Annotated in this window: 188 protein-coding genes, 3 tRNA genes and 2 pseudogenes (1 of these 193 running past the window's edge); 84 read left to right on the top strand and 109 right to left on the bottom strand. The window is 59.4% G+C overall.

Annotated elements, in window-relative coordinates:
• Nucleotides 1-213, bottom strand: the 5' portion of a protein-coding gene (locus tag ICA16_RS18640; protein WP_150604007.1) for an outer membrane protein assembly factor BamE. It extends 42 nt beyond the left edge of the window; 213 of the gene's 255 nt are visible here — the first part of the coding sequence; its start codon is at nt 211-213; the stop codon falls past the left edge of the window.
• Between the two features lie 294 nt (nt 214-507).
• Here ICA16_RS18640 and ICA16_RS28510 point away from each other — a divergent pair.
• A pseudogene (locus ICA16_RS28510) lies at nt 508-1,530 on the top strand (HAMP domain-containing protein); the annotation flags it as partial.
• Nucleotides 1,531-1,623: 93 nt separating this feature from the next.
• Nucleotides 1,624-2,388 carry a methyl-accepting chemotaxis protein gene (locus ICA16_RS28515; protein WP_411959663.1) on the top strand — a complete coding sequence of 255 codons (765 nt, stop codon included), beginning with the start codon at nt 1,624-1,626 and terminating at the stop codon, nt 2,386-2,388.
• Between the two features lie 134 nt (nt 2,389-2,522).
• Here the strand turns inward: ICA16_RS28515 and ICA16_RS18650 are convergent, their stop codons facing one another.
• The 5 genes from ICA16_RS18650 to ICA16_RS18670 form a co-directional block, all read right to left on the bottom strand.
• Nucleotides 2,523-3,125, bottom strand: coding sequence for a DUF924 family protein (locus ICA16_RS18650; protein WP_210554343.1), 603 nt, complete (start codon nt 3,123-3,125; stop codon nt 2,523-2,525).
• A 3-nt stretch (nt 3,126-3,128) separates the two neighbouring features.
• Entirely contained in the window at nt 3,129-4,139 is a 1,011-nt protein-coding gene (locus tag ICA16_RS18655; protein ID WP_042557219.1) for a class 1 fructose-bisphosphatase, read from the bottom strand.
• A 331-nt stretch (nt 4,140-4,470) separates the two neighbouring features.
• Nucleotides 4,471-5,835, bottom strand: a complete 1,365-nt coding sequence (locus ICA16_RS18660) for a DUF3999 domain-containing protein (protein ID WP_210701225.1) — start codon at nt 5,833-5,835, stop codon at nt 4,471-4,473.
• Nucleotides 5,832-9,404, bottom strand: coding sequence for a DUF2339 domain-containing protein (locus ICA16_RS18665; RefSeq protein WP_210701226.1), 3,573 nt, complete (start codon nt 9,402-9,404; stop codon nt 5,832-5,834). The genes ICA16_RS18660 and ICA16_RS18665 overlap by 4 nt, the downstream gene beginning before the upstream one ends.
• Before the next feature lie 162 nt (nt 9,405-9,566).
• On the bottom strand, nt 9,567-12,017 hold the full coding sequence (locus ICA16_RS18670; protein WP_210554345.1) for a glycogen/starch/alpha-glucan phosphorylase: 2,451 nt from the start codon (nt 12,015-12,017) through the stop codon (nt 9,567-9,569).
• Between the two features lie 258 nt (nt 12,018-12,275).
• Between ICA16_RS18670 and ICA16_RS18675 the strand changes: the two genes are divergently transcribed.
• A complete protein-coding gene (locus ICA16_RS18675; RefSeq protein WP_042557215.1) occupies nt 12,276-12,713 on the top strand; it encodes a YkgJ family cysteine cluster protein in 438 nt (145 codons plus the stop codon).
• Nucleotides 12,714-12,874: 161 nt separating this feature from the next.
• Here ICA16_RS18675 and typA read toward each other — a convergent pair whose 3' ends face one another.
• A complete protein-coding gene (gene typA / locus ICA16_RS18680) occupies nt 12,875-14,695 on the bottom strand; it encodes a translational GTPase TypA (RefSeq protein WP_042557214.1) in 1,821 nt (606 codons plus the stop codon).
• A 139-nt stretch (nt 14,696-14,834) separates the two neighbouring features.
• Nucleotides 14,835-16,289 (bottom strand): tRNA uracil 4-sulfurtransferase ThiI, encoded by a 1,455-nt coding sequence (gene thiI / locus ICA16_RS18685; RefSeq protein ID WP_150617461.1) that lies wholly within the window; start codon nt 16,287-16,289, stop codon nt 14,835-14,837.
• A 327-nt stretch (nt 16,290-16,616) separates the two neighbouring features.
• Here thiI and glnA point away from each other — a divergent pair, with 327 nt between their 5' ends.
• From glnA to ntrC, 5 genes are all read left to right on the top strand, one after another.
• Nucleotides 16,617-18,023 carry a glutamate--ammonia ligase gene (glnA, locus tag ICA16_RS18690; RefSeq protein WP_150604017.1) on the top strand — a complete coding sequence of 469 codons (1,407 nt, stop codon included), beginning with the start codon at nt 16,617-16,619 and terminating at the stop codon, nt 18,021-18,023.
• A 284-nt stretch (nt 18,024-18,307) separates the two neighbouring features.
• Nucleotides 18,308-18,820, top strand: a complete 513-nt coding sequence (locus tag ICA16_RS18695) for a DUF4124 domain-containing protein (protein WP_210701227.1) — start codon at nt 18,308-18,310, stop codon at nt 18,818-18,820.
• A complete protein-coding gene (locus tag ICA16_RS18700) occupies nt 18,817-19,440 on the top strand; it encodes a DUF4124 domain-containing protein (protein ID WP_210701228.1) in 624 nt (207 codons plus the stop codon). Before ICA16_RS18695 ends, ICA16_RS18700 begins: the two co-directional genes overlap by 4 nt.
• A gap of 231 nt (nt 19,441-19,671) precedes the next feature.
• Nucleotides 19,672-20,757, top strand: a complete 1,086-nt coding sequence (gene glnL / locus ICA16_RS18705) for a nitrogen regulation protein NR(II) (RefSeq protein WP_150604020.1) — start codon at nt 19,672-19,674, stop codon at nt 20,755-20,757.
• Nucleotides 20,754-22,190 (top strand): nitrogen regulation protein NR(I), encoded by a 1,437-nt coding sequence (ntrC, locus tag ICA16_RS18710; protein ID WP_150604021.1) that lies wholly within the window; start codon nt 20,754-20,756, stop codon nt 22,188-22,190. Before glnL ends, ntrC begins: the two co-directional genes overlap by 4 nt.
• A 547-nt stretch (nt 22,191-22,737) precedes the next feature.
• Here ntrC and ICA16_RS18715 read toward each other — a convergent pair.
• Nucleotides 22,738-23,175 carry a hypothetical protein gene (locus ICA16_RS18715; RefSeq protein WP_150604022.1) on the bottom strand — a complete coding sequence of 146 codons (438 nt, stop codon included), beginning with the start codon at nt 23,173-23,175 and terminating at the stop codon, nt 22,738-22,740.
• On the opposite strand from ICA16_RS18715, the gene ICA16_RS18720 reads away from it, so the two are divergent.
• Nucleotides 23,174-23,629: a tRNA (cytidine(34)-2'-O)-methyltransferase gene (locus ICA16_RS18720; RefSeq protein ID WP_150593893.1), complete on the top strand. Its 456-nt coding sequence runs from the start codon at nt 23,174-23,176 to the stop codon at nt 23,627-23,629. The genes ICA16_RS18715 and ICA16_RS18720 overlap by 2 nt on opposite strands.
• Before the next feature lie 183 nt (nt 23,630-23,812).
• Here the strand turns inward: ICA16_RS18720 and secB are convergent, their stop codons facing one another.
• The 3 genes from secB to ICA16_RS18735 are packed head-to-tail and all read right to left on the bottom strand — an operon-like array spanning nt 23,813 to nt 25,025.
• Entirely contained in the window at nt 23,813-24,298 is a 486-nt protein-coding gene (gene secB / locus ICA16_RS18725) for a protein-export chaperone SecB (protein WP_042557206.1), read from the bottom strand.
• 57 nt (nt 24,299-24,355) lie between these two features.
• Nucleotides 24,356-24,610, bottom strand: coding sequence for a glutaredoxin 3 (gene grxC / locus ICA16_RS18730; RefSeq protein ID WP_007909231.1), 255 nt, complete (start codon nt 24,608-24,610; stop codon nt 24,356-24,358).
• 1 nt (nt 24,611) lies between these two features.
• The gene (locus ICA16_RS18735) at nt 24,612-25,025 is read right to left on the bottom strand and encodes a rhodanese-like domain-containing protein (RefSeq protein WP_042557204.1); all 414 of its coding nucleotides are present in this window, start codon (nt 25,023-25,025) and stop codon (nt 24,612-24,614) included.
• Nucleotides 25,026-25,178: 153 nt separating this feature from the next.
• Between ICA16_RS18735 and gpmI the strand changes: the two genes are divergently transcribed.
• The 5 genes from gpmI to ICA16_RS18760 all read left to right on the top strand — a co-directional run bounded on the left by gpmI (nt 25,179) and on the right by ICA16_RS18760 (nt 31,934).
• The gene (gene gpmI / locus ICA16_RS18740; RefSeq protein ID WP_150604023.1) at nt 25,179-26,708 is read left to right on the top strand and encodes a 2,3-bisphosphoglycerate-independent phosphoglycerate mutase; all 1,530 of its coding nucleotides are present in this window, start codon (nt 25,179-25,181) and stop codon (nt 26,706-26,708) included.
• Nucleotides 26,709-26,961: 253 nt separating this feature from the next.
• Nucleotides 26,962-28,266: a murein hydrolase activator EnvC family protein gene (locus tag ICA16_RS18745; protein ID WP_150604024.1), complete on the top strand. Its 1,305-nt coding sequence runs from the start codon at nt 26,962-26,964 to the stop codon at nt 28,264-28,266.
• Between the two features lie 34 nt (nt 28,267-28,300).
• The gene (locus tag ICA16_RS18750) at nt 28,301-29,620 is read left to right on the top strand and encodes a S41 family peptidase (RefSeq protein ID WP_150604025.1); all 1,320 of its coding nucleotides are present in this window, start codon (nt 28,301-28,303) and stop codon (nt 29,618-29,620) included.
• A 2-nt stretch (nt 29,621-29,622) separates the two neighbouring features.
• Nucleotides 29,623-30,399 (top strand): divergent polysaccharide deacetylase family protein, encoded by a 777-nt coding sequence (locus ICA16_RS18755; RefSeq protein WP_210701229.1) that lies wholly within the window; start codon nt 29,623-29,625, stop codon nt 30,397-30,399.
• 119 nt (nt 30,400-30,518) lie between these two features.
• The gene (locus ICA16_RS18760) at nt 30,519-31,934 is read left to right on the top strand and encodes a Vps62-related protein (RefSeq protein WP_210701230.1); all 1,416 of its coding nucleotides are present in this window, start codon (nt 30,519-30,521) and stop codon (nt 31,932-31,934) included.
• Here ICA16_RS18760 and ICA16_RS18765 read toward each other — a convergent pair.
• From ICA16_RS18765 to ICA16_RS18795, 7 genes are all read right to left on the bottom strand, one after another.
• Nucleotides 31,915-32,670 carry a substrate-binding periplasmic protein gene (locus tag ICA16_RS18765; RefSeq protein ID WP_150617454.1) on the bottom strand — a complete coding sequence of 252 codons (756 nt, stop codon included), beginning with the start codon at nt 32,668-32,670 and terminating at the stop codon, nt 31,915-31,917. The two genes, ICA16_RS18760 and ICA16_RS18765, sit on opposite strands and share 20 nt — an antisense overlap.
• A gap of 73 nt (nt 32,671-32,743) precedes the next feature.
• Nucleotides 32,744-33,514 carry an imidazole glycerol phosphate synthase subunit HisF gene (gene hisF, locus ICA16_RS18770; protein WP_007897430.1) on the bottom strand — a complete coding sequence of 257 codons (771 nt, stop codon included), beginning with the start codon at nt 33,512-33,514 and terminating at the stop codon, nt 32,744-32,746.
• A gap of 9 nt (nt 33,515-33,523) precedes the next feature.
• Complete coding sequence (gene hisA / locus ICA16_RS18775) at nt 33,524-34,261, bottom strand: 1-(5-phosphoribosyl)-5-[(5-phosphoribosylamino)methylideneamino]imidazole-4-carboxamide isomerase (RefSeq protein WP_014336098.1); 738 nt, start codon at nt 34,259-34,261, stop codon at nt 33,524-33,526.
• Between the two features lie 42 nt (nt 34,262-34,303).
• A complete protein-coding gene (locus ICA16_RS18780; protein WP_150593884.1) occupies nt 34,304-34,564 on the bottom strand; it encodes a DUF2164 domain-containing protein in 261 nt (86 codons plus the stop codon).
• Nucleotides 34,565-35,203, bottom strand: a complete 639-nt coding sequence (gene hisH, locus ICA16_RS18785; RefSeq protein ID WP_150604030.1) for an imidazole glycerol phosphate synthase subunit HisH — start codon at nt 35,201-35,203, stop codon at nt 34,565-34,567. It lies immediately after the preceding gene.
• A complete protein-coding gene (gene hisB, locus ICA16_RS18790; RefSeq protein WP_042557195.1) occupies nt 35,203-35,796 on the bottom strand; it encodes an imidazoleglycerol-phosphate dehydratase HisB in 594 nt (197 codons plus the stop codon). Before hisB ends, hisH begins: the two co-directional genes overlap by 1 nt.
• Before the next feature lie 262 nt (nt 35,797-36,058).
• Nucleotides 36,059-37,723, bottom strand: a complete 1,665-nt coding sequence (locus ICA16_RS18795) for an OFA family MFS transporter (RefSeq protein WP_210701231.1) — start codon at nt 37,721-37,723, stop codon at nt 36,059-36,061.
• A 353-nt stretch (nt 37,724-38,076) separates the two neighbouring features.
• On the opposite strand from ICA16_RS18795, the gene ICA16_RS18800 reads away from it, so the two are divergent.
• The 7 genes from ICA16_RS18800 to ICA16_RS18830 all read left to right on the top strand — a co-directional run bounded on the left by ICA16_RS18800 (nt 38,077) and on the right by ICA16_RS18830 (nt 45,389).
• Nucleotides 38,077-40,302 (top strand): AsmA family protein, encoded by a 2,226-nt coding sequence (locus ICA16_RS18800; RefSeq protein ID WP_210701232.1) that lies wholly within the window; start codon nt 38,077-38,079, stop codon nt 40,300-40,302.
• Nucleotides 40,299-41,366: an A/G-specific adenine glycosylase gene (gene mutY / locus ICA16_RS18805; RefSeq protein WP_150617452.1), complete on the top strand. Its 1,068-nt coding sequence runs from the start codon at nt 40,299-40,301 to the stop codon at nt 41,364-41,366. Before ICA16_RS18800 ends, mutY begins: the two co-directional genes overlap by 4 nt.
• Nucleotides 41,363-41,635 carry an oxidative damage protection protein gene (locus ICA16_RS18810; RefSeq protein ID WP_095190072.1) on the top strand — a complete coding sequence of 91 codons (273 nt, stop codon included), beginning with the start codon at nt 41,363-41,365 and terminating at the stop codon, nt 41,633-41,635. The genes mutY and ICA16_RS18810 overlap by 4 nt, the downstream gene beginning before the upstream one ends.
• A gap of 103 nt (nt 41,636-41,738) precedes the next feature.
• Nucleotides 41,739-41,814 (top strand) — tRNA-Phe (locus ICA16_RS18815).
• Between the two features lie 266 nt (nt 41,815-42,080).
• Nucleotides 42,081-43,505 carry an L-lactate permease gene (locus ICA16_RS18820; RefSeq protein ID WP_210701233.1) on the top strand — a complete coding sequence of 475 codons (1,425 nt, stop codon included), beginning with the start codon at nt 42,081-42,083 and terminating at the stop codon, nt 43,503-43,505.
• A 27-nt stretch (nt 43,506-43,532) separates the two neighbouring features.
• On the top strand, nt 43,533-45,011 hold the full coding sequence (locus ICA16_RS18825) for an aminotransferase-like domain-containing protein (RefSeq protein ID WP_210554355.1): 1,479 nt from the start codon (nt 43,533-43,535) through the stop codon (nt 45,009-45,011).
• 30 nt (nt 45,012-45,041) lie between these two features.
• The gene (locus ICA16_RS18830) at nt 45,042-45,389 is read left to right on the top strand and encodes a hypothetical protein (protein WP_210701234.1); all 348 of its coding nucleotides are present in this window, start codon (nt 45,042-45,044) and stop codon (nt 45,387-45,389) included.
• A 13-nt stretch (nt 45,390-45,402) separates the two neighbouring features.
• Here the strand turns inward: ICA16_RS18830 and ICA16_RS18835 are convergent, their stop codons facing one another.
• The gene (locus ICA16_RS18835; RefSeq protein ID WP_224787133.1) at nt 45,403-45,618 is read right to left on the bottom strand and encodes a YceK/YidQ family lipoprotein; all 216 of its coding nucleotides are present in this window, start codon (nt 45,616-45,618) and stop codon (nt 45,403-45,405) included.
• Nucleotides 45,619-45,928: 310 nt separating this feature from the next.
• On the opposite strand from ICA16_RS18835, the gene ICA16_RS18840 reads away from it, so the two are divergent.
• The 3 genes from ICA16_RS18840 to ICA16_RS18850 are packed head-to-tail and all read left to right on the top strand — an operon-like array spanning nt 45,929 to nt 47,781.
• On the top strand, nt 45,929-46,879 hold the full coding sequence (locus ICA16_RS18840) for an alpha/beta hydrolase family protein (RefSeq protein WP_210701235.1): 951 nt from the start codon (nt 45,929-45,931) through the stop codon (nt 46,877-46,879).
• 29 nt (nt 46,880-46,908) lie between these two features.
• Complete coding sequence (locus ICA16_RS18845; protein WP_042557187.1) at nt 46,909-47,322, top strand: hypothetical protein; 414 nt, start codon at nt 46,909-46,911, stop codon at nt 47,320-47,322.
• A gap of 6 nt (nt 47,323-47,328) precedes the next feature.
• The gene (locus ICA16_RS18850) at nt 47,329-47,781 is read left to right on the top strand and encodes a hypothetical protein (RefSeq protein WP_150604041.1); all 453 of its coding nucleotides are present in this window, start codon (nt 47,329-47,331) and stop codon (nt 47,779-47,781) included.
• Between the two features lie 71 nt (nt 47,782-47,852).
• On the opposite strand, the gene gabP is transcribed toward ICA16_RS18850, so the two are convergent.
• Nucleotides 47,853-49,244 carry a GABA permease gene (gene gabP / locus ICA16_RS18855; RefSeq protein ID WP_210554359.1) on the bottom strand — a complete coding sequence of 464 codons (1,392 nt, stop codon included), beginning with the start codon at nt 49,242-49,244 and terminating at the stop codon, nt 47,853-47,855.
• Nucleotides 49,245-49,798: 554 nt separating this feature from the next.
• Here gabP and ICA16_RS18860 point away from each other — a divergent pair.
• The 6 genes from ICA16_RS18860 to ICA16_RS18885 all read left to right on the top strand — a co-directional run bounded on the left by ICA16_RS18860 (nt 49,799) and on the right by ICA16_RS18885 (nt 54,505).
• On the top strand, nt 49,799-50,572 hold the full coding sequence (locus tag ICA16_RS18860) for an ABC transporter ATP-binding protein (RefSeq protein ID WP_042557182.1): 774 nt from the start codon (nt 49,799-49,801) through the stop codon (nt 50,570-50,572).
• Nucleotides 50,573-50,585: 13 nt separating this feature from the next.
• Nucleotides 50,586-51,335, top strand: coding sequence for an ABC transporter substrate-binding protein (locus ICA16_RS18865; protein ID WP_150593870.1), 750 nt, complete (start codon nt 50,586-50,588; stop codon nt 51,333-51,335).
• A gap of 78 nt (nt 51,336-51,413) precedes the next feature.
• Complete coding sequence (locus ICA16_RS18870; RefSeq protein WP_047299331.1) at nt 51,414-52,109, top strand: ABC transporter permease; 696 nt, start codon at nt 51,414-51,416, stop codon at nt 52,107-52,109.
• Entirely contained in the window at nt 52,106-52,795 is a 690-nt protein-coding gene (locus ICA16_RS18875) for an ABC transporter permease (RefSeq protein ID WP_210701236.1), read from the top strand. Before ICA16_RS18870 ends, ICA16_RS18875 begins: the two co-directional genes overlap by 4 nt.
• Entirely contained in the window at nt 52,776-54,011 is a 1,236-nt protein-coding gene (locus ICA16_RS18880) for a methyltransferase (protein ID WP_210701237.1), read from the top strand. The genes ICA16_RS18875 and ICA16_RS18880 overlap by 20 nt, the downstream gene beginning before the upstream one ends.
• A 418-nt stretch (nt 54,012-54,429) precedes the next feature.
• Nucleotides 54,430-54,505: transfer RNA gene (locus ICA16_RS18885), tRNA-Thr, on the top strand.
• Between the two features lie 360 nt (nt 54,506-54,865).
• On the opposite strand, the gene ICA16_RS18890 is transcribed toward ICA16_RS18885, so the two are convergent.
• The 4 genes and pseudogenes from ICA16_RS18890 to ICA16_RS18900 all read right to left on the bottom strand — a co-directional run bounded on the left by ICA16_RS18890 (nt 54,866) and on the right by ICA16_RS18900 (nt 56,379).
• Nucleotides 54,866-55,150, bottom strand: coding sequence for a helix-turn-helix domain-containing protein (locus ICA16_RS18890; RefSeq protein ID WP_210701238.1), 285 nt, complete (start codon nt 55,148-55,150; stop codon nt 54,866-54,868).
• Nucleotides 55,140-55,241, bottom strand: a pseudogene (locus ICA16_RS28350) (transcriptional regulator); the annotation flags it as partial. The pseudogene ICA16_RS28350 and the gene ICA16_RS18890, both read right to left, overlap by 11 nt.
• A 50-nt stretch (nt 55,242-55,291) precedes the next feature.
• Nucleotides 55,292-55,972 (bottom strand): RES family NAD+ phosphorylase, encoded by a 681-nt coding sequence (locus ICA16_RS18895; RefSeq protein WP_150617439.1) that lies wholly within the window; start codon nt 55,970-55,972, stop codon nt 55,292-55,294.
• Complete coding sequence (locus ICA16_RS18900; RefSeq protein WP_150617438.1) at nt 55,969-56,379, bottom strand: MbcA/ParS/Xre antitoxin family protein; 411 nt, start codon at nt 56,377-56,379, stop codon at nt 55,969-55,971. The genes ICA16_RS18895 and ICA16_RS18900 overlap by 4 nt, the downstream gene beginning before the upstream one ends.
• A gap of 332 nt (nt 56,380-56,711) precedes the next feature.
• Here ICA16_RS18900 and ICA16_RS18905 point away from each other — a divergent pair, with 332 nt between their 5' ends.
• On the top strand, nt 56,712-57,638 hold the full coding sequence (locus tag ICA16_RS18905; RefSeq protein ID WP_115146028.1) for a LysR family transcriptional regulator: 927 nt from the start codon (nt 56,712-56,714) through the stop codon (nt 57,636-57,638).
• On the opposite strand, the gene ICA16_RS18910 is transcribed toward ICA16_RS18905, so the two are convergent.
• The 6 genes from ICA16_RS18910 to ICA16_RS18935 all read right to left on the bottom strand — a co-directional run bounded on the left by ICA16_RS18910 (nt 57,555) and on the right by ICA16_RS18935 (nt 62,251).
• A complete protein-coding gene (locus ICA16_RS18910; RefSeq protein ID WP_150596790.1) occupies nt 57,555-57,872 on the bottom strand; it encodes an AzlD domain-containing protein in 318 nt (105 codons plus the stop codon). The two genes, ICA16_RS18905 and ICA16_RS18910, sit on opposite strands and share 84 nt — an antisense overlap.
• Nucleotides 57,851-58,567 carry an AzlC family ABC transporter permease gene (locus ICA16_RS18915; RefSeq protein WP_150604053.1) on the bottom strand — a complete coding sequence of 239 codons (717 nt, stop codon included), beginning with the start codon at nt 58,565-58,567 and terminating at the stop codon, nt 57,851-57,853. The genes ICA16_RS18910 and ICA16_RS18915 overlap by 22 nt, the downstream gene beginning before the upstream one ends.
• Nucleotides 58,564-58,941 carry a GNAT family N-acetyltransferase gene (locus ICA16_RS18920; protein WP_150594162.1) on the bottom strand — a complete coding sequence of 126 codons (378 nt, stop codon included), beginning with the start codon at nt 58,939-58,941 and terminating at the stop codon, nt 58,564-58,566. Before ICA16_RS18920 ends, ICA16_RS18915 begins: the two co-directional genes overlap by 4 nt.
• A gap of 79 nt (nt 58,942-59,020) precedes the next feature.
• Nucleotides 59,021-59,767: a 2OG-Fe dioxygenase family protein gene (locus tag ICA16_RS18925; RefSeq protein ID WP_150604054.1), complete on the bottom strand. Its 747-nt coding sequence runs from the start codon at nt 59,765-59,767 to the stop codon at nt 59,021-59,023.
• A 232-nt stretch (nt 59,768-59,999) separates the two neighbouring features.
• A complete protein-coding gene (locus ICA16_RS18930) occupies nt 60,000-61,286 on the bottom strand; it encodes an OprD family porin (protein ID WP_210701239.1) in 1,287 nt (428 codons plus the stop codon).
• A 296-nt stretch (nt 61,287-61,582) separates the two neighbouring features.
• Complete coding sequence (locus ICA16_RS18935) at nt 61,583-62,251, bottom strand: DsbA family protein (protein WP_150604056.1); 669 nt, start codon at nt 62,249-62,251, stop codon at nt 61,583-61,585.
• Between the two features lie 255 nt (nt 62,252-62,506).
• Here ICA16_RS18935 and ICA16_RS18940 point away from each other — a divergent pair, with 255 nt between their 5' ends.
• Complete coding sequence (locus ICA16_RS18940) at nt 62,507-64,600, top strand: TonB-dependent receptor (RefSeq protein WP_210701240.1); 2,094 nt, start codon at nt 62,507-62,509, stop codon at nt 64,598-64,600.
• Nucleotides 64,601-64,748: 148 nt separating this feature from the next.
• Here ICA16_RS18940 and ICA16_RS18945 read toward each other — a convergent pair whose 3' ends face one another.
• The 4 genes from ICA16_RS18945 to ICA16_RS18960 form a co-directional block, all read right to left on the bottom strand.
• Nucleotides 64,749-64,961 carry a hypothetical protein gene (locus ICA16_RS18945; RefSeq protein ID WP_150604059.1) on the bottom strand — a complete coding sequence of 71 codons (213 nt, stop codon included), beginning with the start codon at nt 64,959-64,961 and terminating at the stop codon, nt 64,749-64,751.
• Nucleotides 64,962-65,206: 245 nt separating this feature from the next.
• Entirely contained in the window at nt 65,207-66,313 is a 1,107-nt protein-coding gene (aguA, locus tag ICA16_RS18950) for an agmatine deiminase (RefSeq protein ID WP_210554364.1), read from the bottom strand.
• Between the two features lie 5 nt (nt 66,314-66,318).
• Entirely contained in the window at nt 66,319-67,197 is an 879-nt protein-coding gene (aguB, locus tag ICA16_RS18955) for an N-carbamoylputrescine amidase (RefSeq protein WP_150604061.1), read from the bottom strand.
• A gap of 284 nt (nt 67,198-67,481) precedes the next feature.
• Nucleotides 67,482-70,394, bottom strand: a complete 2,913-nt coding sequence (locus ICA16_RS18960; RefSeq protein WP_210701241.1) for an aminotransferase — start codon at nt 70,392-70,394, stop codon at nt 67,482-67,484.
• 147 nt (nt 70,395-70,541) lie between these two features.
• Here ICA16_RS18960 and rfbC point away from each other — a divergent pair, with 147 nt between their 5' ends.
• Genes rfbC through ICA16_RS18980 form a run of 4 tightly spaced genes read left to right on the top strand, consistent with a single transcriptional unit; the run spans nt 70,542 to nt 74,766 of the window.
• Nucleotides 70,542-71,087, top strand: coding sequence for a dTDP-4-dehydrorhamnose 3,5-epimerase (gene rfbC / locus ICA16_RS18965; RefSeq protein WP_150617431.1), 546 nt, complete (start codon nt 70,542-70,544; stop codon nt 71,085-71,087).
• A gap of 39 nt (nt 71,088-71,126) precedes the next feature.
• Nucleotides 71,127-72,935: a sensor histidine kinase gene (locus ICA16_RS18970; RefSeq protein WP_210554366.1), complete on the top strand. Its 1,809-nt coding sequence runs from the start codon at nt 71,127-71,129 to the stop codon at nt 72,933-72,935.
• Complete coding sequence (locus ICA16_RS18975) at nt 72,932-74,314, top strand: sigma-54-dependent transcriptional regulator (protein WP_150617429.1); 1,383 nt, start codon at nt 72,932-72,934, stop codon at nt 74,312-74,314. The genes ICA16_RS18970 and ICA16_RS18975 overlap by 4 nt, the downstream gene beginning before the upstream one ends.
• Nucleotides 74,311-74,766, top strand: a complete 456-nt coding sequence (locus ICA16_RS18980; protein ID WP_210701242.1) for a thioesterase domain-containing protein — start codon at nt 74,311-74,313, stop codon at nt 74,764-74,766. The genes ICA16_RS18975 and ICA16_RS18980 overlap by 4 nt, the downstream gene beginning before the upstream one ends.
• Nucleotides 74,767-74,843: 77 nt before the next feature.
• Here the strand turns inward: ICA16_RS18980 and cysQ are convergent, their stop codons facing one another.
• Nucleotides 74,844-75,671 (bottom strand): 3'(2'),5'-bisphosphate nucleotidase CysQ, encoded by an 828-nt coding sequence (gene cysQ / locus ICA16_RS18985; protein WP_210701243.1) that lies wholly within the window; start codon nt 75,669-75,671, stop codon nt 74,844-74,846.
• A gap of 11 nt (nt 75,672-75,682) precedes the next feature.
• Nucleotides 75,683-76,249 carry an ADP compounds hydrolase NudE gene (gene nudE / locus ICA16_RS18990; RefSeq protein WP_150617426.1) on the bottom strand — a complete coding sequence of 189 codons (567 nt, stop codon included), beginning with the start codon at nt 76,247-76,249 and terminating at the stop codon, nt 75,683-75,685.
• Between the two features lie 88 nt (nt 76,250-76,337).
• Between nudE and yrfG the strand changes: the two genes are divergently transcribed.
• Nucleotides 76,338-77,000 (top strand): GMP/IMP nucleotidase, encoded by a 663-nt coding sequence (yrfG, locus tag ICA16_RS18995; RefSeq protein WP_210701244.1) that lies wholly within the window; start codon nt 76,338-76,340, stop codon nt 76,998-77,000.
• A gap of 102 nt (nt 77,001-77,102) precedes the next feature.
• Here the strand turns inward: yrfG and lysM are convergent, their stop codons facing one another.
• Nucleotides 77,103-77,543, bottom strand: coding sequence for a peptidoglycan-binding protein LysM (gene lysM / locus ICA16_RS19000; protein ID WP_150617424.1), 441 nt, complete (start codon nt 77,541-77,543; stop codon nt 77,103-77,105).
• A 139-nt stretch (nt 77,544-77,682) separates the two neighbouring features.
• Between lysM and ICA16_RS19005 the strand changes: the two genes are divergently transcribed.
• The 4 genes from ICA16_RS19005 to ICA16_RS19020 all read left to right on the top strand — a co-directional run bounded on the left by ICA16_RS19005 (nt 77,683) and on the right by ICA16_RS19020 (nt 82,676).
• Complete coding sequence (locus ICA16_RS19005; RefSeq protein WP_150617423.1) at nt 77,683-78,570, top strand: LysR family transcriptional regulator; 888 nt, start codon at nt 77,683-77,685, stop codon at nt 78,568-78,570.
• 92 nt (nt 78,571-78,662) lie between these two features.
• Nucleotides 78,663-79,502, top strand: a complete 840-nt coding sequence (gene fdhD, locus ICA16_RS19010; protein ID WP_210701245.1) for a formate dehydrogenase accessory sulfurtransferase FdhD — start codon at nt 78,663-78,665, stop codon at nt 79,500-79,502.
• Complete coding sequence (locus tag ICA16_RS19015; protein WP_210701246.1) at nt 79,499-81,847, top strand: FdhF/YdeP family oxidoreductase; 2,349 nt, start codon at nt 79,499-79,501, stop codon at nt 81,845-81,847. Before fdhD ends, ICA16_RS19015 begins: the two co-directional genes overlap by 4 nt.
• 346 nt (nt 81,848-82,193) lie before the next feature.
• Nucleotides 82,194-82,676, top strand: coding sequence for a glycine zipper domain-containing protein (locus tag ICA16_RS19020; RefSeq protein ID WP_210554373.1), 483 nt, complete (start codon nt 82,194-82,196; stop codon nt 82,674-82,676).
• A gap of 99 nt (nt 82,677-82,775) precedes the next feature.
• Here ICA16_RS19020 and ICA16_RS19025 read toward each other — a convergent pair whose 3' ends face one another.
• From ICA16_RS19025 to ICA16_RS19040, 4 genes are all read right to left on the bottom strand, one after another.
• Nucleotides 82,776-83,201: an acyl-CoA thioesterase gene (locus tag ICA16_RS19025; RefSeq protein WP_150603898.1), complete on the bottom strand. Its 426-nt coding sequence runs from the start codon at nt 83,199-83,201 to the stop codon at nt 82,776-82,778.
• Between the two features lie 208 nt (nt 83,202-83,409).
• Nucleotides 83,410-84,636 (bottom strand): 3-hydroxyacyl-CoA dehydrogenase, encoded by a 1,227-nt coding sequence (locus ICA16_RS19030; RefSeq protein WP_210701247.1) that lies wholly within the window; start codon nt 84,634-84,636, stop codon nt 83,410-83,412.
• Between the two features lie 217 nt (nt 84,637-84,853).
• Entirely contained in the window at nt 84,854-86,782 is a 1,929-nt protein-coding gene (locus ICA16_RS19035) for a RecQ family ATP-dependent DNA helicase (RefSeq protein WP_210701248.1), read from the bottom strand.
• 182 nt (nt 86,783-86,964) lie between these two features.
• Entirely contained in the window at nt 86,965-87,468 is a 504-nt protein-coding gene (locus ICA16_RS19040; protein WP_150603901.1) for a polysaccharide deacetylase, read from the bottom strand.
• Nucleotides 87,469-87,741: 273 nt separating this feature from the next.
• On the opposite strand from ICA16_RS19040, the gene ICA16_RS19045 reads away from it, so the two are divergent.
• The 4 genes from ICA16_RS19045 to ICA16_RS19060 all read left to right on the top strand — a co-directional run bounded on the left by ICA16_RS19045 (nt 87,742) and on the right by ICA16_RS19060 (nt 90,647).
• On the top strand, nt 87,742-88,029 hold the full coding sequence (locus ICA16_RS19045; protein WP_150617415.1) for a hypothetical protein: 288 nt from the start codon (nt 87,742-87,744) through the stop codon (nt 88,027-88,029).
• 98 nt (nt 88,030-88,127) lie between these two features.
• On the top strand, nt 88,128-89,255 hold the full coding sequence (locus ICA16_RS19050; RefSeq protein WP_210701249.1) for a hypothetical protein: 1,128 nt from the start codon (nt 88,128-88,130) through the stop codon (nt 89,253-89,255).
• Between the two features lie 364 nt (nt 89,256-89,619).
• Nucleotides 89,620-89,919 (top strand): hypothetical protein, encoded by a 300-nt coding sequence (locus ICA16_RS19055; protein ID WP_210701250.1) that lies wholly within the window; start codon nt 89,620-89,622, stop codon nt 89,917-89,919.
• Nucleotides 89,920-90,101: 182 nt separating this feature from the next.
• Nucleotides 90,102-90,647 carry a PBECR2 nuclease fold domain-containing protein gene (locus ICA16_RS19060; RefSeq protein ID WP_338049948.1) on the top strand — a complete coding sequence of 182 codons (546 nt, stop codon included), beginning with the start codon at nt 90,102-90,104 and terminating at the stop codon, nt 90,645-90,647.
• A 142-nt stretch (nt 90,648-90,789) separates the two neighbouring features.
• On the opposite strand, the gene ICA16_RS19065 is transcribed toward ICA16_RS19060, so the two are convergent.
• The 3 genes from ICA16_RS19065 to hslO form a co-directional block, all read right to left on the bottom strand.
• Nucleotides 90,790-91,002: a hypothetical protein gene (locus ICA16_RS19065; RefSeq protein WP_210554381.1), complete on the bottom strand. Its 213-nt coding sequence runs from the start codon at nt 91,000-91,002 to the stop codon at nt 90,790-90,792.
• A 12-nt stretch (nt 91,003-91,014) separates the two neighbouring features.
• The gene (locus ICA16_RS19070) at nt 91,015-92,556 is read right to left on the bottom strand and encodes a phosphoenolpyruvate carboxykinase (RefSeq protein ID WP_210701252.1); all 1,542 of its coding nucleotides are present in this window, start codon (nt 92,554-92,556) and stop codon (nt 91,015-91,017) included.
• A gap of 181 nt (nt 92,557-92,737) precedes the next feature.
• Nucleotides 92,738-93,640 (bottom strand): Hsp33 family molecular chaperone HslO, encoded by a 903-nt coding sequence (hslO, locus tag ICA16_RS19075; protein WP_042557140.1) that lies wholly within the window; start codon nt 93,638-93,640, stop codon nt 92,738-92,740.
• 103 nt (nt 93,641-93,743) lie between these two features.
• Here hslO and ICA16_RS19080 point away from each other — a divergent pair, with 103 nt between their 5' ends.
• Nucleotides 93,744-94,544, top strand: coding sequence for a phosphatase PAP2 family protein (locus ICA16_RS19080; protein WP_210554382.1), 801 nt, complete (start codon nt 93,744-93,746; stop codon nt 94,542-94,544).
• Nucleotides 94,545-94,723: 179 nt separating this feature from the next.
• Here the strand turns inward: ICA16_RS19080 and ICA16_RS19085 are convergent, their stop codons facing one another.
• Complete coding sequence (locus tag ICA16_RS19085; RefSeq protein ID WP_150593838.1) at nt 94,724-95,131, bottom strand: RNA-binding S4 domain-containing protein; 408 nt, start codon at nt 95,129-95,131, stop codon at nt 94,724-94,726.
• A gap of 116 nt (nt 95,132-95,247) precedes the next feature.
• Between ICA16_RS19085 and rimA the strand changes: the two genes are divergently transcribed.
• The 3 genes from rimA to rimK are packed head-to-tail and all read left to right on the top strand — an operon-like array spanning nt 95,248 to nt 97,425.
• Complete coding sequence (rimA, locus tag ICA16_RS19090) at nt 95,248-96,027, top strand: S6 modification regulatory phosphodiesterase RimA (protein WP_210554383.1); 780 nt, start codon at nt 95,248-95,250, stop codon at nt 96,025-96,027.
• A gap of 16 nt (nt 96,028-96,043) precedes the next feature.
• On the top strand, nt 96,044-96,523 hold the full coding sequence (rimB, locus tag ICA16_RS19095) for a retropepsin-like aspartic endopeptidase RimB (protein WP_479687564.1): 480 nt from the start codon (nt 96,044-96,046) through the stop codon (nt 96,521-96,523).
• Entirely contained in the window at nt 96,520-97,425 is a 906-nt protein-coding gene (rimK, locus tag ICA16_RS19100; protein WP_007952690.1) for a 30S ribosomal protein S6--L-glutamate ligase, read from the top strand. Before rimB ends, rimK begins: the two co-directional genes overlap by 4 nt.
• Before the next feature lie 90 nt (nt 97,426-97,515).
• Here rimK and ICA16_RS19105 read toward each other — a convergent pair whose 3' ends face one another.
• Nucleotides 97,516-98,829, bottom strand: a complete 1,314-nt coding sequence (locus ICA16_RS19105; RefSeq protein WP_042557135.1) for an ATP-binding protein — start codon at nt 98,827-98,829, stop codon at nt 97,516-97,518.
• Nucleotides 98,830-98,943: 114 nt separating this feature from the next.
• Entirely contained in the window at nt 98,944-99,684 is a 741-nt protein-coding gene (gene ompR / locus ICA16_RS19110) for an osmolarity response regulator transcription factor OmpR (RefSeq protein WP_042557134.1), read from the bottom strand.
• A gap of 357 nt (nt 99,685-100,041) precedes the next feature.
• Here ompR and ICA16_RS19115 point away from each other — a divergent pair, with 357 nt between their 5' ends.
• The 7 genes from ICA16_RS19115 to tauD all read left to right on the top strand — a co-directional run bounded on the left by ICA16_RS19115 (nt 100,042) and on the right by tauD (nt 108,383).
• Entirely contained in the window at nt 100,042-102,366 is a 2,325-nt protein-coding gene (locus tag ICA16_RS19115; protein WP_210701253.1) for a Tex family protein, read from the top strand.
• Nucleotides 102,366-102,749 carry a PaaI family thioesterase gene (locus tag ICA16_RS19120; protein ID WP_210701254.1) on the top strand — a complete coding sequence of 128 codons (384 nt, stop codon included), beginning with the start codon at nt 102,366-102,368 and terminating at the stop codon, nt 102,747-102,749. The genes ICA16_RS19115 and ICA16_RS19120 overlap by 1 nt, the downstream gene beginning before the upstream one ends.
• Nucleotides 102,750-102,994: 245 nt before the next feature.
• Nucleotides 102,995-104,578 carry a glutamate--cysteine ligase gene (gene gshA, locus ICA16_RS19125; RefSeq protein WP_150603909.1) on the top strand — a complete coding sequence of 528 codons (1,584 nt, stop codon included), beginning with the start codon at nt 102,995-102,997 and terminating at the stop codon, nt 104,576-104,578.
• Nucleotides 104,579-104,785: 207 nt separating this feature from the next.
• Nucleotides 104,786-105,763 carry a taurine ABC transporter substrate-binding protein gene (tauA, locus tag ICA16_RS19130; protein WP_150603910.1) on the top strand — a complete coding sequence of 326 codons (978 nt, stop codon included), beginning with the start codon at nt 104,786-104,788 and terminating at the stop codon, nt 105,761-105,763.
• 16 nt (nt 105,764-105,779) lie between these two features.
• Nucleotides 105,780-106,574 carry a taurine ABC transporter ATP-binding subunit gene (gene tauB, locus ICA16_RS19135; RefSeq protein ID WP_210554386.1) on the top strand — a complete coding sequence of 265 codons (795 nt, stop codon included), beginning with the start codon at nt 105,780-105,782 and terminating at the stop codon, nt 106,572-106,574.
• Complete coding sequence (gene tauC, locus ICA16_RS19140) at nt 106,571-107,404, top strand: taurine ABC transporter permease TauC (RefSeq protein WP_210554387.1); 834 nt, start codon at nt 106,571-106,573, stop codon at nt 107,402-107,404. The genes tauB and tauC overlap by 4 nt, the downstream gene beginning before the upstream one ends.
• 139 nt (nt 107,405-107,543) lie before the next feature.
• A complete protein-coding gene (gene tauD, locus ICA16_RS19145) occupies nt 107,544-108,383 on the top strand; it encodes a taurine dioxygenase (RefSeq protein WP_210554388.1) in 840 nt (279 codons plus the stop codon).
• Between the two features lie 90 nt (nt 108,384-108,473).
• Here the strand turns inward: tauD and mgrA are convergent, their stop codons facing one another.
• The 3 genes from mgrA to epsC form a co-directional block, all read right to left on the bottom strand.
• A complete protein-coding gene (mgrA, locus tag ICA16_RS19150) occupies nt 108,474-109,511 on the bottom strand; it encodes an L-glyceraldehyde 3-phosphate reductase (RefSeq protein ID WP_150596768.1) in 1,038 nt (345 codons plus the stop codon).
• A gap of 90 nt (nt 109,512-109,601) precedes the next feature.
• Nucleotides 109,602-111,563 (bottom strand): choline transporter BetT, encoded by a 1,962-nt coding sequence (betT, locus tag ICA16_RS19155; RefSeq protein ID WP_191627708.1) that lies wholly within the window; start codon nt 111,561-111,563, stop codon nt 109,602-109,604.
• 403 nt (nt 111,564-111,966) lie between these two features.
• Nucleotides 111,967-112,893: a serine O-acetyltransferase EpsC gene (gene epsC, locus ICA16_RS19160; RefSeq protein WP_150593824.1), complete on the bottom strand. Its 927-nt coding sequence runs from the start codon at nt 112,891-112,893 to the stop codon at nt 111,967-111,969.
• A 190-nt stretch (nt 112,894-113,083) separates the two neighbouring features.
• On the opposite strand from epsC, the gene ICA16_RS19165 reads away from it, so the two are divergent.
• The 11 genes from ICA16_RS19165 (at nt 113,084) to ICA16_RS19215 (ending at nt 124,741) form a co-directional block, all read left to right on the top strand.
• Nucleotides 113,084-114,076: a D-cysteine desulfhydrase gene (locus tag ICA16_RS19165; protein WP_210701255.1), complete on the top strand. Its 993-nt coding sequence runs from the start codon at nt 113,084-113,086 to the stop codon at nt 114,074-114,076.
• A 291-nt stretch (nt 114,077-114,367) separates the two neighbouring features.
• Nucleotides 114,368-115,168, top strand: coding sequence for a cystine ABC transporter substrate-binding protein (gene tcyJ / locus ICA16_RS19170; protein WP_210701256.1), 801 nt, complete (start codon nt 114,368-114,370; stop codon nt 115,166-115,168).
• Nucleotides 115,168-115,833, top strand: a complete 666-nt coding sequence (tcyL, locus tag ICA16_RS19175) for a cystine ABC transporter permease (protein WP_042608566.1) — start codon at nt 115,168-115,170, stop codon at nt 115,831-115,833. Before tcyJ ends, tcyL begins: the two co-directional genes overlap by 1 nt.
• Nucleotides 115,834-115,837: 4 nt before the next feature.
• Nucleotides 115,838-116,587 (top strand): L-cystine ABC transporter ATP-binding protein TcyN, encoded by a 750-nt coding sequence (gene tcyN, locus ICA16_RS19180; RefSeq protein ID WP_150603918.1) that lies wholly within the window; start codon nt 115,838-115,840, stop codon nt 116,585-116,587.
• Between the two features lie 475 nt (nt 116,588-117,062).
• Entirely contained in the window at nt 117,063-117,827 is a 765-nt protein-coding gene (locus ICA16_RS19185; protein WP_210701257.1) for a hypothetical protein, read from the top strand.
• Between the two features lie 392 nt (nt 117,828-118,219).
• Nucleotides 118,220-119,461 carry an SfnB family sulfur acquisition oxidoreductase gene (locus tag ICA16_RS19190; protein WP_210701258.1) on the top strand — a complete coding sequence of 414 codons (1,242 nt, stop codon included), beginning with the start codon at nt 118,220-118,222 and terminating at the stop codon, nt 119,459-119,461.
• Nucleotides 119,462-119,496: 35 nt separating this feature from the next.
• The gene (locus ICA16_RS19195) at nt 119,497-120,690 is read left to right on the top strand and encodes an SfnB family sulfur acquisition oxidoreductase (protein WP_210701259.1); all 1,194 of its coding nucleotides are present in this window, start codon (nt 119,497-119,499) and stop codon (nt 120,688-120,690) included.
• Nucleotides 120,690-122,048, top strand: a complete 1,359-nt coding sequence (locus tag ICA16_RS19200) for an LLM class flavin-dependent oxidoreductase (protein ID WP_210701260.1) — start codon at nt 120,690-120,692, stop codon at nt 122,046-122,048. Before ICA16_RS19195 ends, ICA16_RS19200 begins: the two co-directional genes overlap by 1 nt.
• Nucleotides 122,049-122,173: 125 nt before the next feature.
• On the top strand, nt 122,174-122,983 hold the full coding sequence (locus ICA16_RS19205) for a MetQ/NlpA family ABC transporter substrate-binding protein (RefSeq protein WP_210701261.1): 810 nt from the start codon (nt 122,174-122,176) through the stop codon (nt 122,981-122,983).
• Nucleotides 122,984-122,985: 2 nt separating this feature from the next.
• Nucleotides 122,986-124,107, top strand: coding sequence for a methionine ABC transporter ATP-binding protein (locus tag ICA16_RS19210; protein ID WP_210701262.1), 1,122 nt, complete (start codon nt 122,986-122,988; stop codon nt 124,105-124,107).
• Complete coding sequence (locus ICA16_RS19215) at nt 124,097-124,741, top strand: methionine ABC transporter permease (protein ID WP_210701263.1); 645 nt, start codon at nt 124,097-124,099, stop codon at nt 124,739-124,741. Before ICA16_RS19210 ends, ICA16_RS19215 begins: the two co-directional genes overlap by 11 nt.
• Before the next feature lie 91 nt (nt 124,742-124,832).
• Here ICA16_RS19215 and ICA16_RS19220 read toward each other — a convergent pair whose 3' ends face one another.
• Complete coding sequence (locus tag ICA16_RS19220) at nt 124,833-126,239, bottom strand: hypothetical protein (protein WP_215731872.1); 1,407 nt, start codon at nt 126,237-126,239, stop codon at nt 124,833-124,835.
• A 204-nt stretch (nt 126,240-126,443) separates the two neighbouring features.
• On the opposite strand from ICA16_RS19220, the gene ICA16_RS19225 reads away from it, so the two are divergent.
• The gene (locus ICA16_RS19225) at nt 126,444-127,070 is read left to right on the top strand and encodes a class I SAM-dependent methyltransferase (protein WP_210554397.1); all 627 of its coding nucleotides are present in this window, start codon (nt 126,444-126,446) and stop codon (nt 127,068-127,070) included.
• Nucleotide 127,071: 1 nt separating this feature from the next.
• On the opposite strand, the gene ICA16_RS19230 is transcribed toward ICA16_RS19225, so the two are convergent.
• The 4 genes from ICA16_RS19230 to ICA16_RS19245 form a co-directional block, all read right to left on the bottom strand.
• A complete protein-coding gene (locus ICA16_RS19230; RefSeq protein ID WP_210701264.1) occupies nt 127,072-129,324 on the bottom strand; it encodes a glycoside hydrolase in 2,253 nt (750 codons plus the stop codon).
• Nucleotides 129,325-129,498: 174 nt separating this feature from the next.
• Nucleotides 129,499-132,552, bottom strand: coding sequence for an efflux RND transporter permease subunit (locus ICA16_RS19235; protein WP_150618415.1), 3,054 nt, complete (start codon nt 132,550-132,552; stop codon nt 129,499-129,501).
• The gene (locus ICA16_RS19240) at nt 132,549-133,613 is read right to left on the bottom strand and encodes an efflux RND transporter periplasmic adaptor subunit (protein WP_210701265.1); all 1,065 of its coding nucleotides are present in this window, start codon (nt 133,611-133,613) and stop codon (nt 132,549-132,551) included. Before ICA16_RS19240 ends, ICA16_RS19235 begins: the two co-directional genes overlap by 4 nt.
• Nucleotides 133,610-134,713 (bottom strand): efflux RND transporter periplasmic adaptor subunit, encoded by a 1,104-nt coding sequence (locus ICA16_RS19245; protein ID WP_210554401.1) that lies wholly within the window; start codon nt 134,711-134,713, stop codon nt 133,610-133,612. Before ICA16_RS19245 ends, ICA16_RS19240 begins: the two co-directional genes overlap by 4 nt.
• Before the next feature lie 123 nt (nt 134,714-134,836).
• Here ICA16_RS19245 and ICA16_RS19250 point away from each other — a divergent pair, with 123 nt between their 5' ends.
• The gene (locus ICA16_RS19250; protein ID WP_210701266.1) at nt 134,837-136,033 is read left to right on the top strand and encodes an AAA family ATPase; all 1,197 of its coding nucleotides are present in this window, start codon (nt 134,837-134,839) and stop codon (nt 136,031-136,033) included.
• A gap of 146 nt (nt 136,034-136,179) precedes the next feature.
• Here the strand turns inward: ICA16_RS19250 and ICA16_RS19255 are convergent, their stop codons facing one another.
• From ICA16_RS19255 to ICA16_RS19290, 8 genes are all read right to left on the bottom strand, one after another.
• On the bottom strand, nt 136,180-137,052 hold the full coding sequence (locus ICA16_RS19255; protein ID WP_210701267.1) for a transporter substrate-binding domain-containing protein: 873 nt from the start codon (nt 137,050-137,052) through the stop codon (nt 136,180-136,182).
• Nucleotides 137,049-137,831, bottom strand: coding sequence for an amino acid ABC transporter ATP-binding protein (locus tag ICA16_RS19260; RefSeq protein WP_210701268.1), 783 nt, complete (start codon nt 137,829-137,831; stop codon nt 137,049-137,051). Before ICA16_RS19260 ends, ICA16_RS19255 begins: the two co-directional genes overlap by 4 nt.
• Nucleotides 137,828-138,487, bottom strand: coding sequence for an amino acid ABC transporter permease (locus ICA16_RS19265; protein ID WP_103304103.1), 660 nt, complete (start codon nt 138,485-138,487; stop codon nt 137,828-137,830). The genes ICA16_RS19260 and ICA16_RS19265 overlap by 4 nt, the downstream gene beginning before the upstream one ends.
• Entirely contained in the window at nt 138,468-139,133 is a 666-nt protein-coding gene (locus ICA16_RS19270) for an amino acid ABC transporter permease (protein ID WP_210701269.1), read from the bottom strand. The genes ICA16_RS19265 and ICA16_RS19270 overlap by 20 nt, the downstream gene beginning before the upstream one ends.
• A gap of 527 nt (nt 139,134-139,660) precedes the next feature.
• Nucleotides 139,661-140,458, bottom strand: coding sequence for a MetQ/NlpA family ABC transporter substrate-binding protein (locus ICA16_RS19275; protein ID WP_042557106.1), 798 nt, complete (start codon nt 140,456-140,458; stop codon nt 139,661-139,663).
• Nucleotides 140,459-140,713: 255 nt separating this feature from the next.
• Nucleotides 140,714-141,634, bottom strand: a complete 921-nt coding sequence (locus ICA16_RS19280) for a sigma 54-interacting transcriptional regulator (RefSeq protein ID WP_210701270.1) — start codon at nt 141,632-141,634, stop codon at nt 140,714-140,716.
• A 55-nt stretch (nt 141,635-141,689) separates the two neighbouring features.
• On the bottom strand, nt 141,690-142,271 hold the full coding sequence (locus tag ICA16_RS19285; RefSeq protein ID WP_210554404.1) for an alpha/beta hydrolase: 582 nt from the start codon (nt 142,269-142,271) through the stop codon (nt 141,690-141,692).
• A gap of 947 nt (nt 142,272-143,218) precedes the next feature.
• On the bottom strand, nt 143,219-144,292 hold the full coding sequence (locus tag ICA16_RS19290) for a fatty acid desaturase (RefSeq protein ID WP_210554405.1): 1,074 nt from the start codon (nt 144,290-144,292) through the stop codon (nt 143,219-143,221).
• A 100-nt stretch (nt 144,293-144,392) separates the two neighbouring features.
• On the opposite strand from ICA16_RS19290, the gene ICA16_RS19295 reads away from it, so the two are divergent.
• Entirely contained in the window at nt 144,393-145,397 is a 1,005-nt protein-coding gene (locus ICA16_RS19295) for an AraC family transcriptional regulator (protein ID WP_210701271.1), read from the top strand.
• Between the two features lie 27 nt (nt 145,398-145,424).
• Here ICA16_RS19295 and ICA16_RS19300 read toward each other — a convergent pair whose 3' ends face one another.
• The 4 genes from ICA16_RS19300 to ICA16_RS19315 form a co-directional block, all read right to left on the bottom strand.
• Nucleotides 145,425-146,648 carry a type II toxin-antitoxin system HipA family toxin gene (locus tag ICA16_RS19300; protein WP_210701272.1) on the bottom strand — a complete coding sequence of 408 codons (1,224 nt, stop codon included), beginning with the start codon at nt 146,646-146,648 and terminating at the stop codon, nt 145,425-145,427.
• Complete coding sequence (locus ICA16_RS19305; RefSeq protein WP_210554408.1) at nt 146,641-146,889, bottom strand: helix-turn-helix domain-containing protein; 249 nt, start codon at nt 146,887-146,889, stop codon at nt 146,641-146,643. Before ICA16_RS19305 ends, ICA16_RS19300 begins: the two co-directional genes overlap by 8 nt.
• 114 nt (nt 146,890-147,003) lie before the next feature.
• A complete protein-coding gene (locus ICA16_RS19310; RefSeq protein ID WP_210701273.1) occupies nt 147,004-148,392 on the bottom strand; it encodes a heavy metal sensor histidine kinase in 1,389 nt (462 codons plus the stop codon).
• On the bottom strand, nt 148,382-149,062 hold the full coding sequence (locus tag ICA16_RS19315; RefSeq protein WP_042557086.1) for a heavy metal response regulator transcription factor: 681 nt from the start codon (nt 149,060-149,062) through the stop codon (nt 148,382-148,384). The genes ICA16_RS19310 and ICA16_RS19315 overlap by 11 nt, the downstream gene beginning before the upstream one ends.
• Nucleotides 149,063-149,197: 135 nt before the next feature.
• Here ICA16_RS19315 and ICA16_RS19320 point away from each other — a divergent pair, with 135 nt between their 5' ends.
• Nucleotides 149,198-149,683 carry a GlcG/HbpS family heme-binding protein gene (locus tag ICA16_RS19320; RefSeq protein ID WP_210701274.1) on the top strand — a complete coding sequence of 162 codons (486 nt, stop codon included), beginning with the start codon at nt 149,198-149,200 and terminating at the stop codon, nt 149,681-149,683.
• 11 nt (nt 149,684-149,694) lie between these two features.
• Nucleotides 149,695-150,105, top strand: a complete 411-nt coding sequence (uraH, locus tag ICA16_RS19325) for a hydroxyisourate hydrolase (RefSeq protein ID WP_150603945.1) — start codon at nt 149,695-149,697, stop codon at nt 150,103-150,105.
• A 123-nt stretch (nt 150,106-150,228) separates the two neighbouring features.
• On the opposite strand, the gene ICA16_RS19330 is transcribed toward uraH, so the two are convergent.
• Entirely contained in the window at nt 150,229-150,909 is a 681-nt protein-coding gene (locus tag ICA16_RS19330) for a Crp/Fnr family transcriptional regulator (RefSeq protein WP_210701275.1), read from the bottom strand.
• Nucleotides 150,910-150,991: 82 nt separating this feature from the next.
• On the opposite strand from ICA16_RS19330, the gene ICA16_RS19335 reads away from it, so the two are divergent.
• The gene (locus ICA16_RS19335) at nt 150,992-151,519 is read left to right on the top strand and encodes an Mpo1 family 2-hydroxy fatty acid dioxygenase (protein WP_150603947.1); all 528 of its coding nucleotides are present in this window, start codon (nt 150,992-150,994) and stop codon (nt 151,517-151,519) included.
• 96 nt (nt 151,520-151,615) lie between these two features.
• Here the strand turns inward: ICA16_RS19335 and ICA16_RS19340 are convergent, their stop codons facing one another.
• From ICA16_RS19340 to dibA, 6 genes are all read right to left on the bottom strand, one after another.
• Nucleotides 151,616-152,605, bottom strand: a complete 990-nt coding sequence (locus tag ICA16_RS19340; protein WP_210701276.1) for a sulfate/molybdate ABC transporter ATP-binding protein — start codon at nt 152,603-152,605, stop codon at nt 151,616-151,618.
• 3 nt (nt 152,606-152,608) lie between these two features.
• Nucleotides 152,609-153,481 (bottom strand): sulfate ABC transporter permease subunit CysW, encoded by an 873-nt coding sequence (gene cysW / locus ICA16_RS19345; RefSeq protein ID WP_042557077.1) that lies wholly within the window; start codon nt 153,479-153,481, stop codon nt 152,609-152,611.
• 12 nt (nt 153,482-153,493) lie between these two features.
• Nucleotides 153,494-154,312 (bottom strand): sulfate ABC transporter permease subunit CysT, encoded by an 819-nt coding sequence (cysT, locus tag ICA16_RS19350; RefSeq protein WP_210701277.1) that lies wholly within the window; start codon nt 154,310-154,312, stop codon nt 153,494-153,496.
• Nucleotides 154,313-154,540: 228 nt separating this feature from the next.
• Complete coding sequence (locus tag ICA16_RS19355) at nt 154,541-155,554, bottom strand: sulfate ABC transporter substrate-binding protein (protein ID WP_150603949.1); 1,014 nt, start codon at nt 155,552-155,554, stop codon at nt 154,541-154,543.
• A 141-nt stretch (nt 155,555-155,695) separates the two neighbouring features.
• Entirely contained in the window at nt 155,696-155,878 is a 183-nt protein-coding gene (gene oscA / locus ICA16_RS19360) for a sulfur starvation response protein OscA (protein ID WP_007917682.1), read from the bottom strand.
• A 236-nt stretch (nt 155,879-156,114) separates the two neighbouring features.
• Nucleotides 156,115-158,034, bottom strand: coding sequence for a phosphodiesterase DibA (dibA, locus tag ICA16_RS19365; protein ID WP_210701278.1), 1,920 nt, complete (start codon nt 158,032-158,034; stop codon nt 156,115-156,117).
• A 146-nt stretch (nt 158,035-158,180) separates the two neighbouring features.
• Between dibA and desA the strand changes: the two genes are divergently transcribed.
• Both desA and ICA16_RS19375 read left to right on the top strand, forming a co-directional pair.
• On the top strand, nt 158,181-159,365 hold the full coding sequence (desA, locus tag ICA16_RS19370) for a delta-9 fatty acid desaturase DesA (RefSeq protein WP_150603951.1): 1,185 nt from the start codon (nt 158,181-158,183) through the stop codon (nt 159,363-159,365).
• Between the two features lie 236 nt (nt 159,366-159,601).
• Nucleotides 159,602-160,591 carry a GGDEF domain-containing protein gene (locus tag ICA16_RS19375; protein ID WP_210701279.1) on the top strand — a complete coding sequence of 330 codons (990 nt, stop codon included), beginning with the start codon at nt 159,602-159,604 and terminating at the stop codon, nt 160,589-160,591.
• A 119-nt stretch (nt 160,592-160,710) separates the two neighbouring features.
• On the opposite strand, the gene ICA16_RS19380 is transcribed toward ICA16_RS19375, so the two are convergent.
• From ICA16_RS19380 to gabD, 3 genes are all read right to left on the bottom strand, one after another.
• Complete coding sequence (locus tag ICA16_RS19380) at nt 160,711-161,922, bottom strand: response regulator (protein WP_210701280.1); 1,212 nt, start codon at nt 161,920-161,922, stop codon at nt 160,711-160,713.
• Nucleotides 161,923-162,058: 136 nt separating this feature from the next.
• Entirely contained in the window at nt 162,059-163,336 is a 1,278-nt protein-coding gene (gabT, locus tag ICA16_RS19385; protein ID WP_150603954.1) for a 4-aminobutyrate--2-oxoglutarate transaminase, read from the bottom strand.
• A gap of 184 nt (nt 163,337-163,520) precedes the next feature.
• Nucleotides 163,521-164,963 carry an NADP-dependent succinate-semialdehyde dehydrogenase gene (gene gabD / locus ICA16_RS19390; RefSeq protein WP_042557069.1) on the bottom strand — a complete coding sequence of 481 codons (1,443 nt, stop codon included), beginning with the start codon at nt 164,961-164,963 and terminating at the stop codon, nt 163,521-163,523.
• A 442-nt stretch (nt 164,964-165,405) separates the two neighbouring features.
• Here gabD and ICA16_RS19395 point away from each other — a divergent pair.
• Nucleotides 165,406-165,482: transfer RNA gene (locus ICA16_RS19395), tRNA-Arg, on the top strand.
• 66 nt (nt 165,483-165,548) lie between these two features.
• Here the strand turns inward: ICA16_RS19395 and ICA16_RS19400 are convergent.
• The 7 genes from ICA16_RS19400 to ICA16_RS19430 all read right to left on the bottom strand — a co-directional run bounded on the left by ICA16_RS19400 (nt 165,549) and on the right by ICA16_RS19430 (nt 170,083).
• Nucleotides 165,549-165,866: a type II toxin-antitoxin system RelE/ParE family toxin gene (locus tag ICA16_RS19400; protein ID WP_210701281.1), complete on the bottom strand. Its 318-nt coding sequence runs from the start codon at nt 165,864-165,866 to the stop codon at nt 165,549-165,551.
• Nucleotides 165,863-166,162 (bottom strand): type II toxin-antitoxin system Phd/YefM family antitoxin, encoded by a 300-nt coding sequence (locus ICA16_RS19405; RefSeq protein ID WP_150618399.1) that lies wholly within the window; start codon nt 166,160-166,162, stop codon nt 165,863-165,865. The genes ICA16_RS19400 and ICA16_RS19405 overlap by 4 nt, the downstream gene beginning before the upstream one ends.
• Nucleotides 166,163-166,269: 107 nt before the next feature.
• Complete coding sequence (locus ICA16_RS19410; RefSeq protein ID WP_210701282.1) at nt 166,270-166,542, bottom strand: hypothetical protein; 273 nt, start codon at nt 166,540-166,542, stop codon at nt 166,270-166,272.
• A gap of 21 nt (nt 166,543-166,563) precedes the next feature.
• On the bottom strand, nt 166,564-167,154 hold the full coding sequence (locus ICA16_RS19415; protein WP_210701283.1) for a hypothetical protein: 591 nt from the start codon (nt 167,152-167,154) through the stop codon (nt 166,564-166,566).
• The gene (locus ICA16_RS19420; protein ID WP_210701305.1) at nt 167,151-167,732 is read right to left on the bottom strand and encodes an RNA polymerase sigma factor; all 582 of its coding nucleotides are present in this window, start codon (nt 167,730-167,732) and stop codon (nt 167,151-167,153) included. Before ICA16_RS19420 ends, ICA16_RS19415 begins: the two co-directional genes overlap by 4 nt.
• A gap of 29 nt (nt 167,733-167,761) precedes the next feature.
• Nucleotides 167,762-169,435 (bottom strand): vWA domain-containing protein, encoded by a 1,674-nt coding sequence (locus ICA16_RS19425; RefSeq protein WP_210701284.1) that lies wholly within the window; start codon nt 169,433-169,435, stop codon nt 167,762-167,764.
• An 87-nt stretch (nt 169,436-169,522) separates the two neighbouring features.
• Nucleotides 169,523-170,083 carry a YbhB/YbcL family Raf kinase inhibitor-like protein gene (locus ICA16_RS19430; RefSeq protein WP_210554428.1) on the bottom strand — a complete coding sequence of 187 codons (561 nt, stop codon included), beginning with the start codon at nt 170,081-170,083 and terminating at the stop codon, nt 169,523-169,525.
• 139 nt (nt 170,084-170,222) lie between these two features.
• Between ICA16_RS19430 and ICA16_RS19435 the strand changes: the two genes are divergently transcribed.
• Nucleotides 170,223-171,746 carry an FAD-dependent oxidoreductase gene (locus ICA16_RS19435; RefSeq protein ID WP_210554429.1) on the top strand — a complete coding sequence of 508 codons (1,524 nt, stop codon included), beginning with the start codon at nt 170,223-170,225 and terminating at the stop codon, nt 171,744-171,746.
• Nucleotides 171,747-171,848: 102 nt separating this feature from the next.
• Here the strand turns inward: ICA16_RS19435 and pgaD are convergent, their stop codons facing one another.
• The 11 genes from pgaD to ICA16_RS19490 all read right to left on the bottom strand — a co-directional run bounded on the left by pgaD (nt 171,849) and on the right by ICA16_RS19490 (nt 186,044).
• On the bottom strand, nt 171,849-172,376 hold the full coding sequence (gene pgaD / locus ICA16_RS19440; RefSeq protein ID WP_150603962.1) for a poly-beta-1,6-N-acetyl-D-glucosamine biosynthesis protein PgaD: 528 nt from the start codon (nt 172,374-172,376) through the stop codon (nt 171,849-171,851).
• Entirely contained in the window at nt 172,373-173,728 is a 1,356-nt protein-coding gene (pgaC, locus tag ICA16_RS19445; protein ID WP_150603963.1) for a poly-beta-1,6-N-acetyl-D-glucosamine synthase, read from the bottom strand. The genes pgaD and pgaC overlap by 4 nt, the downstream gene beginning before the upstream one ends.
• Before the next feature lies 1 nt (nt 173,729).
• On the bottom strand, nt 173,730-175,727 hold the full coding sequence (gene pgaB, locus ICA16_RS19450; RefSeq protein ID WP_210701285.1) for a poly-beta-1,6-N-acetyl-D-glucosamine N-deacetylase PgaB: 1,998 nt from the start codon (nt 175,725-175,727) through the stop codon (nt 173,730-173,732).
• Nucleotides 175,728-175,739: 12 nt separating this feature from the next.
• Nucleotides 175,740-178,220, bottom strand: coding sequence for a poly-beta-1,6 N-acetyl-D-glucosamine export porin PgaA (pgaA, locus tag ICA16_RS19455; RefSeq protein WP_210554431.1), 2,481 nt, complete (start codon nt 178,218-178,220; stop codon nt 175,740-175,742).
• Nucleotides 178,221-178,475: 255 nt separating this feature from the next.
• Entirely contained in the window at nt 178,476-179,981 is a 1,506-nt protein-coding gene (locus tag ICA16_RS19460; RefSeq protein WP_150618388.1) for a YdgA family protein, read from the bottom strand.
• Between the two features lie 317 nt (nt 179,982-180,298).
• The gene (locus ICA16_RS19465) at nt 180,299-180,934 is read right to left on the bottom strand and encodes a hypothetical protein (RefSeq protein WP_042557045.1); all 636 of its coding nucleotides are present in this window, start codon (nt 180,932-180,934) and stop codon (nt 180,299-180,301) included.
• 92 nt (nt 180,935-181,026) lie between these two features.
• Complete coding sequence (locus tag ICA16_RS19470) at nt 181,027-182,469, bottom strand: efflux transporter outer membrane subunit (protein WP_150603967.1); 1,443 nt, start codon at nt 182,467-182,469, stop codon at nt 181,027-181,029.
• Entirely contained in the window at nt 182,466-183,353 is an 888-nt protein-coding gene (locus ICA16_RS19475; protein WP_047299245.1) for an efflux RND transporter periplasmic adaptor subunit, read from the bottom strand. The genes ICA16_RS19470 and ICA16_RS19475 overlap by 4 nt, the downstream gene beginning before the upstream one ends.
• Entirely contained in the window at nt 183,350-183,559 is a 210-nt protein-coding gene (locus tag ICA16_RS19480; RefSeq protein ID WP_007917703.1) for a DUF1656 domain-containing protein, read from the bottom strand. The genes ICA16_RS19475 and ICA16_RS19480 overlap by 4 nt, the downstream gene beginning before the upstream one ends.
• Nucleotides 183,556-185,619 carry an FUSC family protein gene (locus ICA16_RS19485; protein ID WP_150603968.1) on the bottom strand — a complete coding sequence of 688 codons (2,064 nt, stop codon included), beginning with the start codon at nt 185,617-185,619 and terminating at the stop codon, nt 183,556-183,558. The genes ICA16_RS19480 and ICA16_RS19485 overlap by 4 nt, the downstream gene beginning before the upstream one ends.
• Nucleotides 185,616-186,044 carry a MarR family winged helix-turn-helix transcriptional regulator gene (locus ICA16_RS19490; protein ID WP_191626464.1) on the bottom strand — a complete coding sequence of 143 codons (429 nt, stop codon included), beginning with the start codon at nt 186,042-186,044 and terminating at the stop codon, nt 185,616-185,618. Before ICA16_RS19490 ends, ICA16_RS19485 begins: the two co-directional genes overlap by 4 nt.
• 202 nt (nt 186,045-186,246) lie before the next feature.
• Between ICA16_RS19490 and ICA16_RS19495 the strand changes: the two genes are divergently transcribed.
• Nucleotides 186,247-186,525: a CopG family ribbon-helix-helix protein gene (locus ICA16_RS19495; protein ID WP_210701286.1), complete on the top strand. Its 279-nt coding sequence runs from the start codon at nt 186,247-186,249 to the stop codon at nt 186,523-186,525.
• The gene (locus tag ICA16_RS19500) at nt 186,522-186,803 is read left to right on the top strand and encodes a type II toxin-antitoxin system RelE/ParE family toxin (protein ID WP_200616439.1); all 282 of its coding nucleotides are present in this window, start codon (nt 186,522-186,524) and stop codon (nt 186,801-186,803) included. The genes ICA16_RS19495 and ICA16_RS19500 overlap by 4 nt, the downstream gene beginning before the upstream one ends.
• A 3-nt stretch (nt 186,804-186,806) precedes the next feature.
• Here ICA16_RS19500 and ICA16_RS19505 read toward each other — a convergent pair whose 3' ends face one another.
• Both ICA16_RS19505 and ICA16_RS19510 read right to left on the bottom strand, forming a co-directional pair.
• Nucleotides 186,807-187,052 (bottom strand): DUF2789 domain-containing protein, encoded by a 246-nt coding sequence (locus ICA16_RS19505; RefSeq protein ID WP_210701287.1) that lies wholly within the window; start codon nt 187,050-187,052, stop codon nt 186,807-186,809.
• Between the two features lie 128 nt (nt 187,053-187,180).
• Entirely contained in the window at nt 187,181-187,642 is a 462-nt protein-coding gene (locus ICA16_RS19510) for an aminoacyl-tRNA deacylase (protein WP_210701288.1), read from the bottom strand.
• Between the two features lie 174 nt (nt 187,643-187,816).
• Between ICA16_RS19510 and ICA16_RS19515 the strand changes: the two genes are divergently transcribed.
• The 4 genes from ICA16_RS19515 to ICA16_RS19530 all read left to right on the top strand — a co-directional run bounded on the left by ICA16_RS19515 (nt 187,817) and on the right by ICA16_RS19530 (nt 190,067).
• On the top strand, nt 187,817-188,347 hold the full coding sequence (locus ICA16_RS19515) for an NfeD family protein (protein ID WP_224450897.1): 531 nt from the start codon (nt 187,817-187,819) through the stop codon (nt 188,345-188,347).
• A gap of 2 nt (nt 188,348-188,349) precedes the next feature.
• Nucleotides 188,350-189,108, top strand: coding sequence for a slipin family protein (locus ICA16_RS19520; RefSeq protein WP_150603973.1), 759 nt, complete (start codon nt 188,350-188,352; stop codon nt 189,106-189,108).
• A 295-nt stretch (nt 189,109-189,403) separates the two neighbouring features.
• Nucleotides 189,404-189,769 carry a type II toxin-antitoxin system RelE/ParE family toxin gene (locus tag ICA16_RS19525; protein ID WP_150603974.1) on the top strand — a complete coding sequence of 122 codons (366 nt, stop codon included), beginning with the start codon at nt 189,404-189,406 and terminating at the stop codon, nt 189,767-189,769.
• Nucleotides 189,762-190,067, top strand: a complete 306-nt coding sequence (locus ICA16_RS19530; RefSeq protein ID WP_150603975.1) for an XRE family transcriptional regulator — start codon at nt 189,762-189,764, stop codon at nt 190,065-190,067. The genes ICA16_RS19525 and ICA16_RS19530 overlap by 8 nt, the downstream gene beginning before the upstream one ends.
• 103 nt (nt 190,068-190,170) lie before the next feature.
• Here the strand turns inward: ICA16_RS19530 and ICA16_RS19535 are convergent, their stop codons facing one another.
• The 11 genes from ICA16_RS19535 to ICA16_RS19585 all read right to left on the bottom strand — a co-directional run bounded on the left by ICA16_RS19535 (nt 190,171) and on the right by ICA16_RS19585 (nt 204,602).
• Nucleotides 190,171-191,724 (bottom strand): efflux transporter outer membrane subunit, encoded by a 1,554-nt coding sequence (locus tag ICA16_RS19535; RefSeq protein ID WP_228734201.1) that lies wholly within the window; start codon nt 191,722-191,724, stop codon nt 190,171-190,173.
• A 32-nt stretch (nt 191,725-191,756) separates the two neighbouring features.
• Nucleotides 191,757-192,827, bottom strand: coding sequence for an HlyD family secretion protein (locus ICA16_RS19540; RefSeq protein WP_150618381.1), 1,071 nt, complete (start codon nt 192,825-192,827; stop codon nt 191,757-191,759).
• Between the two features lie 26 nt (nt 192,828-192,853).
• Complete coding sequence (locus tag ICA16_RS19545; RefSeq protein ID WP_210701289.1) at nt 192,854-194,392, bottom strand: MFS transporter; 1,539 nt, start codon at nt 194,390-194,392, stop codon at nt 192,854-192,856.
• Nucleotides 194,393-194,584: 192 nt separating this feature from the next.
• Nucleotides 194,585-195,502, bottom strand: a complete 918-nt coding sequence (locus ICA16_RS19550) for a LysR family transcriptional regulator (RefSeq protein ID WP_210701290.1) — start codon at nt 195,500-195,502, stop codon at nt 194,585-194,587.
• A 135-nt stretch (nt 195,503-195,637) separates the two neighbouring features.
• A complete protein-coding gene (locus ICA16_RS19555; protein WP_210554437.1) occupies nt 195,638-196,504 on the bottom strand; it encodes an ABC transporter permease in 867 nt (288 codons plus the stop codon).
• 20 nt (nt 196,505-196,524) lie between these two features.
• Nucleotides 196,525-197,385 carry an ABC transporter ATP-binding protein gene (locus ICA16_RS19560; protein ID WP_210554438.1) on the bottom strand — a complete coding sequence of 287 codons (861 nt, stop codon included), beginning with the start codon at nt 197,383-197,385 and terminating at the stop codon, nt 196,525-196,527.
• 4 nt (nt 197,386-197,389) lie between these two features.
• Complete coding sequence (locus tag ICA16_RS19565; RefSeq protein ID WP_150603981.1) at nt 197,390-198,415, bottom strand: ABC transporter substrate-binding protein; 1,026 nt, start codon at nt 198,413-198,415, stop codon at nt 197,390-197,392.
• A gap of 18 nt (nt 198,416-198,433) precedes the next feature.
• Nucleotides 198,434-199,330: a TauD/TfdA dioxygenase family protein gene (locus tag ICA16_RS19570; RefSeq protein ID WP_210701291.1), complete on the bottom strand. Its 897-nt coding sequence runs from the start codon at nt 199,328-199,330 to the stop codon at nt 198,434-198,436.
• A 372-nt stretch (nt 199,331-199,702) separates the two neighbouring features.
• Nucleotides 199,703-201,070, bottom strand: coding sequence for an HlyD family type I secretion periplasmic adaptor subunit (locus ICA16_RS19575; protein WP_150603983.1), 1,368 nt, complete (start codon nt 201,068-201,070; stop codon nt 199,703-199,705).
• Nucleotides 201,060-203,216 carry a type I secretion system permease/ATPase gene (locus tag ICA16_RS19580; protein ID WP_150593771.1) on the bottom strand — a complete coding sequence of 719 codons (2,157 nt, stop codon included), beginning with the start codon at nt 203,214-203,216 and terminating at the stop codon, nt 201,060-201,062. Before ICA16_RS19580 ends, ICA16_RS19575 begins: the two co-directional genes overlap by 11 nt.
• Nucleotides 203,217-203,249: 33 nt before the next feature.
• The gene (locus ICA16_RS19585) at nt 203,250-204,602 is read right to left on the bottom strand and encodes a TolC family outer membrane protein (RefSeq protein ID WP_150603984.1); all 1,353 of its coding nucleotides are present in this window, start codon (nt 204,600-204,602) and stop codon (nt 203,250-203,252) included.
• A 357-nt stretch (nt 204,603-204,959) separates the two neighbouring features.
• Between ICA16_RS19585 and ICA16_RS19590 the strand changes: the two genes are divergently transcribed.
• Nucleotides 204,960-215,158, top strand: a 10,199-nt coding sequence (locus ICA16_RS19590) for a retention module-containing protein (protein ID WP_210701307.1), incomplete at its 3' end; no start/stop codon positions are given.

Here is a 215,158-nt window from a genome sequence, read left to right on the forward strand (position 1 = left end):
AGCGTACTGCACGCTGATAAAGCTGTTCTTGTCGCCCCAGGTGCAACTGGACATGCCGAGCGCGCCGGAGCAGTCAGTCGGTTTGCCGAGCAGGGTCTCCACTTCGGTCTTGGCCATGCCGGCCGAGAGCTTCGAGTAATTTTCCTGATTGACCTTGCTGCATGCGGCCAACAGCACGCAAAACGACAGCAGGGCGAGAGATCGCAGCGACATGGTGTAACTCCTGGAACGAAGGGGGGATGGCATGGTGCCAACCAGAAGCTTAGAAGAGAAAACCCTTGTCTGGTTCCCTGCCGGACTGGCTATTTATTGCTCCGCTCGTCTGGCTTTTCCCGATAAATCAGAGACTTTGTAACGCTTCTGAGCACTTCGTCGCATTTCGCAAAAGAAGCCTAATCTTTGACGCGCAGCGGTCGACATAAAAGCAGCGCAAAGCCCTAGAGTGCGGCAAATTGCCACCCTTTCTTGACCAGCCCCTTCGCGGTAGCTCATTCGATGACCAGAAACATGAAATTCAGCCACAAGATCTTGTTGGCTGCCGCCCTCGTGGTGGCCGTTGCGTTCGCCTGTTTCATCTTTTTCAACGACTATCGTCAACGCGAAGCGCTGAGCAGCAGCACCGAGTCGACCATGCAGGAACTCGGCAGCCTGACCACCAGCAACATCCAGACCTGGCTGGAAAGCCGCATTCAATTGCTGCAATCGCTGTCCCAGCAGGTCGCGATCGACGGCAACGCCCCCGCCAGCCTGAAACGCATCATCGACCTGCCCGCCTACACCGGCAATTTCCAGCTCAGCTACTTCGGCGGTACTGACGGCGTGATGTTCTCGGTGCCCGCCGGCAACCGCGCGCCGGATTACGATCCGCGCGCCCGTGGCTGGTACAAAGCGGCCAACAGCGCGCAGCAGACCATCGTCACCGAACCGTACATTGCCGCCTCGTCGGGCAAACTGGTAATCACCGTTGCCACACCGGTGCAGCGCCAGGGCCAGATGCTCGGCGTGGCCGGTGCAGATATCGACCTGACCAGCGTCAGCGCGATCATCAACTCGCTGAACTTCGGCGGCCACGGCCACGCGTTCATCGTCAGTGCCGATGGCAAAATCCTGATCCATCCGGAAAGCAAACTGGTGCTCAAGACCCTCGCCGAGGCTTACCCCAACGGCGCACCGAAAGTCAGCCCGGGGCTGAAAGAAGTCGAATTCGCCGGCAAGACCCAATTTATCTCCTTCACCCGCGTCAACGGTGTGCCGTCGGCCGACTGGTACGTCGCGCTGGTACTGGACAAAGACACCGCATTCTCGATGCTCAGCGAATTCCGCACCTCGGCGCTGATCGCCATGGTCATTGCCGTGGTGATCATCATCTTCCTGCTCGGCATGCTGATCCGCGTTCTGATGCAGCCGCTGCTGACCATGGGCCGCGCCATGCACGACATCGCCGAAGGTGAAGGCGACCTGACCAAACGTCTGGTCATCCACGGCAACGACGAATTCGGCGCACTGGGCACCTCGTTCAACCGTTTCGTGGAGCGTATCCACACCTCGATCCGCGAAGTGTCTTCGGCCACCGGGCAAGTCAACGAAGTCGCCCTGCGCGTGGTCGCGGCCTCGAATTCGTCGATGTACAACTCCGATCAACAAGCCACTCGCACCAACAGTGTGGCCGCCGCGATCAACCAGCTCGGCGCTGCGGCGCAGGAGATCGCCCAAAACGCCGCCCTCGCCTCGCAGCATTCCAGCGAAGCGCGCAGCCTGGCGGTTGACGGTCAGCAGGTTGTGGATAAAACCATCCACGCGATGCAACAGCTCTCGGCGAAGATCAGCGATTCGTGCGGCAACATCGAAACCCTGAACAGCAACACCGTGAACATCGGCCAGATTCTGGAAGTGATCACCAGCATTTCGCAGCAGACCAACCTGCTGGCACTGAACGCCGCGATCGAAGCCGCGCGTGCCGGCGAAGCCGGTCGTGGTTTCGCCGTGGTCGCTGACGAAGTGCGCAACCTCGCGCACCGCACCCAGGATTCCGCGCAACAAGTGCAAAAGATGATCGAAGAGCTGCAAGTCGGCGCGCGTCAGGCGGTCAGCATCATGACCGAGAGTCAGCGCGAGAGCGAAAGCAGCGTCGGTATCGCCAATCAGGCCGGCGAACGCCTGGGCAGCGTGACCCAACGCATCGGCGAGATCGACGGCATGAACCAGTCGGTGGCGACCGCGACTGAAGAGCAGACCGCCGTGGTTGAGTCGATCAATGTTGATATCAACGAGATCAACACGCTGAATCAGGAAGGTGTGGAGAACTTGCAGGCGACGTTACGGGCCTGTTCGGATCTGGAGCAGCAGGCGGCGCGGTTGAAGCAGTTGGTTGGCAGCTTCAGGATCTAAAATGCTGCAACTGGCCCCTTCGCGGGCAAGCCCGCTCCCACAGGGATCTTCGGTGTTCACACAATGTGTGCTCCACCCCAAAACACTGTGGGAGCGGGCTTGCCCGCGAAAGCGGCATCAGCCGCACTGAAGATTTAGAATCTGGACCCGGGTTCGGAAAGAAACTCCAACTCCTCAGCCGTAGACTCCCGCCCCAACACCGCATTGCGATGCGGAAACCTTCCAAACCGTGCAATCACCTTCTGATGCCGCTCGGCATAATCCAGATTGTCGGCAAACACTGCCCGCTCCGCTTCCGGCTGTTCAGCCACCAATTCGATAAATCTGGAAACCGCCTCATTCTGCACCGCGAGGTTTTCGCAGTGTTCGAACACCAGATAAATGAACACTCTCTGAATGGGTTTTAACTGCCGATCGAAATCCGCAGCAATGCCTTGCGCAACGAGCTTCTGCGCACGCAGATCACCGGAGAAAGCTTTGGGAGAGTCGCGAAAGATCATTCGCGGCAGTTGATCGAGCAGCAGCACCACCGCCAGCCAACCTTCGGGACATTGCGTCCACTCGGTCAATTCGCCAGCCAGGGCCTGATCGACAAAGACCCCGAAACGCGTCTGCGCTTCGAGGTCTTGGCTGTCACGCTTGCCGAACCACAACTTGCCCTTGTCAGCCGATATCTCATCCGGTGATTCGGCATTTCCGAACCACCAATCGAGCAACGGCTGCCAGGGCGCGTTCATGGTTTATTCCTTGTGGTAGGCCGTAGCGCGGGCGACTTCTTCTTTCGAGCCCAGGAACACCGCAACACGCTGGTGCAGGCCGTCCGGCTGAATGTCGAGGATGCGCTGGTGACCGTCGGTGGACGCGCCGCCCGCTTGTTCCACGAGGAACGACATCGGATTGGCTTCGTACATCAGGCGCAGTTTGCCAGGCTTGGATGGCTCGCGGCTGTCGCGTGGGTACATGAACAGACCGCCACGGGTCAGGATGCGGTGCACGTCGGCAACCATCGCCGCGACCCAACGCATGTTGTAATTCTTTTTCAGCGGACCTTCTTCACCGGCCAGCAACTCGCCAACATAACGTTGTACCGGGGCTTCCCAGTGACGCTGGTTGGACATGTTGATGGCGAATTCCTGGGTCGATTCAGGAATGGTGATGTCTTCGTGGGTCAGCACGAAGCTGCCCATTTCGCGGTCCAGGGTGAAGCCTTTGACGCCGTGGCCCAAGGTCAGCACCAGCATGGTCTGCGGGCCGTAGATCGCGTAGCCGGCGGCAACTTGCTGAGTACCCGGCTGCAGGAACGCTTTTTCGTTCAGCGGCTCGTTCTGGGTCAGGTATTCGTTCGGGCAACGCAGCACCGAGAAGATCGTGCCGACCGGGGCGTTGATGTCGATGTTCGACGAACCGTCCAACGGGTCGAATACCAACAGGTACGCGCCTTTCGGGTATTTGCCCGGGATCTGGTAGGCATTGTCCATTTCTTCGGACGCCATGCCGGCCAGGTGACCGCCCCATTCGTTGGCTTCGAGCAGGATCTCGTTGGAGATCACGTCGAGTTTCTTCTGCACTTCGCCTTGCACGTTTTCAGTGCCCATGCTGCCCAGAACACCACCCAGGGCGCCTTTGGACACGGCGTGGCTGATTTCTTTACAGGCGCGCGCCACCACTTCGATCAGGAAACGCAGATCGGCAGGAGTGTTGTTGCTACGGGTCTGCTCAATCAAATAGCGACTCAGGGTAACGCGGGACATGGACGGCTCCGGTGGAATGGGGGGCTAAAAACCCGCGCAGTTTACAGGGAGTCTGAAAACGTAGCGAGCGAAGACGCCCGGTAACGTGCGTCGGGGCGCAATTGCTTGTATCAGACGTGAAAGGGTGCAGAGAGTTCAGGTCGCGGGTTTAGCGTAGACCGGTTCGAGACCGGTGGTGCGTGACTGACGGCAACAGTTCGAAGATTTTTGCTGGCTGGTAGACCGCTATCGCGAGCAGGCTCACTCCTACAGGGATCGCATTCCATCTGAAGAAATGCGCTCCCTGTAGGAGTGAGCCTGCTCGCGATCGGGTGCGCAGCACCCGCCTTTTTCAGGATTTAGAAGGAGGCTTGCGCAACAAACTGAACGCCATCGCCCCAAGAAACACCACACTCAACAACAACACCGCCCACAAACCGAGCTTCTTCCAATTGGTCTCAGCCACAGCCGCTGTCGTCGCGGTCGATGTCTGGGTAGCAACCGCGTCCCCCTGAACCGTCGCCTTGCCCAACGCCGCCAGTTTCTCCGGTTTGAAATCCGGAATAAGAGTCGTCAACGGCAGATTCGCCGTTTTCACATTCGGATTACCCAACGCCAGACTGTACGGCCCCTCTCCACGCGCGAGGAAGATCACCTGAGTTGCCCGCACCGCGTATTTCAGGCTCGGCGCCTGTTCGCCCAAACCGCCGCCGCGTTCATCCACCGTCAGCTTCAATTGCTGCACGGTTTGCCCGTAGAGCTGCAATTCGTTTTGCACCACGTCTTGGGCATTCTGCGTCAGGCGATAGAGCAAACCACTGCTTAACGTCTGCCACGGCAGGCTGCTCTCGCGCCGGCCGGCCAAGGTTACCGGCGCCAGACTGTTCGGTTGTTTCAGCTCAACCTGGACCCGCTCGACATTCAGCCCCATCGGCAACTGCCAGGTGTATTCACCGGGTTTGCTGCTACTGCCTGCCAACGCTTGCGACCAGACCAACGGCAGCGGCACGTTACGCGGGTCGCTGCTTTTCAGCTGTGCTGAGGTCAGGATCGGTGCCGAGTTCGGCGACTCCCAGAGCAGTCGCAGATAACGCGCCGATTGTCCCGGCAAGGCAACCTCCTGCTGCTCGATCCGCTCATCGGAAAAGGTCAGTCGCGCCACCTGCCCCTCGCCCCACGGCTGCCAACGCTGCAAGTCGTCACTGGCCTCGATGCTGAAACGCTGGAAGCCGTCGCGCTCGCTGGTCCAGTCGAGGATCAACTGCTGCAACGGTGCCTTGATTGCACTGGCGTCGAGCAACCAGCCGCGCAGCACTTCCTCACCCGCCTCCAACTGACTGGATGGCTGCACCTCAACCAGCGTGCCGTTGGTGGTGGATTGCACCCGGACGTTGGGGGCGCGCTCCGTGGCGTCCGCAGCGTTATACAGCGGGAACCACTTCACTTCGTGCAACTGGCCGTCGTCGCGGGTTTGCGCCGATTCGCGGGCCAAGGCGTAGGCCTGTGGTTCGCCGGCAGCGTTGAACACGCGCAAGTCGCTGAGATCGGTCTGGCGCGCCTGCAATTGCGCGCTTAGCGGCAACTCCAGGCGATACCACGGGCCGTCGCCCGTCACCGACAGCGGCACCTGCGTGGCGAAGTCCGCCGGTTTTTCCTGAGCGCCGGCGACCATCACCACACCCAACGCCAACCACCCCAGATTCAGCATGCGACTCACGATGCAACTCCTTCGGTTTCCGGGGCTGGTTTTCCTGCCTCCGGGTCAGCTTCGACGCGTTTGGGTGGCAGCGGCGCGAAGTAGCCCACCACCAACAGCAACACGCCGACGCCGATAAACGAGACGATCCGGGCGAGGCCGCCACGGTTGCTCAATTCGACAAAAATCAGTTTGGCCACCACCAGCGCAATCAGCGCCGCACCGATCAGCCAGACCTCGCGACGATGACGCAGGTGTCCGCCGATCATCAGCCCCAGCGCCATCAGCGTCCAGACGATGGATAACCCGGCCTGCACCAGCATAGAGGCGAGCAGTTGATCGAGTTCGAATGGAATTCCCGCCCAATGGTGCGCAGCGCGGGTCACCAACGCGGTGCAGAAAGCGAACAGCGAAACCCCGGCGACCAGTTGCGTGGCGTAATCGGCGTAGTCCTGACGGATCGACAGCTGCGAAACCGCACTGCGTGACCAGACATAAACGCCGAACAAGGCGAACAGTAGACCCAGCTCCAGCGGATTGAGCAGCGGCACGTACGGCAAGGGTTCGGCGTTGCCATCGCTGACCCCGTTGGCCAGCCAGAACCACGCAAGCATCAACACTGCCAAAGGCGCGGCGGCATACAGACGGTATTCGCGGGCGAACGCCGCCACCGGCCACGGCCAGTTTCGCGGCGCTGCCGCCAGCAACAGATACAGGCTCGGCAGAAGCGCCCAACCCAACCAGCGCCAGGCGTTGTATTGCTCGGACAACAGGAGCAAGCCGTAGCGCAATTCCAGCGCGAGCACGCCGATCAGCAGCCAGCAACCGAGCACATGGGCGGTGCCCGAGGCGCGTGCCGGCAGCATTGGCGCCAAACGGCGCAAGCTGAAGAAGTGCACAGCGAACACCAATGTCCACGCCACCCAGCCGAAGTCTGCCGCCGGGTGATAACGCGAGTGCCAAGCCGCCAGCAATACCAAGCCTGCCGCTGGAATCAGCAGCGTGCAAAGCAAGGCCAGCGCCGGCCACTTCAAGCGCAGCGACAGCAGCGTCCACAACAGAACACTCAACGCCGCCACCAACAGCAACAACGTCCCTTGCAGATTCACCGGTGCAAAACGCAGCACCTCACTGACCCACGCCAACGCCCACCAACCAGCGCCCCACACCAGCAAGACTTCGGACAAACGCTGCAAACTCAGTGCATCAAACGCCGAAGCGTGATTGCCCAGTTGCAGGCGCCAGGCACCGATCATCGCCGCCAGCCCCAGTACCAGCGGCGTCCAGAACCCGCCATGGGCCAACGGCTTCAGACCTTCGGCAGACAACGGCCCGAGCAATTCGGGACCGGCGAGCAAGAACGCCGCGCCACCGATCACTTGCAACAGCAGTCCGAAGACAAAACTCACGCGTTGCTGGAGGTAAAGGCTCAGCCAGATAATCAGCAAACCGCTGGCGGCCCACACCGCACTCGCCGTTTGCCACGGCAGGACAAACAACACCGCCAGATTGATCAGCACCAGACCGGCCAGCAACACCACCGACAAACCACGCAACAGGCGTACGTCGCCGCGCACCATTTCGTCGCGAGCGGCCAAAAGCATGCCGGCGATCAGCGCCAGGCCAATCAACGACGCACTGAGCAGACCGCTCCAACCGGCGCTGAAGACTGCCGCCGAATCTTCGCCAGCGCCTTGCAGCCGCAGCAGGAACAAGGCACCACCCAGCAATTGCACGCCGAACGCGGTGAACAGGAACGTGCGCGATTGCAGCCGCAAACCTACAAACAAGGTCGCCAGACCGGCCAGTGCCCAACTGATCGCCGTGCCCTGAATGAAGAAGAACAACGGCGCCAATAGATAAAGGAACGTCAGGCCCAGGCACGCCAATACCGGCAGCCCTTGGCGTTCCCAAGGCGAAGCCTGTTCCGGCGTGGCTTTGCGCAGTTGATAGAAGCTAAACAGCAGCGCAGCGCCAAGCATCAGCGCGCCCAGTGGAGCACCATCGAGCAGGCTGCTTTCGCTGACATTCAATTGGCTGAGAAACGCCAGCGCTGAACCGAATTGCAGCAACAACGCAAAGGCCCGGGCGAATGGTCGATGCTGACGCAAACCCAGCCAGAAAATCCCCGCACCTTCCACCGCCCATGCCGCCGACGTCCAGCGTGCATCCAGGCCCAGCGGAATCGCCAGACTGGCGAAAATCACCCCCAGCGCCAGACAGGTTTCGCCCAGCAGTACCGCGCGCCCGCCCATCAACACCTTGGCCAGGCCCATGTAAATCATGCCCAGCGCCAAGGCGCTGAATGCGGCGGCGAACTCCAGGTGCTGGACCAGCGCAAACTGCAAACCAAAGCCCACGATGGGCGGGCCGAACAGCATCGTCCCGTCAACGTAATCGCCCTTGCGCGCCGACCAGTGCAGCAACGCCTCGCGATCACCGTCCGCAGGAGCGTCGGGCATATCGAGCAATTTACGTCGGGCAAACAGCAGGCCGATGCCTAGGTACATCAGGAAGAACAGAATCAGGAATGGCTCGGTGCTCCACAGCAGTTCCGGCGCGTACGAGCGCAAGCCCCAGGCGAAACCGATACCGAAGGTGCCGACGAAGCCGATCAGGTTGAGCAAGCGCCAGGCTTTGAACCAGGCGATGGCGAGAATGCCGGCATTGAGCAGCGCGAAATAACTGAACAGTGCGACATGGTTACCGGCGCCGGTCGAGGTCAGGATCGGTGCGGCGAAACCGCCCAGCGCGGCCGCTGCGGCCAGACCTAGCGCATCTTGCGTAATGGCCAGAATCGCCGAGAACACCGTCACGGCCACCAGCAAACCCAGCGCGGCGGACGGATCAAGCAGCGGATGCAAACGCATCGCCGCAAACACCGTCAGGTACAGCACAGCAATCCCGGTGCCTTGCAGCATCAACGCATAATTGCTGTTGCGCTGACGTAGCCACCAGCCCAGCGCCAGCAGACCCAGCGCCGCTGCCGCGACCCCGGCGTAACGCAATTCGATTGGCACCACCATGCCTTCGGTGGCGTAACGCAGCAGAAACGCCAGACCGAAGAACAACAGCACCACGCCGACACGCAGTACGGTGTTGCCGCCGAACAACCAGTTGCGTGCAGCGCTGATGCCACGCTCGATAAGGTTCGGGCCTCGGGGTTCGGCGGGTTGTTGTGGTTCGGGGGTGACGGCGTCCAGACGCCAGACATCGTCCGGCAATGGTTGACTGGTTTCGCTGGCGACGGCGGAAATTGGCTCAAGTTCGGGCGGCAGTTCCCAGACTAGTTCGGGTGTCGGGGCCTCTGCGACGACGTCAACAGGCTCACTGACCGGTTCAACGCTTGGCGTTGCCGCCGCATGAGATGGCGAGCCTTCCAGCAGGAACAGACGCTGGGCAACGCCTTGTAAGGCCACCCTCACCTGTTCAAGTTGGTGCTGTTGCTCCGCCATCTGCGAGCCAAGCCGCGCAATGCGGATCGTCTGACCGATCGCCAGCCCCAGCAGCGCACCCAACAGCGCATCACTGAGCGACTCGTCGAGCAGCCAGCCGAGCACCAGCCCGATCAACATGAACATCCATTGCATGGTCGATATCCCTAAGCGCGAAGGCCAATCCGGGAAGATTAGCGCAGCCTGATCGAAAAAGATCGCAGCCTGCGGCAGCTCCTACAGGTTATGTAAACCCCTGTAGGAGCTGCCGAGGCTGCGATCTTTTCCGGCGCGCAGTATATCGAGCCGAGCGGAAAGTTACTCCAGCGCCTTCCAGATATCCGTGGCGTATTCGCGGATCGTCCGGTCGGACGAGAACCAGCCCATCCGCGATGTATTCAACACCGCCGAACGCCACCAGTTATCAGCGTCATGCCAATGCGCTTCGACGCGTTTCTGTGCTTCCCAGTAGGAGTCGAAGTCGGCGCAGACCAGGAAGCGGTCGTAGTCCACCAGCGAATCGATCAGCCCGGTATAGCGTGAAGTGTCATCCGGCGAGAACACGCCGCTGCGGATCGCTTGCAACACATCGTTGAGGCGATGGGACTCCGCGATGTCCGGCGCAGCGCTGAACTCGTGGTTCTGTTTGCGCGCTTCGACCTGCTGCGCGCTGAGGCCAAAGATGAACATGTGCTCGGCGCCAATACGCTCGCACATCTCCACATTGGCGCCATCGAGGGTGCCGATGGTCAACGCACCGTTGAGGCCGAACTTCATGTTACTGGTGCCCGACGCCTCGAAACCGGCGGTGGAAATCTGCTCCGAAAGGTCCGCCGCCGGAATAATGCTCTCCGCGAGGCTGACGTTGTAGTTGGGCAAAAACACCACTTTCAACAGGCCACGCACGGTCGGATCATTGTTCACCACCCGGGCGATGTCGTTGGTCAGCTTGATGATCAACTTGGCCTGGTGATAACTCGCCGCAGCCTTGCCGGCGAAGATCTTCACGCGCGGTACCCAGTCGATTTCCGGCTCTGCGCGAATGGCCTGATACAGCGCCACGGTGTGCAACAGGTTGAGCAACTGGCGTTTGTATTCGTGGATCCGTTTGACCTGCACGTCGAACATCGCCGCCGGGTTCACTGCGATCCCCAGCCGTTCATGAATCAGATAAGCCAGCGCTTTTTTGCTGTGCAGACGTTGTTCGGCAAAAGCTTTGCGGAACGCGGGTTTCTCGGCGAATGGCTCCAGATCCAGCAGGCGTTCTTCAGGGTTATCGAGCAGATCCGGGCCGAGGGCATCAACCAGCATCGAGGTCAGCTCGGAGTTGGCCTGGTACAGCCAGCGGCGGAAGGTGATGCCGTTGGTTTTGTTGTTGATCCGCTCCGGGTAAAGCTTGTGCAACTCGGAGAACACGGTTTTGCGCATCAGTTGCGTGTGCAACCCGGACACGCCGTTGACGCTGTGCGAACCGAGGAACGCAAGGTTACCCATGCGCACCCGACGACCGTTGTCCTCTTCGATCAGCGACACCGCGCGCAGCACGTCGAAGTCGTGAATGCCCTTGGCGCGCAGCGAATCGATGTGCTGGGCGTTGATCAGGTAAATGATCTGCATGTGCCGTGGCAGCATGCGTTCCATCAAACCGACCGGCCAGGTTTCCAGCGCTTCGGGCAGCAACGTGTGGTTGGTGTACGACAGCGTATCGACCGTCACTTGCCACGCCGCATCCCATGCCACGTCGTAGACGTCGACCAATTGGCGCATCAGTTCGGCGACGGCAATCGAGGGGTGCGTGTCGTTGAGCTGGATGGCGGCGTGATCGCCCAGGGTCAGCACCGAGGTGTGCATGTTGCGATGGCGACGCAGCAAATCCTGCAGCGAGGCGGCGACAAAGAAGTATTCCTGACGCAGGCGCAGTTCCTGCCCGGCCTCGGTACTGTCCGCCGGATAGAGCACGCGGGAAATGCTTTCGGCACGAGCCACTTCGGCGACGGCGCCCAGGTGGTCACCCGCGTTGAAACGCTCCAGGTGCAGATCTTCCATCGCCCGCGCACGCCACAGGCGCAAGGTATTGACGCTCGCCCCACGCCAGCCGACTACCGGTGTGTCGTAGGCAATTGCGCGGACGGTCTCGGCGGGTGACCAGACTTGCCTGGATTGGCCGCTGGCGTCGGTGACGGTTTCCACACTGCCACCGAAGCCGATGGGGTAGACGACTTCCGGACGCTCGAACTCCCACGGGTTGCCGAAGTCCAGCCAGTGCTCGGTCTGCTCCTGCTGCCAGCCATCGACGATGGCCTGGCGGAACAAACCGTGCTCATAACGAATACCGTAACCATGGCCAGCTATGCCGAGGGTCGACATGCTTTCCATGAAGCACGCCGCCAGTCTGCCGAGGCCACCGTTGCCGAGCGCCGCGTCGGGTTCCAGCAGGCGGATGCGCTCCAGATCGACACCGAGTTCGGTCAGGGCTTCACGCGCCACGTCGAGCAGGCCGAGGTTGCTCAGGCTGTCGTAGAGCAAACGGCCGATGAGGAATTCCAGCGAGAGGTAATACACCCGCTTCTGACCTTTGCGGTAGATCTGCCGGGTGTGGTCCATCCAGTGCTCGACCATGTGATCACGCGCTGCCAACGCAATGGCTTCGAACCAGTCATGGTCGAAGGCGTGATCAGGGTCTTTGCCCACCGCGTAGGTGAGTTTGGTCAAGACGGCGTCGCGGAATGCGGCAACCTCTGCTTCGCGAACTAGTGGTTCTTGAGTCATCGATACGACCTCGGGCGAGCGGGGAATTGTCTGAGCCTAGACGGTCTGACCGACGGCGGCGGCTCTGGTTCGGCAGTATTTCCGGAGACGGTGAGATGGCCCGGCATTACCTTGGCGAATGAGCTAATGAATGCAGGGGCCGTGCCGAATTGTTCGGCAAAATGCCTGCACGCAGAAAAAATCTGGCGAAAGGTTGTTCAAAAATCCACCAGTCCCGGTATGATCGCGCGCCCTGATGCACACGCCTGGTAACTCCCGATGATGAAGCCCAACCTGATTGCCGCCGCCGAGATCGATCGTCTCGATACGTGGGCCAAATATACGGCCCCGATGTGTGGCTCTTGTATCTCCAGCTGCTGCACGCTGCCGGTCGAGGTCAAGATCAAGGATCTGGTGCGCATCGGCGTGGTCGACGAGTTCGAACTGGGCGATCCGCCGAAGAACATCGCCAAGCGTTTGCAAAAGGAAGGCTTGGTCGAGCGCTTCAATCAGAAGTCGGGCATCTTCACCCTCCAGCGCATGAGCAACAACGATTGCTACTACCTGGATCGTAAGAGCCGCCTGTGCACCATTTATGACAAGCGCCCGGACACTTGCCGCAATCACCCGAAAATCGGCCCACGGCCGGGGTATTGCGCGTACAAGCCGAAGGAAGTGGTGCGCGAGCAGAATTTTCGGGCGATCGAGAAGTTCTAAAAATCAAAAGATCGCAGCCTGCGGCAGCTCCTACAGGGAAATGCGTTCCAATGTAGGAGCTGCCGCAGGCTGCGATCTTTTTTGCTTTTTACACTCCAGACAAACAAAAACGCCCCCGGTCTCTCGACCGGGGGCGTTTTCATTCCGCCTGAACTAATTACTTAGATCTTGGCTTTCTTGGCAGCGCGGGTACGCTCGCTTTCGTCCAGGATCTTCTTGCGAAGACGGATGGACTTAGGAGTAACTTCGCACAGCTCGTCTTCCTGGATGTATTCCAGAGCCTGTTCCAGAGTGAACTTCACTGGTGGAACCAGAGCGATGGTTTCGTCTTTACCCGAAGCACGCATGTTGTCGAGCTTCTTGCCTTTGGTTGGGTTGATACCCAGGTCGTTGTCGCGGCTGTTCTGGCCGACGATTTGACCGGTGTAGATCTCCTGACCGTGTTCAACGAACAGCTTGCCACGCGCCTGCAGAGTTTCCAGGGAGTAGGTCAGAGCCTTACCGGTTTCAACCGAAACCAGAACGCCGTTCTGACGGCCGGACATGTGGCCCGACTTGACGGTGTCGTAGCGATCGAAGATCGAGGTCAGGATGCCAGCACCGTTGGTCAGGGTCAGGAACTGGTTACGGAAACCAATCAGACCACGAGCAGGGATGTTGTATTCCAGACGCACACGGCCTTTGCCATCCGGCACCATGTTGCTCAGGTCGCCCTTACGCAGGCCCATCTCTTCCATCACTTTGCCCTGAGCTTCTTCAGGGATGTCGATGGTCACGTTTTCGAACGGCTCTTGCTTGACGCCGTCTACTTCACGAATGATCACTTCAGGACGGCCCAGGGCCAGTTCGAAGCCTTCGCGACGCATGGTTTCGATCAGTACCGAGAGGTGCAGCTCACCACGGCCGGAAACCTTGAACTTGTCAGCGGTGTCGCCTTCTTCAACGCGCAGAGCAACGTTGTACAGCAGCTCTTTGTCCAGACGGTCCTTGATGTTACGGGACGTCACGAACTTGCCTTCTTTACCGCAGAATGGCGAGTCGTTTACCTGGAAGGTCATCGAAACGGTTGGCTCGTCAACGGTCAGAGGCTTCATCGCCTCGACAGTGTCCGGGTGGCACAGGGTGTCGGAGATGAACAGCGAGTCCATACCGCTGACGCAAACGATGTCGCCTGCGAAAGCTTCTTCAACGTCGATACGGTGCAGACCGTGGTGACCCATCAGCTTCAGGATACGACCGTTACGCTTCTTGCCGTCGGCACCGATAGCAACAACCGGAGTGTTCGGCTTGACGCTACCACGAGCGATACGGCCAACGCCGATAACACCCAGGAAGCTGTTGTAGTCCAGTGCCGAGATTTGCATCTGGAACGGACCTTCACGGTCGACTTTAGGAGCCGGAACGTGATCGACAACCGCTTGGTACAGCGGGGTCATGTCTTCAGCCATGTCGGTGTGATCCAGACCGGCAATGCCGTTCAGGGCCGAGGCGTAAACAACCTGGAAGTCCAGTTGTTCTTCGGTAGCACCGAGGTTGTCGAACAGGTCGAAGATCTGGTCCAGAACCCAGTCCGGACGCGCGCCTGGACGGTCAACCTTGTTGATGACCACGATCGGACGCAGGCCGGCTTCGAAAGCCTTCTTGGTCACGAAACGGGTTTGCGGCATAGGGCCGTCTTGAGCGTCAACCAGCAGCAGAACGGAGTCAACCATCGACATTACACGTTCAACTTCGCCGCCGAAGTCGGCGTGGCCCGGGGTGTCCACGATGTTGATGTGGTAGCCGTTCCAGTTGATGGCGGTGTTTTTCGCCAGAATGGTAATACCGCGCTCTTTTTCCTGGTCATTGGAGTCCATCACGCGCTCGTCGTTGAGCTCGTTGCGCTCCAGAGTGCCGGATTGACGCAGGAGTTTGTCTACCAGGGTGGTTTTACCATGGTCAACGTGGGCAATGATGGCGATGTTGCGTAGATTTTCGATCACTTGTGTATCTCGATCAGAGGATTCGGTTTGCTGACAAGTCTTGGCAGCGATTAGCAGTAGTGTCCGGCATGGCCGTTACAGCTTGACGGCGGTGTCGGGGGGCCGGTGACGCAGGCCACAGGCAAACAGCCCCGGGCACTTAGCTCGGTCGATAAACGCGCACATTGGCATGCCCCTCACTGAGCAAATGGTGGGCATGCAGGCGACTCATCACGCCTTTGTCGCAATACAGCAGGTACTGGCGAGTAGGGTCCAGTTCCTTGAAACGTGCGTTCACTGCATAGAACGGCATCGTCTGTACCTCTATGCCGGCAAGCTCCAGCGGTTCGTCTTCAGCGGCATCCGGGTGACGGATGTCGATGACGATCTGACCGGCCAGTGCTTCGCCGACTTCTTCAATTTGCAAATCCTGGCCCAATTCATCGATGACTCGATCAATGGCGACCAGTTTGGCGTTGGCGAGCGCACGCTCGAGCACCGCCATGTCGAATTCTTTCTCTTCGTGTTCAACGCGGCCACGCTTGGCGGCGGTCTTCGGATTGACCGAGATGACCCCGCAGTACTCCGGCATGTGCCGGGCAAAATCGGCGGTGCCGATTTCGTTGGCCGTGTCGATGATGTCCTGTTTGTGCGCGACGATCAGCGGGCGCAGGACCAGCTTGTCAGTCACGCAGTCGATCACCGACAGGTTCGGCAGCGTCTGGCTCGATACCTGCGAGATCGCTTCGCCGGTAACCAGCGCATCGATGCTCAGGCGGTCGGCGATGACAGAGGACGCGCGCAACATCATACGCTTCAATACGACGCCCATATGACTGTTATCGACTTTGCCGAGAATTTCGCCCAACACTTCTTCGAACGGCACACTGACAAATAGCACGCGTTGCGAGCTGCCGTACTTCTTCCAGATGAAGTGCGCGACTTCCATCACGCCCAATTCGTGGGCACGACCGCCCAGATTGAAGAAGCAGAAGTGCGCCATCAGGCCGCGGCGCATGATCTGGTAGGCCGCAACGGTGGAGTCAAAGCCGCCGGACATCAATACCAGCGTCTGCTCCAAAGCGCCGAGCGGGTAACCGCCGATGCCGTTGTGCTGGCTGTGAATGACAAACAACCGTTTGTCGCGAACTTCGATACGGACTTCGATTTCCGGCTTTTTCAGGTCGATTCCGGCGGCGCCGCACTCACGACGCAACTTGCTGCCGACGTATTTTTCGACGTCCATTGAGCTGAACGCGTGCTTGCCCGCACGCTTGCAGCGCACCGAGAAAATCTTCCCGGCCAAGGCCGCGCCGTAGTGTTCCTTGCACTTTTCGGTGATGTCGTCGAAGTCGCCCAGCGGGTACTCGTCGATCTGCAAAAAGTGCGCGATGCCCGGCATGCACATCAGGCGTTCGCCCATCTCTTTCAGGGCTTTGGCGTCGGTAACGCGGGTTTCCAGCTCGAGGTTGTCCCACACACCGTTCACCACCACAGCCGGGTCCAGATCGCGGAGCACGGCGCGGATGTTTTTGGCCAACTGGCGGATAAATTTCGTCCGGACAGGTCGACTCTTGATGGTGATCTCGGGGAAGACTTTTACGATTAGTTTCATGAAAACAGCGCGCGCAGGGCCAGCCGAAAAAGGGGGGCGCGGATTATAGCGGAAATTGCTCAAGGTTTAACCAGTTAATATGCAGAAGGTTTCGCACGCACCAAAACGGGTCATTTTGAGATTAAGACGCTACATTAGAGGGCGATAATTTCTGCATGAGTGCGCTTTGCACCTTAATAAGCGTGAATTTGGGGCAAAAAACCCATGCTGGGGCACTGGCATGCAATTTGCTCCCTTGTGAGGCAGGTTGCCTTGGCAGAGTATTCGCGCCGGCATCACCACTATTAAGGGCATCCACTACCCGCCCTAATTCACCCGGAGGACACTATGTCGAAGTCGGTTCAACTCATCAAAGATCATGACGTCAAGTGGATTGATCTGCGCTTCACGGACACCAAAGGCACTCAGCACCACGTGACCATGCCGGCTCGCGATGCGCTGGAAGACGACTTCTTCGAAGTCGGCAAGATGTTCGACGGTTCCTCCATCGCTGGCTGGAAAGGCATCGAAGCCTCCGACATGATCCTGCTGCCGGACGACGAAACTGCCGTACTCGACCCGTTCACCGAAGACGCCACCCTGATCCTGGTGTGCGACATCATCGAACCGTCGACCATGCAAGGTTACGATCGCGACCCGCGCGCCATTGCTCACCGCGCCGAGGAATACCTGAAGACCACCGGTATCGGTGACACCGTCTTCGCCGGCCCAGAGCCAGAATTCTTCATCTTCGACGAAGTGAAATTCAAGTCGGACATCTCCGGTTCGATGTTCAAGATCTACTCCGAACAAGGTTCGTGGATGTCCGACCAGGACATCGAAGGCGGCAACAAGGGTCACCGTCCAGGCGTCAAAGGCGGCTACTTCCCGGTTCCGCCGTTCGACCACGACCACGAAATCCGTACTGCCATGTGCAACGCACTGGAAGAAATGGGCCAGACCGTTGAAGTTCACCACCACGAAGTGGCGACTGCCGGTCAGAACGAAATCGGTGTCAAGTTCAACACCCTGGTGAAGAAAGCTGACGAAGTTCAGACTCTGAAATACGTTGTACACAACGTTGCCGACGCTTACGGCCGCACCGCTACCTTCATGCCGAAGCCGCTGTACGGCGACAACGGTTCGGGTATGCACGTGCACATGTCCATCTCCAAAGATGGCAAGAACACCTTCGCTGGCGAAGGCTATGCCGGCCTGTCCGAAACCGCTCTGTACTTCATCGGCGGTATCATCAAGCACGGTAAGGCACTGAACGGCTTCACCAACCCGGCCACCAACTCCTACAAGCGTCTGGTGCCAGGCTTCGAAGCGCCGGTAATGCTGGCCTACTCGGCTCGCAACCGTTCCGCCTCGATCCGTATTCCTTACGTCAACAGTCCTAAAGGCCGTCGTATCGAAGCACGTTTCCCGGACCCGGCTGCCAACCCGTACCTGGCTTTCGCAGCACTGCTGATGGCCGGCCTGGACGGTATCCAGAACAAGATCCACCCAGGCGATGCTGCCGACAAAAACCTGTACGACCTGCCGCCTGAAGAGGCGAAAGAGATCCCACAAGTTTGCGGCAGCCTGAAAGAAGCCCTGGAAGAGCTGGACAAGGGCCGTGCGTTCCTGACCAAGGGCGGCGTGTTCTCCGACGACTTCATCGACGCTTACATCGCGCTGAAATCCGAAGAAGAAATCAAGGTCCGCACCTTCGTACACCCACTGGAATATGAGCTGTACTACAGCTGCTGATCCGGTAGCGCCGCGCTACGCGGCGTGACAAAAAGAGGCCTCCTTCGGGAGGCCTTTTTTATTGCGCGGATTTTATGACTGATGAAGAACCTGTAGGAGTGAGCCTGCTCGCGATAGCGGTGGGTCGTTAAGAATTATGGTGGCTGACACTACGCGATCGCGAGCAGGCTCACTCCTACAGTGAATTGTGGCGTACAAATAATTCCCGGATGTGTACCGGGTTAGGCTTACCGCCGACCCTGGCCTATGCTGCAAGCCAATCTCATTGTTGATCGGTCGATTCCATGGGTCGTGGTTTTCTATTCCTGCTGCTGGCAATCGCTCTGCCCGCCCACGCGCAGATCTACAAATACACCGACGCCAACGGCCACACGGTGTACAGCGATCATTCGCCGGACGGCGTCGACGCGCAGCCGGTGGAGTTGCCGCCGCTCAACCGTGTCGAATCGCAAACGCCGAGCACGCCGCCACCCGTCGAGACGGACAATCCCCAGCCTGAGCCCAATGCGTATGAAGTGCTGGAACTGACCGGCCTGCCCACTGAAGAAGCCCTGCGCGCCAACAACGGCACCTTCACCGTCAATGTGCTGATCAAGCCGCGCCTGCAAACGCCGCATCAATTAAGACTGGTATTGGACGACGAGCCTTACGGGCAGTCGAGCAACGTGCCGATCCTGCAACTGGTGAATATCGATCGCGGCGAACATCGTCTGGCGGTGCAGGTGATCGATGGCGAAACGATCGTCCAACAGAGCCCGCCAGTAGTCTTCACCGTGCAACGGGTGCACAAGCCATGATCCGCGCATGGCTGATCGCCGTGCTGGCCATGACGGCACTGCACGCCTCGGCCGAGGTGTTCACTTATATCGACGCGCAAGGCAATCGTGTCTACACCGATCAACCACGCGGCAACGCCAAGCGTGTGCCGCTGGCCACCAGCAATCGCATGCCGGCTAACCCAACGGCTACTGCGCCGATGACCACCGCGAAAAAATCGTCGGAACAACCACCGTTTCATTACGACATGCTGCGCGTTCTGGTGCCCGAGCCTGACGCGACCATTCGCAGCAGTGCCGGTGAGCTGATTGTCAGCATCACCAGTGAACCTCGCCTGCAAAAGGGCCATTTTTATCGCTTGCTGCTGGACGGCAAGGCCACGGGCGAGCCCGGTGTTAGCCCGGTTTTTCCGTTGAGCAATATCGACCGTGGCAGCCATAGCCTCTCGGTGGAAATCCTTGATGCTCAGGGCCGCACCGTCGAGCGCACCGCCAACCAACCCTTCCACATGCTGCGCATCTCGCTCGCGCAGAAACGCCAGGTCAAGCCCTGCACCACAGAGGACTACGGCGTGCGCCCCGAGTGTCCGGCGAAAGACAAACCCGAAGAGCCGAAAAATCCTTTCCTGCGTTTCTTCTAACGCCATTCAGCTTTGCGCACTATATTGGTGCAATAGGTTGCACCGTACTCACATTCCATCCCATTTTGGTTCGAAACTTCCCGATCAAGCTGGCAGAACGCCACGCAAACGAGCGTCAAACGCCCGTTTCAGGGGTTGAACGCTTCTTTTCGGAGCCTTGGTTTGGTTTTTGCATTTTCCATCTGAACACGCTTGTTTCTTGCGCACGCTCCGCCCCCAAAAGAGGCCTTGATGACTATTAGCGACGCAATCCCACGCTTGCTGCTCGACAACCTGACCACTGCCACAATCTTGCTTGATGCCGAATTGCGCCTCGAGTACATGAACCCGGCAGCGGAGATGCTGCTGGCCATCAGCGGTCAGCGCAGCCATGGGCAGTTCATCAGCGAGCTGTTCACCGAGTCCGCCGAGGCGCTCAATTCGTTGCGCCAGGCCGTGGAACAGGCGCACCCGTTCACCAAGCGCGAAGCCATGCTCACCGCCCTCACCGGTCAGACATTGACGGTGGATTACGCGGTGACGCCGATCCTCAGCAACGGCGCGACCCTGCTCCTGCTGGAGGTCCACCCGCGTGACCGCCTGCTGCGGATCACCAAGGAAGAGGCGCAGCTGTCGAAGCAGGAAACCAGCAAGATGCTGGTGCGCGGCCTCGCCCATGAGATCAAGAACCCGCTCGGCGGCATCCGTGGCGCCGCGCAATTGCTGGCCCGCGAGCTGCCGGAAGAAAGCCTGCGCGATTACACCAACGTGATCATTGAAGAGGCTGATCGCCTGCGCAATCTGGTCGACCGCATGCTGGGTTCGAACAAGCTGCCGTCGCTGGCCATGTGCAACGTTCACGAAGTGCTCGAGCGCGTCTGCCATCTGGTCGAAGCCGAAAGCCAGGGCTGCATCACGCTGGTGCGCGATTACGACCCAAGCATTCCCGACGTGTTGATCGATCGCGAGCAAATGATCCAGGCCGTGCTGAATATCGTGCGCAATGCGATGCAGGCGATAAGCAGTCAGAACGAGCTGCGTCTGGGCCGCATCAGCCTGCGTACCCGGACCATGCGCCAGTTCACCATCGGCCACGTCCGCCATCGTCTGGTGACCAAGATCGAGATCATCGACAACGGCCCGGGCATTCCTGCGGAACTGCAGGAAACCATTTTCTTTCCCATGGTCAGCGGCCGCCCGGACGGTACCGGGCTGGGCCTGGCCATCACCCAGAACATCATCAGCCAGCACCAGGGCCTGATCGAATGTGACAGCCATCCAGGCCACACCACGTTCTCGATCTTTCTGCCACTGGAACAAGGAGCCACATCGACATGAGCCGTAGTGAAACCGTGTGGATCGTCGATGACGACCGTTCTATCCGTTGGGTTCTGGAAAAGGCCCTGCAGCAGGAAGGCATGACCACCCAGAGCTTCGACAGCGCCGATGGCGTGATGAGTCGCCTGGCCCGTCAACAGCCGGACGTGATCATCTCCGACATCCGCATGCCGGGTGCCAGCGGTCTGGACCTGTTGGCGCGGATTCGTGAGCAGCACCCACGGCTGCCGGTCATCATCATGACCGCTCACTCCGATCTGGACAGCGCTGTTGCCTCCTATCAGGGCGGTGCATTCGAGTACCTGCCAAAGCCGTTTGACGTTGATGAGGCTGTCTCGCTGGTCAAGCGCGCCAATCAGCATGCGCAAGAACAGCAAGGCCTGCAGGTCGTGCCAGCGCTGACCCGCACCCCGGAAATCATCGGCGAAGCGCCGGCGATGCAGGAAGTGTTTCGCGCCATCGGCCGCTTGAGTCACTCCAACATCACCGTGCTGATCAACGGCGAATCGGGTACCGGTAAAGAACTGGTGGCCCACGCCCTGCACCGTCACAGCCCGCGTGCGGCCTCGCCGTTCATTGCACTGAACATGGCGGCGATCCCCAAGGATCTGATGGAATCCGAGCTGTTCGGCCACGAGAAAGGCGCGTTCACCGGAGCGGCCAACCTGCGTCGCGGACGCTTTGAACAGGCCGATGGCGGCACGCTGTTCCTCGATGAAATCGGCGACATGCCAGCCGATACTCAAACCCGTTTGCTACGGGTTCTGGCCGATGGCGAGTTCTATCGCGTTGGCGGTCATGTGCCGGTCAAGGTTGACGTGCGGATCATCGCCGCGACTCACCAGAATCTGGAAACCCTGGTGCATGCCGGGAAATTCCGTGAGGACTTGTTCCACCGCCTCAACGTGATCCGTATCCACATTCCTCGCCTGTCGGATCGTCGTGAAGACATCCCGACGCTGGCCCGACACTTCCTCAGCCGCGCTGCGCAGGAGCTGGCGGTCGAGCCGAAGTTGCTGAAAAGCGAAACCGAGGAGTACCTGAAAAACCTGCCGTGGGGCGGCAACGTGCGCCAGTTGGAGAACACCTGCCGCTGGATCACGGTCATGGCGTCCGGGCGCGAAGTGCACATCAGCGACTTGCCGCCAGAGTTGCTCAACCTGCCGCAGGATTCGGCGCCAGTCACCAACTGGGAGCAAGCGCTGCGCCAGTGGGCCGATCAGGCGTTGGCGCGTGGCCAGTCGAGCCTGCTCGACAGCGCGGTGCCGGCGTTCGAGCGGATCATGATAGAGACGGCGCTGAAGCACACCGCCGGGCGCCGACGTGATGCCGCGGTGCTGTTGGGCTGGGGGCGAAATACCCTGACGCGCAAGATCAAGGAATTGGGGATGAAGGTCGATGGCGGGGATGATGATGAGGGGGATGAGGGTTAATCAGCCTTTGGGTCTTCGCTGACAGAGACATCCAATCGCGAGCAGGCTCACTCCTACAGTTGACTGTGTGGGGTTCACAATCATGTGAACACCTCAAATCCCTGTAGGAGTGAGCCTGCTCGCGATGCTTTTTGAGTCTACATGCACCGCATCAATGCACGATGACCCGCAACCGGGCACGGCAGGCTTTTCAAAATCCCGTCTGAACTAACCGGAATTCAGCGTCAAAACCCTTCAAACCCCCGGAAAACGGGGGTTTTGTATATCCGTAGATATTTCCTGTTTCAAAATGCGAAAACCTGGCACGTCCCCTGCAATACCTCTCACAGGTGATTCGTTTCACCACCCGTTTCGGGGACCTTGGTACAGGCAGGCCGGGGATTCCCCTCTTTACATCGGGCTCACACCGCAACGCGACGAGCTCACCCTTTTGGGATCCTTGGTACAGGCAGGCCGGGGGTTCCCTCTTTACACCGGACTGACGCTTTGAGCAAAGTCCAGCCTTTTGGGAACCCTGATACAGGCAGGTCAGGGATTCCCGCTTTTATTACTCGCGCAGATGGATCTGCAGCCGCCAGCGGTCATCGACCTCGCTGCCGGCCCAATCTCCCTGCAGCGGCCGCGCCGCCAGCACCGTCAGCAACAATCCGCCGTCACTCATTCGCGTACGCCAATTCACATCCTTGCCATTGAGCTTGAACTGGCCTTTCTGTGCCCGCCCATCAGCCTGAAACAACAGCGCCACCGTGCCGTCGATGATCTCGCCGTGCAGTTTCGGTTCGTTGTTGAACCACACCACCAGCCCACCGTCGATCACCTCGACCTGCTGCAAAACGGTTGGATCCGGCGTGGTCAGGCGACCGATCATCAAACCGATCATCAAACCGACAATCGCCAGCGAACCGATCACCCGCGGGAATAGTTTCGAACGCGAGTCCGCTTGCGGCGTAGAATGCGCGTCATCTTTACCTTCGGAGCCGTGCATGTTTCACGTCATCCTTTTTCAACCAGAAATTCCGCCGAATACCGGCAACGTTATCAGGCTGTGCGCCAACAGCGGCTGCCACCTGCATTTGATCGAACCGCTGGGCTTCGAGATGGACGACAAGCGCCTGCGCCGGGCAGGTCTCGACTACCACGAATACGCCACGCTGCAACGCCACGCCGACCTCGCCAGTTGCCTGGAAAGTTTAGGCAATCCACGCCTGTTCGCGTTCACCACCAAGGGTTCGCGGCCGTTTCATGATGCCGCGTTCGTCCCGGGCGATGCGTTCATCTTCGGCCCGGAAAGCCGAGGCCTGCCACCGGAAGTGCTCGACGCCCTGCCGGCCGGACAGCGCCTGCGCCTGCCGATGCGTGAGGGCTGCCGCAGCCTGAACCTGTCCAACACCGTGGCAGTGGCCGTTTACGAAGCGTGGCGGCAGAACGACTTTAAATAACACCGCAGCGGATCTATCAATCCTCTGTAGAAGCTGCCGAAGGCTGCGATCTTTTGATCTTGTTTTTTCGGGGATCAAGATCAAAAGATCGCAGCCTTCGGCAGCTCCTACACGAAGGTTTCGTTTGCCCCATGAAAAAAGCGCCATTTGAAGGCGCTTTTTTCATGGGGCGTTACTCACCGTTTACTGAACGGTTGGCGTCTCGCCGCTTTCCTGCATGCGCTGCAGCTCTTGCGCGTACAGGGCGTCGAAGTTCACCGGAGCCAGCATCAGCGCCGGGAACGAACCGCGGGTTACCAGGCTGTCCAGGGTTTCGCGAGCGTACGGGAACAGGATGTTCGGGCAGAACGCACCCAGGGTGTGGCTCATCGAAGCCGCGTCCAGGTTCTTGATCAGGAAGATACCGGCCTGTTGCACTTCAGCGATGAAGGCGACTTCTTCACCGTTTTTCACGGTAACGGACAGGGTCAGTACGACTTCGTAGAAATCACCTTCCAGTTCTTTCTGACGGGTGTTCAGATCCAGACCGACCGCCGGGTCCCACTGCTGGCGAAAGATCGCCGGGCTTTTCGGGGCTTCGAAGGACAGGTCGCGTACGTAGATGCGCTGCAAGGAGAATTGCGGTGCGGTTTCTTCTTCGCTGGCTGCAGTGTTCTGTTGGTCAGTCATCTCAGATCCTTTCTGATCTTGGGTCTTTTAGGGAGTGCTGTACGTGGGTGCAGCCGTTCAGGCCTTGAGCAACGCGTCGAGCTTGCCGGCGCGTTCCAGGGCGAATAAATCGTCACAGCCGCCGATGTGCTTGCTGCCGATCCAGATCTGCGGCACGGACGTGCGTCCGGCTTTCTGGGCCATTTCGGCACGCACCTGCGGCTTGCCATCGACCTTGATCTCTTTGAAGGCCACGCCTTTGTTCTCGAGCAGGTACTTGGCTCGCGAGCAGTAAGGGCAGTAATCGCTGGAGTAGACGATGACTTCGCTCATATCACTTCACCAGCGGCAGGTTGTCGCCTTTCCAGCTGGAGATCCCGCCGGACAGCTTGGCGGCGGTGAAGCCGGATTTCATCAGTTCGCGGGCGTGGGTGCCGGCGGTCTGGCCCAGGGCATCGACCAGAATGATGGTCTTGGCCTTGTGCTTTTCCAGCTCGGCGACGCGTGCGGCCAGTTTGTCCTGGGGAATATTCACCGCACCAACGATGTGGCCGGCAGCGAAATCCTTGGCTGTACGAATGTCTACCACTACGCCTGCATCTTTGTTGACCAGCGCGGTCAGCTCACCGGTGCTCAGGCTTTTACCGCCGCCCTGCATCGTGTGCGCCAGCAGCAGAGCCAGCAGTACGACGAAGATACCGACAAGAATGTAGTGGTTAGTGGCAAATTCAATCAGGTGAGCAACCATCGAAGGAGGTTCCAGGGCGTTAAAATGTCGGCCAGTATACACAGCCACTATGGTGGGCCAAACCCCGTCCGGCGGTGACGCGCTCGGAACTTCGCTTTAAACTCCAACTCCCTTTTCCATCGCCCTCTTCTTTATCAGCCACGAGTGGATTCCATGACTACCACGCCTAAACCTTTGGTCCTGATCATTCTCGACGGCTTCGGTCACAGCGACAGCCCCGAATCCAATGCCGTTTTTGCGGCGAAGAAGCCTGTGCTGGATCGCCTGACGGCCAACCAGCCGAACGGCTTGATCTCGGGCAGCGGCATGGACGTCGGTCTGCCGGACGGCCAGATGGGCAACTCCGAAGTCGGCCACATGAACCTAGGCGCCGGTCGTGTGGTGTATCAGGACTTCACCCGCGTGACCAAATCGATCCGCGACGGCGAGTTTTTCGAGAACCCGACCATCTGCGCCGCTGTAGATAAAGCCGTGGCTGCCGGCAAAGCCGTGCACTTCATGGGCCTGCTGTCGGAGGGCGGCGTGCACAGCCATCAGGATCACCTGATTGCCATGGCCGAACTGGCCTTCAAGCGCGGCGCCGAAAAAATCTACCTGCACGCTTTTCTCGACGGCCGCGACACGCCACCAAAAAGCGCCGCTTCGTCGATCGAACTGCTCGATGCGACGTTCCAGGCACTCGGCAAGGGCCGCATCGCCAGCATCGTCGGCCGTTACTTCGCCATGGACCGTGACAACCGCTGGGATCGCGTGGCCCAGGCGTACAACCTGATCGTCGACGGCAACGGCGAATTCAACGCTGCCACCGCTCAGGAAGGCCTGGACGCCGCTTATGCCCGTGGCGAGAGCGACGAATTCGTCAAAGCCACCACCATCGGTGAACCGGTCAAGGTAGAAGACGGTGACGCCGTGGTATTCATGAACTTCCGCGCCGACCGCGCCCGCGAGCTGACTCGCGTTTTCGTCGAAGACGATTTCAAGGACTTCGAGCGCGCGCGTCAGCCAAAACTGGCCGGTTTCGTCATGCTGACTCAATACGCCGCGAGCATTCCTGCGCCGTCGGCATTCGCTGCGGGCAGCCTGGAAAACGTGCTGGGCGACTATCTGGCGAAAAACGGCAAAACCCAGCTGCGCATCGCTGAAACCGAGAAATATGCCCACGTCACCTTCTTCTTCTCCGGCGGCCGTGAAGAACCGTTCCCGGGCGAAGAACGCATCCTGATCCCGTCGCCAAAAGTCGCCACTTACGACTTGCAGCCGGAAATGAGCGCGCCGGAAGTGACCGACCGCATCGTCGACGCCATTGAAAACCAGCGCTACGACGTGATCGTGGTCAACTACGCCAACGGCGACATGGTCGGCCACAGCGGCGTGTTTGACGCGGCAGTGAAAGCGGTTGAATGCCTGGATACTTGCGTTGGCCGCATCGTCGAAGCACTGGACAAGGTGGGTGGCGAAGCGCTGATCACCGCTGACCACGGCAACGTTGAGAAAATGGCCGATGAAGAAACCCACCAGGCGCACACCGCACACACCACCGAGCCGGTGCCGTTCATTTATGTCGGCAAGCGCGATCTCAAGGTCCGTGAAGGCGGCGTACTGGCAGATGTGGCGCCGACCATGCTCAAGCTGCTGGGTCTGGAAAAACCGGCGGAGATGACCGGGACTTCGATTCTGGTCTGACCCGAATCGCCAAAACACCGCAAAACCCTGTGGGAGCTGGCTTGCCAGCGATAGCAATCTGACAGCCAACAGCTATGTTGAATGTTCAGACGCCATCGCTGGCAAGCCAGCTCCCACATTGGTCTAGGGTGGTTTCAAAGATTATTTGCAGCTGTATCTCCGGCCAGTTATCACACAGCCCCAATTGGGCGTTTTTTTTGCAGCCTCGGGCGGGCATACTAGGCCGTCCATTACCCTGGTGCCGCCCGCCCCTATGCTTCGCGTCCTGATTGCCCTCGCTCTGACTTGCCTGCTCCAACCGGCCTTCGCTGACGAGCGCGCGCAAACCCAACAACAGTTGGACGCCACGCGTCAGGACATTGCCGAGCTGAAAAAGCTGCTTAGCAAGGTTCAGGAAGAAAAGTCCGGCGTACAGAAAGAGCTCAAGGGCACCGAGACCGAGCTGGGCAAGCTGCAGAAGCAGGTCGATGCGCTGCAGAAAGAACTGCAGAAAAGCGAATCCGAGCTACAGCGACTCGATGCAGAGAAAAAAAAACTCCAGAGCGCGCGCACTGAACAACAACGACTGATCGCCATCCAGGCCCGTGCGGCCTATCAGAACGGCCGTCAGGAGTACCTCAAACTGCTGCTCAACCAGCAGAATCCCGAGAAGTTTGCCCGCACCCTCACCTATTACGATTACCTGAGCCAGGCCCGCCTGGAGCAGCTGAAAAACTTCAACGAAACCCTGCGCCAATTAGCCAATGTCGAAAAAGACATCGGCTTGCAGCAGGCGCAGTTGCTGGTCCAGAAAAGCGACCTCGACACCCGCCGCGACGAGCTCGACAAGGTTCGCAAGGAGCGCCAGCAAGCCCTCGCCAAGCTCAATGACGACGTGAAGGCCCGCGACCAGAAACTTGCCGCGCGCGAGCAGGATCAGGCAGACCTGTCTAAAGTCCTCAAAACCATTGAAGAAACCCTGGCCCGTCAGGCCCGTGAGGCAGAAGAAGCGCGACAGAAAGCGCTGATCGCCCAGCAGGAAGCGGAAAAAAAGCGTTTGCGTGAGGCGCAAGCCCACGCGGATACAGAATCGGACACCAGCGACGCCCCACGAAAACCTGTCAAATCGTCTCCCGGCGCGCTGGTTTCCAGCAGTGGCGAAACCTTTGGTGGAGCTTTTGCGGCAACCCGGGGAAAACTTCCATGGCCGGTTGATGGTCGACTGCTGGCACGCTTCGGTGAAAGCCGTGGCGACGACGCCCGCACCAAGTGGGATGGCGTGATGATCAGCGCCTCCGCCGGCAGCCAGGTGCATGCCGTCCACGGTGGGCGCGTGGTGTTTGCCGATTGGCTGCGCGGCGCCGGGTTGCTGGTGATCCTCGATCACGGCAATGGTTTTCTGAGTCTTTACGGTCACAACCAGACACTGCTCAAGTCGGCGGGTGACGTGGTTAAAGCCGGTGAGTCCATCTCCACTGTCGGTAACAGTGGCGGCCAGGACACATCAGCGCTGTATTTCGCAATTCGTCAGCAGGGTCACCCGAGTGATCCGGCGCAATGGTGCCGCGCGCAAGGATAGGCGTTGAGTCACCAACATTAGGAGTTCGTTCGACATGCTGCATTTGTCCCGCCTTACCTCGCTGGCCCTGACGATCGCCCTGGTGATCGGCGCGCCTCTGGCGTTCGCCGCTCAACCGGCTCCGGCCGTCGCTCCGGCAGGCACAGCTGCGACCTCCAAGGCCCCGCTGCCGCTGGAAGAGTTGCGCACTTTTGCCGAGGTCATGGACCGGATCAAAGCCGCGTACGTCGAGCCGGTGGACGACAAGACCCTGCTGGAAAACGCGATCAAGGGCATGCTCAGCAACCTTGATCCGCACTCGGCGTACCTCGGCCCTGAAGACTTCACCGAGTTGCAGGAAAGCACCAGCGGTGAGTTCGGCGGTCTGGGCATTGAAGTCGGCGCCGAAGACGGCTTTATCAAAGTCGTCTCGCCAATTGATGACACGCCAGCGTCGAAGGCCGGTATTCAGGCTGGCGACTTCATCGTCAAGATCAACGGTCAGCCGACTCGCGGCCAGACCATGACCGAAGCCGTGGACAAGATGCGCGGCAAGATCGGCCAGAAAATCACCCTGACTCTGGTGCGCGACGGTGGCACGCCATTCGACGTAACCCTGGCGCGCGCCGTTATACAGGTGAAAAGCGTCAAGGCGCAGCTGTTGGAGTCGGGCTACGGCTACATCCGCATCACTCAGTTCCAGGTCAAGACCGGCGATGAGGTCTCCAAGGCCCTGGCGAAGATGCGCAAGGACAACGGCAAAAAGCTCAACGGCATCATTCTCGACTTGCGTAACAACCCGGGCGGCGTGTTGCAGGCAGCGGTGGAAGTGGTCGACCACTTCATCACCAAAGGCTTGATCGTCTACACCAAAGGCCGGATCGCCAACTCCGAGCTGCGCTTCTCTGCCACCGGTAAAGATGAAAGCGAAGCGGTGCCGATGGTCGTGCTGATCAACGGCGGCAGCGCCTCGGCGTCGGAAATCGTCGCCGGTGCATTGCAGGATCAGAAACGTGCGGTGGTCATGGGCACCACCAGTTTCGGCAAAGGCTCGGTACAAACCGTGCTGCCGCTGAACAACGACCGCGCACTGAAGATCACTACCGCGTTGTACTACACACCGAATGGCCGTTCGATCCAGGCTCAGGGCATCGTCCCGGACATCGAAGTGCGCAAGGCCAAGATCACCAGCGAGGCGGACAGCGAATACTTCAAGGAAGCCGATCTGCAAGGCCACTTGGGCAACGGCAACGGCGGCGCCGACAAACCAAGCGGTTCCGCAGGCAAGGCCAAGGCCATGCCGCAGGATGACGATTACCAACTGGCCCAGGCCCTGAGCCTGCTCAAAGGCCTGAGCATTACGTCCGGCCGTTGAGGATGTCTTTGCGTTTCGTCTTCGTTCTGTTGTGCTGTCTGGCGGGTGCTGCTCACGCACAACCCGCCAGCTCAACGCCTCACAAAGCCTACCTGACGCTGATCATCGACGACCTGGGGCAAAGCCTGCCCCGGGATCGCCGTGTGCTGGCCCTGCCCGGGCCGGTGACCGCCGCGATCATGCCCGACACCCCGCACGCCACCGAGTTTGCCCGCGAAGCCCACAGCGCCGGCAAGATCGTCATCCTGCACATGCCGATGGATCCGGCTACCGGACCTTACGCCTGGCATCCCGAACTGCCGATCGAAGAGCTCGAAAAACGCCTCAACGCCGCGTTCAAAAGGGTCCCGTACACCGCTGGCATCAATAACCACATGGGCAGCCGCATGACCGCGCAACCCGTGGCCATGGCGTGGTTGATGGGCGAGTTGCAGCGGCGCCACAAGTTCTTCGTCGACAGCCGCACCAGTGCGCAGACCGTGGCCGCCCAGCAGGCGCAGAAAATTGCTCTGGCGAGTGTTTCGCGGGATGTTTTTCTTGATGACGAGCGCACTGAGGCTGCGATCTTCACGCAGCTGCAGACGGCAATCAGTCTGGCGCGCAAACAAGGTTCAGCCGTGATGATCGGCCATCCGTATCCACAGACCCTGGCGGTGCTGGAACGCGAGTTGCCCAAACTCAAAGCCCAGGGCATCGAGTGGATCAACATCAAGCAGATGATCAGTTTGCGCAGCAATCGCGCCATGGCCGGGCATGGCAAGGACGGCGTGTACCGGTAACACCCTGTCACGTTATCCAATACATAGTTACCACCAGGTGCCTGGCGCACTTGCAGATAGTGAGACCTGCAACAGGTCGCGACTCCCCCTGAGTCGCTTTTCTACTATCAGGAATAACGATGACTACTCAAGACAATGCCGTATTGCCCGCCAGGCAAATGGAATCCATCAAAGTCGACAACCTGTTGATCAACTTCACGACGGAGTTTCAGCGGATCCAGGACACAGCAGGTCTACGCTCCCAATCCGCAAGCTTCTGGCGCCCGATGCCCGACCCAGACCTGCTACCAGGATACTTCCCGCTAGGCGACATCGCCCTGCACAACCGAAACAACCCGAATGGCCTACTCATTACGGCCGTTGTCCGCGAGGGCGAATCTCCGGGAGAGGGGAAATCCAAGACAAATGCGCTGACTCGGCCCACCGATTTCGAACAGATCTGGAGGGATACAGGCTCGGGCTCTGTCATGCGTCTGGCTATGTGGCGGCCGATACCGCCCGAAGGCTATGTCGCGCTGGGCACTGTCTGCACCAGCGACCACGACAAACCTTCTCTCAATTCTGTCCGTTGCGTCAGGGAAGACCTCGTGGTCGGCGCGAATATCGGCAATCAGATCTGGAACGACAAAAGCAGTGGCGCCAAGAACAATTTCAGTGCCTGGAGCGTTACCCCGCGGACTGCCGCAGAGGGTGAAATCCACTTCGCACCCGGTACTTTTATTGGCGTAAAAAGCTATATAGAACCGGCCAGGCATTATGCCGCTTATGCTCTACGGATACCGATTGCGGTTGAAGTCTCATCGCCTGCAGAGGCACCGATGTTGACCACAAACCTGTCGCCCCTATCGGCAGGAGCGGAGAAGGTCACGCATGTCGTTCGCCTGCCCTGGTTCGCCGTGAGAGAACAACTTCCACCGATCGAGCAATTTCAGCAATCACCTATTTATGAGCTAAGGCGCACGGACCAGTACATGCTCGTCGGATCCGCCCGCAATGACACGGATCAAGCCCAGTCGGTCAAATGGCTGGCGCGCCCCGATCACGACCGGGACGAAATATTGAGCTACAGCGGCGAGTCGGCCCTTAAAATCGCAAAACACTGGCCAACCCAAGTGCTTAGCGACATTCGCATGACCCGATTCTCGGCGCTCCTGCCCAAATCATTCAGCCACACAGAAACAACCTCGACTGAATGGGGCAATCCACACCCTGTAGTAGTTATCGCCATGGCAGCCAAGGGTAAATCGGTTGCGGTGTATCGAATGCAAAGCCTATACGAGTTGCTGCGTGCCGATGGCACCAAGATGGCGTTCGACACTCATTACGCCGACAACAGCAGCCTTTATATGACTGAATTCCCTGCGCAGCTGGAAGAAGTGGCCAAGCATTGTCCACTACCGCTTACGACCTCCTCGACGCAGACCCCAACGATCAAAGTCGATATGACCTCTTCAGCGCAGGCTGCAACAGTCGACGTCGATATGACCGTTGAACCGGCGCCCGAATTGCCGGTGGTTACAGATAGCGCGCCATGATGTCGTCAACGACACCTTCTTTGCGCAACTGATCCAGAGCCGTCTGCAGCCTGGTGACGATCTCATCGGAGACGTCCTTGTTCAGCGCCAGGTATAACTCGGCGCTATTGAAGCGCAGCACGGTTTTGAGTCCGGTCACACCATCCTGCCGCGCCAGATAACGGCCGGCAGGATCGCCCGTGGCCCACAGGTCGATCTGGCCGTTGATCAGCTTTTTCGCATTGTCCTGATCGCGCAGCACAACCACTGGCTTCAAGCCTTGCTTGGTCAAAGTCTCGGCAATCGCGTCGCCTTTATAGGCGCCGATTTTGTACTTGCGCGCATCATCGAGGGTTTCGAGGGTGATCTTGCTGTCAGCCTTGGCCAACAGGATCCAGTCGTCGGGGCCGATCGGGCCGACCCACTTGAAGAGTTTTTCGCGATCGGGCAGACGCGCCATCACGAAGGCGCCGTATCCGGGATTTTCCAGCGCCAGTTTGTACACCCGCTCCCAAGGGAAGCGCAGGGTCAGGCTGTAAGTGAGGCCGGCACGCTGGAACATCTCGCGCACGATATCGGTGGCGATACCGTTGATGTTCTCGCCTTGAGCGAAGTTCTTGCCGTTCTTCGCCATGTTGTACGGCGGGAAGTTTTCGGTGAGGAGCACCAGATCGGTGTCGGGATTGTTTTCGGCCCTGACACTGTTGATGAGCAACAAAGAAGCACTGGCGAGAACAAGAAGCAGGCGTTTGATCATGTCGGGCTACCGAAATCCATGGCGTGCCCAAGAGTGCCTTGGGCACGCCATGCTGTCCACTGGCCTGTACCGTTTAACGCATCACAATCCCGCGATGGGCCATATAGGCCTTGGCTTCCTGCACGGTGTATTCGCCGAAGTGGAAAATACTCGCCGCCAACACCGCGCTGGCGTGGCCTTCGAGAATGCCGTCGGCCAGATGCTGCAAGTTGCCGACACCGCCGGAAGCGATCACTGGAATGCCCAGTGCATCGCTGATGGCGCGGGTCACGCCGAGATCGAAACCGTTTTTCATGCCGTCCTGGTCCATGCTGGTCAGCAGGATCTCACCGGCACCGAGGCCTTCCATCTTCTTCGCCCATTCGACTGCATCGAGACCGGTCGGCTTGCGCCCACCGTGGGTGAAGATTTCCCAGCGCGGGGTTTCGCCCGGACCCGACACCTTCTTCGCATCGATGGCGACGACGATGCACTGCGAGCCGAAATGCTGCGCGGCTTCGCCAACGAATTCAGGGTTGAACACGGCGGCGGTGTTGATCGAAACCTTGTCCGCGCCGGCATTGAGCAGGTTGCGGATGTCTTGCACGGTGCGTACACCACCGCCAACGGTCAGCGGAATGAACACCTGGCTGGCCATGCGCTCGACGGTGTGCAGCGTGGTGTCGCGGCCATCGACGCTGGCGGTGATGTCGAGAAAGGTAATCTCGTCAGCACCCTGCTCGTCATAACGACGGGCGATTTCCACCGGGTCACCGGCGTCGCGGATGTTCTCGAACTTCACACCTTTGACGACCCGGCCGTTGTCCACGTCCAGGCAAGGGATGATGCGTTTGGCCAGCGCCATGGTCAGTCCTCAGCCTTTGTACGAATCGCAGAAAGCTTGCGCTTCAGCGACGTCGAGGGTGCCTTCGTAGATCGCCCGGCCCGTGATGGCACCGATGATGCCCGGCGCCTTGGCGTCGAGCAGCGACTTGATGTCACCGAGGTTGTGAATACCGCCGGAAGCGATCACCGGGATCTTGGTTGCAGCAGCCAGCGCAGCGGTGAACGGTACGTTGCAGCCCTGCATCATGCCGTCTTTGGCGATGTCGGTATAAACGATCGAAGACACGCCATCGGCTTCAAACTGCTTGGCCAGATCGATGACCTGCACGGTGCTGATTTCAGCCCAGCCGTCAGTGGCGACAAAACCGTCCTTGGCGTCGAGGCCGACGATGATTTTGCCCGGGAACGCACGGCACGCTTCGGCGACGAAGGCCGGATCTTTCACGGCTTTGGTGCCGATGATCACGTAGCTCACGCCAGCCTTGACGTAGTGCTCGATGGTTTCCAGCGAGCGAATGCCGCCGCCGATCTGGATCGGCAGGTTCGGATAGCGCTTGGCGATGGCGGTAACCACTTCGCCGTTGACCGGCTGGCCTTCGAAGGCGCCGTTCAGGTCGACAAGATGCAGACGACGGCAGCCGCCCTCCACCCACTTGGCAGCCATGCTCACCGGGTCATCGGAGAACACCGTGGAATCTTCCATGCGGCCCTGGCGCAGACGTACGCAGGCACCGTCTTTAAGATCGATAGCGGGGATAATCAGCATCTGGCAAACCTTCAAATTTGAATGTTCAGCTTGGCTCGGAAATCAGTTTTTCTCGAGCGCCCACAGGTCGCTTTCGATGCTCTCAAACCGTTCCTTGAGGTGGGTCTGCACATCGAAAATCGCCCTGTTGTAGTAGTGCGGAGCAATTTCGCGGGTAAACAGCTCAAGAATTTCTGCCGCTTCGAACGAACCCAGGTCCAGTTCGAAGCGATCCTCCATGAACCGCTTGATCTTGTGATTGGCCTCGTTCTCCTGTTCGGGAGTGAGGGTCAGGATCGGCGGTCTGGATTTCTTGGCAGCCATTTACCAGCGACCGTCCCACGCAGCGAAGTTCTGCAGCAATTGCAGGCCATGGGTATGGCTCTTCTCCGGGTGGAACTGCACGGCGAAACGCGAGCCATCGGCCAGCGCTGCAGCGAAATCGACACCGTAATGACCGCCGCCCACCACCTGCCGCGCGTTGGCAGCGGCAATGTAGTAGCTGTGCACGAAATAGAAACGCGCCATGTCCGGAATGTCGTGCCACAGCGGGTGACTGACCTTCTGCTTCACCTCGTTCCAGCCCATGTGCGGGACTTTCAGGTGCTCGCCGTCTTCATGCAGGTCTTTGCCGAAGAACTTCACCGCGCCCGGGAACAGGCCGATGCAGTCGACGCCGTTGTTCTCTTCGCTGGTATCGAGCAAGGCTTGCATGCCGACGCAGATGCCGAGGAACGGACGATCCTGGCTGACTTCACGCACCAGCGAATCAAACTCGAGGCGACGGATCTCCGCCATGCAATCGCGAATCGCGCCGACACCCGGGAACACCACGCGGTCAGCTTCGCGGATCACGGCCGCATCGCTTGTGATCAACACTTTACCGGCGCCGACGTGCTCCAGGGCTTTGGCCACCGAGTGCAGGTTACCCATGCCGTAATCGATAACTGCAACGGTCTGCATTACAGAACGCCTTTGGTCGATGGCATCTGCCCGGCCATGCGCTCGTCGAGTTCGACAGCCATGCGCAGCGCGCGGCCGAAAGCCTTGAACACGGTTTCGATCTGGTGGTGGGTGTTGGTGCCACGCAGGTTATCGATGTGCATGCTGACCAGCGCGTGGTTGACGAAGCCCTGGAAGAATTCCTGGAACAGGTCAACGTCGAAGCCGCCAACGGTAGCGCGGGTGTACGGCACGTGCATTTGCAGGCCCGGACGACCGGAGAAATCGATCACCACGCGCGACAGCGCTTCATCGAGCGGCACGTAGGCGTGGCCGTAACGACGGATGCCTTTTTTGTCGCCGATGGCTTTGGCGAAGGCTTGGCCGAGAGTGATACCGACGTCTTCCACCGTGTGGTGGTCGTCGATATGCAGATCGCCCTTGCATTCAATATCCAGGTCGATCAACCCGTGACGGGCGATCTGATCCAGCATGTGCTCAAGAAAAGGAACACCGATATCGAATCGGGCCTTTCCGGTGCCATCAAGGTTGATCGAGGCTTTGATCTGGGTTTCCAGAGTGTCGCGCTCGACAGAAGCCTTACGTTCGGCCATCACCAGCTCCGCAAAATCATTGGGCGAAAAAGGCAGCCATTATAGGCACGCGAACGCGAAACAGAAACACGAGAAGGGATATGGCTGACGGAGTGAATCCGGGGGTGCCGCGGGTAGACATGTCCATACAAGCCATTACAGGCGCCCAAAAACAACTGTAGGAGTGAGCCTGCTCGCGATGAGGACCTTGCAATCAACATTTCTGTGACTGTCAGACCGCTATCGCGAGCAGGCTCACTCCTACAGGGGTACTGCTTTTTACTTAGTGAAACAATACCGCCGTTTTCTGCAGAGTCACCCACACACCCCATGCCAACGGAATACCCACTGCCAGCCAAGCAGCAATCGCCAACGGCTTGCTGCCCGGTGCCGCTTTCCATTCCAGAACGGTGGTCGCATCAGCGCCTTTGTCATGGCCCAGCGCCTGTTCGGCAGCCAGTTCGGCGTCGGTCATGAAGTACTTGTCAGCCACCGGGCGCACCAGCAGGTTGCACAGGAAGCCCAGCACCAGCAAACCGGCGAGGATATACAACGTGATGTCGTAAGCGGCAGCGCGTTCAACGCCGATGCTCAGTTGATACTCACGCAGGTAGTTCACCAGCACCGGACCAAGCACACCGGCCGCCGCCCAAGCGGTCAACAGACGACCGTGGATCGCGCCAACCATCTGCGTCCCGAACAGGTCGGCCAGATACGCCGGAACCGTCGCAAAACCACCGCCGTACATCGACAGGATGATGCAGAACGCTGCCACGAACAGCGCAACGTTGCCCAGGTGGCCCAGGTTCGGGATCAGCGCATACAGGGCAAAACCCAGTGCGAAGAACACGAAGTAGGTGTTTTTGCGGCCCAGGTAGTCCGAGAACGATGCCCAGAAGAAACGGCCACCAATGTTGAACAGGCTCAGCAGACCGGTGAAACCGGCAGCAATCGCGGCAATCGAAGCCAGTTGCCCGGCGTCGAGTTGGCCAAACGGCACATCAACACCCAGCAGTTTGCCGCCGAACACTTCCTGCAGCAGTGGCGAAGCCATGCCGAGAATGCCGATACCGGCAGACACGTTCAGGCACAGCACCAGCCAGACCAGACGGAATTGCGGGGTTTTCCACGCCACATTCACGTGCACGTGACGGTGCGTGATCATCGAGTTGGATGCTTTTTTCGCTGGAGCGGTCCAGCCTTCAGGTTTCCAGCCGGTTGGAGGCACGCGGTAAGCGAGGGCGCCACCGATCATGAACACGAAGTAGATCGCCGCCATGGCCACGAAGCTCTGCCAGACGCCAACGCCTTCAGCCGAGCCGAAGTGGCTCATCAGCGCGGTCGCCAACGGTGCACCGACCATCGCGCCACCGCCGAAGCCCATGATCGCCATGCCGGTCGCCATGCCGCGCTTGTCCGGGAACCACTTGATCAGGGTCGACACCGGCGAGATATAGCCCAGGCCCAGACCGATACCACCGATCACGCCGGAGCCGATCCACATCAGCCAGATCTGGTGGGTATAAATCCCCAGCGCCGAAATCAGCAGACCACCGCACCAGCACAGTGCCGAAACCACACCAGCCTTACGCGGACCGGCGTGTTCCAGCCAGCCACCCCAGATCGCTGCCGAGCAGCCGAGGAAGATGAAGAACAGGGTGTAGATCCAGCCGAGCATCGAGATCGGCCAGTCGCATTGCGACGAGAAGACTTGTGCGATGAAGCTCATGTCCGGCGCGCAAGCCACCGGTGCAGTAACGCCCAGCGCCTTGGACAACGGCAACCAGAACACCGAAAAGCCGTAGGCCATGCCGATGCACAGGTGAATGGCCAGAGCGGCCGGTGGAACCAGCCAACGGTTGAAACCGGGCTTGGCGATGATGCGTTCCTTGGACAGGAACGCGGGCTGATCGGCTTTGAAGCCGTCCGCCGTGATGCTCGTGCTCATTGTGTATCCCCCAATTATTAGTATGGTTCGCCAGCCACTGTTCACCCCCGGCCTTATGCACGCAGGCATGACCGTTTTTTTGAGTGAAGCTCCTTGAAGGCGCGACGTTAAGTCGCAGAAGGACGGACGAACCGGCGAAGGTTACCATTTGCACGTGACAGAAAAACCAAACTGATATCACCTTTTTTCTGTTACCTGATCTTATCTCTGCGGTGAACCCCCATCGCATCCGTTGTCGAAGCGCTACAAGCGGCGAGTCAACGACCAAGGCAGGACGCCTCAGCAGTGAAGACTGATGCAGCGCTATACTCCCCGGCTAAATTACGAATTCGACTAATTACAAGGACTCGCCCATGAAAGCGTTCGGCAAAATCCTGGGTCTGGTACTCCTCGGGCTGTTGCTGATCATTGTGGCGGCAGGCTTTGCCCTGACCCACCTCTTCGATCCCAACGACTATAAAGACGAGATCCGCCAGATAGCCCGCGACAAAGCCCACATCGAGCTGACGCTCAATGGCGATATCGGCTGGAGCCTGTTCCCTTGGCTCGGCCTGGAATTGCACGAAGCCAGTGTCGCCACCCTGGCCAAACCCGCCGAACCGTTTGCCGATTTGCAGATGCTTGGCCTGTCCGTGCGCGTGCTGCCGCTGTTGCGCCGTGAAGTGCAGATGAGCGATGTTCGCGTCGAAGGCCTCAACCTGCGCCTGAACCGTGACAAGAACGGCCATGGCAACTGGGAAGATATCGGCAAGGTGCCGGTCGCGCCTGGTGCAACGCCGCCAGCCACTGCTCCTGGCCAACCCGCCAGCGACGCCCCTGTCGCCGTGGAGAAACCGGCGCAACCGATCCGCCTCGACATCGACAGCCTGACCGTCAACAACGCCCGCGTTGAGTACAACGATGAACTGAGCGGCAAGCAGTTCAGCGCCGAGAGCATCCAGTTGAGCACCGGCCCGGTGCACGACTCGACCAACATCCCGATCAAAGCCACCGCATTTCTCGGCACTAATCAGCCGGTGTTGCGTGTGCGCACCGAGCTCAATGGCGAGTTGCGCTTCGAGCGCGCCCTGCAACGCTACAAATTCGAAGACATGAAGCTCTCCGGCGAAGTGGCGGGCGATCCGCTGCAAGGCAAGACCATGACCTTCTCCGCCCAAGGGCAACTGCTGCTGGATAAAGCGGCGAACGTCGCCGAATGGACCGGGATCAAGATCTCCGCCAACCAATTGCGCGCCTTGGGTGAACTGAAAGCCAACGACCTCGACAAGACCCCACAGATCACTGGCGGTATCTCGATCGCCCAGTTCGATCTGGCGAAATTCGTCGACAGCATCGGTCAAAAACTGCCGGTCATGGCCGAAGGCAGCCTGAGCAAAGTCGAACTGGTCAGCCGCATTGCGGCCACACCGAGCAGCGTCGCGTTCGACAACATCAACCTGAAACTCGACGACAGCAGCTTCAGCGGGCGCATCGCCGTCGAAGACTTCGCCAAGCAATCGATGCGGGCGATCCTCAAGGCAGACACCTTCAACGTCGACCGTTACCTGCCGCCGAAATCGGAAAAGGCCAACAGCGCCACGCAAACCCGTCAGGCCGAAGTCGCCAGCACCGAAGCCAATGCCATCGCCGGTGCGGGCTCCACGCCGCTGCCAGACAAACCGAGCAAAACCGCCTGGAGCACCGAGCGCCTGCTGCCGGTTGAACGCCTGGCCAAGCTCGACGTGGACGCCGACCTGACCTTCGGCCAACTGACCCTCGACAAACTGCCGATGCAGAATGCCGCACTCAAAGCCACCGGCCAGGGCGGTCTGCTGACCCTCGGCAACCTCAGCGGCGAGCTGTACAACGGCGGCTTCGAAGCCAAGGGCACCCTCGACGTGCGCCCGAGCGCCCCGGTGCTCAACCTGCAGACCAAAATCAATCGCGTGCCAGCGGAAAAAATCCTCGAAAGCCAAGGCAAAAAACCGCCCGTCACAGGCCTGGTAACACTGACCAGCAACCTCACCGGCAGCGGCAACAGCCAACAGGCGCTGATCGACAGCCTCAACGGCAACGCCAGTTTCGTCATCAACAACGGCGTGCTGCTCAACGCCAACCTTGAGCAGCAACTGTGCAAAGGCATCGCCACCCTCAATCGCAAATCACTCAGTGGCGAGCCACGGGGCAAGGACACTCCGTTCCAGGAACTCAAGGGCAACCTGACTTTCCGTAACGGCATCGCCAGCAACCCGGACCTCAAGGTTCGTATTCCGGGCATGACCGTCAACGGTGACGGCGACATCGATCTGCGGGTGCTGGGCATGGACTACCGCGTCGGCATCATCGTCGAAGGCGACACCAGTGCCATGCCTGATCCGGCCTGTCAGGTCGGCGACAAGTTCGTCGGCATCGAGTGGCCACTGCGCTGCCGTGGCCCGCTGGAACTGGGCGCCAAGGCGTGCCGCCTGGATAACGAACGCATGGGCCAGGTCGCGAGCAAACTGGCCGGCGACAAACTCAGCGAGAAGATCGACGAGAAACTTGGCGACAAGGTCAGCCCGGAATTGAAAAACGCATTGAAGGGGCTGTTCAAGCGATGAGAGCGGAGCAGTTTTCAGAGGCGGTGCTGGATTGGTTCGACCGCCATGGCCGCCACGATTTGCCTTGGCAGCAGGACATCAACCCGTATCGGGTCTGGGTGTCGGAAATCATGTTGCAGCAGACTCAGGTCAGCACTGTGCTCAACTACTTCGACCGCTTCATGGCCGCGCTGCCAACGGTCGAAGCCTTGGCCGAAGCGCCGGAAGACGAAGTGCTGCACTTGTGGACCGGCCTGGGTTACTACACCCGCGCACGCAATCTGCAGAAAACCGCGAAGATCGTCGTCAGCCAGTACGCTGGCGAATTTCCGCGCGATGTCGAGAAGCTGGTCGAGTTGCCGGGCATCGGCCTGTCCACCGCTGGCGCTATCGCCAGCATCAGCATGGGCCTGCGCGCGCCGATCCTCGACGGCAACGTCAAACGCGTTCTGGCGCGCTTTACCGCGCAGGAGGGCTACCCCGGCGAGCCGAAGGTCGCCAAACAGCTGTGGGCCAACGCGGAGCGCTTTACGCCGCACGATCGGGTCAACGCCTACACCCAGGCAATGATGGATCTCGGCGCCACGCTATGCACCCGCAGCAAGCCAAGCTGCCTGCTGTGTCCGCTGGAGCGCGGCTGCGAAGCCCACATGCTCGGCCTGGAGACGCGCTATCCGATTCCCAAGCCGCGCAAAGCCATCCCGCAGAAACGCACGCTGATGCCGATGCTGGCCAATGGCGAGGGCGCGATTCTGCTTTATCGCCGCCCATCGACCGGCTTGTGGGGCGGTCTGTGGAGCCTGCCGGAACTCGACGACCTCGACGACCTGCAACATCTCGCCGATCAACACTCGCTGGCACTGGGCGAGCAGCAGGCGCTGCCGAGCCTCGTCCACACGTTCAGCCATTTCCAGTTGGCCATCGAACCCTGGCTGGTTCAGGTGCAGGAGGCCAGCCATCACGTGGCCGAGGCCGACTGGCTCTGGTATAACCTCGCCACCCCGCCGCGCCTGGGCCTCGCCGCCCCGGTCAAAACCTTGCTCGAACGCGCGGCCGCCGTCTTGAATGCAGGAGAGTCGCCATGACCCGCACCGTAATGTGCCGCAAGTACAAAGAACAACTCGAAGGCCTGGAACGCCCACCGTACCCGGGCGCCAAAGGGCAGGACATTTTTGACAACGTCTCGGCCAAGGCCTGGGCCGACTGGCAGAAACACCAGACTCTGCTGATCAACGAAAAACGCCTGAACATGATGAACGCCGAAGATCGCAAATTTCTGCAGGGCGAAATGGACAAGTATTTCTCCGGCGAGGAATACGCCCAGGCCGAAGGCTACGTTCCGCCTGCGCAGTAAGCCCACAAAATCGGGGGTCGGATCGTAAGCGACGGAATTAATTTAAGAAATTTTAAAAAAGTCGTTGACGAGAATCCGAAAAACCCTTTTAATGCGCCCCGTTGCCCAGATAGCTCAGTCGGTAGAGCAGGGGATTGAAAATCCCCGTGTCGGCGGTTCGATTCCGTCTCTGGGCACCAAATACCGAAAACCCTGAATCGCAAGATTCAGGGTTTTTTTATGCCTGCGATTTGATCCCCTCCTCCTCACCCCGCTTCTCTCGGTATCCATCGCCCTCGGGTGTATTGGAAAAAACCCGAAATCTGTATCTCTCCCCGTACAGAAAAACTCGCCAGTATTTCTACACGCCTTGGCGAACCCATGCCTGGCCATACCTCGCGCCCCGCAAACACTCTGGACCTTTCAAATCGTCAGAGCGCATTACCTGTTTTCTGGAAACCTGTGCATGAGCTCTCTCTTGTTGCAAATGTCCCCCATCGTTCTGGTCATTGCATTAATCCTGATCGTCCGCCGCCCACCCGTACAAGCCGCGCTGGCGGGCGTGGCACTGGCGCTCGTACTGTGGCTGTCAGGCGCTGCAGGGGCCGTATCCGTCGCGATCACTTCTGCAATCTTTCAGGACACCACAATTCTGTTCCTCAGCACCGCTTGCGTGATCGTACCGGGGCTGGCCTTTGTCATTCTGGTCGAGCGCGGTGGTGCGCCTCAGGCCATCGGTGCCTGGGTCAAAGAGCTCGGCTGGACACCGCCGGCGCAGATCATCTTCATCGTGCTGGGCCTGGCGCCGTTGCTTGAAGCGATGACGGGTTTCGGCGTCTCGCTGATCGCTACGGTGCCGCTGTTGATAGGCCTGTTTACGCGACAGTCGGGGATGAAAATCGCGCTGGCAGGGATGGTCATCATGCCGTGGGGCACTTTGGGGCTGGCGACGGTGATTGGCGCGTTGCTCGCGCACTTGCCGGCGCAAACCCTCGGCAGTCATTCGGCGCTGATCAGTGCGCCGGTGTTCCTCTGCCTGGCCGCGATTGCCATGTGGCAGGGCGGCATCCGCAGCGTCTCGCCGTGGCTGGGGCTGATCGTGGTGACGGCGCTGTTTGTCGCAGTGCTGTTTTCCATCAACCTGTGGATCGGGCCGGAAGTCTCCGGTGTGCTGGCCGGTCTGGCCGTGGCCTGCGTTGGCTTGGGCATTTCGTTCGTACAACGCAGAAAACGGGTGCGCTGGCCGAACGCGGCGTGGCCCTATCTGGCCTTGCTGGGGGTGATCGTTGCGTCGCGAGGATTGTTTGTTCTGTCGGGCTGGGATGCACTGTGGATCGTCAAAGGCGAACACGTTTCGTGGAAGCCATTGGCGTCCCCTGGACTGGCATTGATGATCGTCAGCTTGTGGATGGCGATTCGGCAAAGCGCTGCGGCGGGCTTCCCGTGGCGCGCGCTGTTTAATCGGGCGAAGTTTCCGGTCACGACGATTTTCCTGTTTTTGCTGCTCTCGCAAGTGATGGTCAATGCCGGGTTCCTGGTCGAGGCGCAGCGCACGCTGCAATCGTTGTCCGGGATTTCCCTGGCACCGACCATCGCGTTGCTGGCAGGGATTGCCGGTTATGTCACTGGCTCCAACGTCGGCGGCAACACACTCGTCATGCCGTCCATCGCCGCACTGACCAGTGAGCACGGCGCGTGGCTGGCCGCGATGGTCAATAGTGCCGCCGGGCATGGCGCGCTGGGGTCGCTATCAATTCTGTCGCTGATCACCGGGCTGGCCGGCGCCAACCGGCATGAAGAGCACAGTCTGATCCGATTCGCCTTCGGCCTGGTTGCGCTCAACATCGTCATAGTTGCTGCAACGGGGGGCGTTTTACTCTACTTTCTCTGAATTGTTTCGCGACACAACAGAGAACTTATGGACAGGTTTGATTTGCCGGACAAGCGCTGGCGGATAGTCAAGGATTGGATCATTCGTCAGATCGACAGCGGGGAATGGCCGGCCGATACGAAGCTGCCCTCGATCCGCGCCCTGACCCGAATGTTTGAAACCAGCATCACCACCGTTCAGCGCGCGCTGGCGGATCTGGAAGCCGATGCCTATGTTTCGACGGTCCCCCGTGTCGGCTATTTTGTCTCGGCTTCAGGACGGGGCAAACCGGCCAGTGATTTTGATTTCTCCAGTGTTCCGGTCAACGTCAATCATGCGGTGGTCGCGATGCTCTCCCAAGCGGCTTCGCGCACTACCGCGTCATTGAACTCGGCCGTGTTGCACGGCGACCTCACGCCGAACGTGCTCCTCAACAAGTGCCTTTCGGTGCTGGCCGGCAAAGCTGACAACTCGCTGACCGGGCTGGTCGCACCGCCCGGCCTGCCAGCGCTGCGCCGTCGGATTGCCGGACTGATGCTGACCCGTGGCGTGGTTTGCGGGCCAGACGATATTCTGATGACATCGGGCGACACGATCGCCTTGGAGCTGGCACTGGAAGCCGTCGCGCCGCGAGGCGCCACCGTCGCCATCGAAACCCCGACCTATTACGGCATCCTGCAGACCATCGAACGCCTGGGCATGCGCGCCCTGCCGATCCGTACGCACGGCAAACTGGGCCTCGACGTCGATCACCTCGAAGAGGCGTTGAAACTGAAAAAGGTCGCGGTGATTTTTCTCAACCCGACCCTGCAGAATCCCCGTGGCTTCATCATGCCCGAGGAAACCCGCGCACGGCTGTCACAGATCGCTCGCGACGCGGATGTGCCGATTATCGAGGACGATATCTTCTTCGACCTGGTGCCCGAAGGCGAACGCCCGCGCGCGATCAAGAGCTACGACAGCAGCGGACAGACGATTTACTGTTCGTCATTCTCCAAGACCATCGCGCCCGGCTATCGCGTTGGCTGGTGTCTGGCCGGCAAGTACCGCAATGCCATTCTGGCGCAGATGTTTTCCCGCAACCTGGCGGTTTCCAGCCTGGCGCAAAATGTCCTCAACGAATTTATCGGGCGCGGCTACATGGAAGAGCACTGCGCCAGGCTCAGGTCGCAACTGTCTTCGCATGCAAGCTTTGTCGAAGCGCTGGTGCGCACGGATTTCCCTGCGGGAACCGTGTATGTGCCACCACGCGGGGGGTTCATTCATTGGATCGAGTTGCCAGCACACACGGACATGTTGGCGCTGGATCGGCTGGCCAGCGAGCGCGGTTGCCACGTGGCCGGGAGCGGAATTTTTTTCGCCGACGGGCATGCAACCACGGGCGTGCGTATCTGCCTTGGCACAGCGCTGACCCCGGATGTGATCGCAATTCTGAAGGTGATTGCCGAGTGCGCGCACCTCGCCGGGCGACCATCAGACGTGCGGCAGATGCTGACTGCACAACTTCAAGAAACAGCGGTTTCCTGACCGCGAAAAGGACTTTCGCAGAGCTACCTGATGAACCAGAAAAGAACCCGCATCCCCCTGCCCCATCCGCCGCCGTATCGCCAAAGCCGGGCGACCTTCTGGCTGACCGTACTCGTTGGCGTTCTGATTACCTTCGCTTTCTGCGCATCCATCTGGATGCTGTTCGACAGCTGGACCAGCGGCTCCATCACCACAACCAATCGCGGCCCGAAAGAAACCTACACCCTGGCCCTGCAACCCCGGCGGTTCTGGATCGAGTTCGTGTCGCAAAGCATAGGCACAGCGTTCCTGCTGTTTATCGGGGTGTTCGGATTGTGGATTTATCGCAAAGTGCAGGAGCCTGTGAAGAAGCCGAAAGGCAAGCGCACTCGGCGATAAGCGAGGATCGCCCTCAGAGGGTGTTGACGTAGTCGACTGGCAGCAAGACCGTGTCCAGCGCAGCGTCCACCGGAAGGGAAACAACAGTGATCAACGGACACACGATCATGACGTAACAGATCACAGCCTCTGCCATACCGTCTCCTCCTCTCACGCCGAGCAAGTGCAGGTTGCCATCGACGCCTTTGTAGTAAGGCTCTTCAGAGGCGCCGTTCAAGCGACCAATCATGGTTCCACAACCGGCCATCATCAAAAACAGGCATATTACCGAGCCGAAACGCAAAATCCCTTTCAAAGCCGTGCGTCCTTTGCCATCCCAATATGAGGCGCGCGATTGTACTCGCGTCGATCCTTCGCCACTAATCGCTACGGTCGCGAAGTGGGGTTGCGCATTAACGAGGCGATCGATTCGTGACGCACCGCGTCACAGATTCCCGAGATGCAATTAATCTAAACCTGGACCGCAGTGCGCCCCATTCATTGCACTATCACCACGTTGAAGTTCATTCTCGGTCGGATTCCGCCAAGGTCCGGTTCTCATGAGCTCATGCAGCACAGCGTGTTCGCGCGATACAGCAACGGTCAGTCAATCCTTCAAGGAAACAGCCGCCGACGGTTTTGTCCTTGGCGGTTTCACCTGGCGCCAGGCCCTGCCCGATATCCAGCGCCCGGTTGTAATCCTCAACGCCGCCACTTCGGTGCGCTGCCGTCATTACTCGCGTTTCGCTGATTACCTGTTCGCCAATGGTTTCGACGTCATCACTTACGACTACCGCGGCATCGGTGAGTCGCGACCCGGCTCAATCAAAGGCCTCAACGCCTCGTGGACAGATTGGGGCGCGCTGGACTTCGAGGCGATGCTGCGGCGCGCGCAGCGGGAATTTCCCGGGCAGCCGATCAATGTTGTCGGCCACAGTTTTGGTGGCTGCGCGGCTGGCCTCGGTGAGTCCGGGCAGGTCATCCGACGGCTGGTCACCGTCGGCGCGCAGTTCGCCTACTGGCGCGATTACGCGCCTGAACATCGCTGGCGGATGTTCGGTAAATGGCATCTGCTGATGCCCCTATTAACACTGTTCTGCGGCTACTTCCCCGGTAAACGCCTCGGCTGGCTGGAAGACACGCCGGCAGGCGTAGTGCGCGACTGGAGCACGCCCACCGCGCGTTACGAGCGTCGCCCAAGCGGGCGAGCGATGTTGGCGAGAACAGGCCACCTGCCCTTTGCCACTGTCCGCGCGCAAACCCTGGCGATCAGCATCAGCGATGACCCTTATGGCACGATTGCAGCCATCGAGCGCCTGCTCAACTACTTCAGCCATGCGCCAAAAACCCATCTGCGCATCGACCCGCAGGACATCGGCGAGCAACAAGTCGGACATTTCGCCTTTTTTCGCAGCGCATACCAAGCCACACTATGGCCCATCGCTCTGAACTGGCTGCAAAACGGCGAACTGGCCCCCGACACACCGGGGCGGCAAGTACCGCGCAGCTGAGCCTCATTCAACGCACGACGGAACACATCATGGCCTCCGCCAACAAGCAGCAAAAACGCGCCGCCCGGGCCAAAACCAAGGCCAAGCAGAACCGCACCAAACGCGCCGAAGCGCCGGTCGAGCTGGATCCGAACGATGACCGTATCGACTTCGAATCGGTGGACCTGACCGAGCTGTTCAAGAAAATGATCGACGCCGAGAAGATCAGTCAGCAAGCGATGTGTACCGCATTCCTCGAAGACCCGCTGCTGGAACTGGTCTACGAACAGGAAGGCGAAGAAGGCTCCATGGATTTCATCCTCGCAGCGCTGATCGAGTATCGCCAGTGGTCGCAGGAAACCGACGAGGCCGGCGCGCTGGCGTGGATCGAATCCCCGGCGTTCCAGGCCGACTATGTGGCGGCGTCCGACGCCATCGCTGCACAAACCCAACAGAAGAACTGAGTTCCCATGGCATCCCTGAACAAGCAACAAAAACGCGCCAAACGCGCCAAGGCCAAAGCCAAGCAAATCCGTATGGTTGGCCGCAAGCCGCTGGACCAGGACGAAGACCTCGGCCACCTCGCCGAGCCGATCCCGGAATACACCCTGGCGATGTTCAGCAAAATGCGCGACGCCGAAGCCGTCAGCCGTAACGACATGCTGCTGACACTGCTGCGCGAACTGGCGTTCATCATCATCGATCACCCTGATCTGCTCGACATGGAAAACGCCGACAACGAAGGCATGGCCGCCACCCACCTGGCCGCCGACATGTTGATCGACTACCGCATGTGGGCCGACGGCATGACGATCGAAGCCGCCCAGGCCTGGCTGAGCGAGCCGCAGTTCATCACCGACTTCGGGATTGCGCTGGATGCTTATGGCAAGTCGGTGGAATCGCAGGAAGAAAAGAGCGAGTAAATCCGCGCTCACAAACAAAAACGGCCGCTAGTCATCACTGACAGCGGCCGTTTTGCATTACGCGTTGCGGATCAGTTCAACACCACCGCACCACGTTTTTCCTGCTTGCGACGGCGAGACACCAGAAGACCGGTTGCCACCACCATCAGGCTCAGCAGGCCGGTGGCGAGGATTTCCACGCGGTGCGCTTCCTGGAACAACATGATGGTCAGGGCCGCGACGATGAAGATGATCACCGCGTAGGTCAGGCCCGGGAACAGCCACATGCTGAATTCGATTTTCTCGCCACGGGCCATGCGCTGTTTGCGCATCCGCAGTTGCGAGAACGCGATCACCAGGTACACCAGCAGTGCGATCGCACCGGAGCTGGCCAGCAGGAATTCGAACACGGCGGCCGGCGCCACGTAGTTGGCGAATGTGCAGAGGAACGCGGCGCCAGTGGACAACATCACCGCCCAGTAAGGCGTACCGCTTTTGTTGGTGCGAGTCGACATGGCCGGTGCGTCACCGCGCTTGCCGAGGGAGAACAGCATGCGCGACGAGGTATAGAGCGCCGAGTTCAGGCAGCTGGTTACGGCGACCAGAACCACGATGTCGACGATCATTTTCGCGTTCGGGATGCCCATGCGTTCCAGTACGGTCTGGTAAGAACCGAGGTTCGCCAACATAGGATCGTTCCATGGCACCAGCGCCACGACGATGAAGATCGACACGAGGTAGAACAAACCGATCCGCCAGATCACCGAGTTGGTGGCCTTGGAGATCTGCTTGCCCGGGTCTTTCGATTCCGCGGCCGCGATGGTCACGATCTCGGTCCCCATGAACGAGAACATGGTGGTCAGAATCGCGCCCAACACCGCGCCCATGCCGTTAGGCAGGAAGCCGCCGCTGTCGAACAAGTGCGAAACGCCGCTGACCTGGCTGTTCGGCAGGTAGCCGAAAATTGCCGCAAGGCCGAGCCCGATGAACCCGATGATCGCCAGCACTTTAACCAGCGCAAACCAGAATTCGAACTCGCCGTAGTTTTTCACGCTGAACAGGTTGGTCACGGTCAACAGCAGAGTGATGACCAGCGCAAACGCCCAGATACCTACGTCGGGGAACCACGCGTGCAGGATGGTCGCGGCGGCGTTGGCTTCCAGCGGAATCACCAACACCCAGAACCACCAGTACAACCAGCCGATAGTGAAACCAGCCCAGTGCCCGATGGCGCGGTCGGCATACGTCGAGAAAGAGCCGGTGTCGGGCGAAGCAACCGCCATTTCGCCGAGCATCCGCATCACCAGCACCACCAGGGTACCGGCGGCTGCATAGGCCAGCAGCACTGCAGGACCTGCGGCGGCGATGGCGTGGCCGGAGCCAACGAACAGACCGGCGCCGATTACACCGGCGATCGACAACATGGTCACATGACGCGGTTTGAGCCCCTGTTCGAGGCCATTGGAGCTTGGGGTACTGCTCATCGAAACTACCTTTGCAAGGAAAGCGATTGCGTCCGGCCCGTCCGAAGTTTCCTTCTCGTAAAAAGAAACCAACGGGGCGTTCCTTATTCTGCACGCAATAATTGCGCCAAAATATTTCAAACTCTTTCGGGCCGGGGCTTTGCGCGCGACCGGACAGTCATCGCAAGTCATTGGATTTAATGGCAATCTGCCAGAGCGTTACCCTGCGACTCACTTTTAAAGACGAATCCGCGCACCAGAAACACACTGAAAAAGTGTGGGATGCACAATAAAAGGGCGAATCGGGAACGTTCGGCCGGATAGCGCTTCCAACACCCCGCCAAAGCTGGCAACATCGCGCCTTTTTTTACGCGACACCCAAGCGATTGCACGTTCAAACACCCGTTCGGTTGTTGATGGGGCGACAGTCTGCTGTGCTGATGCGACAACCCGCCACATGCCACCCGTTTACCGCTCGTAGCGCTGTTGGCTGCCATTGAAACGCTATGCTAGCTTGGCCGCCTCGCCAGGAAGGCCATCAAACAGCAGGAGCGCAACATATATGAGGAACGCACATGGCTGAGGCCACGCCCGCGCTTGAAATCCGCAACTTGCACAAACGCTACGGACAGCTTGAGGTGCTCAAAGGCATCTCGCTGACCGCACGCGACGGCGACGTGATCTCGATCCTGGGTTCCTCCGGTTCCGGCAAGTCCACGTTCCTGCGTTGCATCAATCTGTTGGAAAACCCGCACCAGGGCCAGATCCTGGTGGCCGGTGAAGAACTCAAGCTCAAGGCCGCCAAGAATGGCGAACTGGTTGCCGCCGACGGCAAACAGATCAACCGCCTGCGTTCCGAGATTGGTTTTGTGTTTCAAAACTTTAATCTGTGGCCGCACATGAGCGTCCTCGACAACATCATCGAAGCCCCGCGCCGCGTGCTCGGCCAGAGCAAGGCCGAAGCCATTGAAGTCGCGGAAGCACTGCTGGCCAAGGTCGGCATCGCTGACAAGCGCCACGCCTACCCGGCGCAACTGTCCGGTGGCCAGCAGCAACGCGCGGCCATCGCGCGCACGCTGGCGATGCAGCCGAAGGTGATCCTGTTCGACGAACCCACCTCCGCCCTTGACCCGGAAATGGTTCAGGAAGTACTTAGTGTCATCCGCGCATTGGCCGAAGAAGGCCGCACCATGCTGCTCGTGACCCACGAAATGGGCTTCGCCCGTCAGGTCTCCAGCGAAGTGGTGTTCCTTCATCAGGGCCTGATAGAAGAGCAAGGATCGCCACAGCAGGTGTTCGAAAACCCGCTTTCGGCGCGCTGCAAACAATTCATGTCCAGCAACCGCTAACGGAGCAACATGCATGCAGAACTATAAAAAGGTCTTCCTGGCCGCCGCCGTCACCCTCGCGTTCAGCGCCGGTGCCATGGCCGAAACCCTGAAGATGGGCATCGAAGCGGCTTACCCGCCGTTCAACAATAAAGACGCCAGCGGCAACGTGGTCGGCTTCGACAAAGACATCGGCGACGCCCTGTGCGCCAAGATGAAAGTCGAGTGCACCGTAGTCACCTCCGATTGGGACGGCATCATCCCGTCGCTGAACGCGAAGAAATTCGACTTCCTGATCTCGTCTTTGTCGATCACCGAAGAGCGCAAAGGCGCGGTGGACTTCACCGACCCGTACTACTCGAACAAGCTGCAATTCATCGCACCGAAGAACGTCGACTTCAAAACCGACAAGGACTCGCTCAAAGGCAAAACCATCGGTACGCAGCGTGCCACGCTGGCCGGCACCTGGCTGGAAGATACCTATGCGGATGACATCAAGGTCAGCCTCTATGACACCCAGGAAAACGCCTACCTCGACCTGACCTCCGGCCGCGTCGACGCCATCCTCGCCGACAAGTACGCCAACTATGACTGGCTGAAAAGCGAAGCCGGCAAGAACTACGAGTTCAAAGGCGACCCGGTCGTGGAAAGCGACAAGATCGGCATTGCTGTGCGCAAGGGCGATCCACTGCGCGAGAAGCTGAACGCTGCACTGAAGGAAATCGTCGCTGACGGTACCTACAAGAAGATCAACGACAAGTACTTCCCGTTCAGCATCTACTGATCCTGACCTGCGGAACCGGCGCCGTGATGCAACGGCGCCGGCTCCCGACCTTGCCTGCCGCGATTTGAAAAGAAATCCATGATTATCGACCTTTACGGATTCGGCCCGGCGCTCGCCGCTGGCGCGCTGATGACCGTCAAACTGGCTCTCTCGGCCCTGTGCCTGGGTCTGGTGCTCGGTCTGCTCGGCGCCTTGGCCAAGACTTCCCCGTACAAGCCGCTGCAATGGCTTGGCGGCTTTTATTCAACCCTGGTGCGCGGCGTCCCGGAATTGCTCTGGGTGCTGTTGATCTACTTCGGTACGGTCAACCTGATGCGCGCGCTCGGTGAGTTTTTCGGCAACCCCGATCTGGCACTCAGCGCCTTTGCCGCCGGTGTCATCGCGCTCGGTTTGTGTTTCGGCGCCTACGCCACGGAAGTGTTTCGTGGCGCAATCCTCGCCATTCCCAAAGGTCACCGTGAGGCCGGCGTGGCCCTGGGCCTGTCGAAATGGCGAATCTTCACCAAGCTGATCATGCCGCAGATGTGGCGCATCGCCCTGCCGGGCCTGGGCAACCTGTTCATGATCCTGATGAAAGACACTGCGCTGGTGTCAGTGATCGGCCTGGAAGAAATCATGCGTCATGCGCAGATCGGCGTGACCATGTCGAAACAGCCGTTCACCTTCTATATGGTTGCCGCGCTCATGTATCTCGGCCTGACGGTGGTGGCGATGACCGGCATGCACTTCCTGGAAAAACGCGCCGCCCGTGGCTTTGCGAGGAGCGCTCAATGAACTGGGAAGTCATCATCAAGTGGCTGCCGAAACTGGCGCAGGGCGCGACCCTGACCCTGGAACTGGTGGCCATCGCCGTGATTGCCGGCCTGTTGCTGGCGATTCCGCTGGGCATCGCCCGCTCTTCGAAGCTGTGGTACGTGCGTGCTTTGCCCTACGCCTACATCTTCTTTTTCCGCGGCACACCGTTGCTGGTTCAGCTGTTCCTGGTCTATTACGGCCTGGCGCAGTTCGACGCTGTCCGTAACAGCCCCATGTGGCCGTACCTGCGCGATCCGTTCTGGTGCGCAACGGTAACCATGACCCTGCACACCGCGGCGTACATCGCCGAGATCCTGCGCGGCGCGATTCAGGCCATCCCACCGGGCGAGATCGAAGCGGCGCGTGCCCTGGGCATGTCCAAGCCCAAAGCGATGTTCTACATCATCCTGCCGCGGGCAGCACGCATCGGCCTGCCGGCCTACAGCAACGAAGTGATATTGATGCTCAAGGCCAGCGCCCTGGCCAGCACCGTCACCCTGCTGGAACTGACCGGCATGGCCCGCACGATCATTGCTCGCACCTACCTGCCGGTGGAAATCTTCTTCGCCGCTGGCGTGTTCTATCTGGTGATGGCTTACGTGCTGGTGCGCGGCTTCAAGTTGCTGGAGCGCTGGCTGGGCGTCGATGCCTGCCAAGGGCGCTGAAACTTCCCACGTGCTGACGGGCGAGGACTTACTCGCCCGCTTCACGGCACTGAATACTTTTCTGACAGCGCACCAGGCGTTGTGGAAACCTCGACCGTTCACTCATCTTCAGCTTCCCTGGGAAGCGTCCTACCCGGAGCTGGCCTCATGGCTACGCGGCCGGTCGCTGCAAGATGCGGAAAATGCTCACAACCACCCTGCCAATCTTGCCGATGCGCCGGAGCCGTTCGCTTCATTGGCGGCGTTGTCGGCTGAACTGAGCGCGGTCGGTGAGTTACCGGAACATGCGCTGGAAACTGCGGGCCATCGATTGAATGTTGATGTACCGGGGCGTAAATGGCAGCAGATCGAGGCGTTCGGCAGTCGACTGTCCTTCGCATCGCAACCGACGCATTGGCTGGACTGGTGCTCCGGCAAGGGACACTTGGGGCGGCGTCTGCTGAGCACCGGGCAACAACTGACTTGCGTTGAATACGATCCGGCGCTGGTTGCCAGTGGTCAGGCGCTTAGCCAGCGTCATCATTTACACGCGCGGCATGTTGAACAGGATGTTCTGGCGGCAGATGCTTCAGCCGTATTGAACGCACTTCACACGCCGGTTGCCCTCCACGCCTGCGGTGATCTGCATGTGCGACTGATGCAATTGGCCAGCGCCGCCGGTTGCCGACAAATGGCAATCGCTCCGTGCTGCTACAACCGGATCAATCGCACGGAATATCAGGCGTTATCCCTGGCCGGCTCGGGATCGCTCCTACAGCTATCTTTAGAGGATCTGGCGCTACCGATGAGCGAAACCGTCACCGCCGGTGCACGAGTCCGACGCCAGCGCGACACCTCGATGGCACGACGCCTTGCCTTTGACTTGCTGCAACGGCAACTACGCGGCATCGACCAATACCTGCCAACCCCTTCGCTACCCAGCACCTGGCTGGAAAAACCCTTCGCCGATTACTGCCGCGATCTGGCAGCGCTCAAAGAGTTATCCACAATCGGCCCGCAGGATTGGCCAGCGCTGGAGGCGGCCGGTTGGCAGCGGTTAGCCGAAGTTCGCAACCTGGAATTACTTCGCGGAATATTCCGACGACCACTGGAGCTTTGGCTGAATCTGGATCGAGCACTTTTCCTCGCCGAACAGGAATACGTCGTGCGCCTTGGCACCTTCTGCGATGCGCCACTCACACCGCGCAATTTCCTCCTGCTCGCCGAACGCGCTTAAAACACTCCAGCCTGTGGATAACTCTGTTGATGAAATTCTTGTGGATCCAATATCCACGCCTGTTTCGTGGCTTTAACACTGCTGGTCATTTTTTGTTCACATGAATAAATAACCAGTAAAACAGGGATTTGCGAACAAAATGAGAATGCGTCCACAAATACTCACACTTGAGCGCGGGCCTGCCGATCAGTTGTGCATAAGCTTCCATTCAAAACGACATAAATCAGCTGATACGAAGCAGATCTGACAAAAAAAATCGCCGCCTCAGGGTAGGAATACAAACCTTGAAAGTGCCTGTTTTCAAGGGTGAAAACCCAGAGATAACGCCTACGTTGAGCTTGATCCTGCACCCGCATAAAAATAGTCTGAATTCAGGGGTTTACAGATTTAACCCAATCGCTATAATCGTCGCCCACACGCCGGTATAGCTCAGTTGGTAGAGCAACTGACTTGTAATCAGTAGGTCCCGGGTTCGACTCCTGGTGCCGGCACCATACAAAACAAAGCCCCTGCAGAAATGCAGGGGCTTTGTTGTTTCTGGGGTGTTTATATTTCTGGCAACGCAACACCTTCCGTAGAAACAGCACCTCTCCCCCGCACACTTCGACTGCCTCGCCACACCTCCTCTTTCAATCCCCGAAAGCACCGCTTTGCCCCCAAAGGTTTAGATTTCCATTTATGGCAAATTATGAGCTGGCAATAATTATGACGTGCTCATAAAAGCTGTAATTGCATAAACGGCATTTTTCAGTGCTCAGAACTGGCTGAGGAGCTTTGATTGTGGGGTTAGGCTGCGAGGCATTCATTACAAAAAAGCCCCTGCAGAAATGCAGGGGCTTTGTTTATTTCCGGTCTTAAGCAGGATGCAAATCCCGCAACGCTTCAGGATGCTGACTCGCAACACGCAGCAGGGTTTGCGCTGCGCCCGTCGGCTGCCTGCGGCCTTGCTCCCAATCCTGCAATGTCCGCCGACTCACACCGATCAGCTTGGCAAACGCGCTTTGGGAAATGCCCACCTTGGCACGAGCTTCTGCTGCTGCAGAAAGCGGCACATGAGTTACCCGCGCGGCTTTTCTTTCTTTCATTTGACGCACAGAGTCCAGCAAGTCCTGCTGGAATTGCTCCACTTCATTGGCCATCGCTGATTTCCTCCTTCAATTGCTTGAGCAAGGCTGTGGGCAAGTTGTCGAACTTTGCCTTGGTGTAGGCAATGAGCAACCAAATTGAACAGAAATTCATTGAGGTAAATCGCCTTCCCTACGGCGAGGGCTTTTTGCGTTTCAAACCTGACTGACCTCAAACACAAACGAAATCCTGCCCTGGCTCGCACTCCACACATATCTCAGATGTTTGCCCTGCTTGGGAATCGAAACTGCCGGTGGCCGGAACGCGGCGACGCATTCGTGCCCGGCCAAGCGAACGCTGTTGTAAAGCAAACCCCAGGATTGGGCTTCACGTAGCTGCCGGGCGAATGCCTGAGAAGGGCCGTAGGCATCAGGATCAGGGTTGTGCAGGTTCGGATAGTCGTGGCGAATGTCGTGCAGCGGTTTGACGACTCGGTTGACGTAGGTGCGCATGGTCAATTCGAGGTCTGCTTCGTTGGTGGCTGCGAGAAAGCGTTCCTGGTGATAGCAGGTTTCGGCGATAGCCGCGGCCTGGCTGCTGGCGGCGTAGTAAACGCCGAAGGTGCCGTCGGTGAAGCGGCTGCTTTTGCCGATGTGGGTGAACGCAGCCATCACCGGGGTCGACCCGGGGCCTGAGAGCCGATCTTCCGGGCGCACCCGGTCAAGGACGCCCGCCTGAGCGATCAGACGATCGTTGGTCAGCGCTTCGAGGGCGTAGGCAATTTCCAGGTCTTCGGGGTCGAGCACGTCTTCGAACAGCGCAATTGGCGGGAAGCTGCTGTTAACGATCCGGTAGGCGCGCGGCCAATGCGGATCGGCCAGCGCTGGCGTGCTCAACCGCGCACTCCGTCGAGGTAGCGTCGTACATCGGCGATATCGACCACGCGTCCTGCCAGCATGTAGTCCAGAGCGGTTTGCCCATTAAACGGCGCAGCAGTGTTCGGGCTGCTGACCCACGTATAAGCGCGCTCGCGGCTGTTGCTGAAGATGATGCTCAACGCCTTGTGAATGCCCATCAGGTAGGAGATGCGCTCAAGGGTGTCGTGGGGTAGGCGCACGTTTGGCGGCAGGTGTTTGTACTTGTAGAACGTGGTGTTGCCGACACCGCCGAGCAATGTGCGTTGCTGCTCGGCGTTGCAGCCCCACCGCTCCATGAGGTTGAAGAAAAACTTCAGCGCGACGCGACCCGCTTCGGGGGCGTCAAGTTGTTCGCGTGGGGTGAGGGCTGGGATTGAGGTAGACATGGTCTCCTCCATTAGTAGGTGACGTGCCATGAAGCCTAGTACAGATACGAATGCTTGTTTTATTTTTATCCGCTAATGAATCAGATCGTTATCCAGATGAAGTCGTTGAAAAGCCATGTTTTATCATTTCACGTGAGTATTTTTTGACCCCAATCACCCCCGAGTCATCAAAAACCCCGATCCTGTGTCAGCCTCCAGCCATCGGCGGGGACATCAATTCGCTACTAAACCCGCGACAACTATGCTCAGGTGCAGGAATATAGCCGGCATATGGCGCCGGACCGGTCGTCTCGTAAACAACAATACCCAGCCCACTTCAGAGGGCATTACCCATGGATAGCAGAACCTTACGCAACCTCATGCGCATCGTGCAGACCGGCTCGTTGTCGGCCGCAGCCGAGCATTCGTGCCTGACCGTGCAGGCATTGGCCGCGCAGTTGAACAAGGTCGAAGAGCAGTTCGGTTTCCGCTTGTTTCGTCGTTCCAACAAAGGGCTGACGCTGACGCCTCAAGGCACCGAGCTGACGCCTTATATGGACAGAGTGCTGATTGCCACGCGACAGATGGAAGAAAAAGTCGAGGCGCTCAAAGTGCCGGGGCAACGCACGTTGAAGGTTGCGTTAAACAACACGTTGTCGCCTGACTTCAATCGGCGAATGATCGGACGCCTGATTGAGGTGTTTCCCGATTATCAGATGGAATTCAGCTACGCCGAGTCGATGGAAAACCTCAGCAAGCTGAAAAACGAAGACTTTGACCTCGCGGTGCTGATCGGCCCGCAGCGTCCGGGTTTGCCGAGCATTGTCCTGCCGGATGTGCAGGTGCAGGTGGTCGGCGCGCATTGTGGGCAGGAGAACGATCCGCTGACGTTGCTGGGCAACAAGTTTCAGGTGCGTCCTGCGGAAGATTGTCCGTATTCCCACAGCTTCTTGCGTTTTCTCGACGCCGGGCTGGGCAATCACGAGAACGGTCAACGCATGGTCTACTCCTGCAGCGAGACCCTTACGTTATCGCTGATAACGCAGATGGATGCCGTTGGCATGGTTTCCCGCGAGGCCGCGCAGAAGAACGGCCTGACGATCTTCCCCGGTTTCGAGGATTTCCTTGAGGTGCGGCTGGCGATCAATAACCCGGACCTGTCGAACCAGGCGTTGAGCGACGTGGTCGATCTGCCGCTACATGAACGAGCCGAGCGCAATGTACGCAGCCGTCCCAACCGCCACACTGAGAAAGAGGTTTTTGCTGAAATACGCACATAACAACGTCGGAATCGCGGCATAGAATTCCGGGCGATCGAGCTGTATGTGCTGATCCTTGATCAACAAGGGAGTCAGGCTGATCGCAGCGACGATCGCCACTGGCAGGTATTCCAGCGCGCGCGCGATAAACGGCGGCCAGTGCTCGGTGTTGATCTGTAAGGGCAGAGCCCGCGGCAGAAAGGTCACGGCCATCATCAGCGCGACCACCAGAATCAGGAACGTTTGGTCAGGCATACACCCACTCCGCAGCCCACAAACGTGGCGATAAACACATTAAACGGCGAGCTGCCGACCAGGCTCAGTGCGCCCATGCAAACCACAGCGGCCGCGGCTGCGATGAGTTTGTTGCGGGTGTTGCACAGCGACACCAGCACGTAGAGCATCATCGCCGTCAGTGCGTAGTCGAGCTGATATTTGATCAAGTGCGCCGCGTACTGGGCGCAAACCGCGCCGAGCAAACCACCGAGCACCCACGAGGTATGGCAGAACAGGTTGAAGCCAATCAGATAACGCACGTTGACCGGCGCGCCGGTGCCGAGTTTTACGCTGTGGAAAGCAAAGGATTCGTCGGTCAGGCCGCCGGCGTAGCACCATCGCTCCATGCGACTGAGCCCTAACGCACGCAGGGCTTTTGCCATGTACACCGACATCAACATGTGCCGCGCATTGATCAGAAAAGTGGTCAGCACAATGGTGGTCAGCGAAGCACCGCTAGAGATCAGCGCCAACGCGGCAAATTGCGAAGCGCCGGCATAAACGAATAAACACATCGCCACGGGCAGCCACATTGGCAGCCCCGCGTTGACGGCCATCAAGCCGAATACGAACGCCACCGTGAAATACCCGGCGACCACCGGGCTGGCTTCGGCAAACGTACGCGACGGCTGATGGTTGACCATCAGCGGCGCACTGCCGGACGTTTCATTCATAGATCCCTCTCAAATGTCCGTTCGCCGTGAGGCTCGCAAAAACCCTGGGCAGCCCAAAAACGCTTGCCCGCGAGGTTAGCATCGTCGACGAACAGAAACATCCGCAACACACCCACACGTTTCATGTCGGACGACGCCGCTTCAACCAGACGTTGACCGACGCCTTGACTGCGATACAGCGGACTGACGGCCAGATGATTGATCGTGCCGCGACTGCCGAGCATCCCGCCCAGCACCGCCCCGACGATCTCGCCGGCCACGTCGAAGGCCAGAAAGGCCGTGGTGGTTTTCTGGATTAATACCCCGCGCAGGCACTTGGCGTCCTGCCATTCGCAGAAGGACACTTCATCGAACTGGCGGAAGAAGCGCTCCATGCGCTGCGCATCCTTGGCCGTGGCGCGCCGCAGCAGCACCGGCGTCGAGCACTCGACGCCGTCGATTGGGGTGATCTGATTAGCGAACAATGTCGAAAGCGGTCCCGGGCCGCGAGAAGGAAATCGCCAGAATCTGCCGGTACGCCATGGCATGGGTGTGCGAGTTGCGCGCCGGGGTCACGTAGTGGCGCATGTCGCGGTCGAGGAAGTAGGTGGTATCGAGAATTTCCTGGTAAGTGGTCGACGCCAGTTGATGCTCGTGGATGTCGTACAAACGACTCTCTGCACCCTCGACATTGTTGCGGCCCCAGAAGTGCACACCGCTGAACGGATAACCGTCGCAATGAATCCCTTCGGGGGTGATTTCCAGCTGTTTGCCGGGTTTGATCTCGATGCGGATCTGATGGATCTGGCACTGCCAGATTTCATCGTGCAGCTCTTCCGGCAATACGCTTTTGTACACTTCGAAATCGGTGTCGATCAGGCTGCGCATCACTGGCGATGAAATCACTTCATCGGAAAAGTCCTGGAAGTGCCGGACCAGACCGCCGACATAGGCGTTGTTTTCCTTGGACTGCACGTACGCGCGATGTTCGAGCTGAGTCAGTTCGCGAGTCTTGGGGTTGTATTCAAAATCGCTGTAACGACGGAAACGCATGCCGGCTTCGGCCTGACCGTAGTAACTGTCAGGTTCCATGTTTTCCCAACTTTTGGTCAGTCTGACGAAGTCGGCGAAATGACCGTAGAGATTGAAGTCACCACCCTGGACGTTGACGTATTTGTCGCGCCGTAGCGATTCGCCCACTTCTCTGTTCAAAACGATCATTACCAAATTCTCCGCTGCATTGAGCGGCCTAATCTATTAGGTGCAGAATTTGCGTCCATGAGAAAGAATTTCAGGCATTTAAAGCGCTGTTTGAAACGGGGGTTGAAGCAACTGAAAAACAACTTTTACATGACAAAAACACGGGTTTTTTCCGGTTTTTTATAAAAATACGTCGAAAAAAAACCCCGAGACAGTCGGGGTTTTTCTCAAACTTGTTACACCTGATCGTTCATCAGAAGATGTTGATCGGGTAGTCCACGAATACACGCAGCTCGTTGCCGCTGACGTTGTACTCGCTGGATTTCTGCGAAACACGCAGGATCGAGCTGCGCAGTTTCACGCTCAGGTCTTTGGCCGGGCCACTTTGCACGACGTACTTGAACTGGTTGAAGATTTCGCGCTCGGTGCCGCCTTCGCTGGTGGAGGTGGTGATGTTGTCGCCACGCACGTAAGCGAAGTTGTAGCTCAGACCCGGTACACCGAATGCGCCGAAGTCCAGGCCATAGCCCAACTGCCAGCTGCGTTCGTCTTCGGCGTTGAAGTCGGACCAGTAGGAGTTGGCCAGGTAGATGGTGTTGCCGCCATCGCCAACGCGTTGTTGATCCTTCTGATAGCCGCCATAGGCGTAGCCTAGGTTGCTGTCGCCGGTGGAGCGCTGGTGCGCCACGGTGAACGAGTGCGGACCAGTAGCGAAAGTTGCTGCCAGGCTCCAGATCTTGTTGTCGTCGCCAGTTACACCGTTTTCGCGGACATAGGAGTGGTCCAGTTTGGTGCGATAGCCATTGAAGTCCAGGGTCAGCGACTGATCCTTGTTGAACGGCAAGACGTAGTTGGCGTTCACGTATTGTTTCTTCAATACGTCTTCAACATCGGAGGCGTACAGCGCACCTTTGAAGCGTTCAGTGAACTGGTAGCTACCGCCCAGTACGTTGATCGACTTCAGACCACCGCTGTCACGGCCTTCATCGCTCTTGCGCGATTCGGCGGTGAAACGACCGGCGTTCAATTCCAGGCCTTTGATCTCTCTGGAAGTGATCAAGGTACCGGTGTAGCTTTCCGGCAGTAGACGGGAGTTGTCGTAGTTCAGCACCGGCAGGGCCGGCATCTGATCGCCGTAGGTCAGCACGGTGTTGGAGAAGCGGAACTTGACCGCTGCACCGCCCTTCGCGATGTCATGGTTCGCGCGACCGTCATTTTCTTGCTTGAAGAAATCGATACCACCGGCGCCGCTGCGGCCCTTGCCGCCATCCAGACGCAGTGCGTACAGACCGAAAGCGTCCACGCCGACACCGATGGTGCCTTGAGTGAAACCGGACGAGAACGTACCGATGGCCGCTTGGCCCCACTCGGCTTTGTCGTCGTTACCGTCTTTGTAATCACGATTGATGTAGGCGTTGCGCAGCAGCACTTTCAGGCTGCTGTCTTCTTGAAAACCCTTGGACTCGGCCTGGTCGTTAGCCATGGCCTGTGTAGCGCTCAACATCCCCAGAGCGATCAGGCTGATTCGCTTGTTCAACATTTTATTTTCCTTATTTCGGGTTGAAACGCGCTGTGTCGAACGGCTGAAACGGCGCTATTGCGCTCTTTTTTCACCCCGAAACAAAAAGGCCCGCCCACGACAAAGTCGTGGCGGGCCTTCTTATTATTTTGGGTCATGGCGGTTGGCCACAGGCGTTGAGCCGAATCGTAGCCGCGCCCTTAACATTGTGTCAATTTCAAGAATCGTCTTTAAATAGGCGAAAATCGTCTAAGAAACGTAAATTTAACGCTCACTCCTTGCACGGAAATGCGTTAAGCCAGTGAATCCAGCGCGTATCAAGCACAACCGTCAAGACCACAAAATGCGGAAAACTCGCCAGTACCATCGCTGCCAATCGCCTGCCCTAACCAATCGGCAAAGGCTTGCGGCTTGCCCAGCCAAGGGCTGATATCGATAAGCGTGTAGTGGCCGTCTTGTTCCAACGCGAGCGTCGGGAATCCCTGCCCACCCAACTGAGCCAGCAGTGCGCGACTGGCTTTTATGTGTTGCTCGGTATCCACGGATTTAAACGCGGCCTGAAAGATTTCCTCGACGTAGCCCAGGTCAATTGCGAGCTCCAGAAGTACAGATTCATCGGCAATCCGCCGCCCTTCCACGTAATGCGCAGCCTGCAAACGCCCGAGCACCTCCAGACCACGGCCGTCGATTGCCTCTGCTGCCAAAACGGCAGCGATCGGTGGTGTCGAGTCAAAGACGGCCGTGTGATCGCGCAGCAAGCCGTCGAAATACGCTTCGCCAAAAGGCTGCCCGGTGTATTCGGCAATGCGCCGATCGTGGGGCATGACGTAATTGCGCAACTGCGGCGAAACGCTTTGGCGGTTGGCGCCGCTCATCATCCCGCCCGCATGAGCGCTCACCGGCAGCACTAGTTGCGCCGCTTCCACCAGCGGTTTGGCGCCATAGCACCAACCGCACAATGGGTCGTAAATGTAGTGAAGGATCATCAGAAAACTCCGGCATAAACGTGGGAAAAGTTGATGCCGGCAGACTAGTCCTCAAGCCAATGCGGAAAAACGCCGGAATGGCTCTCAAACTGTTTCGTGAATCGGGCGAATTGTCCGAACGGTCAGGTTGTATCGAGTTCGACACAAATTGAAACAATCACACAAAGGAACTTCTCAGGAATAATTAACGGAAGTAAATGCAAAGCATTACCATTCGCGCGCTTGATTCTTCCAACCTTTCGGATGCGCTTTTCAATGCCTGCCCCGTTCCGTCTTACGCCCGTCACCCTTGGGCTTTCTGCTTTTCTGTCCAGCGGTTTTGCCTACTCCGCGACCGAATTACCCGCCACCGCCATCAGCGCTGAAGCGCAAGCCGATGATCCGCGGGTAAAAGTCAGCAACACCGCGACCCGTACCTCGACTCCGGTGCGTTATGTGCCGCAGGCCATTGATTCGATCAAAACGTCGAACGTTGCCAATTACGGCACCAACGATATCGGCGATGCCCTGAGCGGCATGCCCAACGTCAGCAGCAGCGCCGACACCCGCTTCGACAGTTTGCGGATCCGCGGCTTCGACGCCAGCAACGACTTCTATCTGGACGGCATTCGCGACGACAGCCAATACAAGCGCGACTTGCACAACATCGAACGCGTCGAAGTGCTCAAAGGCCCGGCGGCCGTGTTGTACGGCCGCGGCAGTCAGGGCGGGATCGTCAACCGCGTGAGCAAAGCGCCAGAGGCCGGCCGCCGCTCCACCATCGAAGCCCAGGGCGGCAGCGAAGATCTGCGCAGCCTGTACGCCGACCTCAGCACCGACCCGAGTGACAACATCAGCCTGCGCCTGAACATGGGCAACATGGATGAAAACAGCTTTCGCGATGGCGTCAGCGGTAACCGCCAACTGTTCGCACCGTCGATGAGCTGGCAACTGACGCCCGACCTGAACTGGCTGGTGCAATACGAATACAGCCGCTACAACCGCACCCCTGATCGCGGGATTCCGGGCGTGAATGGCCGGCCGGCCGATGTCGGCCGCGACACCAGCTACGGCAACGATCACGACTTCATCGACGACAAGTCGCAATCGCTACGCTCGAAACTCACTTACGAAATCAACGACAACTGGCAACTTCGCCAGACCCTCGGCGTGTTCAAGCTCGACAGCGATTTCGACAACACCTACCTCACCGGTTACACGCCTGCAACCAACAAGGTCACCCGCCAGCACTGGCAGCAGGATCTGACCACCCGCAACGTCTACAACAACGTCGAACTCGAAGGTGGTTTCGATACGTTTGGCCTTGAGCATCGTTTGCTCACCGGTATCGAAATTGGCAGCCAGCGCCGCGACCCGACCTTGTACAACGCCGCCACCGGCAGAACGCCAGGCGCGCAGCCGGTGCCGTCGCTCGACCTGTTCAACCCGAACCGCGATCTGCGTCACACCGGCGCCATGCAGGTATCCAGTAGCAGCCATACCGAAGTCGAAAGCCGCGCAGTCTACGTGCAGGATCAACTGCGTCTGAACGACCAATGGCAACTGCTCGGCGGCTTGCGCTACGACACGTTTGATATCGAGTCGACCAACAAGCTGCGCAACATTTCCGAAGATCGCGACAGCCACAGCACCAGCCCGCGCGTGGGCCTGGTCTGGACGCCGCTCGAAAATCACTCCTTCTACGCCTCATGGTCGAAGACCTTCTCGCCAGTGGGCGGCGGCCTGATCGGCATCACGCCGGGGGCGGCCGGCAACACCAACGACCTGAGCCCCGAGCTGACCAAGCAGAAAGAGATCGGCGTGAAGAGCGACTGGCTCGATGATCGCCTCAGCACAACGTTGGCGATCTATGACCTGGAGCTCTACAACCGTCGCACCACCGATCCCAATGATCCGACCCTGACGGTGATGTCCGGTCTGCAACGCTCGCGCGGGATCGAACTGACCGCTACCGGCAACCTCGTCGGCAACTGGTACGTGCGCGGTGGCGTCGGTATGCAGGATGCGAAGATCGAGAAGGACAACAACGGTCTGGAAGGCAAACGCATCAACAACGTCGCCAAGCACAACGGCAGTCTGTTCCTGACCTGGAAACCGGAGATGGGCTGGTACGGCGAAACCGGCCTGACCCTGGTCGGCCAGCGTTATGCCGACAACGCCAACACCACCGTGCTGCCGGGTTATGGCCGTTGGGATGCGCTGGTCGGTTATCGCTTCAAGGACTGGGATTTGCGTACGGCGTTGAACAACATCACTGATCGCGAGTATTACGCGTCAGCGACCAGCGCCGCGCAGATCATGCCGGGGGCGCCGCGTAGCGTGGTGATGACGGGAACCTACAGTTTCTGAAGCAAGATCAAAAGATCGCAGCCTGCGGCAGCTCCTACAGGGGAATTCGCATTCCAGTGTAGGAGCTGCCGCAGGCTGCGATCTTTTCAGCCGCGCAAAAAAAGCGCCGCCATCCCGGCAGCGCTTTCACCAATCCCTGTTGTTTTTCTTATCCTTCCATCACAGCCCACAACGCTTCCAGTTCGGCCTCGCTGAACAGGTCAGCGGGGTAGCGCTCGATCATCATCCGGCGCGGATCAGGTTCCCTGATCTGACGCGTTCCATTGGACCTCAAAAAGTGCGCGACCATCTGGAGCGATTCGCCATTTACGGCCATGGGATGCAACGTCCGCTCGCTGACTACGTTCACTTCGGCGTTCATTTCAGCGCTCTCTCCCCGGTCATGAGCGGCTAAGTTATCCAAGGTTTATGACAGAACTGTTGAAGTTCTCCTCCCTCCCTAGTGCACCAGGACAAATACAAGAGCTGTGCCAAGGTTTGCGATTTGTCGACAAGTGGATACAAAGAAGCCCGCAGTCCTGTCGGGCTGCGGGCCTCTACGCGTACCTGGCGAGCTAATCGTTGCTCGACTGATTTGCCAATCAGCTCAAGCTGTTACGACTCAACTCACTCTTTGTGCGGCGCTGGCTGCTGTTGGGTAAGGCAGTGAATATTGCCGCCACCCAGTAACAGTTCGCGGCCCGGCACCATCACCACTTCGTGTTGCGGAAACAGGTTCTGCAGAATTTCCCGGGCCGGGGCATCCATTGGATCGTCGAAGCTCGGCGCGATGATGCCGCCGTTGACGATCAGGAAGTTCACGTAGGAACCGGCCAGACGCTCGGTAGGATTACGTTCCTGCGAGCCGTCCACTTGGTCGACGCCAGCGCACTCTTCTTCGGTCGCATACAGCGGCCCCGGAATCGGCATTTTGTGCACCGTGAACGGGCGACCCTTGGCGTCGGTGCTGCTTTGCAGCACTTTCATCGCCGCCTGACAGCGCGGGTAGTTCGGGTCCTGTGGATCATCGGTCCAGGCCAGCAATACTTCACCCGGACGCACGTAGCAGCAGAAGTTATCCACATGACCGTCGGTTTCGTCGTTGAACAAACCGTCCGGCAGCCAGATGATTTTATCCACAGCCAGATTGTCGCTCAGCACCGCTTCGATCTCTTCGCGCCCCAGATGCGGGTTGCGATTGCGGTTGAGCAGGCATTCTTCGGTGGTGATCAACGTGCCTTCGCCGTCGACATGAATCGAACCGCCTTCAAGCACAAAACCTTCGGTGCGATAGCGCGGGCTGCGCTCGATCTCGAGGATCTTGCCGCCAACCTGCGAATCGCGATTCCATGGCGCGTACAAACCACCGTCGAAACCGCCCCAAGCGTTGAAGTCCCAGTTCACACCGCGTACTTCGCCGTTGTTATTGATGACGAATGTCGGACCGCTGTCGCGTACCCAAGCGTCGTCGCTGGACATCTCGACCACGCGGATATTCGGCACGTCGAGGCGCGCGCGGGCGTTTTCGTACTGGCCGGCGGACACGGCAACGGTCACCGGCTCGAAACGGGCGATGGCTTTGGCCACCGCCGCGTGTGCAGCCTGCGCCGGTTTGCCGCCCAGACGCCAGTTGTCCGGGCGCTCGGGCCAGATCATCCAGGTCTGGGTTTGTGGCGCCCACTCGGCCGGCATGTGGAAGCCGTCGGCACGTGGGGTACTTTTCAATGTGGTCATCGGGATCAGGACTCCAGGGAACCGTCGAGGGTTTTCAACGCGCCGTACAGATTCGGGCGGCGGTCGCGGAATGAACCCCACGCGCTGCGAATATGTTCCAGCTCGTCGAGGTTGAAAGTGTGCACAAGAATACCTTCTTCGGTTTTATTCAGCTCCTGCACTTTTTCGCCGAACTGGTTGGCGATGAACGAAGAGCCGTAGAACGTGATGTCGTAGCCGTCCTGTTCTTCGTTTCCGATGCGGTTGCTGGCAATCAGCGGCATCAAGTTTGCGCCGGCATGTCCCTGCTGCACGCGCTGCCAGTGATCGCGCGACGAAATGCTCTTGTCGTGCGGCTCGCTGCCGATCGCGGTTGGATAGAAGAGGATTTCCGCACCTTGCAGGGCCATGCTGCGCGCCGCTTCCGGGAACCACTGATCCCAGCAGATACCCACGCCGATCTTCGCGTAACGGGTGTTCCACACCTTGAAGCCGGTATCGCCCGGGTTGAAGTAGTACTTCTCGTGATAACCGGGGCCATCCGGAATGTGGCTTTTACGATAAATCCCGAGGTTGCTGCCATCGGCATCGATGATCGCGATGCTGTTGAACCGCGCACGCCCGGCCAGTTCGTAGAAGCTGATCGGCAACACCACCTGCAGCTCTTTGGCGATTTTCTGGAAATGCTTGATGGCGACGTTTTCTTCAACCGTCGTGGCAAGTTGCAGATAGTCCGGGTTGGGCTTCTGGCAGAAGTACGGCGCTTCGAACAATTCCTGGATCAGGATGATCTGCGCGCCTTTGGCGGCGGCTTCGCGCACCAGTCTTTCGGCAGTTTCGAGGTTGGCTTCCAGGTCCCACGAACAGGCCATCTGAGTGGCGGCGACGGTAACGGTACGGCTCATGAATCATCTCCGGGCAAGTGCTTTGACGGTCGAGGTTTCGACCGAAGAGAAAAAACGCGCGCACCGGACAGCCATCGCCATGCCGGAGCAATGGCGACTTTATAGCCGATAAATATCGGCTTTAAAAGCATTAAACGATCAGCTCATCTTAAAATAACTACAAATTACCGATATAAATCCGCTTTATGTAGGGGCTGCCGGAGGCTGCGATCTTTTGCTTTTGCCTTTGAAAAGCAAGATCAAAAGATCGCAGCCTTCGGCAGCTCCTACAGGGGATCGGTGGGTTACAGGCCTTCTTCAAGCACCCGATCGAGCATGTCGACGAAGAAATCCACGCTGCGCCGCGAGGTCACCATCGGCGGTTTGATCTTGAGAATGTTCAGATCATCCCCCGTCGGCTGCATGAAAATCCCCAGCTCGCGCAGGCGATCACACAGCAACGTGGTCTCTTCAGTCGCCGGCTCCAGCGTCTCGCGATTACGGATCAGCTCCACGCCCAGATAGAAACCGGACCCATGCACCGCACCGACCAGCGGATGTTTATCGATCAACGCTTCGAGCCGTGCCTTGAAATGGCCACCGACTACCTGAGCGTTCTCCCAGAGTTTTTCTTCTTCCATCACGTCGAGCACCGCCATACCGATCTGGCAGCTCACCGGACTGCCGCCGGCCGACGAGAAGAAGTAACCCTCGGCTTCCAGCGCCTCGGCGATGTCCCGGCGCGTGATTACCGCACCCAGTGGCTGACCGTTGCCCATGCCTTTGGCCATGGTGATGATATCCGGCACCACGCCCTGCTCTTCGACACCCCAGAAAAAATGCCCCATGCGCCCGTATCCGACCTGCACTTCGTCGGCAATACACACACCGCCCTGCGCGCGGACCAGCGCGTACACCTGCTTCAAGTAACCCGGCGGCAGCGAGATACCCCCGGCATTGCCGTATACCGGCTCGCAGATGAACCCGGCCAGTTGGCGTTTTTGTTCGGCGATTTTTTCCAGATGATGTTCGACGCTGCGCACGTAGTCCGGCGCCGAATCGAGGCCGCGGAACTCGCCACGATAGGTGTTCGGCGCGGGCACCGGATGCACCCAGTCCGGACGGCTTTCGAGGGCTTTCGGATTGTCGGCGACCGAAGTCGAGACCGCATCGGCGCCGATCGTCCAGCCGTGATAAGCCTCAAGCACGCTGATCATGTCGCGACCGCCGCTGTAGGCCCACGCCAGACGAATCGCCAGGTCATTGGCTTCGCTGCCGCTGTTGACCAGAAACACCCGATCCATGCCCTCCGGCGCCAGCTTCAGCAAGCGCTCGGAAAACTCGGCCACCGCCGCATAGTTGAACCGCGAGTTGGTGTTGAGCAGCGACCACTGACGGGCCGCGACCGCCGCCATGCGCGGATGGCCGTGACCGAGCACCGCCACGTTGTTGAGCATGTCGAGGTACGAACGGCCCTGCATGTCGATCAGGTGATTGCGCCAGCCGCGTTCGATACGCGGCGGGTCGACGTAATAATGTTTTTGCGTGCGGGCGAAACTGGCATCGCGGCGTTCGAGCAACGTTTGCCAATCCAGCTCCGGTTCGGCATCGCAGGCCAGTCCCAGCAAGGCTGCCGGTGATGGGCACAACGCCTGCCACGCGGGTGCATGGGACGGCGTACAGAACAGCGGCGCATCCAGATCCGCGCCGCGAATCAGTTGCACGCTCAACGGTCCGCTGACCGAACCCAGCACCTGACCTTTGACCAGCGCCGCGCCACTGTGCAGCGTTGGCGCCACCCCCCACAGCCGAACGCTGAGCTGCGGGCCGTCCAGTTGCAATGACCCGTCTGCCTTTTGATGCAACACGCCGGCAAACGGCGCTTCCACCGCAGTGCCACTCGGCACGCGCAACTCGACGTGCAGCGGGAAGGTATCCGGTTCATCAGCACTGTCGGGCCGGGTGCGTGACAAACGGTACTGACCATAACGACTCGCCGCCAGACCATGGGCGGCGGCGGCTTCGTTCAGCAAGCGTTGGTCAATGCCCTCCTGCTCCCAGTTGCCCGCCTCGAAATGCGGACTGAGCACGCCGAGATCAATCAGCGCAAATTCGCGCCCGACCAGCTCTGGCAACAACGGCGCGAAACCTTCGCTGTTGATTGCCGGCAATGTCTGACCCAACGCATTGAGAATTGCCGCCTCCATCAACGCCAACGGCACTGAAGTTGCGACGCGGAAAATCTCCCACTCGTGACTGAGGTTGTCGCGGCTGTAGGTGTTATCCGGATCGATACTGACTTGTTGCTCGCCACTGAGCACCAGCACCGCCGCGCGGGCGACGATCAGCGGCCATAACGCTTGCAGCTCTTCATGTTGCAGCGGATTGACCGCGTGATAGGCCTGAACCGCCGGCAGAATCACAAACGGATCGCCACCGGCATGGTGCAACAACGCCGCGCAGGTCACCGACAGATCGGTGATACGCCAGGTGCGCACCAGATCGCCGAAGTCGATGACACCCTGCAATTGCCAGTGGCGCTGCGCGTCACGCTGCCACACCACGTTGTCATCGGTGATATCCATGTGGATCGCCTGCACCGGCAGCTTGTCCAGCAACGGCTGCAAACGACGCTCGGCCTGTTCGGCGGCGTCGGCGATCAACGTGCGTTGCTGTTCGTCCTCGATCACCGGTAGCAAGTGGCTGATCAACGCGCTGGCGTGGCGTGCATCCCACTGCAAAGTGCGCTCAAGACCCGTATGGTCGAACCCGGCCAAGGCCAGGTCCATCTCGCCGCAGAGCCGGCCAAATCCGGCGACCACTGCGTGGCCCAAATGATCGAGGTGCGTCAGCGGCTGGCCTTCGATGTAATCCAGCAGCCGCACATGGACGGCCTCGCCATCGACCTCAAGCGACAACAAATCCTGACCGTTATTGGCCGCAATGACCCGCGGCACATGCACATCAGAATGCTCGGCCAGATACTTGAGGCCAGCGTGTTGAGCCTGTAGCTCTACAAGGGCGTAGTCGCCCCGGCAGATTTTCAGCACAAACCGCCCGCGCGCACTGTCAACGCGGTAGTTGAGATCCTGCTGGCTGCCAAGGGCCTGCAACGTGCCGCTGAGCCCGTAATGCTCGGCCAGCCATTGCAGGGCCTGCGCCTCGCTGACTTGCGGGCTGGGCAGACTGGCGCGATGAATCAACGTGGCGAGCGACATGAAAAGACCCCTGAAATTTTATTAGGCGCTTATATCGCCATTGCTTCTGGCGAGACGCAACCCCTGATGATGGTTATTCGAGTACTCGCATCCGGCAGCACTTTGCGCAAGAATGTCGGCCATTGCCCCCTACCACTGGAAATACTTATGAATGTCATCACCACCGACTTGCCCGGTGTTCTGATCATCGAACCGAAGGTGTTTGGTGACGAGCGCGGTTTCTTTTACGAGAGCTTCAACGCCAAGGCGTTCCAGGACGCGACCGGCCTGGACACCCAATTCGTGCAAGACAACCATTCGCGCTCGCAGAAAGGCGTGCTGCGTGGCCTGCATTACCAACTGGAAAACACTCAGGGCAAACTGGTGCGCGTCACTGTCGGTGAAGTGCTCGATGTGGCCGTGGACATTCGCCGCAGCTCGCCGCACTTCGGCAAGTCGGTAGCGGTGCGCCTGTCGGCCGAGAATCATCGTCAGCTGTGGGTGCCGGAAGGTTTCGCCCATGGTTTCGTGGTATTGAGCGAGTTCGCCGAGTTCCTCTACAAGACCACCAACTATTACGACCCATCGTCCGAGCGCAGCATTCGCTGGGATGACCCTGCACTGGGCATCGACTGGCAGCTGGACGAAGCGCCGAAGCTGTCGGCCAAGGATCAGGTAGCAGCGCTGCTCAAGGACGCTGACGTCTTCGCCTGAGCCTAGGCATAATGCGCCTGTCCCCACAGGCGCACGCTCATGAAACCACCTCTTCCTCGCAGACCCCGCTGGCGCAGCCTCGCCCTGCTGGCATTGTGTCTGGCGCCGCTGCTTTGGCCGCTGGAACATCTGGCCGAGCGCTATTACCGCAGCGAACTGGCCGGCCAGAACCGCCAGACCCTCGACCTGTACGTCGCCAACCTGCTGGGCACCCTGCACCGCTACGAAGTATTGCCGCAGATCCTCGGCGACCTGCCGGCCCTGCGCGCCGTGCTCGGGGCGCCGGACGATGGCGTCACCCAAGGCAATGCCAATCGTCTGTTGAAAAACATCTCGGCCCAAACCGGTGCCGAAGTGATGTACCTGATGGACACCTCCGGGCAAACACTGGCGGCGTCGAATTGGGACAAACACGACAGCTTCGTCGGCCGTAATTTCTCCTTCCGCCCGTATTTCAGCGAAGCCATGGCCGGACGTCTTGGACGGTTCTTCGGTCTCGGCACCACGTCGGCCAAGCGCGGTTACTTCTTCGCCGCCGCCGTGCGCAGCGGTGAAAAAATCATCGGCGTATTGGTGATCAAGGTCGATCTCGACCACACCGAAAGCCTCTGGGGCAAAACCCCGGAACAACTGCTGGTGACCGACCACAACGGCGTGGTCATCCTCACGTCACGCCCGGAATGGCGCTTTCGCTCGACCCGCGTCTTGAGCGATACCGAGCGCTTGGCGATCACGGCGATCCAGCCCTACCCGACCCGCGAACCCCGGCCGCTGAATCTCAGCCCCGACGCCTGGCTGACACAAACCCACGACATCGCCGAAACCGGCTGGAGCGTCAGCATTCTTGCGCCGCGCACATTGATCGATCGGCCAGTGCGCACGGTGGTCGCCATCGGCGGCGCCACGCTGTTGGTGGTGATGCTGCTGGTGGGTCTGATGATGCAGCGCCGCCGCCACTATCTGGAACGCATCGCCTTCGAAGCCAAGGCGCGACGGGAACTGGAAGGCCGGGTCGCCGAACGCACCAGCGACCTCGAAGGCCTCAACCGTCGACTGAAGCAGGAAGTGCTGGAGCGCGAGCAGGCGCAGCAGGAATTGGTGCGCGCTCAGGACGATCTGGTACAAGCCGGCAAATTGTCGGCGCTGGGCACGATGTCGGCGAGCATCAGCCATGAACTCAATCAGCCTCTCGCGGCGATCCGCAGCTACGCGGAAAACGCCGAAGTGTTGCTCGACCATCAACGCACCGAAGACGCGCGCGGCAACCTCAAGCTGATCAGTGAACTGACCGGGCGCATGGCCTCGATCATCGCCCACCTGCGCGCCTTCGCCCGCCGCGATAGGCATGCCCCGGAAAGCGTTGCCCTGCAACCGGCGCTGGACGATGCGCTGGCCTTGCTGGCCAAACGTCGACGCAGCATGGAAGTCGAGTTGATCCGCGACCTGCCCGCCGCCACCTTGTGGGTCGAGGCCGGGGAAACCCGCCTGCGCCAAGTGCTCGGCAATCTGCTGGCCAATGCCCTCGACGCCCTCACCGAAAAAGGCCCGCCGCGCAAACTGTGGCTGAGTGCCGAATCCACGGCCGACGGCGTCAATCTGTACATTCGCGACAACGGTCCGGGTTTCTGCATGGAAGCCCTTGGCCGCGCCAGCGAGCCTTTCTACACGACCAAGACGCGCACCCAGGGTCTGGGTCTGGGCCTGGCGATTTGTGAAACCCTGATGCGCGCCTTCGGTGGTGAACTGTCGTTCGCCAACCACAAGCAAGGTGGCGCATTGATAACCCTGCGGCTGCGTGCCGGTGCGCCCGGGGTCAGCCTGCAACCGTCCGAGGATCGAAGTGCATGACCATCGACAATCGCATTCAGGTGGTGTTGATCGACGACGATCCGCATCTGCGCCAGGCCTTGGGCCAGACACTGGATCTGGCCGGGCTGAAAATCCTGCCGCTGTCTGAAGCCAAGGGTCTGGCCGGACAACTGGAACGCGACTGGCCGGGTGTGGTGGTCAGTGACATCCGCATGCCGGGCATGGACGGTCTGGAATTGTTGAGCGAACTGCACGCTCAGGACCCGGAGCTGCCCGTGCTGCTGATCACTGGCCACGGCGATGTGCCGCTCGCCGTGCAGGCGATGCGCGCCGGCGCGTATGACTTCCTTGAAAAACCCTTCGCCAGCGACGCCCTGCTCGACAGCGTGCGCCGCGCACTGGCCCTGCGCCGCCTGGTGCTGGACAACCGCAGCCTGCGGCTGGCCCTCAGCGATCGCAACGAACTGAGCACGCGACTGGTCGGCCATTCGCCGCCGATGCTGCGCTTGCGCGAGCAGATCGGCGCGCTGGCGGCGACCAAGGCTGACGTGCTGATCCTTGGTGAAACCGGCGCCGGCAAAGAGGTTGTGGCCCGCGCGCTGCATGACCTGTCGAGCCGTCGCAACGGTCCGTTTGTGGCGATCAATGCCGGCGCACTGGCCGAATCGGTGGTGGAAAGCGAGCTGTTCGGCCATGAGCCGGGCGCGTTCACCGGCGCGCAAAAACGCCGTATCGGCAAGTTCGAATTTGCCAATGGCGGCACCTTGTTCCTCGATGAAATCGAAAGCATGAGCATGGATGTGCAGGTGAAACTGCTGCGCATGCTGCAGGAACGAGTCGTTGAACGCCTGGGTGGTAATCAACTGATCCCGCTGGATATCCGCGTCATCGCCGCCACCAAGGAAGATTTGCGCCAGGCTGCTGATCAGGGCCGCTTCCGTGCCGACTTGTATTACCGCCTCAACGTCGCGCCGCTGCGCATCCCGCCACTACGCGAACGTGGCGAAGATGCGTTGGTGCTGTTCCAGTATTACGCCGATGAAGCCAGCGCCCGTCACGGTCTGCCGACCCACGAATTGCAACCGGCTCAACGTGCCTTGCTGCTGCGCCATACCTGGCCGGGTAACGTGCGAGAGCTGCAAAACGCGGCCGAACGTTTTGCGCTGGGCCTTGAACTGGCGCTGGATAACAGTGGTTTCGAGGGTGGCGGCACCACGGTGCAAATCACTGGCGGCGGGCTCAGCGAGCAAGTGGAAAACTTCGAGAAATCGTTGATCGCCGCCGAACTGGCGCGCACCCACGGCTCGGTACGCAGCCTCGCCGAAGCGCTGGGCATACCGCGCAAGACCCTGCACGACAAACTGCGCAAACACGGCCTCAACTTCGGTGACAACAGCCATGGGGAGGAGAACGAATGAACCCGGACACTCACTATCTGGAATCGGTGCTGCATCACGACATCCCTCTGACCCGGGAGATGGGCCTCAAGGTGCTCGAGTGGCAGGCACAGCAATTGAGTCTGCATCTGCCGCTGGAGCCCAACGTCAATCACAAAAGCACCATGTTCGGCGGCAGTCTCTATTGCGGCGCGGTGCTGGCCGGTTGGGGCTGGTTGCATTTGCGCTTGAAGGAAGAAGGGATTACCGAAGGACACATCGTGATTCAGGAAGGGCAGATCAGTTATCCCCTGCCAGTGACGGGGGATGCGACAGCCATATGCCCGGCGCCGGATGCGGCGGTGTGGAAGAAGTTTCTGGCGATGTATCAGCGTTATGGGCGGGCACGGTTGACGCTGAATACGTGGATCGTCAATGCAGGGAGTGATGAGGATGCGGTGAGGTTTAGCGGGCAGTACGTTTTGCACCGTTAAAGCAAAAGATCGCAGCCTGCGGCAGCTCCTACAGGTTGATCCATGTAGGAGCTGCCGCAGGCTGCGATCTTTTAATCTTAACCTCGGGCCAGCTCCAAGAGCCTGGAACGCCACGCCGCCTTCGCCGGCAGCGCCAGAAAAAACTCGTTCAGCAACGATTCCCGCGCCGGATAACAGAACGCTTCGCCCTGCAAATCCAGCACCTCACCGCCCGCCCCTTCCAGCACGCCTTGGGCCGCCGCCGTGTCCCACTGCGAAGTCGGCGCCAGTCGCGGATAGCAATCCGCCGCACCTTCGGCCAACAGGCAAAACTTCAACGAACTGCCGATATTGGCCAAGTGCAGCTCACCCAGACTCGCGCTCAACCCGGCCAGCAAGCGCTCCTGCTCGGGACTGGAATGCCGACGACTGGCTACTACGGTGAACGCTTCACCCGGCCCCGGCACGTCACGCACCTGAATCGCAACCGGTGTACCGCCCGCGTCACAGCGCCAGGCACCGAGCCCGACACCACCGACGTAGAAACGACCGTTGGTCGGCATCGATACCACACCGAATACCACCCGACCGTTTTCGATCAACGCAATATTGACGGTGAATTCCTCACTGCCGCTGATGAATTCCTTGGTGCCATCCAGCGGGTCTACCAGCCACCAGCGCTGCCAGTTGGCACGTACGCTTTGCGCGATATTGGCATCCTCTTCGGACAGCACCGGAATACTCGGATCCAGCGCGATCAATCCGTCCACAATCACGTGGTGCGCGGCCAGATCTGCAGCGGTCACAGGTGATTCATCGGACTTGGCGGTGACTTCAACGCCTGATCGCCAGAACGGCAAAATTGCCTCGCCAGCCTTCAATGCCAGCGCAATCACTGGCGCCATCAACGGATGGGGAAAGTTCATCGATTGCTCACTCATAGTTGAAAGGCACCGCGCTGGCTCAGCAAATCACGCGCCAGGTACAACGCCGCCAAGGCACGCCCTTCGGTGAATTGCGGATTCAACGCCAGCGCCGACAGTTCACGCAGGTTGACCTTGTCGACCCGCATCGGCTCAGGCTCGTCGCCCTCCAGATGTTCTTCGTACAGCTCGGTGGCCAGCACCACCTGAATTTTCTGGCTCATGTAACCGGGCGACAGCGACAGCTCGGTCAGATGCTCCAGTTGCCGCGCGCCAAAACCGGCCTCTTCCTTGAGCTCACGCTCGGCCGCCGCCAGCACGTCTTCACCGGGTTCGATAAGGCCTTTGGGCAGGGACAATTCGTACTCGTCAGTACCGCCGCAATATTCTTCGACCAGCACCGCGTGCTCGGCATCGAGCATTGCCACGATCATTACCGCGCCATATCCGGCACCCTTGCCCACCAGACGCTCGTAGGTGCGTTCCACACCGTTGGAAAAACGCAGCTTGAGTTCTTCGACGCAAAACAGGCGACTGGTGGCGACGATCTCGCGGGCAAGTACGGTGGGTTTCTGGCGCATGCAAAGCTCCTTGGCGTGAACGCGCTACTATAACGCGGCTTTCCCGATTGTTTACGTCGGATATCTTTCTACCGCTCGAGACGTTGCCATGCCTTCACTACCCTGGTCCGACATCGATACCGTTCTGCTGGACATGGACGGCACGCTGCTGGATTTGCACTTCGACAACCATTTCTGGCTGGAGCACTTGCCTCAGCGCTACGCCGAACTGCACGGGGTCAGCCGCGCCATGGCCGAGATGGAGTTGCAGCCGCTGTTCGAGCGCCATGCCGGGCAGTTGCAGTGGTACTGCCTGGATTTCTGGAGCAGCGAACTGAAGTTATCAGTGCGAGAGTTGAAGCAGGAAACAGCACACCTGATCGCCCTGCGCCCCGACGCCGATACCTTTCTTGAAGCGATAAAACGCTCCGGCAAGCGGGTGATCATGATCACCAATGCGCACCGTGATTCGCTGTCGTTGAAGCTGGAGCGGATTGAACTGGCGCCCTATTTCGAGCGACTGATCAGCTCGCATGACTACGGTTTTCCCAAGGAGAATCCGCAATTCTGGGATGCCTTGCAGGCAGATATAGATTTTGAACCGGCGCGCAGTCTGTTTATTGATGACACCTTGCCGATTCTGCGCAGTGCGCGGGATTTTGGCGTGGCGCACCTGCTGGCAGTCAAGGAACCGGACAGCCGCAAAGGGCCGAAGGACACGGCAGAATTTGCCGCAGTGGATGACTACCGCGACCTCATTTCCGGACTCTGACCCCCTGTAGGAGCTGCCGCAGGCTGCGATCTTTTGATCTTGATTTTTCAAGGGCAAGATCAAAAGATCGCAGCCTGCGGCAGCTCCTACAGGGGTTATTGCTTACTCAGGAATGCGCAGTGTCTGCCCTGGGTAGATCTTGTTCACATCTTTGAGCATCGGTTTGTTGGCTTCGAAGATTTTTTGATACTTGTTGGCATCGCCGTAAACACGCAGGGAAATTGCACTCAGTGTGTCACCCGACTTGACCACCACAAACTGCGCAGCAGCCACTACCGGGCCGGCCACCGTGATCTGATCATCGACGCTGCCCACGCCTTCGATATTGCCCACGGCCAGCAGAATTTTCTCTTTCTCTTCCTGGCTCGCCACTTCGCCGGTAACCGTGACCTTGTCACCGTCGACCGTCGCTTGAACATTCGGATTGCCCAGCCCGACCTTGCTGATATGTTCCTTCAATTGCTCACCGGCATTGGCATTGCCCGGGGTCAGCAGATCGATCAGTTTCTCACCGGCTTCTTTCACAAAGCTAAAAAGACTCATAGCGCACACTCCTTGATTTGGGTTCCAGACGTCAAAGCCTAGACCACCAATGACAACCCCGGTTCCAAGCCGACCAATGACCCTGTCACCCCACAAGCGTTAGAATCGCCCACCCCCGCCAACACCCTTCGGAGCGAAGATGGACATCAAGCAGCTGAAATTCCTCATCGCCCTCGACGAAACCCGTCACTTCGGCCAGGCCGCTGCGCGTTGTCACATTACGCAGCCGACGCTGTCGATGCGCCTGCGCAGTCTCGAAGAAGAACTCGACCTGCCGCTGGTCAACCGCGGTCAGCGGTTCGAAGGCTTCACCGCGCCGGGCGAGCGGGTGCTGGCGTGGGCACGCACGGTGTTGGCGGCGTATGACGGCTTACAGGCGGAAGCGGCAGCGTGCCGCGGCAATCTGGTCGGTACGTTGCGCCTGGGCGTGGTGCCGCTGTCGAGTTTCGATGCGTTGCCGCTGATGCAGCGTCTGCACGCGCAGCACCCCAACTTGCGCTTTGAATTGTCGGCGCTGAGTTCCGAACAGATCCTCGAACAACTGGCGAACAACCGCATCGATATCGGCGTGTCCTACCTTGATCGGCTGGACAGTGAGCGCTTCGAATCCCTGGCCTTCAGCGAAACCCGCATGGGATTGCTGTATGACCAGCGTTTTTTCTCCTTCGGCGAAGCGCCGTTGAGCTGGGAAGCGCTGATCGAACTGCCACTGGGCATGCTCACCAGCGGCATGCACTTTCGCCAGTCGATCGACCATAATTTCCACAGCCGTGGCCTGACGCCACAAACACTGCTGCAAACCGATGCCGTGCATCAATTATTACAAGCGGTGCATGGCGGGTTCTGTTGCGCGGTGATGCCGCTGGACGGCGGGTTGGAAAACCTCACCGATCACCTGCGCCTGCAACCGATTGAAAGCGCACAAACCCTCGCCCGGTTGGGGTTCATCATGCGTCGGGGCGCACCGCGTTCAGCGCTGGCCGAGGCCTGTTTTGCGCTGTATCAAAAATCGCCAGGCGAGTCTTGATCGACGGCATCTATCGGTAGATCAACATTAGCGATTAGACGCGACATCTTGCCGCGCCTAGTCTTAACGTTGTTCAAACCGTCGGTGATGCCATGAACGCCAAGCGCCCAGCCTGCGCGGCGCCTGCAATCGAAACGCCCGCGCCTGCCGCCAGCCAGACATACAGTTACAGCGACTTGCCTTTAGAAGAATCGGCCAGCACCGCGCTGGCCGAGGAAGTTGCGTTGGCGATCGCCTACAACGGCATCAGCCAGGCAGTGATGCTGGTGACCCCGACGGATCTGGAAGACTTCATCGTCGGTTTCAGCCTCGGCAGCGGCATCATCGAAGACGCCAATGAGATCTATGACCTGCAACTGACTGGCGAAGGTTCGGCGCAATACGCGCAAGTGACCATCGCCAATCGCGCCTTCTGGAATCTCAAGACCCAGCGTCGGCAACTGGCCGGCACCAGTGGCTGTGGCTTGTGCGGCGTTGAAGCGGTGGAACAGGCGTTACCCGATCTCAAGGTGTTGCCCGGTGCGCCGTTGCCGCCACTTGAATGGCTCGACGGTCTGCGCCAGCGCATCGGCGCCTTCCAGCCGCTCGGTCAGCATTGCGGTGCGGTACACGCGGCGGTGTTCATGAATGCCAGCGGCGAATTGCTGCTCGGGCGCGAAGACATCGGCCGCCACAACGCCCTCGACAAACTGATCGGCGGGCTGATCCGCCAGAAGATATCCACGGATGGCGGCCTGGCGATTGTCACCAGCCGTTGCAGTCTCGAATTGATCCAGAAAGTTTTGCGCGCCGGCATCCAGACCTTGGTCAGCCTGTCCGCACCCACAGGCCTTGCCGTGCAATGGGCCCGTCGACATAACCTCAATCTCATCCACCTGCCGCAGAAAAATGCGCCGCGGGTGTATAGCCCCGCGATGGAGAATCAAGCGTGAGCCAACATCATCAAGCCGACCAGAAACCTGTCCCGCGCTACAAGCCCTACAAAGGCGCAGCCGGCGGTTGGGGTGCCCTGATCAGCGTGGCTCAGGCCTGGTTGACCAGCGACAACGCGCTGAAAAACCTGCGCATTATGCTCAAGACCAACCAGAACGGCGGCTTCGACTGCCCGGGTTGCGCGTGGGGCGATTCGCCGGAAAGCGGCATGGTCAAGTTCTGCGAGAACGGCGCCAAAGCAGTGAACTGGGAAGCGACCAAGCGCCGGGTGGATGCGAAATTCTTCGCCAAACACAGCGTCACCGCGTTGCTGGAGCAGAGCGACTACTGGCTGGAATATCAGGGTCGTCTGACCGAGCCGATGGTCTACGACGCCGAGACCGACCGCTACAAACCGATTGCCTGGAACGACGCCTACGCGCTGATCGCCAAACACCTGCAAGGCCTGTCGAGCCCGGATCAAGCCGAGTTCTACACCTCGGGTCGCGCCAGCAACGAAGCGGCGTATCTGTATCAGCTGTTCGTGCGCGCCTTTGGCACCAACAACTTTCCCGACTGCTCGAACATGTGCCACGAGGCCAGCGGCGTGGCGTTGGCGCAGAGTGTCGGTGTCGGCAAAGGCACCGTGACATTCGATGATTTCGAACACGCCGACGCGATTTTCGTCTGGGGCCAGAACCCCGGCACCAACCATCCGCGGATGCTCGAACCACTGCGTGAAGCGGTGAAACGCGGCGCTCAAGTGGTGTGCGTCAACCCGCTCAAAGAGCGTGGCCTGGAGCGTTTCCAGCACCCGCAGCACCCGATCGAGATGCTCACCAACGGCGACAAGCCGACCAACACCGCGTACTTCCGCCCGGCATTGGGTGGCGACATGGCGTTGCTGCGCGGCATGGCCAAGTTCCTTCTGCAATGGGAACGCGATGCGCAAAAGGCTGGCGCGCCGGCGGTGTTCGATCACGACTTCCTCAATGCACACAGTGCCAACGTGCTGGAATACCTCGGCGTCGTCGACGACACGCCGTGGGAACAGATCGTCGAGCAATCCGGCCTGACCCTGATCGAGATCGAACAGGCAGCGCGCATGTACGCCACAGGCAAAAACGTGATCATGTGCTGGGCGATGGGCATCACCCAGCACCGGCATTCGGTGCCGACCATCCAGGAAATCGCCAACCTGATGCTGCTGCGCGGCAACATCGGCAAACCGGGCGCCGGCCTGTGCCCGGTACGTGGTCACAGTAACGTGCAGGGCGACCGCACGATGGGTATCAACGAGCGCCCGCCGGTAGCGTTCCTTGATTCGCTGGAGCGTCGCTTCCAGTTCAAGGTGCCACGTCACAACGGGCACAACGTGGTCGAGGCGATCCACGCCATGGCCGAGGGCCGCGCCAAGGTGTTTATCGGTCTGGGCGGCAACTTCGCCCAAGCCACCCCGGACAGCCCGCGCACGTTCGAGGCGCTGAGCAATTGCGACCTGACCGTGCAGATCAGCACCAAACTCAACCGTAGCCACCTGGCTCACGGTAAAGACGCGTTGATCCTGCCGTGCTTCGGTCGCACCGACATCGATATCCAGACTGAAGGCGCGCAAGCGGTCACCGTGGAAGACTCCTTCAGCATGGTTCACGCCTCCAACGGTCAGTTGCAGCCGCTGTCGAACCAGATGCGCTCAGAGCCGTCGATCGTCGCCGGTATCGCTGCCGCGACGTTGGGCAGCAAACCGGTGGACTGGAACTGGCTGGTGGCCGATTACGGGCGTATCCGCGAGCTGATCGCCGATACCATCCCGGGCTTCAAGGAATTCAACGAAAAGATCAAAAATCCAGGTGGTTTCTACCTCGGCAACAGCGCCGGTGCACGCAAGTGGAACACGCCGTCGGGCCGCGCCAATTTCCGCGCGAACATGCTGCCTAAGGATCTGGTTCACGAACGCACCCGCGCCACCGGGCAATTGCCGGATCTGATCCTGCAATCGATGCGCTCGCACGATCAGTACAACACCACGATTTATGGCCTCGACGACCGTTATCGCGGGGTGAAGGGCCAGCGCGATGTGCTGTTCGCCAACGAGGCCGACATCATTCGCCTGGGCTTCCGTCCGGGACAGAAAGCGGACATCGTGTCGATCTGGGACGATGGACGCGAGCGTCGGGTAAAGGGCTTCACACTGCTGGCGTTTGATATCCCTGCCGGCCAGGCCGCGGCGTATTACCCGGAAGTGAATCCACTGGTGCCGCTGGAAAGCACTGGCGACGGCAGCCATACGCCGACATCTAAGTTCATCGCGATCCGCTTGGAAGCGGCGAGTAAGACCGGATTGATCATGGCCAAGTCTGCTTAACGCGGCGACCGACCCATTGCTATCGCGAGCAGGCTCACTCCTACAGTTTTTCGTGTTCTATCTGCAGGAACGCGATCACTGTAGGAGTGAGCCAGCTCGCGATAGCGGTAGTCGACCCTGCTCATTTCTCACCAGCCTGCACTTTCCCATCGCCCACAAAAAAGGCCGCTTTTTCACAAAAGCGGCCTGTCCGAAGTAGTTAAAGACCGGCGAAAAACGCTTAAGTTCCGCAGTTAAAACAGTAACTTGCGAAATTGTATACAGGTCGTGCTATTCGTCGGATTTCGATTGTCACGCTTGTTACACAGCCTCAGGATCGGCGCCGTCATCCCTTTGAGGCTCCTCTATGAAGTTCTCCTCGATTCTCTTGTTGTCCCTTGGCCTGGTCAGTGGTTTTGCGTCCGCAGGCGGCACCACCGAAGCAGGTGTGGGCGGCGCATTGGGCGGGGTTCTTGGCTCGGTCGTCGGTCAGTCTTTAGGCGGCAATACAGGTTCCACCATCGGCGCAGCCCTGGGCGGCGCGGGTGGTAGCGCGGTCGGCGCAGACAAACGCAGCCGTGGCGAAGCCGCCATCGGCGGTGCGTTGGGCGCAGCCGGCGGTAACGTGGTTGGCCGCAGCATGGGCGGCACCACCGGCAGCCTGATCGGTTCGGCAGCAGGTGGCGGTGCCGGCGGCGCGCTGGGTAACTACATGGGCAACAAGAGCGACGACGATGATCGTCATTACGATCGCGGCGACCGTGACCGTCGCTACTATCGCGACGGCCACCCTGGTCGCGGCCATGCCTATGGTCACCGCAAGCATCACAAGCACTATCGCCACCGTTAATCGCTGAATGGCGGCAGGTAGATCAAAAGATCGCAGCCTGCGGCAGCTCCTACATGGATTTATAGGAGTTGCCGCAGGCTGCGATTTTTTTTGCGCTTTTTAAACTGCTATTCGCTCCAGCGCCTGGCGCAGTCCGGCGGGAATCGGCGTGGGTTGATTGGTCGTACGATCCACAAACACATGAACGAAGCGCCCCGCCGCGCAGGCCTCGCTTTCGCCCACCTTGAACACCGCCAATTCGTACTGCACCGAACTGTTGCCGAGCTTGCCGACCCTCAGACCGATCTCGATCAGATCCGGAAACGCGATCGAGGCAAAGTAATCACACGCCGAACTGACCACAAAACCCACTACTTCACCGTCATGAATATCCAGACCACCGACCTGAATCAGGTAGGTGTTCACCGCTGTGTCGAAGAAGCTGTAGTAGGTGACGTTGTTGACGTGGCCGTAGGCGTCGTTGTCGTGCCAGCGCGTGGTGATGGGCTGGAAGTGTGGGTAGTCGGTGCGTTGAGGGGTGGACATGGTTGGGCTGTTTCTCCTGGATGAATCGTGTGAGGCCGGTTGCCCTCACCCTAACCCTCTCCCAGAGGTAGAGGGGACTGACCGACGTGGTCATTCGAGGTCCGCCGACCTGAAAGATCGAGTCGATCATAAGATTGGAACGCATGAAGATCAGCTCCCTTTCCCCCTCGCACCTTGGGGGAGAGGCGGATCGATTCTCGCCCCGACATCACACTTGAGCGAACCCCTTCCCTTGCGCAGCCAACTCACCAATCAGCCTTGCCGGTTTCCACTGATCACCCTGCCGCGTCTCCAGCGCCAGCAGCCGTTGATGAATATCTGCAAGCCCCTGCTGATCCGCCCAGGCCATCGGCCCGCCCTTGTCCGCCGGGAAGCCATAACCGTTCAGGTACACCAGATCGATGTCATGCGCCGACTCGGCAATGCCTTCCTGCAGAATCTTCGCGCCTTCGTTGACCAGTGCCAGCAGGCAGCGCTCCAGAATCTCCTCCGGGCCGATTTCACGGCGCTGGAAACCCAAACCCTCACTGACACGCAACACCAGCGCATCGACCTCAGGGTCATGCTCTGCCTGACGACTGCCCGGCTCGTAGTGGTAATAACCATTGCCAGACTTCTGACCGAACCGGCCCATCTCGCACAAGCGGTTATCCACCTGAACTTCCGGGGCATCCTGGCCCTTGCCCGCCAGCTCACGAGCGCGCCATTCCAGATCGATGCCGACCACGTCGTACATGCGGAACGGCCCCATGGCGAAACCGAATCCCTGTAACGCCGCATCGACCTGCTGTGGATAAGCCCCTTCAAGCAGCATCTTGCGCGCCTCCAGCACATACGGATGCAGCATGCGGTTACCGATAAAACCGTGGCAATTGCCCGATACCACACTGACCTTGCCCATGCGCTTGCCCAGTACCAGCGCAGCGTCCAGCGCTGCCGGCGAAGTCTGCGCACCACGAACGATTTCCAGCAGTTTCATGATGTGCGCGGGGCTGAAGAAATGCAGACCCAACACTTGCTCAGGCCGCTTGGTGGCCGCAGCAATTGCATCGATATCCAGTGCCGACGTGTTACTCGCCAACAGCGCTTGCGGCTTGAGCAAGCCATCCAGCTCACGAAAAATCTTCTGCTTCAGTTCGAGGTTTTCGTACACCGCCTCGATCACCAGATCGGCATTGCGGATCGCCGCGTAATCCGCTGCGGCGCTGACCCGGGCCAAACGTGCATCAGCCTCGGCCTGATCAATCCGGCCCTGGCGCACGTTATGTGCATAAGTCTCGGCCACAGTTGCGAGCGCCTGTTCGAGCATCTGTGGATTGGTGTCCACCCATTGCACCGTCACGCCAGCATTGGCCAGACACATGACAATGCCACGCCCCATGGTGCCCGCACCGATCACCGCGGCCTGCTGAATATCGAAAGATGTCTGGCTCATGTTGTTCTCTTGTTGGCGATCCAAAGACTGCTCTCACCATAGTCAGCCAACGACACTTTTTGAAGTTTATTACCGTGATGATCGACATTCAGCGGATGGATTTCACCCCTTCCGACTGACTTGGCGCAACTCACTGTAGGAGTTGCCGAAGGCTGCGATCTTTTGATGTTAAAAACAGAGTCAAAAGATCGCAGCCTTCGGCAGCTCCTACAGGGGTTCAGAGGTGTTCTTGGGCCCAGCCCCGCACCTCGGCGTAGGGATAGTCTTCCAACGCCGCATACCCGGAAATCGCCCGCGCCTTGAGCTTGGTGAACAGCGGCACACTGATCCCGCACAGAAACCGCGTGAGCCGTTCCGCCGTGGGTACGTTGCCGGTGTGTTGTTCGTGCTTGTGGATAAAGTCACCGCACAGCGCAGCAAAGTTTTTATCCACAAGCGCCGGCAGTTCGGGTGGCGCCGGCAACCGCGCGACATGCCCATGACACACCGAACAATGCCCACAGCGCTCTGGCGCATTGTGGTCGCCGAAATACTCGGCCAGGCGATAACCCAGGCAACGCTCAGTGGCGAACACCTCAAGCATGGCGTGAATTCGTGCGACTTCGGCCTGCTCGTGGCGGGTGAAGTAATCGTGTAGGTCAGCGCTCAACGCGTCGCTGTCAAAGTCGCTCTGCAGCACGCTGTAGACCTCGGTCATCTGCTTGCTCTCAAGCTCGACCCAGCCCTTCTCCTGGAAGTAATCCAGCGCCTTCACCACCCGATTCCGCTCAGCCGAATATTGCGTGTACATCGCCTCGAAACTCACGGTCGCCCAGGTTCGCGCACGGCTCGACGTCTGGATAATCGCCGCGACAAAATCCTTGCGTTCGCCCTCGAAACGTTCGAGCAGCGCGTCCGGTTCCAGCAAGTATTTGAAACGGTATTCGGCGTAGTACGCGTAGCGCGGCGCGATAAGGCCACGCAGCTCCAATTGCACCAGCAATGTCTTGAGCGGCAACGCGCGGATGTTGCTTTGATCCGCGAGCGGACCGAGCAGAAACTCCCACTGACCTTCCGGCACCGAGGCTTTCAACTCGTCGAGCACATAGCGGATGCCATCGCGCTCCGGTGTGTCGCCATAAACGAAGTTTTCCAGCACGTTGAGGCTGTCGCGATTGGCCAGCACCAGACAATCCGACGGCTGCCCATCACGCCCCGCGCGGCCTATTTCCTGGCTGTAGTTTTCGATGGATTTGGGCAGGTCGAAGTGCACCACATTGCGGATGTCGCTTTTGTCGATGCCCATACCGAAAGCAATGGTCGCGACGATGCAATTGGACTGCCCGGCCATGAAACGCTTCTGGATCGCCTCGCGCTTATCGTGGGGTAAACCGGCGTGATAAGCCTCGGCCTGAATACCGTTACGCTCCAGGTGCTCGGCTATGTGTTCGGCGGTTTTCTGCAAGGTGACGTAGACAATGCTCGGCTGGCCCGGGCGCTCAGCCATCCACTCCACCAGACGCCGACGCTTGTCCTGGCCGCGCACCGGCTCCACCAGCAGATTGAGGTTGGGCCGATAGAAACCGGTGGTCACCACGTCTTCGGCGGCGATGGCAAATTTGGCCTGCATGTCGGTGATGACTTTCGGCGTTGCCGTGGCGGTCAGCAGCAAGGTTTGCGGGATGTTGAACTGTCGTTGGTAGTCCGGCAGCTTGAGGTAGTCCGGGCGGAAATTGTGCCCCCACTCGGAGATGCAATGCGCCTCATCCACGACCAGCAGCGAGATCGGCACCTGCTGCAAGAAGTTGCGGAAGCGTTCATTTTTCAGCCGCTCCACGGAAATCATCAGGATCTTCAATTCACCTGATCGGGCGCGGGCCATCACGTCATTGGTATCATCGCGGCTTTGCGCCGAATCAATGCTGCCCGCCGCAATGCCGTGGCGTTGCAGGAACGCCAATTGATCCTGCATCAACGCCAGCAGCGGCGAGACCACCAGCGTCAGATTCGGCAGCATCAGTGCCGACAGTTGATAGCAAAGGGACTTGCCGGAACCTGTGGGAAAAATCGCTGCTGCCGAGCGTCCGGCCAACACCGAGCTGATCGCGGCCTCTTGTCCGGGTCGGAACTGTGGATAACCAAAAACCTGTTCCAGGGTGTTGTGCATTCGCTGTCACTCCTTTGACTGCTGCCATGCCAACAGCCTAGCGGGCGATCGCAGCGAGTCGAGAAAAGGTCGGGGGCCAAATCGATACGGAATGATACAGCGATTCACCTAAACGCCACGGTCCCTGTGGGAGCGGGCTTGCCCGCGAAGAGGCCGGCACTGACTACACAAAATCTAAACGTTCACGGCTGCAACACGGCCACCCGCAGCTGTTCATTCAACATCTGCTCATGCACACCCAGGCTTTTGCTCGCCCATAACGCATGGGCCGGGCTGATGTCGCCGGTGAACGCTGCCGCCAATTGACGCAGATCGGCAACACGGCGTACCTGTGGACAAAACGGTTGTTCAGCGCAGTCCTGACTGGCGTTGCGATAAGTGCTCAGCAAGTGATCCCACAAACCATCACGCAGTTGTCTGATCGACTTCAACTGCACTTGCGGCACACCCAGCTTCTGCTTCAAACCCGACTCGTCCAGCGCTTCGCTGGCGAGCAGGGCTTTGCCGAACATCAGCACCTCGGCGCGGGACGCCGTGTCGATATTCGCCTGACTGTTGAGTGCGTCCGGCCATCCGGTGCGATTCAAATGATCGAGTACCAGCGGATTGCCAACGTCGGCGGCCATTGCCACACGACAACCACTGGCCCACAGCAATACGATCGAGGCCATTCGTAGCCATTGCATACCTAATTCCCTTTAAGCGCGTATCGGACGCTTGGAAACGTCCTACAGATTCTGGCGCGCACGATACAGCGGTTTACCGCGAAACGCCTGACAAACACGTGGGAAATTTCCGATCTAAGGGTTTTGCCTTGAAAACGTCATGAAAACCTGTAGGGCAAGTACCCGATACCCGGAAAAACCCCTACGAACTCTGTCCACTCTGGCCGCCTTGTCCCACTGCGCAATGCCCTCCTATAGTGGCCGGCGCGACTTCTCAAAGGACAGCCTTACTCCATGAACTCACTGCATCCGCCCACCAACCGCTATCGCCGTTTGAAATCCAGCTACAGCGAAAATCCGGTGCTGGTCATCGACACAGACGCCTGCCACGAAGACTTGGTGGACGCCGCTCACCAACGACTCTCCGCCGCGACGGATCTGCTGGAAACTCTTTACTGCATGTGTTTTCAACAAGCAGACGTCAAAGACATCCCCAACATCCTCACAGCGCTTTATTTATTGACTCAAGACGGCTGCGAACTACTGGAAGTTGCAAAACTTAAAAACACTTCCAAAAACTAAAAGCAAACAAATAACAAACCCGGAAACAACCCACTTCTTTGCCCTTAAAAAAAACGACATTACGTTGACTGCTCTTTCATTAAACAAGAGCAACAAACATGACCGTACTCACTATTTTCTTTTGCGGTACTGGCTCCAATAAGTTTGATACGCACCATGAAAACTTTTGGAACGGCGAACTGATTTCCACACTGGCTGCAAATCATTGCGGTCGCGAGTTTGCCGAATGGATCGTCGTCGACGGACCCGGCAGCGGTAACCTGCAAGCCGATGAACTGTTCACCAAAATCAAGGAGTACGGCCTCAGCGGCACGTTATTCGGCAAGGGTTGGGAAGAAAACGTGCAGCACGCGCTGAATATCATCAAGGGCAAATGTGACTGGCAACGCGAGCAACTGACCGAAGCCGAATACAACCGCCTCAAAGCCGCTGGCATTCCCATTGACGATGTCAAGGTCGAAGGCTCGTGGTTGGAGCGAAAGTATAACTACGGCGCCCGTAGCATTACTCAACAGAGGTTACAGGAAGGGATTATCAGGACTTTCCGCAAAGATGGCGTTATACCCACCCGCGTCAATCTGGTGGGTTGGAGCCGAGGCGGCATAAGTTGCCACATGCTGGCTAACGCCATGTTCACTGACAGGGCACTGAAAAACATTCCGGTAAGGATTTTTGCCATTGACCCGGTTCCGGGCATCGGCAACTTCCAGAAACACCGAGTAAAACTTAACGCCAACGTTAAAGAATATGTTGGTTTCTATGCTCGGGACGAACGCTCCAAAGGTTTCGGCTGCGTCATCCCGCAAACCGCCACCGGCACCAAGACGAGCATCTTTCCAATGCCTGGCCGCCACGCCACCCTCGTCGGCAACGCCGCCGCTGACGGCCACAGCGGCCCAAAAATGCTGGCCGAACCCGGCCTGATCGTCCGCCACTTCGCCGAAGTGTGCTTAAAGCGCTGGGGCACGCCGCTGAGCAAGACCCTCAACCTGACCGACGCCGATCTGCGTCAACACAGCGACACCATCGTCAACGCCGAGGCGAAATACAAAGCCATGGAAAAGTGCTCGTACACCTACTTCACCGAGCTCCACAAAGGCGAACGCTATGTGTCGCTGGGTAGCAAGGGTGTACCGTTCTCGGCGGTGAAAGGCTCGATTTACGCGCCTGCAACCGGGCTGACGACCAGCGTGCTGGATGTGGCGGCGTATCGGAATATTGGTTGAACGCTTTGGAGAATGAGCGGGAGAAAAAACCTACAGCAATTGCCTATTGGGTATTCGTCCCGTTCCTACAAACCCAGACTCCCTTGCCGTCTATCGCGGCTCGATGGCTCGAATCTATAGTCGTGTCTGCCGCTGCCAAATCAGCGGCTCGGGTTTGGTCACCTGAAATCGAGAGAGAGAAACTGCGCATGCCCTTGTATGCTTGCCGCGATCTATTGCGCGGCATGCTTTATGGCGGCTGTGTTTGGGACGCTTCGGCGTACACGGAGTTCTCTCTCTCTGGTTGACCAACCCGAACACAGTCGCCTCCCATCGTTTGGTCATGATGGCGGCGGCTATTGGAACGCCTATAGAGAGAAGAACAATGAAAGCATGGAACCCGCTCACCCCTGATCACTACCGCCCACTCGAATCCAACCTCACCGACACCAAGCCCCTGATCATCGACACAACGGCTAACCCCCAAGACATCCTCGAATGCGCCGTCCAGCGCCTGCGCGCCTCCGCCGACCTGCTAAAAACCCTCTACTGCCTCAGCTTCAAACAAGCCGACCTAGAAGACATCCCCCACATCACCCACGCCCTCTATCTGCTGACGCAGGATGGCTGTGACCTGCTGCAAGTCGCGCAACAGCAGATGCTCAATTGGAAAGCACCAGCCTGAAATTAAATGATCGGATCGCTCTCACGCATTACCTGAGAGCGATTGAAAGAACCGAAAAGAAAAACATTGGAGCGGTCATAAGCAGCAGCTCTCGGAAGTGAGTTGCCTTGCAGTAGTCTGGCCAACGTAAACAGTGAGCAGCGTATTTGAGCACGGACACGTTTCGACCCAAGGTTTGCGAAGTGAAGGGCCAACCCACATGGGTTGAACGCAAACTTCCAGACCTGCGTACCCTGGCTCGTGAACTGCGTACTCAGACGATTGATGAAGTCCTCGCGGCTACCTCCCACGAGGACGCTGTCGAGGTTACAGCTCAGCACCTTGGATTCAGTCACCCTTCAATCCTGTCCCTGTCGGTAGAAACGCCTTGGGGCGAAGTAACGATCCTGCGCAGCAGCATTTATCACATCGTTGAAAAGCGTAAAGATGCCCGCGAGCGTTACGTGAGACTTGCCTTGGATACGCTCACCGGCCCACTGGAAATATGGAAAGTCGCCTTCACCAACGATACCGACCGATTGGCGTTCATCGGAGCGTATGAATCAAAACGGCAAATGTTAGTGAGTGTCGCGATCGTCGATGGCCAGCTGCTCTGGAACTTCATGCACACAGACGCTAAATCGCTCAACAAGCATCGCCATGGCGAATTGTTGTACAAGCGCTACACACTTTTTGAAGGCAAAGAAAAAGGGCTACTGGTGACAGTAGCCCTCGAATTTGATGCTTGATATTCATATACACACCCTCAAGCAGGGGTGTGGAGGTCTCACCCTACGCTGATGTCCCAACCATCGACGGGGTTCCTACGCCAGTTATTGCCGCTGGGAGGCAACTGGTTTCGCGCTCGGAACCAAGGCTATTCGTCTTTGATCATAGCGTCAATGCAGAATGATGAATGGCCGTGATTCTCAAAAAATCTCCTCTCGCTGGATGTTGCAGTTTTGGCTGCACCGGTGCGCAAAAGCGAAGCGGATAAGTGGCAATATTCTGCGAGTTAAAGCGCTTTTCTGCGGGAATAATGGCAGTCAAACCTTTGGCTGATGTTACCCACAAAAAAGCCGCCCCAAGGGGCGGCTTCTTCATTCACGACAGATCTTACAACTTCGGCCCTGCAGCCTTGATCGCGTCGCTCACTTCGAACTTCTTGAAGTTCTCGATGAACAGACCGGCCAGTGCTTTCGCGGCTTCGTCGTATGCAGCCTTGTCAACCCAGGTGTTGCGTGGGTTCAACAGGCCGGTTTCAACGCCCGGTACGGCCAGTGGCACGTCGAGGTTGATGGTGTCCAGGTGTTCGGTTTCGGTGCCGATCAGCGCGCCGCTCTGGATCGCTGCGATCACCGCGCGGGTGGTCGGGATGTTGAAGCGTTTGCCGACGCCGTAGCCGCCGCCGGTCCAGCCGGTGTTGACCAGGTAGACCTTGGAGCCGAAGCCGCGGATGCGCTTGATCAGCAGCTCTGCGTATTCGCCAGCCGGGCGCGGGAAGAACGGTGCGCCGAAGCAGGTGGAGAAGGTCGACTTGATGCCGCTGCCCGAACCCATTTCAGTCGAGCCCACCAGTGCGGTGTAGCCGGACAGGAAGTGGTAGGCCGCTTGTTCTTCGTTGAGGATCGACACTGGCGGCAGGACGCCGGTCAGGTCACAAGTCAGGAAGATCACCGCGTTCGGCTCGCCACCGAGGTTGTGCTCGGAACGCTTGGCAACGTGCTCCAGCGGGTACGCGGCGCGGCTGTTCTGGGTCAGGCTGACATCGGCATAGTCAGCGTGCTTGGCATCGTCGATGACGACGTTTTCCAGCACAGCGCCGTGCTTGATGGCTTTCCAGATGACCGGCTCGTTCTTCTCGGACAAGTCGATGCACTTGGCATAGCAGCCGCCTTCGATGTTGAAGACAACGCCTTCGCCCCAGCCGTGTTCGTCGTCGCCGATCAGGTAACGGCTTTCGTCAGCCGACAGGGTGGTCTTGCCGGTGCCGGACAGACCGAAGAACAGGGTCACGTCGCCTTCTTCGCCGATGTTGGCAGCGCAGTGCATTGGCAGCACATCAGCGGCCGGCAGCAGGAAGTTCTGCACCGAGAACATGGCTTTCTTCATCTCGCCGGCGTAACGCATGCCAGCGATCAGCACTTTTTTCTGTGCGAAGTTAATGATCACGCAACCGTCGGAGTTGGTGCCGTCACGCTCAGGCACGCACTCGAAATTGGCGACGTTGAGCACTTGCCACTCATCACGGCCAGCCGGGTTGTACTGGGCCGGGTTGATGAACAGGCAACGACCGAACAGATTCTGCCAGGCAGTCTGGGTGGTCATTTTCACGGCCAGGTAGTGATCTTCAGCTGCGCCTACATGCACATGGGAAACGAAGTGCTCTTGCGCGTTGTTGAAGGCTTCTACGCGAGCCCACAAGGCATCGAACTTGTCGGCCGGGAACTTGCGATTGATCGGGCCCCAGGCGATAGCGGCCTGAGTGGAAGGCTCTTCAACGATGAAACGGTCGACTGGCGAACGGCCGGTGCGATGACCGGTGCGAACAACCAGAGCGCCGGTATCGGCAAGCTCGCCTTCACCGCGGTTCAGGGCTTCTTTTACCAGATCATCAACACTCAGATCGGTGTACACGGCGTTATTGGCTTGCGTCATGAGGTTCCCCGTCGGCCAGTGGCCGAGTGTGCTCCAAACGTTTTGTAGTAGAAAGTCGTGCACTACTACCGCGAAAAAAGTGGGCCGGATTATGCCAGAAAAGCCCAAAAAGAGTAGGGCCCTCCCGTCGTAACGGCGTAATTCCGTCGTTGAGCAGTGAATTTACCTGCGCTGAACCGTTTTAGTGCCGGGTATCTGACGGCGTGTCGACGCCCGCGCCAGCGAACAATTGAGCGATATCGGCCGCATCAAACAGGTAGCGCTCGTTGCAGAACTGGCAATCGATCTCGACTGTACCGCCCTGCTCTGCCACCAGTGCCTGCGCATCTTCCAGACCCAGACTGACCAGCGCATTGCCCGAGCGTTCCCGCGAGCAGCTGCAGTGGAAGCGCAGATGTTGCACATCGAACAGGCGCACTTGCTCTTCATGGTAGAGGCGATGCAGCACGGTTTCGTTGTCCAGGCTCAACAATTCATCGGCGCTCAGGGTGCTGGCCAGCGCGGTGATGTGCTGCCAGCTGGCGGCGCGATCTTCTTCGTCTTTCAGGCGATCTGCCGGCAGTTGCTGCAACAACATGCCACGGGCACGACGACCGTCGGCGAACAGTTTGAAGCGAGTGCCAACCTGCTGCGACATGACGAAATAGTTGGTGAAGCAATCGGACAGGGTTTCGCCATCGAGGTCGACGATGCCCTGATAGCGCTGGCCAACGGTCGGGTCGACGGTCAGGGCCAGGACGCCGTTGGGCATCAAGTCACTGAGGGTCGCATCGGCCGATACCTGATCGGCGTGATAACGCGCCAGGCCACGGATTTCACGATCGCTGGAACACTCGATCATCAACATCGGGATCGGGCCTTCGGAACGCGCCTGCAGAATCAGCAAACCGTCGAACTTCAGGGTGCCCACCAGCAGCGAGGCCGCCGCCATCAATTCGCCCAGCAGTTGCGCAACCGGTTCCGGGTACGGGTGCTTGGCGAGGACTTCGGCGTAGCTGCGCTCAAGCGCTACCAGTTCGCCGCGAGTGTCGCTGTCATCAAAGATGAAGCGTTGGGTGTAATCGGTATCCGGGAGATCGGTCATAGGTCTGGGTATCTGAATTGATGACAAATTGGTTACAAAATATGAAAATGCCGCGCTTCTTTGCACCTGTTTGGTGCGAACGTTCAGCCACGGGAGGCATTTTATGAACAATCCGGGTTTGTTCCAATCAAGGTGGAACCTCGGCCGGCTGGTTCTGTGCAACGTCGTGCCATTGGCGTTGCTGGCTTTCTGGTTATGGCCTACGGGCAACATGCTGTGTGTGATTTTCGACGAGTGGCTGTTTCGCTCGCTCAATGCACCGCTGGCCAGCAACCCGATATGGCTCCACATCTGGGCAATTGCAAGTCTGCGCCCGTTCGACATCGTCGTCGGACTGATTCTGCTGATGCTGTTGATCAAGGGCGACTGGGTGTTCAAGGCGATTGACGTGCGTCGCGCGTTTTTCGGTTTTTTCTCGATTCTGCTGTTGATGGTGGTGATTCGCGCACTGTTTTCCAAGTTCGCCGACCACATGGGCTGGCAGCACAGCAGCCCGTCGATGGTGCTGGAAGGCGCGGTGCACCTCAGCGACTACTTCCCGCATCTGGAGAAGACCTGGGAGTTGAAGGATCGCTCGGGTCAAAGTTTCCCTGGTGACCATGCATCGGTGCTGCTGATCTGGGCACTGTTCATGGGTGTGTTCAGCCGTACGGTCGGACAGTTCGTGACGATCTGGGGCCTGGCGCTGCTGTTCATGCTGCCGCGACTGGTGGCTGGCGCGCATTGGGGTCAGGACGATTACATCGGCGGGATGTTGCTGGCGGTGTGGGCGTTGGGCTGGGGTTACTACACGCCGTTTGCGTATCACGCGGCGAATTTCTGGTTGAAAGTGACGGCACCGGTTTTCAATCTGCTGGGCAAGTTGCCGCTGGTTTCGCGGATGAGTGTCGTGCGTAGCGCCTGATACCGCAAAGTCTCTGGCGAGTGCTGCGCACTCGAATCGCCAGCAGGCTGGCTCCCACAGGGACTGCATTTCAAACTGAGGGGGCTAGCAGCCTGGCTCCCATAGTTGGATTGCCTTTCAACAGTGGGAGCTAGCCCGCTGGCGATGAGGTCAGCACAAACAACACTGAAACATCAGCCTTAGTCGTCGTTGCTGTTCCCACGAAATTTAAACAGATCCCGCCGCTGCTTCTTGCTCGGTTTGCCGTCGGTGCTCATGCCCAACGCGCCAGCCTTGCGCATTGCTGCGGCCGCTTCGCGCTTGGCAATGCTCGCCTCGGTTTCCGCGTACAACGCCTGCGCCTCGGGGGCGCCACGACGCACGATCGACAAGGCTTCGACCCTGACGATGCGCACTTCGAAACCGGTACGTATCTCGAACTCATCGCCGACGCGCGGCTCTTTGCCGGGTTTGCAGCGCTCGCCTCGACAGTGCACCTTGCCGCTCTCGATGGCCGCTTTGGCCAAGGCACGGGTTTTATAAAAGCGCGCCGCCCACAACCATTTATCGAGACGGACCTTGTCGTCCTCTTCCTGTTTTTGTGCCATATGAATTCCTCGCTCAGCCAGTAGTCGGAACTGTACTACCGTTTCTGTCGGGCGCAAGAACTCAGCCCTCCAGATAGACTGTGATCTTGGCCGGTTCATCGGCATGGAGTGATCGAGTGACTAAATTTCCGTCTTCATTAACCTCGCCAAAGGCGAGTTGCCAGGGCTGCCAGCAAAGTGAGCCGCTGGGCTTCGATTTTGCCTTCGCCTACCAACCTATCGTCGACCTGCGCGACCAGTCGGTTTTCGCTCATGAAGCGCTAGTCCGCGGTGTAGTCGGCGAAGGGGCATTGACGGTGTTAGATCAGGTTACAGAAGAGAACCGCTACCGTTTCGACCAGCTCTGCCGGACGCGCGCCATCGAAGGCGCGGCCAATCTTAATATGCAGACACACTTGTCGATCAACTTCATGCCCAACGCTGTCTATCGTCCAGAGTTATGCATTCGCAGCACGTTGGAGGCAGCAAAAAAACACGATTTCCCGATCGACCGACTGATTTTCGAAACACTGGAAAGCGAGCACGTAGATAACTATCGCCATTTGACCAATATTCTGCGTGAATACCGCGAATTCGGCTTCAAGACCGCCATCGACGATTTCGGTGCCGGTTACTCGGGGCTCAATCTGCTGGCTGATTTCCAACCGGACCTGATCAAACTCGACATGGCGTTGATCCGCGATGTCGATCAAGACCGTGTCCGTCAGGCTATCGTCCGGGGGATTGTCACAATCTGTGCGGAGTTGGACGTTACAGTCATTGCCGAAGGCATCGAGAGCGCCGGTGAACGGGATTTCCTGGCGGACTGTGGAATATTTCTGATGCAGGGTTACTGGTTCGCCAAACCTGCATTCAAAGCCTTGGCGCAGGTATCACCTGAGGCCTGGGCGCGTTAATCGTTGGTTTCTTATATTGAAGACATTTGACCATTTGACCGTTGTCGGTCTGCGCGAGTGGGTGGCGCTCCCGGATTTGGGAGTCGCGGGTCTGCGCGCAAAAATCGACACCGGTGCCAGTACTTCCAGCCTGCATGCCACCGACATCGAACCGTTCGAACGCGATGGTGTGAAATGGGTGCGTTTCACCGCGCATCTGGGCACGGTGGTGCAGTTGCGTCACCGGCGTTGTGAAGCGCTGCTGGTGACGCGCAAAACCATCAAGAGCTCCAACGGCCATGCCCAGGAGCGCTACGTGATCAGCACCACCCTGGCCCTTGGTGATCGGGTCTGGCCAATCGAGTTCACGCTGGCCTGCCGCAAATCGATGCGCTATCGCCTGTTACTCGGCTCCAAAGCCCTGATCGATGGCCACCTGGTGGTCAATCCGGGCATCAAATATGTACAAGACAAGCCGGTGTTCCCGGTATCTACCTCCTCCACAGGTGTTGCATGAAGATCGCTGTGCTGTCGCGGAACCCGCGTCTGTATTCCACCCGTCGTCTGGTCGAGGCCGGCACTGAACGCGGGCATGAAATGGTAGTGATCGACACCTTGCGCGCCTACATGAACATCGCCAGCCACAAGCCGCAGATCCACTATCGCGGCAAACCGCTGGAAGGCTTCGACGCGGTAATCCCGCGGATCGGCGCGTCGGTGACGTTCTATGGCTGCGCGGTGTTGCGCCAGTTCGAAATGATGGGGGTGTTCCCGCTCAATGAGTCGGTGGCCATCGCCCGTTCGCGGGACAAATTGCGCTCGCTGCAATTGCTGTCGCGCCGTGGCATTGGTTTGCCGGTGACCGGGTTTGCTCACTCGCCGGACGATATTCCCGACCTGATCGACATGGTCAACGGCGCGCCACTGGTGATCAAAGTGCTGGAAGGCACCCAAGGCATCGGCGTGGTGTTGTGCGAAACCGCGACCGCCGCCGAGTCAGTGATCGAGGCTTTCATGGGCCTGAAGCAGAACATCATGGTTCAGGAATACATCAAGGAGGCTGGCGGTGCAGACATCCGCTGCTTTGTGGTCGGCGATAAAGTAATCGCGGCGATGAAGCGTCAGGCCAAACCGGGTGAATTCCGTTCCAACCTGCATCGCGGCGGTAGCGCCAGCCTGATCAAGATCACCCCGGAAGAACGCATGACAGCGTTGCGTGCAGCCAAGGTCATGGGGCTGTCGGTGGCGGGCGTGGATATTCTGCGTTCCAATCACGGGCCGCTGGTGATGGAAGTGAATTCGTCGCCGGGACTGGAAGGGATCGAGACCACCACGGGGAAGAATGTGGCGGGGATCATCATCGAGCATCTTGAGAAGAATGGCGGGCCGAATATGACCCGGACCAAGGGCAAGGGCTAAAGCGGGAAGATCAAAAGATCGCAGCCTGCGGCAACTCCTACATGGGAATGCGTACCCTGTAGGAACTGCCGCAGGCTGCGATTTTTGTTGCTACACCGCATCTCGCGGAAGCATCAACCCAAGCGGCAACCGCACCCGCGCCTCCAGTCCACCACCCGACCGGTTACGCAATTCAACATTACCGCCATGCATCGAGGCAATCCGCTTCACGATCGCCAAGCCCAGCCCGGTTCCCTTGCCGCCGCGCGCACGGTCACCACGGGTGAACGGGTTGAAGATCGCCTCAAGCTCCGACGGATCAATCCCCGCACCACGGTCCATCACACTCAGCACCACATACGGCGCGCTGGTGTCGCCGGACACATAAGCCGCCACTTCAACGCCGCTGCCGGCATGGTTCAGCGCGTTGCCGATCAGGTTGTTGAGCAGACGTTTCATCGATACCCGACGTAGCGGAAACGGCTGGATCGGCTCCAGACGCAGGCGAACTTTCTCTTCAGTCTGGTTGTACGGCGCCGCCACTTCACGCACCAGATCGCTGAGGTCCACCTCCTCCACCGACTCGTCACGACCATCGCGAATGAACGCGAGGAACTGGTCGAGAATCGCGTCCATGTCTTCGATATCGCGCACCATGTCGTCGGTAAGGTCGTTGTGGTCGCCCATCAATTCCAGCGACAGGCGCAAGCGCGTCAACGGCGTACGCAAGTCATGGGAGACGCCGGCCAGCATCAGCTCACGCTCACGTCCGGCCTGTTCGACGTCTTCGGCCATCTGGTTGAAGGCGCGATAGACCTCGGTCATCTCGCTCGGCGTGTCGCTGATCGGCAGACGCACGCTGCGACCCTGGCCGAGTTGCCGGGCGGCGTATACCAAGCGCTTCAAGGGTTGGTTGAGCTGGCTGACAAAAATCCACGCCGAGGCAGTCGACAGCAAACCAATCGCGAGGAACCAGCCCAGCACGTTCCAGATTTTCTGGCCACGCAACGGGTGCGGATACAGCGGCACTTTCAACCAGCCATCACCCAGGCTCGGGGCGCGAACCCACAGAGCCGGCGGCGAATGCATGCGTAATCGCACTTCGGTGTCGGCGCCGAGTTCCGCCTGCATCTGTCGTTGATAGATCTCGCTGTACGGCCAGTGCTGCTCGCCTTCCGGCACACCGGCACCCACCACCCGAATCAGGGTCGCGGCATCGGCGATCTTCGCGCGATTTTCTTCGTCAGCGGCCCAATACGCACGCAGCGTCAGGGCGACGCCGTGGCTGTATTGGCGATCCACCAGCACATCCTCGTTCATCAACAGATAAACCAGGGTCAGCGCCTTGGAAAACAGCACGACGATGAGCACCAGCCAGAGGGTGCGGGAGAAAAAACTTTGGGGGAACCAGACGGGCGTCTTCATCAATAACCGCTACACACTTGCAGGAGCGAGCAATGCTCGCATATTGCGGATTGCGAGTCTGTGGGCATGGTCGTTTGACCAATCCCCAACAGACCCGCTCCTACAAATCGCCGATCACTTGGTGGCGGCGCCATCCGGTACGAACACGTAGCCAACGCCCCAGACAGTCTGGATGTAGCGCGGTTTCGACGGATCGGGCTCGATCATCCGGCGCAGACGGGAGATCTGCACGTCGATGGAACGCTCCAGAGCATCCCATTCGCGGCCACGGGCCAGGTTCATGAGTTTGTCGCGGGTCAGTGGCTGACGCGCGTTCATCACCAAGGCCTTGAGTACCGCAAACTCACCGGTGGTGAGCATGTGCACTTCGTCGCCACGTTTCAGCTCGCGAGTGGCCAGCGACAAGACGTAATCACCGAAGGTGACGTTCTCGTCTTCGCTGCCCGGCGCGCCCGGCACCGGTGCGGCCTGGCGACGCAACACCGCTTTGACCCGGGCCATCAGCTCGTCCGGGTTGAACGGCTTGGCGAGATAATCGTCAGCGCCCAGCTCCAGGCCCTTGATACGGCTCATCTCATCGCCCTTGGCGGTGAGCATGATGATCGGAATCTGGTTGTTCGCGGCCCGCAGGCGGCGGCAAGCGGTCAGACCGTCTTCGCCGGGCAGCATCAAGTCGAGGACGACCAGATTGAATACTTCACGCGCCAGCAGACGATCCATCTGCTCGGTATTCGGTACGGTACGGGCACGGTAGCCCTTGCTGACGAAGAAACGTTCCAGCAGGCTGCTCAGCCCCGGATCGTCATCAACGATAAGAATTTTTTCGCCTTCAGCAGTTTGTGCAGTGCTGCTCATTAGATGCTCCTTTTAGCTCGGCGCGCATTATGGCGTAGCTGCCGTTATACGCACCGTGTGCATTGTTAGCAGATTTTTCCTTCACTGCCAGAAAACCGGGGTTTAAGCCTACAGACTGTGACGCCCCCGAATGACAGAACGCTGGTTATAATGCGCGGCGTTTTGTGCCAGGCAACGTCTGAATCGTTACCGCAAGTGGCCGTCTTTTTTACCGGCCAGCGCAGTAATAGTTCGATTTCACGGGTCAATGGGCTGCCTTTTGACCCAGGCAGCGGCAATTTTCCAGCCGCTCAACCAGACTCCGGGCCTTTATTTCCGTGCCTGCGAGCCTGCTTTCACAATATGTCAGGTGGTTTTATGGACAGCATCAACAGCCGCATCGCCGAGGAACTCGGCGTACGCCCACAACAGGTCGAAGCGGCCGTCGCGCTACTCGATGAAGGCTCAACCGTTCCCTTCATTGCCCGTTACCGAAAAGAAGTCACCGGCAGCCTCGATGACACCCAGTTGCGTCATCTGGAAGAGCGCCTGCGCTACCTGCGAGAACTCGACGAACGGCGCATCAGCATCCTCGCCAGTATCGAGGAGCAAGGCAAACTCACCCCTGCCCTTGAGCGCGACATCAAACTCGCCGACACCAAGACCCGCCTCGAAGACTTGTACTTGCCGTACAAGCAGAAGCGCCGCACCAAGGGTCAGATCGCCCTCGAAGCCGGCCTCGGCGACCTGGCCGACGGCCTGTTCAACGACCCGAATCTCGCTCCGGAAACCGAAGCCGCGCGCTTCGTCGATGCCGAAAAAGGCGTGGCTGACGTGAAAGCTGCGCTGGAAGGCGCCAAATACATCCTGATGGAACGATTCGCTGAAGACGCCAGCCTGCTGGAAAAACTGCGTACCTATCTCAAGCAGGAAGCCATCCTCAGTGCCCGCGTCATCGCCGGCAAGGAAGAGGAAGGCGCCAAGTTCCGCGACTACTTCGAACACGACGAGCCGCTGAAAAGCATGCCGTCGCACCGTGCACTGGCGATTTTCCGTGGTCGCAACGAAGGCATCCTCAGCTCGGCGCTGAAAGTCGGCGACGAACTGCCGGGCACCATGCATCCCTGCGAAGGCATGATCGGCCAGCAATTCAATATCCAGAACCAGAACCGTCCGGCCGACAAATGGCTCGGTGAAGTGGTGCGCTGGACCTGGAAGGTCAAGCTCTACACCCACCTCGAAACCGACCTGCTGGGCGAGCTGCGCGACGGCGCCGAAACCGAGGCGATCAACGTTTTCGCCCACAACCTGCATGACTTGTTGCTGGCCGCCCCGGCCGGCCCACGCGCAACCCTGGGCCTCGACCCGGGCCTGCGTACCGGCTGCAAGGTTGCCGTGGTCGATTCGACCGGCAAGATGCTCGATCACGCCACGGTTTACCCGCACGTGCCGCACAACAAGTGGGATCAGACCATCGCCATTCTGGCGGCCCTGTGCGCCAAGCACTCGGTTGACCTGATCGCCATCGGCAACGGCACCGCCAGCCGCGAAACCGACAAACTGGCCATCGAGCTGATCAAAAAATATCCGGCGATGAAGATGACCAAGGTCATGGTTTCGGAGGCCGGTGCATCGGTGTACTCGGCGTCGGAACTGGCAGCCAAGGAATTCCCCGATCTGGACGTGTCGATCCGTGGCGCGGTGTCCATCGCTCGCCGTCTGCAGGATCCGCTGGCAGAGCTAGTGAAGATCGATCCGAAATCCATCGGTGTCGGCCAGTACCAGCACGACGTCTCGCAGCTGAAACTGGCGCGCGGTCTGGATGCCGTGGTCGAAGACTGCGTGAACGCCGTCGGCGTTGATGTGAACACTGCTTCGGTGGCCCTGCTGGCGCGGATCTCCGGCCTCAACGCCACGCTGGCGCAGAATATCGTTGCTCACCGCGACGAACACGGCGCGTTCAAGACTCGTGCGGCGCTGAAGAAAGTCGCACGTCTGGGCGAAAAAACCTTCGAACAGGCTGCCGGTTTCTTGCGTGTGATGAACGGCGACAACCCGCTGGATTCATCGGCCGTTCACCCGGAAGCCTATCCGCTGGTGCAGCGCATTGCCGCTGAAACCGACCGCGATATCCGTTCGCTGATCGGCGACGCCAGTTTCCTCAAGCGTCTGGATCCGAAGAAATTCACCGACGAGACCTTCGGTCTGCCGACGGTGACCGACATCCTCCAGGAACTGGAAAAGCCGGGCCGTGACCCGCGTCCTGAGTTCAAGACTGCCGAGTTCCAGGAAGGCGTCGAAGACCTCAAGGACCTGGAATTGGGGATGATCCTCGAAGGCGTCGTCACCAACGTGACCGCGTTCGGCGCATTCGTCGACATCGGCGTGCACCAGGACGGTCTGGTGCACATCTCGGCGCTGTCGGAGAAGTTCATCAAGGACCCACGCGAAGCGGTGAAGGCCGGTGATGTGGTGAAAGTGAAGGTCATGGAAGTCGACATCCCGCGCAAACGCGTCGGCCTGTCGATGCGCATGGGCGACACCCCGGGCGAGAAAATCGACGGTGCCCGTGGCTCGCGCCCGGGCTCGGCTCAACGCCAGCCGTCGAACAACGCGCCGCGCAAGGAAACCGCGACCGCAGCGCCAGTGAACAATGCGATGGCCTCGCTGTTCGCCAACGCCAAACAGCTGAAGAAACGCTGATGGAGATTCCGGCCGGGCTCGTCGAGAGCGCATTTTTCAAGCTGTTGGGCTGTCGCCTGCACAGCCTGGAAACCGGGGTGGCGCAAGTCGCCCTGGGGCTGGAACCCGAACTGCGCAACCGCGGCGGCAAATTGCACGGTGGCGCGCTGTTCAGTCTGGTCGACATCGCCATGGGGCTGGCGTGTTCCAGCACCCACGGCTTCGATCAGCAGAGCGCGACCATCGAGTGCAAGATCAACTACATCCGCGCCGTTTCCGATGGCGAGGTGATGTGCACGGCGCGGGTGATTCACCCGGGGCGGCGCACGCTGGTGGTCGAAGCCGAGGTGATGCAGGGCGACAAACTGGTCGCAAAAGCGCAAGGCACGTTCGCTGTCCTGTAGATGTTGATCATCATTTTGAGTTAATTTCGGCGCAATGAATCCTGTAGGAGCTGTCGCAGGCTGCGATCTTTTGATTTTGTTTTCCAACAGCAAGATCAAAAGATCGCAGCCTTCGGCAGCTTCTACAGGTTATGTGTGGCTGACCGGCTAGTAAAACCAGGCGAAAACGCCAGTTTCAACTTCACCCTTGTAGACCGTCCTGCCCACCCCCATATTGGGGCGACTGACGCGTGAAGGAATCCAAATTGAGCGAACTTCTCAACCGCCGCCTGGCTCTGCTCGGTGAGCGCGCCAACCTCTCTCTGCTCGAGCAGTGCCTGCACGGTATCGAACGTGAATGCCTGCGCGTGACCAGTGAAGGTCGTCTGGCGCAAACGCCGCACCCGGAAGCCTTGGGTTCCGCGCTGACCAATGAACAAATCACCACCGACTATTCCGAGTCGCTGCTGGAATTCATCACGCCCGCCCTGCCCGACCCGGCCGATACGCTGGCGAGCCTGGACAAGATTCATCGCTTTGCCTACAGCAAGCTCGGCAACGAGTACCTGTGGAGTCCATCGATGCCGTGCCCGTTGCCGGCCGAGGAAGACATTCCGATCGCCTATTACGGCACGTCCAACATCGGTCAACTCAAGTACGTCTATCGCAAAGGCCTAGCCCTGCGTTACGGCAAGACCATGCAGTGCATCGCCGGGATTCACTACAACTTTTCCCTGCCGGAAAAGCTCTGGCCGCTGCTCAAGGAAGCCGAAGGTTTTGTCGGTACCGACCGGGATTTCCAGTCGGTCTCCTACATCGCGCTGATCCGCAATTTCCGCCGCTACAGCTGGCTGCTGATGTACCTGTTCGGCGCGTCGCCGGCGCTGGACGCCGGTTTCCTGCGCGGTCGTTCGCATCAACTGGAACAACTGGACCCGGACACGCTGTACCTGCCGTACGCGACCAGCCTGCGCATGAGCGACCTCGGTTATCAGAGCAACGCCCAGGCCGGCCTTACGCCGTGCTACAACGATCTGGCGAGCTACACCGACAGCCTGCGCAAGGCCGTCGCCACGCCCTACGCGCCGTACGTTGAAGTCGGCACGCACCAGGATGGCGAATGGGTGCAACTGAACACCAACATCCTGCAGATCGAGAACGAGTACTACTCCAACATCCGCCCGAAACGCGTGACCTACACCGGCGAGCGGCCGATTCAGGCGCTGGTCGCCCGTGGCATTCAGTACGTCGAAGTGCGTTGCCTGGACATCAACCCGTTCCTGCCGATGGGCATCGACCTCACCGAGTCGCGCTTCCTCGACGCCTTCCTGTTGTATTGCGCGTTGAACGACAGCCCGCTGCTGACCAATACCTCGTGTGGCAACGCCACCTCGAACTTCCTCAGCGTGGTCAAGGAAGGTCGCCGTCCGGGCCTGCAATTGCAGCGCGACGGCGAAGCGGTCGACATGAAGACCTGGGCAGCCGAATTGCTGGAACAGATTGCTCCACTGGCGGCGCTGCTGGATCAAAGCCATGGCTTTGATGCGCACAGCACCGCGCTGGATGCGCAACTGGCCAAGGTCAAGGATTCGTCCCTGACGCCATCGGCACAGGTGCTGGCCGCGATGGCCGAGCACAAGGAAAGCTTTGCGCAGTTCTCTCTGCGCCAGAGCCAGGCACATGCCGAGTTCTTCCGCAGCGAGCCATTGGCGGCGGATGAGCAGGCGAAGTTTGAGGAAGTGGCGCGTACTTCGCTGGCGGCGCAGGCTGAGCTGGAGCAGAACGAGGTGGGCGATTTCGACGTGTTCGTTGGGTCGTATCAGGCGAGTATTCTGGCGATCAGTAACTAAGCGTTGTTGATAAAAAAGATCGCAGCCTTCGGCAGCTCCTACAGGGTGTACGCCTGTCCCATGTAGGAGCTGCCGAAGGCTGCGATCTTTTGATCCTTAGATTTTTCCGCTCATAAGCTCATTCGAAAAAGTTATTTATTTCTCGATTCTTAGATCATTTAGTCTCCTTTCACGCCGACATTCGGTCGCCTGATATGGAGCTCTTCAATGAAACTGAATTTCCCGCTTCGCCTGCTGGCCGTGGCCTCATTGGCTGCCGCGAGTTTTCTGGCTCAGGCCACCGACCTCACCGTCGCTTACCAAACCACCGTTGACCCGGCGAAAGTCGCACAAGCCGACGGCGCCTACGAGAAAGCCACCAAAGCCGATATCAGCTGGCGCAAGTTCGACAACGGCGCCGACATCATCGCCGCCATCGCTTCCGGCGATGTGCAAATTGGCTACCTCGGTTCGAGCCCGCTGACCGCGGCCATCACTCGAAAAGTCCCGGTCGAAACTTTCCTCATCGCCACCCAGATCGGCGCCGCCGAAGCATTGGTCGCCCGCGACGGTTCCGGCATCAAGACCCCGCAAGATCTGATCGGCAAGAAAATCGCCGTGCCGTTCGTGTCTACCGGTCACTACAGCCTGCTCGCAGCGTTGAAGCACTGGAACATCGATCCGTCGAAAGTCACCGTGCTCAACCTCGCTCCTCCAGCGATTATCGCGGCGTGGAAGCGCGGTGACATCGACGCCACCTACGTTTGGGATCCGGCCCTCGGTGTGGCCAAGGAAAACGGCAAAGTGCTGATCACTTCCGGCGAACTGGCCAAATTCGGCGCGCCGACGTTCGATGCGTGGATCGTGCGCAAAGACTTCGCCGCCAAGCACCCGGAAATCGTCACCGCGTTTGCCAAGGTCACCCTCGACGCCTACGCCGATTACCGCAAGGACCCGAAAGCCTGGCTCGCCGATCAATCCAACGTCGACAAGCTTGTGAAACTCTCGGGCGCCAAGGCCAGCGACATTCCGCTGCTGCTGCAAGGCAACGTCTACCCGCTGGCGGCGGATCAGGTCAGCGACCTCGGGGCGCCGACCACCAAAGCCATCACCGACACCGCCGCGTTCCTCAAGGAACAAGGCAAGGTCGAAGCCGTTCTGCCGGACTACGCGCCGTACGTAAGCGCCAAATACATCACCAACTGATCGGGAGTTAACAGCGATGGCCTTGCTACAGCTGGAGCGCATCAGCGCACAGTACCCGGGCAGCCCTACACCGGTGCTGGCGGATATTTCTCTGACCCTTGGGCCTCAGCAATTGCTGGTCGCGCTCGGCCCGTCCGGCAGTGGCAAGACTTCGCTGTTGAACCTGATTGCCGGTTTCGTCGAACCGAGCGCCGGGCGCATCACCCTCGACGGCGTGCCGGTCAAAGGCCCGAGCGCCGAACGTGGCGTGGTGTTCCAGGACGACGCGTTGCTGCCTTGGCAGGACGTGTTGGCCAACGTCGCTTTCGGCCTGGAACTGGCAGGCGTCGCCAAAAACAAACGCGAAAAAATCGCCCGCGAAATGCTCGCACTGGTCGATCTTTGCGGTTTTGAAAACCGTCGTATCTGGCAACTCTCCGGTGGCCAGAAACAGCGCGTCGGCCTCGCCCGCGCCCTCGCTGCCGACCCGCGCGTTTTGCTGATGGACGAACCCTTCGGCGCCCTCGACGCCTTCACCCGCGAACAGATGCAGGAGCTGTTGCTGCAAGTCTGGCAACGCACCGCCAAACCGGTTTTCCTGATTACCCACGACATTGAAGAAGCGGTGTTTCTCGCCACTGACCTGATTCTGCTGGCGCCCAATCCGGGGCAGATCGTCGAGCGTCTGCATCTGGATTTCGGTCAGCGTTATGCCGCTGGTGAGTCCGCGCGAGCGATCAAATCCGACCCGCGTTTTATCGAAACCCGCGAACACGTACTCAGCAAAGTGTTCTCGCAACGCAGCGCCGTTCAACGGCAGGAGCGCGCATGAGCAGTTACGACGTTTCCGCTGCGCCAGTAAAAACCCCTTCGGTTGTAATTCCAGTGCGCCGCAGCCTCAGCACTCGCTGGATCAGCCTGCTGACGTTGTTCGTTTTGCTGGCAGTCTGGTGGGCCGTAACCGCCACTGGCTTAATCGAACCGCTGTTTCTGCCACCACCGTCTGCCGTAGCGCAAAAAGGCTGGTTGCTGGCGACCAGCGGCTACATGGATTCGACGCTGTGGCAGCACCTCGGCGCGAGTCTGAGCCGCATCGGCCTGGGCCTGGGTTTCGCGATTCTGACCGCCGTGCCAGTGGGCATCGCGATTGGCGCCAACCGAATCGCGCGCGGTGTGCTCGATCCGCTGATCGAGTTCTACCGACCGATTCCGCCACTGGCTTACCTGCCGCTGATCGTGATCTGGTGCGGCATCGGCGAATTGTCGAAAGTGCTGCTGATCTACCTGGCGATTTTTGCGCCGATTGCCATCGCTACCGCGACCGGCGTGCGCACGGTTGATCCAGCGAAATTGCGTGCCGCGCAGTCGCTCGGCGCCACCCGCGCGCAGCTGATTCGTCATGTGATTTTGCCGAGCGCATTGCCTGACATTCTCACCGGTGTGCGCATTGGTCTGGGGGTCGGTTGGTCGACGCTGGTCGCCGCCGAACTGATCGCCGCCACCAGCGGTTTGGGCTTCATGGTGCAATCGGCCGCGCAGTTTCTGGTGACTGATGTGGTGGTGCTGGGGATTTTGGTCATCGCCCTGATCGCCTTCGCAATGGAGATGGGCCTGCGCGCCCTGCAACGCAAACTGGTGCCGTGGCACGGCCAGGCCCACTAAAAAATTTTCTATCCCCCCCTGTAGGAGCTGCCGAAGGCTACGATCTTTTGACTTTGATCTTCTAAAAAACAAGATCAAAAGATCGCAGCCTGCGGCAGCTCCTACAGGGAGTGGTTATCCGGAATTGAAGAGAAAGACCATGAGCAGCCTGCACATCACCCCGTTAAGCTCGGCCCTCGGCGCGCAGATCAGCGGCGTCGACATCAGCCAGCCATTGAGCCTGGATCACCGCGATGCCATCGAGCAGGCGTTGCTCAAGTATCAAGTGCTGTTCTTCCGCAACCAGCCGATCGAACCGCCGCAACAGGCGCGTTTCGCCGCATATTTTGGCGACCTGCACATTCACCCGATCTACCCGAACGTGCCGGAGCAACCAGAAGTGTTGATCCTCGACACCGCCGTCACCGACGTGCGCGACAACGCGATCTGGCACACCGACGTAACCTTCCTGCCGACGCCGGCGATGGGCGCGGTGCTCAGCGCCAAGTTGCTGCCGGAGTTCGGTGGCGACACGTTGTGGGCCAGTGGCATCGCCGCCTATGAAGCCTTGTCAGCGCCAATGAAAGGTTTGCTCGAAGGTCTGACCGCGACCCACGATTTCACTCGCTCGTTTCCGCTGGAGCGCTATGGCAACACGCCCGAAGCGCTGGCGCAGTGGGAAGAGGCTCGGCGCAAGAATCCGCCGTTGTCGCACCCGGTGATTCGCACGCACCCGGTGAGCGGGCGGCGTTCATTGTTCGTCAACGAAGGCTTTACGTCGAAGATCAATGAGCTGTCGGAAACCGAAAGCGAGGCGATTCTGAAGTTTCTGTTCGCCCATGCGACACGGCCGGAATTCACCATTCGCTGGCGCTGGCAGAAGGACGATATTGCGTTCTGGGATAACCGCGTGACGCAGCATTACGCGGTGGATGATTACCGCCCGGCGCGGCGAGTGATGCAGCGGGCTACGGTGTTGGGGGATGTGCCGTTTTTCTAGGATCAAAAGATCGCAGCCTTCGGCAGCTCCTACAGGGGAACGCATTCCAATGTAGGAGCTGCCGCAGGCTGCGATCTTTTGCTTTACCAATTACTCCGCTGTCGAAGGCTTCTCCCAAAGATTGATCCCACCCTCCTGAGCAAACCGGTCAATCTCCGCCAATTCCTCAGCACTGAAGCTCAAATTCTTCAACGCCCCGACGTTCTCGATAATCTGCTCCGGCCGGCTCGCGCCGATCAGTGCCGAGGTCACCCGAGGATCGCGTAGCGTCCAGGCCAGCGCCAGTTGCGCCAGACTCTGACCCCGACGCTTGGCAATCTCGTTCAACGCCCGTACGTGGGCGATGTTGGCTTCGGACAAGTGCGCAGCCTGCAACGAACCACCGCCCGGACGATTGACCCGCGCATCCGCCGGTACGCCGTTGAGGTATTTATCGGTCAGCAGACCTTGCGCCAACGGCGTGAAAGCAATCACGCCAGTGCCGAGTTCATCGGTGGTGTCGAGCAGGTCTTTTTCCACCCAGCGATTGAGCAGGTTGTACGCCGGTTGATGGATCAGCAGCGGCACTTTCCACTCTTGGAGCAGCGCTGCCATCTCGCGGGTTTTCACGCCCGAATACGACGAGATGCCGATGTACAACGCCTTGCCCTGTTGCACCGCAGTGGCGAGGGCGCTGGCGGTTTCTTCCAGCGGGGTGTCCGGGTCGAAACGGTGCGAATAGAAGATATCCACATAGTCCAGACCGAGGCGTTGCAGGCTCTGGTCGAGGCTCGCCAGCACGTATTTGCGCGAACCGCCGCCCTGGCCGTACGGGCCGGGCCACATGTCCCAACCGGCCTTGCTGGAGATGATCAGCTCGTCGCGATACTGCTTGAAGTCTTCGCGCAGCAGGCGACCGAAGTTGATCTCGGCGCTGCCGTACGGCGGGCCGTAGTTGTTGGCCAGGTCGAAGTGGTTGATGCCCAGGTCGAACGCGGTACGCAACAAGGCGCGCTGGGTGTCGATTGGCGTGCTATCACCAAAGTTGTGCCACAGGCCCAGCGACAGCGCTGGCAGCACCAGACCGCTGCGGCCGACGCGGCGGTAAGGGATGGAGTCGTAGCGGTTTTCGGCAGCGGTGTAAGTCATCGAATCCTCTCTTGTTTGTTTTGAAACAGGTGTCGACTGCTTCGCGAGCTGAGCGCCGAGTCCTGAACAGACGCGGCGCCCAGCTCATGATCAACGCACCAGGTGCAGGAACTGCATGTGGCGTTCGTACTGGTCGAGGATGTCGTTGATGATCTGCTCCTTGGTGTAGCCGACCAGATCGTAGTCCTGACTGCCCTCGCTCAGGTGCACTTCAGCGCGGTAGTAACGGCGATTGTTGAGCTGTTTGGAGCCCATGCCGCCACGCGCGAATGACGGCGTGAAGTAGCCGCGCATCTGCACCTGATAGATGAACGGATGCTGCTCGCCATGGCCGATTTCCAGGCTGATGTTGTCATGGGAGGGATCCGGCTGAGTGACCACGTTCAGGCCTTTCTCGACGAACACCGCCGTCACCTCTTCGATCGCCGGGCGCACCGTGGTGTCCATGAAACGGTACACCTCATCGCGCGACGGGAAATGCACAGCCTGGCTCAAACGCTGTCGCCAACCGCCCGTTCCACGCCGTGCACCGGACACCGGCGCCAGCGAATGCAGTTGCGCGATCTGCTTCTGCGATTCGAGATAGAAGGCCTTGTGCAGACCCCACATCATCAACAGCAAAATCAGCGAGAACGGTAACGAGGTCAGCACCACGGCCGACTTCAATGCATCAATGCTGCCCGAGAACAGCAGCGCACTGGTGATCAACGCTGTCATCGCGCCCCAGAACACCCGCAGCCATTTAGGCCCGTCTTCGTCAGGGTTGCCGCCCTTGGCCGACAGTGTCGAAAGCACCACGGTGCCGGAATCAGCAGAGGTGACGAAGAATACGAAGCTGATAAACACCGTCACGGCGATGACGGTTTTGCTCCACGGGTAGGTTTCCAGCAGCAGGTAGAGGGTCATCGACGGATTCTCGATCGCCGACATGCCGAGTGCGCTCATGCCGTGGTTGAGCACCTGATCAATGGCGCTGTTACCGAAGATCGACATCCACGCCAAGGTGAAACCGAGCGGAATCAACAGCACGCCGAAAACGAACTCACGGATGGTGCGGCCACGGGAAATCCGCGCAATGAACAGGCCCACGAACGGCGACCATGCAATCCACCAGGCCCAGTAGAACACTGTCCAGCCGCCGAGCCAGTCGCTCGGTTTGTCATAGGCGTAGAGATCGAAACTCTTCATCGGCAAGGCGCCGAGGTAGTCACCGATGTTCTGGATCAAGGTGTTGAGCAGGTGCTGAGTAGGGCCGGCGAACAGCACGAACAGCAGCAGCGCACAGGCCAGCAGCATGTTGATGTCGGACATCACCCGCACGCCTTTATCGACCCCGGCCACGGCGACGAGGATCGCCGCCCCCATCATCAGCGTGATCAGGCCGACCTGAATCCACTGTGTGTGGGCGATGCCGAACAGGTAGTCGAGACCCGAGTTGAGGTGCAGCACACCGAAGCCCATGTCGGCGCCGAGACCGAACACCGTGGCGATGATGCCGAAGCCATCCACCGCGTAACCAATCGGGCCGTTGATGCGTTTGCCGATCAGCGGATACAACGCCGAACGCAGGGCCAGCGGCAGGTTATGCCGGTAGGCGAAGTACGCCAGGGCCATACCGACGAAGGCAAAAACGCCCCAGCCATGCAGACCCCAGTGCAGAAACAGAACCTGCATGGCCTGACGCGCTGCATCCGCGGTGCCGGCCTCGCCTTGCGGCGGCTGCAGCATGTGAGTCAGCGGCTCTGAAACGCAGAAAAAGAACAGCGTAATGCTGATCCCGGCGGCGAACAGCATGCCGGCCCAGGACAGATAACTGAATTCGGGTTCGTCGTGGTCGGCACCGAGTTTTATCTTGCCGTAGCCGGATAACGCGGTGACCACCACGAAGACCAGATACAGCGTCATCGCGAGCATGTAGTACCAGCCGACCGTGTTGGCCGCCCAGTTTTGTGCTTCAAGCAGCCAGGCACCGGCCTGTTGCGGCATGGCGATGACAACGAGACCAAACAGCAGAATAAACGTCGCGGCGAAGTAGAACACCGGCGGATTCATCCGCACCAGACCGCTGGCGGGGGTAGACGATGCACTCATGAAACGTGCACCTCGAGGGGTTGAAACGTGGCTGAAATGATCGGACTCAGCAAAGGCAAGCCTCCTGTTGTGAGCGGGCAGCGAACCACCGGTTTAACTTGAATGAACGTTCAAGTTAAACATGAATGGGGTGGTAAGGACTAATCGCAGGGCTAGGCGGTAGCTTTCCTACAGTAGCCCAAGGAGGGGTATGACGTAGGTTTGGGGCAATTCGTTCACTGGAGAATTGGCTGATTGCCATTATCTCTTCCGAACTCAAAATCGACCCTGTAGGAGCTGCCGCAGGCTGCGATCTTTTGATCTTCAAAAGCAACATCAAAAGATCGCAGCCTGCGGCAACTCCTACACGGGATTGTTAGCCACCCTACTTCTGCGTCCCGTCATCATGCTGCAAATTGGCCTGAGTCAAATTGCACCCGGCCGGCACACTGCGAGTCAGCCAGACGTTGCCGCCAATGGTCGAGCCCTTGCCAATGGTGATCCGTCCAAGAATCGTCGCCCCGGCATAAATCACCACGTCATCTTCAACAATCGGATGACGCGGATGGCCCTTCTGCAACTGCCCGTCTTCATCTGCCGGGAAGCGCTTGGCGCCCAGAGTCACCGCCTGATAAATCCGCACCCGCTCACCAATGATCGCGGTCTCGCCGATCACCACACCCGTGCCGTGGTCGATGAAGAAACTGCGGCCGATCTGCGCGCCCGGGTGGATATCGATGCCCGTCGCCGAGTGAGCGATTTCCGCGCTGATCCGCGCCAGCAACGGCAACCCGGCGCGATACAAATGGTGCGCCAGACGATGGTGAATGACCGCCAGAATCCCCGGGTAGCACAGCAGCACTTCGTCCACACTGCGCGCTGCCGGATCGCCGTGATAAGCCGCCAGCACGTCGGTGTCGAGCAGCGTGCGCAACCCCGGCAAGGCAAGGGCGAAATCCTGAACGATCTGGATCGCCCGGGCCTCGACTTCGGTGTCGACCTGCGCGCTGTGCCGGGCGACATAACGCAGTTCAAGTCGCGTCTGCGCCAGCAAGGCATTCAACGCGACGTCGAGGGTGTGTCCCACATAAAAATCTTCACTTTCTTCGCGCAGATCGACCGGCCCCAGGCGCATCGGGAACAACGCGCCACACAACGCCTCGAGAATCTCCGCCATCGCAGCACGCGAGGGCAGCTCGCGGCCACCCTGCTCGCCGGAGGCCCGGCCATTTTGTGCGCGCCACTGATCCCGCGCGGTGCGCAGTTGGCTGACGATGGTCTGCAATTGCCAATGGCTGGAACGCTCGCTCACGGTAAAGACTCCTCACGGGCGGCCGGACTGTCTGGCCGCGTCAACGGCGCCTACTTTACGGCATGCCTGCGAGAGCGAATTAAGAACCGATAGTGCTGGGCTCAGTTCATTTGGCTATAAGCGATTCACGGTTGCCCCTGCAAAATCGACTGCCTATAGTCCTTTCATCTTTCTCCGCCAGTACGGACTCATGATTAAACAACAGCTGGACCGTTTTAACCGTCTCGACCTGCTCGGCCAACCCACCCCACTGGAAAAACTTGAGCGCCTCTCTGCCTGGCTCGGCCGCGAGGTCTACGTCAAACGCGATGATCTGACGCCGCTGGCCATGGGTGGCAACAAATTACGCAAACTCGAATACCTCGCCGCCGATGCGCTCGCCCAGGGCGCCGACACGCTGATCACCGCCGGCGCGCTGCAATCGAACCATGTTCGCCAGACCGCAGCATTGGCCGCCAAACTGGGCCTGAGTTGTGTCGCGCTGCTGGAAAACCCGTTAGGCACGGACGACAGCAATTACACCGGCAACGGCAATCGGCTGCTGCTGGACCTGTTCGATACCAAAGTCGAGCTGGTCGAAAACCTCGACAACGCCGACGAACAACTGGCCGCACTCGCCGCGCGCCTGCGCAGCAACGGCAAGAAACCGTATCTGGTGCCGATTGGCGGCTCCAACGCCCTCGGTGCGTTGGGTTACGTGCGCGCAGGCCTGGAACTGGCCGAGCAGATCAAGGACACCGGTCTCGACTTCGCCGCCGTGGTGTTGGCTTCAGGCAGTGCCGGGACGCACAGCGGTCTGGCGCTGGCCCTGAGCGAAGTGTTGCCAGAGCTGCCGGTGATCGGCGTGACCGTTTCGCGTAGCGAGGAAGACCAGCGCCCGAAGGTGCAGGGTCTGGCCGAACGCACCGCGGAGCTGCTCGGCGTGGAACTGCCGGCAAGCTTCAAGGTCGAGTTGTGGGACGAATACTTTGGCCCGCGCTATGGCGAACCGAATGCCGGGACACTGGCGGCGGTGAAGCTATTGGCGAGTCAGGAAGGTCTGTTGCTGGACCCGGTTTACACCGGCAAGGCCATGGCGGGCTTGCTCGACGGGATTGGCCGTTCGCGCTTCGATCAAGGTCCGATTATTTTCCTGCACACTGGTGGGGCTCCGGCGTTGTTTGCATATAAGGATTTTCTGTAGCCGAAAAAATCAAAAGATCGCAGCCTTCGGCAGCTCCTGCATTGGAATGCGTTCACCTGCAGGAGCTACCGAAGGCTGCGATCTTTTCGAACTCGCCACATATTCCTCAAGAGAATATCAAATTAAGTATTTAGTATTTTCAAGTCTAACGCAGTCATCATATAGTCTCGCCGCAGGCGAATTTCGCGAGAGACGCATAAGCTGCTTTAAGGCAGGATAGCGCTGTCGTTCAAATCACCCATTTGCCTACATTCCTTAAGCGTCTTCCATAAGAAAACACAGGGGCTTGTCATGAATTTTTCCGCACTACGTCGCAATCTGCTGGTTGGTTCGCTGGGCCTGGCACTGAGCGCCGGTCTGATCGGCCAGGCAGTGGCCGGTGAGCAGTTGCAACAGATCAAGGACAAAGGCGTTATCAACGTCGGCCTGGAAGGCACTTATCCACCGTTCAGCTTCGTTGATGCCGACGGCAAACTGTCTGGTTTTGAAGTCGAGCTCTCCGAAGCGCTGGCGCAAAAACTCGGTGTCAAAGCCAAGATCCAGCCAACCAAATGGGATGGCATTCTCGCCGCGCTGGAATCCAAGCGTCTGGACGTCGTGGTCAACCAGGTGACTATCTCCGAGGAGCGCAAGAAGAAGTACGACTTCTCCGAACCGTACACCGTCTCCGGTATCCAGGCATTGGTGCTGAAGAACAAGGAAGCGGCACTGAACATCAAGACCGCTGCTGACCTGTCCGGCAAGAAAGTCGGTGTAGGTCTGGGCACCAACTACGAGCAGTGGGTCCGCGCCAACGTACCGGGTGCTGACGTGCGTACCTATGATGATGATCCGACCAAGTTCGCCGATCTGAATAACGGCCGTACCGATGCCATCCTGATCGACCGTCTGGCCGCCCTCGAATACGCCAAGAAAGCCCCGAAAACCGTCGCTGCCGGTGAAGCCTTCTCCCGTCAGGAATCGGGTATAGCCCTGCGCAAAGGCGAGCCTGAATTGCTGGCAGCCCTGAACAAGGCCCTCGACGAACTGCGTGCCGACGGCACCCTTGAGAAGCTGTCCACGAAATACTTCAACGCTGACGTCACTAAATAATGGAAGAGGCTTTCCAACTCGCACTTGATTCCGCGCCCTTTCTGCTCAAGGGCGCGTATTACACGGTTGTCCTCAGCCTTGGCGGGATGTTCTTCGGCCTGCTGCTGGGCTTTGGCCTGGCGTTGATGCGCCTGTCGCGCTTCAAGTCGGTCAGCTGGCTGGCCCGCATCTACGTGTCGTTCTTTCGCGGCACGCCGTTGCTGGTGCAACTGTTCGTGATCTATTACGGCTTGCCGCAATTGGGCATGGAGCTCGATCCGCTGCCAGCGGCGCTGATCGGCTTTTCGCTGAACATGGCCGCCTACGCCTGTGAAATCCTGCGCGCCGCGATCGGTTCGATCGAACGCGGTCAGTGGGAAGCTGCTGCCAGTATCGGCATGACCCGCGCGCAGACCCTGCGCCGGGCCATCCTGCCGCAAGCCATGCGCACGGCATTGCCGCCGCTGGGCAACAGCTTCATTTCGCTGGTCAAGGACACCGCGCTGGCCGCCACTATTCAGGTGCCGGAACTGTTCCGTCAGGCGCAACTGATTACCGCCCGGACTTTTGAAGTCTTCACCATGTATCTTGCCGCCGCGCTGATCTACTGGATTCTGGCCACGGTGCTTTCGCACTTCCAGAACAAGTTGGAAGAGCGGGTCAATCGGCACGACCAGGAGTCCTGACCCCATGATTGTCGTGGAAAAACTGACCAAGCAATTCAAGGATCAAGTCGTGCTCAACGGCATTGATCTTGAGGTCAAGGAAGGCGAGGTCGTCGCGATCATCGGCCCTAGCGGCTCGGGCAAGACGACGTTCCTGCGTTGCCTGAATTTCCTTGAAGAGCCCACCAGCGGCCGGATCAAGGTCGGCGATATCGAAATCGATACCAGCCGCCCGCTGAACCAGCAGCAAGGTCTGGTGCGCAATCTGCGCCAGCACGTAGGCTTCGTGTTCCAGAACTTCAACCTGTTCCCCCATCGCACCGCTCTGGAAAACGTCATCGAAGGGCCGATCGTGGTCAAGAAGATGCCGCGCGAGCAAGCGGTTGCCCTGGGCAAGAAGCTGCTTACCAAGGTTGGCCTCGCCGGCAAGGAAGACGCCTATCCGCGTCGACTGTCCGGGGGTCAGCAACAGCGCGTGGCGATTGCCCGGGCGCTGGCGATGGAGCCGGAAGTGATCCTGTTCGACGAGCCGACTTCGGCCCTCGACCCGGAACTGGTCGGCGAAGTGCTGGCGACCATCCGCGGTCTCGCCGAAGAGAAACGCACCATGGTGATCGTCACCCACGAAATGGGCTTCGCCCGCGACGTGGCCAACCGTGTGGTGTTTTTCGACAAGGGCGTGATCGTTGAACAAGGTGAAGCCAAAGCGTTGTTTGCCAACCCGAAAGAAGAACGCACTCAACAGTTTCTCAGCAAGTTCCTGAATCACGCCTGAGAACTTTCAGCGCACCCTCTCAAACTTCCATGGATGGAAGTTATCTCCACCCCGCTCCATCCCCCTCCTCAATATATACAAACCCAACATGCTCGGCGCACTACATATATATATGTTCTGCAACAGATAAAACCCGTCTGAAATCTACCGAATGCCAATAGCCCACTTTCAAATAACACCCCATAAAAATCGCTAAAAAAGCCTGCGAAACGTAGCCCTATTCGCTTCTAAACCGAGGCATTCGGCGCCGACACTGTAGGAAACTTCTGATTAAATCGTAATTCACAGATTAACTAACACCGACTATTGACACCCCATCCAACACACTCTTATCTAGTCGCCAACCGGCACTACTTAGTTTAATCAACTCACTCTCAAGTTGAACGAAATGTTCATTGCTTTATTGCCAGTTGATTCATGCCATTTGTACTTCCAGAAACGGACTTCGCTGCAAGGCTTCAAGGAGAGAAATTCGATGACCCGCACTTCGCATACCCCCGAACTGGCAGCGCCGACTTTGGCACCAGCGCAAAAAACCGGCATCAATCTGGCCGCCGCCGCCCATCTGCTGGTCGCCGTTGCGCCCTATCCCGACATGGACTGCGGCGACCTGATCGAACTGTTCTGGAACAAGTGCTACGTCGCATCAAAGGTGCTGACCGCCGAGGACGTTGGCGAGTCGATCAGTCTGCGCGTGCCTGAGAGTTTCATTGCCAACGGCACCGCGCGTATCCACTACCGGGTGATGCAAGTCGGTCAGGGCGCGGCACTGTCGGCGGCGACGCGTGTGCAGGTCAAACTCGATTGTCCTGGCGGCCAGCCAGCGCCCCTGTGCGGTGATGAAAACCAGCAACTGGCGCCGGTGACAATTCCCGACACCATTCGCCGCCAGGGGGTGAATCCGAATCAGATCAAACGCGGCGTGCCCCTGACCATCGAGCCGTACTCGAACATGGCCGAAGACGACGCCATCACCTTGCGTTGGGGCGACGTCCGTATGGATCTGGCGCCGATCACGGCGGCCGATATCGGGTTGCCGATTCAAGTCTGGATACCGCCGGCGGTCATCGTCGAAGCCGGTGAGGATCTGCGTCTGGACGTGACCTACTGCATCCTCGACCGGGTCGGCAACAACTCGCGCTGGGCACCGCCAAGGACATTGAAGATCGGGTGTGTGAATCCTTATCTGAAGGTCCCGCTCAAGCCCGAGTTCAAGGCTGCAGAGCCACGCAAGCAATAGCACCAAACTCAATGCTGAGGGCCTTTGTGGCGAGGGGATTTATCCCCGATGGACTGCGCAGCAGGCCCAATTATTTTTGGATCAAGAGAGGGGCCGCTGCGCGCCCCATCGGGGATAAATCCCCTCACCACAAAGGCCCTCTGACCACCACAAGGCTTCTGCTCAAAAACTCTTAACCAACCCGACCATCACCCCTTCTATGCATATTCCTAAAAGTTAGTTTATTTAATTTTTATACACGCTTAGGGTATATGAACCGGACCACCGGACATTCTTTCTTTCGCCGCACTGTGCGGCGTTTTCATGAGATGTGAGGTAGGTAGTATGGTCCGGAACACAATCACCCCAGTGCAGATCGCCAGGGCATTGCGTGCAGCCAAGGAGCGGCACTGATGTCCAGTCTGGCAGATGCAATCGTCCAGTCTGATCTGGATATCGCCCCGTTGTTGTTGCCCGCGCAAGTCTTGCGTGATGACGCCCAAGCCATCGAGGCCGCCCATGAGCTGGCGCAAGTCGCCCGCGTGCAGGCCGCCAAACGCGACCGCCAACGCAAGTTGCCGTGGTCGGAAATCGAACAGTTCACCCGCAGCGGTCTGGGCAGCATTGCCATCCCGCGCGAATACGGTGGGCCACAGGTTTCGTTCGTAACGTTGGCCGAGGTGTTCGCGATCATTTCCGCCGCCGATCCGGCGCTGGGACAGATCCCGCAGAACCAGTTCGGCATCATCAATCTGGTGCTCGGCTGCGCCACCGAAGCGCAGAAAAAGCAGCTGTTCCAAAGTGTCCTGGAAGGCTGGCGCATCGGTAATGCCGGCCCTGAACGCGGCACCAGAAACACCCTTGAACTGAAGGCCCGGATCACCGCTGACGGTGATGATTACGTGATCAACGGCCAGAAGTTTTATTCCACTGGCGCGCTGTTTGCGCACTGGGTCGCGGTGAAAGCGCTCAACGATGACGGCAAGCAAGTGCTGGCCTTCGTCCGTCGCGGCACGCCGGGATTGCGCATCGTCGATGACTGGTCGGGTTTCGGTCAGCGCACCACAGCCAGCGGCACGATCCTGCTGAACAACGTGCGCGTCGAAGCGGGCCTTGTCGTCGACAACTGGAAGATCAACGAAACCGCGAACATTCAAGGTGCGGTCTCGCAGCTGATTCAAGCCGCGATCGACGCCGGCATTGCCCGCGGCGCCATCGATGACGCCATCGAATTCGTCAAAACCCGAGCGCGACCATGGATCGACGCCAAGGTCGAGCGCGCCAGTGATGACCTCTATGTGATCGCCGACATCGGCAAGCTGAAAATCGAACTGCACGCCGCCGAAGCGCTGCTGCGCAAGGCCGGGCAAGTGCTCGATCAGGTACAGGCCGCGCCAGTCACCGTCGAGTCCGCCGCCCGCGCCTCGATTGCCGTGGCTGAAGCCAAAGTGCTGACCACCGAGATCTCGCTGCTGGCCAGCGAAAAGCTTTTCGAACTGGCCGGCAGCCGCGCCACCCTCGCCGAATTCAACCTCGACCGCCACTGGCGCAACGCCCGCGTGCACACGCTGCACGACCCGGTTCGCTGGAAATATCACGCGGTCGGCGCCTATCGCCTGAACGGCACTTTGCCGGCTCGCCATTCCTGGATTTGACCAGAACACTTTTGACCAGATCTCTGGAGAAACACATGACTTTTTCCCATCCCGTCGCGGTCATCACCAGCGATGAGCAAGCTCTGATCGTCGCCAGCGACCTGGCAGAAGATTTCAAACGCGACAGCGCCCTGCGCGACCGTGAACGTCGCCTGCCGCTGCCGGAACTCGACGTGTTTTCCCGCTCCGGCCTGTGGGGCATCACCGTCCCCAAGGAATACGGCGGCGCCGCTGTGTCCAACGTCACGCTGGCCAAAGTTATCGCCCTGATCGCTCAGGCTGACGGCTCGCTCGGGCAGATTCCTCAGAACCATTTCTATGCGCTCGAAGTGCTGCGGGTGAACGGCAGTCACGCGCAGAAACAAAGCCTGTACGCGGAAGTCTTGGCCGGTCAGCGCTTCGGTAACGCTTTGGCGGAGCTGGGCACCAAAACCGCCCACGACCGCGTTACCAGCCTCAAGCGTGATGGTGACGGCTACCGTATCAACGGCCGCAAGTTCTATGCGACCGGGGCGATTTACGCGCAGCGCATTCCAACCTCGGTGGTCGATGAAAACGGCGTGCAGCAACTGGCCTTCGTCCCACGAGAGAGCAAAGGCCTGAGCGTGATCGACGACTGGAGCGGCTTCGGCCAGCGCACCACTGGCAGCGGTTCGGTGGTGTTCGAAGATGTGTACGTCGCAGCGCAAGACGTGCTGCCGTTTCAAAGCGCCTTCGAACGTCCGACCACCGTCGGCCCGCTCGCGCAGATCCTTCACGCCGCCATCGACACCGGTATCGCCCGCGCCGCTTATGAAGACGCGCTGCACTTTGTGCGCAGCAAAACCCGGCCATGGATCGACTCGGGCAATGACAAGGCCACCGAAGATCCGCTGACCCTGAAAAGCTTCGGCCACCTGAGTATTCGCCTGCACGCCACCGAGGCTTTGCTTGAGCGCGCAGGCGAATTCCTCGATGCCGCGCAAGCCGAGACCAACGCAGACACCGTCGCCGCGGCATCGATTGCCGTCGCCGAAGCACGCGCCATCAGCACTGAAATCTCTCTGGCTGCCGGCAGTACGTTGTTCGAACTGGCCGGCAGCCAGGCCACGCTGATCGAACATGGCCTCGACCGCCACTGGCGCAACGCCCGGGTGCACACCCTGCACGATCCGGTGCGCTGGAAGTATCACGCGGTTGGCAATTACTACCTCAATGATGAAAACCCGCCACTGCGGGGGACCATCTGATGGCTGCGGCGAAAAAGAAGATCCTGCTCAATGCGTTCAACATGAACTGCATCGGCCACATCAATCACGGTTTGTGGACGCATCCGCGCGACACCTCGACCCAATTCAACAGCATCGAATACTGGACCGAACTGGCGCAGTTGCTGGAGCGCGGACTGTTTGACGGGCTGTTCATCGCTGACATTGTCGGCGTGTACGACGTCTATCAGAACTCGGTGGATGTCACGCTGAAAGAGTCGATCCAGTTGCCGGTCAACGATCCGTTGCTACTGGTTTCGGCGATGGCAGCCGTGACCAAAAACCTTGGTTTCGGCCTGACTGCCAACCTCACCTACGAGCCGCCGTATCTGTTCGCACGGCGCATGTCGACGCTCGATCATCTGAGCCGTGGTCGCGTGGGCTGGAACATCGTCACCGGTTACCTCGACAGCGCCGCCAAAGCCATGGGCCTGCGCGAGCAAGTCGAACACGACCGTCGCTACGACCAGGCCGACGAATACCTTGAGGTGCTCTACAAACTCTGGGAAGGCAGCTGGGAACCCGGCGCGGTGCTCAATGACCGCGAACAGCGCATCTATGCCCAACCGGAAAAAGTGCACAAGATCGAGCACAAGGGCGAGTTCTATCAGGTCGAGGGTTATCACCTCTGCGAGCCGTCGCCACAGCGCACGCCGGTGCTGTTTCAGGCCGGCAGTTCAGATCGCGGTTTGCTGTTTGCCGGGCGTCACGCCGAGTGCGTGTTTATCAGCGGGCAGAACAAACCCTCGACCAAGGTTCAGGTCGACAAGGTCCGCGCCAGCGCTATAGAGGCCGGGCGCAATCCCGAGGACATCAAGGTGTTCATGGGCCTCAACGTGATCGTCGGCGCCACTGAAAAAGCCGCTTGGGCCAAGCACGCCGAATACCTCAGCTACGCCAGCGCCGAGGCCGGCGTGGCGCATTTCTCCGCGTCCACCGGCATCGATTTTTCCCAGTACGAGATCGACGAGCCGATCCAGTACGTGAAGAGCAACGCGATCCAGTCCGCCACCAAAAACCTGCAAAACAACGACTGGACCCGACGCAAGTTGCTCGACCAGCACGCCCTCGGCGGTCGCTACATCACTGTGGTCGGTTCGGTTGAGCAAGTGGCGGATGAGCTGGAATCGTGGATCGCCGAAACCGGTCTGGACGGCTTCAACCTGACCCGCATCGTCACGCCTGAAAGCTACGTGGATTTCATTGATTTGCTGATCCCTGAGTTGCAGCGGCGTGGGTCGTACAAGACCGCTTATGAGACGGGCAGCTTGCGCGAGAAGCTGTTTCACCGGGAGGCGCACTTGCCCGAGCAACACACGGGTTCCGCGTTTCGCCGCTAAAAGCATCGCTGGCAAGCCAGCTCCCACAAGGGTCTGTGGCGTTCACAAAACCTGTGGGAGCTGGCTTGCCAGCGATGAGGCCGCAACAGACACCACAAATTTATGCACTGACTGGAAAACTCATCATGACCAAGAACCCCCTGTCCCACCCAGTCAAAGCACTGGCCCTGGCCCTCGGCCTGTTCAGTTCGGCAATCTTCGCCGCCGACGCGCCGCTGAAAATCGGCACCACCGCCGCATTCGCCATTCCACTGGAAGCCGCCGTCGAAGAAGCCAACAAACAAGGCCTGAAAGTCGAACTGGTGGAGTTCACCGACTGGATCGCGCCCAACGTCAGCCTCGCCGCCGGCGACATCGACGTGAACTACTTCCAGCACATTCCGTTCCTCGAAAACGCCAAAGCCGCGGCCGGTTTTGACCTGGTGCCGTTCGCCCCGGGGATCATCAACAACGTCGGTCTCTACTCTAAGAAGTACAAAAGCTTCGACGAATTGCCAGAAGGCGCCAGCGTCGCCATTGCCAACGATCCGATCAACAGCGGCCGCGGTTTGCAGCTACTGGCCAAGGCGGGACTGATCACGTTGAAACCGGGCGTCGGCTATAAGGCCACCGAGGACGACATCGTCGCCAACCCGAAAAAAATCAAAATCCTCCAGGTTGAAGCCGTGCAACTGGTGCGCGCTTACGACGACGCTGATCTCGTCCAGGGTTACCCGGCCTATATTCGCCTGGCGAAGACCTTCGATGCCGAATCCGCGCTGCTGTTCGATGGCCTCGATCACAAGGAATACGTGATTCAATTCGTAATCCAACCCAAAAGCAAAACCGACCCGCGCCTGAGCAAATTCGTCGATATCTATCAGCATTCGCCAGCCGTTCGCGCGGCACTGGATAAGGCCCACGGCAAGCTGTACCAGGCCGGTTGGGAAAGTTGAGCATGACGGCCGCGATCCAACGGCGACTGGAGATTCCAGAGCCAAAGAATGCTGAACGCACAGAACTGCACCCGGAACTGAACCGCGCCCACGTGCGCTTCATCAACCTTGGTAAAACCTACAACGGTCGACAAGGCCCGGTCGCCGCTCTGCACGGCATCGACCTGGCGATCCAGCGCGGTGAAGTATTCGGCATCATTGGCCGCAGCGGCGCCGGCAAGTCGTCGCTGATCCGTACGATCAATCGTCTGGAACAACCGACTTCGGGGCGGGTGCTGATCGATCAAGTGGATATCGGTGAATTCGATGAAGACCGCTTGGTCGCGCTGCGGCGCAGGATCGGCATGATCTTCCAGCACTTCAATCTGATGTCGGCCAAGACCGTTTGGCAGAACGTCGAGTTGCCGCTGAAAGTCGCCGGGGTGCCGAAAGAGCAACGCGAGAACAAGGTTCGCGAACTGCTGGAACTGGTGGGCCTGCAAGGCAAGCACAAGGCGTATCCGGCGCAGCTTTCCGGCGGGCAGAAACAGCGTGTCGGCATCGCCCGCGCGCTGGTGCATGACCCGGATATTCTGCTGTGTGACGAAGCGACTTCGGCGCTCGATCCGGAGACCACGCAATCGATCCTCGGCTTGCTGCGCGAGATCAACCGGCGCCTGGGCCTGACTATCGTATTGATCACCCACGAAATGGCAGTGATTCGCGAAATCTGCGACCGCGTGGTGGTGCTGGAACACGGCCAGGTCGTCGAGCAAGGCCCGGTCTGGGAAGTGTTCGGCAACCCGCAGCACGAGGTCAGCCAGACGCTGCTCGCGCCGCTGCAGCATGCCTTACCGGAAGAGTTGCAGAGTCGCTTGCAGACCCAGTCACCCTCCTCCGAGGCCGCAGTGGTGTTGCGTTTGCAGTTCACCGGCAGCGCCAGCGATGAGCCAGACCTGGCAGCTTTGTTCACAGCTCTCGGGGGTCGAGTGAAGTTGCTTCAGGGCGGCGTCGAACGGATTCAGGGCCACGCGCTGGGGCAGTTGCTGTTGGCGGTGAGTGGTTCTTCGCTGGACGCCGAAACATTGCGTCAACGCGCCGGGCAATGGGCACAACGGGTGGAGGTTCTGGGTTATGTGGTTTGATCGCTTGCTGCAGGGCTTTATCGATACGTTTCTGATGGTCGGCGTGTCGTCGTTGATCGCGCTGCTGGTGGGCATTCCCATGGCGGTGATTCTGGTCACCAGCGACAAGGGCGGGATCTACGCAGCACCGGTGCTGAACCGCGCCTTGGGCGCATTCGTGAACCTGTTTCGCTCGATCCCGTTTCTGATTCTGATGGTCGCGCTGATCCCGTTTACGCGGCTGATCGTCGGTACCACCTACGGCGTATGGGCGGCGGTGGTGCCGTTGACGATTGCAGCGACGCCATTCTTTGCGCGAATTGCCGAGGTGAGTTTGCGTGAAGTTGACCACGGCTTGATCGAAGCCGCGCAAGCGATGGGTTGCCGGCGCCGGCACATCGTCTGGCATGTGCTGCTGCCCGAGGCGTTGCCGGGGATAGTCGGTGGTTTCACCATCACGCTGGTGACGATGATCAACTCCTCGGCCATGGCCGGGGCGATTGGTGCCGGTGGCTTGGGCGACATCGCCTATCGCTACGGTTATCAACGCTTTGATAGCCAGATCATGCTGACGGTGATTGTGTTGCTGGTGGCGTTGGTGGCGGTGATTCAACTTGGCGGCGATCGCTTGGCACAGGGGTTGAACAAGCGCTGACGCATGATCAAAAGACCGCAGCCTGCGGCAACGCCTAAGGGGGATTGGCGTATACCGCCGGCTGCGACCTGCTCGTTTGCGTTCGTCCGAATCAATCGTCGATCAGGCTGTCGAGCCACGCATATTCGATTTTGGCGCGGTGCAGCACCTGCATGCTTTTTGCCGCGTAAATGATGCTGTCGGCATTGTTCGCGGCCATTTGCGCACGCATCAACGGATTGGCATTGAACAGTTTTACCGCCGTTTTCAGGTCCAGATCGTCGCCGATGCCCAAGTAATCGCTGATACGGAACAGGAAGCTGTCGTGGTGATCAGAAAAGGCGTTCAAATAATCGACGGTCAATCCACCGCGCATGATCACCTCGGAAACACCGCGCTCTGCAACGTCGTAAATGGTTTGCGGCTCAGCACCCAGCAGGCTGCGCATACTGGCGTCCAGGTAGAAAAAATCTGCCGCGTTCGGGCCAATGGCCTTGAAACGGTCGATTCTGTTGGTATGCAACATTTCATGACCCAAAGACATACTCAAATCCCCCTGCCGCATGTACTTGCGATTGAGGAAGAACCGGCCATGAAAATCTCCCTTGTACATCCAGGCTTCGCTGTTGGTATCGGTATCAACCCCTAGGAATTTTTCTTCTCCCCAATGCCCTTGATACTCTTTGGACAGCGCCAGACCTCGCGCAACTGATCCAGCGACCTGCGAGGCAACAGCGCTATGCTCGCTGCCAAAGAAACTTTCATAAAGGGCCGCGGTTTCTGTGTAATTCAGACCTGCGACGTGAGCGGCATCCGCGAAAATGCTTTCAACCACGCGCAGCTCCGAACGAATCAAGGCTGCCTCCTGCGGCGCAAACTGCTTCAACCCGCGCGCAACCAGCGGGGCGTCGTTTGCGGTCTTGCGTTCAAACGAGTCATTGAGCCCAGTATGGACTCGATGCTTTTTTGCCGAATGATTTCTCACTTCGTGAATGAGCGCATCAATATCGATATCAATGACCGTGCCGCGGTTATCGAGGGGCTGAACACGCTCAAGCTTCCACGTTGCACTTTGCGGATCGAAGAACAGTTCCGGCCCCGATGCATTGAGTTCAGAGGCCAGTGTGGCGCGATACTCACCGGTTTGTGCGCTCTGCCGAACCTGGACGATCTCGCCGGAACCGATATCGGCGTAAATGCGCCCCTTGATGATCCTGAGGCCCCACGCGTTGGCCGCAGGCAGGATCGCAGGCGCTTTCAAGCGATAGCGCTCAAGCGTGGTGACTGCCGGGTGGATAGGCAGCACCCCGGTACGCGGCAACGCCTCAACGGTGACGGCAGCGATTGGCGTGTAACCTGGCCGAACCACCTCTACGCCTACTTGCTCGATGTCCGCACGAAAGCTTTTCACCGCAGGTGGATGGTCGGGCAGTCCACTGCCTGACCTTTTACGTGATGGCAGTACATCCGTCGGGCTACGGCTGGATGGCGAGATAACGGATTGACGAACAATGCCCATTAAAAAATCCTTTTTTTAGTGAATCCCCCCGAAAATAAAACAGGGCAGACAACGCGACAGTGGTCTATCGCGTGGGCGTCAGTACATCCGATGGCAACACCTCGAGTGCGGTACATATGTAACGCACATGAGTCGCAGTTTTGTGCTTCGTTCGTAACCTTTCACGCTATAGTCAGCCCATATCCGTCCAGTCACGAAATGATCATGAAGCAGACCCCTAGCGACCTCGAGCAGATCACCGCCACCACCCTCGGCCACTACAACGCGGTGGCCGAGGACTTTCGTGAAGGCACCCGCGATCACGATGTCAGCCAGAACATCGACGCGCTGTTGCGGCATATTCAGGGCACGGCACCGTTGACGATTCTTGATTTCGGCTGTGGGCCGGGGCGGGATTTGCAGACATTCACGCGCATGGGCCACATCGCCGTCGGTCTCGACGGCTCGGAAAAATTTGCGCAGATGGCGCGTGAGGACAGCGGTTGCGAAGTGCTTCAGCAGGATTTCCTGAAACTGGACCTGCCCGCAGAGCGCTTCGACGGAATCTTCGCCAACGCGGTGCTGTTTCATGTGCCGTTGCAGGAGTTGCCGCGGGTTTTACAGCAACTGCACGGCAGCCTGAAAACGGGTGGCGTGCTGTTCAGTTCCAATCCCCGCGGCGATAACCGCGAGGGCTGGAACGGCCCGCGTTATGGCTCGTATCACGATCTGGAAGCATGGCGCGGGTTGCTCACGACCGCCGGATTTGTCGAGCTGGAACATTACTTCCGACCGGCGGGGCTGCCGCGAGAGCAGCAGCCGTGGCTGGCGAGTGTCTGGCGCAAGGTCTGAATCAGGGCGCGTTTTTTACCTGGTAATGGCTGACCGTACCGTCGGGCATCAAGACCGTGAGGGTCTCGCCCGGCAAGCTCTGGCCACGCACTTCCCGCGCGGCTGAATCGAAGTTGGCCAGCAATCGAGTGCCATCCGCAAAGGTTGTTTGCTGCACCCGTCGATCGTCGCTCAACCACTCGAAAGCGGTCAGCGCCTGCGTTGCCAGACGCTCATGCAACGGACGGAAAAAACCGTCCTGCCGTGCCATCAGCGGCAATCGCTGCGCCAGCGTCGCCGCACTCAGGTGATACAGCGGCGGCACGTTGTAGAGAAGTTGCGTGAGTTCATTCGCGACCCGCACGTTGCTCAGTTTCAGACTGTCGTACAACCAGTGATGGGTGGTGATGACCGAGCCGTGGAACACCGCCTGGTACAGCGGCAAACGGCTGGCCGGATCAAAATGAATGCGGCGGTACGGTTCTTTGATCGGCACCGGTTTGAAGAATACCGCCGGCTGTTCGGGCGGATACCACTTGCCGACGAAGTATTCGGATTCGGCATTCTTGCTCATATCGATGTCGCCCCAGCCGATCACGGGCGTCTGCATGCCATGGGCGAACAGCACGCCTTGCGCCGTGGTCGCGTTGCCATCTTCAGAACCGGTGGGCAGTTGCAAGACCTGGTTGATCCAACGTGACGCCTCGACATTGCCCTCGGCATTTTGCGACTGCGTCATCGTGGAGCCGGCACGGTAGCTGTCAAACACCATGCCGGTGGCATAGGCGTCGAGAAACCAACTGTTGAAACCGGCGGCGGCGCTGATGGCGGTGACGCGTTTCTCCAGCAACGGCCGTACGCAACGCGGATCGGTGTAATGGCCCGACTGCTGGAAGCCGGTTTTCAGCGTGCGGTTTTCCAGCACGATGGCGCATTCAGTGTTCGCTTTATCGCCCAGATGTGCGGTGGTCCAGTCGGGGTTTTCGGCACGGCTCAGCGCCGTTTCGTAAGAGTCATATGGCGCGATCAGATAACCGGCCTTCACCGCTGCGCGAATCACTTGCGGATGCCAGAGTCCGCCCTCCCAACCCTCGCCAAGCCCTAGCCATAAACGCGTCAGCCCGGCGCCCTGCAAACGTTCTAGGGTATCCAGCGACATGGTGCTGCCCCAGCGCGTGGAATCGGCGGTCAAGGCGCCCGCGAATTCGCCGGCCAGTTGCCCGCGAAGTACGCCATATCCACTGGCCAGCGCCTGCATGTCCGGCTCCGTACGGGCTTGCCAGGTTTTGCGCGCCAAGGTGTTGAGCGCGCGGTTGAAACTGCGCAGCAGCACGGTTTGCTGGTAGCGATTGAGCACGGTTCCGCCAGCGAGCATCTGCAAGGCTTCGTGATCCATCGCGCCGCGCAGCGCACCGGCCAGCGGCGTCTGGCTGCGCAGTTTGCCGAGCAGCGCCGGCCAGTTGCGCACGTCTTTCGCGCCCAGCAGATCATTGCCCCACAGGTAAACGTGACTGGCCCCCAGCAGCTTGCTGGCCTGCGGGGTTTTCTCAAGCTTGCTGCTCAGCGTTTCATAGCGACCGTTATCAATCAGCCATTGCCGGTAGCGTTTGGCCCCCGCCAATGGTTCGGCGTCGCCCAAAAAGAGGCTGAACGTCAGCGGCGTCGACGGTTGCAATGAGGTGAATTGATGCCGCGCGGACAACGCCAACGTCTGGCCTTCAGCACTGAACAGCAACTGATTGTTGTAGGGATTGGTCAGCAACCAGTTGAGGCTGAACCCGTCGTGTTCGACGCCCCATAGCGGCAAGCTGAGATCCTGAGTGGTGTTGAATGCGCCTTGGTCGAGCAGAAAACTTTGCCAGACCTGATCGCCACGCGGCACGTAATGCCCCTCGGCCAGCGGCCAGATCAAGCCTTTGCCCATGGCGCTGCCAGGTTGGCGCAGGAACTCCAATTCCCCCGGCTCACGCGCAGTGATTGTGAACAGGAGGTCGCGCTGATCCAGTTCGACGCTAAGAGCCCAGGCACCATCGTCCCATTGCCAATCGGCGCGTGTGGAGGTCGTCGTGAGGTGGCTGACTTTGTGCGCGGCGACGCCGGCCGAAGCCTGTAGCGTTTTTACCTGAGCGGGCGTTACACGAATCGACAGCGTCGCGGGATCGAGTTCGACACGCCACAACGGGTTTTCCAACACGGTGTTGGCCGAAACCCACGGCGACAACAACACAGCCCAACTGAACAGGGCATAGCGTAGAACGCGATAGATGAGCTGCATGGGGATGTCCCTTCTGCGTTAAGAGAAGGGAGGGTAAGGCAACTGGAAGCAGAAGTCGGTCAGCAAGATGTTGGTAAATTGTAGATAGCCATCGCCAGCAGGCTGACTCCCACAGTCGGAATGTATTTCCCTGTAGGAGCCATCCTGCTGGCGACGCGCGCAAAGCGCTCGCTGTTAAACCGCCTCTTTCTTCGGCTCGCGAATCTTGTACCAGGCCACATACAGCGCCGGCAGAAAGAGCAGCGTCAGCAGCGTTGCAACGACAATCCCGCCAATCATTGCATAGGCCATCGGGCCCCAGAACACTTCCCGCGCGATCGGGATCATGCCCATGCTCGCCGCCGCGGCGGTCAGCAGGATCGGGCGACGCCGGTGCTCGGTCGCTTCCACCACCGCATCCCACGGCGCGGAGCCCTTTTTCTCGAACTCATCGATTTGCGTCACCAGAATCACCGAGTTGCGGATGATGATGCCGATCAGCGCGAGAACCCCCAGGATCGCCACAAAGCCCATTGGCGTGCCGGTCGGCACCAGCGCCAGCACCACGCCGATCAGCCCGAGCGGCGCAACACTCGCCACCAGGAACATCTTCTGCACGCTGTGCAACTGGATCATCAGGAAGGTCGCCATCAGAAACAGCATCAGCGGCAAGACCTTGGCAATCGGCCCCTGGGCCTTGCCGCTTTCCTCGACCGTACCGCCAGTGGCGACTTTGTAGCCAACCGGCAGTTTGTCGGCAAAGGCATCGATGGACGGTTTGAGCAGTTTCACCAGATCGGTCGGCTGGATCTCGTCGCGCACCGAAGCCTTGATGGTGATCGTCGGCAGACGATCGCGACGCCACACCAGCGGTTGCTCCAGTTCGTAACGCACCGTGGCGAACGCCAGCAGCGGAATCGACGTGCCGTTGGGCGTGACGATCTGCAGGTTTTGCAGGGTTTCCGGGGTACCGCGTTCGGCGCTCACCGCACGACCCACCACGTTGATCAGGTAGATGTCGTCATTGACCTGTGTCAGCGGCGCACCACTGACGATGCCGTTCATCAGGTTCGCCACGTCTTCGGACGACAGCCCGAGCTGGCGGGCCTTGTCCTGGGCGATGTCGATGCGCAGCACTTTGCCCGGCTCGTTCCAGTCGTAAATGATCTCGCCGATGTGCTCGTTCTTGTCCAGTTCGGTGGCCAGGTCGATCGCGTGTTTGCGCACTTGATCGATGTCCTTGCCGCTGACCCGGTACTGGATCGGACGCCCGACCGGCGGGCCCATTTCCAGCGCTTGCACGTAACTGCCGATGCCAACGAAATCCTTGTGCAAGCGCTCACGCAAGCGTTGGCTCAGTGCCTCGCGGGCCTCGAAATCCTTACTGACGATCACCAGCTGCGCGTAGTACGGGTTTTGCAGTTGCTGGTCGAGTGGCAGATAGAAACGGATCGCGCCCTGGCCGATGTAGGTGCTCCAACGGACGATGTCCGGGTCACCCTTGAGGGTTTCTTCAAGCTTGTCGACGGCCTTGCGGGTTTCATCGATCGAGGCGTTTTGCGGCAGGTTCAGGTCGACCAGGATTTCCGGACGATCCGACGACGGGAAGAACTGGTTCTGCACGAAACGCATGCAAAAAACGGCCAGCACAAACAGCAAAATCGTGATGCCGATCGCCCACCAGCGGTTGCGCATGGACCACAGCAAACCACCGTTGAACGCGCGCCCGACACGCCCCGGCTCAGCGGAGTGAGGCTTCACTTTGGCGCTGAGGATGTGCACACCGATCACCGGTGCAAAGAACACCGCCACCACCCACGACACCAGCATGGCCACCGCAATCACCGCAAACAGGGTGTAGGTGTACTCACCGGCAGAACTGGCGTTGAGGCCGATGGGCACGAAACCGGCCACGGTCACCAGCGTACCGGTGAGCATCGGGAACGCCGTCGAGGTGTAGGCGAATGTGGCCGCCTGCTCCTTGGTCTCGCCCATTTCCAGGCGAGTGACCATCATCTCGACGGTGATCATCGCATCGTCCACCAGCAGGCCGAGGGCGATGATCAATGCACCGAGGGAGATCCGCTGCATGGTGATGCCGCTGTATTCCATGAACACAAACACCATCGCCAGCACCAGCGGGATCGAGCACGCCACCACCAGTCCGGCACGCACGCCGAGGCTGATAAAGCTCACCACCAATACGATCACCACCGCTTCGAACAAGGCACTGGTGAAACCGCCGACGGCTTCCTCTACCACCACCGCCTGATCGGACACGGTATGCACGCCGACGCCGACCGGCAGATCAGCCGTGACCTGATCGATCCGCGCATGCAACGCCTTACCGAATTCCTGAACGTTGCCGCCCTTCTGCATGGCAATCGCCAGACCAATGGCCGGTTTGCCGTCGAAACGAAATTGCGGCGACGCCGGATCAACGTAGCCACGACTGATGTCGGCGACGTCCGCCAGACGATAGAAGCGGTCGTTGAGTTTCAAGTTGACCTCGGCGAGGTCTTTTTCCGAGGCGAATTGGCCCGAGGTGCGCACCGAAATCCGCTCCGGCCCGGCCTCGATCACTCCCGCCGGGGTCACGGCGTTCTGCGACTGCAGGCTCTGCACAACCTGACGCTGATCGATGCCCAGCGCCGCGAGTTTGCGCGTGGAGAAGTTCAGGTAAATCACTTCGTCCTGCTGGCCGATCATCTCGACCTTGCCCAGCCCCGGCACACTGCGAATCTCGGCGCGGGCCTGCTCCACGTAGTCGCGCAACTGCCGCATGGTCAGGCCATCGGCGGTAAACGCATAGACCGATCCGTAGACGTCACCGAACTCGTCGTTGAATCCTGGCCCCTGAATCCCTTGGGGAAACTGCCCGCGAATATCGTCGATTTTCTTGCGAACCTGATACCAGATCTCCGGGATGTCCTTGGCGCTGGTGGTGTCGCGCAGGTACACGTAAACCGTCGATTCGCCGGGCCGTGTGTAGCTTTTCACGTAGTCGAGGGAATCGAGCTCTTCGAGTTTTTTCTCGATACGGTCGGTGACCTGCTGGAGGGTTTCCTCCTGAGTCGCGCCCGGCCATTTGGTCTGGATCACCATGGTCTTGATGGTGAACGAGGGGTCTTCTTCGCGCCCCAGGTTGAAGTACGAGAACACCCCCATCAACAACGCGACGAACATCAGATACCAGACGAACGACTGATGCTTGAGGGCCCATTCGGAGAGATTGAAAGAGCCTTTCATTGACTGTCCTCGTCGAGTTTCACGGCTTGTCCCGGTTTAAGGCTGTTGACGCCTGCACTGACCACGCGCTCGCCGGCGCTCACCCCGCCGGCCAGCACCACGGTGCTGTCGGTGCGGCTGATCAGGCTGACATCACGCGGGGCAACGGTTTTGTTTTGTTGGTCGATCACCCAGATACGGGTTTTGCCGTCGACCTCTTGCAAGGCAGTCGCCGGCAATTCGATGCGCGGTTTGATCGCCGAGCTGAGGGTCACGCTGATCGCCGTACCGAGGCGAAACCCGGGCGGTGTTTCGGCCAGGGTCAACCGCGCCCGGCGAGTGCGGGTAGCGCTCTGCGCCTGCGGTTCGATTTCGCGGATGACCGCCGTGGTGTTGATGCTCGGGTCGAGTTGCCCGGCGACCAGAAACACCACGTCTGAGGGGATCTGATCGACCAGTGTGTCCGGTAGATCGATGACCGCTTCCTTGATGTCCGGTTGCGCCAATGTCACCACTTGCTGACCCGCCGTGACGACCTGGCCGGCCTCGGCGTTCCACGCGGTAACCACGGCTTTGTGGTCGGAGCGCAATTCGGTGTAACTGAGTTGATCCTTGCTCTGATTCACCGCCGCCCGCGCCTGCTCCAGCGAAGCCTGGGTGGTTTTCAGATCCGTGGTGGCGATGTCCAGTTGGGCCTGAGCGCCGACACCACGATCAAACAGCGCTTGCTGACGCCGGGCATTGGCCTGAGCGTTGATCAGTTGCGCCTGAACCTTGGCCAGATCGCCCTGGGCCGAACGCAATTGGTTCTGCTGGTCGGACGGGTCGAGGGTGGCGAGCAGCGTGCCCTTCTCCACTTCGGTGCCGACATCGACATTTCGGCTGGCGATGCGCCCGCCCACGCGAAACCCGGTGTTGCTCTCGTAACGCGCCTGAATGCTGCCGGCGAAGCGCCCGAGGGTCTCTTCGTTGAGCGCCTCGACTTTGACCGACAGCACCGGACGCACCGGCTCCGGTGGCGGTTCGCTTTTCGAACACGCCGCCAGCATCACTGCAATGGACAACAGCCCCAGACGCTTCATGGCTGCGCTCCCGGTTGCAGATCCTTGTAGGTGTTTTCGGCAATCTCGACTTTCATTCCCGGGTGCAACAACTGCCCACCCGCGACAATGACTTTTTCCCCGCCGTTGAGGCCTTCGCTGATGATGACTTTGCCGATCAGGTAGCGCCCGACCGTAACGTTGTGCAATTGCGCCTCACCTTTGTCGTCGACCATCCACACGGCCGGGGCGCTGATGTTTTTGGTCAGCGCCGACCACGGCAATACCACCGCCGCCTTGCCGCTGCCCTTGGCCGTGGCACTGACCACCGAGCCGAGTTGCATGCCCTGCGGCAGCCTGTCGAGGCTGACTTTGACCTGCACCGTGCCGGACTGCGCCGACACCGCCGGGGTGACTTCGCGCACGGTGCCGGTGGTTTTGATTGCGGGGTTATCGAGCAGGCTGACGACAATCGACGGATCCGCCGGGCGCTCGGCCAGCAGCGATTCATAAACGTTGAACACCGCATCGCGCTCGCCATCACGGGCCAGACTGAAAATCGGTGCGGTGGCCTGCACGACCTGACCGACTTCAGCCTGACGCTCGGTAATCACCCCCGGTGCGTCGGCGATCAGCGAGGTGTAGCTCAATTGGTCTTTGGCATTGGCCAGTTGCGCCTGCGCCGCGCTCAGCGCACTTTGGCTACTGCGCAACGCCGCTTGCGCTGAATCGTATTCGCTCTGGCTGGTGTAGCCCTTGGGCAGCAGTTTTTGCTGGCGCACGAACGCCGCGGCGGTCTGCTTGACCCGCGCCTGTTCGGCGACAACCTGGGCCTGGGCGGAATCGACGTTGGTCTGTAGATCCTTGGGATCGAGTTTGGCCAGCACTTGTTTGGCGGTCACCCGGTCACCGACATCGACCATGCGCTGGATGATCTTGCCGCCGACGCGGAATGAAAGTTCGGTCTGCACCCGCGCCTGCACGTCGCCGGTGAGGGTCACTGCAGCGGCATAATCCGTCGGTTTGACCTCTTGCACAAAGACCCGAGGCAGGTACTCCTGAGGAGCTTTTTTCTCGCCGCAGGCGCTCAACAATATGAACAGACTCAGCATGAGCGCTGTTTTCAAACCGGGACTCGCCATGCAGACTCCTTCCTGTGTACGAACGTGCAAGTGTCGATACGACTGTGAGCTTAGAACAGGGTTCAACGTTCGCTCGCGAGTTCACCACATTTCCCTGATGGGCGCCTCAAGAGAAGGAATTCCATGCTCAAGACCCTCGCGGTGGCCAATTACCGCTCGATCAATAAATTGGTGATCCCGCTGGGTCGGCTGAACCTGATCACCGGCCCAAATGGTAGCGGCAAGTCCAATCTTTACCGGGCGCTGCGCCTGTTGGCAGAGACTGCGCAAGGCGGCGTGGTCAATGCGCTGGCCCGTGAAGGCGGGCTGGATTCAACGTTCTGGGCCGGGCCGGAAACCATCAGCCGACGGATGCGCAACGGTGAGGTGGCGATCGAGCCGACAGTGCGCCAGGGCGTCAAACGTCTGCGGCTGGGGTTTGCCGGGGAGGATTTCAGTTATTCGATTGCCTTGGGCTTGCCCGACTCCAACGGCCACTTCATGTTGCCGGAGAATCCGCGACCGATTCCCTCACGCTTCAGCCTTGATCCGCAAATCAAGCGCGAATGCATCTGGGCTGGCCCGCATTACCGCCCCGCCAGCCTGCTGGTGGACCGTGACGGGCCGATGATCCGCGCCCGCTCTGAGAGAAAATGGGACGTGCTGGCGCAACACACGCCGAACTTCGACAGCCTGTTCGATCAGGTCGGCAGCCTGCGCAGTTCACCCGAAGTGTTCCAGATGCGCGAGTTCATCCGCCGCTGGCGCTTCTACGATCACTTTCGCAGCGATGCCGACGCCCCGGTGCGCCAGCCGCAACTGGGCACGCGCACGCCGGTGTTGCATCACGACGGTCGCGATCTGGCAGCCGCGTTGCAGACGATCATCGAAATAGGCGATGGCGACGCGATGCGTGCCGCCATCAGCGATGCATTCCCCGGCGCGCGGTTGCATATCGAATCACAGGCCGGCGGACGTTTCGCCATCGAGTTTTTCCAGGAAGGATTGTTGCGCCCGTTGTCGGCGGCGGAGCTGTCGGACGGGACGTTGCGTTATCTACTGCTGGTCGCGGCATTGCTCACGCCACGGCCGCCTTCGTTGATGGTGCTGAACGAACCGGAAACCAGTTTGCACCCGGACCTGTTGCCGGCGCTGGCGCGGTTGATTATCAAGGCGTCGCAAGAGTGTCAGGTATGGGTGGTGTCCCATGCGCGGCGGTTGATTTCGGCATTGCAGGAAGACCCGGAGTGCAATTGCATTGTGCTGGAAAAGACGCTGGGGCAGACCGGGATTGTCGGGCAGCGGGTGCTGGACGAGCCGGCGTGGCATTGGCCCGACTGATTCCGAAACCGACACCGAAAAGATCGCAGCCTGCGGCAGCTCCTACAGAGGCCACGTCGCTCCGTTATTTTGCGACGGACGCCGACGCCCTGCAGGAGCTGCCGCAGGCTGCGATCTTTTGATCTTTATTCAATAATGCTGGCCGATCACCCCTGCCACTTCCCACCCTCAACAATCACGCTTTCAGGCTTGGTGTCATCGCTCAGTTCTTTACGCACATATTGGTCATACAGCTTGAGCAGATACTTCTCTTCACCGAGCTTGGCCAACTCGGTATTCACCCAATCGCGCAGCTCGATGTTGCCCTTCTTCACGGCCGGCGCAATCGGTGCCTCGGCGCCAAGTTTTTCTTCCAGCACGCGATAGCCCGGGTTCTGCTTGGCCCAGCTGAACAGCACCAGATTGTCCTGCGCGTAGGCATCGCCGCGGCCATTGGCCAAGGCTTGCAGCGACTCGGAGTTTTTCTCGAACTTCAGCAGTTTCCAGTCCGGGTGGTTCTTGGTCAGCCAGATATCAGCCGTGGTGCCCGTAGTGACGATGGTGGTGCGCGTCGCCAGGTCATCGAGGTTTTTCACCGAGCTGCTCTGCGGCACCAGGGCCTGCACCGCGACCTTGAGGTTCGGGTTGGTGAACTCCACCGCTTCCTTGCGCTCCGGGGTCACGGTCATGTTGGCGAGGATCAGGTCGACTTTGTCGCTTTGCAGAAACGGAATACGACTCGCCGGCTCCACCGCAACGAACTCGACCTTGTTCTCGTCGCCCAACAGATCCTTGGCGAACTGGCGGCCGATGTCGGTATCGAAACCGACGTAGCGCCCGGCCTCATCGACGAAACCGAACGGCGGCTTATCGGTAAAGACGCCAACGATCAATTTGTCGCGAGCCTTGATCTTGTCCAGATAGCCGGCGGGCGTGGCGCTTTCGCTGGCCACTTTCGGCTTTGGTGGTTCATCGGTTTTGCTGCAACCGACCATCAATGCGAGGCTCAACAGGGGCAGTAAAAAAGTGGCAGTTTTCATAGCAGTTCCAGTTCCTTTGTCGGATTCGTTTTTGGCAATGTTGCCACGAAGGAGAACTTCTCCAGGAACTGCTGCGCGCGTGCGGTTTGCGGGTTCGTAAAGAAAATCTCGGGCGGTGTCTGTTCAAGGATGCGCCCGGCATCCATGAACACGATGCGATCGGCCACCGCGCGAGCGAAGGCCATTTCATGGGTGACGATCAACAGGGTCATGCCTTCGCGGGCCAGCCCCTGAATCACTTGCAGGACTTCCTTGACCATCTCCGGATCAAGAGCGGCGGTGACCTCGTCAAAGAGCATGACCCGTGGGTTCATGCACAACGAACGGACGATGGCGATGCGTTGCTGCTGGCCGCCGGAGAGCTGGCGCGCAAAAGCATCACGCTTGTCCACCAGGCCTACACGTTCGAGCAAGGCCTCGGCTTGCTGCTGCGCTTCGCGGCGCTGACGCTTCTGCACCTTGAGCGGACCGAGCAGCAGATTGTCGAGCACGCTCATGTGCGGGAACAGGTGATAGCTCTGGAAAACCATGCCGATCTGCTGACGTACTTCGCGCCAGTCGGTGGCCTTGTCCAGTAGCTCGCGCCCGGCAAATTTCAGGCTGCCGCTGTGCGCGCTTTCCAGACCGTTGAGGCAGCGCAGCAAGGTGCTTTTGCCGCAACCGCTGGGGCCGAGGATGACGATCACTTCGCCTGATTTCACTTGCAGGTCGATGCCGTTGAGCACCTGCTGCTCGCCGTAGAATTTGTTGAAACCCTGAAACTCGATCAATGCGCTCATGCTTGCGTCCAGCGCCGCTCCAGCACGCGCGAAGCGGCCGAGAGCGGGTAGCAGATGAAAAAGAAAAACAGAAACAGCGCGCCGTAAATCAACACCGATTCGTAAGTGCGCTCGATGATTTGCTGGCCGACCTTGATCACATCGACCACACCGATCAGCACCGCCAGCGAGCTGGTCTTGATGATCCGCGTATAGACGTTGATGGTCGGCGGCGTCATGCGTTTCAGCGCTTGTGGTAGCAGCACGTAGCCGAACAGTTGCGGCGCGTTCAGGCCAATCGACAACCCCGCCTCACGCTGCCCGCGCGGCAACGAATGCAACGCGCCGCGCGCCACTTCACCGACTTCGCTGGCGCCCCACAGCGACAACACCAGCACCGCGCACCAGAAGCTCGGCAGGCTCAGCCCGAAGAAAATCGGCAGGCCGAAAAACAGCAGATACAGCCAGACCAGCACCGGGATCGCCCGGAACAGCTCCAGATATACGCGCAGGATCGCGTTCAGCCACGTCACGTTGAGCGTGCGCAACACACCGTAAAGCACGCCGCCGACGGTGCTGATGGCGATGCTCAGGAACGAAATCGACAAGGTTTGCCCGGCGCCTTTTGCCAGTTGCGGCAACGACACCCAGAGCAGTTCAAGACCCGAACTGGCCATGCTGGAGCCTCCTTTCCAGACGGCTGAGCAGCAGCGACAGCGGCAAAAACAGCAGCACGCAGATGAGTGTCAGCACGGCGAGCATTTCGTAGGTTTTGTAATAGAGCGCGATGTAGCTCTTGGTGGTGTAGAGGATTTCCGGCACCGCCACCGCCGAGACCACGGTGGTTTCCTTGAGCAGAAAAATGAAATTGGCGAACAGCGACGGCAGGCTGAGGATTCCCGCTTGCGGCAGGATCACGTAGCGCAACAACTGACCATGAGACAGGCCGATGGAGCGCCCGGATTCCAGTTGCGCCTGCGGCACCGCGTCGACGCCCGCACGCAGCACTTCGGTGAGGTAAGCACCACCGAGGAACGTCATGGTGATGATCGCGGCGGTAAAGCCGGAGACCTTGATCCCCAATGCCGGCAAGGCGAAATAGACAAAGAACAGCTGGATGAGCAGCGGTGTATTGCGCGCCAGTTCCACATACAGGCCGACCGCGCGCTGCAAGTAAGGCGTACGAAATACCAGAATCGTCGCGTTGAGCAGCGCTACCAGCAGCGAGGTGCAGATGGCGATCAAACCGACCTGCAGCGTCACGCCCACGGCTTTGAAAAACGCCGGCAGGGTGCTGAGGATAAAAGCGTAATCGAAGGTCATGAAACATCCTGTGCGCCGCTGGGTAAACGACGGTGGTGCAGTCCATGGGCAGCGGGTGACTGTCCGGCAGGAAGTGACTTTATAGGTATAAAAACAAGAATTTAAATACCGTTAAAGCATATGGATATCACCCAAAAAACTATCCTGTGGGTTTGCCGGGAAGGAATAAGAAGGCTATTTTCCTTTTCGCTGTAGGAGGGATCTTTTTTTACGAAAGCCCTCCAAGGACGAACAGCTTTTGGCCAGACTCCCCCGGCCGAACCATCACAAGGAAGAGAACATGGCTGATTTAAAAGTGCCGCAGCGACTGGATCCACAGGACATTGTGAAGTTGTTGGTGGCGTTGCGTCGGGCGCTGAAGGCACAGGTAGCCTGAGTCACCGACAAGATCAAGAGATCGCATTCCCCCTGTAGGAGCTGCCGAAGGCTGCGATCTTTTGCTTTTTTGAGCGCAAACAAAAAACGCCGATGACCATCGCTGGCCATCGGCGTTTTTACACCTCGAAGGGGTTCACTCAAGCGTTAGATCAGAACGCCGGCAATACCGCGCCGTTGTACTTTTTCTCAATGAACGCTTTGACTTCCGGGCTGGTCAGGGCTTTGGCCAGTTTCTGGATCGCGTCGCTGTTCTTGTTGTCCTCACGGGCCACCAGGAAGTTCACGTACGGCGAATCAGCGCCTTCGATCACCAAAGCATCTTTATTCGGGTTCAAACCTGCTTCCAGCGCGTAGTTGGTGTTGATCATATCCAGATCAACTTCCTTCAGAACGCGCGGCAGCAAAGCCGATTCCAGTTCCTTGAACTTGAAGTTGTGCGGGTTCTTGGCGATGTCTTTCGGAGTCGCCAACGCGTTTTTCGGATCTTTCAATTCGATCAGGCCAGCCTTCTGCAACAGGATCAGCGCGCGGCCGCTGTTGCTGCCTTCGTTCGGGATGGCGATGGTTGCGCCGTCCGGCAGTTCGGCCAGGGTTTTGTATTTGCTCGAGTAACCACCGAACGGTTCAACGTGCACGCCTTGCACGGTCACCAGGTACTTGGATTTGTCATCCTTGTACTTGCCCTGGTTGAAGCTGTTCAGGTACGGCAGGGTCTGGAAGTAGTTGGCATCCAGACGCTTCTCACCAACCTGTACGTTCGGCTGTACGTAGTCGGTGAAGACTTTGATTTCCAGATCCACGCCTTCTTTGGCGAGGGTCGGTTTGATCAGCTCAAGAATTTCAGCGTGCGGGACCGGGGTCGCCGCGACGACCAGTTTCTCGCCGGCCTGGGCCAGGGAAGCCGTCAGAGCAGCCGCCAATGCGGTAAACAACAGAACCTTTTTCATGCAGTGTCCTTATCGAAAATCACGGTCGCTCATGGCGACGGCTATTAATACGTGTGCCAGTGAAGTGCTATCGCTGGCGTGAAGCGGACAATACCGGGATTTTTTATTCCCGGACAATAACGTTTATTCAGCTCTATATTCCATTTGGTTTGCACCCACGGATTAGACATGTGGGAGCTGCGGCACGCTGCGATCTTTTGATTTTCAATGGTTTAAATAAAGCCAAGATCAAAAGATCGCAGCGTGCCGCAGCTCCTACAGGAGGCCGGCGTTTCTCAGGAGTTGCCTGAGCGCGGCTTGGTCAGTCGAGGAGCCGGAAGCGAGGATTTGGGTGATCTGGGTTTCGATCTGCGTCAGTGGCGCTGGCAGGTTCAGGTGCTCCGGGAGAATTTCATCACCGGTGCTCACCAGCAAGGCAAAGTGAATGACGTTTTCCAGTTCGCGGGTGTTGCCTGGCCAGCTGTGTTGTTCAAGCACATGGTGCGCCGCTTCGCTGATCAACGGCACCGGCAGACCCAGCCGTTGGCTGTAGATGCCGAGGAAATATTCGGCCAGCGACAGAATGTCGCCGATCCGCGCGCGCAAGGCTGGCAATTCCAGATGGCCTTCGCTGAGATAGTGGTAGAGCCGCTCGTGGAATTTACCGGCGTCCACCGCTTGCGCCAGGTCGATGCTGGTCGCCGCGACCAGGCGAACATCCACCGGGCTCGGTTGATGCGCGCCAACACGGGTGACCTCGTGGTTCTCCAGAGCAGAGAGCAATTTGATCTGGATCGGCAGCGGCAGATCGCCGATTTCATCCAGATACAAGGTGCCGCCATTGGCCGAACCGAACCATCCCGCGCGACTGCTGGCCGAGCCGGTGTAGCTGCCAGCTGCGTAGCCGAACAGCTCGGCATCGGCGTAGGTCGGGCTGATCGCGCCGCAATTGACCGAGACGAACAGACCGCTGCGATCACTGGCGCGGTGGATGTGCCGCGCGAGCAGTTCCTTACCGGTACCGGTTTCGCCACGGATCAGCACTGAGATTGATCGTGGCGCTAACTGCTCAAGCTCTTCACGCAACTGACGCGAGCGCGGATCGACGAACACCAGTGCTTTGGCGCGAATGCTTAAGGGGCTTTTTTCCGCATCGGGAAAGGTCAGCAGCGGCTGACCGAAAGTTTCGAAACTCATGGCAGACTCCCGCCCACAACCGCCGGCAGACGGGGGCGTTTAAAGAAATAGAAAATCAGGCGCGACGTCGGGCGTGGTGTTCCATACGGTTTTGCAGGCGATAGAGGTAGGCAAAACCCTGCTCCCAACGCTGATGTCCGGACTTCACATTGATATGCCCGGCACCGGCAAGAATCCCCGCCTCGGCACCCCAGTTGCGTGCCAGCTCCAGAGCTCGCGGCGCACTGACGGCGGCGTCGTTGTCGGAGCTGACGACCTGGCTCGGGAACGCCAGCAGATCGCTGGGAATCGGCGCGAAATTGCGCAGCGCCGGCGCGCACGCGGGACGCTCGACATCCGCAGGCGCAACCAGCAAGGCACCGCGCACCTGACGCAGGTAGTGCACGGGGGCAGTCGCCGCCCAATGAGCCACGGTGATGCAACCAAGGCTGTGCGCGATGAGGATCACCGGCGCGCTGTCGGCAGCAATCGCCTCGGCCAGCGCCGCGACCCAGTCTTCACGGCGCGGGGTCAGCCAATCGGCCTGCTCCACCCGCGCGCTGTTTGGCAGGCTGTTCTGCCAGTGGGTTTGCCAATGATCTTCTGGCGATCCTTGCCAGCCCGGCACAATCAGGTAGCGAATAGATTCGTTGCGCATGGGGGAGCTCTCCTGCGTGTCTGTTCCTTACCGAGTATAGGGATGGGATTTATATTCGTTAAGGAATAAGAAGCTATTTATTAAGACTCAAAAAGAATATGTAGTGTTCTGTGTAGGAGCTGCCGCAGGCTGCGATCCTTTGATCTTGATCTTTAAAGCAGAATCAAAAGATCGCAGCCTTCGGCAGCTCCTACAGGGGATTGGGTGCTGGATAAAATCGGGCATAAAAAAAGGGCCGCACCCTGCCAAGGAGACGGCCCCGGAAAATCGTAAATGCTGTTAACGCGTAGCCAGATCACCGCGCTTTAGATAAATCTCAGCGGAGATGGCAGGAGCGTCATGATGTGTCCCTCATGTAAACATTTCGCGCGAATTTGGTTTCGGTTCGATGAATTTTGAAATCGACGGGCACGCTGACCCAGCCGACCTAGACTACATCAGCCTGCTTGGCCGCCACGTGCACCCGCAAGTACCGCGGGCGAACACGCAGAAGCTGACTACACTAAAAATTGCGCTATGGATTCATCGATGAGGAACGCGAGAAATTCTGGCGTTTGCATTTTTCGTACATCACACCGCACTGCTGAAACTAGCAACTGTACTTATTTCATACCACACCTTGTACAGTACGAAATCGATTCTCGATGCCGTCCGCTTGGCGCCCTTTGAGGCCAGCAAACACTCCGTATTCACCAGCCGCGCCACAGCAGCGTTATCACCTGGGAAGTGATCTGGGGAGATTCATGGTCTGGCTGCGGCAGTATGGTGAGTCACGAGGGCGGGGATTTTGAGTGCTTCGCCATTTCGGCTGGATTGAAGTTGCCTGAGCTATAGCTATCGCTGGCAAGCCAGCTCCCACAGGGGGCGATGTCGCTCACAAATATTATGGACGACACAAAAACCTGTGGGAGCTGGCTTGCCAGCGAAGAGGCCCTTGAATTCAGCGGTCAGGCCCGGGCTGTACGCACTTCTTCACTCACCACTTCATCCCGCCGCACAAACCGGTTCGCCCGCCCGAACGTGCCAAAATCATTAAACCGCACGCCCATCTCCCGCATCACCTCATGCGCCACCGGCACGGTCATCTGGCGAATGTAAAACGGCTCCTTCACCACAAAATGATGAATGCCGTGGCTGCTGCCGAAGTTGAAGCAGAACGCCTGCAACGGCCACAGCCACCAAGGGTTCAACACCTGACATTGCTGCATCACATTGCCCGGCTCGACATCCCCGTAGTAATGCATGTTCGAACTGATGAAGTGCAGGCAGAACGTGCGCAACACGTTCGGGCCAATGATCACCACGGCAGCGATATCGATCACCTGCATCACTGATAGCGTGGTCGCCGACCAATCAATCGGCGTGCCCAACAGATAGGCGATGCCATTGGCAGTATGAAAGCCGAGAAACACATACCACGCGCCCCAATGCAGCAGCGCCAGCGGCGCGTAGACCTTGAAGACACGTTTCAGAATGCTCCACTTATGCGCCCAGGTCGGCGCCCGCAACAAGCGGATGAAGGCCGACATCATGTTGTCGCCGACCATCAGCAGACGCGCAAAACCCCACGGTTCGCCGTTGGTGATTGCGCGTTCTTCCATGTCGGTTTCAGTGCCCGAAACCTTGTGGTGATTGAGGTGCAAATGCCGGCGAATCCACGGATTGATCGTGCTCGGTCGTGCCAGCCATACCAGACCCATCATCAGGTTATGCGGCACGCGTTGCTTGCGGAAATACATGCTGTGGATCAGGTCGTGCTCCAGCTCATGGGTCAACGACGCGAAAAACGCGTTGAGCAGCAGGCACACCCACCAGGCCATATGGCCAGTGACGTACAACGCCGCCGAACCGATCATCCCGGCCAGGGCAAATGCCAGAATCCCCGCACCCAGCGCATCCTGATGCTTGAGAATCGGGTAGCGCTCACGCAATTCCATGCCTTTGGCCAGCACCACTTGGCGAATATGCGCTGATCGCTGCGCCGCATTGTGTCGCTGGGGGCTTGCAGAAGTACCGTCCATGCTTCCATCCTCGGGTTTAAGATGTGCGTATCTTGCGTTGTGATGTATGCAATGACGGTAGCCGAGAACGCCAACCTGTTGACCGGAAGCGCCAATCAGCATGAAGGAACCGACCTCCCTCGCCAGTTGGACCCGTGCCCTGCGCAAGCAACTCGACGCGCTGGGGCTGGACAGTACTGACCTGTGCCAACAGGCCGGGCTCGATCCGCAACTGATGGACGACCCCAACGCCCGCTATCCCCTGTCCGCCACCACGCGCCTGTGGCAGCTATCCGTGCAGGCCAGCGGCGATCCGGCGATTGGTTTGCGCGTGTCGCGGTTCGTCAGCCCGACCACGTTCCACGCGCTCGGATACGCGCTGGTGGCCAGTGGCAGTTTGCGCGAAGTGTTCGAGCGTATCGTGCGCTATCACCCGGTGGTCAGCGATGCACTGGAGCTGGATCTGAGCCGCAGCGAGGACCGCTATCTGTTCCGTCTGAAAATTCCCGCAGGCAATCCAGCGCCAGCCTTCGAAGCCATCGATGCCTTCGCTGCGATCTACGTGCGCACCTGCCGCAATCGCCTCGGCCGTGATTACGCACCGCTGGCCGTTTATCTGCGGCGCCCGGAACCGCTCGATGTCCATCAATGGCACAAGGTCTTCCGCGCCCCGGTGTATTTCGCCTCGGTCGAAGATCGCCTGGAGTTCGCCCTCAACGACTTCGACAGCCACCTCGACGACGCCAACCCCGAACTGGCGGAACACAACGAGGCCGTGCTCAAGCGCACCATGGCCCAGCTCAAACCGCTGACCTGGGAGCGCAAAGTTCGCGACGCCATTGAGGAGCAACTACCGGAAGGCGAGCCCAGCGCCGAACGCATTGCCCAGGCTTTACATTTGAGTTTGCGTAGCCTGCAACGGCACTTGGCTGACGAAGGCTGCCGCTTCGACACGCTGCTCAACGAAAGCCGCGAAAACCTCGCGCTGCTGCACCTGCGTGATCCGCAGTGCTCATTGAGTGAAGTCAGCTATCTACTGGGATTTGCCGACACCAGCAGCTTCAGCCGCGCGTTCAAACGCTGGACGGGGCTGACACCGGGGCAGTTTCGGGATCAGTTGCGTTGATCAGGCGTTGATCCGGCGTTAATCGCCCTAGCCCTTGATCAGACTGCGCTCCATGCCTGATTTCCACTGTTCGATCATCGCCGCCCCCACTTCAGCGAATGGCTGATGAGTTCGCATGTGGTCAGCCATTTCGTCCATTGCCAACTGCATGCCCTGAACCACCTGTTGCAGCAGCTCGTTGCAGCGTCCTTCTGTAAGGTTGCACGCCGTGCGACCAAAACGCATAAGCACCTTGTTTTTAGGCCAGGCTTTTGATCCCCCCAGCAGCAAGGCCAAGCTGTCATTCTTGATGTATACCGATGTAGTGATGATGTCGTACGCCGGGGCGAGCCGGATTGAAGCCTGCGCGCCGCAATTGTTATACAGCACACCGAAGTTTTTCAGGTGCGCATCGCCATTTTTCAGCCCCGCCGACAACGCCACTATCTTGAAAAAAGCTTCCAGTGCCTGGCTCAACAGCGCCGGCGAAACATAGGCCTTGATCTGCCGGGCAGCGCCTTCGTAAGAACCATCGTACTTGGCTTTCGAAGCCCAGCCGTTGAGCACGCAGAAATCTTCAAAACCCAGATAGCCACGATCACTCAGGTCAAAACGCTCCACCACCAAAAATTTGCCCCGCTCACTCAGTTCAAATTTTGGCACTTCAAGCCCGCTCAGCGCTGCAGCGCGCATACAGAAATACTCGTTGGTTGCCAGTTCAGGAAACTCTTCGGGGCGGAAGGCTTTGACCAGATGCGTGGAGCCCCGGTGAGTCAGCCGATCAACAGCGGCTGCGCTGTCGCGAACCAGGACTTTAGGCTGCACGCCTGAGACGCCAGAATATTGGCCGTACGTTTGCAACAAGTCCTCGAACAAACCTTGCGCACCGTCGTGCACCAGAAGATCTGCCAGCGCAGTTTCAGGCTGACGATCTACTGTCGACTTACTGGAAATCGCTAGCCGTCCAAGCTGATGCGGCCCCACGATCGCGAGCAAGGAAAAATCGTCGAAGCCACGAACCGCTTTGCTGAAGCGCCGGACCAGTTCATCGCGCAGCGCCCCTTCCGGCAGATTCATCTCGAAAACAGGATGAATGCCGCGCTCCCAGCCGTAGCTTTCCAGACGGGTCGGCATGGTCAGCGAAACTGCATTTTGATCGGTGATGTCCTCGCGATAGCCGAACACGCTATCCATGCCGGCCTGCCCCCTACCGAGCGTCCCGACTGACCTATCGGCAACGGTAATTTGTAATCGATCTGTCGAATCAGTCATGGAAATTTACCCTTTGCAACGAGTCGAGCGTGGGGCGCTGCGCTTGCAGAGGTACCGCCTTCAGCTCATAGCCGAAACCATTGAGGATCGCCTCGACCTTGCGTAGACCGATTTCAGAGACCGTATTGTTTTCAATCCCCGAGATCGTAGAGCGGCTCATTCCATACCGTTGCGCCAGCGCCTGCTGCGAGAGCTTGTGTGCTTTACGCAGGGTTCTAATTAATTCGCCAAGCTCTTCCATTGTTTATTCCTGCATTATTTACGATGCAATAAAGCTAAACAGGCATTATATGCATCGCATTCAATGCATATTCAGAAAGAGTTTAGCTTAGATGAGACGTTATGGGCGGAGGGCTTATCGGCTGCTGACAAACCCGAGCTCAAACACAGTACCCGTCGCATCACTGCTCACCCGCACCTGCCCACCATGCAATTGCATGATCGACTGCACGATCGCCAGACCTAACCCGCCGGAATCACCCGGTTCAGCGCGGGCCGGGTCGACGCGGTAGAAGCGGTCGAACAGTTTGCCCAGATGTTCAGGCGCGATGGCCGGGCCGTAGTTGTTCACCTGCAACCAGCACATGTCCGGCTCATCGCGCTGGCGCAAGCTGATGACCGAGCCGACGTCAGCGTGGCGCACCGCGTTGGCCAACAGGTTGCCGAGGGCGCGTTGCAGCAGTTGCTGGTCGGCAAACAATTGCCCACTGAAGGTGTTTCTCAAGTGAATTCCACGATCGTCGGCCAAGGCTTCGAAGTAATCACACAGCTCATCGCCGATGTCAGCCAGATTCAGCGTGCGCAAATCGAGCGCACGCTCCGCCTGTTCGGCACGGGCGAGAAACATCAGATTTTCCGCCATGCGTTTGAGCCGTTCGAACTCCTCCATATTCGAGGCCAGCACTTCCTGATACTCCGCCGTGCTGCGCGGGTGGTTCAACGCCTGGCCATTGCTGGCGAGCAAGGTGTGCAGCGGTGTGCGGATTTCGTGAGCGAGGTCCGCGGAGAACTGCGACAGGCGCTGGAAGCTGTCCTCCAGCCGCGCGAGCATGCCGTTCAGCGCGTTTACCGGCTCAAGCAGTTCCGCAGGCGTGCCGGCGGCAGGCAAGCGCTGATCGAGACTACGCAGGTCAATGCCGCGCATTGCTTCGCTCAATTGTCGTAACGGTTTGAGGCCACGGCGCAGCAGCAACAGTCCCAACGCAAACGCCAGCAATGCACCCAGCCCAATCGCGACGTACAGCCGCATCCGGTAACTGGCGAGCATCTGCTCGCGTTCGTTTAACACTTTGCCGGCAATCACGGTCAGCGATTCGCCGCTCGGCCCCTGAGCTTCGCCGGACAGCAGCGCCACTTCGGCACCGTCGGGCGCCTGCCAGGTCATCACGTCGCGACGTTGCGGCTGCTGATCCCGCGCGATTGAGTTCAGCGCTGGAAGCGTTCGCTGGCGCGGGTTAATCGCGATCACATTTGATCCATCCGCGCGGCGCACCAGCAGCAAACTGTCGAGATTGCCGAGCATGTTCTGATACAGCCGCGGCCGCGCCTGCAAGGCGTCGAGGCTGTCGCTGTCGGCGAGCAAGGCGCGCACCTGTTCCAGTCGGCCGAGCAATGCCAAGTCATCGCGGTAGGCGATTTCTGCGGCGAGCGAGCGGTAGAGAAACACGCCAATTGCGCCCAGTACCAAAGCGCAGACCATCGCGAATGCCAGCGCCAGGCGCCAGGCAATCGACCTAGAGCGCATCGTCGGGCGCTTCCAGTTGATACCCGACGCCGCGCACGGTGTGAATCAGTTTCGGCATGAACGGGTCATCGACTTTCGAGCGCAAGCGTCGTACCGCGACTTCAACCATGTTGGTGTCGCTGTCGAAATTCAGGTTCCACACCTGCGAGGCGATCAGTGTGCGCGACAACACTTCGCCCTGGCGGCTGGCGAGCAATTGCAGCAACGCGAATTCCTTGTTGGTCAGGGCGATGCGCTGGCCGCCACGACTGACACGACGGCGTAATACGTCGATCTCCAGATCGGCAATGCTGTACGACTCGGCCTCGCGCATTGGCCCGCGACGCAACAGGGTGCGTACGCGCGCGAGCAGTTCGGCGAAAGCGAAGGGTTTGAGCAAGTAGTCGTCGGCGCCGAGTTCGAGACCACGCACGCGATCTTCAATGGCGTCCTTGGCGGTGAGGAACAGCACTGGGGTGGCGCCGCGCTGACGGATCAGTTGCAGCAATTGCCAGCCATTGAGGCCCGGCAGCATCACGTCGAGGATGATCAGGTCGTACTCCTGCTGCTCGATGAAATAGCGGCCATCGAGGCCATTGAGCGCCACATCCACGGCAAAACCCGACTCGCCCAGGCCTTTGGCGAGGAAATTCGCGGTTTTGGCTTCATCTTCTACGACCAGCAAACGCATGGCACACCTCGATTGTTCAGACGCACAGGCTAGGCGTCTTCGGCCGCGTTGCCCATTACAAACTTGTAATCCGACTGACGGAGTTCTGACGAAGACCGCCGGCTAAGGTGGCGACATTCAACCCGGAGCCTGTCCATGACCTTCAAATACCTCGTTGCGAGCCTGGCCCTCGGCGTCAGCGCCAGCGCTTTCGCTGCTGCTGAACTGCCGCGCCACGCTGACCTCGATCTGAAAACTGCGCGCCTGCTGGCCGACGCGGCGATGAGTAATTGCACCGGCACGGTGTCGGTGCTCGACCGGGGCGGAAACTTGCTGGTGACCCTGCGTGGCGACGGTGTCGGGCCACATAACACCGTCGCCAGCCAACGCAAGGCCTACACGGCGTTATCGACGAAAACCCCAACGCGCCTGTTCGCCGAGCGCGCCCGCAGCAATCCGGAAACCGCCAACCTCAACACCCTCGACGAATTGCTGTTGCTCGGCGGCGGCATTCCGCTATTCGCCGCTAATGAATTGGTCGGCGCCATGGGCGTGGCCGGTTCCGGCGGTGGCGAGCAAGACGAAATCTGTGCGACCCGGGCCGCCGACAAGGCCGGTCTGTCCATCACCCGTTCCCAATAAGGAGATTCATCATGACAACCCTGCGCATGACCTTCGCCGCCCTCGGCCTGAGTGCGTTTTCAAGCCTGGCGCTGGCCGCCGGCAACCCGCTGAGCGTGCACGTGCTCAACCTGGAAAACGGCCTGCCGTCGCCCGGCATCAACGTGACGCTGGAGAAACACGTCGGTCAGAACTGGCAGCCGCTGGCCCAAGGCACCACCAATGAGCAAGGGCGCATTGCCGAACTGTTCCCGGCCAAACAGCCTTTTGAAGCGGGCGAATACCGGGTGGTGTTCAAGACCGGCGAGTATTTCAAGAAGGTGAAACACGACACGTTCTTTCCGGAGATTCCGGTGATCTTTGAAGTGAAGCAGACCGATCAGCATTACCACATCCCGCTGCTGCTGAGCCCGTACGGCTTCTCGACCTATCGCGGTTCTTAAGCCTTACACACAACAACTGTAGGAGTGAGCCTGCTCGCGATAGCGGTTTATCAGTCACGCATTTGTTAACTGAAAGATTGTTTATCGCGAGCAGGCTCACTCCTACATTGGATCTGCGTGAACTCATTGGAGCATGGCCAGCGCTCGCAACCGTACGGCATCAAGGATCTCGATCTCGCCATACCCCAAGCCAATAATCCCCTGCCCCTGCAAGTCCTTGAGGATCTGATTGGTGGTCTGCCGCGACAGCGACAGCATCGAGGCCAACTGCTCCTGCGGCAGTTGCAGCACCCGGCGGGGCGCGTCGATTTCGCCATAGCCTTCGGCGATCATCAGCAAGCGATGAGCCAGCCGCGCGGGGGCCGGCAGCAGGCTGAGCTGTTCGAGATTGATGAAAGTCAGGCGCAGTTTGTGGCTCATCAGCAACGCCAGATGCCGCCAGTACACTGGCTGTTCGTCGAGCAGTTTGAGCAGTGTCGCTTGCGGGATATTCAACAGCGTGCACGGCCCGACCGCATAGGCATCATGGGTGCGCGGCTGACCATCGAACAGGCAGATTTCCCCAAACCAGTGCGGCGCTTCCACCAGGCTCAGTAACGCTTCCTTGCCCTGCTCGCTCACCGCGCCGATGCGCACGGCGCCATCGAGGACCGCGTAAAGACCGCAGGGCGGATCGCCGCGCTCGAACAAGCGCTGCCCCGCCGTCAGCCGCCGCTCCCGCGCAGCCGCCAGCAGACTATCCTGAAAGGACGCAGGTAAATGACTGAACCACTGCCCGGTCATCAGTTGTGAACGCTTATCCATCAATACTCCTAACTGTCGCCTGCCTGACAGAGTAAGCGCCGATCCCGGCGCATGCTGCGATCACCCTACAGGAGGAACAACAATGAAAAGCCTCGTCGATCATTTGAGCCAATACGCCGCTTACCACCGCGACCCACGCAACATTGCCAGCCACTTTATCGGTATTCCGCTGATCGTGGTGGCAGTGGCGGTTTTGTTGTCGCGGCCGGAATGGTCGCTGGGCGGGTTGTGGATATCTCCAGCCGTCCTGGTTGCGCTGGCCTCGGCGTGGTTTTACCTACGCCTGGAAGTGAAACTCGGCGTACTGATGACAGTGCTGATGGGGCTTTCCGTCTGGGCCGGACATGTCCTGGCGCAACAGAGCACCATGGTCTGGCTGAGCAGCGGTCTGGCGATGTTTGTGATTGGCTGGGTGATTCAGTTTGTCGGCCATCACTATGAAGGGCGCAAACCGGCGTTTGTCGATGACGTCAGCGGGCTGATTGTCGGGCCGTTGTTCGTGGTGGCGGAGCTGGCGTTCATGCTCGGGATGCGGCATGAGTTGAAAGAGCAGATCGAGGCGCGGGCGGGGGTTGTGCGGGTTAATCCGAACAGCAAAGCGGCGGTTTAGGCCGCTTTAAAAGATCGCAGCCTGCGGCAGCTCCTACAGAATTTCGGTCGATGCCGACCCCCTGTAGGAGCTGCCGCAGGCTGCGATCTTTTGATCTTAAAGGCTGGCGACTTTCTGCCCGACCTTGGGTTTGAAGAACAACGTCTCACCTTTGGCCAAGCCAATCAGGCTGTCGTGATCCTTCACCACTTCGGCTTCGATCAAATCAGTCTGCCCCTCAACCTTCAACGTCACCCGCGTGGTCGCGCCCAGCGGCCGAATATCGCGTACCTCAGCCGCATGGTGATCTTCCAGCTCATGCCTGGACAACGACACTTCGTGCGGACGGAACAGCACGTGATTGTCGTCGCTCAACAGCAAGCGGTTCGAGTCGCCGAGGAAGTGATAAACGAAATCACTGGCCGGGTTTTCGTAGACATCACCCGGCGAGCCGATCTGCTCGATCACACCCTTGTTCATCACCACGATACGGTCAGCGACTTCCATCGCTTCTTCCTGGTCGTGGGTCACAAACACCGAGGTCAGGTTGATGTCTTCGTGCAGACGCGCCAGCCAGCGGCGCAGCTCTTTACGCACCTTTGCGTCGAGGGCGCCGAACGGTTCGTCGAGCAGCAGCACTTTCGGCTCAACCGCCAAGGCACGGGCCAGAGCGATACGTTGGCGCTGACCACCGGACAGTTGCTCCGGGTAGCGATCCGACAGCCAGTCCAGTTGCACCATGTTCAACAACTCATGAACCTTGGTCGCGATCTGGCTTTCGCTCGGGCGCTGGTTTTTCGGCTTCATGCGCAGGCCAAAGGCGACGTTGTCGAACACGGTCATGTGGCGGAACAGCGCGTAGTGCTGGAACACAAAACCGACGTTGCGATCACGCACGTCGTGGCCGGACACGTCTTCACCGTGGAACACGATGTTGCCCTGATCCGGGGTTTCCAGACCGGCAATAATGCGCAGCAAGGTGGTTTTACCGCAGCCGGACGGGCCGAGCAGCGCCACCAGCTCGCCGCTGTGGATATCCAGGCTGATGTTGTCCAGCGCCTTGAACGCGTTGAAATTCTTGCTGACGTTACGCACTTCGATCGACATGAATTATTCCTCCGCGGCGCTGGCGCGCAGGCGGTTGATACGGTTTTCGCTCCACTGCTTGAGCAGCAGGATGAAGAGCGCCAGGATCAGCAACAGGCTCGCCACGGCGAACGCGGCCACGTGGTTGTATTCGTTGTAGAGGATCTCGACGTGCAGCGGCAAGGTGTTGGTCACCCCGCGAATGTGCCCGGACACCACCGACACCGCACCGAACTCACCCATGGCCCGCGCGGTACACAGCACCACGCCATAAATCAGGCCCCACTTGATGTTGGGCACGGTGACATGCCAGAACATCTGCCAGCCGTTGGCCCCGAGCAGACGCGCGGCTTCCTCTTCCTGAGTGCCTTGTTCCTGCATCAGCGGGATCAGCTCGCGAGCCACGAATGGCACGGTGACGAAAATCGTCGCTAACACAATGCCCGGCAGGGCGAAGACGATCTGGATGTCGTGATCCTGCAGCCACGGCCCGAAGAAGCCCTGGGCGCCGAACATCAGTACGTAGACCAGACCGGCGATCACCGGCGACACCGAGAACGGCAGGTCGATCAGCGTCACCAGCATGCTCTTGCCGCGGAACGAGTACTTGCTCACGCACCATGCGGCGCTGACGCCGAACACAAGATTGAGCGGCACCGAAATCAGCACGGCGAACACGGTGAGCTTCAGTGCCGAGAGTGCATCCGGTTCAAAGATCGCGGTGAAGAATGCGCCAAGGCCGTTCTTCAAACCCTGCGACACCACGATGAACAACGGCAGCAACAGAAACAGGAAAAAGATCAGCCAGCCAAGGCCAATCAGGATTCTGCGCGAAGTGGCACTGCCACGGCGTGCAGCGTTGGCCGAGGAAGCGGCCGCAATAGACGATTGGGACATGTTCGCGCCTCCTTATGGGGTTTCGATGCGCCGCTGCAGCAAGTTGATCAGCAGCAACAGGACAAAGGAAACCACCAGCATCAGCACGCCGATGGCAGTGGCGCCGGTGTAATCGTATTGGTCGAGTTTGACCATGATCAGCAGCGGCAGGATCTCGGTTTTCATCGGCATGTTGCCGGCGATGAAAATCACCGAACCGTACTCGCCGACACCGCGAGCAAAAGCCAGGGCAAACCCGGTCAGCCAGGCGGGCAGCAATGCCGGCACCAGGATGTGACGGAACACCTGCCATGGTTTCGCGCCAAGGCACGCTGCGGCTTCTTCGACTTCACGGGGAATGTCGGCCAGCACCGGTTGCACCGTACGCACCACGAACGGCAGCGTCACAAAGGTCAGCGCGAGGGTGATACCCAGCGGGGTGTAGGCGATTTTGAAACCGAGATCGGCGGCGAACTGGCCGACCAGGCCGGCCGGCGCGTACAGCGCGGTCAGCGCGATACCAGCGACGGCTGTTGGCAAGGCGAACGGCAGATCGATCATCGCGTCGATGATCTTGCGCCCGGGGAAGGTGTAGCGCACCAGCACCCACGCCAGCAGCGTACCGATGATGCCGTTGATGATCGCAGCGCACAGCGCGGTGCCGAAACTCAGCTTCAAGGCTGCCAGCACGCGGGGGGCGGAGATGATCGTCCAGAACTGTTCCCAAGTGAGCTGCGAGGCGTGGACGAACATCGCCGCCAGCGGGATAAGCACAATCAGACTGAGGTACACCAAGGTGTAACCCAGCGTCAGCCCGAAGCCGGGTATGACGGGGGAGATACGACGCGACATAAAAGTCCCTGGTTAAAAACGCATCAATGTGGGAGCGAACCCTGTGGTGAGGGGATTTATCCCCGATGGGCAGCGAAGCTGCCCCAAAACCAGAAAATGCGGTGTTTCAAATACACCGCATACCAGGGTTTTGCGACTGCTTCGCAGCCGGTCGGGGATAAATCCCCTCACAACAAAAGCTCGCTCCCACATGTCATGTGCCCAAACATCAGGCTGGTTAGAGTGAGATTACTGCGCCTGATAAATCTGGTCGAACACGCCACCGTCATTGAAGAATTTCGGCTGCGCGGATTTCCAGCCGCCGAAGTCCTTGTCGATGGTCACCAGCTCCAGTTTCGGGAACTGCTGGGCATACTTGGCGGCCACGTCCTTGTCACGTGGACGATAGAAGTTCTTCGCGGCGATTTCCTGACCGGCCGGGCTGTACAGGTGCTTCAGATACGCTTCGGCGATCTGCTCGTTGCCCTTCTTCTCGGCGTTCTTGTCGACCACGGCCACCGGTGGTTCAGCGAGGATCGACAGCGAAGGCACGACGATGTCGAACTTGTCGGCGCCGCCGTCTTCTTTCAGCGCCAGGAACGCTTCGTTTTCCCAGGCCAGCAACACGTCACCCTGACCGTTGTTGACGAAAGTGATGGTCGAACCGCGAGCACCGGTGTCCAGAATCGGCACGTGCTTGAACAAGGTCTGTACGTATTCCTTGGCTTTGCCTTCGTCACCGCCGTTGGCTTTCAGGCCATAGGCCCACGCGGCGAGGAAGTTCCAGCGCGCACCGCCGGAGGTTTTCGGGTTCGGGGTGATCACCGAGACGTCGTTCTTGACCAGATCGCCCCAGTCCTTGATGCCTTTCGGGTTGCCCTTGCGCACCAGGAACACGATGGTCGAGGTATACGGCGTGCTCGCTTCCGGCAGACGCTTCTGCCAGTCGGCTGGCAGGGTCTTGCCGAGTTTGGCGATTTCGTCGATGTCGCCGGCCAGCGCCAGGGTCACCACGTCGGCACGCAAGCCGTCGATCACTGCGCGGCCTTGCTTGCCCGAACCACCGTGGGATTGCTGGATTTTCACGGTGTCGCCAGCGTGATCTTTCTGCCAGAACTTGATGAACTCAGCGTTGTAGTCCTGATACAGCTCGCGCGTCGGGTCGTACGACACATTGAGCAGTTCGTAATCCTTGGCAACCGCGGAACCGGCAAACACAGCGCTGGCCAGGGCGGCCAAAGCGTAACGGCGAATCGACGACATGGTGAAAGCTCCTGGAATTCTGGTGGTGGCTTTTTCTTATGTATGTACTGCTGGAATCAGGTTGCCCATGGATAAAAGATCGCAGCCTTCGGCAGCTCCTACACACAGCCCCCTGTAGGAGCTGCCGCAGGCTGCGATCTTTTAGCCAGGTTGTTTACCGGGCTGCTGCAAACGGAATTTCTCTTTGCGTTCGATCTGCACGACTTGAGCGTTGTGCACAGTGATCTCCACCGCGCCGAAACGCAGATCGCGCAGGGCGCTCTGGATTTCACGCAAGATGGTGCTTTCGTCCTGACCGTCAACGCTGCGAAGGGATGCGCTCATGGTGCTGCTCCTTTGAATGGGATATGCCTGGCAGTGGGCGGCACTGCGTTCGGCGTGGGAGCAATATAAGAGAGGCTCGGATATTCTTAAAAAGACTATTTAAGAATGTTTATATAACCAGAAAACATTATGTGGTGGGGCAAGGGGTTGCGCGGTGGCGGAGCAAAAGATCGCAGCCTTCGGCAGCTCTTACATGGATCGTGTAGGAGCTGCCGCAGGCTGCGATCTTTGATCTTTTAACCAACCACCGGTTTTCTCGCCCAATCTATCTCCTGTGCCGGCACCGGCCGCCCAAACCAATATCCCTGCCCCAGATCACATTCCTGCTCCAGCAAAAACGCCGCTTGCTCAACCTGCTCGATCCCTTCGGCATGCACCTGCATGCCCATACTCTGCGCCAGCGCGATGATCACCCGGACGATCGCTGCGTCATCCTCGTCCCACGGCAAACCGGCAACAAATCCCTGATCAATCTTGAGCTTTTGCACCGGCAAGCGCTTGAGCCGCAGCAACGACGAATAGCCGGTGCCGAAATCATCGATGGCCAGGCGAATACCCAATTCACGCAAGCGATGCATCTGCTCCAGCGCCACCTCCGGATCGTCCATCACCGCGCTTTCGGTCACTTCCAGTTCCAGATACGCCGGATCCAGCCCGGTCTCGCGCAGCACCTGCGCCACCTGCTGATACAGTTCACGCCGGGCAAACAACCGCGAAGACACGTTCACAGCCACAAACGCCAACACCACCCCGGCCTGCTGCCACTGGCACATCTGCTGGCAAGCCTGCTGCATCACCCAGGCATCGATTTCGGCGATTAACCCGGTGCGCTCGGCGATCGGGATGAATTCGGCGGGCGACACCAGTCCCCGCTGCGGATGCTGCCAGCGCACCAAGGCTTCAACGCCGATCAGGCGACTGGTTTTAAGGTCATGCACCGGTTGGTAGTAGACCCGCAACTCCTGTTGCTCCAGCGCACGGCGCAGTTCGAAGGCGATTTCGACCCGTTTCTGGGCGTGAGCGGTGAGCTCTTCGGTATACAAGGCATAACCGTTGCGCCCGCTGCTCTTGGCCTTGAACAGCGCCGCATCGGCATTGCGCAACAGTTGGCCGGCGCTGAGCGCATCGCTGGGGAACAGGCTTATGCCGACACTGGCGTTGATGAACAACTCATCGCCGTCGATGCCGACCGGCTCCTTCAGTGCATCGAGAATGCGCTGGGCGCACGCCGCCGCCTGGCCGGGCTGTGGACAACTTTCTGCCAATACCGCGAATTCATCACCACCAAGCCGCGCCACGGTGACGCCGGGCCCAAACAGCTCACGCAAACGGGTCGCCACCGCTTTGAGCAAACGATCGCCAACGTTGTGCCCGAGGCTGTCGTTGATCATCTTGAAGTGATCCAGATCGAGCAACAGCAGCGCACAGCCGCGCTTATGGACCTGCGCCGATGCCAGGGCCTGTTCGGTACGATCGCTGAATAACAGACGGTTGGGCAGATCGGTCAGCGGATCGTGGTGGGCAAGGTGCTGAAGCTCATGCTCGGAATGCTTGATCGCACTGATATCGGAAAACACCGCCACGTAATGACTGATCCGCCCCTGATCATCATGAATGACGCGGATGGTTTGCCATTGGGGATAAATCTCCCCGCTTTTGCGGCGGTTCCAGATCTCGCCGCTCCACTCGCCTTGCGATTCGAGCGTGGCGAACATCGCCTGATAGAAGCCCGGCGGATGATGGCCGGACTTGAACAGACTGGGTTGTTGGCCGAGCACTTCTTCGCGCAGATAACCGGTGATCTCGATAAACGCACGATTGACGTGCACGATCAGCCCCTGATGGCTGGTGACCAAAACGCCTTCGCGGGTGCAATCGAACACGGCCGCTGCCTGGCGCAAGTGCTCCCGGTCAGCGTGACGTTCACGCAACCTCGCACCTATCCCTAGAAACTCATACAACCGCGCCCGCGCCAGAAAAATCAGCCCGGCACTGACCGCCGCGAAGACATAACCGTTGATCAGTTGCCATCGTGCGAGTTGGATCGGATTATCGAAGAAATTGTTTAATAAATAACCAGTACCTTGCAGCCAGACCGCCGCAAGTACGAGATAGAGCAGCGCTGCACGCAAGGCATCGCGATAAGTGTCAGGCATTAGGCCATCCATGTCCCTACAAAAAAGTGGGATTATAGGTCAGGAAACATCCAGCTAACTCTTATCTGAAAGCGTGACTGGTTTTATCTGTGTGCTTAGTGATAATGCATCGGCTGTTTTTATCTTTATCGAGGGCCCTATAGCCTATGTGGTACGAAGGTTTTCTTGGCTTGTCGGCCTGGTCTCTGGTCGCGGTCACCTTGCTGATGACCCACGTGACGATTGTCGGCGTCACGGTCTATCTGCACCGCTACTCGGCCCATCGCTCCCTGGAGCTGAATGCCGGCCTGAAGCACTTTTTCCGTTTCTGGCTGTGGCTGACCACGGCGCAGAACACCCGCGAGTGGACCGCCATCCACCGTAAGCACCACGCCAAATGCGAAACCGAAGATGACCCGCACAGCCCGGTCATCAAGGGTTTGTCCACGGTACTGCGTACCGGCGCCGAGCTGTACCGCGCCGAAGCCCAGAACCCGGAAACCCTGCGCATCTACGGCAAGAACTGCCCCGAAGACTGGATCGAGCGCAACGTCTACAGCCGTTACCCGCTGTTGGGCGTGGCAATCATGGGCGTCATCGACCTGCTGCTGTTCGGCACCATCGGCATCACCATCTGGGCGATCCAGATGATGTGGATCCCGGTGTGGGCCGCCGGCGTCATCAACGGTCTGGGCCATGCGGTCGGTTATCGCAACTTCGAATGCCGCGACGCGGCAACCAATCTGGTGCCTTGGGGCATCCTGATCGGCGGCGAAGAACTGCATAACAACCATCACACCTACCCTAACTCGGCCAAGCTGTCGGTGAAGAAGTGGGAATTCGACCTTGGCTGGGCATGGATCAAAGTCTTCAGCTTCTTTCGTCTGGCCAAGGTGCAACGTGTAGCGCCGATCGCCCACCGCGTCGAAGGCAAGGGCAATCTGGACATGGACACCGCCATGGCGATCCTCAACAACCGCTTCCAGATCATGGCCCAGTACCGCAAATTGGTCATCGGCCCGCTGGTCAAGCAGGAGTTGGCCAAAGTCGATCACTCGGTGCGTCACCAGTTCCACCGTGCCAAACGCCTGCTCTCGCGGGAAACCAGCCTGCTGGAAGATCGCCACCACGCGCGCATCCAGAGCATGCTCGAGCACAGCCAGGCGCTGAAGGTCATTTACGAAAAACGCCTGGCCCTGCAGCAGATCTGGGTGAAGACCAGCTCCAATGGCCACGACATGCTCGCCGCCATCAAAGAGTGGATTCACGAGGCTGAAGCCAGTGGTATTCAGTCCCTGCGCGAGTTTGCCGACCAGTTGAAAACCTACTCGTTGCGCCCAGCCACCACCTGACGGGTAACAATGGGATCCCCTGTGGCGAGGGGATTTATCCCCGATCGGCTGCGCAGCAGTCGCAAAACCAGACGACGCGTTTTCATTGAGGGAACGCGTCATCCTTACCGCCCAGCAGAACCCCACTACCGTTGGGAACTTCGCCGAAAATCCCCTATCTCAAAGACTTCGCCATTCCGGCGGGCTTAGGTGTGGCCGTTGTTGTCGACGCGGCACGCCCTCTGAGAACTGTGCCGATGGTCAACAACAACCAAAAAGACTCATCCCTCCCGCAGTGGCCCGAGGCCGCGCAAACACTCATGGCATTGATGCACGCCCAGGGCGAAGTCGCTCGTCTGAGCGAACGCGAACAGCTGTTCAGCTCGCTGCTGGTCAGTGTCAACGCCGTGCTTTGGGCATTCAACTGGGAAACCCGCCAGGTGCTGTACGTCAGCCCGGCCTATGAGCGGATTTTCGGTCGCTCGGCAGGGCTTCTGCTGGCTGACTACAACCAGTGGCGCGACAGCATCTATCCCGACGATCTGGATTACGCTGAACGCAGCCTCGCCGAAGTCCTGCACAAAGGCGCCGTGGAAGATCGCGAGTACCGGATCATCGCCGCTGACGGGCAGGTGCGCTGGTTGAGCGACAAATGCTTCATCAATCGTCAGGACGAGCCCGGGCAACCGGTGATCATCGTCGGCATCGCTGAAGACATCACCGATAAAAAGCAGATGGAAACCGAGCTGCAACGTCTGGCCACCACCGATGTGTTGACCCAGAGCAGCAACCGCCGGCATTTTTTCGAATGCGCCAATCGCGAGTTCGAAGAGGCGCGGCTGCAAGGCTCGCCACTGGCGTTTCTGCTGTTGGATATCGATGACTTCAAAATGATCAACGACACCTACGGCCACCCTCAAGGCGACAGCGTGCTGCAAGCCATTGCCGAATGTGGCCGCGCCTCGTTGCGACGGGGAGACTTGTTCGGGCGAATAGGCGGTGAAGAATTTGCCGCGGTGTTCCCCGGCTGCGCCCCCGACATGGCCATGCAAGTCGCCGAGCGGCTGCAACAAGAGATTCAGCGTTTGAGCTTCAGCCATGACGGCCAGACGTTCGGCATCACCGTCAGCCAGGGCCTGACCAGCCTCACCGATAGCGACGAAAGCCTCGACAGCCTGTTCGCCCGGGCGGATACGGCGATGTATGAAGCCAAGCGTCAGGGCAAGAACCGGATTATCTCCGGCTGAACCTTTGGCTCAAGCCCAACCAAATCCCCTGTAGGAGCTGCGGCACGCTGCGATCTTTTGACTTTAAAGATCAGGATCAAAAGATCGCAGCGTGCTGCAGCTCCTACATTGGAATCTGGCTATTTACGCATCCGCATCAACTCCGGCAACCCGATCTTGAGCAACCGCGCCGTCCGGCTCTTCGCCAATGCCTCGATACCTTCATACTCGGTCAGGCGAGCCATTTGCGCCGCCATGTTCATCACCAGCGCCTCGCGGGAATAAACTCCACCGCCGAGCTGGTAGACCGAGGCAATCAACTCACGCAGTTCCAGCGGCAGTCGCCAACGGGTGCGCAGCGCAGAACCATACGCCGCGCCAAATTGCGCCAACGCTTCACCGACTTCCTCCAGATCGTCCAGCTCACCGCCCGCCTGTTTCCATTCTTGCAAACAGCGCAGCAACGCCAGATCACCCAGACGATGCAGCATGCCCGCGCAATAGCAGCGCTCCTGATCCAGATCGAGCAACCGCGCCAGCGTGCGCGCGTATTCAGCGGTGTGCAGCGACAGCCCCCAATAACGTTCGGCGTAGTCCGCCAGACATGGGTCGCTAAGCCGGGCACTGCGTTTGAGCGCCAGCCCCAGAATCAGATTCATGCTTTGCCCCGTCCCAAGCCGCTGCAGTGCCTGAGCCAGAGTTTGCACCGGTGCGCCATGGTGTTGCGCGGCGCTGTTGGCCGCCGCAATCAATACCGCTGTAATCTGCGGATCGGTACGGATTTCCTGTTGCAGCACCGTCAGATCGAGACCACCAGGATTGAGGCTGCGCTTGACCGCGACCTGCACATCCGTCATCAACGGCGCGCCGTCGGCCTGCTCACGGCGTCGCTCAAGGAATACCGACAAGGTCATGCCGGGCGCCAGTGCCGGGACGTCACAGAACACTTCTTCCCCGGCATTCAACAGCAAACCCTGCAAACGCTCGGTCAGGCTTTCCATGTTCAGCGGTTTGGTCAGGTACGCCGTCGGCGCCAGCAGTATGGCCTCACGCACGCTGGCACTGTCGTTGCGGCTGCTCATCAAAATGAACGGCAGCGGCGGATTACGTTTGCGCTGACGCACACTGCGCAACACATTCAAACCATCGACGCCGGGTAATTCCCAATCGACGATGGCCAGGTCGTACGGCACTTCACTGAGCATCGCCATCGCTTGCTTGCCATCGGCACACAGGTCCAGCCGCGCATCACAACGCACGTTCAGCAACACTTGTTTGAGCAGGTCCCGGGACCACGGATCAGCTTCGGCAATCAGCACTCGGGGTACGGCGGGTAAATCAACGGCAGTCATGCACGCTCTCCCTTGCAATGCCTGAACCTTAGCCAATGATGGCCATTCGATACAGCGTTAAAGCAGGCGATGTGTTTCAGGGGCATAAAAAAACCCGCCGAAGCGGGTTTTTTGTCGATCAGGTCACACTGGGTGATCAGAGCTCGGAGAAGCACTCTTCGATGATCGCCAGACCTTGGTCCAGTTGCTCGTCCGGCGAGGTCAGCGGTACGAGTACGCGCAGCACGTTGCCGTAGGTGCCGCAGGACAGCAGAATCAGGCCCTTGTCGCGAGCCTTGGCCACAACGGACGCTACAGCGGCAGCGTTCGGCTTGTGACTGTCGCCGTTTTCGAACAGCTCAACGGCGATCATCGCGCCCAATGCACGGACTTCGCCGATCACCGGGTACTTGGCCTGGATGGCTTTGAGGCCGGTGACCAGACGCTCGCCGACAGCCTTGCAGCGGTCCAGCAGGTGTTCTTCTTCAAACACTTCCATCACGGCCAGAGCAGCGGCGCAAGCGATCGGGCTACCGGCATAAGTGCCGCCCAGGCCGCCTGGTGCGATGGCGTCCATGTATTCAGCCTTGCCACACACACCGGCCAGCGGGAAACCGCCTGCAATGGATTTGGCGAAGGTGGTCAGGTCGGCAGCAACGCCCATCTGTTCCATGGCGAAGAACGTACCGGTACGGCCAGCGCCGGTTTGCACTTCGTCAGCAATCAGCAGGATGCCGTGCTGGTCGCACAGGGCACGCAGACGCTTCATGAATTCCTTCGGCGCGACGTAGAAACCACCTTCGCCCTGTACAGGCTCGATGATGATCGCGGCGATGTCTTTCGGCTCGGCGTCATTCTTGAAAATGCGTTCGATGGAAGCGATCGAGTCGTCGATGCTCACGCCGTGCAGTTCGTTCGGGTAAAGCGCGCGGAAGATGCCACCAGGCATCAGGCCCATGCCGGCCGAGTAAGGCACGACTTTACCGGTCAGGCCCAGAGTCATCATGGTGCGACCGTGGTAAGCGCCGGTGAAGGCGATCACGCCAGCACGGCCAGTGGCAGCACGAGCGATTTTCACGGCGTTTTCCACCGCTTCGGAACCGGTGGTGACCAGCAGGGTTTTCTTGGCGAAATCACCAGGCACCTTGGCGTTGATTTTTTCACACAGCTCAACGTACGGCTCGTAGGCCAGCACCTGGAAGCAGGTGTGAGTCAGCTTGTTCAGCTGTTCGGTCACGGCAGCGATGATTTTCGGGTGCACGTGGCCGGTGTTCAGCACGGCGATACCGCCGGCGAAGTCGATGAATTCACGACCTTCAACGTCAGTCACGGTAGCGTTCTTCGCGGATTCGGCGAAGATCGGGTGAATCTGGCCAACACCACGGGGTACAGCAGCGTTACGGCGGGCCATCAGTTCAGCGTTAGTCTTGCTCATTACAGTCCTCATTCGCCGCTCATCGGGCGGCGTGGTTCAAGGATTAAGCGGGAGGAAGCGACGGTGGCAGCATGCGATGATCGACTGCCACGGCGTTCCCGGCCGCAGAGAAAATTCCGGTTTGAAACACGCAAAGGGACAGCGCTCTCGTGCCCTTTGCGTTTGCAGCGATCCCTTTCCCGGCTTAGATGCCCAGGCAGAGGTATTTGATTTCCAGGTAATCTTCGATGCCGTACTTGGAGCCTTCACGGCCCAGGCCCGAGGCCTTGATACCGCCGAACGGTGCGACTTCGTTGGAGATCAGCCCGGTGTTGACGCCAACCATGCCGTATTCCAGGGCTTCAGCCACACGGAACACACGGCCCAGATCGCGGGCATAGAAGTACGAAGCCAGACCGAACTCGGTGTCGTTAGACATTGCGATCACTTCGGCTTCGTCTTTGAAACGGAACAACGGCGCCAGTGGGCCGAAGGTTTCTTCCTTGGCCACTGCCGCGTTTTTCGGCACGTTGGTAAGGATGGTCGGCTCGAAAAAGTTGCCTTCCATTTGCTTGCCGCCAGCCAAAACCGTTGCGCCTTTGGCTACAGCGTCAGCGATGTGCTCTTGCACCTTCGCCACGGCTTTTTCGTCGATCAGCGGGCCAGTGGTGGTGCCGTCTTCCAGACCGTTGCCGATCTTCAGTTTGGCTACAGCCACTTTCAGTTTCTCGGCGAACGCGTCGTAGACCGAATCCTGAATGTACAGACGGTTGGCGCAGACGCAGGTCTGACCGTTGTTGCGGTATTTGGAAATGATCGCGCCTTCGACGGCCTTATCCAGGTCCGCATCGTCGAACACGATGAACGGCGCGTTGCCGCCCAGTTCCAGCGAAACTTTCTTGATGTCCTTGGCGCATTCAGCCATCAGCTGACGGCCGATTTCGGTCGAGCCGGTGAAGGACAGTTTGCGTACGATCGGGTTGCTGGTCAGCTCGCTGCCGATGTCGCCAGCGCTGCCGGACACCACGCTGAACACGCCAGCAGGAATGCCGGCACGCTGAGCCAGTTCAGCCAGAGCGAATGCGGAGAATGGAGTTTGCGAAGCAGGCTTGAGCACCATGGTGCAACCGGCAGCCAGCGCAGGGCCGGCCTTACGGGTGATCATCGCTGCCGGGAAGTTCCACGGGGTGATGGCCGCAGTAACGCCGATTGGCTGCTTGATAACGATCAGACGCTTGTCTGGCTGGTGACCCGGAATCACGTCACCGTAGATGCGCTTGGCTTCTTCGGCGAACCATTCGATGAACGAAGCGGCGTAAACGATTTCGCCTTTGGCTTCGGCCAGCGGCTTGCCCTGCTCGAGCGTCATCAGGCGAGCGAGGTCGTCCTGGTTCTCGATGATCAGTTCGAACCAGCGACGCAGCTTGTTCGCACGATCCTTGGCGGTCAGTGCACGCCAGGCCGGCAGCGCTTTGTCAGCGGCTTCAATGGCACGGCGGGTTTCGGCAGCGCCCATCTTCGGCACGGTGCCGAGGATTTCGCCAGTTGCCGGGTTATTGACCTTGATCGTCTGACCGTTGTCCGCATCGACCCAAGCGCCATCAATGAAGGCTTGCTGGCGGAACAACTGGGTGTCTTTAAGCTGCATGTCGGCTTTCCTTAACAGCACCGCGGCCTGCGCGGAGCAAATTATGATTGTAGAAAGGCGCCTCGCAAGGCTGCCGTCAGGGAAATCAGTGACCGGGTGAGGCGCAAGAATAGTGCACGCTTCGGAACACCTGCGCTTCAACACCCAATCAACGGGCGTTTGAAATCTCAAACGGATCGTAGGAGCAAAGGGGTTAAAGGACAATAGGGCGTTCGAAAAAAAGAACAAAAACGGCGTGTTTGTGGAAATTTTCAGATCAACGCACAAAAAGCCCCGGCCGCAGCAAAACCATAGAACAGCCCTGCGAAAGCGCCAAGCGAGGGTTTTGCAGGACGTTACCGCTTTATGGAATGCAGCGTTTTATTCCGACACGCGCACTGACAATAGGTGCCGAAACGCAGCATGGACGCCCCGAGCCGACCTAGGTATGATGTCGCCCGCTGCACCAGTAGCTCAGCTGGATAGAGTACTGCCCTCCGAAGGCAGTGGTCGTGGGTTCGAATCCCGCCTGGTGCACCATGAATAGAAATGAAAAAGCCCCGGACTGTGATGGTCCGGGGCTTTTTTGTGGGCGACTGTATTTAACTATTGAGGCTGGCGATCCAGGTTATCGGAATCAAACAGTCGAGCAATGTCGCGCGCACTATGCAGAACCCGCTCTACCTGAACATCGCTCTCTATAAGTGAGTAAAAAATCAGGTATCGACCGTGGGCGATCATTTTCAGCCCTTTGGCAGCTTCATCTCGGGATATTCCTTGATTCGGCTGGCTGACCAACTGATCACAACGAACACGCAACTCACCAATGAAGCTCCGAGCCCGTCCGGGATTGTCACGAGCAATGTAGCGGGTAATCTGCTGAAGATCCTCACGGGCGAGTGCGGAAAATAACAGCCGCCTCATACACGATTCTGCTCAGACTCTACATCATCAATCAGCGCATCGAGCTCGGCAAAAACAGTGTCTGAAGCTACCGCCTGACGATGGTCATTACGACTTGCGGCAATCGCCTCGCGCAATTCAGCGGCTCGCAAGCGATCCAGCAGCTCCTGATACGTCGCGTGAGCCAACAAATAGGCGGCGGGACGATTATGGTTGAGAACGGCGATAGGCTCCAACCCGGCCTGCTCGATCACAGTGCTGGGGCTGCGTTTCAATTCGGTGATACTTACCGAGCGGTTAGCGAGCAACTGCTCCATAGAGCCTCCAAAGGTACATAAAAATGTACTTTATAGTGCTCTTTTTTTGAGATCAGGGTCAACGAGCAGCTTGGTTACTTATAAAGTGTAAGTCTGGCGAACCGGCACTACTCCGTCGTCCAATCAAACTCATCGTAATCCTCATCCTCCTCGTCTTCCCCTTCAACCTCCTCCTCAAAAACGTCCTCTTCCTGAAGCACATCCTCTTCCTGCTGGCTCAGCAGAAATTCCTTACGCGCTTCGGTAATCGCGCGCCGCATCTCTTCGCCCTTTTGCGGGCAATTGAGGAGTTGGGCGATACGGTCGATTTTTGGTGCCACGGTGTTCTCCAGCGCTTCAGCTATGGCCCGATAGTGCGCGTTTTTGCGGGGCAATGCCAAATGGCTGGGCGAACAGGGCGGTCAGTTCTTCTGGATTTGTTTGAGCCGGGCGTCGAGGTCGGCGTTTGGGTAGCGTTTGTGCAGGTTGTTGAACAGGCTGTCGGCGGCTTGTGCTTGGCCGGATTCGCGCAGGCGCAGGACTTCGCGCAGTTGTTCGTCGAGGCCGTTGGCCGGGGCGGCGGCGCGTTTGCTGACTTTGGCTTCGTCGGCCTGGATCGATTCGCTTTGCATCGGCGCGGCCATTTCTGCCATCGGCGCGGGTGCGGACATGGCGCCTGCCGGGGCGCTCAATGCTTCGGGCGCTTGTTTACGCGCCAGTGGCGCGGCGGGTTTGGCGGCGGGCGCAAAGTCGAATTGCTGCTGCGGCTCGGGCGCGCGTTGCACCAACGACAGCATCAGGGCCACGCCTACGAGGCTGGCGAATGCGACTTGCCAGCGCGGTTTGCGGCAAGCGTCGAGCCAGCGTTGCCACAGGCTTGGCTTAACCGCCGGGCCTTCGCGCAGGGCAGCATTGAGGATGAACGCATCAAGGTGCGTTGGCGGTTCAGCGTTGTGCTGTTCGCGCACATGTTTAATGACCGGATCTTCGGGTGTCTGGCGGGCGTCGTTCATGTCAGTACCTCCTCGGCCAGCAGCCGACGCAGTTTGTGCTGGGCGTAGCGCAAGCGGCTTTTGACGGTTTCCAGCGGCGTTTCGGTGAGGCTGGCGATTTGCGCCAGGTCGAGGTCGCCGTGGGCGCGCAGCAGGAACACTTCGCGTTGATCGGTGGGCAGCGATTGCAGGGCGTTTTCCAGGCGCTGACTGTCGCGACTGAGACTCAGCAGTTGTTCGGGATCGGTGGCTTCATCGCTGATCGCGTGGATTTGTTCATCGTAACTGTCGTGCAGCGGTTGCCGGGCGCCATGTTTGCGCCAATGGTCGATCAGACGGTTACGGGCAATCTGGAACAGCCATGTACGAAATGTCGCTCGACCTTGTGGCTGACTGCCGCTGCGGATCAGGCTCAGCCAGGTTTCCTGAAAGACTTCGTCAGCCAGTTCGGGTTTGCCACTCAAACCGAGCAGAAACCGATACAAACCCTGACGGTGGCGGGCGTACAAGATCTCGAACGCCGCGCCGTCGCCCTCGCGATAACGCGCCAACAGCGATTCATCGCTGCTGGCGGTGGGGCTGTCCGGCGAAGCAAACAGCTGACTGATGAAGCCTTTCAGACGACTCACTATTCAATCCGTCGCTCAGTGGGCAGTGCATTCGATGCGGTGGAGTTGCGCAGGCTCTGCGCCAGTTCGACCAGTTGCACAAACTCGTTGCGAAGACCAAAACGGTCATCGCCACGGGCACCACGGGCCAGCGCTTCGGTGTCCTTCAGGTTGAAATCGCCGGTATAACGACCGTCCTTGAGTTGCTGGGAAAACGCGGCGACCGCCGCAGCAAAACGCAAATCCTCGCTGGCTGGCACAACCTGATTGGCAATCGGCCGCTCGATCAGCAGACTTTTCCCACCTTCAGGCTGTTGATATCGCACACGCAGCATTGCCAACTCCCCATTCTTCTCGGAAACAGCCGCACTCGATTTACCGTAGCGAAGCGGTTCCAGCCAGCCCTTCTCGCCTGCCGGAACAATTTCATACAACGCCGTCACCGTGTGTCCTGCGCCGATTTCGCCAGCATCGACTTTGTCATTACTGAAATCCTCACGCTTCAACGCACGGTTTTCGTAGCCGAGCAGGCGATACTCGCTGACTTGCGCGGGATTGAACTCCACCTGCAATTTGACGTTTTTCGCCACCACGGTGAGCGTCGAGCCGAGTTGATCCACCAGCACTTTGCGCGCCTCGCGCAGGTTGTCGATGTAGGCGTAGTTGCCATCGCCGGCATCGGCCAGTTGTTCCATCAAGTGTTCATTGTAGTTATCCACACCAAAACCCAGGGTGGTCAGGGAAATACCGGTTTTACGTTTATCCACAGCCATTTGTTTAAGGCTGTCGAAGTCGCTGACGCCGACGTTGAAGTCGCCGTCGGTGGCCAGCAGGATGCGGTTGATGCCTTTGGCGATAAACCCCTGTTGTGCCATTTGGTAGGCCAGTTCGATGCCGGACGCACCGGCAGTGGAGCCGCCCGCAGTTAGTTGCTCGATGGCTGTACGAATCTTCGCTTTTTCTCGTCCGGATGTGGGCTCAAGCACCACTCTGGATTCGCCGGCATACACCACCAGCGAAACCCGATCCTGATCACGCAATTGATCCACCAGCAGTTTCAGCGTGCTTTTGACCATCGGCAACCCTTCGCGGCGATCCATCGAACCGGACACGTCGACCAGAAAAACCAGATTGGCCGGGGCCAATTGCGCAACCGCGCGGTCAGAAGCCTTGATGCCGATGCGCAGTAAACGCGTGTGCGGGTTCCACGGCGATACTGCCAGTTCGGTGGTTACGCCAAAAGGTGAGCCATCGCTGGGCAATGCGTAGTCGTAGGGGAAGTAATTGACCATTTCCTCCAGCCGCACCGCGCCTTCCGGTGGCAGGCGTCCCTGATTGAGCAAGCGGCGAACGTTGGCGTAGGCGCCGGTATCCACATCGGCGCTGAAGGTCGAAACCGGCGTTTCGGCGACGCTGTGGATCGGATTGTCGGCAAGCGCCTGATATTGCTCGCGCTGCTCGTCGCGATAGCCTTGTGGATAACTTTCCCCGGCAGGCATTGCGGCAAAACTGGCAATGGGTGCCGGACGTGCGCTGCGCTTGGCCATGGCACCGTCAGCCATGATCACTTCATGTTGCACAACGGCTTCAGTCTGAGCAGGTGCAGCAGCGGAATCAGGTTTGGAAGAGACACCGCAACCGCCGATGGCCAGCAAAATACCGACCACTACAGGACGCAAAAAAGGAAGAGACATGGGGGCTGACCTCGGGATGAAATTGATCATTCATCCACTGAGACGGGCAGCCCTTTCAGTTCGGGTTAAACGCGACTGAAAAAATTTTCAGCGGTGATAACGCCGCACCGCACTGCTGTTGCGCAGCACGTGGCCTTTGATTTTTTCCATCAGTTCGGCACGGGTCAGACCGGCAGGCAAGGCGTCCGGGGCCAGATCCAGCGCGTAGAGCTGGATGATGTAGTGATGCGCGCTGTCGCCGACCGGTGGGCACGGCCCCATGTAATGAGTGTTGCCCTTGCTGTTGGTGCCGCCGACGCCTTCGAAAGCGGATTTGGCACCGACACCCGCAGCAATCTGGTGAGTCGTCGGCTTGATGCCGTAATGAATCCAGTGATCGACGCCCAGGCCTTTCTGGCCGTCCGGGTCGTGCATGACAATCGCGTAGCTCAGGGTTCCGGGAGGGCCGGCGTTCCAGCTCAGCGCGGGTGACTGGTTCTTGCCGCCGCAACCGGCCGCATCGCTGGCCGCGGCAGAAGTGAACAGACGGTTATCCGACACACCGGGGATGCTCAGGGTGAAGCGCTCCTGGGCCTGCGCCGGAAACTGCACGCAAAGGGCGACGGCAATGGCCGCCAGCCAAGGATTGAGAGAGGTCAATCGGGTCATTCCGGGAGCACCTTGTGCAGTTGGGCCGTCGTCGGCTTGCAAACTATAGCTGTACCGTTCGTGCCTTGGCAGTAGCAAATGGCTGAACCTCGCACTGCGCCGCAAACTCGTAAGAGAAATGCCCGCGAGGAAGCCGAACATGTCTCTGCACCGTGTCGCCCGTTTCGCCGATGTTCCTGAAGATCGTGGTCTGGAAGTGAAAATCGGCGACTGCAAGATTGTGCTGCTGCGTGCCGCCGGCGAATTACGAGCGTTTCAGGGTGAATGCCCGCATGCCGGCGCGCCTTTGGCTGACGGTGCGTTGTGTCATGGACGGCTGATCTGCCCGTGGCACAAGGCGACTTTCCGCGCCGAAGACGGTGCGCTGTGCGAGCCGCCAGCCCTCGACAGCCTCAAGCGTTATCCGCTGGAGCTGCGTGACGATGAGGTTTGGGTGGATGACCAGCCGATTGCCGATCCGCACATCCCGCCAGCTGACGATACACGCACGTTCGTGATTGTCGGTGCGGGTGCGGCAGGCACCGCGTGTGCGGCGGCGCTGCGAGAAAAGGGTTTTGGCGGCCGCATCACAATGATCGACCGCGAGCCCGATGCCGGGTACGACCGCACGGTGCTGAGCAAATTCGTCCTCGCTGGCGAGATGCCGTCAGAAGAAATCCCAGCGTTGCGTGATGAAGCTTTTTATAGAGAGCAACGTATCGAACGCCTCCAAGGGGAAATCACCTCACTCGATACGCAAGCGAAAACCATTCATTTGAGCAATGGCAACGCGGTGAGTTATGACGCCGCCGTGCTGGCCACCGGCGGCGAACCCAACCCTCTGGAACTGCCCGGCGCCGAACTGCCGCAAGTCTTCGTCCTGCGTTCAAAAGCCCAGGCTGAACAGATCATGAACGCCGCCGCACCCGATCAACGCGCAGTGATTATCGGCGACAGCTTCATCGCTCTCGAATGTGCCTCGGCCCTGCGCCAGCACGGCCTCGACGTCACAGTACTCGCTCGCCACGCGATCCCTTTCGCCGCTCAGTTCGGCGACGCTGTGGGCAAAGCCATCCGCGCCTTGCACGAAGAAAACGGCGTGAAGTTCATCACCGCGCATGAGGCGCAGGAGATCACCGGCAGCGGTAAAGTCGAGGCGGTGCTACTGGACAATGGTTTGCGACTTTCGGCGGATCTGGTGCTGGCCGGCGTCGGCGTACATCCCGCCACCGAAGCTTTTGCGTCACTGCCGAGGGATGAGGATCAATCTCTGCGCGTCGATGCGGGCATGCGTGTGGAAGAAGGTCTGTGGGCCATCGGCGATATCGCCACGTTCCCGCTGAGCGGCCAGCCACAGCGCATCGAACACTGGCGACTGGCCCAGCAACACGCGCGAATCGCCGCCGCCAATATGCTCGGTGGCGACGAGCATTACCTTGATGTGCCGTTTTTCTGGACGTGGCACTTCGGCAAGAACTACGAATACCTCGGCCATGCCGAGCTATGGGATGAGATCGAATTCATGGGTGAACCCGAGCAGCCGCCCTTCATCGGCCTGTTCGGCAAAAACGGTATCGTTGTCGCGGCAGTGGCCTGCGAAAAAGAACGGGCGATGGCGATACTGGCTGAGCGTATGAAGCAACCGTTGCCGATGGACGTGGCCTGGAAACTGATCCGCGAGTAAACACCAATCCCGTGTAGGAGCTGCCGCAGGCTGCGATCTTTTGACGTTAAAAAGATCAAAAGATCGCAGCCTGCGGCAGCTCCTACAGGACCCTAAGTTCATTTATCGGGTCAGCGGCTCGCGGTTGTCGTCATCTTCAGCGTGCAAGAAGATCACCCGCGGATGCTCCAGCGGTGCCAGTGGCGATGGCAATTGCGCTTGTGTCACTGGCCAGAAATGCGTCACCACATGACTGATGTCACCTTCCTGATCGTTGTGGATGGTCATCACCCCGGGCGTGCGCAGTTTTTGCAGACGGTCATCGCAGAGTTTGAAACTCTTGCTCAGCCCTGCATCGTCGATCACCGGTGACGGCAAACGACGCTGAGCGAAGCTTCTGCTTTTGCGCTGTTGATAACGCGCCCATGCAATCAGGATCACGGCGTTGACCACAGCGATCCACAGGTAAATCTGCAACGTGCCCAGCGCATCGAACGCCGAGCTGTCGATGCGCGGCGCGCCGGCGTGGGTTTCTATCAGCGGCCATAGCCCGCGCATCAGCAGAAACAGCAGGCCGACCCAGGCCAGCACGGTGAGGATAACGTCGATCACGACCAGGATTGGCCGCTGGCGGGTCCGGATGATTTTCATTTGATGACTTCCTCTTCGTCGTCGCCGATCGGTTTGATGCCCCGATCAGGACTGACCCAACGCGCACGTTTCTGATGCTGGCCGAACAGCACCTTGGGGAAACTGACCAGCGTGGTCAGCAGACTGATCAACCAGAACACCAGCGGGTACCAGATCACCCAGAACATCGTCCGGCCCAGCCCCGGTTCATAGCGGCGGTCGATGACGATGCTGACCGCAAACTGCACCAGACACACGAACGCCAGCAGCAACCCGGTAAATGCCGGCGGCATCAGGTGGTCCACCGCGATGGCTTCTGGCATGACCACAAATTTGCCGACGCCCCAGAAAATCACCGACAGCAGGAAGGTGAACGCCCAACCGGTCGACAGGCAGTATTCGAACAGCAGCGGCCACAGGTAACGATGGCGGTACTGCCAGATGCCGCGAATGTTCTTGAACAGCACTTCGGCGCCACCCTGTGCCCAGCGCAACCGCTGCTTCCACAGGCCGCCGAGGGTTTCCGGCATCAGAATCCAGCACAGGGCGCGGGGCTCGTAGAAAATGCTCCAGTGGTCGAGTTGCAGCTTCCAGCTGATGTCGATGTCTTCGGTGATCATGTCCGGGCTCCAGTAGCCCACCCGGTTCAGCGCCGAGCGGCGGAACGCGACGATGACGCCGGAGACGGTGAAGATCCGCCCGAACACGCGCTGAGTGCGTTTGATCAAACCGATGATCGATGAGAACTCGCCGACCTGCACCCGTCCGACCAGCGTCGAACGCGTACGAATCCGCGGGTTGCCGGTCACCGCGCCGAGGCGTGCGTTGTCTAGCATCGGCGCGACCAGATAGGCCGCCGTGTTCGGCGCCAGCAGCGCGTCGCCGTCGATGCACACCAGATATTCACTGCGCGCGGCAATCGCGCCCATACGCAGGGCGACAGCCTTGCCCTGGTTTTCCGCCAGGTGCAGGACGCGTAGCCGCGGGTCTTCCTTGGCCAGCCGGTCGAGCACTTCGGCGGTGTTGTCCTTGGAGCCGTCGTTGATCGCGATGACTTCGATGTTCGGGTAATGCTGGGCCAGCGCCGCATGGATGGTGTCGGCGGCGTTGTCGCCTTCGTTGTAGCAAGGGATCAGGATCGAGATCAGCGGCTCGCCTGCCAGTGACGGCGGCAGCGTGTCGTCCTTCCACGGCCAGTGCCGCTCCCAGTGCAGCCAGAAATACAGGCCACCGGCAATCCACAAGCCAGACATGAACAACGGGTAGAAAAACACGAAGTCCATCAGGAACTGGCCGGTGACCAGGAAGATCAGCCCCAGCGGTACGCCGAGGACGAGCGCCAGAACAAGCAGGGCTAACAGTCTATCCAGCATGTCATGGGTTCCATTTGTTGGAGAGTGCAGGCCGTACGGTTTTCAGGTCCGGCAGGTTGTCGAGGAAGTTGTCCGGGTAGTAGCCGAAACTGGTCGCGCCCTGACGCTTGAGGCGGCCCATCCAGTCCGCCAGATGCGCGCCATCGATGTCGGCCTGATCCTTTTTCGTCCAGTCGCGGGCCTGCAATTCGAATACCGTGCGGTTCAGCGCGCCGGGGCGTTTGCTGACGGTTTGCACCAGGGTTTCCAGCCATGGGCCGGACTGTTCCTGAGTCTGTTTTTCCATCAGCGGCATGGCCATCGGCGCCGTCCAGTCGTAGGTCGCGAGGAAGTCATCGAGGTTCTGTGCATACCATTCTTCGCTGTGTGGATTGAGCATCGGCTCGGCGAAGATGTTGCGCGCGGTCTGCACTTGCGGCCCTCGAATGGCGCGGACTTTGGCGGTGAGTTCGTTGGTGAAATCGATCAGGTAACGACTCTTGAAGCGCGTCCAGCGCTGCATCGCCGCCGGGTCATCACGCAGTGCCGCGATCGAACCCGGCAAGCCGTTTGCGGCGTATACCTTCAATGCTTGCGGGCCGGCGTCCTCGAAGTCCGAGAGCACGGCATCGTCGTGGTAAAGGATGCCGTCTACCGAAGTCAGACGCGCCACGTCTTCGTAGATTTCACCAATAATTCGGCGTACTTCCGGATCGAACGGCGACAGCCGTTTGTACTGATCGGGAGCGACCGAGGTGGCACCGGTTTCCGGATCCCAGCGCATGACGCGCGGCAATTTCGAATCGAGAGCAAAACTCAGCACCGGCATCCAGGCGAAGACTTTGACGTGAGCACGGGTACGCAGTTGCCAGGCCACACGGTCGAAAATATCCGCGCGCACCGGCAAGTGGCGGTTGGGGAAGTACAGTGAGTGCACCAGACCGTCGCCCTGCGGATCGGCGAAGGCTTGCAGGAATACGGTGTTGGCGCCCATGTCGGCCATGCGCTGCACCAGTTTGCCGAGGTTGATGTCCTGCTGCACCGGGTCTGGGTCGTAGACGTTGTCCAGATCCACGTGCACCACGCGCATGGCGAAATCCGCCTGCGCCGAGACAATGCTGTTGGCGAAATGCGTGCCGTCAGGATCGGAAGCGACGAGGAAGCGCGGGCTGCTCATCAGGTTGTCGAGGGCGTCGAGACCGTCGTCGAGGGTCAGGGCCATTTCGTAGCCCTCCTCGCCCACCACGGTCAGCGAAGTGCCGTCCGCCGCGCCATATGGCCAGACCCAGACCCGCGGTTTGTAACCGGTGGCCTTGCGGATTTTTTCCGAGATATTGCTGACGTCGGTGCGAATCCGCGCCTGGAAATCGGCCTCGGATTCATAGCGTTTGGTCAGCGGATCGTAGCGTCGGGTCGCGGCAGCAGGCTGCAGGTTGCCTTGCGGGTTGGCGAGGATGCCTTTGTGGTTGGCATCGGTGTGGGCGGCGATTTCCACCAGCCCGGACCTGGAGATCTCGCGTACCTGCTCCCAGGTCAGGAAGTCGGAGCGCGCTCGCGGCGTACCGGCAAAATCCACTGGCTGGTTGAGCGGCGTGTCGATCCAGCTTCCGACCGGCGCCAGCAACGCGTGCCAGTTATAGGCGCGCAACACTGGGAGCACGCGGGTGTAAAAGCTTGAATATCCGTCGTCGAAACTGAGCAGGATCGCCTTCGCCGGCAACTCTGGTCCACCCTTGCGGGCAGCCATGATCTGGTCGACCGTGACCGGTTTGTAGTTGTTCTCCCGCAGCCAGGCGAGCTGTTCGATCATGCGCTCGGTGCGCACCGCCACCACGGCCTGATCGGGATCAAGATCTTCGACATCGTGATAAGCGATGCCGAGCACGTGATTCTTCGGCCACGGTTTTTCACTGGCCGCCACCGGGCGCTCGGAGGGCGGTGTGAAGGCCGGGGCTTGCTGGGCGCAAGCGCTGACCAGCAGCGCTCCCAGCAGAAGGATGAAACGCGAAATAAAAGGCATCTTCAAACTCTTCTAGAAGCGGAAAGTGAGGTCGACGAGCAGACGCAGATCGGTCTCCCGATCGCCGTCATAGGGCCGGTTGATCACACTGAACAAACCGCCCACCTCGAACACGTCGTTCCAGGCATAACGCTGGCCGTAGCCGAGCAACGCCATGCCGCCGGTGCCGTGATTACGCTGGCTGTACGTACCCGCACCCGCCTGGAACTGCTGGCTCCAGGAGGTTTCGTAACGGTGGTAGAGCACGTGATTGACGTTGATCAGCGGCATCACACTGAAGTCGGATTTGGGGTTGAAGTACGGCACGTCATCGGATTTGGAGTTGTGGCTGGTGCCGACTTCCAGGCCCGCATCGACTTGCACGTTCGGCGCGCTGTAGACGCCTTCGCGTCCGGTGAGCAAGGCTTCGACGCGGTTGTTGCCATCACTGAAGTGCGACGGGCTCACCGACAGCCGCCACTCGCGGCTTTCGTTGGCGCGCCAGCGGATAAACCCGCTGCCACCGTTGGCCTTGATGTCGCTGTTGAGCGCGCGCAACGGCGTCTCCGCCGAGAGGTATTCGAGGCTGCCGCCGTACTGCCAGTTGTCATTGATGTCGCGGGCGATCGCCAGTCGCGCACCCTGTTTGTCGCCGAAGCCATAATCGTGATTGGAGATTTCGGCTTCGAGGGTCATGTCGCGGGTGCGACGCTCCAGACCGACGCGTTGAAAACGGTGGTGGCCGGTGCCTTCGGCGAAGTCGCCAGTGGCATAACCGGCACCGGCGAACACGCGCCAGTCTTCATCGATCGGCGGGCTGTACAACGTAGTCTGGATACCGAAATCGCGACTGCCACTGACCGCGCCGCCATCGCCGCCGCTACCGCCATTGGCCTTGCCGCCGTAGGCTTCTACGCGCAGTTCGGACATGTCGTGGACTTCACGCTCGCGAGCCAGACGCTGCACCTGACGGTTGTCCGGATAACGCGCGACCACATCGTCGGTCAGCGCATCCATCTGCCGCCATTCCTGCAACTGCATGGCGGTGCGGGCCTGAGCAACTTCCAGGCCCATGTCGCGCGGCACCATGCTTTCGGTGTCCTTGAGCTGGATTTCAGCGCGACGTGGCCAGTTGCGGGCCAGGTACAGGTCGGCTTGAGCCAGGCGCAAACCGACGTTGCCCGGCGCCTGATCGACCAGCGTCTGCAAACGCTCTTCGCCATGGGGCAGGTCGGAGCCATAGGTACCGGCCTGCGCTGCGAGTTGCTGGGCGTCCATCCATTCATCGTTTGGGTTGCCTATTGGCAAGCCCTTGAGTTCAACGCGTGGGCGCTGGGACTTGGCCAAGTCTTCGGCGACTTTGCGCGCTTCGTCGGCGCGGTCACTTTCAAGCAGCGAGTAGTACAGCGCAGTGGTGTCTTCCAGACGATCACCGACATCGGCGTCCGGCGCCGACAGCACTTGGCGATACAGATCAGAGGCTATTTCTGGCTCGCGCTGGTCCAGATAGGCTGCGGCCACCCAGCGCTGGGCGTAGGTGGGAATCTTCACGCCTTCGGCTTGCAGTTTCTGGTATTCGCTGATGATGTCGGCGGTACGCGCCCGGGCCTTGAGCGCGCCCATGCGGTCGATGCGCCAGCGGGTCACGTCGTCTTTGGCGCTGGCGTCGGGCGTCCAGGTGGCGAGCAGTTTGTCGTAATCGGCCAAGGCACGGTCGGCGATCACGTAGCGTTCTTTTTCGCTGCGAGTCGCGAGTTCAGCGAGGCGCACGCGTTCGGCAGCCAGATCGCCTTCGAGGCGACGCAGGGTGACCGGATCGATCAACCCCGGACGCTGATGGGCCAGGCGCAGTGCCGGTTCCGGCAGACGCGCCTTTTGCAGCGCGACCACGTATTCGCGGGCGACTTCCGGTTTGTTGCCAGCGCGGATGAAGGCCTGATCGTATTCGAACAAGGCGTCATATTGCTTGCCGGCACGGCTAAGCGCGTAGCCCAATGCCAAACGGCGCGAAGGATCATCAGGCTTGGCGGCGACCAGCGCTTTGGCGCGAGTTACGGCTTGATCGGGTTGGCCGGCGTCAGCCTGAGTCAGGGCCAGACCCAGTTGCAGGTCGGCGTTGTCCGGCTCCAGCGCCAAGGCCTTGTTGTAGACCTGTGTCGCCTGATCCCAACGTTTGAGGTTGCGATAGGCGCGAGCAGTGGCCGTCAGCGCCTGAATCGGCAGCACGCGGGCGCGGCCCTGGGTTTCATAGACCTGCACCACTTCGGCGTCGAGCCCGGCCCAACTGGCAATTTGCAGGTGATCGCTGATCTGTCCGGTGGTCGCCTGACCCGGCGGCACCTGACGCAGCACCGTCAGCGCAGGCGTGGTTTGCCCGGCACGGGCGTCGCGCACCATCTGATCATAGGGTGCATCGGCAAACGCGAGAGCCGGCCAAAGTAATTGGCTGCACAGCGCTACGCGGAACAAAGGGCGTAAACCACGATGCAATACGGGAACATCAATACGCGGCATTCGTCAGCATCCTTACATGGCTAGCCGGGTCTCAATGCCCTCCTTGCCCATTCGTAACGGAGCCGAGCCAACAACGCTCGGCCAAGCTTAGTCAGGCAGTTTGCACGCAAGCGCTGAGCAAAATCCGGAACACAATAATTGTTCAGAATCGTGATGGCGGCTTGGCAGGAGCGCTGAAAACCCGAACACCAGACAGCAAAACGCCCGGCGTCTGTGCAAGACAGAGGCCGGGCGTTTGCTGTTAAGGGCGCAGTATTACTGCACTTGCGTGACGCCCGCGAACTTGTTCATCAGGAAGGCGACAAACTGCTCGACGGTCATTTTCTGGCCGTTGAATTCCACCTGATTGGCGGCGTAATGCAGCTTGGTCACGACATTGGTGCCATCCACGGTCGCCAACTGCGAACCGACGGCCATGCCCGAGAACATGTCGGCCGCACCGCTGGCCTGATCGACGATAGCTTTGGCGTCGGTCTGACCATCAAGCTGCGCCTGGACGCTGAGCAGATCGATCAGCATTGGCTTGGACACGACGATATTGAGATCGAGCAACGCGATCAGCTGTTTGCCCAGTTGATCCGGTGGCAGGTCCATCGATTGCGGCTTGGTCAGGTCGATCACCAGATTGGCGCGACTTTCACCATTGGCGGTTTTCAGAGAGAGGTTCTCCAGCGCCACTTGCGGACCAGCCGCCAGCAGCTTTTGCAGGTCGGCTTTGACCTGAGCCGATTCGGCTTCGGTCAGGTTCAGTTCCGGCGCCGGCAAGCCTGCTTCTGCAGCTTCGGCAGCGGCTTTTTCGTAAGGCTGCAATTTGGTCTGATAGATCTGCATCAGCGACATTGTCGACGGAATGTCGAGGTTCTTCAGGCTGAATGCCAGGTTGGCCGAACCGATTTTCTTGTCGTTGAGGGTGACTTCGTCAACCTTGTAATCGGCGCGACCGGACGCATTACTGCCGCTTTCTTCGGTGAGGTTCTTCATCTCGAAGCCCTTCACGCCGAGCACCGATTGCTTGGTGCCGAAGGTGGTTTTGCTGTTGGTCAGTTCCAGGGTGTTGGCGCCGGTGTAGTAGCCGAAGCTGCTCTTGGCGAGGTTGCTGGCCAGGGTCAGACCGTTGAGTTCGATCTGCACGGGCGCCTGGTCTTCAGCCACGGTGACCAGTTTCAGGCTGTCCATGTAACCGTCAGCCTTGACCTTTTGCGCTTGGGCGCTGGCGGAAATATTCATGGTCAGGCCGGAGAATTTCAGGCTCGATTGCGCATCCAGTGCGGTTTCCAGTGGCAGCAGGTCGATGGTGCTGGTGGTGGATTCGTCGTAGCCGATGTTGGTCACGCCTTTGAGCGGTGCTGCACCCTTGGTCGCGGCGAACCATTTTTCGGTGGCCGGGTTCTTTTCCAGCTCGTAATTGCTGGTGGCCATGACCGGCAGCCACTTCAGCGACACCAGACGCGAGAACGGCAGCGGGCCGTGCTCGATGTGGTCGACAAACAGCAGCTCGACCGGCGCATCGCCAAACAACTCGCCTTCACCTTTGAGTCGATAGTGCGCGGTGCTGGTGAACGTGTGGCGCTCCAGCGACACCAGTTCCAGCGACGCCGTGCCATTGGAGCCGGCCATCGCGGTTTGCAGTTCTTTGTTGGCGTTGGTGACGGCGTTGTTCAGTACGCCTTCGATCTTGGTCCCGGTGTACCAGGCCCCGCCTGCGCTGATCGCACCGATAGCAACAACAATTCCGAGTAGCACGCCTGCTGATTTATTCATGAATGACCTGATCGATTTCCGTGGCTGAAAGTGTGGTCGTCTTCCCTGAACCCGTGACCGGGTTACGGCTCGACTCCGCTTGAATTAGCGGTGGAGATTAGCACTGGGCACGGGATACGGCCCAATGTTTAAAGGTGAAAGAGTGTCTATGGGGAGTGTGGACAGTCGACAGGCTGGAAGAGTTTCGCTGTTTTTGCAGACGCTATCGCTGGCAAGCCAGCTCCCACAGAGACTTGGGTGATCACAAAAATTGTGAACACCACAAAAACCTGTGGGAGCTGGCTTGCCAGCGATGAGGCCCGTTGATTCAAAGGAGATCAGGAATACTGAACCTCGATCTCATCGAGCTGATGATCAAAGCTCTTCAACCGCGCAGTCCAGGTATACACCAGCACTTCAAAATCCCGATCGATCACCGCGCCACTCGGGCCATCGGCGCGCGGATCGCAGTAATCCAGTTGATAGCGTTCGCGGGCCATGGCCGTGGCGACATCGGACAGTTCGCGGGCATTGTTCAGCCAATGCCAGCCCTCATCGTCGAACTGCTTGTCGAGTTCCAGGCATTGCTTCTTCAGCGCTTCGAGGCTTTTTTCCAGCGGCGTGCCGGTGAGTTCGCCCATGACCTCGGCGAAGGTACGCCCGGGTTGCCAGTAGCTGCCCCAGAAATATCGGTCGAACACGGTTTCGACCCGGCGCAGGGCGACTTTGGTGTCCCAGATCAGCACCAGGGTCTTGCCTCGTTCAAGCTGTCGTTTCTTGACTCGCTGAACCTGCAGAGACGCCCAGGCCACCACGACGATTGCCATCACCGCGATCAACGCCACAGCGCTGTCGAGGAAAATCATCGCCTTGTCGATCTGGTGGGCCAGCATGATGCCGTAAAAATAAGTGGCCGAAAGCAGCACCAGCGCTGCCAACGAGCACCAGAAGCCGAGAGCGTAAGGGTTTTTCATTATTGGTTTCCCCTAGACCAGCGCTAGCAATGTGCGCTGAAGGGACGCTTTGCACGGGGCGCCCTTTCAACACTTCAAGCATAGCTACGGCGTCAGGGTTTGCTCGGGCTTGAGGCTTGCGTTCGTCCGCTTTCCCAACCGCCGCCGAGGGCGAGGAACAAATCGATCTGGCTCATGGCGACTTGAGTGTTGGCAGCGGCCAGTTGCGCGGTGACATCGGTGTAGGTGCGTGTTGCTTGCAGGTCGGCGAGGAACGACTCGCGGCCGGCCTGGAAGAAGCGGTGCGTCTGGTCTGCAGCCAGTTTCGCCGATTGCTCGGCATCGGCCAGTGCATCACGACGCTGCAACAAGGCAGTGTACTGAGCCAGCCCCGTTTGGGTTTCGCGAATGGCGTTGAGCACCACGCCGTCGAAATGCGCCAGTGCGCCTTGTGTCGCCGCTTCGGCTTCGCGAATGCGCGCACGGGCACCGTTGGTCGGCACCTTCCAGCTCAGCGACGGGCCGAAGCCCCAACGGTTGGTCGATGGATCGCCTAAATCGTCGATAAGACCGACGGTACCGATCGTCGCGCCAATGCTGATGTCCGGGTACAACTCGCCGGTGGCGACACCGATTCCGGCGGTCGAAGCAGCCAGCCGCCGTTCGGCCTGGCGAATATCAGGGCGGCGCTTGAGCAACGCGGCGCCATCACCGACCGGCACCAATTGCGCGATTTTCGGTAGCTCGGCGCAGGTCGCTGTGCCCGTCGGCAATTGATCAACGGGTTTGGCCAGCAGCATCGACAGACGAAACAGCCCAGCCTGACGCGCCGCTTCGTAACGTGGCAGGTCAGCGCGCAGAGATTTGAATTGGGTTTGCGAGCGGGTGACCTGGGTTTCGTCGCCACGTCCGGCATCACGCAAGCGCTGGGTCAGCGTGGTGCTTTGCGCTTGCAGATCGAGAGAATGCTCTGCGATTTCCCGCTCCTCATTCGCTGCACACACCTGGGTATAGGCGCGAACCACGTCAGCCACCAACGTGATCCGCGCGGTGTCCGCTGCCGCCTGGGTCGCATCGGCGTTGGCCTTCGCGCCTTCGATGCCGCGTTGCAAGGTGCCCCACAGATCGAATTGATAAGAAGCGCTGATGCCGATATCGCCGACGTTATCGACCGGGACTTTTTCCGGCAGCAGGAACGCCTGACCGGATTCCTGCAATCGCTGCGCGCCCATTTTTACACCAGCGCTCCAGCCACCCGCCGCTTCGGCCTCATCGACCTGCGCGCGGGCTCGCGACAGGTTCGCCGCCGCCACGCGCAGATCCGTGTTGGAGGCCATGGCCTGCTGCACCAGTTGATCCAGACGTGGGTCCTTATAAAGGCGCCACCAGTCAGCCGGCACTGGCGCCGACACCACCGGTTTGCCAGCCACCGCCAGTTCGCCCTGAATGTCTTTGCGCTGAACAGCCGCCTCATCGGGCACCTGGTAATCCGGCCCGACCATCTGACAGGCCGAGAGCATGACGCCCAACCCGGCGATCATCAGGGCCTTGTTCATTGCTCGGGCTCCTGTTTCCTGTCGTCAATGATCGACACCGTGGCGGTCCGCCCGGCGATCATGCGGAAGTCTGCGGGCACCTCATCGAAGGCAATGCGCACCGGAATCCGCTGCGCCAGTCGCACCCAACTGAACGCCGGATTGACGTTCGGCAGCAGATTGCTGCCGCTGCTGCGGTCGCGGTCTTCGATGCCGGCGACGATACTTTCGACATGCCCGCGCAGCCGCGCACGGTCGCCAATCACACGGATATCCACCGACTGGCCGACATGAATGCCGTCGAGTTTGGTCTCTTCAAAATAGCCGTCGATGTGGAAGGAATTGCTGTCGACCAGCGACAGCACCGGACGCCCGGCAGTGACGAATTCCTGAGGACGCGGCGCACGGTCGTTGACGTAGCCATCCACCGGACTACGGATTACCGAGCGATCAAGGTTGAGCTGAGCGCTGTCCACGGTCACCAGCGCTTCGGCCAGCGCCGATTGCGCACGGGCGACACGCGACTGGCTCGCTTCCAGTTGCTCTGCCGGCACCAGATTGCCCAATCCACGGTTTCGCTTGGCTTCACGCTGCGCTTGCGCCAGGGTCTCTTCGCGATCCGCGACCGCGGCTTTGGCCTGACGCAGCGCCAGTTTGAAACGATCCTGGTCGATGCTGAACAGCACCTGGCCACGCTTGATCAGCTGGTTGTCCTTCACCTCGACCTGCTGGATCAGCCCGGAAACGTCCGGGGCGATCTGGATGATGTCGGCGCGAATGTGGCCGTCGCGGGTCCACGGCGCGAACATGTAATACATCACCATGCGCCAGACGAGGACAACGGCAAAAGTCACGATCAGCAGGGTCAGTACCACGCGACCGATGGTCAAAAACGGTTTTTTCATGTCATCAGGTATCGACTGAGTGAGTCCACGCCGTACAGAAGTACGGCGTAGAGCGCCACGTTGAACAATGCCCGGTGCCAGACCAGACGGTAAAAGTGCACGCGCGTGAGCACGGCATGCACCAGCAAAAACAGCACATAAGTGATGCCCATCAACACCAGCAGGGTCGGCAGGAAAATGCCGCTGATGTCCAGATCACCGATCATAGGGGCGCTCCATCGGGCAGCGGTTCTTCGGGCTCGGCGCTGGAAACGAATTCAACGCCGGGCAGCAATGCCAGACGCAAACCGCTCAGGGCGTGCAACAGGTGTAGCCGGGTTTCTTCGTCGCCGTGGCCATTGAGCGCACGGCGGGTGCGGTCCAGGGTCATCAGCAAAGGGCTCGGCGCCGGCAGACGTTCACCAGCCTTGAGGCAAGCGCGGAAATACCCGCCGACCTCGCTTACCACTTGCTGCAACAGTGCCTTGGGTACGCCGGTCATCCGCGGGGTGTAGGCAAGCAAGTCGAGCAGGTTCAGGCCCACTCGTACTTCGCGCATGGCAATGCCGGTGTCCTGGCCAGTCAGCGCTAGACGCGGCAGGTGCTGCATCAGCCGATCAAGCAACTGCACGCCCAGCTTGCGGTGTTCAGCAAGATTGGCCGGTTCGGTCATGTCGACAATGTCTTTCCAATTGAACCGGGTAAGCCGTTTGGCTGCCAACTCGGCACCGAACGGACGCGCCACCAGCGTCCAGATGAACGCGAACAACAGGCCGATCGGTCCCGCCAGATTGGAGTTCACGAAGGCAAAAAAGTCTGCATCGTAAGCCCCCTGAATACTGATGAACGACGAGGTGTTGACCAGCGTCAGCAGCATGCCGAGGTAGAAACGCGGCTGTACCGTCAGGGTGCCAACGCAGATAAACGGGACGGCAAACGCCAATACCAGCATCGGAAAATCGTGCAGGTTCGGCAGAATCAAAAACAGATACAGGCTGGCGAACAGCACCGACATGCCGGTCCAGAAAAAGAACCGGTAAATCTGCGGCGCCGGGTCGTCCATCGAGGCGAAGAAGCTGCACGCTACTGCCGCCAGAATCACCGCACTGCCGCCATCCGGCCAGCCGAGCAGAATCCACAGCACCGAGGCGACGATGATCGCCAGAATCGTTGACGCCACCGAATAGAGCATCAGCCCACGGTCGATAAACGGCGTCAGACGGCCGAGGCGCCAGTGGCGATAGACCGCGCGCCAGCTGTCCTGGCGCTCGCAGAGAATCGCGTCTTGCAGACTGCGGCAGTCTTGCCACAAATCGATGAATTCGCCGAGGCGATAAATCGCGTTGGAAAACAGTAATTGCTTGCGGTCTTCAAGTGCTTCGGCGCTTGGCTGCAAGGCTTCGAGCTGATCTTTGAGTGCCTGCCAGCGGTCGAGATCGGCGTCGTTATGATCGAGCCATTCACGGGTCGCGGCCAGCAGCGGTGCGAATTTTTCCACCAGTTCCGGGGTGCGTCGTTCGAGGGCGTAGAGCGAGTCTTCGAGGGCATCGATCACCGGTAACAGGTGGATCATCCGCCCACGCAGCTCCTTGGTATTACGCACGGTTTGCGGCCGCGAGCCTTCGTGGGGCAACTGGCCGATCATCAGTTCGAGACTATTGAAACTGGCGACCATCGCCATGCGTAAAGCAGTGACTTCTTCGGGCTGCACGTCGCGGCTGAGAAATTTCAGGCTGTAGGTCGACGCGTCGGCGAACCATTTGCCCACGGCGTCGTTGAACACCGGCGCAAGGCGACGTGGCCAGAACATCGCACCCACGACGGCAGCGACGGCAATGCCGAGGAAAATCTCTTCGGTACGCGCTTCCGCCACGTCCCACACCGCCAGCGGGTTATCCACCACCGGCAAGGCAATCAGCGGCAGCGTGTAACCGGCCAACATCAATGCGTAACTGTTGGCGGTGCGTAAATGCAGCGACAGGAACAGCAAAATCCCCGTCCACAAGGCGATGACTACCACCAGTACAAAAGGGCTCTGGACGAACATCGGCACAAAAAACACCGCCGCCGCCGCACCGAGAAAAGTACCGATGGCGCGGTACAACGCCTTGGAACTGGTCGGGCCCAGAAATGGGCTGGAAACGATGTACACCGTGGCCATCGCCCAATAGGGACGCGGCATTTGCATGAGCATGGCGATGTACAGCGCGAGCATCGACGCGGCAAACGTGCGGATCCCGTAGAACCAGTCCCGGGCCGGCGGAATGCCAGTGAAAAAACCGTTCAAGAATTAACCACCACGGGCGGATTGGCCGCCTCAAAAGCTCTGAGTACTCGAAGCGTAGCCTCCAGATCACTCTGGTCGATGCCTTCGAGTACTTCGTGACGCAGACGCACCAATTCGACTTCCACCGCTTGCACCAGCTCACGACCGGTGTCGGTCAGGCTCAGGCACTTGGCGCGGCGATCCTGTGTGTCTTCAGTTCGGCAGACGTAACCGGAGTGGCACAACTGATCAAGCAGTCGCACCAGCGACGGACTCTCCATCCCGGCCGCCTGCGCCACTTGCACCTGACGCACACCTTCGCCCAACCGCCCGATCATCAACAACGGGACGGCGCAGGCTTCGGAGATTCCATAGTTGACCAGCGTGGTCTGGCAGATTTTCCGCCAATGCCTGGCGGCCACCACCATGGCACTGCTGATGTTCATCTGGAGAGCGTCGAGGGAATTTGGCACGGGGAAATGGATACTGTTAGTTTGCTAACTATCAATATCGCATTGGAGGGGAAATTCAGTCAAGTTTTGAAACAAATCTCTCCGCTGGTCGCAAGTTGTCGCGGCGAGGTACCTATATAGGTCCCTACGATGTATATACCTCGTCAGTACCAGACGTTTTCCAGGGAGACACGAGATGTCCAAGCATGCCGTTTTTACGATGAAACTCGAGCCAGAGTTGCGCGACCAATTTATGGCAGAGGCTGAAGCCTCACACCGTCCCGCGTCGCAGATCATGCGAGAAATGATGCGTCAGTTTGTTCAGGCTCAAAAGGAAGCCAGAGAGTACGAAGTCTTTTTGCAACGTAAGGTCGACCTGGCTCGGGAAGCAATGGTGGCCGGTGAAGGCATGTCCAACGAAGAAGTTGAAGCACAGTTCGCCGCCAGGCGCAGGCGGGTAGAAAATCAAGAATGAAGATTATCTGGACTAAAAATGCAGTACAGGATCGTGAAGATATTTGGGACTACCTTCACGCCGAAAATCCCAAAGCGGCTCTCGAAATGGATCGTCGCTTCACTGAAGCGGCTTCCCGAATATCCCAAAACCCCAAAATCGGTCCGGCCGGCATCATTTCTGGCACTCGCGAAATAATCCCCCACTCCAGTTATCGTCTCGTCTACCAACTCGATCCAGATGTGATCTGGATAATGGCGCTGGTTCACACAGCGCGGGCGTGGCCTTTCCCAGGGTAGTGACTACCTCTCCCGCCCCTTCCGCAACAACACATTCAACTGATCCACCACTTCCGCCCAGTCCGCATCATCAAGAATCTCGTCCCGCAAAAACTCCGCCTGGCTTTCGCTCCAGAAAAACGCGTCCGCCAGATGCAGCTCTGGTTTGAGTGGGGAATGGGTGGCGATGAATTGGTCGATGCTGACCGGGTCGTTGTCCAGGCCCAGTTGTTTGAATAGCGATGGGAGGCTGTGGTTTGGATTTTCCATTGATGAATTCCTTGGATGACGCGGTGAGTGGAAGAATTTTCGCGAGCAGGCTCGCTCCCACAGGTTGAACTCAATCTCCTGTGGGAGCGAGCTTGCTCGCGAAGGCGTCTGCACGAACGCCACTAAACCTAATGACTCAACTCCCGCACCTGCGCATGCGGCACCATTTTCAGATACTCGGGCATGCTCATGTGCAGCAGGTAGTTGTGGTTGCCAGCCTCCAGATAGATGTCTTTCTGCCGGGTCAGCAGAGGGTCGATGACCATGTCCAACCCGTAGGAATCCCCCAGCGGCGGCACCGCGCCGCGTTCACAGTCATCGAATATGTGCGCCAGATTGCTTTCGCGGGTGAGTTGCCATTCACCAGAGTTGCGCACCTTGCTCAAATCCAGGTGGCGGCTGGCTGGCAGCACGGCCATCAGGTAATGCTCGTGGTGATCGTCGAGGATGACCGATTTCGCTACCCGTTCGGCAGCCACCCCGCTAACCCGCGCGGTCTCCAGGCTGCTGGACGAGTGGCGGTGAGCGACGATGTCATATTCGCACTGCGCCCGGTTCAGGCTGCTTTGCACCTTTTTGGCCATTCGCATGATGCACCTCGGAGTTGCGCTGGAGGGTTGTTGCCGTGTCTTTGAGTCTAGTTCGGCAGGTTGCAGACGAAGGGAAATCCGCTCACCGGACACATCCGCACATTGATCAAAATTCAGCCAGCGCGAGGCTCAACTAGACTGAAAGAACCACCAATGACTGTCGCGGAGGATCACGTGAACAGCCGATGTTGTGCGTTTGTCTGGTTACTCCTGCTGAGTGGGTTCGCCTTCGCCGCCGACACCTCATTACCGCCCATGAGCCCGGTCGGCCTGTGGCTGATCACCCTCGGCATCGTTTTTCTGATTGCCGAAGCCGCGCTGCCCAATTACGGCGTGATTGGCCTGGGCGGGATCATCATGTTCGTCATCGGCGCGCTGATTCTGGGCAACGCCGACTTGCCGGTGCCCATGATGATCGGCCTAGGCCTGATCAGCGCCCTGCTCTTGCTTGCGTTGATCATCCGCGCCTTGAAGACCCGGCCGCGACACGCAGTCAGTGGCGACGCCGGGCTGGTGGGCAGCGTCACGGCAGTGACCACTGTGCACGCGCAAAATGCGCATAACGGCTGGGTGCAACTGCAAGGCGAACATTGGCAGGTGCTCAGCACCACACCACTGCACACAGGGCAATCGGTACGCGTGGTCGGGCGAAACGGCTTACTGCTGCAAGTCAGCGCGACTGACGCGGCTCAACACGGAGAGTGATCATGGGTCTGCAAATCGGTTTTGTTGCGCTGCTGTTGTTGGTGATCGTCCTGGCCGGATCGACGTTTCGCATCCTGCGTGAATACGAGCGCGGCGTTGTATTTCAGCTCGGGCGTTTCTGGCAGGTCAAAGGCCCGGGGCTGATCCTGTTGATTCCGGTGGTGCAGCAAATGGTTCGGGTCGACCTGCGCACCGTGGTTCTCGATGTGCCGCCGCAGGACGTGATTACCCGCGACAACGTTTCGGTGAAGGTCAACGCGGTGCTGTATTTCCGTGTGCTCGACCCGCAGAAGGCCATTATTCAGGTCGAAGATTTCCTCTCCGCCACCAGCCAACTGGCGCAGACCACGCTGCGCGCCGTGCTCGGCAAACATGAACTGGATGAACTGCTGGCCGAGCGCGAGCAGTTGAACATCGACATCCAGCAAGTGCTCGACGCGCAAACCGATGCCTGGGGCATCAAGGTCGCCAATGTCGAGATCAAACACGTCGACCTGAATGAGTCGATGGTGCGCGCCATCGCCAAACAAGCCGAGGCCGAACGTGAACGGCGGGCCAAGGTAATCCACGCCGAAGGCGAACTGCAGGCCTCGGAAAAGCTCATGCAGGCCGCCGAAATGCTCGGCCGCCAGCCCGGTGCGATGCAACTGCGCTACATGCAGACCTTGTCCTCGATTGCTGGCGACAAGAGTTCGACGATTGTCTTTCCGTTACCGATTGAGTTGCTCAAGGGCATGGCGGACTTGTCGGGAAAATCCTGAAAAGCAGTAAGATCGTAGCCTTCGATAAATGTCCGAGAGAGCTGTGTTGCATGCAGGGCTGTTGCCGCAGGACTGCATACGTAACCAAGATATATCCAGGCAACCCACTCCTGAAAAAGCCGAATGAACGCTACTCCCTGACGGATGTACGAAGTCTGGGACAGTGGCGGTTAGCGTCTCGTGTAAGCCCATCAAAGCTCGGTGCCTTTGGCTAAAAGCAATCGGAAGTGCTATGGTCAACCCATCGAAAATATAACCTTGATGGAATATTCCATAGCGCTCATATTCGCTCCCCATGAATTGGGATATCGAATACACCGACGAGTTCGGAAGCTGGTGGGAAGATCTGACTGAAAACGAGCAGACCTCTGTGGCTGCAAGCGTCAAACTCTTGGGTCAATTCGGGCCTGGTTTGCGCTTTCCGCACAGCAGTGCGATCAACGGTGCAAGGCACGGTCGTTTAAGGGAACTGCGCGTACAGCATGCCGGAAGGCCATACCGCATTCTTTATGCGTTTGATCCGAGACGTTGCGCGTTGCTATTGATCGGCGGAGATAAAACCGGTCAGGATCGCTGGTATGAGGTCAATGTTCCGCTCGCCGATCAACTGTACGATGAGCATCTCGAAACATTGCGCAAAGAGGGTTGTAACAATGGCTAAGAAATTCGCCGAACTCGAAGCGCGCATGACACCCGAAGCCCGGGCGCGCGCCGATTCAATTTACGAACAACACATCAAGGAAATGCCACTTAACGAATTGCGGCAGGCCAAAGCCTTGAGTCAGGCCACGCTTGCCGAAACACTACATGTCAATCAGGCTGCCATTTCGAAAATGGAGCGCCGTACCGATATGTATATCAGCACATTGCGCAACTACATCCGTGCGATGGGCGGCGAGCTTGAAATTATTGCGACGTTTCCCGATGGGCAAATCAAAATCGAAAATTTCGCTGGTTGAGCCGCTCGCGCGAGCCTCAACCTGTGAACCCGTCTACTGACTGGAATGCCCGGTAGATGCCGCGTCGTAGCGAATTCGCTGATTCGATCGCTGTATGACAACCTCAGCGCTGAGCCATCTCTCTCTGCGGATACACCGACTCCCATCCCCCACCCAGCGCCCGATACAACCCGACCATCGCCAGTGAAACCCCGGTCGAACTCTCCACCCACTGCTCCTGCGTTGCGAGCAACGCACCTTGCACAGTAAGCACATTGACGAAGTCGGCCACGCCTTCGACATATTGCTGTTGCGCGGTGCGCAGGGCGATCTGGTTCTGGCGTACGGCCTCGGCGAGGCTGTCGCGGCGGCGTTGGCTGGCGTTGTAGGCGGTCAGTTGATCGTCGATTTCGTGCCAGGCACGCAGCACGGTCTGCTGATAGCCGATCGCTGCTTCCTGTTGCTGGGCTTCGCGTAACTGCAATACGCCGCGCAGGCGGCCGCCATCGAACAGCGGCAGACTGAACTGCGGGCCGATGCCGAACGCACGCGAGCCCCACGAGCCGAAATCACTGAGCTGCATCGCTTGCGAACCGAGGTTGCCGGACAGGGTGATGCGCGGATAGAAATCACCCTTGGCCACACCGATGTTGGCGGTGGCGGCATGCAGTCGTGCTTCGGCTTGGCGGATGTCCGGCCGGCGCTCAGCCAGTTGCGACGGCAGGCCAATAGCAACTTTCAGCGGCGACTGTGGCACCGCGGCGTCTGTGGATAATTCTTTATCAAGAGCCTGTGGAGGCTCGCCCATCAACAGGCTGATCGCGTTGATCAGTTGCGATTGGCGCTGTTCGAGTGCAGGCAAGCGCGACTCGATGGCGGCGACTTGCGCAGCGGCTTCGGCGACGTCCAGATCGGTCGCCACGCCATCGTTGAGACGCAGCTGCGAGAGCTTGAGGCTGTGGCGGGCGACGTCGAGATTCTGCTCGGTGACGGCGCGAGTGTTCTGTACGCCGCGCAGCTGGATGTAGTTCTGCGCAGTGTCGGCGAGCACCGCCAATAGCACGCCGCGACGGTCGTTTTCAGCGACTTCGAGGTTGGCGTCGGCGGCCTCGGTTTCGCGGCGCACGCGACCCCAGAAATCCAGTTCCCACGAGGCAGAGAAACCGGCGTCCCACAGGTTGAAGGCGGAATCGCCGTTGTGCCCGGACGGGTCGTTCAGGCCTTCGCCGCTGTTGCGTTTGCGCCCGTAACTGCCGGTGGCGGCGGTAGTCGGGTAGCGCTCGGCAGTGATGACCTGACGTGCGGCACGGCTCTGTTGCAGACGGCTGCTGGCCAGTTGCAGGTCGAGGTTGCTGCGCACGGCGCGCTGGGTCAGGGCCGACAGTTGCGGGTCGTTGAAGACTTCCCACCAGCGCTCGTTGAGGGGCTCGCTGACAGCTTGGCTGGGGGCGGATTGGGATGGCTTGGCCCAGTTGGCGATTTGCGTGGCTTCGGGTTTTTGGAAATCTGGGCCGACGGTGCAGGCGGTGAGGCTGACAGTGAGCAAGGCACCGAAGGTGAGTTGCTGCCACTGGCCCAATCGCTGGCAAGCCAGCTCCCACAGGGAACTGTGTCTGGAGTGATTAAGTTGCACAGCCTTCAAAATTCCTGTGGAAGCTGGCTTGTCGGATCGCCGCATCGCAGCGATTGGGCCAGTCGATTCAACGAACATCATCGCTGAGTCACCTCACGCACCGAAGTCGCCGACGTGCGCGTATCAATACTCGCCTCCACCGACATCCCTACCCGCAGCCGATCGGCCAATGGCTGACCCGGCTCAAGCAAGATCTTCACCGGAATCCGCTGCACAACCTTGGTGAAGTTACCCGTGGCGTTGTCCGGTTTCACCGCCGCGAACGTCACGCCGGTGGCCGGGGCGATGCTTTCGACGCGGCCGGTCAGCGCTTCGCCACCCAGGCTATCAACGCGCACCTGCACTTCCTGCCCCGGCTGCACATCGGTCAGTTGTGTCTCCTGAAAATTGGCGACCACATAAGCCTGCTTCAACGGCACCACCGCCAGCAGTTTGCTGCCCGGCGTCACATAAGCGCCGACACGCACGGCACGCTCGCCGACCATGCCGTCCTGCGGCGCGGTGATGCGCGTGTAGGACAGCTCGAAACTGGCGATTTCCAACGCCGCTTGCGCGTGTTTCAAACTGCCTTCAGCGGCATCTCGCTGGGCACTGAGAATGTCGACCTGCTTACGCTCCGCCGCCAGTTTCGCGGTGGCCGTGTCGAGGTGCGCAGTGGCCTGATCGATGCGGGTTCGCGCCTGTTGTGCGTTTTGCACCGTGCCAGCACCCACACCGGCGAGGTGGTTGTAGCGATTCAATTCCTGCTTGGCGAAGGCCATTTCAGCCTTGGCCGACACCACCGAAGCTTGCGCCTGAGCGATCACCGAAGTCTGACGCTCCAGCGTCGCCTTGGCGTTCTGCAACTGCGCCCGGGCGACCAGGGTTTGCGCATCCGCCGCCTCGGCAGAAGCGCGCAAATCGCGATCATCGATCAACGCCAGCAACTGCCCCGCCTTCACTTGCTGGTTGTCTTCCACCAGCACTTCCTTGATGAACCCGGCCACACGCGGGACCACCAGCGTGTAGTCGGCGGAAACGAACGCGTCGTTAGTGTTCTGCTGCGTACGTTTGCCAAACAGGCCGGGCATTGCCAGGTACACCAGCACGCCAACAGCCAACGCGGCCGCCACAGCCACCGCGAGTTTTTGCTTTGCTTGAGTCGTCATGGAAACCTTCATTTTCAGTACAGCAATCAGGTCGGCGCGCGCGGTGGAAAGATCCGCGTCGGCAGCCAGAAAATCAGCAGGATCAGCGTCAAAGCGACGCCCGCCATGCACACATAGAGATCGGAAGACGTCAGCACCACCGCTTGTTCGTGGAGGCGATGGGCGAGACCCGGGTCGCTGCGGTCGGCCAAAGGCGAATTGCCGAGGCTGTCGACCAGCATGGTCGAGTGAAAATGCAGACGCGATGTGGTCAGCGCTTCGATCACGCCCGTGGCGACCACCGCCGCCAAGCCTTTCACAGTGTTGAACCATGCCGAGGCAAACGGCCCTTCCATGGGCTGGATGCTGCCGGTCGAGAGCATCAGCAGCGGCAGCACCGACATCGGCTGGCCAAAAATCTGCAGCCATTGCAGGACATAGAAATTGTCGCGAATCCACTCCGAAGTCAGCAGCGACCCGCCGAGACAGGACAGCGTCAGCATGCTCAAACCGATCCCCAGCACCCAACGGCAGTCGACCCAGCGCAGGTTGCACAAGGCCGCCACCAGCGGCAGCGCGATCAACTGCGGCAACGCCGCGATCAGCATGATCGGCGCGGTTTGCACCGGGCGATAACCCTGCACTTGCGCCAGATAGCTCGACGGAATCAACACCACGGCTTGCAGCACGATCAACACGCCAGCCAGGGTCATCAACGCGAACGCCAGGTTGCGGATACCGAGCATCTGCAACTTGAAAAACGGAATCGGCTGCGACCACTCGTTGATCAGAAACGCCACCAGTAGCAGCGATCCTGAGATTAGCAACGCGCTGATCAGGTTCGACTCGAACCAGTCCAGCCGATTGCCCTGCAACAGGCCGATCACCAACATGCAGATCGCCGGAAAGCCCAGCAGCAGGCCCTTCCAGTTAAACGCCTTGAGACGTTCAAGGCGCAGTGGATCCTGCGGGATGCCGTACGCCACCATCACCATGGCGATCAGGCACGGCACGATGATTTGCCAGAACGTCCATTGCCAGCCGACGTATTCGGTCCACAACCCGGCCAGCGGTGTACCGAGGCCCGGACCAAAAGTGGCGGTCAGCGCGTAACCGGCCAGGCCGTAGAGTTTGAAATTGGCCGGCAGGAAGCGCAGCGCAACAGTCATCAGCATCGGCGGCAACGCGCCGCCCGCCAACCCTTGCAAGGTGCGCATCAGCAATAGGCTTTCGTAATTCGGGGCGAACGGACTGAGCAACCCGAGCAAGGTGAACAGGCTGATCGCGCAGAGGGTGAAACGGCGCAACGAGAAGGTCACCGAGCACCACGGCGCGAAGGCCATGGCCGCGACGGAGGTGGCGGTGTAACTGGCAACCAGCCAGGTGCCTTCGTCGTAACCGATATTCAGTGCGCCGCGAATGTCGGCCAGGGCGACCTTGGTCACCATCTCGTTGAGGCCCGACACCAGCACCGCCAGCAGCACGCCGACCAGCCCGATGATGATCCGCGCCCCGAACACCGGGGGCGTGACCGCCGTCGCCGGGCTGGCCGCGGCGATGGGTGCCGGGACCGTCAGGGATGTCATGAATGAAAACTCCGGGGGTGGAAATACCGGAGCATATTAGTCGGGCTTAGTGCTGACGAAAATTGACTTATTGGCAGGTTATAAGTGCGTCAGACACAACTATGGAAGATCAAAAGATCGCAGCCTTCGGCAGCTCCTACGGGGGAATGCATTTCAATGTAGGAGCTGCCGAAGGCTGCGATCTTTTGCTCTTCAAGGTTGGGCTGCGAGCCACGTCTCATCGCAGCAACTCTTGAGGGTTTCACGCAGCCAGCGGTGCGCCGGATCCTTGTCGAAACGCGGGTGCCAGGCCTGGGTCAGCATCAGCGTTGGCAGCGGAATCGGCAGATCGAATGAGCGCAATTTCAATCCCAGGCGCCTTACGCTCAACAGTGCCTCCTTAGGCACCGGCAGGATCAGGTCAGAGTCCGGCAAAGCGAACATCGCCGCATGGAAACTCGGCGCGATCACCGCCACCCGCCGCTCCAGCCCCAGCGCATTCAGCGCCGTATCGATGGGGCCACGGGCGATGCCCCGGCGGGACATGCTGATATGGGAAAACCCGGCATAGCGCTCAGCGGTTATTTCGCCATCGAGCAAGGGATGATCCTCGCGCACCAGCCCGACGAAGTGTGTGGAGAACAGATTTTGCACTTTCACTTCCGGGGTGATCGGCCGGGTGTTGCTGACGCTCAGGTCGATGCGTCCTTCACGCAGCGCCTCATCGTCGCCATCGCCTTCCGGAACGAAGCGCAATTCGCAGTGCGGCGCCATATGATCCAGCGTGTCGAAGAGCTTGCCGCCATAAACGCCGATGAAGAAGTCATTGGCGCGAATGCTGAAACGGCGGCGCAAAGTGCCCAGCTCCACGTCATCAGCCGAGCGGAACAGCAGCGCCGCCTGCTCGACGACATCACGCACCTGCTCGCGCAATTCCAATGCCTTGGGCGTCGGCACCAGACCACGGCCAGCGCGCACGAGGATCGGATCGCCGATGGCTTCGCGAATTCTCGTCAGGGTTCGGCTCATCGCGGCTGGGCTGAGGTTCATCCGCCGCGCGGCCCCAACCACGCTGCCCTCGTCGAGCAAGGCGTCGAGGGCGACCAGAAGGTTCATGTCCGGGAGTTGCATGCTGAGCACCCTTGGCTGATCTGGATTGATCTGGGCGCAATGCTAGCAGATCAAAAGATCGCAGCCTTCGGCAGCTCCTACCGGAGAACCGTCAAACCCATGTAGGTGCTGCCGAAGGCTGCGATCTTTTGATTTTCAGCGCTGCATGCCCCAGCGCTTCACGGTCACCCGCTCCAGCGTATCGAATACCAGATTCTCCACCAGCAAGCCGATCAGGATCACCACTGCCAACCCGGCAAACACTTTGTCGGTGTACAGCTCATTACGATTCTGAAAAATGTACCAACCCAATCCACCCTTGCCACTGGTCGCGCCGAATACCAGTTCAGCCGCGATCAAGGTGCGCCAGGCGAACGCCCAGCCGATTTTCAACCCGGCGAGTATCGACGGCAGCGCCGCCGGAATCAGGATGAACAGGACAAAACGCATACCCTTCAGACCGTAATTTCGACCGGCCATGCGCAAGGTCTCCGAAACACCAAGAAACCCCGCATAAGTGTTGAGCGCCAGCGCCCACAACACCGAGTGCACCAGCACGAAAATCAGGCTGTTCTGTCCCAGCCCAAACCACAGCAACGCCAGCGGCAGCAACGCAATCGCCGGCAGCGGGTTGAACATCGACGTCAGCGTACTGAGCAGATCGCGACCCAGTTGCGTCGAAACCGCCAAAGTGGTCAGGGCGAAGGCCAGCACGATGCCGATCAGATAGCCCTTGATCAGCACCACCAAAGATATCCACACCTTGCCCAGCAACTCGCCGCTGAGCAGGCCGTCGTACAGCGCATGGCTGGTCTGCACGAAACTCGGCAGCAGCAGATCGTTGTTTTGCACTCGGGCAACGATTTCCCACAACACTGCGAGCACGATCAGGATCAGGCTTTTACGCAGCCAGCCTTGTTGCCACAGCCGCTGTCCCAGGGCCAATTCACGCTCGACCGGAACACTGGTCAGCGGCTCCAGAACCGTTTCGAACGCTTGACGCACAGATGATGAATGGCTCATCGGGTGATTCTCCTGGCCGCTCAATAAGCGATGCGAATGTCGTTGAAGTCGTGTTCACGCTCGGTTTTCGGAGACTGGCCCTCGTCGAACAACAGTCGATGAATCCGTCGCGCCGACTCCTGAAACGCCCCGCCGCCAAGGCTTTGCAAATCGTATTGATGGCTGTGCACTTCGGCCCGCACACGCCCCGGATGCGGCGACAGCAATAGAATGCGATTGCCGACCACCAGCGCCTCTTCAATCGAGTGAGTGACGAACAGCAAGGTGAAACGCACCTCTTCCCAGAGCAGCAGCAATTCTTCCTGCATCTTGCGGCGGGTCAGCGCATCCAGCGCGGCGAACGGCTCGTCCATCAGGAGGATTTTCGGTTGCATCGCCAGTGCTCGAGCAATCGCCACGCGCGCTTTCATGCCGCCGGACAAGGTGTGCGGATAGGCATCGGCAAACGCTGACAGTCCGACCTTTTCCAGATAGTGCAGCGCACGCTCTTCAGCTTCTTTCTTCTTCAGCGTGCGCGAGGCCAGCAGCGGAAACATCACGTTCTGTTTGACGGTTTTCCATGGCGGCAGTTGATCGAATTCCTGGAACACCACGATCCGGTCTGGGCCGGGCGCATCGACTCGCTGACCTTGCAAGCGTATCTCGCCTTCGCACGGCTGGATAAAACCGCCGACGGCTTTGAGCAGTGTGGATTTGCCGCAGCCGGACGGGCCAAGCAATACGAAGCGATCCTGCTGATCGACGTCGAAACTGACTTGATGGGTGGCTCGCACAACACGTTGCGGCGTGCGGTATTCGAGGCTGACCTGGTCCACCGCCAGCAGCGCTTGCGTGCTGGCGATCGGGTTGCTGGCCACGTGGCCTTGCAAAAGGGCATTCATTCGATCAGCTCCCTTGCAACGGTTTGGCATCCTGGAAGAAGTAATCCTTCCACGATTCCGGTTTGTTTTTGATCGCACCGACGCGGTAGAGGAATTCGGCCAGTGGATAAGTATTTTTCGGCGTAACGCTGAATTCAAACTGGGGGTTATCGATGATTTTCAGCAGGGCTGCACGATCGATTTTGGCTTTGGTCACGCGGATGTAAGTGTCGGCTGCCGCGCCTTTATCGTTCTGGGCGAATTGCGCGGCTTCGGTCAGCGCTTCGACGAAGGCTTTGTAGGTTTTCGGATTTTCGTTGCGGAATTTCTCGGTGGCGAACAGCACGGTCGGCGAGTTCGGGCCGAGCAGGTCGTAGGTGTTAAGCACGACATGCACATTGGGGTTTTCCAGCGCCTGATCCTGGAACGGTGGATTGGAGAAATGCCCGCTCAATTCGGTGCCGCCAGCGATCAGCGCAGCGGTCGCGTCCGGGTGCGGAACGGCGATGGTGTATTTATCGAGGCGATTGAATTCCTTGTCGCCCCACTGCTTGGCAGCCGCGTATTGAAGGAAACGCGATTGCACGGACACGCCCACCGCCGGCACTGCAATGCGATCTTTCTCGGTGAAGTCAGCAATGGTTTTGACCTTCGGGTTGTTGCTCACCAGGTAGTAAGGGAAGTTGCCCAACGAAGCCACGGCTTTGACGTTCTGCTTGCCGTGGGTGCGATCCCAAATGGTCAGCAACGGGCCGACACCGGCGCCGGCAATGTCGATGGAACCGGACAGCAGCGCATCGTTTACTGCCGCGCCACCCGAAAGCTGCGTCCAGTCGACCTTGATGTCGAGGCCTTCCTGCTTGCCGTACTTCTCGATCAGGCCCTGATCGCGCACCACATTGAGCAATAAATAGACAATGCCGAACTGCTCGGCGATGCGAATTTCACCTTCGGCGTGGGCCACGGTCGGCGCCACCAGGCTACCGGCGATCAGACTGAAGCCGAGGCCAATGGCGGCGGCCAACGGGGCGAATGGAAGACGTTTGGACATGATCGAATCTCCGGCAAATCAGAAAGGCGCGTCGCCCTGGATGGTCGTGCGATACAGCTTGCGGCGCAGGTGCGCAGGGCAGCCGGCGGCAAGGTGGATCAGCGAGCGGTTGTCCCAGAACACCAGGTCGTGGGGCTGCCACTGATGGCGGTAGATGTTTTGCGGCAGCACGCTGTGGGCGTAAAGCTCAGCCAGCAGTTGCTGACTTTCATCTTCCGGCAGACCGACGATGCGCGTGGTGAAACCTTCGCTGACGAACAACGCCTTGCGAGCGTTTTCCGGGTGAGTGCGCACCACCGGGTGCACCACTTCCGCGACTTGGGCGAGTTGCTCCGGGGTCAGAGTCGGGCGCCAGTTGCCTTCGAATTTGGTTTCGCTGTAACGCGCGGTGTAGGAATGCGCAGCGAAGCGCCCCTCGACCGCTTTGCGCAGCGCGTCGGGCAGGCTGTCCCAGGCCTTGTGCATATCGGCAAACAAGGTGTCGCCGCCCTCGGACGGCAATTCCTGCGCGTGCAGCATCGAGCCGAGGCTTGGCAGTTCTTTATAGGAAAGGTCCGAGTGCCAGAACTTGCCGGCATCGCCCAGACCGAGGTTCTGGCCGTTCTCGACGATGTTGGAAACGATGAGGATTTCCGGGTGATTGGCCAGCAGGAACTGTTTGAGCACGTGGATCTGCAACACGCCGAAGCGGCGACTGAAGTCGATTTGTTGCTGAGGGGTGATGCGCTGGTCGCGAAAGACCACAACGTGGTGATCCAGATGCGCACGGTGAATGCGGGCGAAGTCCTGATCATTGATCGGGCGGGTCAGGTCGAGGCCGATGATCTCGGCGCCGACGGCACCGCTGAACGGACGAATTTCGAAGGTTTGCGGCGCGGCGATCGCGGCGCTAGAAGAGGCAGTGGCTGCGGACATCAATAATCTCCCACGCACGGCACGCTCACAGGGCGCGCACGTCGATCAGAAACTCACGCTGGATTGCGTGTTCGTTCAGGTCGTGCGGCGCGCCGATTGGTCGGCAGGTACGCAGGGAAGTGACTTTAAAGCTATAAGAATCGGAAATTAAATACCGTTAGCGAATAACGATATGGCGATTGGTGAGGAATGGATTGGGTGGTGAGTGACGGTTTTTGTCACTTGTTGGCCTGATGTGGCGACTGGCTGGACGCTTTCGCGAGCAGGCTCACTCCTACAGTTGATCTTCATTGGACACAAATTTTGTGTACGACGGAAAACCACTGTAGGAGTGAGCCTGCTCGCGATGAGGCAAGTAAGGCCACTAGAGAATCAACGCTCGTGCAACGCCTCGGCCCGCGCGCGAATGATCGGCTTGAGCAGGTAGCTCAACACCGACTTCTTGCCGGTAATGATATCCACCGACGCCACCATGCCCGGGATGATCAACAACGGCTTCTCATCGGTGCCCAAGTGGCTGCGTTCGGTGCGCACCTTGATGATGTAGTAAGTGGTTTTCTTGTCTTCGTCGGTGATGGTGTCGGCGCCGATCTGCTCCAGCTGGGCTTTCAGCCCACCGTAAATGGTGTAGTCATACGCGGTGAATTTCACTATCGCTTCCTGCCCCGGATGCAGGAACGCGATGTCCTGCGGACGGATCTTGGCTTCGACCAGCAAAGTGTCGTCCAGCGGTACGATTTCGACCATGTCGCTGCCCGGCTGAATCACGCCACCGATGGTGTTGACCAGCAATTTGTTGACGATGCCGCGCACCGGCGATGTCACCAGCGTACGGCTGACGCGGTCTTCCAGTGCCTTGCCGGTGGCCTGAGCCTTGTTCAGATCGGTGCGCGCTTCGTTCAACTGAGTGAGCGCTTCGCTGCGGAATTTGCCGCGCGTCTCATCAACCTTGCGCTGCACTTCCTTGATCGCCGACTCGGCGCGTGGGATCGCCAACGTGGTGGCGTCGAGCTGACCACGGGTTTCCACTTCGGCACGCTTGAGGCGCAGTACTTCAACCGGGGACACCGCGCCCTGCGCCACCAGCGGCTCGGACATGTTGATTTCCTGACGCTGCAAACTCAGCTGCTGACGGTACTGCGCCTGCTTGGAGCTGAACTCGCGCAGCTCTTGCTGACGCTGGATCAACTGCTCCTGCAAGCCACCGATCTCGTCGTGCAGTTGCTGACGACGGCTGATGTACAACGATTCTTCGCTTTTCGCCTGGACGGGAACGGCCTTGACCACGTCTTCCGGGAAATTCAGCGGGCGGTCATCGACCTCGGCGCTCAGGCGCTCGACGCGCAGCAACATCGACTGCCGATCAGCCTCGGTTTCGCCGACGTTGGAGGCAAATCGCGTGTCATCGAGGCGAATCAGCGGTGCGCCGGCTTCGACGATCTGGCCTTCCTTGACGAAGAGTTCGGAAACGATCCCGCCCTCCAGATTCTGGATTTTCTGGATCTTCGACGAGGGAATCGCCTTGCCGTCGCCCTTGGTCACTTCGTCGATCACGGCGAAGTTGGCCCAGAGCATGAGGAATACAAAGAAGCCGATGATCGCCCAGATGGTCAGGCGCACGACGCGCGGGGCGTCTTCGATCAGCGCCTTGTTGACCTCTGGCAGCGGCTGGCCCTGCAGCGATGCAGTGCCTTTGAAGTAGCGACGGATCGAATCCTTGAAACCCGACTTAAGCAACACTGATCTGCCCCTTCTTCAACGCTTCCATCACCGCAGCTTTCGGGCCGTCGGCGAGAATCTGCCCGCGATCGATCACCAACAGACGATCCACCAGCGACAACAGGGAGGCACGGTGCGTGACGAGCACCACGGTCTTGTTTTCAATCACCGCTGCGAGGCGTTGCTTGAGGCGTTCTTCGCCGGTGTTGTCCATCGCGCTGGTCGGTTCGTCCATCAGCAGGATCGGCGGATTGAGCAACAGCGCACGGGCCAACGCGACGTTCTGGCGCTGACCGCCGGACAGGTTTTGCCCGCGCTCGCCCACTTGCAGTTCGTAGCCTTGCGGGTGCAGGCGGGCGAATTCGTGGACACCGGCCAGTTCGGCGGCTTGCAGCACGAGCTCGTCTTCGACATAACGCGCGCCGGAAACCAGGTTGTCACGCAGGGTGCCGGCCAGTAGCTGGATGTCCTGCGGCACGTAGCCGATGTTGTAGCGCAACTCGCTGACGTCGATCTGGCGGATATCAACGCCGTCCACCAGCAACGCGCCGTCGTCCGGCTGATAGAGGCCAACCAGCAGTTTGGCGAGCGAGCTCTTGCCCGAGCCGCTGCGGCCGATGATGCCGATTTTCTCGCCGGGACGAATCACCAGGTTGATGTTCTTCAACGCCGGGTTTTGCTGCTCCGGGTAGGTGAAGTTGAGTTGACGGCACTCGATGGCGCCTTGCAGGACCTTGCGGCTCAGCGGGCGCTCTTCGAAATTGCGCTCCTGCGGCAGCTCCATCATCTGGTCTACCGACGTCATGGTCACTCGCGCCTGCTGATAGCGGGTCAGCAAGCCCGACAGCGAAGCCAGCGGGCTGAGTGCGCGACCACTGAGCATGTAGCAGGCGATCAGACCGCCCATGCTCAGGTTGCCGGCGATGATCTGGTACACGCCGAAGACGATCATGATCACCCCGGCCAGTTGCTGAATCAGCAGGGTGATGTTCATCGCCAGACCGGAAAGCATTTTCACCCGCAGTTCAAGGCGGCTGAGGGTGCCGATGGTTTGCTCCCACTGGTACTGACGCTCACTTTCGGCGTTATTGACCTTGACTGCATCAAGGCCGGCGAGGGTTTCGATCAGGCTCGACTGACGCTCGGCACCGAGGGCCATGGTGCGTTCCATGGTTGCCACCAGCGGCTTCTGCAAGGCGTAGCCAATCAACAGCGCAATCGGGAACGCCAGCACCGGAATCCACACCAGATGCCCGCCGAGAATGGCGATGACGATGAAGATCAGGATGGTGAACGGCAGGTCGATCAGGCTGGTAAGGGTCAAGGAGGCGAGGAAATCGCGCAGGCTCTGAAACTCATGGATGTTCTGCGCAAAGCTACCGACCCGCGCCGGGCGATACTTCATCGACATGCCAACGATGCGTTCGAACAGCGTGGCGGAGATGATCAGGTCGGTTTTCTTCCCGGCCAGATCCAGGCACAGGCTGCGCAGGCTCTTGAGGATCAGGTCGAACATGTATGCGCCGGTGATGCCCAGCGCGAGCACCCACAGGGTGGCTTCAGCCTGGTTCGGCACGACGCGGTCGTAGACGTTCATCACGAACAGCGGCGCGGCCATGGCGATGATGTTGATCAGGAAACTGGCGGCGATGGCGTCGGCATACAGCCAGCGCGAACGCTTGAGGGTGTCGCGGAACCACGAGCGTGCGCGCGGGATCAGCGTGCCGTGGTTGACGTCGAATTTATGCTGCGGCTGGGCGAAGAAGACCTTGCCGGTGTAGTCGTCGGCCAGCAGTTCGCGGCTGACCACGGATTCGCCGCCGTCGCTTTCGCTGAGCAGCACCCGCGCTTCGTTGTCACCTTGCCAGCCGAGCAGGACGGCACTGCGGCCGTCCTTGAGCAACAACAACGCGGGCATGGCAATCGCTGGAATCTCTTCCAGTTTGCGCTGCAACACCCGACCTTGCAGGCCCGCGCGAGCCGCCGCACGGGGCAGCAACTCGACACTCAGACGTTGTTTGGGCAGCGGCAGGCCGGTGGTCAGCATCGCCGCGCTGGCGGGCTTCTGGTGCAGCATGCAAAGGGCGAGCAGACCGTCCAGTAACGGATCGTCGTGCAACGCGCGTGGATCATGACTGAGATGAACTCGACTGACTTCTGATTCCACGCTCGACACTCTTTAACAGTTGAAAGGGATAACTCAATTCATCCCAGGCAGCTGAACCTTGGGCTTCACGTCGTTCTGCACAACGGATGCCAACGGCGCGACCACTCCCTGGCTTCTGAGCAACTCGCCCATGGTCGCCTTGATTCGATACTGAGTAAATAACTGAATGTTTTTGATTTCAGCCAGACGCCGCGAAGCGGTGAACAACTCGTTTTCGCTGTCGAGCAAATCGAGCAGGGTACGCTCGCCGAGGCTGAACTGACGCTGGTAAGCGGTGCGCACCGAGGTGCTGTGATCGACGTACTGCTGCGCGATCGGCACCTGAGCGTTGGCGTTGTTCAGGGCATTCCAGGCCAAGCCAAGTTCTTCGTTCAACTGACGCAGGGCGTTGTTGCGGATGTCCAGCGCCTGGTTCGACAGGTACGACTTGGATTCCAGATCGGCCTTGTTGCTGCCGCCCGAATAGAGGTTGAAGCGCATGCGCAACATGGCCTGCCATTCGTTGCTGTGGCCGTTCTGACCGTCCAGATCGTTGTCGGCGGTGCGGCCCAGTTCAGCGTCGAAACGCGGGTAGAACGTAGACTTCGCGGTTTCGTACTGCTTTTCGGCAGCGGCGATGTCGGACTCGGCCGAACGCAGGATCGGGCTGTTTTCCACCATCTGCTGACGCGCTTCATTGAGGTTGGCCGGCATCATCGCCATGAACGGCGCCGGACGCTCCAGCTGATCAGGCATCTGGCCAACGGCGCTGAGGAAATTAGTTTCCGAGTCGGCGAGGTTGGTCTGCTCGGTGATCAGGTTATTGCGCGCCTGGGCCATCCGCGCTTCGGCCTGATCGAGGTCGGCGCCACTGCCGACGCCACGCTGGGTGCGCAACTGGATCTGGTCGTAAATGCGCTGGTGGCTCTTGAGGTTGTCCTCGGCCAGACGCACGAATTCACGACGGGTCAGTACATCCAGATAAACCTGGGCAACTGTCAGTCCGGTGCGCTCGGAAGTACCCAGCAAAGAGTAGGCGCGGGAGTTAACGGTGGCTTGTTGACGCCCAACTTCGCTGGAGGTCGCAAAACCGTCAAAAACCATTTGCGAGAGACGTAAACTTGACTCGCTACGGTTCAAAGTCTCCCAGTGATTGCCTCCGCCGTTGGCGCGGGTGGTTACGCTGTCGGTGCCTTCACGGCCATAACCGCCCAGCAGATCGACCTTGGGCAGGTATCCACCTTTTGCTGCTCTTAATTGATAATCCGCGGCCAAACGACTGTTGACCCCTGCCTGGATTTCCGGATGGACATCCAATGCCTGCTGCATGGCTTCTGGTAAGGATTGTGCTTGTACGAAAGACGCGGCGAGGGCGAAGGGTATGGCCTTGAGCAATTGCGAACGCATGGTAAAAATTTCCCAGAACTTCTTGTCTTGAATCACAGCTAAACGTGCTGCAGCGTCGGATGATTGGCGACTGGATTGACCGTATGTCGGAAAGTTCAAAACAGGAACTGGTTCACACGCAAAAGGACAGGTCGCCGCGGAATATCAATGTGACATTAGTGGGACGATTGTTTAGGATGGCACCCAGAAGGTCAATAGTTTGGCATAAAGTTAATAGCGAAAGAATATAGCCAAATTATTGACGAAAAACAGCGTCAATCTTGTATCGCAAATTTTTAAAGTACGTCCAGACTGAATTGGCATCCATGCCTTCAGGTCCATGGAAGTCAACTGAACGTGACACCCGGAGAGTCTTCAATGAGCAGTGTTGTTGCCATCGTCAAAAGCATTGTCGGTCAGGTATTCGTGGTGTCCCCAGAGGGCGTACGCCGCATACTCGTTGAAGGCGATCGACTGTATGTCGGCGATCAGATCGACACTGGTCTTTCGGGCGCCGTGTCGCTGGAATTGGCTGATGGCCGCACGCTGGATCTGGGTCGCGATACCCAATGGAGCGCCAGCGCGCCCGACTCAAGCACTGACTTGGCCGAAGCCACCGCGCAGGCTGCGCCGTCTGTAGAAGAACTGCAGCAGGCCATCGCCGCCGGTGTCGACCCGACTACCGCACTCGACGCCACGGCTGCCGGCCCAAGCGCCGCAGGTACGGGTGGTGCTGCCGGTGGCGGTCATAGTTTCGTGATGCTCGACGCCACGGCGGGTCGCGTTGATCCGACTATTGGTTTCCCGACGGCGGGCATCAATTCGGCCGGTCAGGCTGCACAGAACATCACCGGCGGCCAGACCACTGACACGACGACGAATGCCCTGCGTGATTCGACCCTGAGCCTCAGCGCCACACCGACCATCACCGAAGCCGGCGGCGTGCTGGTGTACACCGCGACCCTGACCCAGGCGCCGCTCACCGACCTGACCATCACCCTGTCCAACGGCTCGGTGATTGTGATTCCGGCCGGCTCGACCACTGGCACCGTCAACGTACCGCTGGCACCGAACGACTCGGTTTATAACGACCCGACCCAGATCGACGTGACCGTCACCGGCACCACCGGCGGCAACGGCATCACCGTGACGCCGCCGACCACACCGGCCACGACTCAGGTTACCGACACCATCGACACCACCACCGTCACTCTGACGACGGCGCCGAACGTCACCGAAGGCGGCCAGATCACCTACACCGCGACCCTGACCAACCCGGCGCAAACACCGGTCACCGTCACCCTGTCGAACGGCTCGACCATCACCATCGGCGCGGGCCAGACCACTGGCACCGTCAACGTGCCGACCCCGGCCAACGACGTCTATAACAACGGCAGCACCGTCAGCACCACCATCACTGGCGCTACCGGCGGCAATTTCGAAAACCTGGTGCCGAACCCGACGCCAGCAGTGACCACCATTACCGACTCGGTCGACAACACCGGCCTGACCCTGACCGCGACCGGCAGTGTCGTCGAGGGCGGCCAGATCACCTACACCGCGACTCTGACCAACCCGGCGCAAACACCGGTTACCGTCACCCTGTCGAATGGCTCGACCATCACCATCGGTGCAGGCCAGACCACCGGCACCGTCAACGTGCCGACCCCGGCCAATGACGTCTACAACAATGGCAGCACCGTCAGCACCACGATCACCGGCGCTACCGGCGGCAACTTCGAAAACCTGGTGCCGAACCCGACGCCAGCAGTGACCACCATTACCGACTCGGTCGACAACACCGGCCTGACCCTGACCGCGACCGGCAGTGTCGTCGAGGGCGGCCAGATCACCTACACCGCGACTCTGACCAACCCGGCGCAAACACCGGTTACCGTCACCCTGTCGAATGGTTCGACCATCACCATCGGTGCAGGCCAGACCACCGGCACCGTCAACGTGCCGACCCCGGCCAACGACGTCTATAACAACGGCAGCACCGTCAGCACCACGATCACTGGCGCTACCGGCGGCAATTTCGAAAACCTGGTACCGAACCCGACGCCAGCAGTGACTACCATCACCGACTCGGTCGACAACACCGGCCTGAGCCTCAGCGCCACCGGCACGGTGGCTGAAGGTGGTTCGATCGTCTACACAGCGACCCTGACCAATCCGGCTGGCACGCCAGTGACCGTGACCCTGTCGAACGGCGCCGTCATCACCATCGACGCTGGTAAAACCACCGGCACCGTGACGGTTCCGGCGCCTGCCGATGACGTCTATAAAGACGCCGGCCAAGTCGAAGCAACCATTACCACTGCTACCGGCGGCAATTTCGAGAATCTTGTCCCGAGTACCACGCCAGCGGTGACCGAAGTCACTGACACCGTCGACACTTCGACCGTAAAACTGACCGCCGATACTTCGGTGGCTGAAGGCGGCACCGTCACTTACACCGCCACCGTTGGCACGCCAGTGACCGGCTCGCCGGTTGTCGTGACATTGGCCAACGGTCAGAACATCACCATCGCTGTTGGCCAGACCACCGGCACCGTAACCGCTGCCGCGCCGAACGATGCGCTGGCCGGTAATGCACCGCTGACCAACTCGATCACAGGCGTTTCCGGCGGCAACTACGAAGACCTCGTGGCCGACAAGACGCCGGTTTCGACCACTGTGACTGATGTCGCCGACACTACTAACTTGTCGCTGAGCGCCACTGGTTCTGTGGCTGAGGGTGGGCAGATCACCTACACCGCGACGCTGACCAACGCCGCTGGTTCGCCAGTCACCGTGACCCTGTCGAACGGTGCCGTGATCACCATTGATGCCGGTAAGACCACCGGCACCGTGACCGTTCCGGCGCCTGCCGATGACGTCTATATAGACGCTGGCAAAGTCGAAGTGACCATTGCCACGGCTACTGGCGGCAATTTCGAGAACCTGGTGCCGAGCACCGTTCCAGCCGTCACTGACATTACCGACACCGTCGATACCTCGACCGTAAAACTGACTGCCGACACCTCGATCGCTGAAGGTGGCACCGTCACTTACACCGCGACTGTCGGTGCACCCGTGACAGGTTCTCCAGTGACCGTGACCCTGGCCAACGGCCAGAACATCACCATCGCTGTCGGCCAGACCACTGGCACCGTGACCTTCACTGCACCGAACGACGCATTGGTCGGGCAGGCTCCAGTCACCAACTCCATCACCAACGTGACGGGCGGCAACTACGAAAACCTCGTAGCGGACAAAACCCCGGTCAGCACCACCGTGACTGACACCACCGACACCACCAACCTGTCGCTCAGCGCCACCGGTTCGGTAAATGAAGGCGGCCAGATCACTTACACCGCAACCCTGACCAACGCCGCTGGCTCGCCAGTTACCGTGACTCTGTCGAACGGTGCCGTGATCACCATTGATGCCGGCAAAACGTTCGGCACCGTGGCCGTTCCGGCACCTGCCGATGACGTCTATATAGACGCTGGCAAAGTCGAAGCGACCATTGCCACGGCGACTGGCGGCAATTTCGAGAACCTGGTGCCGAGCACCGTTCCAGCCGTCACTGACATTACCGACACCGTCGACACTTCGACCGTCAAACTGACTGCGACCGAGTCCGCTGCTGAAGGTGGCACCGTCACTTACACCGCGACTGTCGGTGCACCGGTGACAGGTTCTCCAGTGACCGTGACCCTGGCTAACGGCCAGACCATCACCATCGCTGTTGGCCAGACCTCCGGTACCGCGACAACGACTGCCCCGAACGATGTATTGGCCGGTCATGCACCGCTGACCAACTCGATCACCAACGTAACCGGCGGCAACTACGAAAACCTCGTGGCCGACAAAACTCCAGTCAGCACCACCGTGACTGACGTAGCGGACACCACCAACCTGTCGCTGAGTGCGACCGGCTCTGTGGCCGAGGGTGGCCAGATCACCTACACCGCGACCCTGACCAACGCTGCGGGCTCGCCAGTTACCGTGACCTTGTCGAACGGTTCGGTTATCACTATCGAAGCCGGTAAGACCACCGGCACCGTGACCGTTCCAGCGCCAGCCGATGACGTCTACAAGGACGCCGGCAAAGTCGAAGTGACCATCAAGGACGCTACCGGCGGCAACTTCGAGAATCTGGTGCCAAGCACCGTTGCGGCCGTCACCGACGTGACCGATACCGTCGACACCACCACCGTCAAACTGACCGCCAGCGAAACCGCGGCTGAAGGTGGCAGCGTCATCTACACCGCTACCGTCGGCGCGCCAGTGACGGGTTCACCTGTCGTGGTGACCCTGGCAAACGGCCAGAGCATCACCATTGCCGTGGGTCAGACCACAGGCACCGCGACCGCGACCGCACCGAACGATGTATTGGCCGGCCATACACCGCTGACCAACTCGATCACCAACGTCAGCGGCGGCAACTACGAAAACCTGGTCGCTGACAAAACCCCGGTCAGCACCACCGTGACCGACACCGTCGACACCACCACCGTTTCGCTGACTGCCACCGGTAACGTCAACGAAGGCGGACAGATCGTCTACACCGCGACCTTGAACAACCCGGCCGGCACCCCGGTGACCGTGACCCTGAGCAACGGCTCGACCATCACCATCGACGCCGGCAAGACCACTGGCACCGTGACTGTTCCGGCACCTGCCGATGACGTCTATAAAGACGCCGGCAAAGTCGAAGTGACCATCAAGGACGCTACCGGCGGCAACTTCGAGAGCCTCGTTCCGAGCACCACGCCTGCGGTCACCAACGTTGCCGACACGATCAACACCACGCACCTGACCCTCAGCGCCGAAAGCTATGTGCTCGAAGGCACGTCGATCACCTACACCGCGACCCTGACCAACGCCGCGCAAACGCCGGTAACCGTCAACCTCAGCAACGGCCAGACCATCACCATCGAGGCCGGTAAAACCACGGGTTCGGTGACCATTCCGGCACCGAGCGATGACGTCTATAAAGACGTCAGCAAGCTCACCGTGACCATGACCGATGCAAGCGGCGGCAACTTCGAGAAGCTCGACGTCAGCAAGACGCCGGTCAGCACCACCGTCAATGACACCGTCGACAAGACCAGCCTGACCCTGACCGCAAGCGACACCGTCAGCGAAGGTGGCCAGATCACCTACACCGCGACTCTGAGCAACCCGGCCGGCACCGCCATGACCGTGACCCTGGCCAACGGCGCAGTCATCAACATTGCTGCCGGCGCCACTCAGGGATCGGTGAACTTCGCCGCGCCAGCGAACACGCCGTATATCGATGGCGGCAAAGTGCAGACCGCGATTGCCAGCCACAGCGGCGGCAACTTCGAGCAGGTCGATGCCAACCGTTCGGCGGTGGTCACCACCGTCACCGACACCGTCGACACCACCAATATCAGCCTGAGCGCGACCGGTTCGGTCGCCGAGGGCGGCTCGATCATCTACACCGCCACACTGACCAATGCAGCCGGCACGGCCATGACCGTGACCTTGAGCAACGGCGCGGTGATCAACATCGCCAAAGGCGCGACTACCGGCACCGCCACCGTCGCAGCACCTGGCGATGACGTGTACAAGGACGCCGGCAAAGTCGACGCGAGCATCACCAAAACTACCGGCGGCAACTTCGAGAACCTGGTGGTCGACAAGACCCCGGCCGTCACCGACGTGACCGACACCATCGACAACAGCACCGTATCGCTGACCGCCACGGCCAGCACCGTTGAAGGTGGCGCGGTGGTTTACACCGCATCCGTCACCGCGCCGGTTACGGGTTCGCCGGTTGTCGTGACCCTGTCCAACGGCCAGACCATCACCATCCCGGTCGGCGCCAGCAGCGGCACCGTCAACTTCACTGCACCGAACGATGCACTCGCGGGTGGCAATACCCTGAGCGTGAAGATCGACGGCACCAGCGGCGGCAACTACGAAAATCTGGTGGCGGACAAATCGCCGGCCGTGACTTCGGTGACCGATACGGTCGACACCACCAATCTGTCGCTGAGTGCGACCGGCTCCGTGGCCGAGGGTGGCCAGATCACCTACACCGCGACCCTGACCAACGCTGCTGGTTCGCCAGTGACCGTGACTCTGAGCAACGGCTCTGTAATCACCATCGAAGCAGGCAAAACCACCGGCACCGTGACCGTTCCGGCCCCATCCGATGACGTCTATAAAGACGCTGGCAAAGTCGAAGTCACTATCAAGGAAGCGACTGGCGGCAACTTCGAGAACCTGGTTCCAAGCACCACACCAGCCGTGACCGACGTTACTGACACCATCGACACCTCGACCGTCAAACTCACCGCGACCGAATCGGCGGCTGAAGGCGGCACTGTTACTTACACCGCAACTGTCGGCGCGCCAGTAACCGGTTCTCCAGTTGTAGTGACCCTGGCTAACGGTCAGACCATCACCATCGGTGTCGGCCAAACCTCTGGCACTGCGACAACGACTGCGCCGAATGATGCCTTGACCGGTCACACCCCGCTGACCAACTCGATCACCGACGTAACCGGCGGCAACTACGAAAATCTGCTGGCCGACAAAACCCCGGTCAGCACGACCGTGACCGACACCACCGACACCACCAACCTGTCGCTGAGCGCCACCGGTTCGGTAAATGAAGGCGGCCAGATCACCTACACCGCGACCCTGACCAACGCTGCTGGCTCGCCAGTGACCGTGACCCTGTCGAACGGCGCGGTGATCACCATCGAGGCGGGCAAAACCACTGGTACCGTGACCGTTCCAGCCCCGAGCGATGACGTTTACCAAGATGCCGGCAAAGTTGAAGCGACCATTTCGACTGCTACTGGTGGCAACTTTGAAAACCTGGTGCCGAGCACTGTGCCGGCCGTGACCACCGTCAACGACACCATCGACACCTCCACCGTGTCGCTGAGCGCCACCGCGAACGTCGCCGAAGGCGAAACCGTGGTTTACACCGCGACCGTGACCGCACCGGTGACCGGCTCCCCAGTCGTGGTGACCCTGTCCAACGGCCAGACCATCACCATCGCCGTGGGCGAAACCACCGGCACCGTAAACTTCGTCGCGCCGAACAGCCCATTGGCGGGCGGCAGCTCGCTGAGCGTGACCATCGACGGCGCCACCGGCGGCAACTATGAAAAACTCGCTGTCGACGGCAAGCCCGCTGACACCGCGGTTTCGGACACCAACGACACCACCAACCTGAACCTGACCGCGACCGACTCGGTGGCTGAAGGTGGGTCGATTGTTTACACCGCTACGCTGACCAACCCGGCCGGCACTCCGGTTACCGTGACCCTGTCGAACGGCGCGGTGATCACCATTGATGCCGGCAAAACGTTCGGTACCGTTACCGTTCCGGCTCCGACTGATGACGTCTACAAAGATGCGGGCAAAGTCGAAGCGACTATTTCGACTGCAACTGGCGGCAACTTCGAAAACCTGGTGCCGAGCACTGTTCCGGCCGTCACCAACGTTACCGATACCATCGACACTACTATCGTCAAACTCACCGCGACCGAGTCGGCGGCTGAGGGTGGCGCTGTTACTTACACCGCAACTGTCGGCGCTCCAGTAACCGGTTCCCCAGTTGTCGTGACCCTGGCGAACGGGCAGACGATCACCATCGGCGTGGGCCGGACTACCGGCACCGCGACCACCATTGCGCCAAACGACGCGTTGGCGGGTCATGCGCCGATTACCAACGCGATCACTGAGGTGAGCGGCGGTAATTACGAAGATCTGGTGGCGGACAAGACGCCGGTTTCGACGAACGTCACTGACACTGTCGACACTACCAATCTCTCACTGACCGCGACCGGTTCTGTGGCCGAGGGTGGCCAGATCACCTACACCGCGACTCTGACTAACGCCGCTGGCTCGCCGGTGACTGTGACCCTGAGCAACGGCGCTGTGATCACCATTGAGGCTGGCAAAACCACCGGTACCGTTACCGTTCCGGCTCCTACCGATGACGTCTATAAAGACGCCGGTAAAGTCGAGGCGACCATTTCGACCGCCACCGGCGGCAACTTCGAAAACCTGGTGCCGAGCACTCTTCCGGCCGTTACCGACGTCACTGACACCGTCGACACCTCGACCGTGAAGCTGACTGCCGATACTTCGGTGGCTGAAGGCGGCACCGTCACTTACACCGCCACCGTTGGCGCCCCGGTGACTGGTTCGCCAGTTGTCGTAACCCTGGCCAACGGCCAGAACATCACCATCGCTGTTGGCCAGACCACCGGCACCGTGACCGCTGCCGCGCCGAACGATGCGCTGGCCGGCAATGCACCGCTGACCAACTCGATCACAGGCGTTTCCGGCGGCAACTACGAAGATCTCGTGGCCGACAAGACGCCGGTTTCGACCACTGTGACTGACGTCGCTGACACCACCAACCTGTCGCTGACCGCGACCGGCACTGTGGCTGAAGGCGGCTCGATTGTTTACACCGCGACGCTGACCAACGCTGCCGGCTCGCCAGTGACTGTGACCCTGAGCAACGGCGCGGTGATCACCATCGAGGCGGGCAAAACGACCGGCACCGTGACCGTTCCGGCTCCGACCGATGACGTCTATAAAGACGCCGGCAAAGTCGAAGCGACCATTGCCACGGCCACCGGCGGCAATTTCGAGAATCTGGTGCCAAGCACCGTTCCAGCCGTTACTGACGTCACCGACACCATTGATACTTCGACGGTCAAACTGACTGCCGATACTTCCGTCGCTGAAGGCGGCACCGTCACTTACACCGCCACCGTTGGCGCCCCGGTGACTGGTTCGCCAGTTGTCGTAACCCTGGCCAACGGCCAGAACATCACCATCGCTGTTGGCCAGACCACCGGCACCGTGACCGCTGCCGCGCCGAACGATGCGCTGGCCGGCAATGCACCGCTGACCAACTCGATCACAGGCGTTTCCGGCGGCAACTACGAAGATCTCGTGGCCGACAAGACGCCGGTTTCGACCACTGTGACTGATGTCGCTGACACCACCAACCTGTCGCTGACCGCGACCGGCACTGTGGCTGAAGGCGGCTCGATTGTTTACACCGCGACGCTGACTAACGCCGCTGGCTCCCCGGTGACTGTGACCCTGAGCAACGGCGCCGTCATCACCATCGACGCTGGCAAAACCACTGGCACCGTGACCGTTCCGGCTCCCACCGATGACGTTTACAAAGATGCGGGCAAAGTCGAGGCGACTATTTCGACTGCCACTGGCGGCAACTTCGAGAATCTGGTGCCAAGCATCGTTCCAGCCGTGACCGACGTCACCGACACCATCGACACGTCGACCGTCAAATTGACCGCGACCGAGTCGGCGGCAGAAGGCGGCACTGTTACTTACACCGCGACTGTTGGCGCCCCGGTAACTGGCTCGCCAGTCACCGTGACTCTGGCTAACGGTCAGAACATCACCATCGGTGTTGGCCAGACCACTGGCACCGTGACCTTCACCGCGCCGAACGATGCGTTGACCGGTCATGCGCCAATTACTAACGCAATCACTGACGTAACCGGCGGCAATTACGAAAACCTCGTAGCCGACAAAACTCCGGTCAGCACCACCGTGACCGACACCGTCGACACTACCAATCTGTCGCTGACGGCGACTGGTTCTGTGGCCGAGGGTGGCCAGATCACCTACACCGCGACCCTGACTAACGCGGCTGGCTCGCCGGTGACTGTGACCCTGAGCAACGGCTCGGTAATCACCATCGACGCTGGCAAAACCACCAGCACCGTGACCATTCCTGCACCCGCCGACGACGTCTACAAAGACGCAGGTTCCGTGCAGGCAACGATCAGCACCGCCACAGGTGGCAACTTCGAAAACCTGGTGCCAAGCACAACACCAGCCGTGACCAGCGTCACCGACACCATCGACACTACGACGGTGAAGCTGACCGCCACCGGCACAGCGGCTGAAGGCGGCAACGTCGTCTACACCGCCACTGTCGGCGCGCCTGTCACCGACTCGCCTGTCATCGTGTCCTTGGCCAACGGCCAGACCATCACCATCGGTGTGGGCCAGACGACCGGCACCGCGACCTTCATTGCGCCGAACGATGCGTTGACTGGCCACGCGCCGATCACCAACTCGATCACCAACGTAACCGGCGGCAACTTCGAAAACCTCGTAGCCGACAAGACTCCGGTTTCGACAACCGTGACCGACACCGTCGACACCACCAACCTGTCGCTGACCGCGACCGGCAGCGTGGCCGAGGGTGGCCAGATCACTTACACCGCCACCCTGACCAACGCCGCTGGCTCGCCAGTCACCGTGACCCTAAGCAACGGCTCGGTTATCACCATCGACGCTGGCAAAACCACTGGCACCGTGACCATTCCTGCGCCATCCGATGACGTCTACAAAGACGCCGGTTCCGTGCAGGCAACCATCACCAACGCTACCGGTGGCAACTTCGAAAACCTGGTACCAAGCACAACACCAGCCGTGACCAGCGTCACCGACACCATCGACACCACCACCGTGAAGCTGACCGCCACCGGTACAGCGGCTGAAGGCGGCAATGTCGTCTACACCGCCACCGTCGGTGCTCC

The sequence above is a fragment of the Pseudomonas anatoliensis genome (assembly GCF_017976235.1).
Taxonomy (GTDB): Bacteria; Pseudomonadota; Gammaproteobacteria; order Pseudomonadales; family Pseudomonadaceae; genus Aquipseudomonas; species Aquipseudomonas anatoliensis.

Coding starts and splice junctions, on each gene's coding strand:
- ICA16_RS19260 (WP_210701268.1), bottom strand. CDS start 137,831: ATGAGCGCATTGATCGAGTTTCAGGGTTTCAACAAATTCTACGGCGAG.
- secB (WP_042557206.1), bottom strand. CDS start 24,298: ATGACTGACCAACAGAACACTGCAGCCAGCGAAGAAGAAACCGCACCG.
- ICA16_RS19025 (WP_150603898.1), bottom strand. CDS start 83,201: ATGTCCACCCCTCAACGCACCGACTACCCACACTTCCAGCCCATCACC.
- tauD (WP_210554388.1), top strand. CDS start 107,544: ATGAGCAGCCTGCACATCACCCCGTTAAGCTCGGCCCTCGGCGCGCAG.
- ICA16_RS19285 (WP_210554404.1), bottom strand. CDS start 142,271: ATGCGCAACGAATCTATTCGCTACCTGATTGTGCCGGGCTGGCAAGGA.
- tauC (WP_210554387.1), top strand. CDS start 106,571: ATGAGCAGTTACGACGTTTCCGCTGCGCCAGTAAAAACCCCTTCGGTT.
- ICA16_RS18675 (WP_042557215.1), top strand. CDS start 12,276: ATGATGAAGCCCAACCTGATTGCCGCCGCCGAGATCGATCGTCTCGAT.
- ICA16_RS19250 (WP_210701266.1), top strand. CDS start 134,837: ATGCTCAAGACCCTCGCGGTGGCCAATTACCGCTCGATCAATAAATTG.
- ICA16_RS19465 (WP_042557045.1), bottom strand. CDS start 180,934: ATGAAAAACCCTTACGCTCTCGGCTTCTGGTGCTCGTTGGCAGCGCTG.
- oscA (WP_007917682.1), bottom strand. CDS start 155,878: ATGAGCGCATCCCTTCGCAGCGTTGACGGTCAGGACGAAAGCACCATC.
- gabT (WP_150603954.1), bottom strand. CDS start 163,336: ATGAGCAAGACTAACGCTGAACTGATGGCCCGCCGTAACGCTGCTGTA.
- pgaD (WP_150603962.1), bottom strand. CDS start 172,376: ATGAAAATCATCCGGACCCGCCAGCGGCCAATCCTGGTCGTGATCGAC.
- hisH (WP_150604030.1), bottom strand. CDS start 35,203: ATGCAGACCGTTGCAGTTATCGATTACGGCATGGGTAACCTGCACTCG.
- ICA16_RS19185 (WP_210701257.1), top strand. CDS start 117,063: ATGACCCGCACTTCGCATACCCCCGAACTGGCAGCGCCGACTTTGGCA.
- ICA16_RS19510 (WP_210701288.1), bottom strand. CDS start 187,642: ATGCGAATGGCCAAAAAGGTGCAAAGCAGCCTGAACCGGGCGCAGTGC.
- ICA16_RS19050 (WP_210701249.1), top strand. CDS start 88,128: ATGACCGTACTCACTATTTTCTTTTGCGGTACTGGCTCCAATAAGTTT.
- hisB (WP_042557195.1), bottom strand. CDS start 35,796: ATGGCCGAACGTAAGGCTTCTGTCGAGCGCGACACTCTGGAAACCCAG.
- ICA16_RS19430 (WP_210554428.1), bottom strand. CDS start 170,083: ATGACCCGATTGACCTCTCTCAATCCTTGGCTGGCGGCCATTGCCGTC.
- ICA16_RS18650 (WP_210554343.1), bottom strand. CDS start 3,125: ATGAACGCGCCCTGGCAGCCGTTGCTCGATTGGTGGTTCGGAAATGCC.
- ICA16_RS18755 (WP_210701229.1), top strand. CDS start 29,623: ATGTCTTTGCGTTTCGTCTTCGTTCTGTTGTGCTGTCTGGCGGGTGCT.
- ICA16_RS18780 (WP_150593884.1), bottom strand. CDS start 34,564: ATGGCTGCCAAGAAATCCAGACCGCCGATCCTGACCCTCACTCCCGAA.
- ICA16_RS19020 (WP_210554373.1), top strand. CDS start 82,194: ATGAAGTTCTCCTCGATTCTCTTGTTGTCCCTTGGCCTGGTCAGTGGT.
- ICA16_RS19045 (WP_150617415.1), top strand. CDS start 87,742: ATGAACTCACTGCATCCGCCCACCAACCGCTATCGCCGTTTGAAATCC.
- ICA16_RS18835 (WP_224787133.1), bottom strand. CDS start 45,618: ATGATTGGTCGCTTGAACGGCGCCTCTGAAGAGCCTTACTACAAAGGC.
- ICA16_RS18915 (WP_150604053.1), bottom strand. CDS start 58,567: ATGAATGAAACGTCCGGCAGTGCGCCGCTGATGGTCAACCATCAGCCG.
- ICA16_RS19245 (WP_210554401.1), bottom strand. CDS start 134,713: ATGGCGAGTCCCGGTTTGAAAACAGCGCTCATGCTGAGTCTGTTCATA.
- ICA16_RS19270 (WP_210701269.1), bottom strand. CDS start 139,133: ATGACCTTCGATTACGCTTTTATCCTCAGCACCCTGCCGGCGTTTTTC.
- ICA16_RS19545 (WP_210701289.1), bottom strand. CDS start 194,392: ATGACATCCCTGACGGTCCCGGCACCCATCGCCGCGGCCAGCCCGGCG.
- ICA16_RS18840 (WP_210701235.1), top strand. CDS start 45,929: ATGAGCTCATGCAGCACAGCGTGTTCGCGCGATACAGCAACGGTCAGT.
- glnA (WP_150604017.1), top strand. CDS start 16,617: ATGTCGAAGTCGGTTCAACTCATCAAAGATCATGACGTCAAGTGGATT.
- ICA16_RS19470 (WP_150603967.1), bottom strand. CDS start 182,469: ATGAACAAGGCCCTGATGATCGCCGGGTTGGGCGTCATGCTCTCGGCC.
- thiI (WP_150617461.1), bottom strand. CDS start 16,289: ATGAAACTAATCGTAAAAGTCTTCCCCGAGATCACCATCAAGAGTCGA.
- ICA16_RS19305 (WP_210554408.1), bottom strand. CDS start 146,889: ATGGAAGAGCTTGGCGAATTAATTAGAACCCTGCGTAAAGCACACAAG.
- ICA16_RS19315 (WP_042557086.1), bottom strand. CDS start 149,062: ATGCGTTTGCTGGTCGTAGAAGATGAAGCCAAAACCGCGAATTTCCTC.
- ICA16_RS19570 (WP_210701291.1), bottom strand. CDS start 199,330: ATGTCCGCAGCCACTGCCTCTTCTAGCGCCGCGATCGCCGCGCCGCAA.
- ICA16_RS19215 (WP_210701263.1), top strand. CDS start 124,097: ATGTGGTTTGATCGCTTGCTGCAGGGCTTTATCGATACGTTTCTGATG.
- ICA16_RS18930 (WP_210701239.1), bottom strand. CDS start 61,286: ATGTTGAACAAGCGAATCAGCCTGATCGCTCTGGGGATGTTGAGCGCT.
- aguA (WP_210554364.1), bottom strand. CDS start 66,313: ATGACCACATTGAAAAGTACCCCACGTGCCGACGGCTTCCACATGCCG.
- grxC (WP_007909231.1), bottom strand. CDS start 24,610: ATGAGCGAAGTCATCGTCTACTCCAGCGATTACTGCCCTTACTGCTCG.
- ICA16_RS18695 (WP_210701227.1), top strand. CDS start 18,308: ATGGGTCGTGGTTTTCTATTCCTGCTGCTGGCAATCGCTCTGCCCGCC.
- mutY (WP_150617452.1), top strand. CDS start 40,299: ATGAGAGCGGAGCAGTTTTCAGAGGCGGTGCTGGATTGGTTCGACCGC.
- ICA16_RS19005 (WP_150617423.1), top strand. CDS start 77,683: ATGGACATCAAGCAGCTGAAATTCCTCATCGCCCTCGACGAAACCCGT.
- ICA16_RS19230 (WP_210701264.1), bottom strand. CDS start 129,324: ATGCAGCTCATCTATCGCGTTCTACGCTATGCCCTGTTCAGTTGGGCT.
- ICA16_RS19120 (WP_210701254.1), top strand. CDS start 102,366: ATGGAGATTCCGGCCGGGCTCGTCGAGAGCGCATTTTTCAAGCTGTTG.
- hisA (WP_014336098.1), bottom strand. CDS start 34,261: ATGCTGATTATCCCCGCTATCGATCTTAAAGACGGTGCCTGCGTACGT.
- ICA16_RS18910 (WP_150596790.1), bottom strand. CDS start 57,872: ATGCCTGACCAAACGTTCCTGATTCTGGTGGTCGCGCTGATGATGGCC.
- ICA16_RS19335 (WP_150603947.1), top strand. CDS start 150,992: ATGAAAAGCCTCGTCGATCATTTGAGCCAATACGCCGCTTACCACCGC.
- betT (WP_191627708.1), bottom strand. CDS start 111,563: ATGAATCCGCCGGTGTTCTACTTCGCCGCGACGTTTATTCTGCTGTTT.
- ICA16_RS19425 (WP_210701284.1), bottom strand. CDS start 169,435: ATGTCTCTTCCTTTTTTGCGTCCTGTAGTGGTCGGTATTTTGCTGGCC.
- ICA16_RS19435 (WP_210554429.1), top strand. CDS start 170,223: ATGTCTCTGCACCGTGTCGCCCGTTTCGCCGATGTTCCTGAAGATCGT.
- pgaC (WP_150603963.1), bottom strand. CDS start 173,728: ATGCTGGATAGACTGTTAGCCCTGCTTGTTCTGGCGCTCGTCCTCGGC.
- ICA16_RS18880 (WP_210701237.1), top strand. CDS start 52,776: ATGCCTGCCAAGGGCGCTGAAACTTCCCACGTGCTGACGGGCGAGGAC.
- ICA16_RS28515 (WP_411959663.1), top strand. CDS start 1,624: ATGTACAACTCCGATCAACAAGCCACTCGCACCAACAGTGTGGCCGCC.
- ICA16_RS19265 (WP_103304103.1), bottom strand. CDS start 138,487: ATGGCCAGTTCGGGTCTTGAACTGCTCTGGGTGTCGTTGCCGCAACTG.
- pgaA (WP_210554431.1), bottom strand. CDS start 178,220: ATGCCGCGTATTGATGTTCCCGTATTGCATCGTGGTTTACGCCCTTTG.
- mgrA (WP_150596768.1), bottom strand. CDS start 109,511: ATGACTTACACCGCTGCCGAAAACCGCTACGACTCCATCCCTTACCGC.
- ICA16_RS19065 (WP_210554381.1), bottom strand. CDS start 91,002: ATGAAGAAGCCGCCCCTTGGGGCGGCTTTTTTGTGGGTAACATCAGCC.
- ICA16_RS19320 (WP_210701274.1), top strand. CDS start 149,198: ATGACCTTCAAATACCTCGTTGCGAGCCTGGCCCTCGGCGTCAGCGCC.
- ICA16_RS19030 (WP_210701247.1), bottom strand. CDS start 84,636: ATGAGCCAGACATCTTTCGATATTCAGCAGGCCGCGGTGATCGGTGCG.
- ICA16_RS18750 (WP_150604025.1), top strand. CDS start 28,301: ATGCTGCATTTGTCCCGCCTTACCTCGCTGGCCCTGACGATCGCCCTG.
- ICA16_RS18945 (WP_150604059.1), bottom strand. CDS start 64,961: ATGAACGCCGAAGTGAACGTAGTCAGCGAGCGGACGTTGCATCCCATG.
- ICA16_RS18905 (WP_115146028.1), top strand. CDS start 56,712: ATGGATAGCAGAACCTTACGCAACCTCATGCGCATCGTGCAGACCGGC.
- ICA16_RS19380 (WP_210701280.1), bottom strand. CDS start 161,922: ATGACTGCCGTTGATTTACCCGCCGTACCCCGAGTGCTGATTGCCGAA.
- uraH (WP_150603945.1), top strand. CDS start 149,695: ATGACAACCCTGCGCATGACCTTCGCCGCCCTCGGCCTGAGTGCGTTT.
- ICA16_RS19375 (WP_210701279.1), top strand. CDS start 159,602: ATGGTCAACAACAACCAAAAAGACTCATCCCTCCCGCAGTGGCCCGAG.
- ICA16_RS19225 (WP_210554397.1), top strand. CDS start 126,444: ATGAAGCAGACCCCTAGCGACCTCGAGCAGATCACCGCCACCACCCTC.
- ICA16_RS19255 (WP_210701267.1), bottom strand. CDS start 137,052: ATGAAAACTGCCACTTTTTTACTGCCCCTGTTGAGCCTCGCATTGATG.
- ICA16_RS19235 (WP_150618415.1), bottom strand. CDS start 132,552: ATGAAAGGCTCTTTCAATCTCTCCGAATGGGCCCTCAAGCATCAGTCG.
- ICA16_RS19310 (WP_210701273.1), bottom strand. CDS start 148,392: ATGCGCTCTAGGTCGATTGCCTGGCGCCTGGCGCTGGCATTCGCGATG.
- lysM (WP_150617424.1), bottom strand. CDS start 77,543: ATGAGTCTTTTTAGCTTTGTGAAAGAAGCCGGTGAGAAACTGATCGAT.
- ICA16_RS18850 (WP_150604041.1), top strand. CDS start 47,329: ATGGCATCCCTGAACAAGCAACAAAAACGCGCCAAACGCGCCAAGGCC.
- ICA16_RS19560 (WP_210554438.1), bottom strand. CDS start 197,385: ATGAATGCCCTTTTGCAAGGCCACGTGGCCAGCAACCCGATCGCCAGC.
- ICA16_RS18845 (WP_042557187.1), top strand. CDS start 46,909: ATGGCCTCCGCCAACAAGCAGCAAAAACGCGCCGCCCGGGCCAAAACC.
- desA (WP_150603951.1), top strand. CDS start 158,181: ATGTGGTACGAAGGTTTTCTTGGCTTGTCGGCCTGGTCTCTGGTCGCG.
- ICA16_RS18715 (WP_150604022.1), bottom strand. CDS start 23,175: ATGCACGGCTCCGAAGGTAAAGATGACGCGCATTCTACGCCGCAAGCG.
- ICA16_RS18960 (WP_210701241.1), bottom strand. CDS start 70,394: ATGTCGCTCGCCACGTTGATTCATCGCGCCAGTCTGCCCAGCCCGCAA.
- ICA16_RS18980 (WP_210701242.1), top strand. CDS start 74,311: ATGAACCCGGACACTCACTATCTGGAATCGGTGCTGCATCACGACATC.
- ICA16_RS18800 (WP_210701232.1), top strand. CDS start 38,077: ATGAAAGCGTTCGGCAAAATCCTGGGTCTGGTACTCCTCGGGCTGTTG.
- ICA16_RS18920 (WP_150594162.1), bottom strand. CDS start 58,941: ATGGAGCGCTTCTTCCGCCAGTTCGATGAAGTGTCCTTCTGCGAATGG.
- tcyL (WP_042608566.1), top strand. CDS start 115,168: ATGGAAGAGGCTTTCCAACTCGCACTTGATTCCGCGCCCTTTCTGCTC.
- ICA16_RS19495 (WP_210701286.1), top strand. CDS start 186,247: ATGTCCAAGCATGCCGTTTTTACGATGAAACTCGAGCCAGAGTTGCGC.
- aguB (WP_150604061.1), bottom strand. CDS start 67,197: ATGAGCCGTACCGTTACCGTCGCCGCCACTCAGATGGCCTGTTCGTGG.
- tauB (WP_210554386.1), top strand. CDS start 105,780: ATGGCCTTGCTACAGCTGGAGCGCATCAGCGCACAGTACCCGGGCAGC.
- ICA16_RS19210 (WP_210701262.1), top strand. CDS start 122,986: ATGACGGCCGCGATCCAACGGCGACTGGAGATTCCAGAGCCAAAGAAT.
- ICA16_RS18925 (WP_150604054.1), bottom strand. CDS start 59,767: ATGATCGTTTTGAACAGAGAAGTGGGCGAATCGCTACGGCGCGACAAA.
- ICA16_RS19070 (WP_210701252.1), bottom strand. CDS start 92,556: ATGACGCAAGCCAATAACGCCGTGTACACCGATCTGAGTGTTGATGAT.
- ICA16_RS19550 (WP_210701290.1), bottom strand. CDS start 195,502: ATGCAACTCCCGGACATGAACCTTCTGGTCGCCCTCGACGCCTTGCTC.
- dibA (WP_210701278.1), bottom strand. CDS start 158,034: ATGCCTGACACTTATCGCGATGCCTTGCGTGCAGCGCTGCTCTATCTC.
- ICA16_RS19520 (WP_150603973.1), top strand. CDS start 188,350: ATGGGTCTGCAAATCGGTTTTGTTGCGCTGCTGTTGTTGGTGATCGTC.
- ICA16_RS18825 (WP_210554355.1), top strand. CDS start 43,533: ATGGACAGGTTTGATTTGCCGGACAAGCGCTGGCGGATAGTCAAGGAT.
- ICA16_RS18900 (WP_150617438.1), bottom strand. CDS start 56,379: ATGTCTACCTCAATCCCAGCCCTCACCCCACGCGAACAACTTGACGCC.
- ICA16_RS19525 (WP_150603974.1), top strand. CDS start 189,404: ATGAATTGGGATATCGAATACACCGACGAGTTCGGAAGCTGGTGGGAA.
- ICA16_RS19415 (WP_210701283.1), bottom strand. CDS start 167,154: ATGAACGACGCCCGCCAGACACCCGAAGATCCGGTCATTAAACATGTG.
- gpmI (WP_150604023.1), top strand. CDS start 25,179: ATGACTACCACGCCTAAACCTTTGGTCCTGATCATTCTCGACGGCTTC.
- yrfG (WP_210701244.1), top strand. CDS start 76,338: ATGCCTTCACTACCCTGGTCCGACATCGATACCGTTCTGCTGGACATG.
- ICA16_RS18890 (WP_210701238.1), bottom strand. CDS start 55,150: ATGGCCAATGAAGTGGAGCAATTCCAGCAGGACTTGCTGGACTCTGTG.
- ICA16_RS19400 (WP_210701281.1), bottom strand. CDS start 165,866: ATGAGGCGGCTGTTATTTTCCGCACTCGCCCGTGAGGATCTTCAGCAG.
- ICA16_RS19115 (WP_210701253.1), top strand. CDS start 100,042: ATGGACAGCATCAACAGCCGCATCGCCGAGGAACTCGGCGTACGCCCA.
- ICA16_RS18765 (WP_150617454.1), bottom strand. CDS start 32,670: ATGATCAAACGCCTGCTTCTTGTTCTCGCCAGTGCTTCTTTGTTGCTC.
- ICA16_RS19040 (WP_150603901.1), bottom strand. CDS start 87,468: ATGCAATGGCTACGAATGGCCTCGATCGTATTGCTGTGGGCCAGTGGT.
- ICA16_RS19405 (WP_150618399.1), bottom strand. CDS start 166,162: ATGGAGCAGTTGCTCGCTAACCGCTCGGTAAGTATCACCGAATTGAAA.
- ICA16_RS19330 (WP_210701275.1), bottom strand. CDS start 150,909: ATGGATAAGCGTTCACAACTGATGACCGGGCAGTGGTTCAGTCATTTA.
- ICA16_RS18970 (WP_210554366.1), top strand. CDS start 71,127: ATGAAACCACCTCTTCCTCGCAGACCCCGCTGGCGCAGCCTCGCCCTG.
- ICA16_RS19490 (WP_191626464.1), bottom strand. CDS start 186,044: ATGAACATCAGCAGTGCCATGGTGGTGGCCGCCAGGCATTGGCGGAAA.
- ICA16_RS19035 (WP_210701248.1), bottom strand. CDS start 86,782: ATGCACAACACCCTGGAACAGGTTTTTGGTTATCCACAGTTCCGACCC.
- ICA16_RS18870 (WP_047299331.1), top strand. CDS start 51,414: ATGATTATCGACCTTTACGGATTCGGCCCGGCGCTCGCCGCTGGCGCG.
- ICA16_RS18795 (WP_210701231.1), bottom strand. CDS start 37,723: ATGAGCACGAGCATCACGGCGGACGGCTTCAAAGCCGATCAGCCCGCG.
- ICA16_RS18760 (WP_210701230.1), top strand. CDS start 30,519: ATGACTACTCAAGACAATGCCGTATTGCCCGCCAGGCAAATGGAATCC.
- ICA16_RS19540 (WP_150618381.1), bottom strand. CDS start 192,827: ATGACGACTCAAGCAAAGCAAAAACTCGCGGTGGCTGTGGCGGCCGCG.
- ICA16_RS18830 (WP_210701234.1), top strand. CDS start 45,042: ATGAACCAGAAAAGAACCCGCATCCCCCTGCCCCATCCGCCGCCGTAT.
- ICA16_RS19565 (WP_150603981.1), bottom strand. CDS start 198,415: ATGTCCAAACGTCTTCCATTCGCCCCGTTGGCCGCCGCCATTGGCCTC.
- ICA16_RS18665 (WP_210701226.1), bottom strand. CDS start 9,404: ATGCAATGGATGTTCATGTTGATCGGGCTGGTGCTCGGCTGGCTGCTC.
- rfbC (WP_150617431.1), top strand. CDS start 70,542: ATGAATGTCATCACCACCGACTTGCCCGGTGTTCTGATCATCGAACCG.
- ICA16_RS19220 (WP_215731872.1), bottom strand. CDS start 126,239: ATGGGCATTGTTCGTCAATCCGTTATCTCGCCATCCAGCCGTAGCCCG.
- ICA16_RS18820 (WP_210701233.1), top strand. CDS start 42,081: ATGAGCTCTCTCTTGTTGCAAATGTCCCCCATCGTTCTGGTCATTGCA.
- ICA16_RS19240 (WP_210701265.1), bottom strand. CDS start 133,613: ATGAAGCGTCTGGGGCTGTTGTCCATTGCAGTGATGCTGGCGGCGTGT.
- nudE (WP_150617426.1), bottom strand. CDS start 76,249: ATGCGCCAGAAACCCACCGTACTTGCCCGCGAGATCGTCGCCACCAGT.
- tcyN (WP_150603918.1), top strand. CDS start 115,838: ATGATTGTCGTGGAAAAACTGACCAAGCAATTCAAGGATCAAGTCGTG.
- gabD (WP_042557069.1), bottom strand. CDS start 164,963: ATGCAGCTTAAAGACACCCAGTTGTTCCGCCAGCAAGCCTTCATTGAT.
- ICA16_RS18735 (WP_042557204.1), bottom strand. CDS start 25,025: ATGGTTGCTCACCTGATTGAATTTGCCACTAACCACTACATTCTTGTC.
- ICA16_RS19105 (WP_042557135.1), bottom strand. CDS start 98,829: ATGAAGACGCCCGTCTGGTTCCCCCAAAGTTTTTTCTCCCGCACCCTC.
- ICA16_RS19555 (WP_210554437.1), bottom strand. CDS start 196,504: ATGAGCCATTCATCATCTGTGCGTCAAGCGTTCGAAACGGTTCTGGAG.
- ICA16_RS18865 (WP_150593870.1), top strand. CDS start 50,586: ATGCAGAACTATAAAAAGGTCTTCCTGGCCGCCGCCGTCACCCTCGCG.
- ICA16_RS19585 (WP_150603984.1), bottom strand. CDS start 204,602: ATGCGTTCGCAATTGCTCAAGGCCATACCCTTCGCCCTCGCCGCGTCT.
- ICA16_RS18745 (WP_150604024.1), top strand. CDS start 26,962: ATGCTTCGCGTCCTGATTGCCCTCGCTCTGACTTGCCTGCTCCAACCG.
- ntrC (WP_150604021.1), top strand. CDS start 20,754: ATGAGCCGTAGTGAAACCGTGTGGATCGTCGATGACGACCGTTCTATC.
- ICA16_RS19340 (WP_210701276.1), bottom strand. CDS start 152,605: ATGTCGATCGAAGTGCGTAACGTCAGCAAGAATTTCAACGCGTTCAAG.
- cysQ (WP_210701243.1), bottom strand. CDS start 75,671: ATGAACTTTCCCCATCCGTTGATGGCGCCAGTGATTGCGCTGGCATTG.
- ICA16_RS19295 (WP_210701271.1), top strand. CDS start 144,393: ATGAAGGAACCGACCTCCCTCGCCAGTTGGACCCGTGCCCTGCGCAAG.
- ICA16_RS18940 (WP_210701240.1), top strand. CDS start 62,507: ATGCCTGCCCCGTTCCGTCTTACGCCCGTCACCCTTGGGCTTTCTGCT.
- tauA (WP_150603910.1), top strand. CDS start 104,786: ATGAAACTGAATTTCCCGCTTCGCCTGCTGGCCGTGGCCTCATTGGCT.
- tcyJ (WP_210701256.1), top strand. CDS start 114,368: ATGAATTTTTCCGCACTACGTCGCAATCTGCTGGTTGGTTCGCTGGGC.
- ICA16_RS19535 (WP_228734201.1), bottom strand. CDS start 191,724: ATGCGGCGATCCGACAAGCCAGCTTCCACAGGAATTTTGAAGGCTGTG.
- gabP (WP_210554359.1), bottom strand. CDS start 49,244: ATGAGCAGTACCCCAAGCTCCAATGGCCTCGAACAGGGGCTCAAACCG.
- ICA16_RS19200 (WP_210701260.1), top strand. CDS start 120,690: ATGGCTGCGGCGAAAAAGAAGATCCTGCTCAATGCGTTCAACATGAAC.
- ICA16_RS19190 (WP_210701258.1), top strand. CDS start 118,220: ATGTCCAGTCTGGCAGATGCAATCGTCCAGTCTGATCTGGATATCGCC.
- ICA16_RS18810 (WP_095190072.1), top strand. CDS start 41,363: ATGACCCGCACCGTAATGTGCCGCAAGTACAAAGAACAACTCGAAGGC.
- ICA16_RS19055 (WP_210701250.1), top strand. CDS start 89,620: ATGAAAGCATGGAACCCGCTCACCCCTGATCACTACCGCCCACTCGAA.
- ICA16_RS19275 (WP_042557106.1), bottom strand. CDS start 140,458: ATGAAAAAGGTTCTGTTGTTTACCGCATTGGCGGCTGCTCTGACGGCT.
- hisF (WP_007897430.1), bottom strand. CDS start 33,514: ATGGCGCTGGCCAAACGCATCATCCCTTGCCTGGACGTGGACAACGGC.
- ICA16_RS18720 (WP_150593893.1), top strand. CDS start 23,174: ATGTTTCACGTCATCCTTTTTCAACCAGAAATTCCGCCGAATACCGGC.
- ICA16_RS18875 (WP_210701236.1), top strand. CDS start 52,106: ATGAACTGGGAAGTCATCATCAAGTGGCTGCCGAAACTGGCGCAGGGC.
- ICA16_RS18975 (WP_150617429.1), top strand. CDS start 72,932: ATGACCATCGACAATCGCATTCAGGTGGTGTTGATCGACGACGATCCG.
- pgaB (WP_210701285.1), bottom strand. CDS start 175,727: ATGCCTTTTATTTCGCGTTTCATCCTTCTGCTGGGAGCGCTGCTGGTC.
- ICA16_RS19195 (WP_210701259.1), top strand. CDS start 119,497: ATGACTTTTTCCCATCCCGTCGCGGTCATCACCAGCGATGAGCAAGCT.
- ICA16_RS19300 (WP_210701272.1), bottom strand. CDS start 146,648: ATGACTGATTCGACAGATCGATTACAAATTACCGTTGCCGATAGGTCA.
- ICA16_RS19085 (WP_150593838.1), bottom strand. CDS start 95,131: ATGGCACAAAAACAGGAAGAGGACGACAAGGTCCGTCTCGATAAATGG.
- cysT (WP_210701277.1), bottom strand. CDS start 154,312: ATGTCGCGTCGTATCTCCCCCGTCATACCCGGCTTCGGGCTGACGCTG.
- ICA16_RS19205 (WP_210701261.1), top strand. CDS start 122,174: ATGACCAAGAACCCCCTGTCCCACCCAGTCAAAGCACTGGCCCTGGCC.
- ICA16_RS18860 (WP_042557182.1), top strand. CDS start 49,799: ATGGCTGAGGCCACGCCCGCGCTTGAAATCCGCAACTTGCACAAACGC.
- ICA16_RS19505 (WP_210701287.1), bottom strand. CDS start 187,052: ATGGAAAATCCAAACCACAGCCTCCCATCGCTATTCAAACAACTGGGC.
- ICA16_RS19460 (WP_150618388.1), bottom strand. CDS start 179,981: ATGAATAAATCAGCAGGCGTGCTACTCGGAATTGTTGTTGCTATCGGT.
- ICA16_RS19165 (WP_210701255.1), top strand. CDS start 113,084: ATGATTAAACAACAGCTGGACCGTTTTAACCGTCTCGACCTGCTCGGC.
- glnL (WP_150604020.1), top strand. CDS start 19,672: ATGACTATTAGCGACGCAATCCCACGCTTGCTGCTCGACAACCTGACC.
- ICA16_RS19290 (WP_210554405.1), bottom strand. CDS start 144,292: ATGGACGGTACTTCTGCAAGCCCCCAGCGACACAATGCGGCGCAGCGA.
- ICA16_RS19480 (WP_007917703.1), bottom strand. CDS start 183,559: ATGATCGGTGATCTGGACATCAGCGGCATTTTCCTGCCGACCCTGCTG.
- ICA16_RS18935 (WP_150604056.1), bottom strand. CDS start 62,251: ATGATCCTTCACTACATTTACGACCCATTGTGCGGTTGGTGCTATGGC.
- rimK (WP_007952690.1), top strand. CDS start 96,520: ATGAAGATCGCTGTGCTGTCGCGGAACCCGCGTCTGTATTCCACCCGT.
- ICA16_RS19500 (WP_200616439.1), top strand. CDS start 186,522: ATGAAGATTATCTGGACTAAAAATGCAGTACAGGATCGTGAAGATATT.
- ICA16_RS18655 (WP_042557219.1), bottom strand. CDS start 4,139: ATGTCCCGCGTTACCCTGAGTCGCTATTTGATTGAGCAGACCCGTAGC.
- hslO (WP_042557140.1), bottom strand. CDS start 93,640: ATGACCGATCTCCCGGATACCGATTACACCCAACGCTTCATCTTTGAT.
- ICA16_RS19475 (WP_047299245.1), bottom strand. CDS start 183,353: ATGAAAAAACCGTTTTTGACCATCGGTCGCGTGGTACTGACCCTGCTG.
- cysW (WP_042557077.1), bottom strand. CDS start 153,481: ATGTCCCAATCGTCTATTGCGGCCGCTTCCTCGGCCAACGCTGCACGC.
- ompR (WP_042557134.1), bottom strand. CDS start 99,684: ATGAGCAGCACTGCACAAACTGCTGAAGGCGAAAAAATTCTTATCGTT.
- ICA16_RS19355 (WP_150603949.1), bottom strand. CDS start 155,554: ATGTCGTCGATTCGCCGTTACGCTTTGGCCGCCCTGGCCAGCGCTGTG.
- fdhD (WP_210701245.1), top strand. CDS start 78,663: ATGAACGCCAAGCGCCCAGCCTGCGCGGCGCCTGCAATCGAAACGCCC.
- ICA16_RS19280 (WP_210701270.1), bottom strand. CDS start 141,634: ATGAGTTTCGAAACTTTCGGTCAGCCGCTGCTGACCTTTCCCGATGCG.
- ICA16_RS19530 (WP_150603975.1), top strand. CDS start 189,762: ATGGCTAAGAAATTCGCCGAACTCGAAGCGCGCATGACACCCGAAGCC.
- ICA16_RS18670 (WP_210554345.1), bottom strand. CDS start 12,017: ATGACTCAAGAACCACTAGTTCGCGAAGCAGAGGTTGCCGCATTCCGC.
- ICA16_RS19080 (WP_210554382.1), top strand. CDS start 93,744: ATGAACAATCCGGGTTTGTTCCAATCAAGGTGGAACCTCGGCCGGCTG.
- ICA16_RS18700 (WP_210701228.1), top strand. CDS start 18,817: ATGATCCGCGCATGGCTGATCGCCGTGCTGGCCATGACGGCACTGCAC.